This window comes from Caulobacter sp. HJHS_5, from assembly GCF_056683955.1.
Map to the genome: position 1 here is coordinate 437,402 of NZ_JBWZNC010000001.1, position 223,117 is coordinate 660,518.

Genomic DNA, 223,117 nt, shown 5'->3' on the forward strand with positions numbered 1-223,117 from the left:
GGGATGCTCGGCCGCGTCGGCCGGGGTCGCGCGGCGAATCTGGATTTCGAACGGGTTCTTGGCCATGTCCTCAGCCTAGGCGTGGCAAAGGTTCGGCGCCAGCGCGCCCTAAATCCGCCGCCAACCGCTGCCATAAGGGTAGCCATTGGCGATGGGGCTCGCAGCCCCTATCTTTCGATGCAGGTTCAGAGGTTTCAGCCATGCGCTTGAGCATCCTTTTCGGCGGCGGCCTCGTCGCCTCGGCGGCCGCCTCGGTCGCCCTCGCCGCGCCGGTCTCCTCGGTCGCGGTCAAGATCAGCCCCGAGTTGCAGGCCAAGGCCGGCCAGCGCACCGCCCGCTACGACCAGCGCGATCTCGACTATCTGACGCGCGAGCTGCAGCGAAATATTGAGCGACGCGCCGGCGTCTCGCCGGACGGCGACCGCATCGAGGTGACGATCACCGACCTGAAGCCCAACCGGCCCACCTTCTGGGAGATGAGCGAAAAGCCTGGCCTTTCGCCGCTCAGCCCGTCGATCGGCGGGGCCAAGCTGGAAGGCGTGCGGATTTCGGCCGACGGTCAGCGCACGCCGCTGAACTTTCAGCGTTACGACATCGATCTGACCCAGTCGGTATTCTATGGCCTGACGCCCTGGGCCACGGCTCAGAACACCTTCTCCGGCTACGCCCGCAAAGTCGCCCAGAACTGAACTCACGGCGGCTTGCCAAGCCGCCGTCCCCACGCTGTCATCCGCCGCCCGCGACCGCCGTCGCGGGCGGTTTCGATTCGGGGTTTCGGGGGAAGCGATGACGACGCAGCGGCGATCGGCCCTCACCCTCGCGGCCTTCGCCGCCCCCTGCCTGCCGCTGGCGGCGCTGGGCCTGCCGCTGGTCGTCACCCTGCCGGAATACTACGCCAACGAGCTCGGCCTGCCGCTGGCCGCCGTCGGCGCCGCCTTCTTCTGGATCCGGTCCATCGACATCCTGTTCGATCCGCTGATGGGCGTGGTGATGGACCGCACGCGCACGCGCCTCGGCCGCTTCCGCCCCTGGCTGCTGGTCGGCATTCCGCTGCTGATGCTGGCCGGCTGGCGGCTGTTCTTCGCCGGTCCCGGCGTCACCATCGCCTATCTCTGGGTCTGGCTGGCCGTCGCCTACATGGCCTTCTCCATCTGCGTCCTGGCCCAGACCAGCTGGGGCGCCCTGCTGTCCACCGCCTACACCGAGCGCTCGCGGGTCTACGGATTCTGGCAGGCGGCCAATGTGATCGGCATCATCGCCGCCCTGCTGCTGGCCGCCACCCAGGTCATCCTCGGCGCGCCCTACGCCCTCGGCGTCCAGGCCATGGGCTGGTTCATCATCGTCCTGGCGCCGCTCACCATCCTGCTCGCTGTCTGGCGCGTCGACGAGCCGCCCGCCGCCGCCAGGCCGCAGGGCGCCGGATTCGTCGAGTACCTCACCCTCTTCAAGCGCGACGCCGTGCGCCGGATCATGCTGGTCGATCTCCTGACCAACCTTGCTCCCGGAATCGTAGGGGCGCTGTTCTTCTTTTACTTCGAGCGAGTGAAGGGCTTCGACCGCACCCAGACCGGCATCCTGATGCTGGTCTATTTCGTCGCCGCCTTCGTCTCGGCGCCGCTGTGGACCGCCGTCGCCCACAAGCTCGGCAAGCATCGCGCCCTGATCCTCAACGGTCTCGCCTACGCCGCCGTGCAGAGCAGCCTGTTCCTGATGCCGGCGGGCAACCTCGCGGCCGCCTGCCTGTTCGTCGCCCTCTGCGGCCTGCCCTACTCCGCCCCCGCCCTCCTGCTGCGCTCCATGCTGGCCGACGTCGGCGACGAGGTGCGGCTGGCTACCGGCGCCGACCGCACCGGCCAGTTCTACGCTCTGCTCGCCGGCACCTCGAAGGTCGGTTACGCCCTCGCGGTGGGGATCACCTTCCCCCTCCTCGCCTGGGCCGGCTTCGACGCCGCCAAGGGCGAAGGCGGCCTCGACATGCTGCGTTTCCTATTCATCGGCCTGCCGGGCCTGCTGGGCCTGTTGTCGGCCCTCGCCATGATCGGCTATCCGCTGACCGAGAGCATCCACCACGACATCCGCCGCGCCCTCGAGCGGCGCGACGACTAGGATTTCCATGCCCCACGCGCCGCTCCCGGACGACCCGCTGCAGCGCCTGCTGGCGGTCATGGCCCGCCTGCGCGACCCCAAGGACGGCTGCCTGTGGGACGTCGAGCAGACCTTCGCCACCATCGCCCCCTACACCGTCGAGGAAGCCTACGAGGTAGCCGACGCCATAGAACGCGGCGATCTTTCCGATCTGAAGGAGGAGCTGGGCGATCTCCTGCTGCAGGTGGTCTTCCATTCGCGCATGGCCGAGGAACAGGGCGCCTTCGCCTTCGACGACGTGGCCGCGACCATCGCCGACAAGATGGTCCGCCGCCATCCCCACGTCTTCGCCGACACGGCATACAGCTCGGTCGCCGAGCAGAAGGATGACTGGGAGACCATCAAGGCCGCCGAACGCAAGGCGAAGTCGAAGGGCGGCGTGCTCGACGACGTCCCGGTCGGCCTGCCCGCCCTCACCCGCGCCGTGAAGCTGACCAAACGCGCCGCCCGCGTCGGCTTCGAATGGCCGACCGTGCACGAAATCCTCGACAAGCTGCGCGAGGAAGCCGCCGAACTCGAAGCTGAGATCGACGTCGCCGATCAGGAGAAAATCCGCGAGGAACTGGGCGACCTGCTGTTCGTCTGCGCCAACCTCGCCCGCAAGCTCGACGTCGAACCGGAGGACGCCCTGCGCGCCGCCAACGCCAAGTTCATCCGCCGCTTCCGCTTTATCGAGGCGGCGCTGACCGAGCGCGGCAAGGCGCCCGCCCAGTCGGACCTCGCGGAGATGGACGGCCTCTGGAACGACGCGAAGGCGGCCGAGAAGGCGAAGTAGGAAGCGCACTTGAGGCGGCTATAGGAAACCTGACGCCTTCCGCCTCTGTAACCCGCCAATTTCCCACGCCCCTTCCCCCATCCAGGGGGAAGGGTCGAGTTTCCCCGGCGGCGCCGCGAGGGTTTGGATGCTTTGGATCAATCCGGCCCTATCGGATTCACCGCCCGCCGCTATTGCGCGGCCTCGGCCAGGATCAGCTCCGGAAACAGCCGTTCGAACCGTGCCTGGGCCTGGGCGTCCAGGCGCGCCGAAACCCGGGTCGCCCCGTCGTCGGCTTCCTCGCGCTCGGTGATCCGCCCGTTGCGATAGAGCCAGGCCAGGGCCTCGCCCGCGTCCGCAGGCAGCACCACCTCGACCGGCGGCGCATCGTCGATCAATCCGCCCAACCGTTCGAGCAAGGCTTCGCAGCCTTCGCCTGTCACCGCGGAGACGGCTTGGGCCCCGCGCCGACGCGCCTCGCCCTCCACGTCGATGCGATCCTCATCGGCCAGCAGGTCGACCTTGTTCCACACCTCGATGATTGTCTTGCCGGCGTCCGGCGTCACCTTCAGCTCGGCCAGCACCAGTTCGACGTCGCGCTTCTGGGCGTCAGTGTCGGGGCTGGCGATGTCGCGCACATGCAGCACCACGTCGGCGTCCTGCACCTCCTCCAGCGTGGCGCGGAAGGCCTCAACCAGTTCGTGCGGCAAGTCGGAGATGAATCCCACGGTGTCCGACATGATCGCCGGCCGGCCGTTCGGCAGCTTCAGCGTCCGCAGCGTCGGATCGAGCGTCGCGAACAGCATGTCCTTGGCCAGCACCTTGGCCTCGGTCAGTCGGTTGAACAGCGTCGACTTGCCGGCGTTGGTGTAGCCCACCAGGGCGATGGTCGGGTACGGGACCTTCTTGCGGGCGCTGCGCTGCAGGCCGCGCGTGCGGCGCACCTCCACCAGCTCCTTCTTCAGGTTGGCCATCTTGCCGGCCAGGAGGCGCCGGTCGGTTTCGATCTGGGTTTCACCGGGGCCGCCCATCACGCCGAAGCCGCCGCGCTGGCGCTCCAGGTGGGTCCAGGTGCGCACCAGGCGCGAGCGTTCGTAGCTCAGGCGCGCCAGCTCGACCTGCAGCTTGCCTTCCTTGGTCCGCGCTCGGCGGGCGAAGATTTCCAGGATCAGGCCGGTGCGGTCCATGACCTTCACCTGCATGGCCTTCTCAAGATTGCGCTGCTGCACCGGGGTCAGGGCGTCGTCGACGATCACGACGTCGATCTCCTCGACCTCGCAGATCGCCCTGATTTCCTCGACCTTGCCGGAGCCGAACAGCGTAGCCGGCACGCGGCTGCGCAGGGGAGCGACCAGGCGCTCGCGCACCTCCAGATCGAGGGCGAACGCCAGCCCCGCCGCCTCTTCGAGGCGGGCGGCGGGGTCGCGCGGATTGGCTTCGCGCGCATGGACGGGATGAACGACGAGCGCCTTCTGGACGGGCGCGGATCTATCGACGGGAGTTTTGCTCAAGCGGACTCAGTTCAATCGTCTTCGCCGGGCTCGTAGAGCTGCACCGGCTGCGACGGCATGATGGTGGAGATGGCGTGCTTGTACACCAATTGCGATTGGCCATCGCGGCGCAGCAGCACGCAGAAATTATCGAACCAGCTGACCACGCCCTGCAGCTTCACGCCGTTGACCAGGAAGATGGTGAGCGGCGTCTTCGACTTGCGGACGCTGTTGAGGAACGTGTCCTGCAGGTTTTGCTTCTTATCGGCCGACATTGGGGATTCCCCTCTTTGTTGATCGGGAGACCAAACGCCTCCCACACACGAGAAAGTTCAGCTTAGGCCGCAGGCTATGACACCTGCAACGCGCCGTTTCGCTATTCGGCGTTGCGGCGCGCGGTTTCAATATAGGCGGCCCTCAGTCGCGCCGCCACGGGGCCGGGCTTGCCATCGCCGATGGGGCGGCCGTCTATGCGCACAACGGGCTGGATCAGGCCTCCGGCGCCTGAAACGAAGGCTTCTCGCGCCGACAGGGCCTCGGCCACGGTGAACGGCCGCTCCTCCACCTTCAGGTTCTCGGTCCGCAGCACCTCCAGCAGGGTCGTCCGAGTGATCCCGCGCAGGATGTTGGCCGTGGTCTCGCGGGTGCGGAGCACGCCGTCGGCGTCGACGATCCAGGCGTTGGCCGAGGTCGCCTCGGTCACATTGCCGTCGGCGTCCACGAACCAGGCCTCCGTCGCGCCGGCGTTCTTGGCCGCCTGCTTGGCCAGGAGGTTCGGCAGCAGGCCCACTGTCTTGATGTCGCAACGCCCCCAGCGTGTTTCCGGCGTGGTGATCACCCCGATGCCTTTCGCCGCCGAGGCGTCCTGCGCCGCGCGGTCCACCCGCCGGGCGGTGACCACCACGGCCGGCGCCACGTCCTTGGGGAACACGTGATCCCGCCGCGCCACGCCGCGCGAGACCTGCAAATAAACAAGCCCCTCCCGCACGCGGTTGCGACGGATCACCTCGCGCAGCACCACCCGCAGCGCCGCCTCGCCCATCGGCTCGGCGATCGAAAGCTCGGCCAGCGAGCGCCTCAGCCGCTGAAAGTGGCCGGCCGCATCGGCCAGCTTGCCGCCCATCACCGACCACACCTCATAGACGGCGTCGGCGAACTGATAGCCGCGGTCCTCCACGTGCACCGCCGCCTCGGCGTGCGGGACGTAGAGCCCGTTCACATACGCAACCCGCGACATCCTATTCCTCGTCGCCCTCCAGCCCGCGCGCGCCGACGCCGAGCGACTTCAGCTTGCGGTGCAGGGCCGAGCGCTCCATGCCGATGAAGGTGGCGGTGCGCGAGATATTGCCGCCGAAGCGCATGATCTGGGCGTTCAGATACTCGCGCTCGAACAGCTCCCGCGCCTCGCGCAGCGGCAGGGCGATGATCCGCTCGGCGGCGATGGCGCCCGCCGGCCCGGCGCTGGCCACCTCCGACGGCAGCATGTCGGCGGTGATGATCTCGGCCGGGTCGCCCGAGGCCAGGATCAGCAGCCGTTCGACGTTGTTGCGCAGCTGGCGCACGTTGCCCGGCCAGTCATGCACCTGCAGCGTGGCCACCGCGTCCTCGGCCAGGCGGCGGCGCGGCATGCCGGTCGCCTCGCTGATGCGTTCGATGAAGTGGTTCACCAGCTCGGGGATGTCGTCGCGCCGTTCGGAAAGCCCCGGCACCCGCACCGGCACCACGTTCAGGCGATGGAACAGATCCTCGCGGAAGCGCCCCAGGGCGATCTCCTCGCGCAGGTCGCGCGAGGTCGCGGAAACCACGCGCACATCGACCTGCACGTCCGAGTCCCCGCCCAGGCGGCGGAAGCGCTGCTCGACCAGCACCCGCAGGATGCGGCTCTGGGTCTCGCGCGGCATGTCGGCCACTTCGTCGAGGAACAGGGTGCCGCCGTGGGCGCGTTCGAACACGCCGATCTTGCGCGGGCGACCGCCCTCCCCCTCTTCGCCGAACAGTTCCAGGTCCAGGCGCTCGGGCGCCATGCCCGCCGCGCCGATGGCCACGAACTCGCCCCGGGCGCGCGGGCTGCCCGAGTGGATCATCCGCGCCACCATCTCCTTGCCGGAGCCGGGCGGGCCGGCGATCAGCACGCGGCTGTTGGCCGGGGCGATCTTGGCGATCATCTGGCGCAGCGCCTGGCTGGCGGCCGACTTGCCGATCAGGGCGCTGGCGTCGGTGGACTGCACGCGCAGGCGGCGGTTCTCGCGCCGCAGGTGCGACGCCTCGATGGCCCGCTCGACCAGCACCAGCAGCCGGTCGGATTTGAACGGCTTCTCGAGGAAGTCGTACGCGCCCCGCTTGATGGCGTTGACCGCCGTCTCGATGTTGCCGTGGCCCGAGATCATCAGCACCGGCAGGTCGGCGTCGAGCTCCTTGATCAGGTCGAGCAGCTCCAGCCCGTCCATGCCGCCGCCCTGCATCCAGATGTCGAGCACCAGCAGCGCCGGCTTTCGCGCGCGGATCGCCGCCAGGGCGGCCTCGCTGTCGGCCGCCGTGCGCACGGCGTAGCCTTCGTCGGACAGGATGCCGGCGACCAGATCGCGGATGTCGGCCTCGTCGTCGACCACCAGAATGTCGGCTGACATACGTTCTCCCTAAGATGCCGCGGCGGTTTCGAGTGTCGGCGCAACGACCGCCGACAGGGGGAAGCGCAGGATGGTCAGGGCGCCCCGGCCCTCCCGCGCGTCGGTGAGGATCAGGGCGCCGCCGTGATCCTCCATGATGCGTTTGACGATGGCGAGGCCCAGGCCGGTGCCCTTTTCCCGGGTCGTCACATAGGGCTCGGTCAGGCGGTCGCGGTCGCGTGTCGGCAGGCCGACGCCGTTGTCCTCGATCTCCACGTCGATCCCTGCGGCCCCCTGGACGATGCGCGCCAGCACGCGGCCCTGCGGCTCCGGCTCGCTCGCCGTCCTCGCGCCCACCGCCTCGGCGGCGTTCTTCAACAGATTGGTTAGCGCCTGGCCGACCATGCGGGCGTCGACGTTGAGGATGAGTTCCGGCCCGCCCTCGACCATCTCCACCTCGATCTCCGGCGAGGCGACGCGCTGGGCGAACACGCCCTGGCGAACCAGCTCGACCAGGTCGGCCGGATCGAACTTCGGCGCCGGCATCCGGGCGAAGGATGAGAACTCATCGACCATCCGCCCGATGTCGCCCACCTGGCGGATAATGGTGTCGGTGCAGCGGTCGAAGGTCTCCAGATCGCTGACGATGTCCTTGCGGTATTTGCGGCGCAGGCGCTCGGCCGAAAGCTGGATCGGGGTCAGCGGGTTCTTGATCTCGTGGGCGATGCGGCGGGCGACATCGCGCCAGGCGGCGTTGCGCTGGGCCGCCAGCAACCGGGTGATATCGTCGAAGGTCAGCACCAGCCCCTCAGCGGAATGGCTGGCCCGCACCCGCAGGCGGCGCGTCTCGCTGCCGCGCACCACGTCCACCTCGTCCTCCGCGTCGTGGCCGATGGCCGACGCCCGATCGGCCACGATCAGCAGCTCCGGCGCGGCCTCGGCCAGCGACAGTCCCCGCGCCTGCGAAACGTCCAGCAGGGTCTCGGCCCGGGCGTTGATCGCCGAGATGCGGCCCTCGGCGTCCAGGCCGATGACCCCTGCGCTCACCCCGCCCAGCACGGTCTCGATGAACTCGCGCCGTTGCTCGGCGTCGACGCTGGCGGCGCGCAGATCGGCCTGTTGCCTCTGCAGGTCGCTGGTCATCTGGTTGAAGGCGCGCGACAGCATGGCGATCTCGGCCGGCCCCTCGTGCTGGTCGACCCGCGCGTCGAGGTCGCCGCCGGCCACCCGGCCGGCCGCCTGCACCACCCGCGCCACCGGCGAGGCGATGGAGTTGGCGGCGGCGACGCCCAGCCATACGGCCCCCACCAGCACCAGCAGCGCCGTCTCGGCATAGCTCAGGGCGAAGGCGGCCTGGATGCGGGCGCGGCTCTGGTCCGCCTCGCGGTACGAGACCAGGGCGGCTTCGGTCTCGCGCAGGTGGGCGATGATGCCGGTGTCGACCGGCCGGACGATGTAGAGGTACGAATTCGGATAGTCGGGCAGCCGATACAGCGCCCGGAACAGGTTCGCCGAGGCGAAGGACTCGCTCGAAATGCCGCCCTCGTCGGCGAACTGGAAGCTCAGCGGAGGCGGGCTGAGAAACGGCGGAGCGTTGTCCTCGGCGCGGGCCAGCACCCGGCCGTCGCGATCGATCATGTAGGCGGCGGAAAAGCCGTTGTCCCGGATCTCCTGCGCCAGGAAGTGGCCGAAGGCGACGGGCGACTGCACCACGGCCGGCGCGGCGCGGTTCACCTCGATGCCCATCATGTGCAGATGTTCGCCGACATACTGGTTCTGCTGCTCCACATAGGAGCGCGCCACCGTCGCGGAGTTCTCGACCACGGTCTGCACCCGGGCGCTGAACCAGCTTTCGACGCCCCGGGTGACCAGCACCCCGAAGAACAGGGCCACGATCACCGCCGGGGCCACCGCCGCCATGGAGAACAGGGTGATGAAGCGCAGGTGCAGCCGGGCTCCGGCCCCGCCGGCCTCGACGTTGATCTGCCGCGTCACCCGGCCGACCATCAGCAGGCAGAGCCCGAGGATCAGCACCAGGTTCAGACCGAGCAGCCCGAGCACCATGCTGGAGGTGGCGCCGGGCGATCCGGCCGAGCCGTTCGAGGCCAGCAGCACGCCCGCGGCCGTGATCGTCGCGGCGAGCGCATAGCCCCCGCCGAGCACATATCGGGACTGTCGGCCCAGCGCGCCCCAGATCGATCGTAGGATCGGCTTCAGGGGCGGCGGGCGAACTGCGGACAGGACGGACGCCATGACGGCCAGCCTACCGCCGACTGTGCCCGAAACTCAACAGCGATGTGGCCGGATTACGTCAGGCGATTTTGACCTATGCGACAGCCGGCGACTACCGCCGTCCGCGGGCCATCTCGACGCCGAGATCCTGGATTTTCTTGCGCAGAGTATTGCGGTTCAGACCGAGGATTTCCGCCGCCCGCACCTGATTGCCGCGCGTCGCCGAGAGCGTCAGCTGGATCAGCGGGCGCTCCACCTCCTGCAGCACCCGATCATAGAGGCCCGGCGCGGGCACGCCGTCCGGCTGGTCGGCGAAATGCGAGGCCAGGTGGCGTTCGACCAGGGCCGAGAGCGTGACCGGCCCCTCCTCGCCCGGCGGCGGCGGCGCCTGGTCCTGCAGCTCGCGCTCGACGATGCGGGCGGTGATCAGCTCCTCGCCGTAGAGGGCGCATATGCGGCGGATCAGGTTCTCCAGCTCACGGACATTGCCCGGCCAGCTGTGCGCCTTCAGGCGGTCGAGGGCGCCGGAATCGATGGTCTTGGCCGGCAGGCCCTCGCGGTTGGCGCGCAGCAGGAAGGACCGCGCCAGTTCCGGAATGTCCTCGGCCCGCTCGCGCAGCGGCGGCAGGCGCAGCGGCGCCACGTTCAGGCGGAAGAACAGATCCTCGCGGAACAGCCCCTGCCCGATCAGCCCGCGCAGCGGCCGGTTGGTCGCGGCGATGATCCGCACGTTCGGACGCCGCCCTGTCTTGGGATTCAGCACCGGCTCGGACCCGTCGATCACCCGCAGCAGGCGCGTCTGGGCGTCCAGCGGCATGTCGCCGATCTCGTCAAGAAACAGGGTGCCGCCGTCGGCCTCGACCAGCTTGCCGAGGTCGCCGTCGCCCCGGCCGAACAGTTCCACCTCCACCCGCTCGCGCGGCACGGCCGCCAGGTTGATGGTCACGAACTTGCCGTCGCGACGGCGGCCAAGATCGTGCAGCGCCCGCGCCACCAGCTCCTTGCCCGAGCCGCTCTCGCCGGTGATCAGCACCGTCAGGTCGGCGCCGACCAGGCGGGCGATGGTGCGATAGACCTCCTGCATCGGGGCCGAACGCCCGATCAGCGGCAGGCGCTCGTCGCGCATGGCGCGGGCCTGGGCCTTCGAGGCCTCGCTATCGGCCGGGCGCGACAGGGCGCGGCGGGCGGCGGCGGTCATGTCGTCGAGGTCGAAGGGCTTGGAGACGTAGTCGAACGCCCCGGCGTCGGCGGCGCCCACCGCCGTCAGCAGGGTGTTCTGCGCGCTCATCACGATGATCGGCAGCTTCGGCCGCTCCTTGCGGATGCGCGGCAGCACGTCGAACACATTCTCGTCCGGCATCATCACGTCGGTGACCACCAGGTCGCCCTCGCCGTCCGACACCCACTTTAGCAGGGTGGTGGCGTTGCCGGTGGCCCGCACCTGATAGCCCAGGCGCGTGAACGCCTGGCTCAGGACCAGCCGGATCGAGCTGTCGTCGTCGGCGATCAGAATCTTCTTGGTGGCGGCGCTCATGCTTGGGACGCTTCCTCGACGATTTGGTGGGGCGCTACGGGCAGCAGCACGCGGAAAACGGTGCGGCCAGGCTCGGATTCGAAGTCGATCAGGCCGCCGTGGCCGGTGACCAGCTTGGACACCAGCGCCAGGCCCAGGCCCGTGCCGTTCGACTTGGTGGTGACGAAGGGCTGGAACAGGTGCTCCTTCAGCTCCTCGGGCACGCCGGGGCCGTTATCCTGCACCCGCACTTCCAGCGGCGCGTCCTTCAGGGTGCGGCCGTCCGGGCCGCGCACCCTCACGCCATGGCGGTAGGCCGTGGTGATCACGATCTCGCCGCGACTATCCCGCCGCATGTGGGCGGCCTCGGCGGCGTTCTTCACTAGGTTCAGGAAGATCTGGATCAGTTGGTCGTCGTCGCCCCACACCGGCGGCAGCGAGGGGTCGTAGACCTCGCGCAGGATCAGGCCGTCGGCCACGCCGTTGGCGGCCAGGGCGCGCACGCGGTCCAGCGCCTGGTGGATGTTGACCGGGGTGCGGGTCGGCGGCGCGTTGTCGGAGAACACTTCCATCCGGTCGACCAGCCGGCGGATGCGGTCGGTCTCGTCGACGATCAACTGCGCCAGCGGCTGGTCCTCGCTCACGGCGCCCGCCTTCAGCAACTGCGCCGCGCCGCGGATGCCCGCCAGCGGATTCTTGATCTCATGCGCCAGCATCCGGCCCAGCCCGACCACCGAGCGCAGGCCCGCCTGGTCGCGCTCGACCGAAAGCTGACTGTGCCGCACATGCAGAGTCAGCAGCACCGAACCGTCGCCCAGCGGCGAAGCGGCCCCGTCGGCCTCGAACGGCGCCTGACCGAACAGGCTGATCTGCACCCCATGCTCGCGCACCCGCACGCCCTCTTCCAGGGCGCGGCGCAGCAGCGACACCACGGCCGAGCCGTGCGGCAAGGCGGCCAGGAAGCGGCCCCGCGCCAGCAGGGTCAGACCCTGACCAAACAGGGTCTCGGCCGCCTCGTTCACGGCCACCAGGGCGCCGTTGGCGTCGACCACCAGGGCGGGCTCGGGCGAAAGCTCGAAGGCCGCCGCCTTCAGGGCGTCGCCGGCGGGCGGGCCGCTCACGGACCAGGCGCGATCGCTCATGCCGCCAGCCTCCTCTCGCCATCCATCCAGAGCGCGCCCAGCGCCGCCTGGACATCCGCCGCCGTCTCCAGGCGGCAGAGCCGCCCCCGCGCCTCGCGCCGCGCCGCCGCCTCGGCCGGCCAGGGCGCGGCCTCGATGTAGGCGGCCAGATGCTTGCGGAACATGCGCAGGCCCAGGCGCTCGCCGTAGAAGGCCTGGCTGCGGGCCAGATGGTCACGGACGATCTGCAACCGCACGGCGGCCTCGGGCTCGGCGAAGTCCCGCCCGGCGAGACCGGCCTCGATCTCCGCCGCCAGCCACGGCCGCCCGACCGCGCCGCGGCCGATCATCACCGCGTCGGCGCCCGACTGCGCGAGCGCTTCACGTGCGCTGGCCAGATCGACGACATCGCCATTGACCACCACCGGCACGGAGACGGCGGCCTTCACCGCCCGCACGGCGGCCCAGTCGGCCTGGCCGGTGTAGAACTGGCAGCGGGTGCGCCCGTGAATGGTCAGCGCCTTCGCGCCAAGCGCCTCGAACCGCACCGCCAGCTCGGCGGCGTTGCGCGAAGCGTCGTCCCAACCCAGCCGCATCTTCACCGTCACCGGGACCGAAACGGCGTCCACCGCCGCCTTCACCAGGCTCTCGGCCAGTTCCGGCTCCCGCATCAGGGCCGACCCGGACTGGGCGCCCGTCACTTCCTTGGCCGGGCATCCGAAGTTGAGATCCACCACCTGAGCCCCGGCGGAGACCGCCAGGCGCGCGCCCTCGGCGATCCAGCGCGGGTCGCGGCCGACCAGTTGAACGATGTTGAGGGGCAGACCCTCGCCGACCGCGGCGCGGCGCACGACGTCGGCCCTGCCCCGGGCGAACTGGTCGCAGGCCACCATCTCCGTCGCCTGATAGGTGGCGCCGAGCCCGGCGGCGATGGCGCGATACGGCAGATCGGTGACCCCGGTCATCGGCGCGAGCCAGACCGTGGAGGCTTGTATTTCACCGATCCTGAGCACGCTGCTCATTTTGTGTGCATCTCCATCGCTGTCTTTTTAGGCAGATTGTGCGGTGCAGTAAAGCCCCAAAGCTGGACAAGCCGACAGCGCGCCGTAAAGACGCGGCCATGCGCTTCTCCGCCGTGATCGTCGCCGCCGGTTCCGGAAATCGGGCAGGACCCGGCGCCGCCAAGCAGTGGCGGCTTCTCGCCGGCCGTCCGGTGCTGCGCTGGTCGGTCGAGCGGCTGCTGGCCGCCGGCGTGGACGAGATCGTCGTCGTCCTGCCGCCCGACGGGGCGCCTCTGGCCGAGTCGGCCCTCGCTGGTCTTGCCGGCTGGCGCGCGGTCGAGGGGGGCGCCACCCGCGCCCTCTCCGTGCAGTCGGGCCTCGCGGCCCTCACCGGCGCGGAGACCGACGCCGTGCTGATCCACGACGCCGCCCGCCCCTTCGTCACCGCCAGACACGTCCAAAGCCTGCTCGCGGCCCTCGCCGACGCCGACGGCGCCGTGCCCGCCCTGCCCGTCGCCGACACGCTTAAGCGCGAAGGTGGTCGCGTCACCACCGTCTCCCGCACTGGCCTCTGGCGCGCCCAGACCCCGCAGGCCTTCCCACTCGGCCGCCTGCGCGCCGCCTACGCCGCCTGGGCCGGTCCCGACGAGCCGACCGACGACGCCGCCGTGATCGAGGCCGATGGCGGCCGCGTCGCACTGGCCCCCGGCGACCCCATGCTGATGAAGCTGACCTATCCGGAGGACTTCGACATGGCCGAGCAACTGGCCTCCACGGCCCGGATCACCCGCGTCGGCCAGGGCTTCGATGTCCACGCCTTCGGCCCCGGCGATTCCGTCTGGCTCTGCGGCGTCGAGGTCGCCCACAGCCAGGCCCTGGTCGGTCATTCGGACGCCGACGTCGGCCTCCACGCCCTCACCGACGCCCTGCTCGGCGCCATCGGCGACGGCGACATCGGCGACCACTTCCCGCCCACCGACCCGCAGTGGAAGGGTGCGCCCTCCTACAAATTCCTCACCTACGCCGTGGAGCGGGTGAAGGTGCGCGGCGGCCGGGTGATCAATGTCGACGTCACCCTGATCTGCGAGGCGCCGAAGGTGAAGCCGCACCGCGAGGCCATGCGCGCCCGCCTCGCCGAACTCCTCGACCTGCCCCTCGACCGCGTCAGCGTCAAAGCCACCACCACCGAACAGCTCGGCTTCACCGGCCGCCGCGAAGGCATCGCCGCCCAGGCCGTGGCCAGCGTGGAAACCCCCGCTTAGCTTCCCTTCCCCCTCGAAGGGGACCGCGAAGCGGAGGCGAAGCCAACGGTCAGGGATGGGGGTGTTCGCAGGGCCCTTCCAGACACACTCAACAGGCAGCGCCCCTACCACATAGCCGAAACCTCAGAGGCCACACCCTCACCCCTGCCCCTCTCCCTTCGAGGGAGAGGGATCTATTTCAATCTCAAGGCTCCCTCGCCGGGTGCATCACCCGCCAGCGCTCCACCAGCTTGGCGTACAACGCGCCCACGAGGTTGGCGTAGTCGTCGGTCCAGGCGCGCGCATGGTGGTCGTCGTGCGTTTCCCACAACGGGTCGTCCCGCAGCTCGCCGAACGCCTGCCAGCTCCTCGCCGCCACCACCACGTTCTCGCTCGACTCCCACAGCGGCGGGGTCATGTAGTCGCGCTGGTAGTCCTGGATGATGCTCAGCGCCCCCGCCGCCTTCACCGCCGCCTGGGTCGGCCCCAGCAGTTCGAGGTTGCGGTTCGAAAGGTGCAGGATGACCAGGCCGTCCGGCTTCACCTTCTTGAGGTAGCCCTTGATCGCCTCGACCGTCAGCAGGTGCACCGGCACCGCGTCCGAGGAAAAGGCGTCGATCAGCAACACGTCGAACTTGCCGTCCGGCTGCCTGTCCAGCGTCAGCCGCGCGTCACCGAGCACATAATCCACCGGCGTCTTGGCGCAGGCGGTGGTGTAGCTGAAGTGCTTCGGATCGGTGGCCAGCCGCACCACCAGCGGATCGATCTCGAAAAAGGTGAAGCTGTCGCCCGGCCGGGCGTAGACGCTGGCCGTCCCCGCGCCCAGGCCCACCGCCGCCAGGGTCGCGTTCGGCTTGCGGGCCTGCACCGCGCGGAAGGCCCGGGCGATGGGCGTCTTGTCGGCATAGTAGATCAGCGGCTGGCAGCGATACTGCGGCGACAGCGCTTGGGCGCCGTGCAAGGTCGTGCCGTTTGTCAGCATCCGCACCGTGCCGCCGAGGCCGGGAACCTGGGTGACGGACTCCCGAAGCACGCCGAAGAAGCTGCGAGCCGTGTAGGTGGTATGAGCCCGGTCGCCGATCACGGTCGCGGCGACGGTCAGCGACAGAATCACCGCCGTGTAGCCGGGCGTGGTGTAGCGCAGGAAGAAGGCCGCGGCGGCGGGCAGCACCAGCAGCGCCGTCAGCTCGCCGCGATACTGGTAGCGGTCGACCAGCCCCACCACCATGGCGCAGACGATGACCGCCGCGACGATCGCCGTCCATTCCAGGGGCGTCGGCCAGCGCCGTCGCCACGGCCGCGCCAGGCACGACAGCACCAGGGCCAGCGGGAACTCATAGACCCGGTCGAAGATCACCGGCGCCAGGAAGGCGTTGAACCCGCCGCCGATCACCCCGCCCAGCGACATCCACAGATAGAATTCGGTCAGCCTCCCCGCCGCCGGCCGCCGGTAATACAGCGCCTGGTGGCAGACCATGGCGGCGAAGAAGAAGGCGAACAGGGTCACCGCCATCTGCACGGCGATATGGCCGGCGTGGAACGGAATCATCGCCACGCAGACGCCGAGCGAGGCGGCGTGCAGGAACAGCGACAGGCCGAACGGCAGGCGCTGCCGATCGCCGAACGCCAGGATGAAGGTCAGCAGATACAGCGCCAGCGGCACGACCCACAGGAACGGCGCCGAGGCCACGTCCATGGTCAGGTGGGTGGTCACCCCCATCATCAGGCTGGAGGGAACCGCCGCCAGGCCCACCCACCACAGGCGCTGGCGCCAGGTCACCGGCGGCGCGTCCTCGTCTTCCGACGTCACCGGGGCCTGCGCGGAGGCCCCGGCCCGCGAGGCGCGCCAGGCGAGCGCCGCCATCAGCAGCACGAACCCCAGATAGCCGAGCGTCCACGCCAGCCGCTGAGTCTGTAGCCGCAGCAGCGGCTCGACGACGATCGGATAGGCCAGCAGCGCCAGCAGACTGCCGAGATTGCTCGCCGCATAGAGGGCGTAGGGCGTTCCCCCCTCCCGCGCCGCCGACCGGGCGTACCAGGCCTGCACCAGGGGCGCGGTGGCCGAAAGCGCCGCGAACGGTGCGCCGATCGACAGCGCCAGGGCGCCCAGCAGCCACGGCCCCGGCCAATCCACCGACGGATCGCCGAGCAGGCCGGTGATCCGCAGCGGCAGGGCCAGGGCGGCCAGGATCATCACCACGATATGGACGGTCGCCTGCTGCTTCACCGTCGGCAGGCGCTGCAGCAGGTGGGCGTAGCCGTAGCCGACCAGCAGCGCGATCTGGAAAAACGCCAGGCTGGTGTTCCACACCGCCGGCGAGCCGCCCAGCAGCGGCAGCACCAGCTTGGCGACCATCGGTTCGACCAGGAACACCAAGGCGGCGCTGGCGAACACGGCGGCGGGGTACAATAGCGCCCCGCCGGCGGATGGCGGCGGCGCAACGGCGACGGTGTCGGTCATCGCATCGATTCAGCTACACTGCGGGCCGTCGTCGCCCCTCCCTTCGCCCATCAGGTCTGACCCGCGATGTTTCCGCAAGCCATAGACGCCGCCGCCCGCGCCCTGATCGAGGAGGCGCGCGCCGCCGGCCTCACCGTCACCACCGCCGAAAGCTGCACCGGCGGCCTCGTCGCCGCGGCCATCTGCTCGATCTCCGGCGCCTCGGACGTGTTCGACCGTGGGGTCGTCACCTATTCCAACGCCGCCAAGGCTGCGATGATCGGGGTGCCCGACGCCTTGCTGGCCGCCCACGGGGCGGTGTCCGAACCGGTCGCCCGCGCCATGGCCGAAGGCGCCCTGGCCGCCTCGGGCGCCGATGTCGCCGTGGCCGTCACCGGCGTCGCCGGCCCCGGCGGCGGCTCGCCGGCCAAGCCGGTCGGCACGGTGCATTTCGCCGCCGCCCGCGACGGCCTCACCCTGCACCGGCACGAAGTGTTCACCGGCCTGGACCGCGGCGGCGTCCAGTTCGCCGCCGTCGAAACGGCCCTGGAAATGCTGCGAAACCTGGTCCGCGCCTGACCTGACTATGGGCGACTTTCAGCCCTCTCCCCTTCCTCCGTCATCGCCGGGCGAAGCCGGCCATGACGAAGCAAGTAACGACATGGAACTTCCAGAGCGTTGCACTGCACCTACTGCAGCGCCGTCTGCGGCGGTCCGTACAGGGCCTTGGCCCGGGCATCGAAGCACGCGATCAGCTTGTCGACCGCCCGGTGGAAGTTGGCGGCCAGCAGGCCGTCGAGCAGGCGCGACTTGAACTCGAAATCGATGTCGAATTCCACCAGCGCCCCCAGCGGATGCGGTGAGAACCGCCAGCGGTTGGCCAGCTTGCGGAACGGGCCGTAGAGCAGCCCCACCTCCACCGTCCGCGCCGCCGCGTCGCGGCGCACGCGGGTGGCGAACTTCTCCCGCAGGAACGAGAAGCCCACCTGCGCCTCGGCGTCGACCACCTGCACGGTTTCGCTCTCCAGCCGCGCGTTCCAGGTCCGCATGGCGGTGATCCACGGCACGAACTCGGGATAGGCGTCCACATCGCCGACCAGCGTCCATAGCTGTTCGGGCGCGTACGGCAGAACGCGGGAGACCGTGTGCTTCACGCCGGCGTCGGTGGTTAGGCGGCCTGGGCTTCGCGGGCCGCCTTCAGGCGGGCGAAGTCCTCGCCCGCGTGGTGCGACGAGCGGGTCAGCGGGCTGGCCGAGACCATCAGGAAGCCCTTGGCGCGCGCGATCGCCTCATAGGCGGCGAACTCGTCCGGATCGACGAAGCGGTCCACCGCCGCGTGTTTGCGCGTCGGCTGCAGGTACTGGCCGATGGTGATGAAATCGACGCCGGCCGAGCGCATGTCGTCCATCACCTGCATGACCTCTTCCTTGCTCTCGCCGAGGCCGACCATCAGGCCGGACTTGGTGAACTGGTTGGGGTCACGCTCCTTCACCCGCTCCAGCAGGCGCAGCGAGTTGTAGTAGCGGGCGCCGGGCCGAATGCTCAGATAGAGGCGCGGCACGGTCTCGAGGTTGTGGTTGAACACGTCCGGGCGGGCGTCGATGACGATCTCGGAGGCGCTCGGCGCCTTCCTCAGGAAGTCCGGCGTCAAAATCTCGATGGTCGTGCCCGGCGCGGCGGCGCGGATGGCCCGCACCACGGCCGCGAAGTGCGCCCCGCCGCCGTCGACCAGGTCGTCGCGGTCCACCGAGGTGATCACCACGTGCTTCAGGCCCATCTTGGCCACGGCGTCGGCCACGCGTTGCGGCTCGGTGGGGTCCAGGGGATTCGGCTTGCCGGTCGCCACGTTGCAGAACGAGCAGGCGCGGGTGCAGATCTCGCCCATGATCATCATGGTCGCGTGCTTCTGGGTCCAGCACTCGCCGATGTTCGGGCAGGCGGCCTCTTCGCAGACGGTCGTCAGACCATGCGACCGCACGATGTCGCGCGTGGCGTTGTAGCCCGCGGATCCGGGAGCTCGAACTCGCAGCCAATCCGGCTTCCGCAGCAGCGGCGTATCCGGCCGGGATTGCTTTTCGGGGTGACGCGGACGGGGCGGGCCGCCCCGATTGTCGATCAACGTGACCATGCGGCCTAGATCGGCCTTTCCATCGCTGCAATCAACCCTTTCACTTGTAACGACTTGCCGCATCCGGCGAGCCGCGAAATGCTCCGGCGGATGCTTCGCCGCGCCGTCCCCGCCGCCCTGCTCCTCGCCCTGGCCGCCTGCGGTCCGCAGGGCGCCCGTGAGGCGTTCACCGACAGCCGCGTCCCGCCCTCCGTCGCGCCGCGTTTCTACCCGCCGGAAGGCTGGGCCTGGGGCCTGGTGAAGGTCGGATCGTCGCCCGAGCAGCGCTACGGCGTCTCCGCCCCGCCGGTCGCGCCCACGGCCAACGTCCTGATCCTGACCGGCTATGACGATCCGGCCGAGACCTGGTTCGAAACCGCCGCCGACCTCAACCGTCGCGGCTATGTCGTCTGGCTCCTCGAACGCGCCGGCCAGGGCGGCTCGGCCCGCCTGACCGGCCACCGCGACCTCGGCCACGCCACGAGCTTCGATCCCGACATCGTCGCCGTGCGCGCCATGGTCCGCGTGGTCATCCGCCCCACCGGCGAGACGCCCCTGATCTTGGTCGGCCAGTCCCTCGGCGGCCTCATCGCCCTGCGCGCCGTCCAATCCGGCCTCGGCGTCGATGGCCTCGTGCTCTCGGCGCCGCTTCTCACCCCGCCGCCGACACTCGGTCCGATCGACAGCCGCTGGATCCGCCGCCTCGGCCTCGGGGCCTTACGCGCGCCCGGCGAGGGCGGCTGGCGCCGCGACGCGCCCGCCGACCGCCTGACCCACGATCCGATCCGCGGCGCCCTGCGTCGCGCCTGGGCCGAAGCCAACCCCGACCTGCGCATGGGCGGCCCTTCCTTCGGCTGGCTGGCGGCCCTCAGCGAGACGTCCGACGCCGCCCGAACCGCCCAGGGTCGGCTCTCGACGCCGACCCTCCTGCTCACCGCCGCCGAGGACGACAACGCTGTGTCCGAAAGGCTGTGCGACAGCCTGCCCGCCTGCGCAGAGACCGCCATTCCCAACGCTTGGCGCGACCTGCCTCGCGAGCGTGATCCCGCCCGTGAGGCGTGGCTCGCTGCCCTCGACGACTTCATCGGACAGTGGAGCACCGCTGGCGAAGGACGCTGAAGCGGCCGAAAGTCAATGAACGCCGGTCTTGCAAACATCAACCCTGAGTCTAACCTCGACCTTCGTGGCGCTGCGGTTGACCTGAACAAACAAGCAGGTCGCGCGCCATGGCCCTGGGAGGGACGATGCGTACGCTGGGAGTCTTGGCCGCTTCGGCGGCGCTTCTGCTGACGAGCGCGACGGCTTTCGCGCAAACACCCCCCGCAAACGCTCAGCCGCCGCCCAAGGATCGCCTCCTCCCCGTCGAGCGACGCGGCCCTGTGCCCTATGAGGACCAGCAGGGGGTCGTACTCTTCCAGATGCTGGTCGGCGACCGGGGCGTCTGGGCCCTACTCGACACCGCTCTGCCGGTCAGCCTGATCGATGAGAAGCTCGCCCGCGACACTGGCCTGTCCCTGGAATCCGTCCCCGCCACCCTCCAGACGCCTGAGGGCAAGTCCCAGGCGATATGGCGGGCGAAGGACGTTCCACTGACGGTCCCCGGCCAGTTCAAGATAACCCTGTCCCAACTGCGGGCCACCGATCTTGCGCCCCTCATGGCTCGATTGGACCAGAGGGTCGCCTTCGTTTTCGGCCAGGATTTTCTTCGCCAGATGGTGGTGATGATAAACCCCGAGAAGCACGCCTTCGATCTCGCGCCGACCGGCGTCGTGACGGGCGGGCCGCCCGGATCCGTGGAACTGGCGCAAGCCGGGCACGCCGACCACGACGATCTCGGTGGGCGACAAGAGCCTCGTCGTGGCGCTCTCCACCGCCACCCGCTTCGACCTCTGCCTCTCGCCGGCGGCTTGGACGTCGCTCTCATCGTCGATCTCGGAGGTTTCCTCGCCGTCAGCCGCCGATGGCGCAAATCGGCAAGCGAAGCTGAAGGAAGTCACCTTCGCGGGCGGTAAGCTGGAGAACCTCAACATCTGCGAAGAGTCCCGTGCGGAAGATGGGCGCGACGGCACGGTCGGCTATGGCCTCCTGTCGAGATTCAACTTCGCCATGGACACAACTCTAGGCAAAACGTGGTTACAGCCGATCTCGCGGACGGGCGCCGCGACGAGCGGCGGCGCAAACTAGGTGCGCTTCTTGGCCGTCTTGGCGGTCGCCGCAACGTTGATCGCCGCCCCCGGCGTGGGTCCTGGGTACGCGCTCGCGCAGCCGTCGCCGTCCCCCGCCGCGCCGCCTCAAGGCCAGATCGTCGCCGCCGAGAAGCGAAGCCCCGTGCCATACGAGGTCTGGCGCGGCGCCATGCTGTTCAGGATGACAGTCGCTGATCGCCCGGCCCTGGCCGTTCTTGACACTGGCGCCTCGGCTAGCCTGATCGATCTGAAGTTCGCCCGCGACCTCGACCTCGTTTCGGAACCGGATCCGGAGACGCTCCGCACGACAGGCGGCGGTGACCTGTTGCTGTGGAGGACGAAGGCGGTCACGCTTGCCGTCCCCGGACAGTTCAGCCTCAACATGTCGCAGTTTCGCGCCGCCGATCTGTCGGCGATCTCCGGAAATCTGGCCCGCGACGTCGATTTCATTCTCGGGCAGGATTTCCTGCGGTCCCTGGTCTTGATGGTCGAGCCCAGCCTCAACGAGTTCCAGGTCGCCCCGAGCGGAGCGCTCAGGTCGCTACGCGACGCCCAGGTGCTGGAACTCAGACGTGGAGTTCCGATCGCTACGGTCTCGGCGGGCGGGCGAGACTTCTCGGTGATCATCGATACCGGCCAGAGCAGCGACCTCTGCGTCTCCCCAGCGGTGTGGGCGTCGCTCTCCCCACACCTCTCCGAGGAGACCCAGCGGTCGAGCACCGACATTCTGGGGCGCATCGACGATGTGCGAACGGCGAAACTGAAGGACCTGACTCTGGGTGACGCGACTCTGCAGAATGTCGAAGTCTGTGAGCGTGACATGGCCGGACTGCCGGCCGACGGCCTCTTGGGTTACAAGCTCCTCTCCAGGTTCCGGTTCGCGATCGACCTCGGCGCCGACAAGTTGTGGCTGTCTCCAAGGCCCGCGAACAGCGCCCGGCGGGATCGATAAGGCCCCTCACGCTTTGCTTGTGCGGCCCGCGCCGCTAGGGTCCCCGCCGCAAGCGGGCGAGACTCGCCAGGGAGGTATCGCCGCATGGCGACTGCGTTTGATCCGCGCCAGGGGCAGCGCTCCGTCTTCGACGCCCTGCTCGACGCGGCCCGCAAGTACGGGATGAAGAAGCCGATCCTCGAGGATCAGGATCGCCGCGCCCTCACCTACCAGGACCTGATCCGCGCCAGCTTCGCGCTCGGCCGCAAGCTGTCGGCCATCACCGCGCCGCGCGAGCACGTGGCGATCATGCTGCCCTCCAGCGTCGGCGCGGTGGTCACCTTCTTCGCCCTGCATGCGGTCGGCCGCACCCCGACGATGCTCAATTTCACGGCCGGCATCCGCAACCTCAAGGCCGCCTGCAAGCTGGCCGGGGTGAAGCACGTGCTCACCTCGCACCGCTTCATCGAGCAGGCCAAGCTGCACGACCTGATCGACGCCCTCGAGGGGCAGGCGACGATCGTCTACCTGGAGGACGTCCGAAAATCGATCGGCGGGGCGGACAAGCTCTACGCCGCCGTCGCCGGCCTCTTCCCCGGCCAGTTCCGCGCCGCCGCCCAGCCGTCCGATCCCGGCGTGGTGCTGTTCACCTCCGGCAGTTTCGGCGCCCCGCGCGGCGTGGTGCTCACCCAGGCGAACCTGGTCTCCAACGCGATGCAGATCGCCGCCCACATCGACCTCGATCCGAACTGGGTGTTCTTCAACCCCCTGCCCGTCTTCCACTGCTTCGGCCTGACCGGCGGCGTGATCCTGCCGCTGCTCAATGGCCTGAAGGCGTTCGAATACCCCTCGCCGCTGCACTCCAAGCAGATTCCGCCGCTGCTGAAGGACACCGGCGCGGCCGTGCTCCTGTCGACCGACACCTTCGTCAATCAGTACGCCCGCGTGGCCGAGCGCGACGAGATGGCCGGCCTGCGCTTCATCGTCTGCGGCGCCGAAAAGGTCCGGGCCGAAACCCACGCCCTGGTGCGCGAGAAGTTCGGCGACGTGCCGTTGCTGGAAGGTTATGGCGCCACCGAGGCGGCCCCGGTGATCGCGGTCAACAAGCCGGAGGACAACCGCCACGGCACGGTTGGCGGCATCCTGCCCGGCATCGAGCACCGGCTTGAGCCGGTCGAGGGCATCCCGTTCGGCGGCAAGCTCTTGGTTCGCGGCCCCAACGTCATGGCCGGCTATCTCAACGAGGCCGGGGGCGTCGACACCCCCGAGGGCGGCTGGCACGACACCGGCGACGTGGTCACCATGACTGACGACGGCTGGATCACCATCCAGGGCCGCGTGAAGCGCTTCGCCAAGATCGGCGGCGAGATGGTCTCGCTCACGGCCGCCGAGGACCTGGCGGCGGCCGTCTGGCCGGGCAACCGCCACGCGGTTGTCTCCCTGCCCGACCCCAAAAAGGGCGAGCGCATCGTCCTCGTCACCGACCGCCAGGACGCCGCCGCCTCCGCCCTGATCGCCCACGCCCAGGCCATCGGCGCCCCCGAGATCGCCGCCCCGCGCCGCATCCTCAAGGCCCAGGAAATCCCGGTGCTCGGCACGGGCAAGACCGACTACGTGGCGGTGCAGCGAATGGCGGAGGCGGACGCGAAGGCGGGGTAGACAATACCCGCACCCCATTCCGCGTCATAGCCGGCCTTGTGCCGGCTAACCATGAACACCGGCGTCGCGGGCGCGAACGCGCATCTTCCAACTCACCACGCATGGATTGCCGGGACTTCGCCCGGCGATGACGGATGGATGGGCTCTATTGAGATCTAAACCGCCTCCCCGCCCCGCATCGGATCGAACCGCACGATCTCCCGCAGGCTGACCAGCGTCTCGAAAGACTTGATGTTCTCGTCCGCCGCCAGCACCTCGTCGGCGAACTGCTGGAAGGCGACGATGGAGGGCACGCTCATCGTCACCAGGAAATCGGTCCGTCCAGTCACGTTCCAGGCCCCGACCACCTCGCGATAGCCCGCCAGCTTGTCGGCGAAGGCCTGCTCGGCCTTGAGGTTGTGTCGCTCGAACTCGACCAGCACATGGATGGTGATCGCCGGCGCCAGACGGCGCGGATCGATCACCGCGACATCGGCGACGATCACCTTCTCGGTCCGCAAGCGTCGCATTCGGCGCAGCACCGCGCTTTCGGAGAGTCCCACCTTCGCGGCCAGCTCGCGGGCCGGCTGCAGGTTGTCGCGCCGCGCCTCCTCGATTAGCCGCCGGTCGAAACTGTCCAGATCGACGGTTTCCGTCATTCAATGCCTCAATTCCGGTGCTTATCGTCACCTTACGCAGGATATCGCCGAGAAGCGCCGCCGTCATCTCGCTAGCTTGCCGGCCATGTCCAGCGCCGCCACCATCACCGCCCGCCAGCCCGCAGAGGGATCCCACGTGCCGTACCTCGCGCTCATCGGGGCCATGTTGGTGATCGCGGGCGGCGCCAGTTTCGCCAAGCACCTGTTCCCGCTCGTCGGGCCTCAGGCCCTCACCGCCTATCGCGTCGGCTTCGCGGCCCTGATCCTCGCCATGGTCTTCCGGCCCTGGCGCATGAAGCTCACGCGCGACGACGCCATGCGTATCGCCGCCTACGGCGCCGTGCTGGGGGTCATGAACCTCACCTTCTACATGGCCCTGCGCACGCTGCCGATCGGCATCGCCGTGGCCATCGAGTTCCTCGGCCCGCTCAGCCTGTCGCTGGCCCTGTCCCGCCGGCCGATCCACTTCGTCGCCATCGCCCTCGCCGCCCTCGGCGTCTCCCTGCTGCTGCCGATCTGGAACCAGGGCCGGGGGCTCGATCCGGTCGGCGTCGGCTTCGCCCTGGCCGCCGGCGTCTGCTGGGCGCTCTACATCCTGCTCGGCAAGCGCACCGCCCACCTGCCGGGCGGCCCGTCGGTCGCCCTCGGCATGGCGGTGGCCGCCGTCGTCACCGTGCCCTTCGGCCTGCACAGCGCCGGCGCCGGCTTCTTCAAGCCCGAACTGATCCTCGGCGGCCTGGTCGTCGCCGTCCTCTCCAGCGCCATCCCCTACAGCCTGGAGATGGTCGCCATGCGCCGCATCCCGGCCCGCAACTTCGGCGTCCTCCTCAGCCTGGAGCCGGCCATCGGCGGCCTCTCGGCCATGCTGGTGCTCGGCGAGCTGCTCACCGTCGCCCAGTGGGTCGCCATCATGCTGGTGGTCTCAGCCTCGGCCCTTTCGGTGGGCTTCGACGCCAAGGGCAAGGCGGCGGAGAACGCGCCTTAGGGGGCGGTGGGTTCAAACCCACCCTCCCTCATCGCCGGGTTGTCTCGGCGCGCCGTCGCAGTCGGGTCAGATGTGGAGCACGCGGCCCCAGCTGTCGAGCACGGCCTCGTGCATGGCCTCGCTCATGGTCGGGTGGGCGAAGACCACGTTGAACAGGTCTTCTTCCGTCGCTTCCATGGTGATGGCGATGCCGAAGCCCTGCACCATCTCGGTCACTTCGTGGCCGATCATGTGGGCGCCCAGCAGCGCGCCGGTCTTGCCGTCGAACACCGTCTTGATGAAGCCCTCGGTCTCGCCCGCCGCCACGGCCTTGCCGTTGACGCGGAACGGGAAGCGGCCGGCCTTCACCTCGTAGCCGGCGGCCTTGGCGGCCGCTTCGGTCAGGCCCACGGAGGCGACTTGCGGATTGGCGTAGGTGCAGCCCGGGATCGGCGAATGCACGGTCGGGGCCTTCAGCCCGGCGATGTGCTCCACCGCGTGAATGCCTTCGTGGCTGGCCTTGTGGGCGAGCCAGGGCGCGCCGGCCACGTCGCCGATGGCGTAGAGGCCGGGCACGTTGGTGCCGCAGTGCTTGTCGGTCTTCACATGGCCGCGGTCGAGCTCGAGGCCCAGGGTTTCGAGGCCGAGGTTCTCGGTGTTCGGCACGATGCCGATGGCCACGATGCACTTCTCGGCCGTCAGGCTCTCGGCCTTGCCGCCGGCCTCGACGGCGACCGACACGCCCGAGGCGGTCTTGTCGATCTTGGTCACCTTGGCGCCGACGCGGAACTTGATGCCCCGCTTCTCGAACGCCTTTTGGGCGGCCTTCGACACTTCCTCGTCCTCGACCGGCATGATCCGGTCGACGGCTTCCACCACCGTCACCTCCGCGCCGAGCGCGCGGTAGAAGCTGGCGAATTCGATGCCGATGGCGCCCGAGCCGATCACCACCAGCGACTTCGGCATGGACTTCGGCGCCAGGGCGTCGCGATAGGTCCACACCTTGTCGCCGTCCGAGACGGCGCCGATGGCCGGGATGTTGCGGGCGCGAGCCCCGGTGGCCAGGATCACGTTCTTGGCCTGCACGGTGCGCGAGCCGCCGGCCTTCAGGGCGACGACGACCTTGGGCGCGGGCGAGCCCTTCTCGAGCTTGGCCTCGCCCTCGATCACCTCGATCTTGTGCTTCTTCATCAGGAAGGCGATGCCGCCCGACATGTTCTTGGCCACCCCGCGCGAGCGCTGGATGATCTTGTCGAAGTCGAACGAGGCCTTCTCGACCGCCAGGCCATAGCCGTCGAGATGCGACAGCTGCTCATAGACCTCGCCGGATTTCAGCAGCGCCTTGGTGGGGATGCAGCCCCAGTTCAGGCAGATGCCGCCCAGGTTCTCGCGCTCGACGATGGCGGCCTTCAGGCCCAGCTGGCTGGCGCGGATGGCGGCGACATAGCCGCCCGGGCCGGCGCCGATAACGATTACGTCGAACTCAACAGCCATGCCGCTCTCCTGGGTCTCGAAGTCGTGTCGCGAGGTCCGCCGGCTTACGCCAGCATGCTCAGCGGCTCTTCGAGCAGCGTCTTGAACACCGAGATGAACTTCGCGCCGACCGCGCCGTCGACCACGCGGTGATCGCAGGTCAGCGTCACGGTCATCACCGTGGCCACGGCCAGCTCGCCCTTCTTGACGACCGGACGTTGCTCGCCCGCGCCGACGCTCATGATCGCGCCCTGCGGTTCGTTGATGATCGACGAGAAGCTCTTGATGCCGAACATGCCGAGGTTCGAGACTGAGAAGGTGCCGCCCTGGTACTCCTCGGGCTTCAGCTTCATGGTCCGGGCGCGCTCGGCCAGATCCTTGGTTTCCTTGGCGATCTGGGCCAGGCCCTTGGTCTCGGCGGCGCGGATGATCGGGGTGATCAGGCCGCCGTCGATGGCCACCGCCATCGCCACGTCGGCGTGGTGGTGCATGGCGATGCCTTCCGGCGTGTAGGAGGCGTTGGCTTCCGGCACGCGCTTCAGGGCGATCGCGGCCGCCTTGATGACGATGTCGTTGACGCTGACCTTGACGCCTTCCTTCTCGAGAAGGGCGTTCACCTGGCCGCGCATGGCCAGCAGCTTGTCGAGTTCGATGTCGACCGTCAGCGGGAAGTGCGGGATGTCGCGGAACGACTCGGTCAGGCGGCGCGCGATGGTCTTGCGCATGTTGTTGAGCGGCACGAGGTCGTAGGTGCCGTCCGGAATGCCGAGCTGCGCCAGCGTCTTGTGCTGGGCCGGAGCCGCGGCGGGCGCGGCGGCCGGAGCAGCGGCGGCCTGAGGCGCCGCAGCGGCGGCGGCGCCCTTGAGGCCCTCGACGTCGGCCTTGACGATCCGGCCGCGCGGGCCGGTGCCCTTCACCGCCTTCAGGTCGACGCCGTTCTGCGACGCGATGCGGCGCGCCAGCGGCGAGGCGAAGATGCGCTCGCCCTCGGCCTTGGCGGGGACCTGCGCGGGAGCAGCAACCGCCGGAACCGGCGCAGCCGCGGGCGCTTCAGCCTTGGGCGCCGGGGCGGCCTCGGCCTTCGGCGCTTCCGCCTTGGCCGGCGGCGGCGCGCTGGCCTCGCCCTCGCCCTTCAGACGGGCGATGGGGGCGTTGACCTTCACGCCCTCGGCGCCGGCCTCCACGAGGATGGCCTCGACGACGCCTTCGTCGACGGCCTCGACCTCCATGGTCGCCTTGTCGGTTTCGATCTCGGCGATGACGTCACCGGCTTTGACGGTGTCGCCCACCTTTACGTGCCACTTGGCGAGGGTCCCCTCCTCCATGGTCGGAGACAGGGCGGGCATGAGGATGTCGATGGCCATATCGGGCTCTCTCAGACGTTTGTCAGGCGATGGTCAGGCACAGGCCTGACCTCACTTGTAGGCCACGGACTTCGCCGCCTGGACGATCTTGTCGACCGAGGGCAACGCGAGGGCTTCGAGGTTCGCGGCGTAGGGCATGGGCACGTCCTCGCCGTGGACGCGCAGCGGCGGCGCGTCCAGGTAGTCGAACCCATGCTCGATGATCCGCGACACGATCTCGGCGCCGACGCCCATCGGGCCCCAGCCTTCCTCGACCGTGACCAGACGGTTGGTCTTCTTGACGCTCTCGAGAATGGTCTCGTGATCCAGCGGGCGGATGGTCCGCAGGTCGATGACCTCGGCCTCGATGCCCTGGGCCGCCAGTTCCTCGGCCGCCTTCAGGGCGAAACCGACCATCCGCGAGTGGGCGGTGATGGTCACGCCCGAGCCTTCGCGGCGAACCTTGGCCTTGCCGATCGGCACGATCCAGTCGTCGACCTCCGGGATATCGAACTCCAGGCCGTACATCATCTCGTGCTCGAGGAAGACGACGGGGTTGGGATCGCGGATGGCGGCCTTCAGCAGGCCCTTGGCGTCGGCCGCGTCATAGGGCGCGACGACCTTCAGGCCGGGGATCTGGCCGTACCAGGCGCTGTAGTCCTGGCTGTGCTGTGCGGCCACGCGAGCGGCGGCGCCGTTCGGACCGCGGAACACGATCGAGCACTTGATCTGGCCGCCAGACATATAGAGCGTCTTGGCCGCCGAGTTGATGATCTGGTCGATCGCCTGCATGGCGAAGTTGAAGGTCATGAACTCGACGATCGGCTTCAGCCCGGCCATGGCCGCGCCCACGCCCACGCCGGCGAAGCCGTGCTCGGTGATCGGGGTGTCGATCACCCGGCGGTCGCCGAACTCCTGCAGCAGGTCGCGGCTGACCTTGTAGGCGCCCTGATACTGAGCGACTTCCTCGCCCATCAGGAATACTCGGTCGTCCCGCCGCATCTCTTCGGCCATGGCGTCGCGCAGGGCGTCGCGCACGGTGATCTTGGTCATCTTCGTTCCGGCGGGGATTTCCGGATCGACCAGTTTCGGCGCGGTCGGCTTCACTGGCGTCGGGCCCTCGCCTTCCGGCTGAGCCTTGGCGGCTTCCGGCGGCGCCTTCTCGGGATCGCCGGCCTTGCTTTCGCCGGCCGCGTCCTTGGCCACGGGGGCCGGAGCGGCGGCCGGTTCGGCCGCGCCGCCCTCGCCGCCCTCGCCGCCCAGGCGGGCGATCGGGGTGTTGACCTTCACGCCTTCGGAGCCGGCGGCCACCAGGATGGCGCTGATCACGCCCTCGTCGACGGCCTCGACCTCCATGGTCGCCTTGTCGGTCTCGATCTCGGCGATGACGTCACCGGCTTTCACGGTGTCGCCTTCCTTGACCAGCCATTTGGCCAGGGTGCCCTCCTCCATCGTGGGAGAGAGCGCGGGCATGAGGATGTCCGTGCTCATTGAGCGGCCTCCAGATAGATGTCGGTGTACAGCTCGGACACGTCCGGCTCAGGGCTCGTCTTGGCGAATTCCACGGCCTCGGCGACGATGGCCTTGATCTCTTCCTCAATGGCCTTCAGCTCGTCCTCGGTCGCGCCGGCGTTGTTCAGCAGCATGCGCACGTGGTCGATCGGGTCTCGGGTCTTCTTGACGTCGTCGACCTCGTCCTTGGTCCGGTACTTGGCCGGGTCGGACATCGAGTGGCCGCGATAGCGGTAGGTCTTCATCTCAAGGATGTAGGGGCCTTGGCCGCTGCGGGCATGCTCGGCGGCCTTCTCGCCGGCGGCGCGCACCGCCAGCACGTCCATGCCGTCGACTTCCTCGCCCGGAATGTTGAACGAGACGCCGCGGCGGTGGAGACGGATCTCCGAGGCCGAGCGCTCGATGCTGGTGCCCATGGCGTACTGGTTGTTCTCGATCACATAGACCACGGGCAGCTTCCACAGCTGCGCCATGTTGAAGCTCTCGTAGACCTGGCCCTGGTTGGCCGCACCGTCGCCGAAGTAGGCGTAGGCCACCTTGCCGTCCTGACGGTACCAGTCGGCGAACGCCAGGCCCGTGCCCAGGCTCACCTGGGCGCCGACGATACCGTGACCGCCGTAGAAGCCGGTCCCGACGTCGAACATGTGCATCGAGCCGCCCTTGCCCTTGGACGAGCCGCCGGCCCGGCCGGTCAGCTCGGCCATGACTTCCTTGGGGTCCATGCCGCCGGCCAGCATGTGGCCGTGGTCGCGGTAGCCGGTGATCACCTGATCGCCCGGCCGGGACGCGGCCTGCATCCCCACCGCAACGGCCTCCTGGCCGATGTAAAGATGGCAGAAGCCGCCGATCAGGCCCATGCCATAGAGCTGACCGGCCCGCTCCTCGAAGCGTCGGATCAGCAGCATCTCACGATAATAGCCGAGCAGTTCGTCTTTGCCGGCCTCGGCGCCCGCAGGCTTCCGGGGGGTCTTCGCCATGTTCGCTCCCTGTCCGACTTCTTGACGGACAGGTGAAAAAACCCGTCAGCGCCCGAGGCGGATTACGTAATCGCGGGGGTCGGCCAACCCAAGCAGAGAACGGGCTCGTTCTTCGAGCAGGTCGGCCGACAAGCTCTCATCACGTAATAGACGGGCCCGTGCTTCCAGGTCCATCCTCTCAGTGCGAACAGTGTTAAGTTCCTTTTCGCGCATGGCTAAAGTGGCCTGTCGCTGCGATCGGAGCAGCAGGCCGCGATCTCCCGTAAACGCATGAAATCCAAAATAGACGATCAGCGTCAGCAGGGCCGCGGTGGGCGCGTAAGGCTTCAGGCGAGACAGCAGCACCGGAACGAATTCTCCCTCGCCGAAACGCGAGTCGGCGACAGTTGAACCCTCCGCGATCGTGGTTAAGGCTCCGTTGCGAGGCGATGTCGAAACCAGGGGGAATCGCATGTCGGATCGACTGCTACGCACGCGAAGCGGCGGCCACGAGGCCGGCCGCGTGACCTACGTCGAACTGTTCTTCGACCTGGTCTTCGTCTTCGCCATCACCCAACTCTCCCACACCCTCCTGCACGACGCCTCGCCCAAGGGCTGGCTGGAGACCGGCATCCTGCTGCTGGGCGTCTGGTGGCAGTGGATCGACACCGCCTGGGTCACCAACTGGCTCAATCCCGAGCGGCGTCCCGTCCGCCTGGCGCTGCTGACCCTGATGCTCGCCAGCCTGGTCATCTCCACCTCCCTGCCGCGGGCCTTCGCCGAGCGCGCGGTCATCTTCGGCCTCGCCTATGGCTTCACCCACATCGCCCGCAGCGGCTTCATGCTGTGGGCCGGCCATTCCAACCGGCCGGTGCGCGGCACCTTCATCCGCCTGCTGACCTGGCATGGCGTCATCGCCTCGGCCTGGGCGGTCGGTGCCTTCGCCGACGAGCACGCCCGCCTCTGGATTTGGGGCGGCGCCATCCTCTTCGAAAGCTGCGGCGCCCTCGCCGGCTTCTGGCTGCCCTTCATTGGCCGCGCCCACAGCGCCGACTGGAACGTCGAAGGCGCGCACCTGGCCGAGCGCTGCGCCCTGTTCATCATCATCGCCCTGGGCGAATCCATCCTGTCGACCGGGGCCAGCGCCGCGGGCCTCCCCAATGCGCCCATCAACTGGACCGCCTTCGCCGTCGCCTTCCTCGGCACGGTGGCGATGTGGTGGATCTATTTCAGCAACGTCGTCGAACTCGGCGCCCAGCGCATCAGCCACGCGCAGGACCCCGGCGCCCTCGCCCGCTCGGCCTACACCTATCTGCACATCCCGATCGTCGCCGGGATCATCGTCACCGCCGTCGGCGACGAGAAGGTGCTGCACCACCCCACCGGCCATGCGGAGGGCTCGACCATCGCCGTCATCCTGACCGGCGGGGCGCTTTATCTGTTAGGCGCGGCGCTGTTCAAATACGCCGTCAGCGGCAAGGTCTCGGCCCCGCGCGTCGCCGGCCTCCTGGCCATAGCCGCCCTATGGCCGGTCGCGAGCCATCTGTCGCCGCTCGCGCTCAGCGGGGCGACCACCCTGATCATGATCCTCGTCGCAGCCTGGGAAGGCTGGCTCATCGCCCACGGCGCGCACGGCGCCGAGGCGGCCGAGCGGGCGAGGGCCTAATCGCCCTCGCCCGTCGTCGTCAGGGTCAGCCGCGGCCCTTGAGGGCGGCCTTGCCGGCGTAGATCGCCTGATCGCCCAGCATCTCCTCGATGCGCAGCAGCTGGTTGTACTTGGCCAGCCGGTCCGAACGGGCCAGCGAGCCGGTCTTGATCTGACCGCAGTTCAGCGCCACCGCCAGGTCGGCGATGGTCGAATCCTCGGTCTCGCCCGAACGGTGGCTCATCACCGAGGTCATGCCCGCCCGGTGGGCCATGTCGACGGCGTCGATGGTTTCCGACAGGGTGCCGATCTGGTTCACCTTCACCAGGATCGAGTTGGCCAGGCCCTTCTCGATGCCCATCGAAAGGCGCTCGGGGTTGGTCACGAACAGGTCGTCGCCCACCAGCTGCACCTTGCCGCCCAGCTTGTCCGTCAGCAGCTTCCAGCCTTCGAAGTCATCCTCGCCGCAGCCGTCCTCGATCGAGACGATCGGGAAGGCGCCGACCAGGCCCGCCAGGTAGTCGACCATCCCGGCCGGATCGAGGGTCTTGCCTTCCCCTTCCAGCTCGTACTTGCCGTTCTTGAAGAACTCGGTGGAGGCCACGTCCAGGCCCAGCAGGAAGTCGGACCCGGCCTTGTAGCCCGCCGCCTCGCCCGCGTTCACGATGAAGGCCAGGGCCTCCTCGGCAGAGGCCAGGTTCGGGGCGAAGCCGCCTTCGTCGCCGACGTTGGTGTTGTGGCCGGCGGCCTTCAGCTTGCTCTTCAGGGCGTGGAAGATCTCGGCGCCCATGCGCAGCGCCTCGCCGAAGTCCGGCGCGCCGGTCGGCAGGATCATGAATTCCTGGATGTCGATCGGATTGTCGGCGTGGGCGCCGCCGTTGATGATGTTCATCATCGGCACCGGCAGCACGCGCGCCGAAACCCCGCCGACGTACTTGTACAGCGGCAGGCCGGCCGACTGCGCGGCCGCCTTGGCGGTGGCGAGGCTGACGCCGAGGATGGCGTTGGCGCCCAGGCGCGCCTTGTTCTTGGTGCCGTCGAGGTCGATCATCGTCGCGTCGATGCGGCGCTGGTCCTCGGCGTCCATGCCGCCCAGGGCGTCGAACAGCTCGCCGTTCACCGCGTCCACGGCCTGGCTCACTCCCTTGCCGAGCCAGCGGCTCTTGTCGCCGTCGCGCTTCTCGACCGCCTCGTGGGCGCCCGTCGAGGCGCCGGACGGCACGGCGGCGCGACCGAAGGCGCCGTCTTCCAGGGTGACGTCGACCTCGACCGTCGGATTGCCCCGGCTGTCCAGAATCTGGCGGGCGACGATATCGACGATCTCGGTCATGGAAGTTCCTCGGAGTTGTGCGTGGCCGTGCCTTTAGCCGCTTGCGTCCAGGCGCGCCAGTCGGGCCAGGCGTCGAACGCCTGCGCGTAAGCCGAATAGGACGCCGCCCCGGGGTGCGCGCCATCCCGCATCCGCGCCTCCCGCCACCACAGCTTCCAGTCGACGCCCGTCGCCCGCACATCGAGCCATGCCGCCCCGGCGCGCGCCGCTGTCTTGGCCATGCCCTCGGAAAGCTCGGCGAGGAACCGGTCGGTCGGACCAAGCCGGCGTACCGGCGAAACGACAAAGGGCGTCGCATCCAGCGAGTCGGCCAGGGCCAGCAGGCCCTCGAGCGCGCCAAGGGATTCGGCGAGCGGCCGCGATAGCCTCAGGTCGTTCGTGCCGAAGGCGATGACCAGGGCGCGGGCGTCCGCGCCGGCCAGCCGAGGCCCGACCTCCGCCGGCGCGCGGGCCAGAATCTCGAACCCCGCCTGGCCGCGAATTCCCAGGTTGTAGGCGGTCAGCCTGCAGCCCCGCGCCAGCGCGGCCTGCGCCACCCGGCCTGGCCACCCCAGCGCCGCCTCGTCGCCCTGGCCCAGCACATAGCTGTCACCCAGGAAACAGGCCCGCAGATCGGTCTTGTCCAACGGTTTGGCCCCAAACGCAAAACGGCGCCCGCGGCTGTCGCCGGGGGCGCCGTCGCTTACGCAAACGCGTGAAAGACTAGTCTTCCTTCGGCGTCAGGACCTGACGGCCGCCGTACATGCCGGTCTTCAGGTCGACGTGGTGCGGACGCTTCAGTTCGCCGGTTTCCTTGTCCTCGACATAGGAGTTGGCGCCCAGAGCGTGGTGCGAGCGACGCATGTTGCGACGCGAAGGGCTGGTTTTTCGCTTGGGAACGGCCATCGGATAACTCGAAGGTCTGCGTAAAAGGGAACGGCGGCCGCATCGGGCCGCCGAATGAGGCGCGGCTTATGCCTGAATCTGGCGGCAGGATCAAGACCCGCTGCAACGCGCCACCCGAACGCCTCGCGTCTTGACAGCAACGGGTCGCCCGGACAACACTTCGCTACATGGCGAAGCATTATTCCTCCGATATGGATCGCACCTTCTGGGCCCTTTCCGACGCCACCCGGCGGGGCGTGCTGCAGCGCCTGATCGACGAGCCGGGCCTGTCGGTCAGCGACCTCGCCGAGTCCTTCTCCCTGAAGCTTCCGGGCATGACCAAGCATCTGGACGTGCTGTCCGACGCCGGCCTGATCCACCGCACCAAGACCGGCCGCACCGTGGCGGTCACCCTCTCGCCGGCTCCGATGCGGGAAGCCGTCGCCTGGCTCAATCGTTACGAACGCTTCTGGTCGGTCAGCCTCGATCGCCTCACCGCCCTCGTTGAACAGGACGACTAAGGCATGCCCCCTCACCTGCCCAGCGTCACCCTCGTCCGCCGCATCAAGGCCTCGCCAGCCCGCATCTGGGCGGCCATAACCCAACCCGACCAGATGCTGCTCTGGTGGGGGCCCGACGCGGGGCCGACCCTCGCCGTCGACTGCGACGTGCGCCCCGGCGGCCGCTTCAGCGTCACTTTCCGGGTGCTCGGCGGTGAAGAGTACAATCCGACCGGGGTGTACCAGACGGTCATCCCCGAAAAGACCCTGGCCTTCACCTGGGACCTGCCCGGCGTGGCCGAGCCGCAGTCGCTGGTGACCTTCCAGCTCGAGCCGGCCGAGGACGGAACCGTCCTCACCCTCACTCACGAGCGCCTGCCCGACGAAGCCGCCCGCGCCAGCCACGAAAACGGCTGGAACGGCTTGCTCGACAAACTGCCTGTCTTCCTGGGAGTCCAACCATGAGCGACCTGATCCTCACCACCTACGATTGGGTTCCCGAGGCGCCGCGCGGCCTCGTCCGCGACCTGCGTGTGCGGTGGGCGCTGGAAGAGGCCGGCCTACCCTACCGGGTGGACTCCACGCCCTTCCGGGATCGCGGCCCCGATCATTTCGCCGCCCAGCCCTTCGGCCAGGTCCCGTGGCTGACCGACGGCGATATCGTCGTCTTCGAAAGCGGCGCCATCCTGCTGCACCTGGCCGAAAAGAGCCCGGCGCTGATGCCCACCGACCCGCGCGGCCGCGCCCAGGTGCTCGAATGGGTCATCGCCGCGCTCAACTCGGTCGATCTGCCGAGCCAGCCCTGGGCCCTGTTCCGCTTCATGGGCTTTCCCCGCCAGTCTCCCGAGGCCGAGTTCGTGGAGACCTTCATGAAGCTTCGCCTGGACCGCCTGGAGGCCGTGCTGGCCACGCGCGAATGGCTGGTCGACGACCGCTTCACCGTCGCCGACCTGTTGATGGCGGACGTGCTGCGTCAGGTGAACAAGTTCGACGGGCTGGCGAACCATCCCGCCTGCCACGCCTTCGTCGCCCGCGCCACGGCCCGCCCGGCCTTCAAGAAGGCCTACGCCGACCAGATGGCCCACTTCGCGGCGGCCGACGCCGCCTGAGAACCGCAGGGGGCTCGGACGAAGAGCGCCCCTAGACGAGCCGGCTCTGCTCCTTCGCCGCGGCGATGAAGCTCGAGAACAGCGGGTGCGGCGCGAAGGGGCGGCTCTTCAGTTCCGGGTGGAACTGCACCCCGATGAACCACGGGTGGTTCGTCAGTTCCACGATCTCCGGCAGCACCCCGTCGGGCGAGCGGCCGGAAAGCTGCATCCCCGCCTTCTCGAGCAGGTGGCCGTAGCCGATGTTCACTTCATAGCGGTGGCGATGGCGCTCGCTGATGGCGTTGGAGCCGTAGATCTCGGCCACCTTCGATCCGCTGGTCAGCACCGCGTCGAACGCCCCCAGGCGCATGGTGCCGCCCAGGTCGTCGTTGGCCCGGCGCTTGACCATCTCATTGCCCTTGATCCACTCGGTCATCAGGCCGACGGCGGGCTTGTCGGTCGGGCCGAACTCGGTGGACGAGGCGTCGGGCATGCCGGCGACGTTCCGCAGGGTCTCGATCACCGCCATCTGCATGCCGAAGCAGATCCCGAGATAGGGCACCTTGCGCTCGCGCGCGAACTGCGCCGCCCGGATCTTGCCTTCCGACCCGCGCTCACCGAAGCCGCCCGGCACCAGGATGCCGTGCACCCCTTCCAGCCGCGCCGCGGCCGCGCCGGGCTCGCCCTCGAAGGTCTCGCTCTCGACCCAGTCGAGATTGACCTTCAGCTTGTTGGCCAGGCCGCCATGGGTCAGGGCCTCGATCAGCGACTTATAAGCGTCCTTCAGCACCGTGTACTTGCCGACGACGGCGATGGTCACCTCGCCGTCAGGGTGGCGCACGGTGTCGTCGATCGCCTGCCAGCGCGACAGGTCGGGGGCCGGGGCGTCCTTGATGCCGAACACGTCCAGCACCTCGGCGTCGAGACCCTCGCGGTGATAGTCGATCGGCACGGCGTAGATCGAGGCCGAGTCCATCGCCTGGATCACCGCGCTCGACCGCACATTGCAGAACAGGCCGATCTTGCGCTTTTCCTCCGGCGGGATCGGCTGCTCGCAGCGGCACAGCAGCACGTCGGGCTGGATGCCGATGGAACGCAGCTCTTTCACCGAGTGCTGCGTCGGCTTGGTCTTCATCTCGCCGGCCGTCTTGATGAACGGCAGCAAGGTCAGGTGCACGAAGCAGGTCTCGCCGCGCGGCAGCTCCTGGCGCAACTGGCGGATCGCCTCGAAGAACGGCAGGCCCTCGATGTCGCCCACCGTGCCGCCGATCTCCACCAGCACGAAGTCGGCCTCGTCGCCGTTCTCGTCCAGCGCGGGGCTGAGCACGAATTCCTTGATCTCGTTGGTGACGTGCGGGATCACCTGCACGGTGGCGCCCAGGTAGTCCCCTCGCCGCTCCTTCTCGATGATCGTCTGGTAGATCCGACCGGTGGTGATGTTGTCGGCCTTGCTGGCCGAAACCCCGGTGAACCGTTCGTAGTGCCCCAGGTCGAGGTCGGTCTCGGCGCCGTCGTCGGTGACGAAGACCTCGCCGTGCTGATAGGGGCTCATCGTCCCCGGATCGACGTTGAGATAGGGGTCCAGCTTACGCAGACGGACCTTGTAACCGCGTGCTTGCAGCAACGCGCCGAGAGCGGCGGACGCCAGGCCTTTTCCGAGGGAGGAGACCACGCCGCCGGTGATGAAGATGTACCGGGCCATGGGCGATCAGATTAGAGCCGATTCGAGATCGGCGCTCCGGTTCCGCAAATTCGCCAACAGCTTTATTGCGCCGGAGCCGGCGCCGGGGCGGTCGGCGTCAGGGCGGTCGGGGCAGGAACGGTCGGCGTCGGCGCGGCGGCGGCCGGCGTGCGGGCGGCGGGCTGCGGCAGGCCGCTGACCTGCGGCGTCGGGGCGGTGATCGCGCCCGGCGTGGCGTTGGGGCTGGTCGGGGCCGGCGTGGTCGGCGCGGGCGCCGCCGGGGCCTGCAGGCTGTTCGGATCGACGCCGTCGATCTTCAGGCGGTCGACGACCGAGGAACTGGCCTCGCTGCGGCCGGAAAGAATGGTCAGGGCCAGGCTCAGCACCAGGAACACGCCGAACAGAATCCAGGTCGTGCGGGTCAAGAGGTCGCCCGCGCCCCGCGCCGTCATGAAGCCGGTCGGCCCGCCGCCCATGCCCAGCGCGCCGCCCTCGGAGCGCTGCAGCAGCACAACGCCGGTGAGCGCCAGGCAGACGATGATGTTGATGGTGAGCAGGATGCCGATCAGCATGGAACTTCTTGGGCCGTCTTCTGGAAAACGCGCCGTCTATCACCAGCCGGCGTCGCACGCCATAGCTGGGGTCGTCGCGGCGGGGATCAAGCCGCCCGGATGATCTGCAGGAAATCCGCGGCTTTCAGCGAGCAGCCGCCGACCAGGGCCCCGCCGACCTCGGCCACCTTCAGGATCTCCGACGCATTCTTCGGATTCACCGAGCCGCCATAGAGAATCGGCGTCGTCGCGCCCGTCTCGCCGAAACGCGCCGTCAGCGCCGCGCGGATCGCCGCATGCACCTCGGCGATCTCCTCCAGCGTCGGCGTGCGCCCCGAGCCGATCGCCCAGATCGGCTCATAGGCGACGCTGAACGCCTTGCCGTCCAGGCTGTCCGGCAGCGAGCCTTCCACCTGGCCGCTCACCACCTCCACGCAGCGGCCCGCCGCGCGGTCGGCGGCGCTCTCGCCGACGCAGACGATCGGCTCCAGGCCGGCGCGCAGCACCGCCTCCACCTTCGCCCGCACCTGGGCGTCGGTCTCCCCGTGGTCGGTGCGACGTTCGGAGTGGCCGACGATCACCAGTCGCGCGCCCGCGTCGGCCAGCATCTCGGCCGAAACGTCGCCCGTGCATGGCCCGCTCGCCTTGGCGTGGCAATCCTGGCCGCCCAGTTGGATCGGCGTGCCGCCGACGATCTCCGCCATCCGGTGCAGCAGCGTGGCCGGCGGGCAGAGGCCCACGCGGGCCGCCACGGGCTGGCGGTCCAGCCCCGCGATCAGCGTCCGCAGCTCGTCCAGATCGCCAGACACGCCGTTCATCTTCCAGTTTCCGGCGATCAGGGGGCGTGGTCGTGACAACGGGGCGCTCCTAGGCGATTGATCCGTCTCGCCTAAGCGAAGCCGCGCGGCCTGTCACCCTCACAACTGTATACAGCTCTCATTTCCAAGAACGGCGCCTTCCGATGGGCGCCGCCGCGGCGCTTGCGGCCTTGCAGCGGCGTCTACTATACCGCTCCGCTCACGGCCGAGCCTTTCGCGCGCCCGTGGCCGCAAAGACCGAAGGTTTCTCCGTCATGCTCGCCGCCGTTCGCAAGTTCGCGAAGTCTCCCTACGCCGCCGTCCTCCTGGCGGTGCTGATCGTCAGCTTCGCCGTCTTCGGCATTCAGGACGTGTTCAACTCCGGTCGCGTCAGCGACTGGGTGATCAAGGCCGGCTCGCGCACCATGTCGCCCGACGAGTTCAAGCGGAACTTCGACGGCTTCAAGGCCCAGGTCGACCAGCAGAACCAGCGCCCCGCCACCGTCGAGGAAGTCGTCGCCCAGGGCGGCGACCGTCAGGTGCTGCAGGAACTGGCCGCCCGTGAATCCCTCGCCGAATGGCTGCGCCGCGCTGGCGTGCGCCCGTCCGACAAGCTGATCGCCGCCGAGCTGCGCAAGAACACCGGCCTGTTCAACCCGGTCACCGGCCAGTTCGACAACGCCATCTATCAACAGCGCCTGGCCCAGAGCGGTCTGACGCCGGAGCGTTACGAGGCCCTGCTGCGCGACGAGATCGCCACCACCCACTTCGTCGCCGGCGTCGGCGGCGGCCTCAAGCCGCCGCGCATCTACAACGCCCTCGCCGCCGCCTTCGCCCTGGAGCAGCGCGACATCTCCTATCTGACGGTCACCCCGCAGATGGTCGGCGCCGTGCCGGCCCCGACCGACGCCGAGCTGACGGCGTTCATGAACGAGAACAAGGCCCAGCTCACCCGGCCGGAATTCCGCGTGCTGTCGATCGTGCGCTTCTCGGCGCCGGCCATCGCCGCCCGCGCCACCGTCGATCCGGCCAAGGTTCAGGAGCGCTTCAACTTCCGCAAGGACGGCCTCGCCAAGCCCGAGACGCGTTCGGTGGCGGTGATCCCGGTCACGGCGCAACAGGCCGCCGGCGTCGCCGACCGCCTGCGCAAGGGCGAGGATCCGGCCGCGGTCGCCAAGTCGGTGGGCAAGGACGCCCTGATCCTGACCGACAAGCCCAAGACCGCCCTGCCCGACCGCAAGGTCGCCGACGCCGCCTTCGCCCTGAAGGACGGCGAGGTCTCCGGCTCGGTCGCCGGCGACCTGGGCACGGTCGTGGTCAAGGTCCTCAAGGTGACCCCCGGCGTCGTCCCGACGCTCGAAGCCAATCGCTCGGCCATCGAGGCCGAGCTGAAGAACGAGACCGCCCTGGAACAGGTCGACAAGCAGACCGAAGCCTATGAGACGGCCCACAACGCCGGCTCCAACCTGCTGGAATCCGCCGGTAAGGCCGGCGCGACGACCTTCACCGTCGGCCCGATCAGCGCCCAGGGCCAGGTGCTGCCGGGCGGCTCGAACACCGGCATCACGCCGAAGATCCTCGAAACCGCCTACGGCCTGCCGGCCGGCGGCGAGAGCGACGTCACCGAGGCCGGCGAAGGCGAGTACTACGCCGTCCGCGTCGAGCGGATCATCCCGCCCGCCCTGCCCGCCCTGGCCGAGGTCAAGACCGAGCTCACCCAGGCCTACATGCAGCGCAAGATGATCGATCGCCTGACCCAACGGGCCGAAGCCCTGGCGGAACGCGCCAAGAAAGGCGAGGCGCTCAGCGCCATCGCCGCCTCCACCGGCGCCAAGATGCAGACCGCCCCCGGCCTCGACCGCCTGCGCGCCCAGCAAAACCAGGCCCTCGGTCAGGACATCCTGCAGCACGCCTTCGCCGCCAAGACCGGCGAGGTCTTCGTCGCCCAGGCCAATGGCGGCATGGCCGTCGTCAAGCTCGACGCGGTCAAGCCCGGCCCGACGGAGACGATCGCCCAGGCCAGCCTCGGCGAGGACCGCACCACGGGCGAGGGCGTCCTGCGCGCCGTGGCCAACGGCGCCCGCGGCGAGGCCGCGCGCCTGCTGAAGACCAAGACCGATCTCAACCGCGCCCGCATGGCCCTCGGGATCGATCCCAAGACCATGGGCGGCGCCGGAGCCGAGAAGGCCGCTCAGTGAGCTTCGAGCCCGCCCCGGAGGCCTTCGCCGAACGCTATGGCGCCGGGCTTCCCCAGGTCGTCTGGACGCGGCTGATCGACGATCTCGAGACCCCGGTCTCGGCCTATCTGAAGATCGCCCACGGCCGCCCCTACTCGTTCCTCTTCGAGAGCGTCGAGGGCGGCGCCTGGCGCGGCCGCTACTCCGCCATCGCCATGCGGCCGGACCTCGTCTGGCGCTGCACGGGCGACGTGGCCGAGATCGCGGACGGCCCGGACGCCATCGCCGCCGGCCGCTTCGTCGCCCAGTCGGGCGGCGCGCTCGACAGCCTGCGCGACCTCGTGGCCGCCAATCGCTTCGACCTGCCCGCCGGCCTGCCGCCGATGGTCGCCGGCGTGTTCGGCGCCCTGGGCTACGACATGATCCGGCTGGCCGAGCGCCTGCCCAACGTCAATCCCGATGCGCTGGGCCTGCCGGACGGCGTGATGATCCGCCCGTCGGTCGTCGCGGTGTTCGACGCCATCGCCCAGGAAATCCTGCTGGCCACCACGGTGCGCCCTTCGTCCGCGAGCGCTCCCGACGCCTACGCCGCCGCCGTCGCCCGGCTGGAGTCGGTGCGCGACGAACTGCGCCGCCCCCTGCCCGCGCCCACCGTCACGGCCCCCATCGAACAGGCTCCGTTCGAAACTCCGGTCAGCCGCGCGGATTACGTCGAGGTCGTCGGCAAGGCCAAGGACTACATCGCCGCCGGCGACATCTTCCAGGTCGTGGCCAGCCACCGCTTCCGCGCGCCCTTCACCCAGCCGCCGCTCGCCCTCTACCGCTCGCTGCGCCGGACCAACCCGTCGCCCTTCCTGTTCTTCCTCGACTTCGGCGGCTTCCAGCTGGTGGGTTCCAGCCCGGAGATCCTGGTGCGCCTCAGGGACGGCAAGATCACCATCCGCCCGATCGCCGGCACCCGCCCACGCGGCGCCACGCCCGAGCAGGACCTGGCCCTGGAAACCGAACTGCTGGCCGATCCCAAGGAGCGCGCCGAGCACCTCATGCTGCTCGACCTCGGCCGCAACGACGTCGGCCGCGTCGCCCGCCTGAAGGACGAGCACAGCAACCAGCCCGGCAAGCCGGCCCGCACCCCCAAGGTCCGCGTCACCGACAGCTTCATCATCGAGCGCTACAGCCACGTGATGCACATCGTCTCCAACGTGGAGGGCGATGCGCCGGAAGGGGTCGATCCGGTCGACGTACTGATGGCCGCCCTGCCCGCCGGCACCGTCTCCGGCGCCCCGAAGGTGCGGGCGATGGAGATCATCGACGAACTGGAAGTCGAAAAGCGCGGCATCGGCTATTCCGGCGCGGTCGGCTACTTCGGCGCCGACGGCTCGGTCGACACCTGCATCGTGCTGCGCACCGGCCTGGTGAAGGACGGCATGCTCTACGTCCAGGCCGGCGGCGGCCTCGTGGCCGACAGCGACCCCAACGCCGAGTACGACGAGACCCTCCACAAGTCCCGCGCCCTCAAACGCGCCGCCGAGGAAGCCTGGCGGTTTAACTAGCGGGCGCACGCCCTTCCCCCTCGAAGGGGGAAGGGTCGGGGATGGGGGTGTTCGCGAGGCGCTTCGGTAAATGGGTTCGAGGCAGCGCCCTCAAGTGCCTTATCTCCAACACCATGCACGCACCCTCACCCCTGCCCCTCTCCCTTCGAGGGAGAGGGGTTCCGATCTCAACATTTCTCAAAACATCTCCAGTTGCCCGTCATCCGCGGCAGGCTGGACCTCCATCGCCCGCCGCTTCTTCCCGCGCGGCGCCTCGGTCGCCAGGGCCTCCACCTTCACCGTCCAGAACACCCGAAACGGCTGCAGCCAGGCGTCGACCTCGCTCAGCGGCCCGGCCGCCACGGCATAGATCCGCTTCGCCCCGTCGGCCCGCACCGTGGCGAAGCCGCTGTCGCGCAGCACCTTCAGATGCTGCGACACCGCCGACTGACTGATCCCGAACTCCGCCTGAACCACCAGCGTCATCTCGCCGGAAGTCCGCTCGCCGCCCGCCAGCAGCTCGAGCAGGCGACGGCGCACCGGGTCGCCCAGCACGTCGAAGGCCTGCTCGGTCGGCGGCGAATGAAATCCGGCTGCTGGGGCGTGCGCGTTCATGCGCCTTGGTAACCAGATTCGGCTAATATTAGCGCCGCCTCATAAGCATATTCGCGGAAACTAATATGCCCATTAGCCGGCGCTAATGGTCCGATATTAGCCCACACTAATATCCCTGCCGCGCAGCCTAGGGCTGCACCCCGAACTCGGCGGGCGTCACGAACCCGTCGTGGTTCTTGTCCGTCTTGGCGAACAGACGCTGCACGGGCCCCGAGATCGCCATGCCCGAGGGCGGCCCCTTGGCGCCCTCCCGCGCGACCGGCTTCAGCAGCGCCCCGCTCCGCTCCAGTTCGGCGAGGGTCAGCTTCCCGTCGCTGTCGGCGTCCAGCGCCAGGAAACGCTTGAGGATGGCGGCGCGGCTGGAGGCGGTAAATTCGGCCAAGCTGATGGCGGCGTCCTGGTTCGTGTCGGCCTCCGAAAAGTCGAGGCTCAGCGTCCCGCCCTCGCTGGGCTTCGCGGGCGCGCTGGAGGCCCCGGCCGGTCCCGGCCCGCCGAACTCGTCCCGGCTCAACCGCCCGTCGCCATCGCGGTCGATCGATTTGAAAGCGCCGGCGAAGTCAGGCTCGGCGCGGCTGGGCTGGGCCGAGATCATCACCAAGCCCGCGACGGCGGCGGCGGCGAGCCCGGCATAGGCGAAGGGGGAACGAGCGATCATCGTGAGGGTCTCCTGGCTGATGGGCCGCGCCAGGTGGAGCTCGATGAAATCGCGAACGGCCTCGCTCGCCGACCGGCCCTCGAGTTTGCAGCGCGCGAGAAACGCCTGCTTCGTCTCGGTCGAGAGGCGAACCTCCAGCTTGTCGGTCTTCTTGGGCCGCCACGTCATCGCTGCTCCTTCACCGGCGCGGTGCGTTTTCAGCCAACCGCCCTCGACCCCCGCAGCAAAGCAAAGCCGTGTCCGGCGGCAATGCTTTTCGTGTCATGACAGAGCTTCTGGACGACCGAAGCCTCCTCGGCGCAAACTCCCCTGAGGAGGAGGCCGATGCTCGAAGTCCTGATCGCCACGGTGTTCACGGCTCTGCTGATCGCGCTCTCGGTTCGGGCGAACCGGCGCTACGAGGACCATCTCCGCCTGCCGATGCAGTGGGGCTTCTCCGGCGAGGTCAACTGGACCGCGCCGCGCCACATCGCCCTCGCCCCCGTCCTCGGCGCGCTCCTGCTCGGCGGTACGGCGGCGCTCCTCGTTGCGGGACCGCCGCCTCGCGTCGGACAGGAGCACCTCGGCGTCCCGGTGATGCTGTTTCAGGGCATGGGTCTGGTCGGGGCCCACGCCCTGCACCTCTGGCTGATCGGCCGAACCGTCCGCTGACTACTCGACGTCCTTCACGATCCGGAACCCCGTGGTGAACGGATCGCCCGGCCCGCCGGCGTGGATCGCCGAGCCCAGGTCGTTGACGTGCGACATGTAGCTGCCGCCCTTCAGCACGTGGGTCTTGCCGCTGGCCGGCGGCGTCGGGCCGGGCACGATCTTCTCGTTATAGAAGTCGTCCACCCACTCCCACACATTGCCGATCACGTCGTACAGGCCGAAGGCGTTCGGCGCCTTGGTCCCCACCGGCGCGGTCGGGCCCTGCATCCCCACATGGGCCATGACGTTCTCGCCGGGCTGCCCCGCCACGGAAGGCGCCCGGAACGATCCGGCCCGCGCCGCCCATTCCCACTCCATCTCCGTGGGCAGGCGATAGGCGGTAGTCTTCTCCATCTGGTTCAGCTTCGCCACGAAGGCCTTGGCGTCCGCCCAGGTCACGTTCTCCACCGGATGCCGGTCGGCGTTGTCGGTCACCTTGGCGCCCTGGAAGATCGAAGGGTTGCCGCCCATCACCTTCTTCCACTCGCCCTGGGTCACTTCGTAGCGCCCCATCAGGTACGGCTTCTTCATCGTCACCACGAAGCCGGGCACGGTGGCCTGCCGCACCATCTCCTCGGCCCGCTCATACTGCTCCGGCGACCAGCCGGGCCGCTGGGTCCCAAAGGTCGTCGGGCAGGTGAACCGCACGGGCGAAGCCGGCGGCAGCGGCGTCAGGTCGACCGGCGGCGGCCCGGCGGGCGCCGCGGCGGCGGGCGGCCGAGGCGCCGGGGTCGGCGGCGCGGCGTTCGGGTCGGGCGGCAGGATCACGCACGGCTCATAAGCCCCGGCGATCATCGTCCCCGCCTTGATCCGCATGAAGTCCATGCCGACGCTGTTGGTGTAGTCCGCCGGGGTGATCGGCGGCCGGGCGACCGGCGGATAATAGGGCGCGGGCGGCGCGCCCGGCTGCACCACGCCGGGGGGCGCTGGCGGCAGGGGCTGCGAGGCGGCCGAACCGGCCAGCAAGACGCCGCCAAGCCCGGCGACGGTGAAGAGCGTTCGCGACATCATCACGGCAGCTCCTTGATCGCCATGTTGCGGAAGCCCAGCGGCACGCCGGGCGTGTTGTAGGTCAGCGGCATCACCATCGGCGACGGCGTCATCGCCGTCAGGAAGTGGTACTGCAGGCCGATGAAGCCCTTGGTCGCCCCATCCGGCCGACCGTTCACCGGGTACTTCACCTCCCAGATCTTCGCCCCGTTCACCCACAGGGTGATGTGCGGCGCGGCGCCCTCCACCCGCAGGCGGAACGCATTCCACTCGCCCTGCTTCCACACCTGGGCGATGGGCGTGAAGTTCGTCCGCTCCGGCCGCCCCAGATTGTTCATCATCTCGCCCAGCGGGTTGCCGTTGCCGCCCAGGGCGTCGAGTTCGATCTGATAGGCCGAGGCCTCCTCGGTCGAGCGCACGAAGATGCCGCTGTTGTACCCGGGCCGCAGGTCGGTCTCGACGTAGAACTCGAAGTTTCCGTACGGCTTGTCGCTCAGCACCACCCCGCCCATGCCGAACGGCTCCTGCAGGATGTACATCGCGCCGTTCTTCACGGTGACGCTGGGCGTGCGGCCGTGGTGGCTGGTGCGGCTCGGATGCCAGCCGGTCGTGTCCCGGCCGTTGAAGATGCGGGTGAAGCCCTCGGGGATCGACCCCGCCCCCGGGCTGGTCGGCGGCGGCGGAATGTTCGGCGTGATCGTCGGCCGCGCCGGCGCCTGCGCGGCCGCCGTCATCGACTGACCGGGTATCGGCGCCGCCAGCGCTATCGCCCCCGCCAGCACCGCCAGTGCTCGCAACCTCATCGCCACGCCTCCCCAGCCTGGAATCGTTTTCACCTCCGCTCGTTCGCTCGGCGGAGGCGGGGGAGAATGACCCTCAATCAGGCATGCTGGCTAGGGGGCGGCGCGAGCGGCGCGGTAAGCATGAAGCGCGCTCCCCCTCCAGGAGCGTCCGTCAACGCGACCGACCCGCCGTGCGCGCGGGCGATCTCAGCGACGATGGATAGGCCCAGCCCGGCGCCGGCGCCGGAGGTCCGCCGCTCGCGACTGCGCCAGAAGCGTTCGAAAATCCGATCGCGATCCTGGGCCTCGACGCCCGGCCCCCGATCGGTCACCGCAACCGACCCGTCTGCGCCGACGCCGACGGTGACCTCCTCCCCCGAAGGGCTGTGCGCGATGGCGTTTTCGACCAGATTGCGGATTGCATCGCCCAGGGCGTCGGCGTTGCCCGTCACCAACACCGGCGTGGCCGAGGACTCGAACGCGAGACTGCGCCCGGCCTTGGCCGCCAGGGGCGCGAAATGTTCGACGACCTGCGCCGCGACCGCGCCGAGATCGACCGTCTGTCCCAGGCTGAGCGGCTGGGCGTCCAGGCGTGCGACGCCGAGCAATTGGGCCACGAGGCGGTTCATCCGCTCGGAGTCGAGTCGCAGGCGGCCGACCTCGTCGGACGGCGGCAGCGCCTCGAGCCCCGCAGTCAGAATAGCCAGGGGCGTACGCAACTCATGGGCGGCGTCGGCGGTGAACTGGCGTTGGGTTTCGAACCCCTTGGCCAGGCGGTCGAAGGCCTCGTTCACGGCGGCCACCACCGGTTGCAGTTCCGAGGGCAGGCCCTCGCTCGACAGGCGCACTCCGACGGCGCCAGGCGTCACGGCGGCGGCTTGAGCCGCGACCGCGCGAAGAGGCTTCAGACTGGTCCGAAGGGTGAGGACGGCGATCGTCAGCACGGCGATGAAGAGGATGGGAACCATCCAGCCGATGTCCCCCATGAACTCGGCGACGAACTTGTCGGCCTTGCCGTCCTCCGACAGCGTCCTGGCCGCGTGAACCGCGGCGCCGATGGCCGCCGCCAGGCCGCCGCCGAGAGTCACGGCGAGCAGCAGGCCGAGCCGGAGCAGCAGTTTTCCCTCCAGCGAACGTGGCCGGAAGACCCGCCTCACGCCCCCTCCTCCAGGAAGTAGCCGACGCCCCGCACCGTATGGATCGTGCAGGCCGCCTTGGCTTCGATCAGCTTTCGCCGCAGGTGATGCACGTGCACCGGAATGGCGTTGGACTCCAACTCGTCGCCCATGCCGTAGAGCTTTTCCTCCAACAGCGCCTTCGGCACGACCCGCCCCAGGCGGCGGAGGAGATGTTCGAGAATGGCGATCTCCTGCCGGGCCAGCGGCACAACCTGACCATCGACCTCCACGTCGCGCCCCACGGTGTCGAGCACCAGGTTGCCGGCCTCCAGCCGCACGCCGAGCGGTCCGCCCGGTCGCCGCAGCAGGGCCTTCACCCGCGCGATGACTTCCGCCAGGGCGAAGGGTTTGATGAGGTAGTCGTCGGCGCCGGCGTCCAGCCCGGCCACTCGATCCTCCACCGCATCGCGCGCCGTCAGAACCAGGATCGGGGGCGTATCCGGCTTGCGCCGCAGGTCGGACAACAGCCGCAGACCGTCGCCGTCCGGCAGGCCGAGGTCGAGCACGGCGGCGTCATAGCAAGTCAGTTCCAGCGCGGCCTCGGCGTCAGCGACCGTCGCCACGGCGTCGACGACGAAACCGGCCTGGCGCAGGCCCGCGGCGACCAGGTCGGCGATCCGCCGCTCATCCTCGACGACCAACAGACGCATGGCTCCTCGCAGCTTCGAAACGCGATAGGGCGCGGTTCGTTTTATGGCTGTTTTAAGAGCCCTTCGCCCCGGCGCCGCCCTCTAAAACTGCCTTAAACTTCGCGAGCAGACTGCAGGGGTGTTTTCAAGAGCGACCGGAGCCCGCCTCCGTCGCATCCCGACGGAGGCCCGCCATGAGATCCCGCCTGATCGCCGCGACCGCGTTCATCTCCGCCCTGCTCGTCTCGCCGGTCATGGCCGCCGACTGGGCGGCCGTCGGCAAGGCGCTCGGCAAGACCGGCACGGTCACCGGCAACGTCTATCGGGTCGGCCTGCCGCGCACCGACCTGCAGGTCACGCTCGACGGCGTCGCCATCAAGCCGACGCTGGCGCTCGGCTCCTGGGTGGCCTTCGACGACATGGGCGCCGAGAGCATGGTGATGGGCGACCTCGTCCTCACCCACGCCGAGGTCAATCCGGTGATGTCGGCGCTGATCGAGCAGGGCTTGGAGATCACCGCCCTGCACAACCACCTGCTGCGTTCGACGCCCTCGACCATGTACATGCACATCGGCGGCCACGGCGATCCGGTGAAGCTGGCGACAGCGATTCACGCCGCCCTGGCGAAGAGCGGCACGCCTTTCACCGCGCCCGCCCCCGCCTCCGCCGCGCCGCCCGCGCCCCTTGATTTCGACGTCGCCGGAATCGAGCAGGCGCTCGGCGCCAAGGGCGCGTCCAACGGCGGGGTCCTTCAGTTCAACATTCCGCGCGCCGAGACGCCGAAGGTCGGGGGCATGGCGGCGCCGACCGCCATGGGTTCGGCCATCGCCATCAACTTCCAGCCCACCGGCCAGGGCAAGGCGGCGATCACCGGCGACTTCGTATTGACCGCCGACGAGGTGAACCCGGTCATCAGGGCGCTGCGCTCCAACGGCATCGAGGTCACGGCCCTGCACAACCACATGCTCGATGACGAGCCGCGTCTGTTCTTCATGCACTTCTGGGCCAATGCCGACGCCAAGACCCTGGCGACCGGCCTTCGAGCCGCGCTCGACAGGGTCAAGACCGCCAAGCCAGGCTGACCTCACGTTGCACCCCCGTTCGAATTCGGAAGGCGAGCCCGCGCTCGCACGCAGACTTGTGCGCCTTGACACCCTTCGCACTCGGCATCGCCGTCGGAACGGGTTCGCTCTCTACCGCACCGCCGGCGTCATGCTCAGGGTGATGCTCTCGCTTTCGGCCGGCAGATGCCGCGTCGTCGTCGGCGGGGCCAGGATCATCGAGACCGCGAAGGCCATCGCCGCCAGTGCGGCGAACGCCGCGGCGGCCAAGGCGGCCCAGCGGCCGTCCTTCTGCAGGGGCGGCTTCAGAAGGCCGCGGATGTAGCTTACGGCCGCCGGATCGAGGGCGGAATCGGTCATCGCCATGGGCCGAGCCTAACCCAGGCCCTTGCGTCGCGCGACGCGGAACCCCAAAGAACACGGCCTGAAAGGTTCGGCCCATGATCCTGGTCATCGATAACTACGACAGCTTCACCTACAACCTCGTCCACTATCTGAACGAGCTGGGGGCCGAGACGGTCGTGCGCCGCAACGACGCCCTGTCGGTGCAGGAAGCCCTGGGCCTGGGTTCGGAAGCCGTCCTGCTGTCGCCCGGCCCCTGCACGCCGGACCAGGCCGGCATCTGCCTGCCTCTGCTGCGCGGCGCCCCGGCCGACCTGCCGATCCTCGGCGTCTGCCTCGGTCACCAAGCCATCGGTCAGGCCTATGGCGGCGACGTGGTCCGCGCCAAGGAGATCCTCCACGGCAAGACCAGCGCCATCCACCACGCCGACACGGGCATCTTCAAGGGTCTGCCCAACCCCTTCACGGCCACCCGCTACCACTCGCTCGCCGTCAGCCGCGACACCCTGCCGGACGACCTGGAGGTCACCGCCTGGACCGAGGACGGCGAGATCATGGGCTTCCAGCACAAAACCCGCCCCGTCCATGGCGTGCAGTTCCACCCGGAATCCATCGCCACCGAAGGCGGCCACCAATTGCTCGCCAACTTCCTGGAGCTGGCCGGCGTGAAGCGCCTCGCCGACGCCTGAACCCATGAGCGACGCCTTCAAGCCCCTGCTGGCCAAGCTGGCCGACGGCGCGACCCTGTCGGAAGACGACGCCGACGCCTTCTTCTCCGCCTGCCTGCGCGGCGAGCCGACCCCGGCCCAGGTGGCCGCGGCCCTCACCGCCATGCGCCTGCGCGGCGAGACGGTCGGCGAGATCACCGCCAGCGCCCGCGCCATGCGCCGCGCCGCCGTGATGCTCGAGCATCCGTTCGACGTCATCGACACCTGCGGCACCGGCGGCGACGGCCTGCACACCTATAACGTCTCCACCGCCGCGGCCTTCGTGGCGGCCGGCGGCGGGCTGAAGGTGGCCAAGCACGGCAACCGCGCCCTCTCCTCCCGCTCCGGCTCGTCCGACGTGCTGGCGGCCCTCGGCGTCAAGCTCGACGCCGGTCCTGGAGCCCAACTGAAAGCTCTGGAAACAGCCGGCATCTGCTTCCTGTTCGCCCCGGCCCACCACGGCGCCATGCGCCACGTCACCCCGATCCGGGCCGAACTCGGCTTCCGCACGGTGTTCAACCTGCTGGGCCCGCTATCGAACCCGGCCGGCGCCAAGCGCCAGGTGCTCGGCGTTTACGACCTGCGCCTGCTGGAGCCGCTGGCCCGCGTGCTCGGCGCCCTCGGCGCGACCCGCGCCTGGACCGTTCACGGCCAGGGCATGGACGAGCTGACCACCACCGGCGAGACCCACGTCAGCGAATGGCGCGACGGCGCCGTGCGCCATTTCACCATCACGCCGGAAGCCGTCGGCCTGCCGCGCGCGGCCTTGTCCGATCTCACCGGCGGCGACCCGGCCGTCAACGCCGGGGCCATCGAGGCCCTGCTCGGCGGGGCCAAGGGCGCCTATCGCGACATCGTGCTGCTGAACGCCGCCGCCGCCTTCCTGGTCGGCGACAAGGTCGAGACGCTGCGCGAGGGCGTCGAACTGGCCGAAGCCGTCATCGACGACGGCCGCGCCCGCGCCGCCCTGGACCTGCTGATCGAGGCCACCAATGGCTGATATTCTCGACAAGATCGCCGCCTACAAGCGCGAGGACATCGCCGTCCGCAAAGCCGCGCGCCCGACCGTCGACGTCTCCGAGGCCTCGCACCCGCGCGGCTTCCGCGCCGCCTTGGCCCGCGACGCCGCCCCCGGCCGGCTCGCCCTGATCGCCGAGATCAAGAAGGCTTCGCCCTCCAAGGGCCTGATCCGCGCCGACTTCGATCCGCCGTCGCTGGCCCAGGCCTACGCCGCTGGCGGCGCCAGCTGCCTCTCCGTGCTAACCGACGCGCCCAGCTTTCAGGGCGACGACCGCTTCCTCGTCGCCGCCCGCGCCGCCGTCGACCTGCCGGCCATCCGCAAGGACTTCCTGGTCGATCCCTGGCAGGTGGCCGAATCCCGCGCCCTCGGCGCCGACGCCATCCTGATCATCATGGCCATGGTCGACGACGCCCTGGCCGCCGACCTCTACGCCGAAGCCCTGCGCCTCGGCATGGACGCCCTGGTCGAGGTGCACGACGAGGCCGAGATGGAGCGCGCCAACGCCCTCGGCGCCGACCTCGTCGGGATCAACAACCGCAACCTGCGCACCTTCGAGGTCGATCTGGCCTGGACGGAAAAGCTGTCCGCAATGGCGCCCACCGACGCCCTTCTGGTCGCCGAGAGCGGCATCTTCACTCCCGCCGACGTCGCCCGCTGCGCCGCCGCCGGCGCGAGCGCCATGCTCGTCGGCGAAAGCCTGATGCGCCAGGCGGACGTGACCGCCGCGACCCGGGCGCTGCTCGCCTGAGCCTTTTTCTCTGATTGTTCTCGACGCCGATGTTCCAGGCCGACCCTTGGTAAGACGGCGTTAACCACAGAACGCCTAGAGAACGAATTCGACGTTTGCGGTTTGTTCCGCTACAGTCATCGACACAGAGATTCGCAGCGAGGGCCTTGCCGATGCTCACCCGCAAACAGCACGAGCTGCTCATGTTCATCCATGAGCGCATCAAGGAAACCGGCGTCTCGCCGTCGTTCGACGAGATGAAGGAGGCGCTCGATCTGGCGTCCAAGTCCGGCATCCACCGGCTGATCACCGCCCTTGAGGAGCGCGGCTTCCTGCGCCGCCTGCCCCACCGGGCCCGGGCCTTGGAAGTGGTCAAGCTGCCGCAGCAGGCCACCACCGCCGCCCCGCCACGCGGTCGCGGCGCCTTCACGCCGAAGATGGTCGAGAACACCGGCGCCGCCATCGCGGCCAATGACATGCGCGAGCTGCCGATCCTCGGCAAGATCGCCGCCGGCACCCCGATCGAAGCCATCCAGCATGAGCGCGACCGCCTGCTGGTTCCCGAGAGCATGCTCGGCGCCGGCGAGCACTACGTCCTCGAGGTGCAGGGCGACTCGATGATCAACGCCGGCATCCTCGACGGCGACTTCGTGATGATCCGCAAGGGCGACAACGCCAACAACGGCGAGATTGTCGTCGCCCTGATCCTCGGCGAGGAAGCCACCTTGAAGCGCCTGCGCCGCAAAGGCGCCTCCATCGCCCTGGAAGCCGCCAACCCCGCCTACGAGACCCGCATCTTCGGACCGGACCAGGTTCAGGTGCAGGGCAAGCTCGTCGGCCTGATCCGCCGTTACCACTGATCCGGCGCTAGCCGTCGTCCTCCGAGGCGGCCGCCGTCCACGGCCGGCGGCCCCTCAGCGTCTGGGCCCAGACGATCCGCCAGCCGCCCGCCGTCCGATAGAGCTCGGCCGCCCCGCCCCGGGCGAAGTCCTCGCCGGTCAACCGCAGCTTGCCCTCGCACACTGCCGGCCATTCGCTCGGCGCCGGCCCTCGTAGGCTGACGATCTCGCCTGTCTCGCACAGGCGCTCGATCTCCGCCGCCTTGGGCGTCCGCTTGCCCCATGACGCGGCCAGGGCGGTCGGCGCGGTGGTCGGGGTGCAGGCCATCCGCCCGCAGTCGAAGCCCGGGGCGGTCTCATCGATGGTCAGGCCGCGGCGCCGGCTCCACAGGTCGACGCCGAACCGGCTGACGTCCGGCCGCAGCAGCACCGCCTGCTCGCCCACCCGCACCGCCGCGCTGGCGCCGTTCGAGGCGATCCAGGCGTCGGGCGCCGGCGGCCTCGGCCACAGGCTGACGGCGAAGGCCAGCGGCAGGCCGAGCCACCGCAGCCGTCCGCGCCACAGGCAGAGCCACATCAGGCCGAGGAACGCCACCACCAGCGCCGCCGACGGCGCGCTCGCCACGGTGATCTGGGCGAACGGCGCCTTGGCGAACCAGTCGGAGATGGCGCTCATCGCGCCAATGCCCCAGCCCGCCACGGTCAGGAACGGCCCGCCCAGCCCGAACGGCTCCAGCACCGCCCCGATGGCGAGAGCCGGCATGAACACGAAGCTCGACAGCGGCGCGACCAGCAGGTTGGCGGGCAGGCCCCAGACGGCGACGCGGTTGAAGTGCTGCAGGGCGAACGGCCCGGTGGCCAGGCCCGCCACCAGGCTGGCGAGGATGCTGATCCCCAGCCAGGCCCCGAAGCCCTGGGCGATGCGGATCGGCCAGGGCACGGAGATCTCCCTGGCCGGCGTCGGCCACGCCTCCGCCAGGGCCACGAGGGCGGCGGTGGCCGCGAACGACATCTGGAAGCCGGGCGTCGCCGCCGCTTCCGGCTGCATCAAGAGGATGACCAGGGCCGCCAGCGCCAGGGCGTGCAGGCTGATCGCCCGCCGGTCGGCGAGCACGGCGAGGAACGCCACGGAGGCGGTGATCGCCGCCCGCTCGGCCGGGGCCGGCGCGCCCGAGAGCACGAGGTAGGCGCCGACGGCTCCAAGTCCGGCGACCGCCGCCCACTTCTTGCCGTCGACGCGCAGGGCCAGCCACGGCCACGCCGCGATGCCCAGGCGCACGGCGGCGAACACGAAGCCGCCGACGATGGCCATGTGCAGACCGCTGATCGAGAGAATGTGCGCCAGGCCCGAGGCGCGCATGGAGTCGGTGGTCTCCTGCGAGACCCAGGCCTCGTGGCCGGTGACCATGGCCGCGGCGATGCCGCCGGTCTCCGGCCCCATCCGCTCGACGATCCGTTGGGCGAGGCTCCAGCGCGCGGCGTTGACGCCGAGCACCCAGCGCAGGGCCGCCGTCGGCGCGGGGGCGTCGAACACCTGGGGCCGCCCCAGGGCGAAGCCGGAGCCGCCGATGCGGTCGAAGAAGGCGTCGCGGGCGAAGTCGTAGGACCCCGGCGCGGCCGGCCCGGGCGGCGGGCCGACGATGGCGCGGATGCGGACGTAGGCGCCGGGCCCGACGACCGAGTCGGCGCCGACGCTGATCCGCACGCGGTGCGGGACGGCCTCGGCCGGCAGGTCGCCGATGCGGGACGGGGCGATCAGCAGTCGCCCGCCCGAGGCGCCGGGGCTAAGGACATCGACCACCCAGCCCTCGACGATGCGCGGCTGGTCGTCGGCGGCGAGGACGGGCGCGGCGACGCTCAGGGTCCGGACCTTGCCGGCCAGCACGCCGCCGGCGGCGAAGGCCACGAGGCCGAGGGCGATGGCCAAGGATCGCCACGGCGACCAGCGCTGCGCCGCCAACGCCAGGCAGGCGGCCACGAGGGCGAGCCCCAGCACGGCCCACAGCGGCGGCTCGGCGAGCAGCTTGAGATAGGCGGCGGCGCCGAGGCCGAAGGCGACGGGGCTCCACAGCGTCCAGCGCTCGGCCTGGGCCTCGATCTCCGCGCGCACGGCGGCCCAGAGACTTGGGAGGTTAGGTTTCCACGAAAGGCCCGTGCTAAGAGGCCAGCCCTTCTGAGCCGCCCTCCCCGAACCGGTCGTCCCGCCTATGTCCTCCCCCGTCGTCACCCGCTTCGCGCCCTCCCCCACCGGCTACCTGCACATAGGCGGCGCCCGCACGGCCTTGTTCAACTGGCTTTATGCGCGCCACACCGGCGGGAGCTTCCTGGTCCGCATCGAGGACACCGACCGCGAACGCTCCACCCAGGCGGCGGTCGACGCCATCTTCGAGGGGCTGAACTGGCTGGGCCTGACCTCGGACGCCCCGGTCGTCTACCAGGCCTCCCGCGCCGACCGGCACCGCGAAGCGGTGCGACGGATGCTGGACGCCGGCCGCGCCTATCGCTGCTGGATGACGGCCGACGAGCTGGAGGCCGCGCGGGACGCCGCGAGGGCCGCCGGCCACGCCCTGCGCTCGCCCTGGCGGGACCGTGACGACGGCGACCAAGCCCAGCCGCACGTCATCCGTTTCCGGGGTCCGCTGGACGGTGAGACCGTGGTCGCCGACCTGGTGCAGGGCGACGTGCGGTTCGCCAACAAGGACCTCGACGACCTGGTGCTGCTGCGCTCCGACGGCGCGCCGACCTACAACCTGGCCGTGGTGGTCGACGACCACGACATGGGCGTGACCCACGTGATCCGCGGCGACGACCACCTGGTCAACGCCGCGCGCCAGAGCCTGCTCTACGCCGGGCTGGACTGGACGGTCCCGGCCTTCGCCCACATCCCGCTGATCCACGGCCCGGACGGCGCCAAGCTGTCGAAGCGGCACGGCGCCCAGGCGGTGGGCGACTTCGCCGAGCTCGGCTACCTGCCCGAGGCGCTGCGCAACTACCTGGCCCGCCTGGGCTGGAGCCACGGCGACGACGAGATCTTCAGCGACGCGCAGGCCATCGCCTGGTTCGACATCGCCGACGTCAACAAGGGCGCGGCCCGCCTCGACTGGGACAAGCTGGCCCACGTCAACGCCCACTATATCCGCGCGGCCGCCGACAACCGCCTCGCCGGGCTGGTGGACGGCGTGCTGCAGGGCCGCGACCAAGCGCCGACGGCCGAGCAGAAGGTGCGCATCGAGGCGGCGATGCCGTTCCTGAAAGACCGCGCCAAGACGCTGCCGGAACTGGCCGACCAGTGCGCCTTCCTGCTGAAGGCCCGGCCGCTGGCGGTCGACGACAAGACCCGCGGCCTGCTGACCGACGAAACACGGGACCGCCTCGGCCGCCTTCTCTCGCATCTTGAGACGCAAGATCACTGGGACGCCGCGACGCTGGAAGCCGCTCTGAAGGCCTTCGCGGAGGCCGAAGGCGTCGGATTCGGCAAGATCGGCCCGCCCTTGCGCGGTATCCTGACCGGCGGCTCGCCAGCGCCCGACCTGGGCAAGACCTTGGCCGCCCTGACGCGGGCGGAGAGTCTTAATCGTATACGGGACGCTCTTTCGCACCGCAGCTAAAGCGCTATAAGGCCATGCCGCATAGCGAAAGCGTGTTGCGTTTTGTGTCTACGAGGGGATTTCGGGGATGAGCGATAAGGCTTCTCTGACGATCGGCGACAAGTCGTACGATCTGCCGATCATGAAGGGTTCCGTGGGCCCCGACGTGGTCGATGTACGCAAGCTGTATGGGGAAGCGGACGTCTTCACCTACGATCCGGGCTTCACGTCGACGGCGTCGTGCGAGAGCAAGATCACCTACATCGACGGCGACGCCGGCGTTCTGCTGCACCGCGGCTATCCGATCGACCAGCTGGCCGAGCAGTCGAACTTCCTGGAGACGGCCTATCTGCTGCTGAACGGCGCCCTGCCGACGGCCGCCGAATACGCCGACTTCGAGAACACCATCACGCGGCACACCATGCTGCACGCGCAGTTCGACCGCTTCTTCGAGGGCTTCCGTCGCGACGCGCACCCGATGGCGGTGATGACCGGCGCCGTGGGCGCCCTCTCGGCCTTCTACGCCGACGCCGTGCAGGTGGACGACCCCAAGCAGCGGATGATCTCGGCCCACCGCCTGATCGCCAAGATGCCGACCATCGCGGCCCGCACCTTCAAGTACTCGATCGGCCAGCCGTTCGTGAGCCCGCGCAACGACCTCTCCTACTCGGAGAACTTCCTGCACATGTGCTTCGCCGTGCCGGCGGAGGAGTACAAGGTGAACCCGGTGCTGGCCCGCGCCATGGACCGCATCTTCATCCTGCACGCCGACCACGAGCAGAACGCCTCGACCTCGACCGTGCGCCTGGCCGGCTCTTCGGGCGCCAACCCGTTCGCCTGCATCGCGGCCGGCATCGCCTGCCTCTGGGGCCCGAGCCACGGCGGCGCGAACCAGGAAGCGCTGGAGATGCTGCAAGAGATCGGCACCGTCGATCGCATCCCGGAATACGTCCAGGGCGTGAAGGACAAGAAGTACAAGCTGATGGGCTTCGGCCACCGCGTGTACAAGAACTTCGACCCGCGCGCGAAGGTCATGGAAAAGACCTGCAAGGAAGTGCTCGGCCAGCTGGGCATCAACGACCCGCTGCTGGAAGTGGCCATGGAGCTGGAAAAGGTCGCCCTGAGCGATCCCTACTTCATCGACCGCAAGCTCTATCCGAACATCGACTTCTACTCGGGCATCACCCTGCGGGCGATGGGCTTCCCGGCCGAGATGTTCACCGTGCTGTTCGCCCTGGCCCGCACCTCGGGCTGGATCAGCCAGTGGAAGGAAATGTTCGAAGATCCCGGCCGCAAGATCGGCCGCCCGCGCCAGCTCTACACCGGCGCGACGCAACGCGACTTCGTCCCGGTCGACAAGCGCGGCTAAGGCCGTCGCCGGTTTCACGGTTTCAGAGCCCCGTCGGACGCCAGTCCGACGGGGTTTTGTTTTGGGCGCCGATCGAGAAGGCATGGGTGCGCGCGGCTTCAGTCAAAGCCGTGGGTGTAGTTGCGCGGAGGCAGCGGCGCGGGGCGGCGGCGGCCCCGGTCTGGCGGCAGCTCGCCGGGCAGGCCGACGGGGTAGCCGGGGAGCGCGTCGGGGTCGGGCGGCGGGGTGTAGGTGGGAGTCGGCTGTGGAGGCGCCGCTTCGGCCCTTTCCCCCTGGATGGGGGAAAGGGTTGGGATTGGGGGTGGAAGCGGTTCAGCCGGCGGTGAGTGAGCCGGGCTTTGGGTGGGAAAAGCGTCGTGCGGCTTTTCTAACCATGCCTCTTCCTGACACGGCGCCACCCCCACCCTTGATCCCTCCCCCCTCCAGGGGGAGGGAGACCTAATAGCGGCGCGAGACAGCCCCAGGTCCCGGCAGATCTGCTCCACCACCTCCTCGAACGGCCGGGACAGGATGTCGCCAAGGTCGTCCGCGTCCTTCAGACGCTCGGTGGCCTCGCGGATGCAGCGTTCGTGCGCCTCGCCGCCCTCGGCGTCCTTGTGGATTTCGTCGATGATGCCGGTGACGGTGGCGGCGATGTCGTCCTTGCGGGCGCGAAGGCGCGGGTCTTCCACAGCCTTGGGCGCCGTCGCCGCCCGCGCGGCGGCCAGCGCCGCCCGCCGGGCTTCCTCGGCCTCGTAATCCTCGATCCGGCCGACGCCGCGCAGCTTGTCGATCACCTCGCTCTGCAGGGCGAAGGTGAGGCGCACGGCGCGCGAGACGCGGCTGAAGGCCAGAGTGACCGCCGCCGGATCGAGCGGCGCGGCGCCGGGCCCGGGCGCCGGGACGACATGCCGGCGCAGGCTCTCGGCGATCTCCATGCCGATGGCGGCCAGACGCGACAGCTCGGCGAGCTGCTGCTCCAGCAGCGGCCGCGCGAAATCGGCGCCGCCCGGCGCTGGTGCGTCGAGGGCTTCGGTATCGTCGGGGCTGGCGGGCTGTGGGGTCACGCCTCCAGTGAAGCAAGCGGCGGCGTCAGAGGCGGACGTGTGGAAAAGAAACCCAGGCCAGGGCCTGGGGCGCCGCGCGGCTACCAGGGCTTGTCGCGGCGGATGCCCTGATAGGGCGCGTTCGCATCGCGACGGAATTCGCGCTCGACGTAGCTCTGATAGTCCTTCGGCCCCTTGTCCTTGGGAAGCAGGACAATCGCCGGCCTATAGGGCTCGACGTCCGTTCGACGATCACCGCCGACCAGGGCAACCTCGACCGGCCACCTCGGCGGCGGACTGCGCGGCTTCGCGATCACCGGGCCGGAACTCGAAATCCGCCGAGCGGCAGGGGGCGGTGCGGATGCGCAGGCGGCTAGGAGAAGGCTGGTCACAAGGGAAAGCGCGATCGGATACTTCATGAGGCATCCTTACGGGCGGCGTCGCGGTCTTGGTCAGCACAAGGCTAACATGCCAATAGCGAACAACGACCTATAAAGTCGGCGAAGCGCCACTTCCTGACCTTGAGCCCGCGTCGGAAACCGGACCTTCAGCGAGAAGTCCTAGGAGCAAGATCGCATGTCCGAGGCGCACTCAGGATAGCCTCGACGAGTCCGCCGGCCCGGTCGTGTAGGTGGACCTAGCGTCGCGGCGGTGCCCGTTGGGAGAGGCCCGGCGTCTGACGGGCCGTTGGAGCGAGGATCGCGCCCTCGTACGGATTTCGAGGCACCCGGTTCTGCGTCTGAAGGTCGGCGAACAGGTCGGCGTAGGCGTCTTGGTAGGGTGGCATCTGGTCGCCGAAGATGCGTGCCCGAAGGCAGGCCGCCACCACGAGCTCCAGGTCGAACAGAGGGTCGGCCACATAGGTCTCGTAGTACCGACCGTACTTGCGAGAATCGTAGACGTCAGGCGCGCCGCCGTGGATCACGGCGGCGCGCAAGGTCATCAGGTCCCTCAGCCTTGCGGCGTCGAGGTGATCGCCGAGCAAGCCTCGCACCCCATCGATCACCGCCTGGGTCGCTTGGTTGGCGTCACCGAAAATGCCATCCAAGGCCATGCAGAAGATCGGGAAGCGCGCGGCCTCGTCCAGCGGCCAGGCGCGGTAGAAGTACTCGAGCGCATACAGGCGGCGGCGATCCACGCGCGCGCTGGAGGCCAAGAGCCGGTCGACCTCCGCCAGCCACGGGAGGTCGTCCGTCCCCAGCACGATGTCGCTCATCAGCGGTGGTGTGTGCGGACTGTGCCCACCTACGCCGACATCCTGATTTTGGATCGTGCAGTGGCCGCCGAACATCGCGCGTCCGGAAAAGGTATGCCGTTGCCGCGGTTCTGGCGTCAGGGCGACCGCGCCCAGGATTCCGGCGCGCATCTTCTTGGCCACGGTCAGATTCGGGGCGCGCACGCCCAGCCAGCTCGTGGGCGACTTCACCGCCATCCGCGGATCCTTCAGCGGTGGGAAGACCTGTGGGTCGAGCCACCGTTCCGGGTGCTCGTCGGCCAGCTGCACGGCGAGGCTCTTCGGATCGCAGAGGAAGAAAGTCGTTCCGGCGAACGGATCCACGACGCGGATCGGCACCAGCGGGAACAGAGTGACGACGGCCTTCGGCGCGAACAGCGGGGACGCCGCCAAGTCGTCGGCAAAAGCTGTCAAGGTGTTGGGGGACACCCGATCCGCGTAGGGTCCCTCGAAGCGCGCGATCCAGCACTCGTCGGCGAGAATCCAGTAGGCCTCCGCGACGAATTGTGTGAGCAGGCTCCAGACGTCGCCGATGTCCAGGTACTTCAAATAAGGGGCGCCGTTCTGACGGACATAGTGGGCGGCCCGTATCATTTCGCTCTTTTGGTAGTGGAGCGAGGCGCCTAGGTTCCGGAGCGGCATCGGCGTTCCCGGGCGACCGAACATGAAGCTATGGCGATGGCCATCCGCGCCGGGCGGCCGCATCGCTGTCAGTAGCCGGATCGCGGCTTCTAAGTGGACCGGTTTAGGCATGTCAAAGCCCTAGCACGTTCGGGTCAGCTCAGCGCTGTGCGCGGGATCTGGCCCGCAGAGATGCACCACTAGCTGCCATTGGGTCCGCGCCAAAAACGCGACGTTGACTGCCTGAGGCATGCGGATCGATCTCTATCCCGCTGCCGAGGCTGAATCGCGGCGGGCCAATCGGGGGCGCCGGAAGGTCGCCGCCTTGACGGCCGCGATCAGCGCCGCCCGGTCGAATACCAGGCAGGCGCCCGCATGATTGTCGCCGTAATGCGCCCACATCTGCGGCAGCGAGTGGCCACGCTGATAGACCCGTTCGGTCCGCTCCATCGGCCCGATCTCACCGGTTATCTCGCAGCCCGGCAGATCGGAGGAGAAGCACGCGACACGCACGTCGCGCCGCAGCAGCGCGGCATAGTCGGCCATCATCGCCGGCGTGAACTCGGGCCCGAACTCCCCGCCGGCCACCCAGGTCAGCTGGAAGGTCTTGAACTCGTAGGGATCGTTGAGTCGCTCGAAGCTCGAAAACCGAAGCTCCCCACGAGCGAGGATGTGGTCGCAGAGCGTCGCGGCCGTCGTGTAGTGGTAGAGACAGCGGTCGGCAGACCGTAGCCAGTACCAGATTCCATCGGTGTCCTTAGGTTTGGGTTCGGTCGTGGTCTTGCGCCCAGGCCGTCGTGCGCCGCTAAGGTGGGCGAACACCTGCCCCGGCGCCGTCCCGAAGAGCGCTCTACGACGCCCCGTTCGCTTCCCGCTCATGCGGGCCCAATCTGCGACCAGCTACATAGCGCCCACCGGACGACGTTAGTCAGTTGGATAAGCTGCGGACGCTCGTTGCTTGGCTGCATGCCCATGGCTCCAGGGCTAAGCGTTAGACGGCGCGCACTTCGACCAGTTCGAGTGCGATCAGCTCCTTGAATATCTCCAATGTGCGGGACCCGATCTCGCCATCCTTAAAGGTGATGTAACCGAGATCGCTAAAGTCGGACGGAAAGTTCACTCCGTCCTCGCGGACAATGATGATCTTGCGGTCCCACATGATGTTCGCCGCGCCGAGCTCGTAGACGACGTTCTCGCTCGGCCGCCACACCTCCTCGTGGCCCCCATCTTTGCCCTCCCGGAAGAACTTCTCGTCCTTGGTGAAGATGAAGATACCCGCGCTGCACTCGTTCATCAGTTCCGCAACCTTCGCGGAAATGGGGCGGCCCTTGTTCGCTTCATCGACCGCAACTTTGTACGGAATCTTGAACTCGGTGAGGATCTTCTTCAGGTCCTCCAGTGGTTTGTGGTTCTTGCCATGCGCAACGAATAGCTGCTTGGGCTTGTCGTTCTGAGGCCTCGTGGGTACCGCTCGCGCGGACGCAGTCAGGCCTGCCGGTGGTACCTCGTCAATGGCTTCGGGAGTGTCGGCGATGCCGGGGTCTTCGAAGGCATCGACCTCGTCGCCCGAGACGCCTGCCCTACTGGTCAACTCCAGCGGTGGCGCTACTGGGCTATCAAGGGCGACGAAAAGCCCGGTCTTGGTGTTGCGGATGACGCCCGTAAACGTGCCATTCTGCTTGAGCACTTCAAACGCACGCGCTGCCCGCTCCTTCTCAAGCCCCATTTGGTTCAACACATTGGGGCCGATGTGATCCGGAGGAAACTTCGCTCTATTGTATTTGTCGAAGAAGGCCTTCTCCAAACGAGGTTGGAGCATCGCCGCAACCTTAGCGGCCACATCGTCACCTTCCTCGGTGGGAGAAACGATCCGTCGACCCAGATCGGTCAGCGTGATTTGATTGGCGTTGTAACCGCCCTCTGTCAGACCGTAGGCGATGGAGGAACCACAGAGGTTGCGCCAGCCCCCACTAGTTGGACTCAGATCGATTGCCATCGCGATGTCGTGCGGAGCTGCACCCTTACCAGCGAAGTTGTCCCAGAGAGCCTGAGCTATCCGCAACGCCTGCTGTAGCGGAAAGATCGGGAATTCCGATTGGCTAACCTTGGTGCGTTTAGGTGTTGGTGTTGGTGTCGCCGTCATCGTCCGTCCCATTGAGCCGTGAAGCGGCCCTCATTCACAGGACATGGGTATGTGAGTGGGCGAGATCAATGGCATCAACCAGAAAAATTACAGCGGCAACCATGACCGCGCGTAATATCTTTTCGGCCTGAGCCTTGGGATGGTCGCGACTGGGAAACTTCCCCGCCATTTGGGGGAGCCGCCCTAGCGCGCCAGTTTGGCTCGATGAGCGGCCAGAAGACACATTCTCAGAGTCGGCTGTTCCGAATATCCGCATTGAGTCAGAAGACCCCCTACCCCCCCAGCGCCTCAATCACCGCGTCCGCCGCCGCCTCCGACGGGTCCGGGCCGCCGCGCCCCATCTTCTCCAGCGCCGCCGCCTGTTCCTCCGCCTGGGCGTTGCGGCGCAGGGGGTCGTCGAGCAGCGGGGCGACGGCCGCCGCCAGGGCTTGGGGGGTGCAGGCGTCCTGGATCAGTTCGGGGGCGACCATGCGTTGGGCGGCGATGTTGAAGAGGGTGATCCAGGGGGTGCGGATCATGCGCTTGAGGAGGGCGTAGGTGAGGCCGCCGATTTTGTAGCCGACGACCATGGGGGCGCCGGCGAGGGCGAGCTCGGTGGTGACGGTGCCGCTGCAGGCGATGGCGGCGGTGGCGGCGACGAAGGCGTCGTCCTTGAGGGCTTCGTCCTCGATCAGGCAGGCCTGGACCGGCCAGGCGGCGACGGCGTCCTTCACCGCCTGGGCGACGGTGGCGGCGGCGGGGACGACGATGTGGAGGTTGGGGCGCTCGGCCTTCAGCAGGGCCGCGGCCTCGCCGAACGGGCCGCTCATGCGCTCGATCTCCGACGGGCGGCTGCCGGGGAGGACGAGGAGAATGGGGTCGTGCGCCCCCGCCCCGATGGCCTGGCGCAGGCGGGCGGGTTTGGCCTTGCTGAAATCCTTGGCCAGGGCCGGGTTGCCGACGAAGGTTGTGCGCAGGCCCGCCGCCTCGAACAGGGGGGCGTCGAACTTGTGGAGGGTGAGCAGGCTGTCGACGGCGCCGGCCAGGACCTTGGCGCGGCCGGGGCGCGAGGCCCAGATCTGGGGGCCGACGTATTTGATGAGGACGATGTCGGGATCGAGTTTCCGCAGGCGGGCGGCGACGCGCAGGGTGAAGCCCCAGCTATCGATCAGGACGGCCACGTCCGGCTTTTCGCGCGCGGCCAGGGCGGCGGTTTCGTCGGCGCGGCGGACGACGCGGCGCCAGGCCATGAGGCCCTCGACGTAGCCCAGGACCGACAGCTCGGCGATGTCGAAGGGGCTGGCCACGCCCTCGGCGGCCATGCGCGGGCCGCCGACGCCGACGAGGCGCACCCTGCCCTTCAGCTTGCGCTTGAGGGCGGCGGCGAGGCCGGCGCCGAGGTTGTCGCCCGAGGCCTCGGCGGCCACGAGCATGATGGTGGGGGTAGTGGAGGCAGGAGTGGATGACCGGATAGCGATCTCAGTAAACTCCGCTCATCCCGGCGAAGGCCGGGAACCAGATTTTGGACACTGCGATGAAGGTGCGGTCTAGGCGATCCGTAAAGCCCACCTCTGAGCCCTTTGATCTGGGCCCCGGCCTTCGCCGGGGTGAGCGGAATAAAAGCGGGCTTCAGGCATGGCCCGCCGCCGGCGCGGCGCCATAGACGAACAGGCCCATGGCGTCGGCCTCGGCGATGACCGCCTCGCGGTCGACCACCAGCACGCCGCCGGCCTCGCCGACGATGCCGGCCAGACCGGCCTTGGCGGCGCGGCGGACGGTGGAGACGCCGATGGTCGGCAGGTCTATGCGGCGCTCCTGGATCGGCTTGGGGGCCTTGGCGAGGACGCCGCAGCGCTGCTCCACCGTGCCGCGCACGGCGGTGGGCAGCTCGGCGCAGCGGCGGAGCATGGCGTCGGTGCCTTCCTGCGCCTCGACGGCGAGGACCAGGCCGCGGGCGACCACGGCGCCCTGGCCGATATCGAGCTGGCCGATGGCGCGGGCGACCTCAAGCGCGCGGGCGATGTCGGCGTCGTGTTCGGGCGTGGGGCGGATGGCGCCGAGGGCCCCCTCGCCCAGGGCCAGGTCAGCGACGACCTGGTGGGCGCCCTCGACGGCGAAGCCTTCCTTCTCGAACTCGCCCATCACCTGGCGGAGGATGGCGTCGTCGCCCTTGCGGGCGGCGGCGATGATGCCGGGCATGGCGACGAGGCCGCGCAGGTCCGGCTTCAGGGACGAGAACTCCGGCCGGTCGACGGCGCCGGCGAAGCAGACGGACCTGGCGCCCTCGGACTTCAGGGCTTTGAAGATGTGGCCGAACTCGGCCATGCCGAACTCGGCCCCGGGATAGGCCAGCATGGCGTCGTCGGCGAAGCCCTTGAGGCGGACGACATAGACCGGCCGACCGCCGGCGCGGCAGGACTCGGCCACCTCCCGGGGAAGGGCGCCGGAGCCGGCGATGATGCCCAGCTTGCTCATGCCCGCCCTACTTCTCGATCTTCGGCGAGCAGAGGGGGCGGTTGGCGTCGGCGCGGATGAACTCGACGATCTCCATCACCTCGGGCGAGGCCGCGAACACGCGGGCGACGTCGTCCAGGCGCTCCTGGAAGGCGCCTTCGTCGGCGAACAGCAGGCGGTAGGCGCTGCGGAGGTCGTTGATCGTCTCGCGGGCGAAGCCGCGACGCTTGAGGCCGACGAGGTTCAGGCCCTCGAGGTGGGCGTGGTTGCCCCACAGGGAGCCGTAGGGAATGACGTCGCGCGTGACCAGGGCGGCGGCGCCGACGAAGGCGTAGCGGCCGATGCGAGTCCACTGGTGGACGCCCGAGAGGCCGCCCATGAACACGTAGTCGCCGACATGGACGTGGCCGCCGAGGGTGGCGTTGTTGGCGAAGGTGACGCGGTCGCCCACCACGCAGTCGTGGGCCACGTGGGAGCCGACCATGTAGAGGCTGTCGGAGCCGACGCGGGTGACGCCGGCGCCGACCAGGGTGCCGGTGTGCATGGTGACGTGCTCGCGGATGACGTTGCGCTCGCCGATGACCAGCTGGGTGTCCTCGCCCTTGTGGGCCAGGTGCTGGGGCGCGCCGCCGAGGAAGGCGAACGGGTGGACGACGGTCTGGGCGCCGATGGTGGTGGCGCCGTCGATGACCACGTGGCTGACCAGGCGCACGCCCTCGCCCAGGCGCGCCTTGCCGCCCACCGTGCAGTAGGGGCCGATCTCCACGCCGTCGGCCAGTTCGGCGTCGGAGGCGACGATGGCGGTGGGGTGGATGGTCACGCTCACGACGTCGGGGTCTCCACCAGCATGGCGGCGTATTCGGCCTCGGCGGCCGTCTTGTCGCCGACCTTGGCGACGCCGCGGAACTTGAAGATGTTGGAGCGGGCGCGGGTGACCTCGACCTCCAGCTTCAGCACGTCGCCCGGGCGGACCGGGTGGCGGAAGCGGCAGTTGTCGACCGACATGAAGAAGATGGTCTTGCCCTCGGTGTCGACCTCGAGCGACTTCGACATCAGCACGGCGCCGGCCTGGGCCAGGGCCTCGACGATCAGCACGCCGGGCATCACCGGATTGCCCGGGAAGTGGCCCTGGAAGAAGGGCTCGTTGAAGGTGACGTTCTTGATGCCGACGATCGAGGTGTGGGCGCGGTAATCCTCCGCGCGGTCGACGAGCAGGAACGGATAGCGGTGGGGGATCCGGCGCAGGATCTCCGCGATGTCGATAGCGCCGACGCTGGACGCCTCCGCCTGCTGGTCCTTGCTCATTCGCCTTCCCCTCCCCGCCGGTTCGCGGCGCGCGACACCCAGGCGGTTTCCCGCATCCACCGTTTGATGGGCCGCGCCGGGAACCCTGTCCAGGTTTCGTTGGCCGGTATGGACTTGAACACCGAGGCCGACGCCCCGACCACGGCCCCCGCGCCGACGCTCAGGTGATCGGCCACGCCGGCCTTGCCGCCGAACATGACGCCGTCGCCGACGGTGACGCTGCCCGAGATGCCGGTGTAGGCGGCCAGCAGGCAGTTGCGGCCGAGGCTGACGTTGTGGGCCACGTGCACGAGGTTGTCGATCTTGCTGTTCTCGCCGACGCTGGTGTCGTCCCACGCCCCGCGGTCGACGCAGCTGTTGGCGCCGAGGGTGACGCCGTCCTGCAGGATGACGCGGCCGAGCTGCGGGATGTCGACAGGCCCCTTCGGAGAGGGGGCGGTCCCGAAACCCGCCTCGCCGACGACGCAGCCGGCGTGGAGGCGCACGCGGTCTCCGACCAGGGCGAAGCCGACGACGACGCGCGGGCCGATGTCGCAATCGCGGCCGATGGCGACGCCCGGGCCGATCACCGCGCCGGCGCCGATGCGCGCGCCGCGCCCGATCTGGGCGCCGGGGCCGACGACGACGCCGGGGCCGAGCTCGACATCCTCCTCGAAGGTCGCGTCGGGGTGGATGGCGGGGGCGCCGGCGGGGTGGCGGCGCGGCGCATGCAGGGCGGCGGCGGCCTTGGCCCAGGCGGCCTGCGGAAAGTCACTGACCAGGGCGATGCAGCCGGCCGGGACGTCGGCGGCGTGGCGGGGGGAGACGAAACAGGCGGCGGCGCGGGTCGAGGCCAGGCCCGCCAGGTGCTTGCCGCCGGCCAGGAAGCTGACGCCGTCAGCCCCGGCCCGGCCGAGGGGCGCGGCGACGGAGACTTGGGCGGAGGCCTTGGCGGGATCGGCCAGGGTCGCGCCGGTGAGGCGCGCCAGGGCGTCGAGGGTCAACGGCCCCATGGACTCGAAGAATCGCGGATCCGGCATGGCGCCCCCTTACGAGCGCCCGGCCCGCGAGGCGCGAGTCGGGACTTCAGTCTCGCGCCCCCGACGGAATCATCGGAGGCGCGAGTGAATCTCGCCGATTTTCGCGGCGATCTCTAGTTATAGCTAGCGTGCGGCGGCGGCGGGCGCGGCGGCGGCCGGAGCCGTGTCGAGGCGCTCGCGGTCGAAGGTGAACTGGGTGATCTTGGCGTTCAGCGCCGTGACCACCGCCGGGGTGATGTCCATCGCCGGGGCGAAGAAGATCGTCGCGCCACGGTCGAGCAGCAGCGAGCACTGCTTCTGCTGATAGGCGGCGACCAGCAGGGGATCCAGTTCGCTGCCGACGCGGGCGATGGCCTTCTGCTGGGTGGCTTCCATTTCACGCTGGCGCAGCTGGGCCTTGCGCTGCCAGGCGTTGGCGCGGACCTGCAGGTCCGAGGCGCGCTTTTCCAGCGCGTCGGCCGAGGCGCCGGCCTGGCCCTGGGCGGCGGTGATCGCCTTGTCCTCGGTCTCGATCGCGGTGCGCTCGGTGTTCAGCTCGGAGTTCACGACGCCGCTGATCTGCTGCAGGCGGGTCTGCACGAACTTGCCGACCGTCGAGGTGGCGACGGCCTGCTGGGCGTTGAACACGCAGACGCCGGGGGGCGGCGCGCCATGGGTCGTCGGCCCTTGGGGCGCGGCGGCGGCGGCCGGCGCGGCGGCCTGGGCGAAGGCTGCGGTCGAAAGCGCGAGGGCGGCGGTCCCGCCGAGCGCGGCGGCCGCGATGGTCTTCAGGGTCATCGAAACTAGAACCTTGTGTTTGTGGAGAACCGGAAGGTTTCCGTCTTGTCGTAATCTTCTTTGGCCAAAACTTGGCTCAAATCGAAGCGGATCGGCCCCATGGGCGAGCGCCAGAAGATGCTGACGCCGGCCGAAGCGCGCAGCCCGAGGTTGTCCTTGATCGCCGGATCGAAGATGCCGACCGACGACTGCTTGTCGCGGTCGTCCAGCAGGCCGGCGGTGCCGACGTCGGTGAACAGCGCGGCCTTGATGCCGTACTGCTCCGGCAGGAAGGTTGGGACCGTCAGCTCCATGGTGCCGATGGCGTAGAGCTTGGCGCCCAGCGCGTCCGAACGGTTCGGATTGGTGTCGCGCGCGCCGATACCGGCGGTCTCGAAGCCGCGGAAGGTCTGGCCGCCGCGATAGAAGCGGTCGTTGATCCGCACCGTGTCGCCGCCCCAGCCCTCGATGTAGCCCATCGAGCCGGTGGCGCTGAGGATGAAGTCCTTGTTGAAGCCGTGGTACCAGCCGGCGTCGGCCTCGGTGCGCAGGTACTTCACGTCGCCGCCGAAGCCGGCGAGATCCTGGTTCAGGTCGGCGTAATAGCCGCGCGTCGGGTTGATCGGATCGTTTCGCTTGTCGAGCCGCAGGCCATAGCCGATCCGCGAGGTCAGGCGCGCGCCGCGCTGCAGGCAGAGAACCTGCGAGACCGTGCCCGAGGAGCAATAGTAGTCGTCGATCACCACCTCGTCGTTGCTGAGCAGATAGCGCAGCGACATCGACGAGTTCTGGGTCAGGCCGAAGCCGACGCGAAGGGTGGCGCCGGTGGTGGCGGTGTCGTAGGCGGCGCCGACGTTCGAGAAGTCGTACTTCGACGAGTAGAGGTCGAAGCCGGCGGCGAGGTTGCGCCCCATGAAGCGCGGCTCGGTGAAGCTGAGGTTCACCTCCTGGCGCAGCGAACCGGCGGAGACGCGGGCGCGCAGGTTCTGGCCCCGGCCGCGGAAGTTGCGCTCGGTGATGCCGACGTCGAGCACGAGCTGGTCGATCGAGCTGTAGCCGGCGCTGAACGACAGCTCGCCGGTGGGCTGCTCCTCGACCCGGACCTGCAGGGTGGTGCGGTCCGGCGCGGCGCTGGGCACCTCGTCGATGGTCACGTCCTTGAAGAAGCCGAGCGCCCGGATCTGGTTGCGCGACCGATCCACGAGCACGCGGTTGTAGGCGTCGCCTTCCGACACGTTCATTTCGCGGCGGATGACGCTGTCGAGGGTGCGGCCGTTGCCGACGACGTCGATGCGGTCGACGTAGACGCGCGGCCCTTCGCGGACCTGGAAGACCACGTCCACGGTGTGGGTTTCGCGGTTCGGAACCGGACGCGGCCGCACGTCCACGAAGGCGAAGCCGGCGGCGCCCGCGGCGAAGGTGAGGGAGTCGGTGGCGGCCTCGATCGCCTGATCCTGATAGATCTGGCCGGAACGGATCGGCAGCAGGGCGGTCAAGAGGTTGGCGTCGAGCTTCTGCAGCTCGGCCTCGACGCTGACCTTGCCGAATTTGTACTCCTGGCCCTCGTCCACCGTGTAGGTGACGGCGAAGCCGTTCTTGTCCGGCGACAGCTCGGCCACCGCCGAGACGACGCGGAAATCGTAGTAGCCGCGATCCCGATAGAACTTGCGCAGCTGCTCGCGGTCGTACTCGAGGCGATCAGGATCGTAGTTGTCGTTGCTGGTGAGCAGCTTGTACCACTTGCTCTGCTCGGTCACGACGACGTCGCGCAGGTCGTTGTCGGAGAACTCGCTGTTGCCGAGGAAGTTGACCGAGATGACGCCGCTCTTCGGGCCTTCGTTGATCTCGAACACCAGGTCGACGCGCTTCTGCGGCAGCTCGACCACCTTCGGCGTCACGGTGGCGCCGATGCGGCCCGAGCGGCGGTAGAGTTCGATGATGCGCTGAACGTCGGCCTGCACCTTGGCCTTGGTGAAGATGCCGCGAGGACGAATCGTCACCTCGTCCTGCAGCTTCGACTCCTTCATGGCCGAGTTACCCTCGAACGCGACCTGATTGATGATCGGGTTCTCGACGACCTTCACGACCAGCTCGGAGCCTTCCAGCCCGATCTCGACGTCGGAAAAGAGTTCGGTGCGGGTCAGGGTCTTCAGCGCCAGGTCGAGGCGCTCGGCGTTCACCGTGTCGCCCACGGCGATCGGCAGGTAGCTGAGCACCGTGCCGGCCTCGATGCGCTCGTTGCCTTCCACGCGAATCGAGCCGACGACGCCGGACTGCTGCGCCTGGGCGTAGACCATCGACGGCGCGGTCAGCGCCGTGGTCCCCAGCATCAGCGCCAGGCCGGAAGCAATCGCAGCGCTGCGGGCGCGGAAAACGGTCATCACATCTGCCATGGTCGGGCGGGCGCCTTACGAAAACAGTCCGCCGAGGAAACTGAACACACGCAGGCGCTGCAGGTCATTCCAGGTGGCGAACAGCATGAAACTAAGCAGCAACGCAAGCCCGACGCGATAACCGGCCGCCTGGGCCTTCGCGCCGAGTGGCCGGCGAGCCACGGCTTCATAGGCGTAAAACAGCAGATGGCCACCATCCAGCACCGGAATCGGCAGCAGATTCATGAAGCCGACGCTGACCGACAGCATGGCGGCCAGGCCCGTGAGGGCCACGCCCGCGCCGAGCATCCACTGAATCGCGTCCGGCGCCCCATCCCCGCCCGCCTTGGCGGCGGCGCCGGAAACCTGGGCGATGCCGAGCGGCCCGCCGAGCTGTTCGGCCGAGACCTGCCCGGTCACGAGACGGCCGAGGTAGTAGAAGGTCGTATCCAGGACGTCCCAGGTGCGGACCACGCCGCCGCCGATCGCGGCGATGGGGTTGTAGCGCACGTGGCGCACGTCTTCGCGGCGCGGCTGGTTGGCCAGGCCGATGGCCCCCACCTCCATGTCGCCGCCCGTCGGCGTGGCGACCCGCTTGCGGGCCGGCGTGGCGTCGATGGCCAGGGGCGTACCGTCGCGGTCGACGACGAAGGTGATCGGCACCCCGGCGCGCAGCATCACGTACTGCTGAACGTCCTGGAAGCTGTCGACCTTGCGGCCGTCGGTCTTGAGGATCACGTCGCCGGCCTTGAAACCGGCCTGCTCGGCCACGCTGCCCGGCAGAACGCTGGTGACCCGCGCCGACAGCGTGGTTTCGCCCACGGTCATCAGCAGGACGGCGAACAGGGCGATGGCGAGGAAGAAGTTGGCGAAGGGGCCGGCGGCTACGACGATGGCGCGCTGCCACAGCGGCTTGAAGTGGAGGTACTTGTTCAGCCCCTCGGCGCCCTCGTGCTTCACCACCCACTGGCGCATGTGGTCGAGGTCGTCGGTGTCCGGCACCGAGGCGGCGTTGGCGTCGCCGGCGAACTTCACGTAGCCGCCCAGCGGAATCCACCCGACGCGCCACTCGACGCCGTCGCGGTCACGGCGACTGAAGATCGCCTTGCCGAAGCCGATGGAGAACCGCTCGATGGCCGTGCCGAAGGCCTTGGCCGCCCAGAAGTGCCCGAGCTCATGGATGGTGATGACCAGGGTCAGCACCAGCAGGAAGGGCACCACGTAGGAGACGGCGGTCTGCAGAAAATGAATCATGCCGCGTTCAGGGTTCCATCAACTGCGCCGACGGTCGATGACGTCGGACGCGACACGCCTGGCGCTTCGGTCGACCATCATCGCGCTTTCGAGCGCATCTTCGTCCGCCCCATCCCGCAACTCGCCACCCCCACCGTTCAGGCCTTCGAGGGTTTCGGCTACGATCATGGCAATATCAAGAAAGCCAATTCGGCGGTCAAGGAAGGCGGCCACGGCCACCTCGTTGGCGGCGTTCATCGCCGCCGGCGCGCCCCCGCCCGCCTTCAGCGCGGCGCGGGCCAGGTCGATGGCGGGGAAGCGCGTCGCATCGGGCGCCTCGAACGTCAGTTGGCCGATGGTCGCCAGATCGAGCTGCGGGGCCGGCCAGGCGATGCGGCGCGGCCAACCGAAGGCGTAGGCGATGGGCGCGCGCATGTCGGGCGGACCGAGCTGGGCCAGGGTCGAGCCGTCGGCGTACTCCACCAGGCTGTGGATCACCGACTGCGGGTGCACCAGCACATCGATGCGGTCGCCCGGCGTGTCGAACAGGTAGGAGGCCTCGATCATCTCGAGCCCCTTGTTCATCATGGTCGCCGAATCCACCGAGATCTTGGCGCCCATGCTCCAGTTGGGATGGGCGACGGCCTGGCCCGGGGTCGCCTCGGCCATCTGCTCGCGCGTCCAGGTGCGGAACGGGCCACCCGAGGCGGTGAGAATCAGCCGCGCCACCTGATTGCCGGGCTGCAGCACCTGGAAGATCGCCGAGTGCTCCGAATCGACCGGGATCACCACGCCGCCCGCCGCCTTGGCGGCGCGCAGCAGGGCCGGGCCGGCGCAGACGAGGCTTTCCTTGTTGGCCAGGGCCACCACGGCGCCGGTGCGGGCGGCCGCCAGGGTGGGCGCCAGGCCCGCCGAGCCGACGATGGCGCTCATCGCCCAGTCGGCGCCCATGGCCGCGGCGTCGCGCACGGCGTCGGCGCCGGCGGCGACCTCGACGCCCGAGCCCTGCAGCCGGGCCTTCAGGTCCGGGTAGCGGGCTTCATCGGCGATCACGGCCAGCGAGGGACGCCAGCGGCGGGCCTGTTCGGCCAGGCGCTCGACATTGCAGCCGCCGGTGAGCGCCAGGACCTCGACCTCGGCCTCGGCCTTGTCGAACAGGTCGAGCGTCGAAACCCCGACCGAACCGGTCGAGCCCAGAACCACCACGCGGCGCATCGCGCTCAATGTCCCCATCCGAAATGATCGACCAGTCGCGCGAGGGCGATGATGATGACGCAGAACAGGAAGCCGTCGACGCGGTCCAGCAGGCCGCCGTGGCCCGGGATCAGGTCGCCGCTGTCCTTCACCCCGAAACGGCGCTTGATGGCCGATTCCCAGAGGTCGCCGGCCATGGTGGCGAGGCCGCCGAGCAAGCCCACCAGGGCCGCCGCGGGCGGGATGATGCGGGCGTCGATGATCGGCGAGGCCATGGCGATCAAGGCCATGGCGGCGCCGGCCGCCGCCGCCGCCACGAGGCCGCCGAAGAAGCCGGACCAGGTCTTGTTGGGCGAGAACCGCGGCCAGAGCTTCGGCCCCTTCAGCACGCTGCCGACAGCGAAGGCGGCGCTGTCGGCGGCCCAGGAGACGGCGAAGGCCAACAGGGTCCAGAAGACGCCGTCGGCCTCGTTGCGGATCCAGATGAGGCTGACGCAGGCCGGGGCGATGTAGATCACGCCATAGGCCGCGTCGGCGCGGCGCTCCAGCCGCCCCTTGGCGACGAAGGCGCATAAGGCGGCCCCGATCAGCACCGCCGTCCAGGCCCACAAGTTATGCCCGGCGTAGGCGAGGCCGACCGCCAGCATCACCGGCGCCCCGACCCCCAGGGCCACGCGGATCGGCGTGCGCGGCGCGCACATGGCGCCCCATTCGTAGGACAGCAGCGCCACCGCGATGACGACCAGCAGCAGGAACAGGGGGCCGCCGTAGAAAACCACGCCGACGACGGCCGGAATCAGCACCGCCGCGGTCGCCGCGCGGATGCCCAGATTACGCCAGTTGAAACGCTTAGCCGGCGGCGTAGACGTCATCGACCGTGGTCCCGCCGTAGCGGCGCTCACGTTTATTGAATTCGGCCACCGCGGCCTTCAGGTGTTCCGCGCCGTAGTCCGGCCACAGCACGTCCTGGAAAATCAACTCCGCGTAGGCGCTTTCCCACAGGAGGAAATTCGAGAGCCGGCGTTCGCCGCTGGTGCGGACGATCAGGTCCGGGTGCGGAACGCCCGCCGTCGACAGGCCGCGCTCCAGCGTCGCCTCATCGAGGTCGGCCGCCCTCGCCTCGCCCCGCTCCACGGCTTGCGCGAACCGCCGCGCGGCGTCGACGATGTCGCTCTGGCCGCCGTAGTTGAACGCCACCTGCAGCAGGAAGCGGCTGTTCTCGGCCGTGCGCGCCTCGGCGCGCTCGATGATCCGGACGATGTCGGGCTTGAGGCCTTCGCGGCGGCCGAGGATGCGCACCTTCACGCCTTCGCGCGACAGCTGCTCCAGGTCGTTGTCGACGAAGGTCTTCATCAGGCCCATGAGCTCGGAGACCTCCGTCTCGGGCCGGCGCCAGTTCTCGGTGGAGAAGCCGTAGACGGTCAGTACGCCGACGCCGCACTCCGGCGCCGCCTCGACGGTGCGTCGAAGCGCCTGGACCCCGGCCCGGTGGCCGAGGATGCGCGGCAGCGCCCGCCGCTTCGCCCAACGCCCGTTGCCGTCCATGATGATGGCGGCATGCAGCGGCGCGGCCGGCGGGGTCGCTGCGTGGCCGGTCGTCGTCGGCATATCGCCTTCCTCGAACGCGGTACCGGAGCGGCCGCTCAAACCTGCATGATCTCTTGTTCCTTGGTTTTCAAGGTCTCGTCGATGCGCTTGACCGCTTCGTCGGTCAGCTTCTGGACCTCGGTCTCCATTCGCTTGCGTTCGTCCTCGGCGATGGCGCCGTCCTTCTCGGCCTTCTTCAGGTCGTCGTTGGCGTCGCGGCGCACGTTGCGCACGGCGATCTTCTGCTGCTCGGAATATTTCCCGGCCAGCTTGGCCAGATCCTTGCGGCGTTCCTCGGTGAGCGGCGGGATCGGAATCCGCAGGGTCGTGCCCTCGACCACCGGGTTGAGGCCGAGGCCCGAAGCGCGGATCGCCTTTTCGACGTTCACCACCACGCCCTTGTCCCAGACGCTGACGGTGATTGAGCGCGGCTCGGGCACCGAGACGGCCGCCACGGCGGTGATGGGCGAGGTGGCGCCGTAGGCTTCGACCATCACCTGATCGAGCAGGCTGGCCGAAGCGCGGCCGGTGCGCAGGGAGGCGAACTCCTCCTTCAGCGCGCTGATCGCCTTGTCCATGCGATCCTTGTACTTCGACAGTACGGGCTTCTCGGCGGCCATTTTCGGCTCTCCTGTCAGTTTCGGTCAGGCGATCGTGGTGTGCACGCCTTCGCCGGCGAGCACGCGCAGCAGATTGCCGCGCTCCTTGATCGAGAAGACGATGATCGGAATGCCGTTGTCACGCATCATGGCGATGGCCGAGGCGTCCATCACGCGCAGATCGCGGGTCAGCACTTCCTGGTGGCTGAGGGTGTCGAACCGTTCGGCCGACGGATCCTTCTTGGGATCGGCGGTGTAGACGCCGTCGACGCTGGTGCCCTTCAGCAGAGCTTCGCAATCCATTTCGGCCGCGCGCAGGGCGGCGGTGGTGTCGGTGGTGAAGTACGGGCTGCCGGTGCCGGCGGCGAAGATCACCACGCGGCCCTTCTCAAGATGGCGCAGGGCCCGGCGGCGGATATAGGGCTCGCAGACCGTGGCCATCGGAATGGCCGACTGCACGCGGGTGGAGACGCCGATCTGCTCCAGGGCGTCCTGCACGGCCAGGGCGTTCATCACCGTGGCCAACATGCCCATGTAGTCGGCGCTGGAGCGCTCCATGCCCTTGGCCGCGCCGGCCAGGCCGCGAAAGATGTTGCCGCCGCCGATCACCAGGCAGAGCTCGACGCCCTGATCGACGATCTCCTTGATGTCCTCGGCCACGCGGTGGACCGTGTTCATGTCGATGCCGAAGGGCGTGTCGCCCATCAGCACCTCGCCGGAGACCTTATAGAGAATGCGCTTGTAGCGGAGCGGGGTCTTCCCCCGAGCCTCGGAAAGGATCGGGCTCGTGTCGGTAGCTGCGGCGATGTCGGAGGGCATGGATGAGCTCTCTGAGGAGTCGTCGTCAAAGGCAACAGGCAGGTGGCGCGAGCATAAAGAAGGGCGCGGCCCGAGAACAGGCCGCGCCCCCTTTAGAGCATACGGACGGGCTTATTGGCCCATCATCGAAGCGACTTCGGCGGCGAAGTCGTCGACCGGCTTCTCGACGCCTTCGCCGAGGGCGAGGCGCACGAAGCCCTTCACGGTGAGGGTCGAGCCGAGCGCCTTGCCGGTTTCGGCGACGAGCTGCTCGACCGTCTGGTCCGGGTTCATGACGAAGGGCTGCTTCAGCAGCACGACTTCACGCTGGAACTTGGCGATCTGACCTTCGACGATCTTGGCGATCATCGCTTCCGGACGGCCTTCTTCCTTGGCCTTCTCGGTCAGGACCGCGCGTTCCTTTTCGATCGCGGCCGGGTCGAGGTCGTCGGACGACAGCGACAGGGGCGAGGTGGCCGCCACGTGCATGGCGATCTTCTTGCCCAGGGCCGAGATCTCGGCCTTGTCGCCGGCGCCTTCGATGGCGACCAGCACGCCGATCTTGCCGAGGCCCGGCGCGACCGCGTTGTGGACGTAGGTCGCGACGGCGCCTTCGCTGACCGCGAACTTGGCCGAGCGGCGGACCATCATGTTCTCGCCGATGTTGGCGATCAGGTTGGTCAGCATCGCCTGCACCGACTCCTCGCCCTCGACGGGCGCGGTGTTGATGGCTTCGACGCCGTCGGCGTCGAGCGCGGCGACCGCGATCTTGCGGGCCGCGGCCTGGAACAGCTCGTTACGGGCCACGAAGTCGGTCTCGGCGTTGACCTCGACCACCGCGGCGGTCTGGCCGGCGCCGTCGTCGCGCACCGCGACGGCCACGAGGCCTTCGGCAGCCACGCGGTCGGACTTCTTGGCGGCCTTGGACAGGCCCTTGGCGCGCAGCCAGTCGATGGAGGCGTTGACGTCGCCGTCGTTCTCAACGAGCGCCTTCTTGCAATCCATCATGCCGGCGCCGGACTTTTCGCGCAGGTCTTTCACCAGCGCAGCCGTGATCTCAGCCATGGCTCTCTCTCCGATTCACAAGTGGGCGGGCGCAAGGCGGATAGCCCTGCGCCCATGACAGTTTGATGTGCCGATGAGCGGCGCTCGCGAATTCGAGCGCCTCCCGCAAGCTCGGCCAAACGCGGCGGGCGAAGCGCCCGCCGAAACGCTTAGGAGGCGGCGGGCTCTTCGGCCGCGGCGTCGAGCGCCGCTTCAGTGTTGGCCTGGGCCTCGGCCGGAGCCTCGACCGGGGCGGCGGCGGCTTCAGCCACCGGCTCCGGGGTCAGTTCGCGGGCCAGGGTCGGTTCGACCGGGGCCACCGAGGCGCCCAGGTCGACGCCCGAGTTGGCTTGGCCGGCGGCCAGGCCGTCGAGCACGGCGTCGGCGACGAGGTCGCAGTACAGCTGCAGGGCGCGAGCGGCGTCGTCGTTACCCGGGATCGGGTAGGTGATGCCGTCCGGATCCGAGTTGGTGTCGAGGATCGCCACCACCGGGATGTTCAGCTTGCGGGCTTCCAGGATCGCGATCGCTTCCTTGTTGGTGTCGATCACGAACATGATGTCCGGAATGCCGCCCATGTCCTTGATGCCGCCGAGCGACAGCTCGAGCTTCTCGGCTTCGCGGGTGAGGTTCAGCAGTTCCTTCTTGGAACGGCCGCTTTCACCGCCGCTGAGGACGCCTTCCAGCTCGCGCAGGCGGGCGATCGAACCCGAGATGGTGCGCCAGTTGGTCAGGGTGCCGCCGAGCCAGCGGTGGTTCACATAGTATTGGGCGCAGCGCTTGGCGGCCGCGGCCACCGGGTCCGACGCCTGGCGCTTGGTGCCGACGAACAGCACGCGGCCGCCCTTGGCGGCGACGTCGCGAACGGCGACCAGGGCCTGGTGCAGCAGCGGAACCGACTGCGACAGGTCGATGATGTGGATGTTGGCGCGCGAGCCGAAGATGTAGCGGTCCATCTTCGGGTTCCAGCGGTGCGTCTGGTGGCCGAAGTGGGCGCCGGCTTCGAGCAGTTGGCGCATAGAAACGTCGGGCAGTGCCATGAACCTAATTCCTTCTTCCGGTTCGATCCTCCGTGAAGCAAACCCCCGTCTTGCGGGGACCGGAACGGACAAGGCGCGGGGATTGACCCGCGCCCGCCGAACGCCTCACGTGCGTGATGGCGGCGCAAATAGGCGCAAAAGGTTCAAAAATCAAGGACGTTGAGCGGGACGCCTAAGGGGCGACGAGCTTTTGGGTGATCACCCAACGGTCGACCTGCTTCACCGCCGTCAGCGCCTCGTCGAGCATGGTCACGGTCTGGGTGCAATCGGTATCGAGCGCCAGGCCGGTGGCGAGGTCCATCGTCGAGCGGCATTCGAAGGTCCGTTCGATCTTGAAATCGGCCGGCGGCAGCTTGACCGACGCGTCTCCGCGCGCCTGTTTGGCCAGGGCCTCCACGACCGCCTTCACGCTCGCGCTCGCGGAGTCGGGGTCGAGGGATTGGCGGGTGGCGATCACCGCCCGCCCGGCCGCCTTGTCCAGGCTCTCGAGCCGGATCGAATAGGTGCTGGCGATCGGCGGGCCGCCCAGGGGATTGGGCACATCCTGCGTGTCGTTCAGGGTCAGGCCGAGTTCGAGCTCGGCGTTCTGCATCGAGGCGGACATCTGCTGCTCGCGCATGAGCGCTTGCGCCGCCGTCTCGGCCGTCATGCGGCCCAGGGCGCGCCGCGTGACTTCGACGAGCCGATCGTCCCGCGCGCCGGCGGCCTTGGCCATGCGATCGACCAGGCCCTTCCAGTCCTCGACGCGAAGCGGCGCGAGATCGGGTCCGGCCTCGTAGGCGATGTCGGCCACCACGGCGGCGGCCTGTTCGGCGCTCGCCCGCTCGGCGGGCGACACCTCTGGCGGGAACTCGGCGCCGGTCATCTTCTGGCGAACCCGGTAGCCCTTTCGGGTCGGCTCGATCTCCTGACGGTAGTGGAAGGTCGCCGTCATCGGCCGCGGGAAGGCTCCGCCCGACCGGGTTCGCTGGACGGAAAAATCGATCTTCGTCCCGGCCGGCAGGTCGAGGACGGTCGTGTAGTCGGCGGCCCAGGCCGGCGCGGCGACGAGGCTCAACGCCAAGGCCAGGGCGCTCAATCGGCGAGCCGGCATGCTAGAGCTTATTCTTGCCGTCGAACGGCTTGGCTTGGAGCGTGTGGACGTCGACGTCGTCGATGCAGCGGGCGTTGACCATCACCATCGGGCCGCGCGGCCCCTCGCCATGGCCATAGGCCTCGATGCCGCAGGTGGTGCAGAACGGGTGGTGGATCTTGCCGGTGTTGAACACGTATTCGCGCGTCGCCCCCTCCCCGGCCGTCAGCTCGAACTTGTCGGGCGCGGTGAAGGCCATGATCGCCCCCGTTCGGCCGCAGCGCGAGCAGTTGCAGACGATCAGGCCGTCGAGATCGACCTCGGCCTTGAAGCGGACGGCGCCGCACTGACAGCCGCCTTGGTATTCCTGCATCGCCATGACGTCCCCTCCCAGGGCCTTGGTTTGACGGCTTCTACGCGTCTTCCAGGAAACTCACTCCCGGCGCGGTCTTCAGCGCGCCGCGCAGGGAGGCGCTGAGGGTATAGCGCCCTGGAAGCTTCATCTCGATCTCGCGGCCGCCGCCGAGCGAGGCGACCAGCAGCACCTCGCCGCCGCCGGACTGGGCCTCGGCCTGCAGCAGCCGCTTCTTCAGCGCCTCGATCTCGGCCGACTGGGTGGAGACGTGCACACGCAGGGCGGCGGTGGCGTGCTCGATGGCGCGCTCGATCGGCTCGGCGTCGTCTCCGAAGAAACGCACCTCGCCGTCGCGGGCCTTGGCGCGGACCTTGATCGACACCGCTTTGCCCGGCTCCAGCACATCGCGGCACTTGCGCAGGGATTCCGGCGGGAACAGCACCTCGTACTCGCCGGTCGGATCGGAGAGGGAGACGAAGGCGAAGCGGTCGCCGCTCTGCCCCGCCCGCTCCTGCCGGCGGCGGACCATGCCGCACATGCGGAAGGCCTCCTTGCCGGCTTCGGCCTCGACCAGGGCGTCGGTCAGCATGGTGGTGCGGCGGCGACGCAGCACCTCGACCATGTCCTGCAGCGGGTGACCGGTCAGGTAGAAGCCGACAGCGGCCAGTTCCTCGTCCAGTTGCTCGACCTGGCCCCAGGCCTCGACCTTGGGCAGGCGCGGCCGGGCGGCGTCGGCCTGCTCGGCGCCGAACAGGCTGACCTGCGCGGACGCGCGCTCGGCGGCCACGCTCTGGGCGTAGGCGGTGAGGCTGTCGGCGGCGGCCAGAATCTGGGCGCGGTTGGGGTGCAGACTGTCGAGCGCCCCGGCCCGGGCCAGGTTTTCCAGCGCCCGCTTGTTGACCTGCTTGGGATCGACGCGTTCGAGGAAGTCGAACAGGTCGCGGAACGGCCCGCCCTCCTGGCGCACGGCCACCAGATGCTCCATCGCCTGTAGGCCGACGTTGCGGACGGCGCCGAGCGCGTAGAGCACCTCGCCGTCCTCCACCTCGAAGTCGGCGCCCGAGCGGTTCACGTCGGGCGCGCGCACGGTGACGTTGAAGCGGCGGGCGTCCTGGTAGAACACCGCCAGCTTGTCGGTGTTGGAGATATCGAGGCTCATCGAGGCCGCGAAGAACTCGACGGGCGCGTTCGCCTTCAGCCAGCCGGTCTGGTAGCTGATCATGGCGTAGGCGGCGGCGTGCGACTTGTTGAAGCCGTAGCCGGCGAACTTTGCCACCAGTTCGAAGATGCTGTCCGACTGCTTCTCCGGCACGCCCTTCTCCGAGGCGCCGGCGACGAAACGGACCTTCTGCTGGTCCATCTCCTCCTTCTTCTTCTTGCCCATCGCCCGGCGCAGCAGGTCGGCTTCGCCGAGGCTGTAGCCGGCCAGGATCTGGGCGATCTGCATCACCTGCTCCTGGTAGACGATGATGCCGTAGGTCTCCTTCAGCACCGGCTCCAGCGAGGGGTGCAGGGTGTCCATGGGCTTGCGGCCGAACTTGCAGTCGACGAAGGCGTCGATGTTGTCCATCGGGCCCGGCCGGTAGAGCGAGATCAGGGCGGTGATCTCCTCGATGGAGCCGCAGCGCATCTTGCGCAGGGTGTCGCGCATGCCCTGGCTTTCCAGCTGGAACACGCCGACCGTCTGGCCCGAGGCCATCAGCTCGTAGGTCGGCGCGTCGTCCAGCGCCAGGCGCTGCAGGTCGACCGCCGCGCCGCGCTTCAAGAGGTGCTTCTCGGCGCGGTCGAGCACGGTGAGGGTCTTCAGGCCCAGGAAGTCGAACTTCACCAGGCCGGCGCTCTCGACCCACTTCATGTTGAACTGGGTGGCCGGCAGCTCGGAGCGCGGGTCCTTGTAGAGCGGCGTCAGCTCGGTGAGCGGCCGGTCGCCGATGACGACGCCGGCGGCGTGGGTCGAGGCGTTGCGGAACAGGCCTTCCAGCTGCAGGGCGACGGTCAGGCAGGCGTCGACGGCGGGATCGTTGCGCTTGGCCTCCTGCAGACGGGGCTCGATGGTGATGGCCTGGGCCAGGGTCACCGGATTGGCCGGGTTGTTCGGCACCATCTTGCAGAGCCGGTCGACCAGGCCGAGCGGGAGCTGCATCACCCGGCCGGTGTCGCGCAGCACGGCGCGGGCCTGCAGGGTGCCGAAGGTGATGATCTGGGCCACGCGGTCGCGGCCGTACTTGCCCTGCACGTAGGAGATCACCTCCTCGCGGCGCTCCTGGCAGAAGTCGATATCGAAGTCGGGCATCGAGACCCGCTCCGGATTGAGGAAGCGCTCGAACAGCAGGCCGAAGCGCAGCGGATCGAGACCGGTGATGGTCAGCGCCCAGGCGACCAGCGAGCCGGCGCCGGAGCCCCGCCCCGGCCCCACCGGAATCCCGTGCGCCTTGGACCACTTGATGAAGTCCGACACGATCAGGAAGTAGCCGGAGAAGCCCATCTTCTGGATGATGCCGACCTCGCGGTCGAGGCGGGCCCAGTAGTCCTCCTCGGGCACGGCAAGGGTCAGGCCCTCGAGCCGCATCTTCAGCCCCTCGCGCGCCTGGTGCGCCAGTTCCTCGTCTTCCGAGCGGCCGTCGCCGGTGGGGAAGCGCGGCAGGATCGGGTCGCGCTTCTTGACCATGAAGGCGCAGCGCCGCGCGATCTCCAGGGTGTTGTCGCAAGCCTCCGGCAGGTCGGAGAACAGCTCGCGCATGTCCGCCGCCGGCTTGAACCAATGGTCGGGCGAGACGCGCCGGCGCTCGTCCTGGCCGACGAAGGCGCCGTCGGAGATGCACAGCAGGGCGTCGTGCGCCTCGTGCATCTTGGCGGTGGGGAAATAGACGTCGTTGGTGGCGACCAGCGGGACGTCGTGCTCATAGGCCCAGGCCACCAGCGCCGGCTCGGCGGCGGCTTCGGGCGCCGCGTGGTGGCGCTGCAGTTCGACATAGAAGCGGTCGGCGAACACCCGCTGCATTTCGGCCAGGGCGGCGTTGCCGTCCGTCGTGCGCCCGGCTGCGAACAGCGGATCGACCGGTCCGTCCGGACCGCCGGAGAGCAGGATCATGCCCTCGGAAAACTCGGCGACACGCGCCCAGGGCACGCTGGGCTCGGCCATCTCGCCGCCTTCGAGATAGGCCAGGGACGAGAGGTGGGCGAGGTTGAGGTAGCCCTTCTCGTTCTGGGCCAGGAGGACGATGGTCGGGGTGCGGGCCCAGCGCTCTGGCGGGCCTTCGCCGAGGCCGGTGATCGGCAGGGCGCAGCCGATGATCGGCTGCACGCCCGTATCCTTGGTGATGACGGAGAATTCCAACGCGCCGAAGAGATTGGCCCGGTCGGTCAGGGCGACCGCCGGCATCTCGTTCTGGGCCGCCAGCTTGCCGATGGCGTCGGCCTTGATCGCCCCTTCGAGCAGCGAATAGGCCGAGCGGACCCTCAGGTGGACGAAGCCGGTCTGGGCGGGCGCGGTCTCAGGATCGGGCATCCAGGGACCATAGCCGGAGTCGAGCCGGTTGCGATCACGCGTCATCGCCGCGCCCACAGGTTTCCGCGCGTCGCCGCGCCGTTGAATCGCCCTAGGCGACCTGACTGGCGACGGTGCAGACCATCGCGACGAAGCTCACCACCGAGACCAGCGACAGGAATTCATAAGCGATGCGGACCATGGGAGCCCCCTGATTGTTCTGTGTACGTTCTAGTGGAACGAATGTGGAACAGTCAATAGCAGCGCTACGTCAGCTTCGGACGTAGCGCGCGGAGGCGCGCTCGCCCTGGCGAAGGCCGGGCGTGAAAGCAATGTGGCGATGGTTCCTGGGAGCGGCGGCGCCCCGTCAGGGCGCCGTCCACGGCTCCAGATGGCCGTCGGTCAGGGCGAATACCCGGTCCATGTGATGCGCCAGCTCGAGATTGTGCGTGGCGATGAGGGCCGAGACGCCGGTGCTGCGGGCCAGGTCGTAGAGCGACTGGAACACCGAGCCCGAGGTGGTGGGGTCGAGGTTGCCGGTCGGCTCGTCGGCGAGCAGGACTTTCGGGTTGTTGGCCAGGGCGCGGGCGACGGCGACGCGCTGCTGCTCGCCGCCCGACAGCTGGGCGGGTTGGTGGTCGACGCGGGCGGCGAGCCCGAGCTGGCCGAGCAGGCCCTCGGCGCGCTTCCTCGCGTCGCCCCACGACCGGCCGGCGATGCGCGCGGGCATGGCCACGTTCTCCAGGGCGGAGAACTCCGGCAGCAGGTGGTGGAACTGGTAGACGAAGCCGACGGTGGCCAGGCGCACGCGGGTGCGAGCGGCCTCGTTCAGGTTCGAGCAGTCCTGGCCATCGAGGATGATCTGGCCGGCGTCGGGGTGCTCCAGCAGGCCGGCGGCGTGCAGCAGGCTGGACTTGCCGGAACCGGAGGGGCCGATCAGGCCGACGATTTCGCCGGGGTAGACGTCCAGGTCGACGCCCTTCAGCACCGGCAGCGAGCCGGAGCCGGTGACGTAGGTGCGCTTCAGGCCGCGCAGTTGCAGAACAGGCTTGGCGCTACTCATAGCGGAGCGCCTCCACCGGATCGATGCGCGAGGCGCGCCACGCCGGCCCGAGGGTGGCGAGGAACGACATCAGGAGGGTGAAGAACAGGATGCCGGCGATCTCGCGCCAGTCGATCTTCGCCGGAATGTGGCTGAGGAAATAGATGTCGGCGCTGAACACCGAGGTGCCGGTCACCCATTCCACGAACTGCTGGATCTCGGCGATGTAGGTGCAGAACAGCACGCCCAGCACCAAGCCGGCCAGGGTGCCGAGCACGCCCACCGCGCCGCCGGCCATGATGAAGATGCGCAGGATGGACCCCTGCCCCGCCCCCATGGTGCGCAGGATGGCGATGTCGCGGCCCTTGTTCTTCACCAGCATGACGAGGCCGCTGATGATGTTCATCGCCGCGATGGCCACGATCATGAACAGGATCAGGCGCATGACATTGTGCTCCACCTGCAGGGCGGTGAAGAACGACTGGTTCTTGTCGGTCCAGTCGGTGACGATGGCGCCGCGCCCGGCGACCTCGGCGAGCTTGGGCTTCAAGCCTTTGGCGAGGTCGGAATTGGTCAGCTTGGCCTCGATGAAGTCGGCCGAGTCGTCGCGCCCGAAGAACAGCTGCGCCTGCTCGAAGGGCATGAAGGCGAAGGCGCTGTCGTACTGGCTCATGCCGACGTTGAAGACCGCCGCGACGGTGTAGTCCTTCTGCCGCATAGAGCTGCCGAAGGCGGTCGAGGCGCCGGACGGCGAGATCAGGGTCACCGGGTCGCCCGGCTTCACGCCGAGCGTCTGGGCCAGGCCCTCGCCGAGCACCACCAGATCGCCGCCGTATTCGCCCTCGCCGAAGCCGTCGAGCGAGCCGCGCTTGATGCCGTTGGCCACCAGGCTGATCGACTTCAGGTCCGCCGCGCTGACCCCGCGGATGATGGCGCCGCTGATCTGCGACGGGCCGATCATCATGGTCTGGGCCTCGATCACCGGCATGGCCTGCACCACGCCGGGCACGGTCTTGACCCGGGCGACCGTCGCGTCGCGCTGCGGCCCGGCCAGCATCGGGCCCTGAACGTAGGCGTCGCCGTTGAAGCCGAGCATGCGGCTGAGCAGCTCCTGACGGAAGCCGTTCATCACGCTCATGACGATGATCAGCACCGCCACCGCCAGCATGATGCCGACGAAGCTGATGATCGAGATCAGCGCCACGCCGCCGTTCTTGCGCTTGGTGCGCAGATAGCGGCCGGCGACCGATCGCTCCCAGGAGGAGAAGGGCGCGGGGCTCAAGCGTCAGCGACCCGTGACAGGTCGGCGATGACGCTCTGGATCGGGGCGGTGGTCCGCTCGCCGGTGGCGCGCACCTTCAGTTCCACATTGCCTTCCGCCAGGCTCTTGGGCCCGACGATCAGCTGGCGCGGCACGCCGATCAGGTCGGCGCGGGCGAACTTGGCGCCGGCGCGGTCGTCGGTGTCGTCGTAGAGCACCGCGCGGCCGGCCTTGGTCAGGGCGGCGTAGGCTTCGTCGCAGGCCTTGTCGCAGGCCTCGTCGCCGGGGCGCATGTTGATCAGCACCACGTCGAAGGGGGCGACGCTTTCCGGCCAGATGATGCCCGCGTCGTCATGGCTGGCTTCGATGATCGCGCCCAGAAGGCGCGAGACGCCGACGCCGTAGCTGCCCATGTGGACGGGCTTGTCGACGCCGTCCGGGCCGGTGACCAGGGCCTTCATCGGCTTCGAATACTTCTCGCCGAAGTAGAAGATGTGGCCGACCTCGATGCCGCGGGCCGAGAGGCGGTCGCCCTCGGGGATGGCCTCGAAGGCCGCCTCGTCGTGCATTTCCTCGGTCGCCGCATAGAGGGCGGTGCGGCCGTCGACGATGGGTTGCAGATCGCCGTACCAGTCGAGGTCGCCGCCGGGGGCCGGCATCTCGACGAGGTCCTTGTGGCAGAACACGGCGCTCTCGCCGGTCTCGGCCAGGACGATGAACTCATGGGAAAGATCGCCGCCGATCGGGCCGGTGTCGGCGCGCATCGGCACGGCCTTCAGGCCCATGCGGGCGAAGAGGTTCAGATAGGCCACGAACATGCGGTTGTAGGCCGCCCGCGCGCCCGCCTCGTCGACGTCGAAGCTGTAGGCGTCCTTCATCAGGAACTCGCGGCCGCGCATGACGCCGAAGCGCGGACGGCGCTCGTCGCGGAACTTCCACTGCACGTGGTAGAGGTTGGTCGGCAGGTCCTTGTAGCTCTTCACGTAGGACCGGAAGATCTCGGTGACCATCTCTTCGTTCGTCGGCCCGTACAGCAGCTCGCGCTCATGGCGGTCGACGATGCGCAGCATTTCCGGACCGTAGGCGTCGTAACGCCCGGACTCGCGCCAGAGATCCGCCAGCTGCAGCGTGGGCATCAGGAGCTCTACGGCGCCGGCGCGGTTCATCTCCTCACGGACGATCTGCTCGACCCTGCGCAGCACGGCCAGGCCAAGCGGCAGCCAGGCGTAGATCCCCGCGGCCTCCTGGCGGATCATCCCCGCGCGCAGCATCAGCTGGTGCGAGACGATCTGGGCGTCGGCAGGGGCTTCCTTCAGAACGGGAAGGAAATAACGCGACAGGCGCATGCGGCGGGCATCCCAAGATTACGGAGGGCCAAGATTACGGAAGGCCAAGACTACGGAGGGGTCAGATAGCCCTCGCCCCGGCAGCTTGGCAAACGAATGGCGCTAAAAAGAAGGCCGCGCAGAGACTGCGCGGCCGGAAGGTGGATCATCGGGGAAAACGCTGGAGGCGGGCTGGCGAACCAACCCATGCGTCGAGCCTAGAACGGTCGGCGACCGGCGGGCGGATTTCCCACGCGAATGCGGCTTTCGGGGCATGATCGCTCAGTCCATGAGCGGAGGGCGCATCGGGTGCGCCCAAGTCTTGAGCAGGCGCCCCCGCGTCAATCCCGCGCCTCAGCCCTCGGACGGCAGGTGCGGCAGCGGAATCAGGTTGAAGTGCACCACCAGCCACAGGATGCCGAAGACGATGGCCGAGACCCAGGTGGTGGTGATGAACTTGCGCTTCAGGTTCGGGTTCACCGGGGCGCCCGGATCGCCGCCGTCGCCGGGATCGATTCCCATCTCGGCGTGGCTGCGCGCGCCCAGCGGCAGAACGGCGAACAGCGTCGTCCACCAGATGGTCATGTAGATGGCGACGGACGTTAACGGGCTCATGGAGTCTCCATCAGTTCGATCAGCACGCCGCCCATGTCCTTGGGGTGGACGAAGATCACCGGCGTTCCATGCGCCCCAATGCGCGGTTCGCCCAGCACTTTCGCACCCTTTTCGATCATGGCGTCGCGGGCGGCGTGGATGTCGGCCACCTCGAAACAGACGTGATGTTGCCCGCCCTTGGGGTTCTTTTCCAGAAATCCGAGGAGGGGCGAATTGTCGCCGTAGGGCTCGATCAGCTCTATCTGCGCGTTGCCGAGCTCGACGAAGACGAAGCTGACCCCCTGCGCCGGCAGGCTGCGCCGCTCGGTGATGTTCGTGGCGCCGAGCACATCGCGATAGAGGGCGATGGCTTCGTCGAGGGACGGCGTGGCGACGCCCACGTGGTTCAAGCGGCCGATCATGGGCGGTGTTTAGACCCCCGCGATAAGGCCAGCAAATCACCGCTCACCCCGGCGAAGGCCGGGGCCCAAGCTGAGATGCCGGAGAGGGACCGAAATTCGGGACGCCCCCGTTCGATCGAGCCGCAGAGCCTGCACATCAAACTCAGCTTGGATCCCGGCCTTCGCCGGGATGAGCGGGTTGTCGGGTCAGAGTCTGAGGACGGTTGTCTCGACCACCGGCCGCCGCTCCCAGACGCGTTGGGCGGCTTTCTTCACGGCGCGGGAGATGGCGCTTTCGATGGCGTCGTCGAGTTCCAGGGCGTCGCCTTTCACGCCCTTGAGGGCGCGTTCGGCTTCGTCGGCCAGGTCGTCGAGGATCTCGTCGAGCGGATCGTCGGTGTCGCCCGCGAGACCCAGAGAGCGGACCTGCGGGCCGGAGACCAGGCGGCCGCGACCGTCCAGCGCCAGGGAGACCATCAGCACGCCGTTGGCCGCCGCGTGGCGACGCTCCTTCAGCGCATCGCCGTTCTCCGGCGTGACCATGCCGCCGTCGACATAGAGCCGGCCGGCCGGAACCTCGTCGACGATCTGGGCGCGGCCGGGGGCCAGGCGGACCATGTCGCCGTTGCGGGGCGCCACCGTCTGCGGGACCTGCAGGTCCTTGGCGAAGGCGGCGTGCTCCTCGAGGTGGCGGCGCTCGCCGTGGGTCGGCACGGCGATCTGAGGCCGGGCCCACTGGTACATTTCCTTCAGCTCGTCGCGGCACGGGTGGCCGGAGACGTGGATGCCCGGATGGTCGCGCTCGGTATAGAGGCGCACCCCGCGCTCGGAGAGCTTGTTCTGCAGGTTGCGGATCGGGATCTCGTTGCCCGGGATCACCCGCGAGGAGAAGACGCAGTGGTCCCCTGCCCCCAGGCTGACCGTCGGGTGCGTTCCCTCGGCGATGCGGCTGAGCGCGGCGCGGCCTTCGCCCTGGCTGCCGGTGCAGAGGTAGAGCACCTGATCTTCATTCAGGTGGCGCGCTTCGGAATCCGTCACGAACGGCTCGATATCCCTGAGGAATCCGACCGACGACGCGGCGGCGGCCATCCGGTGCATCGAGCGGCCGACGAGGCAGACGCTGCGGCCGGCGGCCTGGCCGGCGCGGATCACGCTGTCCATGCGGGCGACGTTGGAGGCGAAGCAGGCGACCGCGACCTTGCCCTTGAGGCCGCCGATCAGCTTGTTCAGCGCGACGCGAACGTCGGCTTCCGAGCCGGCGACGCCGTCGACGAAGACGTTGGTGCTGTCGCAGACCATGGCCAGCACGCCCTCGTCGCCGAGGCGGCGGATGGCGTCGGAGTCCGTCGGCTCGCCGAGCAAGGGATCGGGGTCGATCTTCCAGTCGCCGGTGTGCAGCACGACGCCCAGCGGCGTCTTGATGGCGAGGCCATTCGGCTCGGGAATCGAATGGGTTAGGGTGAGAAGCTCAATGTCGAACGGGCCGAGCTGGACCGAGCCGCCGAGCTCGACCTCATTGATCTCGACCTCCTCCAGCCCGGCCTCGCGCAGCTTTTCGCGCAGCAGGAAGGCGGTGAAGGGCGTGGCGTAGAGCGGCGCGCGCAGGCGCGGCCACAGCCAGGCGACGGCGCCGATGTGGTCCTCATGGGCGTGGGTCAGGACGATGCCGAGAATGTCGTCGGCGTAGTCCTCGATGAACTCCGGGTCGGGCAGGATGATCTCGACGCCGGGCGTCGTCTGGTCGCCGAAGGTCACGCCGAGGTCGACGACGATCCATTTGCGGTCGTCGGGCGGGCCGAAACCGTAGAGGTTGAAGTTCATGCCGATCTCGTTCGAGCCGCCTAGCGGCAGGAAGACGAGTTCGTTGCTGTTCTGATTTTTTGTCATGCGGTCCCGCAGATGGGGGATTATGCGGGCGATTGCGAGGCGAAATAGACATCGCCGGCTGCGATACGACGCAGCAGCCCGTCAGGAAGGCGAAGCAGGAGCGCGCCGTCGACATCCAGCCCTTCGGCGAAGCCTTCGACGGTCTCGCCGCCCAGGCGGGCGACGCAGGCCTCGCCCAGGCCGTGGGCCTTGGCGGTCCAGGCCGCGGCGATGGGCGCGAAGCCCTCGGCTTGCCAGATCTGGAACCAATGTTCGAAGGCGTCCGCCAGTTGTTGCAGGGCGATCAAGGGGTCGGGGGCCGGCGGCGCCATGTGCCGGGCCAGGGCCGTGGCCGGGCGCTCCGGCGCGGATGGCGGATTGGCCAGGTTGACCCCGATGCCGACGGCCATCCACTGGCCGCCGCTGGCGGCGGGGCCGCTTTCCAGCAGGATGCCGCCGACCTTGCGGCCGGCCAGCATCGGATCGTTCGGCCACTTCAGGCTGACCATGGCGCAGGGCACATAGGCGCAGGCGAGGTCGGCCACCGCCAGGGCGGCGACGAAGGAGAGCTGCGCGGCCTCGGCCGGCGGCCGATCGAGGGTCAGCAGCAGGGTGGCGGCGAGGTTGCCCTGCCCGGTCTCCCAGCTGCGGCCCCGCCGGCCGCGCCCGGCGGTCTGAGCGTGGGCGAACAGCCAGGTCGGGCCGCGGTCGCCCGCCTCCGCCCGGCGGCGGGCCTCGGCGTTCGTGGAGTCGACCTCGTCGAGAACGACGAGGGGAACTGGGCTAGACGCCCGCCCGAGATCAGCGGCCAAAGGCGGCCGCGGCGGCGCGCGCCCACGGATCGAGCCAGACCAGGGCGACCAGAACCACCGGGCAGGCGAAGATGGCGGCGGCGAAGGCCACCAGACGCGCGCCCGGCGCCGGGGCGTCGACCGCGCCCGGCGAGGCGTCGAACCACATCGCCTTGATCAGGCGCAGGTAATAGAAGGCCGCGACCACCGAACCCACCAGACCCAGCACCGCGGCCCACGACAGGCCGACGCCGATGGCGGCCTTGAACACGTAGAACTTGGCCCAGAAGCCCGAGAACGGCGGCAGGCCGAGGGCCGACAGCGAGAAGGCGGTCATGGCCAGGGCGATGCCGGGGCGTTCCTTGATCAGGCCCGCCATGTCGTCGATGGTCTCCATCGGCTTGCCCGACCGCTCCAGCGCCGTGAGGCAGGCGAAGAAGCCGGTCACGTCGACCATGTAGAGCACCATGAACAGCAGCATGGACTGGATGCCCGCCTCGCCGCCGGCGGCCAGGCCCAGCAGGGCGTAGCCGACGTTGGCGATGGAGGAATAGGCCCACAGGCGCTTCAGGTTCTTCTGCGCCAGGCCGGCGAAGGCGCCGACGAAGATTGAGAGCAGCGCGATGACGACCAGCACCTGGCGCCATTGCTCGACGGCGCCGGGGAAGGCGTCGCCCAGCACGCGGGCGAACATCACCATGGCGGCGAGCTTCGGCGCGGCGGCGAAGAAGCCGACCACCGGGGTGGGGGCGCCTTCGTAGACGTCCGGCGTCCACATGTGGAACGGCGCGGCCGAGACCTTGAACGCCAGGCCGCAGATCAGGAACACGAGGCCGAACAGCACGCCGCCGGTCCCTGCCCCGCCCTGCGCCACGGCGGCGATCTCGTCGAAGCGCGTGGAGCCGGCGAAGCCGTAGACCAGGCTGGCGCCGTAGAGCAGCAGGCCCGACGACAGGGCGCCGAGCACGAAGTATTTCAGGCCCGCTTCCGAGCCCTTGGCGTCGTCGCGGCGGAAGGCGGCCAGGACGTAGAGCGCCAGGGAGTGCAGCTCGACGCCGATGTAGAGCGAGATCAGGTCGCCGGCCGAGACCATCATGCCCATGCCGAGGGCGGCGATGAGGATCAGCACCGGATACTCGAACTTGGCCTCGCCGCGCTTGGCGAACCACTTCTCGCCCACCGGAATGGCGAAGGCGCTGAAGATGTAGAGCGCGGCCTTGCAGAAGGCCGAGGCCTGATCGTGCACGAAGGCGCCCTTGAAGGCGACGCCGTGCGGGCCGACGACGGCGACGAAGGCGGCCGCCAGCAGGGCGACGACCGAGGCCGCCGTGAAGGCGGTCGAACGGCCGAGGTAGGCGCCCCATACCAGCAGGAGCAACGCGGCGCCCGCGAGGATCGCCTCGGGGCCGGCCAGCAGGAATTGCGAGGAGAAGCTCATGTCAGGTCCTCAACCGCCGGTCGCGGCCTGGAAGGCCGTGACGAGGTTCTGCACCGAGGCGGCGGTGACGTCGAAAATCAGCGCGGGATAGACGCCCAGGATCAGCGTGCCCGCGATGAGCGGGACGAACAGCAGCACCTCGCGCTTGGTCAGGTCGGTGATGTTGGCCAGGGCCGGATTCTTGATCTCGCCGAACACCACCGCGCGATAGAGCGTGAGGGCGTACATGGCCGAGAGGATCACGCCGGACGCCGCGCCGATCGCCGCCCAGGTCGAGGCCTTGTAGGTCCCGGTCATGGTCAGGATCTCGCCGACGAAGCCCGAGGTGCCCGGAAGGCCCACGTTGCCCATGGTGAACAGCAGGAAGACGGCGGCGTAGAGCGGCATGCGGTTCACCAGTCCGCCGTAGAAGGCGATCTCGCGGGTGTGCATGCGGTCGTAGACCACGCCGACGCAGAGGAAGAGCGCGCCGGAAATGAAGCCGTGGCTCAGCATCTGGTAGAGCGCGCCCTGCTCGCCCTGCAGGTTTCCGCTGAAGATGCCCAGGGTGACGAAGCCCATGTGGGCCACCGACGAATAGGCGATCAGCTTCTTGATGTCGGTCTGCCGGAAGGCGACCAGCGAGGTGTAGACGATGGCGATCACGCTCATCGAGAACACCAGCGGCTGGAACACCTCCGAGGCGTGGGCGAACATCGGCAGGTTGAAGCGCATGAAGCCGTAGCCCCCGAGCTTCAGCAGGATGCCGGCCAGGATCACCGAACCGGCGGTCGGGGCTTCCACGTGGGCGTCGGGCAGCCAGGTGTGCACCGGCCACATCGGCATCTTCACCGCGAACGAGGCGAAGAAGGCCAGCCACAGCCAGATCTGCAGGCCGGGGTCGAACTTGTAGACCAGCAGGTCCGGGATCGACGAGGTGCCGGCGATGCCGATCATGGCCAGCACGGCGGCCAGCATCAGCACCGAGCCCAGCAGGGTGTAGAGGAAGAACTTGTAGGCCGCGTAGATGCGCCGCTTGCCGCCCCAGATGCCGATGATCAGGAACATCGGCACCAGGCCGCCTTCGAAGAACAGGTAGAAGAGCACGAGGTCGAGGGCGCAGAACACGCCGACGACGAGCACTTCCAGCACCAGGAAGGCGATCAGATATTCGATCAGGCGCTTCTCGACGCTCTCCCACGAGGCGATGATGCAGATCGGCAGCAGGAAGGTGGTCAGCACCACCAGCAGCACCGAGATGCCGTCGACGCCCATCTGGTAGCGGAGGCCCGCGAACCAGGTGACGTTCTCGTGGAACTGGAAGCCGGTCGCCGACTTGTCGAAGGCGAACAGCATCACCAGCGACAGGGCGAAGACGACCAGCGTCGTGACGAGCGCGATCCACTTGGCCTTGGTGTCGGTGTCCCGGCCCGGCTTGGACGTGGCTTGCAGGCCCAGCAGGGCCGCCACGCCGATCAGCGGCGCGAAGGTGATGAGGCTGAGGATACCGGTCATGTTCAGGCCGCCCACGCCCAGAGAGCGAACGACAGCAGGCCGGCCACGCCGAGCAGCATCACGAACGCATAGTGATAGAGATAGCCGGTCTGCACCTTACCCGTGCCGCGACCGACCGCGTAGGAGACGGCCGAGACGCCGTCCGGACCCAGCCCGTCGATGATCTTCTGATCGCCGCCCTTCCAGAACAGGTCGCCGAGGGCCCGCGCCCAACGCACGAAGGTCGCGTTGTAGAGTTCGTCGAAGAACCACTTGTTGTAGAAGAAGGTGTAGAGCGGCCCGCCGTTGGCGGCCATGCGCGCGCCCAGGCCCTGCTTCCACAGATACATGTAGGCCGCGACCAGGAGGCCGGTGATCGACAACACGAACGGCGCCCACTTGATCAGGGCCGACGAGTGGTGCGCGTGCTCGAGCACCTCGTTGTGCGGACCGATGAAGATGGCGCCGCGCCAGAACTCCGCGCGGGCTTCGCCGACGAAGAAGTTGTGGAACACGAAGCCGGCGGCGATGGCGCCGACCGACAGCACGACCAGCGGGGTGAGCATCACCCAGGGGCTCTCGTGCGGCTTGTGGTCGTGACCATGGCCGTGGTCGTCGTGCCCGTGACCGTGGCCATCGTCAGCCAGCGGCTCGTCATGGGTCTCGATCTGGGCGGCGGTCGCGTGGTCGTCGTGATGGGCGTGGTCATGCCCATGCGCGTCGTGGTGGCCCCAGCGGGCGCTGCCGTTGAAGGTGAAGAAGGCGACCCGCCAGGAGTAGAAGGCGGTCAGGCCGGCCACCAGCAGGCCGATGACGCCCGCGAACGAGCCGACCAGCGAACCCTCGCCGCCCGCCGCGAAGGCGGCCTCGATGATGGTGTCCTTCGAGAAGAAGCCGGCGAAGCCGATCTCGGTGCCGGGGATGCCCAGGCCGGTGATGGCGATGGTGCCGATGGTCATGGCCGCGTAGGTGACCGGCAGGTACTTGGCCAGCTTGCCGTAGAACCGCATGTCCTGCTCGTGGTGCATGCCGTGGATCACCGAGCCGGCGCCCAGGAACAGCAGCGCCTTGAAGAAGGCGTGGGTGAACAGGTGGAACATGGCCGCCTCGTAGGCGCCCACGCCGGCGGCGAAGAACATGTAGCCGAGCTGCGAACAGGTCGAATAGGCGATCACCCGCTTGATGTCGTTCTGGGTGAGGCCGACCGTGGCGGCGAACAGGGCCGTGATGGCGCCGATCACCGTGACGATGGCCTTGGCCATCGGGGCGTATTCGAACATCGGCGACAGCAGGCAGACCATGTAGACGCCGGCCGTCACCATGGTGGCCGCGTGGATCAGGGCCGACACCGGGGTCGGGCCTTCCATGGCGTCCGGCAGCCAGGTGTGCAGGAAGAACTGCGCCGACTTGCCCATGGCGCCGATGAACAGCAGGAAGCAGGCGATATCCATCAGCGGGAAGACATGGCCCGCGAAGGTCCAGCTGCGCCCGGCGTTCGCGGCGATCATCGCGAACAGCTCGTGGAAGTTGATGGTCCCGAAGGCCCAGAACACCGTCATGATGCCGAGGGCGAAGCCGAAGTCGCCGACGCGGTTGACCACGAAGGCCTTGATCGAGGCGGCGTTGGCGGTCGGCTTGTGGAACCAGAAGCCGATCAGCAGGTAGGACGCGAGGCCCACCCCTTCCCAGCCGAAGAACAGCTGCATGAAGTCGGCGGCGGTCACCAGGGCCAGCATGGCGAAGGTGAACAGCGACAGATAGGCGAAGAAGCGGGGCTTCGACGGATCCTCCGCCATGTAGCCCCAGCTGTAGAGGTGGACGAGCGCCGAGACCGTGGTGACCACGATCAGCATGGTGGCGCTGAGCGCGTCGATGCGGATCGACCAGGCCGACTGGAAGTCGCCGATGTTGATGAACGGCAGCACCACGTGGGTGAAGGCCTCGAGGTGGCCCCAGGTCCACATCGAGAAGACGGTCCAGGCGCCGGCGCAGGCCGCGAACAGCAGGCCCGTGGTCACCGCCTGCGAGGCGAGGTTTCCGATGCGCCGACCGAACAGGCCGGCGATGGCCGCGCCCACCAGCGGGGCGAAGACGATGAAGGTGACGAGGGTTTCCAAGATCAGCCCTTCATCATGGAGGCGTCGTCCACGGCGATGTCGCCGCGATTACGGAAGAAGGTGACAAGCACCGCCAGGCCCACGGCCGCCTCGGCGGCGGCGACGGTCAGCACGAACATCGCGAAGATCTGCCCCGCCACGTCGTGCAGGAAGGCGCTGAAGGCGACGAGGTTGATGTTCACCGCCAGCAGGATCAGCTCGATCGACATCAGGATGAGGATGACGTTCTTGCGGTTCACCACGATGCCGAAGACGCCGATGGTGAACAGGATCGCGGCGACCACGAGGTAGTGGGTCAGGCCGATCATCGCGAGGCCTCCTCTTCGACGCCGGCGCCGGACTGGATCTGGACGATGCGCATGCCCGTCTTCGGCGTGCGGCCGACCTGGGCGCCGATGTTCTGGCGCTTCACGCCGGGCTTATGGCGCAGGGTCAGGACGATGGCCCCGATCATGGCGACCAGCAGCACCAGGCCCGCGCCTTGGAAGACATAGACGTAGTCGGTGTAGAGCACCGAGCCGATGGTCACGACGTTGCTGACGTCGGGGGCCGAAGCCGCCGGGGTGGCGTTGGCCGCGGCCGCGCCGCCGTGGGCGACCGCGGCGGCGACCGCCACCATCTCGGCCGCGAGGATGAAGGCCACCACCAGGCCGATCGGCAGGTACTGGGCGAAACCTCGGCGCAGGGTGCTGAAGTCGACGTCGAGCATCATGACGACGAACAGGAAGAGCACCGCCACGGCGCCGACGTAGACGACGATCAGCAGCATCGCGAGGAACTCGGCGCCCATGAGGACGAACAGTCCCGCCGCCGAGAAGAAGGCGGTGATCAGGAACAGCACCGAGTGCACCGGGTGCTTGGCGAGAATGACCGACAGGCCCGCAATAAGCGTGACCGCCGCCATCAGGTAAAATGCGATCGCCTGCAAGGCCATCGGAGGGGGCATCCCTTCATCACAAACGCCCCGGCGAGTCACCTCGCCGGGGGCGCGCCTGCCTTAGCGGTAGGGCGCGTCCAGTTCCAGATTCTTTGCGATCTGCCGCTCCCAACGGTCGCCGTTATCGAGCAGCTTTTCCTTGTCGTAGTAGAGTTCCTCGCGGGTCTCCACGGCGAACTCGGTGTTCGGACCTTCCACGATGGCGTCCACCGGGCAGGCCTCCTGGCACAGGCCGCAGTAGATGCACTTCACCATGTCGATGTCGTAGCGGGTCGTGCGGCGCGAGCCGTCGGCGCGCGGTTCGGCCTCGATGGTGATGGCCTGGGCCGGGCAGATGGCTTCGCAGAGCTTGCAGGCGATGCAGCGCTCTTCCCCCGAGGGGTAGCGACGCAGGGCGTGCTCGCCGCGGAAGCGCGGCGACTGCGGGCCGCGCTCGTTGGGATAGGCCACCGTCTTCTTGGGGGCGATCATGTACTTCATCGCCAGGCCGAAGGCCCCGGCGAAGTCGAGCAGGGCCGCGCCCCGGATCGCCTGACCGATACGTGCGATCATTTCGAAGCCCCCGCGGGAATGGAACAGAAGTAATTGCTGAGCATGGTCTGATCGCCCTGCCCGCTCGGCTTCACCACGCCGCCGCGCGCCTTGCAGGTCGCACCCTCGCGCGCCAGGGCGTCATAGGAGGCGATGCCCGACGGCAGGCCGTAGGACTGGTCGTGCGCCGCCGCATTGACGCTGGCGCAGGCGCAGAGGCCGAGCAGCAGAAGGGGAGCGGCGGCGCGCATCAGGCCCCCGCCGTCATGAACACGCGCCAGGCGGCGACCAGGACCACGGCGGCCAGCGACATCGGCAGGAAGACCTTCCAGCCCAGGCGCATCAGCTGATCGTAGCGGTAGCGAGGCACGATCGCCTTGGCCATGGCGATCATGAAGAACCAGAACACCACCTTCACCGCGAAGACGACGAAGCCGATGAAGCTGACCAGGGTCGGCGGCAGGGTATCGAGGCCGGGGATCGGGATGCCGATGTTCCAGCCGCCGCAGAACAGCACGGTGATCAGGGCGCACATCAGCACGATCGAGACGTACTCGCCGAGCATGAACAGCAGGTACGGCGTCGAGCTGTACTCCACCTGATAGCCGGCCACGAGTTCGGACTCGGCTTCCGGCAGGTCGAAGGGCGGGCGGTTGGTCTCGGCCAGGGCCGAGATGAAGAACATGCCCATGATCGGGAACATGATGATGATCAGCGGCCAGGTGTCGCCGCCCCCGAAGGCGTACCAGTTCCAGAACCAGCCATCCTGCGAGGTGACGATCTCGGAAAGGTTCATGGTGCCGGCGAGCAGGATCACCGTGACGATGATGAAGCCGATGGAGACCTCGTAGGACACCATCTGCGCCGCCGAGCGAAGGCTGCCGAGGAACGGATACTTCGAGTTCGAAGCCCAGCCGCCCATGATAATGCCGTAGACGCCGAGCGAACTCATCGCCAGCAGGTAGAGGATGCCGACGTTGAGGTTGGCGATCACCCAGCCGGGCGCGAACGGGATCACCGCCCAGCCCACGAGGGCCAGGGTGACGGTGATGACCGGGGCGAGCAGGAAGACGATCTTGTCGGCGCCCGCCGGAATGACGAGCTCCTTCAGCACGAACTTGATCAGGTCGGCGAACGACTGCAGCAGGCCGAAGGGGCCGACCACGTTCGGGCCTTTGCGCATCTGCACGCCGGCCCAGATCTTACGGTCGGCCAGCAGCAGGAAGGCGATCGAGACCAGCAGGACGACGACGACCAGCAGGATCTGACCGACGGCGAGAAGCGTCCAACCGCCGGGAGTGGTCCAGAAGTTCTGCATCGCTTACTCCGCCGCCTGCTTTTGCTGGCCGGCCGCCAGGCTGGCGCACTCGGCCATCGTCACGCTGGCGCGCGCGATCGGGTTGGTCAGGTGGAAGGCGCGCTTGGCCGGGGCGAACGGCCCCTTGGCCGGCTTGGCCTTGCCGCCCAGCTTCGAAAGGTTCGGCTTGCCAACGACCGAGCCGGGGGCGAAGTCGATCTGGCCGAAGCTCGGATGGTCGGCGAACAGCTTGGCGCGCAGGGCGTCGAGCGTGTCGTAAGGCAGGGTCGCTCCGAGGCGCTCGGACAGCGCCCGCAGGATCGCCCAGTCCTCGCGCGCCTCGCCCTTCGGGAAGACGGCTCGGTTGGCCATCTGCACCCGGCCCTCGGTGTTGACATAGAGGCCGTTCTTCTCGGTGTAGGCGGCGCCCGGCAGGATCACGTCGGCCCTGTGGGCGCCCGTGTCGCCATGGGTGCCGAGGTAGACCACGAAGGCGTCGGTCTCGGAGAGGTCGATCTCGTCGGCGCCGAGCAGGAACAGCACGTCGGCCCCGCCCTTGGCGACCAGCTCGGCCGCGCTCTTGCCGCCGGCCTTCGGCGTGAAGCCGAGGTCGAGGCCGCCCACGCGGGCGGCGGCGGTGTGCAGCACGTTCCAGCCGTTCCAGCCGTCGCGCACCACCCCGTAGTCGCCCGCAAGCTTGGCCACGGCCGCCAGGGCGCCGGCGTCGTTCAGAGCGGCGGCGCCGACGATGATCGCCGGGCGCTCGGCCGCCTTGAAGGCGTCGGCGAAGGCGCCGGAGAGCTTGGAGAGGTCCGAAGCCCCCTCGCCCACCCGGTCGTAGTCATAGGTCAGGTCCAGAGCCTCGCCGACGACGCCGAGGCGCATCTTGCCGGCGATCCACTGCTTGCGCAGGCGCTGGTTCAGCACCGGGGCGTCGAGGCGCGGATTGGCGCCGACGATCAGCACCACGTCGGCGTTCTCGATGCCGGCCAGGGTCGAGTTGAACAGCCAGCTTTCGCGCGGGCCGTCGCCCAGGGCCGCGCCGTCCTGGCGGCAGTCGAGGCTCGCGACGCCGAGCGACGAGAACAAATCCAGGGCCGCCTTCATGCTCTCGGCGTCCTGCAGGTCGCCGGCGACCACGCCGACGCGGTCGGCCGGGGTCGACTTCAGCTTGGCGGCGACGGCGTCGAAGGCCGCGCCCCAGGTGATCGGCTGCAGGCGGCCGCCGATCTTGGCCATCGGGCGGTCGAGGCGCTGGCGCAGCAGGCCATCGCAGGCGTAGCGGCTCTTGTCGCTCAGCCACTCCTCGTTGACGTCCTCGTTGACGCGCGGAAGCACGCGCATGACCGAGGTTCCCCGGCTGTCGACGCGGATCGCCGAGCCAAGGGCGTCCATCACGTCGACGCTTTCGGTCTTCTTCAGCTCCCAGGGGCGCGCCTCGAAGGCGTAGGGCTTGGAGGTCAGGGCGCCGACCGGGCAGAGATCGATGACGTTGGCCGACAGCTCGCTGGTGACGGCGGCGTTCAGATAGGTCGTGATTTCAACGTCTTCGCCGCGCGAGATGAGACCGATCTCGGGCACGCCGGCCACTTCGGTGATGAAGCGGACGCAGCGGGTGCACTGGATGCAGCGGGTCATGATCGTCTTGATCAGCGGGCCCATGTACTTTTCTTCGACGGCGCGCTTGTTCTCGGCGTAGCGGCTGTCGTCGCGGCCATAGCCCATGGCCTGATCCTGCAGGTCGCACTCGCCGCCCTGGTCGCAGATCGGGCAATCCAGCGGGTGGTTGATGAGCAGGAACTCCATCACCCCTTCGCGCGCCTTCTTTACCATCGGCGTCTTGGTGAAGATCTCCTGGCCGTCGGCGGCCGGCAGGGCGCAGCTGGCTTGCGGCTTCGGCGGGCCGGGCTTCACCTCGACGAGGCACATGCGGCAGTTGCCGGCGATGGACAGACGCTCGTGGTAACAGAAGCGCGGGATCTCCTCCCCCGCCAGCTCCGCCACCTGCAGGACCGTCATCCCGGGCTCGAACTCGGTCTCGACGCCGTTGACCTTGGCTGTGGGCATCTCGTTACTCCGCCGCGATCAGGGTCGCGCCCTGAACATGCGGCTTGCCTGCGCGGTAGCTGGTGATCCGCTCCTCCACCTCGTGGCGGAAGTGGCGGAACAGGCCCTGGATCGGCCAGGCGGCCGCATCGCCCAGGGCGCAGATGGTGTGGCCTTCGACCTGGGTCGTGACGTCGAGCAGGGTGTCGATCTCGCGCATCTCGGCCTCGCCGGTCGCCATGCGCTCCATCACCCGCCACATCCAGCCGGTGCCTTCGCGGCACGGCGTGCACTGACCGCAGCTCTCGTGCTTGTAGAAGTAGCTCAGGCGGGCGATGGCGCGGACGAGGTCGGTCGACTTGTCCATGACGATGACGGCCGCCGTGCCCAGGCCCGACTTCAGGTCGCGCAGGGCGTCGAAGTCCATCGGCAGGTCTTCGCACTGCTCGGCCGGGATCATCGGCACCGAGGAGCCCCCCGGAATGACCGCCTTGAGGTTGCCCCAGCCGCCGCGAATGCCGCCGCAGTGGTCTTCCATCAACTGACGGAACGGAATGCTCATCGCCTCTTCGACGTTGCAGGGCAGGTTCACGTGGCCCGAGACGCAGAACAGCTTGGTGCCGGTGTTGTTCGGGCGGCCGAAGCCGGCGAACCAGCCCGCGCCGCGACGCAGGATGGTGCCCGCCACCGCGATGCTCTCGACGTTGTTGACCGTCGTCGGCATGCCGTAGAGGCCGGCGCCGGCCGGGAACGGCGGCTTCAGGCGCGGCTGGCCCTTCTTGCCTTCCAGGCTTTCGAGCAGCGCGGTCTCTTCGCCGCAGATGTATGCCCCACCGCCGTGGTGCATGTAGATGTCGAAGTCCCAGCCGTGGACGTTGTTCTTGCCGACCAGCCCGGCCTCGTAGGCCTCCTTGATCGCGGCTTCCATGACCTCGCGCTCACGCACGTATTCGCCACGGATGTAGATGTAGCAGGCGTGGGCCTGCATCGCCCGGCTGGCGATCAGGCAGCCTTCGATCAGGAGGTGCGGATCGTGCCGCATGATCTCCCGGTCCTTGCAGGTGCCCGGTTCGGACTCGTCGGCGTTGACCACCAGGTAGTGCGGCCGGCCCGGCTTCACTTCCTTGGGCATGAACGACCACTTGAGGCCGGTGGAAAAGCCGGCGCCGCCGCGGCCGCGCAGGCCCGAGGCCTTCATGTTGTCGATGATCCACGCGGAACCCTGATCGAGGATGTCCTTCGTGGCGTTCCAGCAGCCGCGCTTCTTCGCCCCCTCGAGGTACGGGTCGTGCAACCCGTAGAGGTTCAGGAAGATGCGGTCCTTGTCTTCGAGAATGCCGACCATGGTCTCTTACGCGTTCGGATCGAAGGGATGGCGGCGCACATAGACCTGGCGCCCCACGATGACGGAAATCAGCAGCACCCAGCCCAGGGCGATGACGCCGAGAGCGCCGAAACCGACCAGCGAGGTCGCTCCGGGGCCCTTGGTGGCCGCCCAGGCCAGGAGGACGACGCCCGCGAGGCAGACGACAAGGCCGGCCGTCTGCGCGTGACGCCCCTGGGCGCGCACGGCATCGAGGTAGGCGATGCGTTTCTCGATCGAGGCGGCGTCGTCCAGGGTCATGCCGCCGGTTCCGGTTGCGGCTTGTTCGGCAGGACGATCGGCTTGGCCAGCGAGCCGTCGTAGAGCGACGGATCAGTCAGGGTCTGGATCTTGTCCCTCGGCTCCGAGGCGCGACGGCCGTCATAGGAGCCGGGCTTCGGCGCCTTGCCGGCGGCGAAGTCGTCGAGGATCTGGGCCAGGGTCTCCGGCGTCAGGTCTTCGTAGTAGTAGTCGTTGATGGCCGCCATCGGCGCATTGCAGCAGGCGCCCAGGCACTCGACCTCTTCCCACGAGAACCGGCCGTCGGCAGACAGATGCTGCGGCTCGCCGATCTTCTCGCGAAGCACGGCCTTCAGGTCGTTGGCGCCGCGCAACATGCAGGGCGTGGTGCCGCACAGCTGCACGAAGGCGACCTTACCGACCGGGGTCAGCTGGAACATGGTGTAGAAGGTCGCGACCTCCAGCACTCGGATCACCGGCATTTCCAGCAGCTCGGCGAGGTAGCGGATGGCGGGCTCGGAGACCCAGCCTTCCTGCTTCTGCACCAGCCACAGCAGCGGGATCGACGCCGACTGCTTACGCTCGGCGGGATACTTGGCGATCCACCAGTCGGCCTTGGCCTTGGTCTCCGCCGTGAAGGCGAAGCTGGCGGGTTGCACTTCTGCTAGACGACGAACGCTCATTTGGCGAAGTCCACGCGGGCGATCCTGTCGCCTTCAAAGGTGTAGATGGCGAGCACCTGGAACGGCGCGCTGCCGTCGCCGCGATCCACATGCTCGTGGTCGATCACGGTGTCGCGCACGGTCATGCGGTTCAGCAGCACGGCCCGGTTCCTGGGGAACTGCGCGAACACCTTCTCGTAGTTGGCGCGATAGTCGGCCATGCCGGTGCGCACCACCTCGCCGAGGTAGTTGCCGACCACGACGTTGTCGGCGAAGTGCTTGCAGTGACCGTCGAGGTCCTGGGCGTTGTAGGCGTCGAGCTGCGCCTGGACGATCGCTTCGCGCGCGCTCATCGGTCGACCTCTCCGAACACGATGTCGAGACTGCCAAGGATGGCGGAGACGTCGGCCAGCTGGTGGCCGCGGTTCATCCAGTCCATGGCCGCAAGGTGCGAGAAGCCCGGAGCCCTGATCTTGCAGCGGTACGGCTTGTTGGTGCCGTTCGAGACCAGATAGACGCCGAACTCCCCCTTCGGGGCCTCGACGCAGGCGTAGACCTCGCCTTCCGGCGTGCGGAAGCCTTCGGTGTAGAGCTTGAAGTGATGGATCAGGCTTTCCATCGACCGCTTCATGTCGCCCCGGCGCGGCGGGACGACCTTGTTGTCCTCGGACATCACGGGCCCCGGCGTGCCGCGCAGCATCTTGCAGGCCTGACGGATGATCTTGGTCGACTCCCGCATCTCCTGCATCCGGCAGAGGTAGCGGTCGTAGCAGTCGCCGTTGATCCCCAGCGGGATGTCGAAGTCGAACTGGTCGTAGTTCTCGTAGGGCTGGCTGCGGCGCAGGTCCCAGGCGATGCCCGAGCCGCGCACCATCACCCCGGTGAAGCCCCAGGCGTAGGCGTCTTCCTTGCTGACGACGCCGATATCGACGTTGCGCTGTTTGAAGATGCGGTTGTCGGTGATCAGGCCTTCGATGTCGTCGCAGATCTTCGGGAAGGCGACGGCCCAGGCGTCGATATCCTCGATCAGGGCCGCCGGCAGGTCCTGATGGACGCCGCCCGGACGGAAGTAGTTGGCGTGCAGACGAGCGCCGCAGGCGCGCTCGTAGAAGATCATCAGCTTTTCGCGCTCTTCAAAGCCCCACAGCGGCGGGGTCAGGGCGCCGACGTCCATCGCCTGCGTGGTGACGTTCAGCAGGTGGTTCAGCACCCGGCCGATCTCGGAATAGAGCACGCGGATGATCTGGCCGCGGACCGGCACCTCGACGCCCAGCAGCCGCTCGATCGCCAGGCAGAACGCATGCTCCTGGTTCATCGGCGCCACGTAGTCGAGGCGGTCGAAGTACGGGATGTTCTGGAGGTAGGTGCGCGCCTCCATCAGCTTCTCGGTGCCGCGATGCAGCAGGCCGATGTGCGGATCGACGCGCTCGACGATCTCGCCGTCGAGCTCGAGCACCAGACGCAGCACGCCGTGCGCGGCCGGGTGCTGCGGACCGAAGTTGATGTTGAACTTGCGGACCGGGGTCTCGCCAACGGCCGGCGCGTCCGTGGTCGGCGCGTCGCGGAAGAAGTCGGTGGCCTCGGCGGGCGAAGCGGCGCCGGTCATGATTTCACCTTTTCGTCGCCCGGAAGCGCGGCGTAGTCGGCGCCTTCCCACGGCGAGAGGAAGTCGAAGGCGCGGTACTCGGTGATCTTCACCGGCTCGTAGACCACGCGCTTGAGGGCGTCGTCGTAGCGGACCTCGACATAGCCGGTCATCGGGAAGTCCTTGCGCAGAGGATGCCCGTGGAAGCCGTAGTCGGTCAGCAGGCGGCGCAGGTCCGGGTGGCCGGAGAAGAAGACGCCGTACATGTCGAAGGCTTCCCGCTCGAACCAGTCGGCCACCGGATAGGCCGGCGTGGCGCTGGGCACGGGGGTGTCCTCGTCGGTCTGCACCTTCAGACGCAGGCGATGGTTCTTGGTCACCGACAGCAGGTGGTAGACGACGTCGAACCGCAGCGGGCGGTCCGGATAGTCCACGCCGCAGAGGTCGATCAGTTCCTGGCAACGGGTCTCGGGATTGTCGCGCAGGAAGGTCAGGGCCTCGACCACGCGGTGGGCCGGGCCCAGCAGGGTCAGCTCGCCGAACGCCACATGCGCGGCGGTGATGGCGCCGGCCGCGTTGGCGACGATCGACTGACCGAGAGCTTCGAGATCGCTCATCGTTCGATCGTCCCCGTGCGGCGGATTTTCTTCTGCAGCTGCAGCACGCCGTAGACCAGGGCCTCGGCGGTGGGCGGGCAGCCCGGCACGTAGATATCGACCGGCACCACGCGGTCGCAGCCGCGCACGACGCTATAGCTGTAATAGTAATAGCCGCCGCCGTTGGCGCACGAGCCCATGGAGATGACGTAGCGCGGGTCCGGCATCTGGTCGTAGACCTTGCGCAGGGCCGGAGCCATCTTGTTGGTCAGGGTGCCGGCCACGATCATCACGTCGCTCTGACGCGGGCTGGCGCGCGGCGCGAAGCCGTAACGCTCCAGGTCGTAGCGCGGCATGGCCGACTGCATCATCTCGACGGCGCAGCAGGCCAGGCCGAAGGTCATCCACATCAGCGAGCCGGTGCGGGCCCAGGTGATGAGGTCGTCGGCGGCGGCCGTGACAAAGCCCTTGTCGGCGAGCTGATCGCTCATGCCGTCGAAGAAGGGGTCATGCAGCTTCGGGTCGTAACCCTCGACCGTCGAGCGGCCGGCCGAACCGGCGGGAACGATCACTCCCATTCCAGGGCGCCCTTCTTCCATTCGTAGATGAAGCCGACGGTCAGCACGCCGAGGAAGGTCATCATCGACCAGAACGAAAATTGCATCGCCGCCGGCGGCAATTTCATCAGGCTGACGGCCCACGGGAACAGGAAGGCCACTTCCAGGTCAAAGATAATGAAGAGGATCGAGACCAGATAGAACCGGATGTCGAACTTCATCCGCGCGTCGTCGAAGGCGTTGAAGCCGCACTCATAGGCCGAGAGCTTCTCGGGATCGGGCGATTTCGGCGCCAGCAGCGCGGCGGCCACGATGAACACCACGCCGATGATGGCGGCGATGCCCAGGAAAATCACGACGGGCAGGTACTCTAGAAGAAAGGCGTTCATGTGGGGAGGAGGCCTTGCTGAATCGGCGCTTGATAGCCCATGGCCGCGGTAGGTTCAAACCCCGTGGAACCTTGAGAATCGTTCTCAAATAAGGGGTTGTGAGAAGTTTCGTGAAGGCGCTTGACCCCGGACGCGACCGGACCTATCAGACGCCCCTCGCGATTGCAGCGAGGTTCTCCCCCGGGAGAACTGAAGAGTGCGGATGTAGCTCAGTTGGTTAGAGCGCCGGCCTGTCACGCCGGAGGTCGCGGGTTCGAGCCCCGTCATTCGCGCCACTCTCCCCTCCCCCTTTCAGATCGGCGCGCAGCGATTTTCCGCGCCTGAAGCCCGGCAATGTCGGCAAGCGAACAATCCGCGATCCAAAAATCCGCCAGAAACACCGGCGGAGACCCAAATGCCGGATCGCAAGACCACCATCGAACGCGCTTTCGAACTGGCCGCCAGCGGCGGCTACCGGACGATCACCGAGGTCCGCGCGGCCCTGCGCCAGGAGCGCTACGACATGGTCGACAGCACCTTGTCCGGCCGCGGCGTGCGCGATCAACTGCGCCGCCTGATGAGCGCGGCGCGGAATGGGCTTGCCGAGGATGGCGCGGCCGAGGCCTGACCCCCGCGCGCTCCCGCGCCGCAAGATTGCTGGAGATCGGCGTTCGAAATTCCGCCTTCTCGCCGGAAAGTTACAAAACAATGCCGGAAACCGCAGCGAATTGACACGCCGAGGCGGGATATGCGCAGGACCGGGACGGTATGTCGTCCCGCGCCAAGTCCGTTCCCGAGCCCGCGCCGCTGGTGTTGAGCCAGACCGACGCCGAGCGGCTGGCCCATCTGGCGCGGCATGGCGGCGCCTTCAGCCCCGGCGCCCAGATTCTGCGCGCTGAGATCGAACGCGCCGAGGTGCAGCCGGACCACCTGGCGCCTGACAGCGTGATCGGCCTCTATTCGAATGTGGAGCTGGAAGATCCGGAGACCGGCGCGCGCCGCACGGTCAGCCTGGTCTACCCGGCCGAGGCCGACCTTTCGGCGGGCCGCATCTCGGTGCTGACGCCGGTCGGGGCGGAAATGGTCGGGCACACGCCGGGCGACTTCGTGTCCTGGCCGAAGCTCGACGGCTTCGGCGAACGGCTGATGCGGATCGTGGCCGTGACCCGCTCAGTGGGCGGTCAGGGCTTCACCGGCGTCTAGAAAGGCTTCGTCGCCGCTAAGGTCGGCGTAGACGCCGGTCAGGGTTTCGAACACCGCGTCCCAGCCGTGGCGGCGCACGGCGCGCTCGCGCGCGGCCAGCGAAAGCTCGGCGAGGTCGCGCTGGAACAGGCCGTCGATGGCCTCTGCCATGGCGGCGCCCGTCGAGCGGTTCGCCAGCATGCCGACGCTGGCGTCGACCGATTCCGCCACTCCGCCCGAGGCGACGCCGACCACCGGCAGCCCGCAGGCCATGGCCTCCAGAACGATCAGGCCGAACGGCTCGGCGTCGTTGGCGTGCACGAAGGCGTCGCAGCTGGCCAGCAGGCCCGCCAGGTCGGCCGGCTCGCGGGTGTAGTCCATGCGGATCACCCTGTCGGAAGGCTCGGTCGCCGCCGCGCCGGCCCCGATCAGCAGCAGACGGTAGGGCGCGCCAAGTCGCTCCACGGCCTCGACCAGCACATCGATACGCTTCTCGCGCGCCGGTCGCCCGGCGAACACCAGCAGGCGCTTGTCCGGCGACAGTCCCAGGCGGCGACGCAGGCCTTCGCGATCGGCCCGTCGCGGGTCGAAGGTCTCGATATCGACGCCGAGCGGCAGGGCGACGGCGTCGTCCACACCGGCGGCCATCAGGCGCTCGGCCATGTAGCGGCTCGGCGCGACCACGCGGTCGAACTGGCGATAGATGGCGGCCCAGCGCTTGCGCACGGGCTGCTCGGCCCATTCACCGATATGCAGGGCGGCCAGGGCCCCGAGGTCGGTGTGGCAGAATCCCACCACCGGCACGCCGAGGCGGTCGCCCGCCTTCAGGGCCGCGCGGCCGGGCGTGTAAGGATCGCCCGCCTCGATCAGGGTTGGGCGCTGGCGGATGAGCCGCTCGGTCCAGCTCGCCGTCGACACCGGCCAGCGATAGCCGTCGGCGAACGGCAGGGGCGCGGCGTAGATCGAGACCTCGCCATGGCCGTCATGCGCGTCCCTCGGACCGGGGGCGACCAGGGTATGGGCCACGGTCGGCCGGTGCGCGGCCAGCCAGGCGCGCTTGGCCGATATGTAGCGTTTCACCCCGCCGCTGCGGGGCGCGTAGAGCATGGTGGTGTCGATGAGACGGGCCTGTCGCCCGCTCCCCAGCGCATCCTGGAACCGATAGAGAACATCCAGATCGTAGGGCTCAAACGCCACGCTGATGCTCCTCACCTACTGCGCCGAGCGCCCTACAGCACCGATAAGGCTCGGAAGCAGGACCGGGTTCCGATCGTGGCTAACGGCCGACCTAGGGCGAATTGTGACGGTAGATAGTGACCGAGTCTGCCGGGACGAAACAAGAGCGGGCGCGAACCTTTCGATCCGCGCCCGCAACCTTACGCGATCAGGCGATCAGCCGGTGATGCGATAGCGGCCCTGGCTGTCCGGACACACGCGAACATAGCGGTTTTCCGTGCGGCCGGCGTAGTCGGTCGGCGCCGGGGCCAGACGGCAGCGCTGGCGCGTGTAGTAGTCGTAGTCGTAACGGCCGCTGCCGTTGCGGCGGTCCTCCATCGCCTCGCGATAGGCCGAGGTCTGGTCGTAGGAATAGTAGTAGCCGGAAGCGTCGCACTTGGCGGTCGAGCGACCGATGCCGGCCCCCACGGCGCCGCCGACGACGGCGCCTAGCACCGCGCCCTCCGTCCGGGCGTTGCGGGCCGCGACGTTCGAGCCCACCGCGGCGCCGGCCAGGGCGCCCAGCAGCCCCCCGACGGCGGTGTTGCGGCTCGGATCGCAGGTCGGCACGCTGGCGGCGGTGTTCACGCCGTAGCCGCCGGCGTCATAGGCTCCGAACTGGCGGTACTGGTCCGGATAGCGCCGGTCGTAGGCGCCGGCGCCATAGCGGCGGTCGTAGGCGTCGCGATCGCGCAGATAGGAGTCGCGGCGCTGGTCGAAGGCGTAGGTCGGCGCGCCGTAACGCTCCACCCAGGGGCGCGAGTAGTCGCGGTAATAGATCGGATAGCGCCGGTCGTAGGCGCCGAAACCGTAGCGGCGGTCGTAGGCGTCGCGGTCGCGGATGTACTGAGCGCGGCGGGATTCATAGGCGGCGCGGTCGTTGGCGTAGTTGTCGACCCGGTCGCGATAGGCGTCGACGCGGTTGTCATAGGCGTTGCGCTGATCCTGATAGCGCTCCTGCTGGGCGGCGTAGGCGTCGAGATCGCGCTGGTACTGGGCGTCGGCGTAGGGGTCGCGCACTTGGCGATAGGCGCTCTGCGCGAAGGCCGGGGCGAGGCCCGACAGCGCCGTGGCGGCGGCGAGGGCCAGGGTAAGCGAGACGTTCTTCATGGCGTGCTCCGAAACTTGCGGATCGTCCGGTCCGTCCCCGCCGGTTTCTCCACGTTAGGTCCGAAAAACGCGCCCCTCGAAGCGAAGGTTGCAGGCGACATCGAGCGTCGGCTTCGGGCGTCGCCTCGCCGAAGGCGGATTCGGGGGAACTTCAGCGCTTGGCCGTGAAGCTTCCCGGCGGGAGCGCGGCGTCAAAGGTGAATTCGCTCCAGGCGATCTCGGTCAGGCCGAGGGGATCGTGAATCTCCCAGCGATGCGCCAGCGGCGCGCCGTCGACCAGCCTGTAGTCGTCATAGACGGTGCGCACCCCGGCGCTGACGAGCTCGACCGCCCGCCAGGTGTCGAGGTCGACGCTCAGCTGTTCGCCGACCTTCTCCGCCCCTAGGAGGGCCAGGCGCAGCACCGGCCGGTCACCGACCCAGCCGGTCCCGGCCAGGGCGAGGTTCGGATAGAGCGCGGCGAGGTTCGCCAGCGCCCGGAAGTCGTAAGCGCGGCGCATGGCGGCGTTGGCCGCCGTGTCGTTCAGCCCATCCTGACCGAAGGTGGTTTCCTGGCCGCCCTTCTCACCATCGAAGTAGCCGCGCACCCAGCCGATCTCGCGCCCGGCCGCCCGCCAGACCTCCAGCTCCTCGTGGCTGGCCGGCTCCGCGGCCCGCAGGGTCAGCGTCGCGGTCACCCCCTGATTTTCGTAGCGCTTCTCGCCGCGGGCGACGAGCGTGCGGCGGCGCATCATCGCGTCCGCCTGGCCGGAGGCTTCGGCGATCCGCTGCAGGACCTGCCCAAGCGGGAGATCCGGCGCCGGCGGCGGCGAACGTTCGGCCGTCGAGGCCGCCGGCGGCAGGCCGATCCTGGGACGGACGGGCGAAGCGGCGCCCGGCCTCCCCGCCTCCGCGCCGAGCAGCAGCGGATAGATCAGCGGCCCCAGCGAGGCGATGCGCGTCAGGGCGTTGGGCGAAGTGTTGCCCAGGAAGGCGAAACCGGTGCGCGCCTGGGGAATGCAGCTGATCAGGGCGCAGATGCCTTGCGAGCCGCCATTGTGCTCGATCACCGTCATGCCGTTCCAACCGTAGACGGCCCAGGACAGGGCGTAGGCCAGGTCGGCGCTGATGGCGATCTGGGGCTCGACGATCTGGGCGAAGGTGCGCGGCCGAACCAGGGGCGCCCCGCCGCGGGTCAGGGCCTTCAGCCACAACGCCAGTTCGTTGGCCGAGGCGGCGATGGCGCCGGCGGGGCCCATGACGGTCAGGCTCTTCGGCGGCGGGACGGGCCGCCAGTCCTGGGTCGTCGCGGCGTAGAGGTAGCCCGTGGCGTGATCGGGCTGGCTGGGCAGGGTGTCGAGGCTGGCCAAGGCCGTTTTCATCCCGAGGGGCCGCAGCACCTCGCGGGCCACAACCTCTTCCCAGGGTCCGCCGCCGACCCGGCCGATCAGCATCCCGGCGGCGGTGATCGCGGCGTTGGAATACTGGAACCGGGTGCGGAACGGATATTCCGGCCGGGCCGCGACGGCGGCCCGGACGTATTCCTCGCGGGTGAGCACGCCCGGCTCGGCCGCCAGGTCGGCGTAGGCGCGCAGGCCGGTGACGTGGCTCAGCAGATCGCGGATCGTCACCCGGGCGTCGGCCTCGGGATCCCGCAGGCGCAGCCACGGCAGATGCTTGCGCGGGTGGTCGTCCAGGCTCAGGAGGCCCCTGTCCTGCAGAACGCCCGCCGCCATGGCGGTGAAGGGCTTGGTCGCCGAGCCGATCGGAAACAGGGTGTCGAGCGTGGCCGCCAGCCCGCGCTCCCGATCGCGCAGGCCGAAGGCCGCGGCATGGACCACTTCGCCGTCGCGCACCGCGACGAAGGACGCTCCGGGGACATGTTCGGTCCGCGCCATGTCGCCGATCAGGGCGTCGATCCGCGCGCCCATGTCGGAGGTCGCGGGCGGCGCGCCGAGGGCCGCGCCCGCACCCAGGCTCGACAGCGCCAGACCCGAGAACACCTGCCTGCGATCGATCATGATCCTAGACCTCGGCCCAGGATGGGCGTCCGGTGTCCCAACGTGCTCCTGTCCGGCGGCGAAGGATACGCCCTTCGCCAAGATCGCCACGCTACGGCGCGGCAGCCTTCGCGCGTGCATGGCTTGCCGAGCCGTAGCGCCCTGGGGCGCGAAGGCTGGTGGGCGGCGAGGGGATCGAACCCCCGACCCTCTCGGTGTAAACGAGACGCTCTACCGCTGAGCTAGCCGCCCTCAATGAAAAGGGGCGGCCACCTCGCGGCGCCGCCCCGGCGTGATCTTAGTGGATCGGAACTCCTAGTTCAAAGCGCCCTTCAGGCCCTCTCCGACGCGGAAGCGCGCGGTCTTCGAGGCAGGACGCTTGACCGTTTCGCCGGTGCGCGGGTTGCGCGCGGTGCCGGCGGCGCGGGATACCGGGACGAAGCTGCCGAAGCCGACGAGACGCACTTCCTTGCCGCCCTTCAGCGAGTCCGTGACGGAGTCGATAAAGGCTTCCAGGGCGTCCTTGGCTTGCGTCTTGTTCAGTCCCGCCTTGTCGGCGATAGCCGTAATGAGTTCGGCCTTTGTCATTAATGGTCTCCCAGCCATTTGACGGCGGCGTTCCTGCAAGATGCTGACGCCGCTTCGCGGCGAAAGGCTTAAGTCTCTATACGGCGCACGTCAAACGAACGCGGCGCGGATTGCTCCGCGCCGCGTATTAGTCTGAAAACGCTTCAGTCTTCATCAACCACGTTCAGTGGGTGACCATCCCGCCCGCGTCCGGCTCACCCGGCTTGGCGGGGGTCAGAGGCTCGAGCTCCTCGTTCCATTCCACCGGGGTCAGCGGGCCGGTTAGGGCATGGGCCAGCACCTGGTCGGCGGTGGAGACCGGGATGATCTCCAGCTGGTCCTTCACCGTCTGCGGCACGTCCGCGAGGTCCTTCTCGTTTTCCTGCGGGATCAACACCGTCTTGATGCCGGAGCGCAGGGCCGCGAGCAGTTTCTCCTTCAGGCCGCCGATGGCGGTGACCCGGCCGCGCAGGGTGATCTCGCCGGTCATGGCGATGTCCTTGCGGATCGGGATGCCGGTCAGCACCGAGACCATGGCCGTGACCATCGCCGCGCCGGCCGAGGGGCCGTCCTTCGGAGTGGCCCCGTCCGGCACGTGGACGTGGATGTCGGTCTTCTCGAACACCGGCGGCTTGACGCCGAACTGCAGAGAGCGGGCGCGGACATAGCTGGCCGCGGCCGAGATCGACTCCTTCATCACGTCCTTGAGGTTGCCGGTGACCGTCATGCGGCCCTTGCCCGGCATCTTCACGGCTTCGATGGTCAGGATGTCGCCGCCGAACTCGGTCCAGGCCAGGCCCGTGACGATGCCCACCTGATCCACCTCGTCGGTCTCGCCGTAGCGGTACTTGCGAACGCCGGCGTACTTGGCGAGGCGAGCGTCGTCGATGGTGATCGACTTGACGTTTTCACGCGCCAGGTCGCGCACCGTCTTGCGGGCCAGGCCGCCCAGTTCCCGCTCCAGCGACCGCACGCCGGCTTCCCGGGTGTAGTAGCGGATCAGGTCCTGGATCGCCTGGTCGGGCACGACGAATTCGGCGGCGCTCAGACCGTGGTCCTTCATCAGCTTCGGCAGCACGTGGCGCTTGGCGATCTCCACCTTCTCGGCCTCGGTGTAGCCGGGGATGCGGATGATCTCCATGCGGTCCAGCAGCGGCTGGGGCATGTTCAGGCTGTTGGCCGTGGTCACGAACATCACCTGCGACAGGTCGTAGTCGACCTCCAGGTAGTGGTCGTTGAACGCGCCGTTCTGCGCCGGGTCGAGCACCTCCAGCAGGGCCGAGGCCGGGTCGCCCCGGTAGTCCTGGCCCATCTTGTCGATCTCGTCGAACAGGAAGAACGGATCGACCGCCTTGGCCTTCTTCATCGACTGCACGACCTTGCCGGGCATGGAGCCGATGTAGGTGCGGCGGTGACCGCGGATCTCGGCCTCGTCCCGCACGCCGCCGAGCGACAGGCGCACGAACTCACGGCCGGTCGCCTTGGCGATCGACTTGCCGAGCGAGGTCTTGCCGACGCCGGGCGGGCCGACGAGGCAGAGGATCGGGCCCTTCAGCGAGTTGGTCCGCGATTGCACGGCCAGGTACTCGAGGATGCGCTCCTTCACCTTTTCCAGGCCGTAGTGGTCTTCGTCGAGGATGCGCTCGGCCTCAGCCACGTCGATCTTCTTGGCCTTGGCCTTGCCCCACGGGATCGACAGCAGCCAGTCGAGGTAGTTGCGCACCACCGTGCTCTCGGCCGACATCGGGCTCATGTTGCGCAGCTTCTTCAGTTCGCCCTCGGCCTTGGCCCGGGCTTCCTTGGAAAGCTTGGTCTTCTTGATGCGCTTCTCGAGCTCGATCAGCTCGTCGCGCTGATCGTCCTGCTCGCCCAGCTCGCGCTGGATCGCCTTCATCTGCTCGTTGAGGTAGTACTCGCGCTGGGTCTTCTCCATCTGGCGCTTCACGCGCGAGCGGATCTTCTTCTCGACCTGCAGCACGCTGATCTCGCCCTCCATCAGGGCGAAGACCTTCTCCAGACGCTTCACGACGTCGAAGATCTCGAGCAGTTGCTGCTTGTCGTTGATCTTCACCGACAGGTGCGCGGCGATGCTGTCGGCCAGCTTGCCGGCCTCGGCGATCGCGGGGATCGCGGCCAGGGCTTCCGGCGGCACCTTCTTGTTGAGCTTCACATAGCTCTCGAACTGCTCGACCACGGCGCGGCTCAGCGCCTCGGCCTCGTGGCCCGAGCCGTCGTCCTCGGCGATCGCCGAGATGTCCGCCTCATGGTAGAGGTCGCGGTCGGTGAAGCGCAGCACGGCGGCGCGCCCCTTGCCTTCCACCAGCACCTTCACCGTGCCGTCGGGCAGCTTCAGCAGTTGCAGCACCGTGGCGACCACGCCGACATCGAAGATGTCTTCCGGCGCGGGATCATCGTCGGCGGAATTCTTCTGGGTGACGAGCAGGATCTGCTTGTCGCCCTTCATCACCTCTTCAAGCGCCCGCACGGATTTGTCGCGCCCCACGAAGAGCGGCACCACCATGTGCGGAAACACCACGATGTCCCGTAGCGGCAACACCGGAAGCGTGCGGATATCCGACATTCTAATCACTCCTGGCCGCCAGATAAGGCCGGCCCCTTCGCGAGCCGTGGTCACTACAGACGATGCGCCTGAGTCGGACGGCCCGTCCGCCCGGCATTGGGCGGAACTCGATGTATAATGTGGATTGTTCGCCACGCCGTTCAAGCGACGCCGCCACGATGCGGCATGGGGCCGCGAAAACAGGGTTAAGCTAGAGAGGCTTGGTCGTCGCGGCGTGGCGCTCGGCACGGCTGTTGCCGAAACAAAGCTTGGCCTTGCACGATCCGCCCTCGCCCCACTGTGGCCGGGGCGACACGCCCTGCCCGCCCCTCACCCCTCGGGAGGCGCTTCGTCGGCCTCGCCTTCGGCCGCCGCGATGTTGCGCAGGGCGTCCTCGAAGGCCTCCGGCGGCTGGCCGCCCTGGATCAGATACTTCTGATTGACGATCACCGACGGCACCGCGGTGATGCCGGCGCGCCGCCATTCGCCCTCGGCGGCCCGCACCTCGGCGGCGTAGCGATTGTCGACCACCACCTCGCGCGCCGCCCAGGGATCGAGACCCGCCGCCTCGGCCGCCTCGACCAGGGTATCGACATCGCCCGGATCCTTGCCCTCGGTGAAATAGGCCTCGAACAGGGCGTGCTTCAGCGCCTGCTGACCGCCGCCGGCCAGGCCCGCCCAGTGCAGCAGGCGGTGCGCGTCGAAGGTGTTGTAGATGCGGCTGGCGTCGCTCATCGCCATCGTGAAACCGACCTCGGCCGCACGGGCCTTGATCATCGCCCGGTTCTGCGCCGACTGCTCGGGCGTCGAGCCGTACTTCCTGCCGATGTGCTCGACGATATTCTCGCCGCCGTCCGGCATCTCGGGATTGAGTTCGAAGGGCTGGAAGTGGATTTCCGCCTCGATCTCGCCGTCCAGCCGCCGCAGCGCCTCCTCCAGCCCGCCCAGGCCGATGACGCACCAGGGGCAGGCGATGTCGGAGACGAAGTCGATACGCAGGGTCTTGGCGGTCATGGAAGCCTCGAAGCACTCGGAACGAGCGCTATAGCACTAAGGTGCGCCCGTGGCGGCCTGGCCGCCTTGCTGGAGAGCGGGCGTGTAGTCCGTCGGGGACGCCCCGCGCCGGAGCTTCGCGATATACTCAAGCTCGCCCTTGGCACCCGCATGGTCGGGCTCCAGCACCAAGGCTTCCTTATAGGCGGCTTCCGCCTCGTCCAGCCGGTTGAGCTCGATCAGCACGAAGCCCCGGGTTCGGGTGATCAGGGCCTTGCCGTGGAAATCCAATCCATCGTGATTGGCCGCGATGGCGCTGTCGACGGCGACCAAGGCGTCGTCGAACCGCTTGATGGCGGCCAGCGCCTGCCCCTTCTCGCTGGCGAGCAGAAAGTTGTCGGGCTGCAGCGCCAAGCCCTTGTCCAGCCAGCCGATGGCGCCCCGGAAATCACGATCCTCCACCGCGAATGAGCCCAGCATCATCGCGGCGAGGCCATAGGTGTTGTCCACCACGATGGCCCGCTTCTTCGGTCCGCCCTTGTCCTGCGCCGCGACCTCCCCCATCAGGGCTCCGAGGGCCTGAGCCCCGCCTCCTCCTCCGTCTTGACGCAGCACGATGGTGTCGCCGACGACTTCGCGACGCGGATAGCTCGCGGGCGCGTGGGCCATGACCGTCTCGAGCTTCGGCCGGTTCTCCTGACGAGCGGCGAAGCCGCCTTCCAGGGCCGCCCGCACGACCTTCTGGTCGGCCTGCTCCTGCGGCGACGCCTTGTACGCCTGTGCATGCGCGACGCCGCCGGGGCCGGACACCATCGCCGCGACGGCCAGGGCCGCCAGCCTCCTACGCCACATGATCCCCCCCATTCAGCCCGTCAGGATTGTCGCAGGCGCTTCGGCCGTTGTCATGCGCGGCGGCGTGAAAACAGCTGCGCCGCCCTGCCGTCCGATCCAGCGGACGATCGATGGGCGGCGCAGTGTTCCGGGGAGGAACCTCGGACCGGCGGCGGACCGCCGCCCATGGACATCTAGAACGCGGCCTTCAGCGTGACGCCGTAGGTGCGCGGGTCGCCGGGCTGGCCGGCGATCAGGCCGGTGTTGCTCGGGCCGACGGCCAGCAGCTCCATGTAATCCTGGTCGAAGGCGTTACGCACCCAGCCGAACAGGTTCAGCCCGTCAAGCGTGCGGAAGCCGAAGCGGAAGTTCGAGAGGGTGTAACCGTCCACCCAGGTGTAGGCCGAGGGCGACGGGTTCGACGAGAAGTCCGAGCGATAGTTGCCGTCATAGCCGATGTAGACCTCCCCTTCCCGCGACAGGAAGGTCGTCGGCAGGTTGGCCTCGGCGCCGAACGACGCCGCCCACTTCGAGACGCCGGGCAGGCGCTGGCCGGAGATGTCGCAGTTGGCCGGGCTCAGGCCGCCGGGCGTGCCCGGGGCGCTCGCAACTTGACCGGCGCCCACGGTCGTGCCGCCCGAGAGCTCCGGCGGGCACGGCGCGTCGACGAACTTCAGGTATTTGGCGTCGGTGTAGGCGCCGTTGACATAGGCGCTGAAGCGCGAGTTCGGACGCACGGAGAAATCGAACTCGAAGCCCTGGGTGCGCACCTTGCCGGCGTTGGCGAGGTAGCCGCGCAGGACGCCGAGCTGCCCGTTGGTCACGGTCGCCTGATAGTCCTTGATGTCGGTGCGGAAGGCCGAGAGGTTCAGCGTCGCGCGGCGCTCCCAGAACTGGGTCTTCAGGCCGGCTTCGAAGTGGTTCACGTCCTCCGGCTTGATCGTGCCGGCGGAGGCGAGCGGATTGCCCGCCGCGTCGGTCGGCAGGCCGTTCTGGTTGATGCCGCCCGATTTGAAGCTCTTGGCGTAGGTCGCGTAGGCGTGGACGTCGGGGTTGATGTCGTAGCTGGCGGTGAAGTCGCCGCTGATGTTGGTGTCGTTGAAGCTCGGGGCGCTGAGCTGCGGGGTGAACACCGCCAGTTGCGCCGCCCGCACCGCGCCGGCGGCGCCGAGCAGGACCGGATCGCCCGCGCCGTCGAAGACCAGGCGTTGATAGTAGCCCGACTTCTCGTCGTAGTTCAGCCGCAGGCCGGGCTGCAGGGTAAGACGGTCGGTCGCCTTCCAGCTCAGCTGGCCGAAGATGGCGTAGCTGGTCGCCTCCAGCCATTGCGTGTTCTTGGCCACCAGGCCGTTCAGCACGCTCGGGTCGTTGGACAGGACGTTGCTGGGCGTGATGTTCCACTTGCTGGACGCCGGGCCCTGTTCCTCGGTCCCCTGGGTGTCGACGCGCTGCTTGAAGGCGAAGGCGCCGACCACATAGTCATAACGCTCGCCCTCGTAGTTGTAGCGCAGCTCGGCGGAGTACTGGTCCTGCTGCGAGGGGTTCTGCGACTTCGAGACGATCGACAGGCCCAGGAAGTCCCGGTCGTTCTCCGGCTGCCAGTCCCAGAAGCGCCAGGCGGTGACGCCGGTCAGGGTTCCCCCGCCGACATTCCACACCGCGCGGGCCGAAACGCCGCCGATCTTGTTGCCGGCGTTCAGGTTGGCGTCGACGTCGGTGACCCGGTCGTAGGGATTGGTGCTGGCCACCGTGTAGCCCTGCGCGGCAGCCAGGGCGGCGTACTGGCGATTCAACGGGCGCTGCGTGGCCCCGGTGCGCACGTAGATCTGGGCGCAGCATTCGGCGTCCTGCGCGCTGTAGTCGGCGGCCAGCGTCACCGCGAGGTCGTCGCTCGGCTTGTAGAGCAGCTGGGCGCGGATGCCGAGGTTGTCCTGGCCGTTCACATGCTGACGGCTCGTGACGTTGTAGATCGCGCCCTGGCGGCTGGTGGACGATAGCGCGATGCGCGCGGCGATGGTCTCCGTCAGCGGACCGGAGACGGCGGCCTTCAACTGCTTGAACTGATAGTCGCCCACCGAGACCTCGGCCTTGCCCTCGAAATCGAAGGTCGGCTGGTTGGTGGTGATGTTCACCGCGCCGGCGGTGGTGTTCTTGCCGTAGAGCGTGCCCTGCGGCCCGCGCAGCACCTCGATCTGCGCCACGTCGAGGAAGTCGAACGTCGCCGTCGCCACCCGCGAGTGATAGACGTCGTCGATGTAGAACCCGACGCCCTGCTCGAAGCCGTCGCTGGTCAGGCCGAACGGCACGCCGAGGCCGCGGATGTTCACCGCCGTGTTGCGCGGGTTCGACGAATAGAACTGGATGGTCGGCGCCAGCTGCTGCAGGCGGCCGACGTTGAAGGCGCCCGTGGCGTCGATCTTTTCCCCCCCCACGACCGTGATGGCCACCGGCACTTCCTGAGCGCTTTCCTCACGGCGGCGCGAGGTCACGATCAACGTGTCGACCGTGCCGGGCTGGTCGTCGGCGGCGGCTTCGACGGCGGCGTCGGCCGCGGCGGCGACTTCCGCGCCGAACGCGACGCCGGCCGCGGAAGACAGAAGAACGCCGAGAAGCGCGGCGCGCGCGGCGGTGCGGCGTTGGTTGGCCGAAAGTCGGAAGGTCACTGCTAGCCCCGTTGTTCTGCGAGTGCGCTCGTTGGCGCGTCATCAGGGATAGCTATAATTCCTATCGGCTAAATCTAGTTTGATTGCCGACATCCGCAGATTTTCTGCAGCCTTGGCAATTCGTCCATGTTCGTCAGAGGCTTGCGGAGATCGACGGCAAGAAAAAGGCCGGCTGGGCGAACCCAGCCGGCCTGATTTCAGAGCTGCGAGACGGCTTAGGCGGAGGCCTTACCGTCGCCGGCCGACTTGGCTTTCTCGGCGTAGATCAGCAGCGGCTGCGCCCGGCCCTCGATGACCTCGGCGTTGACCACCACTTCCTCGACGCCGTCGAAGGTCGGCAGTTCGAACATGGTCTCCAGCAGGATGCCTTCCATGATCGAGCGCAGGCCCCGCGCGCCGGTCTTACGGGCGATGGCCTTGCGGGCGATGGCGCCCAGGGCGTCGTCCGTGAAGGTCAGGCCGACGTTCTCCATGTCGAACAGGCGGGCGTATTGCTTCACCAGCGCGTTCTTCGGCTCGGTGAGGATCTTCACCAGCGCCGTCTCGTCCAGGTCTTCCAGGGTGGCGATCACCGGCAGACGGCCGATGAATTCCGGGATCAGGCCGAACTTCAGCATATCCTCGGGCTCGACCAGCCGCAGCAGTTCACCCGTCCGGCGCTCCTCGGGATCGGCCACCTTGGCGCCGAAGCCGATCGAGGTGCCCTGCCCGCGCATGGAGATGATCTTCTCCAGGCCCGCGAAGGCGCCGCCGACGATGAACAGGATGTTGGTGGTGTCGACCTGCAGGAACTCCTGCTGCGGATGCTTGCGCCCGCCCTGCGGCGGCACGGAGGCGACGGTGCCTTCCATGATCTTCAGCAACGCCTGCTGCACGCCTTCGCCCGACACGTCGCGGGTGATCGACGGATTGTCGGACTTGCGGCTGATCTTGTCGATTTCGTCGATGTAGACGATGCCGCGCTGAGCCCGCTCGACGTTGTAGTCGGCGGCCTGCAGCAGCTTCAGCACGATGTTCTCGACATCCTCGCCGACGTAACCGGCTTCGGTCAGCGTCGTGGCGTCGGCCATGGTGAAGGGCACGTCGATGATGCGCGCCAGGGTCTGGGCCAGCAGGGTCTTACCCGAGCCGGTCGGACCGACGAGCATGATGTTGGACTTGGCCAGCTCGACGTCGTTGTTCTTCTGAGCGTGGTTCAGGCGCTTGTAGTGGTTGTGCACCGCCACCGCGAGGACCTTCTTGGCGTGGTCCTGGCCGATCACGTAGTCGTCGAGGACTTCGCGAATCTCCTTGGGGGTCGGCACGCCGTCCTTGGACGTCTTGAAGGAGATCTTGTGCTCCTCCCGGATGATGTCCATGCACAGCTCGACGCATTCATCGCAGATGAACACGGTGGGCCCGGCGATCAGCTTGCGCACCTCATGCTGGCTCTTTCCGCAGAAGGAGCAGTAGAGGGTGCTCTTGGTGTCGCCACTGGCGGCCTTGGTCATATCGCCTCTCACGCTGCGCAGCGGCCCGGCTTTCGCCCTGCTGCTGCTTGACCCGACGGACGCTCCTGCGACCGGTTTTGCAGGATACCTAGCGGGTCTTGTCTAATCCTTGACATTCCCCGATCCGCCCCGGGACCACAAGCTTTGCCTGTGCTTTTTACGGCGGATCGCGACAGGACGCCTCACCGGCGGGCGCCAAGTCATCGTTGGCTTCTTAGATAAGTCCGTGACGAAGCGGGACAAGACGCCGCGTCTTTGAGGCGAAACGGCGCAGGTTTCCCACACGTTCCTCAACGTGAGGCCGAGACGGCGGCGCGCGGTTCTGGCAAGGAGCGACGGATGACGAAGGGCGAATCTTCCGCCTGGATGGACGAGATGACGAGACGACCCCACAGCCGGCGCACGGGATTCTCCGGCCCGGCCTCCGTGACGCCCGAGCCGCTGCCCGAGGACACCATCGTCGCCTTCGATTTCGACGGCACCCTGACCACCCACGACAGCTTCACCGCCTTCCTGAAATGGCGCGCCGGCCCGGTCCGCTACGCCCTGGGCCTCGCGCGCCTCGCCCCCGCGGTCACGGCCTACCTCGTGCATCACAACCGGGGGACGCTGAAGGCCGCCGCCGCCCGCGAGTTCCTGCGCGGCGCGACCCGAGCGGAGCTTGAGGAAGACGCCCGCCGCTTCGCCAAGGAACAGGCCCCCGCCCTGCTGCGGCCAGACGCCGTGGCCACCTGGAGGCACTGGCGCGCCCAAGGCGCCAAGCTGGTGATCGTCACCGCCTCGCCCGACTTCCTGGTCGCCCCCTTCGCGCGTGGCCTTGGGGCCGACACCCTGCTGGGCTCGGCCCTGGCCTTCGACGACGCCGGCCGCGCCACCGGCGCCCTCTTCGGCCCCAACTGCCGGGGCAAGGAGAAGGTGCTGCGCCTGCAGAGCGAATTCGGCCCCAACGTGCGCCTGGCCGCCGCCTACGGCGACACTTCCGGCGACCGCGACATGCTGAAGATCGCCGACGAGAAGGGCTATCGGGTGTTCAGGGCCAAGCCGGCCTGAGGGGATTGGCGGCGTCTCCGGCGCAGGAATCTCGAAGACCGCCTCCCTCGGCCTTGTGCCGAGGGGCCCTGTCAACGGCGACGCTGCGCCTCTCGAACGGCCTTAGCAGCGGCGGACACAGGGGTCCTCGGCACAAGGCCGAGGAAGGCGGATTGTAAGCTTCAGCTACTTGAGCGCCCCCTCGAAGAACGTACCGATCAGGCTCGCCGCCCGCGCATGGGTCGCCTCGCGCTGGGCGTCCGGTTCCTTGCAGAGGTCGGCGTAGCGGGCGCGGCCGGCGGCGGTGCAGACCTGCAGGAAATCGTTGTGGGCCACGCCGGGCAGCAGCTGTAGCTGCGCGCCCTCCACGCTCTGGGCGATCCGCGCGGCGTTATCGTCGGGCTTCACCGTGACGTCGGCGTCACCCGCGACCACCAGCATGGGCAGGCTCGGGATTTCCGCCGTCAGATCGAAGGCGGGCAGGACGGCGGGCGCGATCAGGGCGAAGGCGGCGATGCGACCATCGCCGCCCGGTCCCATCTGGCGGATACGGTCCATCATATCGCTGTAGGAGGCGTCGGGACCGGCGCTCGTGGCGAGCGCCGAAAGATCAAGCCGAACGCCCGCCAGTTGCAGGGCGGTGGCCCCGCCGAGCGAGTAGCCGACAAGGCCGATGCGCTTGCGATCGATCCGTTGGCTCAGGACAGGGTCGGCCAGGGCGCCGCTGATCGCCGCCGAGATATCGTTGGGGCGCAGATACCAATCTCTCGCGCCTGAGTCCGTCGCCCGCTCGCCGCCGCTGGCGCCGGGATGGTCGACGGCGATGACGACGTAACCCCGCTTCGCCAGTTCCGATCCCAGCCACCCGTACTGCAGCGCCGTGCCGCCCGAGCCGTGCGACAGGACGATCAGCGGATGCTTGCCGCCTTTCGCCCAGGCCGCTTCGGGCGCGGCGAGGCCGCCGCTGAAAGTCTCGGCGCCGGGCGGGCCGATGGTGATGGGCTTTTCCACGACGCCGGCGGCGGCCGGATACCAGACCACCGCCCGCACCTGGGCGCGGCCCAGGTAATCGCGCGACGCCGCGCTGGCGTCGGGGAAGACGCGCCAGGTCTGGCCAGCCTTTCCCGTCGCAGGGGGACCGGCCTCAGCCGCGGATGAGAAAATCAGGGCCGCGGTGAGCGCGGCCCCGAGCGCAATCCTAGGCGCTGGCTTCCGAGGCTTCGCGGGTCTCGTACACATGGTCGACGATGCCCCAGGCCTTGGCTTCCTCGGCGGTCATGAAGTGGTCGCGGTCCAGCGTGCGCTCAACCTCTTCATAGGTGCGGCCGGTATGCTTGACGTAGATCTCGTTCAGGCGGCGCTTGGTCTTGATGATGTCCTGGGCGTGGCGCTCGATGTCCGAGGCCTGGCCGCGGAAGCCGCCCGAGGGCTGGTGCACCATGATGCTGGCGTTCGGCAGGGCGATGCGCTGGCCGGCGGCGCCGGCGGTGAGGATCAGCGAACCGGCCGAGGCGGCCATGCCCATGCACACCGTCGAGACCGGGCTCTTGATGTATTGCATGGTGTCGTAGATCGCGAGCGCCGAGGTCACCTGGCCGCCCGGCGAGTTGATGTACATGGCGATCTCCTTCTTGGGGTTCTCGGACTCCAGGAAGAGAAGCTGGGCGCAGATCAGGCTGGCCATGCCGTCCTCGAACGGGCCGGTCAGGAAGATGATCCGCTCCTTCAGCAGCCGCGAGAAGATGTCGTAGGCGCGCTCGCCGCGGCTGGTCTGCTCCACCACCATCGGCACAAGGCTCATGGCGGTGTTCATGGCGGTCATCGGATCAAGCATGAAATTGGCTTTCGTTTAGTCGCTGCACGGCAGGCGCGAATCGTCGACGCCGTCCCCTTCGCCCTCGGATATCGGGCGTGGGTTAAGAGGATGCAAGTGAGGTGAGCGGCCTACACAACGAAGCGCAACCCACAAACGCTCGTCATGCTGAGTAGCGACCGGCGGTCGCGTGTCGAAGCACGCAAGGCGGCGTCGCAGTGCGTCCTTCGACACGGCCGCTGCGCGGCCTACTCAGGATGACGAAAGCCTCTGAAACAAAAAGGGCGGCGCATCGCTGCGCCGCCCCCTTCATTCGCCTCGAAGGCGTCAGGCTCAGTAGCCTTCCGGCACTTCGTCGTCGGCCAGGAGCTCGTCCTTGGTGACGGTTTTGTCCTCGATCTTGGCCTGGTTGAAGATCAGGTCGACGACCTTGTCCTCATACAGCGGCGCGCGCAGCGAGGCCTGCAGGTCCGGGCGCTGGCGATACATGTCGAACACCTGCTGGGCCTGGGCGCCGTACTGCATCACCTCGCGGCGGATGGCGTCGGTCAGTTCCTGGTCGGTGACCTGCACGTCGTTCTTGCGGCCGATCTCGGCCAGCACGAGGCCCAGGCGCACGCGGCGCTCGGCGATCTTGCGATACTCGCCCTGCAGCTGCTCATCGCTCTTGCCGGCGTCTTCTTCCGGCAGGCCGCCGCGGGCCTTGTCCTGCTCGACCTGCTGCCAGATGCCGGCGAACTCGGCGTCCACCATCTTGGGCGGCAGGGCGAAGTCGTGCTTCTCGTCGAGGATGTCCAGCAGGGCGCGCTTCAGCTTGAAGCGCGACGAGGCGGCGTAGCGCTGCTCGATGTTCGAGCGCAGGGCGTCCTTCAGGCCGGCCAGGTCCGACAGGCCCAGGCGCTGGGCCAGCTCGTCGTTGGCCTCGGCGTCCTGCGGCGCGCGGACTTCCTTGACGTTGACGGTGAACTCGGCGGCCTTACCGGCCAGGTGCGCGGCCTGATACTCGTCGGGGAAGTTCACCTTCACCACGACCTCGTCGCCCGGCTTAGCGCCGACCAGCTGCTCTTCGAAGCCGGGGATGAACTGGCCCGAGCCGAGGGTCAGCTCGGCGTCTTCCGCCGCACCGCCTTCGAAGGCTTCGCCGTCAATGCGGCCCAGGAAGTCGATCAGCAGCTGATCGCCGTCCTTGGCCTTCTGGCTCTTGCCGGTGCGCGGGGCGAAGGTGCGGGCCTGCTTGGCCAGCTCGGCGACGGCCTCGTCGACTTCTTCCTCACCCGGGGTGAACACCGGGCGGCTCAGCGACAGGGTCTTCGGATCGACCGGCTCGAAGTCCGGCATCACCTCGACCGAAAGGTCGTACGACAGGTCGACGCCGCCGTTCAGCACCTTCTCGATGTCCGAGGTCGGGTTCAGCTCGGGCTGGCCGGCCGGGCGCAGGTTGTTGTCGGCGAGGACCTTCTGGCTCGACTCGTCGATGGTTTCCTGCAGCACTTCGCTCATCAGCGCCTTGCCGTGAACGCGGCGCACGTGGGCCGGCGGCACCTTGCCCGGGCGGAATCCCTTGACCTGCATCTTGGGGGCCAGCTCGGCGATGCGGATTTCCAGCTTTTCGGCCAGGTCGTCCGCGGGCACGGTCACGCCGTAAACGCGGCTCAGGCCTTCGCCAGACTTTTCAACGATCTGCAGGGACATTTATCATCCTCGGACCGGGCCTTCGTCGGGCCGCGCCATCCGCCTTCGCCATAGGGTCTTGAGCCCGCCGCAGCAGGCCCGGAAAAAACGAGGCGCCCTTATGTCACGGCGCCCGCCCGGCGCCAAACCGAAAGACGGCCGGCGCGATTTGGTGCGGATGAGAGGACTCGAACCTCCACGCCTCTCGGCGCTGGAACCTAAATCCAGTGCGTCTACCAGTTCCGCCACATCCGCGTGCCCGTGCCGTAAGGGCTTTCGGTGGCCGGGGTCAAGGCGGCCGTCTTCCGGATGGCCGCCGACGCGGCTGGGCCGATGGCTTCGTCTACCAGGTCTGCATGTCTCGGGCGCAGGCGTCGCACATGCCGAAGCTCACGACCGGCGCCCCGCCGCAAAGGCAGCGCCCTCGTTTGAGCCGTAGCTGCAGCAGCAACCGCCGCCACCACGACACGCGCGAACGGATTTGAACATCCGTTTTCATTGAACGCCCTCCCCAGAGCTGGGGCGACGCTATCGCAACCTATGCGTGACGGAAAGATGAAGCTTTCGACTTCCGCTTGTCTGCGTCGAGCCGCCGCATGGAAGCCGGCTTTCCCGCGCCGGGGCCTCGGATCAGACCGGCGGCCTCAGAGCTTGCGAACGAACTCCGCGCGCAGCACCAGTCCCTTGATGCCGTCGAAGCGGCAATCGATCTCCTGGTCGTCGCCCGTCAGTCTGATCGACCGGATCACCGTGCCGCGCTTCAAGGTCTGGCCGGCGCCCTTCACGGTAAGGTCCTTGATCAAGGTCACCCGGTCGCCGTCGGCAAGCAGGTTGCCGGCGGAGTCCCGCACCTCGACGGCGCTGGCCGCCATGGCGGCCTGGGCCGAGGCGGCCGCTTCGGCGGGGCTGATCCACTCGCCCGTGGCTTCGTCGTAGATGTAGTCGTCGCTGTCGCTCATGCAGAGGCTCTACGGCGCGGGAGCCGCCATGGCTAGGGGCGTAGCGGCGCCTCGGGCTGGCAGCCCAAGGCCAACTCGCTGTGCGTCGGCCTCACATCGCCGATCAGGCACCCCGCGACGATCAGGGCCCAGAGCAGCGTCACGGCGAGCAGGTCGTTGGGCTGGATGGGTCTCGACATGGTCGCAGAGGCCACGATTGGCGCCGGCTCCACAATCGAATAGGACGCAGGGCCTGTGAGGTGAGATCACATGCCACGCCGCGCCCTGCCGCCCCTCGCCGCCCTGCGCGCCTTCGAGGCCTTCGCGCGGCACGGCTCCATGACCCTGGCGGCCGAGGAGCTGCTGGTCACCCACGGCGCGGTCAGCCGCCAGGTGCGCGGTCTGGAGGACTGCCTCGGGGTCGCCCTGGTCGCCGGGCCGCGCCACGCCCTTCACCTCACCGAGGCCGGCCGCCAACTCGCATCGGGCCTGTCGACGGCCTTCGACCTGATCGCCGGCGCCCTGCCCGGCGCCGGACCGGCCGAGGAACTGGTCATCTCGTGCTTCGGCACCCTGGCGATGAAGTGGCTTATCCCCCGCCTGCCGGGCTTTCTGGAGCGCCATCCCGGCCGCCGGGTGCGGATCGTCGAGGATCACGGCCCCGTCGACTTCAGCCGGGGGATCGACGCGGCCATCCGCATCGACACGGGCGAGCGCACGCCTTACCGCGTCGTGCCATTCATGGATCACGCTCACGGCCCGGTGCTGTCGCCCGCCCTGCTGGCGGAGATCGGCGACGATCCCAGGCGGGCGCTCGCCCTGCCCCGCCTCTATAGCGAGACCTTCCCCCAGGCCTTCAGCGAATGGGCCGCCCGCGCGGGCGTCGATCTGCCGCCCGCCTCGCTGGAGCGCGGCTTCGAGCATAACACCTACATGATCGAGGCCGCCGCCGCGGGGCTGGGCGTCGCCGCCGCGCCCTGGGCCTTCGTCTGTCACGATATCGAGCGCGGCCGCCTCGTCGCGCCCCTCGGGTTCGAGCCCGTGCCGGCGCGATACGTCTATCTACGCCCCCGCCTGGGCGACAATCCGATAGCCGAGGCCTTCGGCGCCTGGCTGCGGCAGGAGGGCGCGGCCAGCCCCGCCCCGCCGCCGCCTCAGGCCGTCTTCGCCGCCACCGCCGCGCGGTAAGCCTCGGTCAGCTCGGCGAAGACCGAGCGCTCGGGCTTGGGCGCGCCCATGTGGATGTGACGCAGCTCGGCCATGAAGGCCTCCCACAGCGGCGGGCCGCCCTCCTCCAGCAGCTGGGCGCGGATCGCCAGCTCGGGCGCGGCCACGGTGTGCCGTCGCCCCCAGGCGCCCATGTGCGCCAGCAGCGGCACGAGCCGGATCGAAGGCTCGGTCAGGCTGTAGATCACGCCCTGGCGATGCGACGGGTCCCGCGCGCGGCTCAGAAGGCCGCCGGCGACCAGCCGCTTCAGGCGATCGGCCAGAATGTTGGAGGCGATGCCTTCCTCGGACTGGGTCAGCAGTTCGCGATAGCGCCGGCGATTGCCGAACATCAGGTCGCGGATGACCAGCAGGCTCCAGCGGTCGCCCAGCATTTCCAGCGTCAGATTGATCGGACAGCCGGAACGGAACTCGCTCTCCAACGCCATGCTCTTCCCAAACGCCGCTTTCGCCGGGCGCGGCCTTGCCGCCAGCCGACACCCGAGTTATTCCACAACTGCTTGCGCTGTGCAATCAGATGGAGACGTTCGGATGGCCCTGGAACTCTTCGCCCACCCTTTCTCGTCCTACTGTCAGAAGGCGTTGATCGCGTTCTATGAGAACGAGATCCCGTTCGAGTACCGGGTGCTCGGGCCCGATCCGGAGATCGGCGAGCGGTTCGCCAAGCTCTGGCCGATCAAGCGCTTTCCGATCCTGGTCGACGAAGGGCGCACCATCCTCGAGGCCAGCATCATCATCGAGCACCTCGCCGTGCATCACCCGGGGCCGGTGAAGCTGATCCCCGAGGACGCCGACGAGGCGATCGAAGCCCGCATGATGGACCGGTTTTTCGACAACTACGTAAACAGCCCGCAGCAGCGGATCGTGTTCAATTCTCTGCGCCCCGAGGCCGACCGCGACCCATACGGCAACGCGGAAGCCCGCAAGATGCTGGAGACCTCATACGCCTGGCTCGACGAGGTGATGGCCTATCGCAAGTGGGCGTCGGGCGGCTCCTTCAGCCTGGCCGACTGCGCAGCGGCCCCGGCCCTGTTCTACGCCGACTGGACCCACGCGATCCCCGAGGAATTCGCCAACGTCCACGCCTACCGCCGCCGCCTGCTGGCCCGCCCCTCCTTCGACCGCTGCGTCGAGGAAGGCCGCCCCTTCCGGTCGTATTTCCCGCTCGGCGCGCCGGATCGGGATTAGGCCGCGTGTCGCGAGGATTTCACGCTCGGTCATCATGCAGCCGCCTCAGCACCGCCGGCGCCAAGTCCGGCAGGTCCTCCGCGATCAGGCCCGGCCCAAAGCCGGCGGCCGCTTCGGCATGGATCCAGGCCGCCGCGCAGGCGGCCTCGAAGCTCGGCATCCCCTGGGCGATCAGCCCGGCGATAAAGCCGGCCAGCACGTCGCCTGAGCCGGCCGTCGCCAGCCAGGGCGAGCCGTTCAACGATACGGCCGCGCGGCCGTCCGGCGCGGCGACCACCGTGTCCGGCCCTTTCAGCAGCACCGTCACCTCGGCCGCCCTGGCGGCCTGACGCGCGGCGGTGATCCGCTCGGGCGCGCTCGCCAGCAGGCCGGGGAAGACGCGTTCGAACTCGCCCTCGTGCGGCGTCAGCACATCGTCGCGATCGAGCGCGGCGAACAGGGTCTCGGGCTCGGCCTGGAAACTGGTGAAGACGTCGGCGTCGACCACCAGGGCCGCGCCGGTCCGCGCCAGGGCCAGCAGGCGATTGCGGGTCGCCTCCCCCACCCCGGCGGCGGGACCGATGACCGCGGCGTCGGCGCGTTCGGCCGCGGCGCTCAGGGCCGCGTCGTCCCCGATCGGCCGCAACATCACCGCCTCCAGATGGGCGGCGTTGACCGCCAGGGCGTCCGGCGGCGACAGCAGGGTGACGACCCCCGCCCCGATGCGCAGTCCCGCGCGCGCCGAAAGCCGCGCCGCCCCCGTGGTCCACGGCCCGCCGCTGACCACCACGAGGCGACCGCGCCGATGCTTGTGGGCGTCGGTCTTGGGCCAGGGCATGGCGTGGCCCCACAGCGCCGGTCGGTTGCACCAGAGCTGGACCTCGCCCTCCGAGGGCGGCAAGCCGATGTCGGCGACCACCACCTCGCCGCAGGCCGCTCGGCCCCGCGCCAGCACATGGGCCAATTTGCGACTGTGGAAGGTGACCGTCAGGGCGGCGCTCATCGCCAAGCCGCCGCGCACCGGCGCCCCGGTGTCGGCCGACAGCCCGCTCGGCGTGTCGACCGCGACGATCCGCGAGCCCTGCCCGGCCATCGCCACGGCCAGTTCGGCGGCCGCGCCCTCCAGCGGACGGGAAAGCCCGGTTCCGAAGAGGGCGTCGATATAGAGCGAGGCCGGCGTCAGCCCGGGGTTCAGCGGATGGACCTCGCCGCGCCAGCGCCCCGCCGCCCAGCGCGCCTCGGGCGTCGAGGGCGGCGCCAGGGCCTCGACCCGAACCGGCCAGCCGCGCCGCCTCAGATGCCGTGCGATCACATAGCCGTCGCCGCCGTTGTTGCCCGGCCCGCACCAGACCACGCACGGCCGGCGCGACCAGCGCGCCCGCACCGCCTCGGCGGCGGCCGCGCCCGCCCGCTCCATCAACTCCGTCGCCGCCGTTCCAGCCGCGATCGCCCGCTGCTCGGCGGCGATCGTTTCGGCGGCGGTGAGGATGGCGAGCGGCATGTGGGATTTGTCGCAAACCCGCCGCGCGCCGTCACGTCCTTGCGCCGCCGCAAAAGTCAGCAGCTCGCCGCCCGAAGCCGTCGGGGCCGAATCCGGCCCTTCGCCGAAATCCCGCCGTTTTCGTGATTCCGTCGCCGGAACTGACGCCGGCCATGCGCGAGGCCGCGCTGGGCCGTCGATTTGCCCACCGCGTCGGGGGCAAATCGGCCACTTTGTCGATTTGCGCGCTTTTTGGGCGACGAGTGCTCAATTTTAAGGCGCCAGCCACGAAAGCGAGGCATTGGCAGACCCCGATCCGTTGTGCGACTTGTCCCGCCGCGCGGGGGCGTGCTCCTTCCCCCGCGACCGCGCCGCGACAGGCTCGTCGCGCGGTTGTTCGAACGCCTCCCGAGGATCTGATCCAGGCATGAAAAAGATCGAAGCGGTCATCAAGCCGTTCAAGCTCGACGAGGTGAAGGAAGCCCTGCAGGAACTGGGCGTTCAGGGCATGACAGTGCTGGAGGCCAAGGGCTACGGCCGTCAGAAGGGGCAGACGGAACTCTACCGCGGCGCCGAGTACGTCGTGGACTTCCTGCCCAAGATCAAAATCGAAGTGGTGGTGGCCGACGATCAGCTCGCCGGCGCCATCGAAGCCATCAGCCAGGCCGCCCGCACGGGCCGCATCGGCGACGGCAAGGTTTTCGTGTCGGAGATCACCGAGGTGATCCGCATCCGCACGGGGGAAAGCGGCGCGTCGGCCATCTAGGCCAGCGCGTTCAACGACTTAAGGCGATAAGGGGATAAATCCAATGGCCACCGCTAAAGACATCCAGGCTCTGATCAAGGAAAAGGACGTCAAGTACGTCGACGTCCGCTTCACCGACGTGCGCGGCAAGCTGCAGCACGTGACCTTCGACATCGACCTGGTCGACGACGAGTTCCTGACCGACGGCACCATGTTCGACGGCTCGTCGATCGCCGGCTGGAAGGCCATCAACGAAAGCGACATGAAGCTGCGTCCGGACCTGGACAGCGCCTACATCGACCCCTTCTACCAACAGACCACGCTGTGCCTGCACTGCGATATCGTGAACCCGGACTCGGGCACGCCCTACAACCGCGACCCGCGCTCGATGGCCAAGGCGGCCCTCAACTTCGTCAAGTCGACGGGCATCGGCGACACCGTCTACTTCGGCCCGGAAGCCGAGTTCTTCATCTTCGACGACGTGAAGTGGTCCACCCAGCCGCACAACACCGGCTATTCGTACGACTCCACCGAACTGCCGATCAACGGCGCCAAGGACTATCCTGAAGGCAACATGGGCCACCGTCCGGGTCCGAAGGGCGGCTACTTCCCGGTCAACCCGGTCGACAGCGCTCAGGACCTGCGCGGTGAAATGCTCGCCGTCATGGGCGAACTCGGCATGAAGCCGGAAAAGCACCACCACGAGGTGGCGCCGGCCCAGCACGAACTCGGCCTGAAGTTCGACACCATGATCGTCATGGCCGACCGCCTGCAGATGTATAAGTACGTCATCCACAACGTGGCGGCGGCCTACGGCAAGACGGCCACCTTCATGGCCAAGCCGATGTTCGCCGACAACGGCTCGGGCATGCACGTGCACCAGTCGATCTGGGGCGACGGCAAGCCGCTGTTCGCCGGCGACAAGTACGCCGGCCTGTCGGACATGTGCCTGTGGTACATCGGCGGCATCATCAAGCACGCCAAGGCCATCAACGCCTTCTCGAACTCGACCACCAACAGCTACAAGCGCCTCGTGCCAGGCTACGAAGCCCCGGTGAAGCTGGCCTATTCGGCCCGCAACCGCTCGGCCTCGATCCGCATCCCGCACGTCGACAGCCCGAAGGCCAAGCGTCTGGAAGCCCGCTTCCCCGACCCCATGGGCAACCCCTACCTGACCTTCACCGCCCTGCTGATGGCCGGCATCGACGGCATCATCAACAAGATCGATCCGGGCGGTCCGGCCGACAAGAACCTCTACGACCTGCCCCCGCGCGAGCAGAAGAAGGTGCCGGAAGTCTGCGGTTCGCTGCGCGAAGCCCTCGAAGCCCTCGACAAGGACCGCGCCTTCCTCAAGGCCGGCGGCGTCATGGATGACGACTTCATCGACAGCTACATCGAGCTGAAGATGGAAGAGGTGATGCGCCTGCAACTGCACCCGCACCCGGTCGAATTCGACATGTACTACAAGTGCTAAGCCGCAAAGCTTAGGACGAAGGAACGAGGCCGCCGGAGCGATCCGGCGGCCTTTTTCCTTGGCGGCGGCCGGCGGTGCGTTTCCTCTGTCGCCCGCGCAAGCTCATGCTACATATCCGGCGATAGTCGGAGACGCATTGCATGTTTCGAATTCTCGGCGGGGTCGGTCTGGCCGCAACGGCCGTTCTGGCGCACGCCGCCACCCCTGCGGCCCCGCCGCCGCCGACCCGCGCGGTTCCGGCCGCCGATGTGATCCAGGGCGTCAGCGTCGCCGACCCGTACCGCTGGCTGGAGGACGCCGAGGATCCGGCGGTGAAGGCCTGGAGCGACGCGCAGAACGCCCGCACCCGCGCCTATCTCGACGCCATCCCCGGCCGAGCCGCCGTGCAGGCCCGCATCAGCGCCTTGATGAAGGCCGCCGCGCCTTCGACCTACGGTCTGCGCGCCAGCCGCTCGCGCCTGTTCGCCCTCTACAACGACCCGGCCTTCCAGCAGGCGCAGTTGATCGCCATGGGCCTCGACGCCGATCCCGCCGGCCGCCAGGTGGTGGTCAATCCCAATGCGCTGAACACCCAGGGCCTGCTGGCCATCGACTGGTTCGAGCCCTCGCCCGACGGCTCGAAGGTCGCCGTCTCGATGTCGCTGGGCGGCAGCGAGGACGGCAGCCTGCACGTGTTCGACGTCGCCACCGGCCGCGAGATCGAGCCGGTGATCCCTCGCGTGCAATACCCCACCGGCGGCGGCTCCCTGGCGTGGACCAAGGCCGGCGACGGCTTCTGGTACACCCGCTACCCCGACGAGACCGCGCCCGAGGCCGACCGACACTTCTTCCAGCGGGCCTACTTCCACAAGCTCGGAAGCGACTGGAAGGCCGACCCGCTGGTGCTGGCCGCCACGGACGGCTTGCCGCGCACCGCCGAAATCTTCCTCGACAACCGCAACGCAACCGACGCCGCCCTCGCCTCGGTGCAGCTGGGCGACGGCGGCGAGTGGCGGCACTGGCTGCTGACGCCGGGCGCCCCGGCGCGGAAGGTGGGCGAGTACGCCGACAAGGTGGTCACCGCCGCCCTCGGGGCCGACGGGGCGATCTACGGCGTCAGCCACCTGAACGCGCCCAACGGCAAGATCGTGAAGCTGGCCGCGCCTTACACGGGCGGCCTCGCCAAGGCCCGGACCATCGTGTCCGAGGGCAAGACGGCCATCGTCGTCGACGGCTACCAACGCTCGCTCAGCGTCACCGGCCAGCGGCTGTTCGCGGTCGCCATCGACGGCGGCCCGAGCAGCCTGAAGAGCTGGCGTCTCGACGGCTCGGACGCCCGCACCCTGCCAACCCCGGCCATCGCCTCGGTCGACGCCATGGAAGCCCTGCCGAACGGCGACCTGATCTATGAGGTCGGCGAATACCTGCGGCCCTATCACCACCTCCGCTGGAGCGCGGCGACCGGCCAGGCGGCCGAGACCAAGCTCGCCGACACCTCGCCCATCGACTATTCCGACGTCGAGGTCGTGCGCGAGTTCGCGACCTCGAAGGACGGCACGAAGGTGCCGGTCAACATCATCCGCAAGAAGGGGGTGAAGCTCGACGGCTCCAATCCCGCCCTGCTCTATGGCTACGGCGGCTACGGCATCAATATGACGCCGTCGTTCCTGCCCGGCGCCCGCCGCCTGTGGCTCGACGCCGGCGGCGTCTTCGCCGTCGCCAACCTGCGCGGCGGGGCCGAATACGGCGACGCCTGGCATCGGGGCGGCGCCCTCACCAACAAGCAGAACGTGTTCGACGATTTCTACGCCGCCGGTCGCCACCTGATCGGCGCCGGCTACACCTCGTCGTCCAGGCTGGCCCTGCAGGGCGGCTCGAACGGCGGCCTGCTGATGGGCGCGACGCTTACCCAGCACCCGGACCTCGCCAGGGCCGTGGTCGCTCAGGTCGGCATCTACGACATGATCCGCTCGGAGCTCGATCCCAACGGGGCCTTCAACATCAGCGAGTTCGGCTCGGTTAAGGACCCGGCGCAGTTCAAGGCGCTGTACGCCTATTCGCCCTATCACCGCGTAACGGCCGGCGCGCCCTACCCGGCCGTGCTGCTGATGACCGGGGCCAACGACGGCCGGGTGAACCCGCTGCAGAGCCGCAAGTTCGCCGCCGCCCTGCAGGCCGCCGGCAGCGGCGGCCCGATCCTGCTGCGCACCAGCGACACCTCCGGCCACGGCCACGGCAGCTCGCAGGACGACCGTATTCTCGAGGCGACGGACTATCTGACCTTCCTGATGGATCAGCTGGGGGCCAAGCTGCCGGAGTAGCAGGCAGTTCGCCGCCGACACCGGCGGGAGGGGCTCGGGCGCTGGCCGCCCTGAACAGCCAAAGGCAAGTTCGGACCTCAACAGGGATGGGCGTGCGATGCGTTTGATTCAGGCCGCGATGGCGACGGTGCTGCTGGCCTGGGCGGCCCCCGCGGCGGCGCAGGAAAACTCTCGTCTCAAGGCCATCGCCGATCAGATCTCGATTACTCGGGACGACTGGGGCATCGCCCACGTCAAGGGCAAGACCGACGCCCAGGCGGTGTTCGGCATGGTCTACGCCCAGGCGGAAGACGACTTCAATCGCGTGGAGATCAACTACGCCGCCAACCTCGGCTGGCTGGCGCAGGCCGAGGGCGAAAGCGCCGTCTGGTCGGACCTGCGGCAGCGCCTGTGGATCGACGAGGCCGAGCTGAAGGCGCTCTACGCCAGGAGCCCGCCGCGCCTGAAGGCGTTGATGGACGCCTGGGCCGACGGTTTGAACTGGTACCTGGCGACGCATCCGGCGGTAAAGCCCAAGGCGATCAAGCGCTTCGAGCCCTGGATGGCCCTGTCGTTCACCGAGGGCAGCATCGGCGGCGACATCAGCCGCGTCAGCCTCGCCGACCTGCAAGCCTTCTATGGCGGGTCGAAGGTCGCCGCCCTCGATCCCTACAACCCGGCGGCCGACGACGCCCTGGCCTTCCGCGAGCCGCAGGGCTCCAACGGCGCCGCCCTGGCGCCGAAGGTGACGCGCGACGGCCACGCCATGCTGCTGATCAATCCGCACACCTCGTTTTTCTTCCGCTCCGAACTGCAGATGCAGAGCGACGAGGGGCTGAACGCCTATGGCGCGGTGACCTGGGGGCAGTTCTTCATCTACCAGGGCTTCAACGCCCATTCCGGCTGGATGCACACCACCTCGACGGCCGACACCACCGACGAGTTCGCCGAGACCATCGTGCGCAGGGGCGAGAGGCTGTTCTACCGCTACGGCGGCGAGGAGCGGCCAGTCCGCACCCAGACGATCACGATCCCCTACCGCACCGCCGACGGCGGCCTGGCCAGCCGCAGCTTCACGGTGTTTCACACCCACCATGGACCCATCATCCGCGCCGAAGGGGACAAGTGGATCGCCTTCGCCATCATGAACAAGCCCATCGAGGCGCTGCAGCAGTCGTTCGACCGCACCAAGACCCACGACCTGGCGAGCTTCCTCAAGGTTTCGGAGCTGGCCGCCAACTCCTCGAACGACACCCTCTACGCCAACGACAAGGGCGAGATCGCCCTGCTCATGCCGCAGTTCATGCCGACCCGCGACGATCGCTTCGACTACGCCAAGCCCGTCGACGGCTCGGACCCGGCCACCGACTGGAAGGGTAACGACGCCCTGGCCAGGACGCCGAGCATCCTCCGCCCCGGCGCCGGCTGGGTCTACAACTCCAACGACGGCCCCTGGTGGGCCACCGGCGCGACCAGCCCCAGGCGCGACGCCTTCCCGCGCTATGCCGACAGCCTGGGCCGGAACGCCCGCACCCCGCACGCCCTGGAGGTGTTCGACGGCAAGACCGGCTTCACCCTGCAGGGCCTGATCGACGCGGCCTACGACAGCCACCTGCCCGCCTTCAGCCGCACCCTGCCCGGCCTGTTCGACGCCTATGACGCCCTGCCCGCCGCCGACCCGATGCGCGCCCGGCTGGCCGAGCCCGTCGCCGCCCTTCGCGGCTGGAACGCCCGCTGGTCCGCCGACTCGGTCCCGACCTCCGTGGCCGTCTTCTGGGGCGAGGCCTTGTTCGGCAAGATCGCGCCCGCCGCCAAGGCCGCGGGCCTCTCCAACCTTGACTACATGGCCGACCGCGCCACCGCCGCCGAGCGCCTCACCGCCCTCGACGAGGCCGTCGCCCGCCTGACCCAGGACTTCGGATCCTGGAAGACGCCCTGGGGCGAGATTAACCGCTACCAGCGCAATGACGGCGAGATCGTCCAGACCTTCGACGACGCCAAGCCCAGCACCCCCGTGCCCTTCACCTCGGCCCAGTGGGGCTCGCTCGCCTCGTTCGGCGCCCGGCGCTACGACGGAACCAAGCGCTACTATGGGACCAGCGGAAACAGCTTCGTGGCCGCCGTCGAGTTCGGCCCGAGGGTTTCGGCGCGGGCGGTCAGCGCCGGCGGCGAAAGCGGAGATCCGGCCTCGAAACACTTCGCCGACCAGGCCGAACGCTACGCTTCGGGCGACCTTCGGACCGTCTACTTCCATCCTGACCAGTTGACCGGACATATCGAACGCACCTATCGCCCAGGGGAATGATCGCTCGTCCCTACGACCTGGCCATCTTCGACTTCGACGGCGTGCTCGCCGACAGCGAGCCGTGGGTGATCAGCGTCTTCAATTCGGTCGCCGATAAATTCCACTTCAAGCGGGTCGATCACGCTGAGATCGAGATGCTCCGCAGCAAGGGCAGCCGCGAGATCATGGCCTATCTGGGCGTGCCGCTGTGGCGGCTGCCGGCCATCGGCGCGCACATGCGCTCGCTCAGTTCCCAGGCCGCCGGCCAGATCCCGATGTTCGAAGGCGTCGACAGCTTGTTCGAACGCCTCACCGCCGCCGGCATTCCCGTCGCCATTGTCAGCTCCAACGGCGAGGACACCGTGCGCCAGGTGCTCGGTCCGGCCAACGCGGCGCGGGTCTGGCGCTTCGACTGCGGGGCGGCCGTGTTCGGCAAGGCGGCCAAGTTCAAGGCCGCGGCCAAGGCGGCGGGCGTGCCGCTCACGCGCGTCGCCTGCATCGGCGACGAGACGCGTGACGTCGAGGCCGCCCGCAAGGCCGGCTCCAACGCCATCGCCGTCACCTGGGGCTACGCCACCCGCGACGCCCTCAACCAGGCCGGCGCCGCCCTCGTGGTGGACAGTTTCGACGATCTGGGCGTCCGGTTGACCTCGGCCTGAGACCGCCTCTTCCAAGGCGACGCCTGGCCTGCTACCAGCGCTCCATGACTTCGATGATCGCCATCGTAATCGCCGCTCCCCGTCAGGCCATGGCCTGGCGGATGGCTGCGTTTGCGGAGGCTTCGGGGATCTAGGCTCTGGCGACAGAGACCTGAACTTTCGAAAACCCCTCCCGCCGCGGAGGGGTTTTTCGTTTCCCCTCGCGGCGGGTCCAACCGGACCGGACCATGACCCCCGCCCTGCTCGGCGCCTTTGCGCTCTTCGCCTTCGCCTCCTCGATCACCCCGGGGCCGAACAACGCCATGCTGCTCGCCTCGGGCGCCAACTTCGGCGTGCGTCGCAGCGCGCCGCATATCCTGGGCGTGTGGGCGGGGTTCCTCACGTTGCTGGCCCTATGCGGCCTCGGCCTCGGCAGCCTGTTCGTGGCCTATCCCGTGCTGCACGTGGTCCTCACCGTCGTCGGCACGATCTACCTGCTCTACTTGGCGGCGCGGATCGCGCTTTCGGACAGCATCTCGAACAAGACCTCGGGCGCCCGGCCGATGCGCTTCATCGAAGCCTTCGCCTTCCAGGCCGCCAACCCCAAGGGCTGGGTCATGGCCATCGGCGCCGTCACCGCCTACGTGCCGACCGAGGGCTATTTCCTGAACCTGGCGATCGTGGTCGCCGTGTTCGGCGTCATCCAGACGCCGTGCATCCTCACCTGGACGGTGTTCGGCCGCATCCTTCGCCGCTTCCTCGACAACCCGCGCACGCTGCGGGCCTTCAACATCGTCATGGGCCTGCTGCTGGCCCTGTCGCTGATTCCGACGGTGCTGGAGCTGGCGGGGCTCCTAACGACCTCATCCTGAGGCGAGGATTGCAGTCGGCCTCGATTACGCCGCGCATGCCCCTTCCGACGCCACGCTCACCCCCGCGGCCCCGGCGGTGCAGGCGTTGCCGTAGGTCTTGCCGTCGCAGCCGCACACCGGGCGGAACTCGCGGGTGCAGGCCCGCGGCATGCGGCGGCAGGTTCCGGCCGCGTCGGCCACCGTGCGGCACTGGCCCGGCTGCATCTGGCAGGAGAGGCCCTCGCCGCAGCGGATGCCCGCGAAGCCGGCGCACATCTGCCCTTCCTCCGCGACGGGGCGGGACATGGGCGGCCCTTGGGGCGGCGGTCCCGCTTGCCCCGAGGTCGGCGGCGGCGAGGCCGCACCACAGGATGCGACGATGAAGGCGAAGGCGACGGCGGCGACGATGCGGCGGATCATGGCGTCCTCCCGGGCTGCACCCAGCATAACGCATCGGCCGGCCGATCGGCCGCGCTTGCCGAGCGCGACGGTTCACCGACATAGGAGGACCAGAATCGCCTAGACTCCGCACCCGATGAGCAAGACCGCCCCTTCCCTTCCCGACCTGTTCGGCGACCCCGCCTCCGCCCCCGTCCCCGCCGCGCCGATGACGCAGCACAGCGAGCCCGTGGCCTCGCCGGCCGCGCTCTCGACTGGGACAGGCGGCGGCTATTCGGCCAAGGACATCGAGGTCCTCGAAGGCCTGGAGCCGGTACGCAAGCGCCCGGGCATGTACATCGGCGGCACGGACGAGCGGGCCCTGCACCACCTGTTCGCCGAGGTGCTCGACAACTCGATGGACGAGGCCGTCGCCGGCCACGCCAAGAAGATCGAGGTCTCGCTCGGCGCCGATGGGGCGCTGACCGTCAAGGACGACGGCCGCGGCATCCCGATCGACCCGCACCCCAAGCATCCGCAGATGTCGGCGCTCGAGGTCATCATGACCATGCTGCACTCGGGCGGGAAGTTCTCGGGCAAGGCCTATGAGACCTCCGGCGGCCTGCACGGCGTCGGCGTCTCGGTCGTCAACGCCCTCTCGGAGCGGGTCGAAGTCACCATCTGGCTGAACGGCTTCGAGCACCGCCAGGTCTATTCGCGCGGCAAGCCGCTGGGCCCGCTGGAGCGCCTGGGTCCGAGCCGCAAGAAGGGCACCCAGATCACCTTCCTGCCCGACCCGATCATCTTCGGCGAGAACTGCGCCTTCAAGCCGGCGCGGCTCTATCGCATGGCCCGTTCCAAGGCCTATCTGTTCCGCGGCGTCGAGATTGTCTGGAAGTGCGATCCCTCGCGCATCCAGGACCAGACCCCGGCCGAGGCGACCTTCCACTTCCCCAACGGCCTGGCCGACTTCCTGGCCGAGCGCACCCAGGGCCTCGCCACCGTCACGCCCACCAACTTCAGCGGCCGCATCGAGCGGCAGGAGGGCGGCGGCGCCGTCGAGTGGGCGATCACCTGGACGCCGCAGGGCTTCGGCGAGCACGACAGCTTCATCCAGTCCTACTGCAACACCGTGCCGACCCCCGAGGGCGGTACGCACGAAGCGGGCCTGCGCGCCGTGCTCACGCGCGGCTTGAAGGCCTACGCCGAACTCAGCGGCGAGAAGCGCGGCGGCCTGATCACCGCCGACGACGTCATCGCCCAGGCCGGCGCCCTGATCTCGGTGTTCATCCGCAATCCGGAGTTCCAGGGCCAGACCAAGGAAAAGCTCTCCTCGACCGACGCCCAGCGCCTGGTCGAAGCGGCCTTGCGCGATCCCTTCGATCACTGGCTCACCGGCCAGCCCAAGGCCGCCGCCGCGCTGCTCGCCTTCGTGGTCGAGCGCGCCGAGGAGCGCCTGAAGCGCCGCAAGGACAAGGACGTCGCCCGCGCCTCGGCCACCAAGAAACTGCGCCTGCCCGGCAAGCTCGCCGACTGCTCGGGCTCGGCCGTCGACGGCGCCGAACTGTTCATCGTCGAAGGCGACAGCGCCGGCGGCTCCGCCAAGCAGGCGCGCGACCGCAAGACCCAGGCGATCCTTCCGCTGCGCGGCAAGATCCTCAACGTCGCCTCGGCCTCCACCGACAAGACCGGCGCCAACAAGGAACTGTCGGACCTGATGCTGGCGCTCGGCGTCCAGGGCGGTTCGAAGTTCAGGGAAGAGGACCTGCGCTACGAGCGCATCGTCATCATGACCGACGCCGACGTCGACGGCGCCCACATCGCCAGCCTGCTGATCACCTTCTTCTACCGCACCATGCCGGACGTGATCCGGGCAGGCCGCCTCTACCTCGCCCTGCCGCCGCTCTACCGCATCTCGCATGGGACCAAGACGGTCTACGGCCGCGACGACGCCCACAAGGACGAGCTCCTGGCCACCGAGTTCAAGGGCAAGAAGCCCGAGATCGGCCGCTTCAAGGGCCTCGGCGAAATGATGGCCGCGCAGCTGAAGGAGACCACCATGGATCCTTCCAAGCGCACCCTGGCGCGGGTCACCCTGCCCCGCTCGGAAGAAGCCGTCGAAGCCCTCGTCGAGACCCTGATGGGCCGCAAGCCGGAACTGCGCTTCCGCTTCATCCAGGAGAATGCGGAGTTCGCCTCGGCGGACCTGGACGTCTAGGCGTTGCAAGCCACTTAAGCACCCCTTCTCCGCGAGCCATTCCTAAGGTTAGGATCGGTCAGGCGGGGGAACGCTCATGAAGCTCTTTTGGTCGCTCACGATTGCGGGCCTGCTGGCGTCCCTAGCCGGCGCGCCGGTGTCGGCGCGGCAACCGAAGTCCGAAATCCCCAAGATTCAAACCTTCAGCCTGGAGAAGACCCAGAAGCTCGGCCACGCCATGTACCTTGAAGATCAGGCGGCGTGGCATGCCACCGACCTGATGCTGGCGTCCAAGGTGGACATGACCGGTCTCTTTGGCTGGGTCGCCGCGCCGACGCCGGGCGGCGTGCGTGTCCGATTTCTGAAGGGCTCACGCTCGGCGCCCAAGCCGGTCTACGACATCCTCTTCATCGGCAGCGAAAAGCCGACCTTGGCGGTCGCGACCGAGTCCGAGCTGACAGCGGATGAAGCTGCTCAGGTGCGGGCGTTGGACACGGCCATGAGCGTCAACCGGCCTCGATGCAGTGAGAAACCTCCCAACCACGTCGAACTGCGCGATCCCGACACCGGCGAATGGCTGGTCTGGTTCCTCACGCCCTGGACAGAAGACGGCGTACCGTTCGGGGGCCACGTCAGGGTTACCGTCAGCGCTGACGGGACCCGGATCATCCGGGCCGAACAGATGTCCACCAGTTGCCTGACCATCCCCCTCGACAAGGAAGGGCAAACGGCCTCGATGATGGTCAGCCAATTGGTCGCCGATACGCCGCTTGAAACCCACGTCTTCAATGCTCTGCAGACGGGGCGGTCGGTCGGCGTGCTGACTCCGGACGCCAACGTCTGGATGGTCGACGGGAAAACTATCGAGAAGATCGGCAATCTGGACGACCTGGGGCCCAGCAAGCCCTTATCTCGCCGCTAGCCGCTACCTCGCCGCCTCCGGTTTTCCCGCCACGATCCGGTTCTTCAGCGGCTCGCCTTTGAGGCTCCTGGCGTCCCATATGCTGCCGACCTTGGCGTCCGCCGGGATCGGCGAGCAGTAGATCACCGGCGCCGGGAACGGTCTTCGCTGCTTCAGGCAGAGCCTGCCGTCCTTCACCGACCACACCCCGCTCGACGCCGCGCCCTTCGCCCCGCGCGCGGTGAACGAGCCGTCCCGCGCCAGCCACAGCTTCGCCGAGCGGCCGCTGGGATAGGTCGACTGGATGGTGTTGTCGAAGGCCGCCTCAAGCTCGGGCGCCGGCGCGGCGGCCCCGGCGGCGGCAAGGCTGGCGGCAAGGGTGGCGGCGAGGATCAGGGGCGTCATTCGCGGTCATCCATAGGCGCGGATCTTCGCCCGCCTGAGCGCGTGGTCCTCCACCGAGAAGTAGAGATAGACCGCGCCGTCCTCCACCAGGCAGGAGGCGGCGAAGGCGATGTCGGTGGCGGCGCGGTCGTCCGCCGGCGGGGGCACGATCATCGGCTCGACGCCCCGTCCCGTCACCCGCCGGAAGCTGCGGTCGAAGCTGATCCAGCCGATCCGCCAGCGCGCGTCATGCGTGGCGCCGTTGTAGAACATCACCGGATCGCGCCCCTCGATCTCCACGATCGGGCCGGTGGAGAGATGCCAGTTGTCCCAGCTGTGCTCGCGGATGGTGAAGGGGTCGTCGGTCACCGTCCAGGGCCCCTCGGCCGTCGGCCCCTCCGCCATGCCGATGCGCGAGGCGTCCTGCGCCGCGTATTCGTAGAAGAGACGCCACTCCCCCCCGGCGGTGGGGACCAGGGTCGCCTCCTTGATGTTGCCTTCGCCGGGCGGCGCCTTCAGCACCAGCGGCTCCTTCTCCAACTGCCTCAGCGAAGGCCCGTGGGCGGTCAGCAGTCCGCCCTGCCTGCGCTCCCGGTCGACGCCGGTGTAGAACACGGTGTAGCCCCCGGCCCCCACCAGCACCGTCGGGTCCTCGCAACCGCCCGTGTCGGCGGAATCGGGGGTCGGGGCGATGGCGGGCGTCTTCTCGAGGCGGAACGCCACGCCGTCGTCGGACTCGCCCAGGCAGATCAGGCCCGTGGGGCTGTCAGGTTCGAACGGGCGCGGGACGACCCGCACCAGCATCCGGTAGCGCTCGGCTTCCCGCCAGACGAACGGGCTCATCAGGTCATAGCCCGCGTACAGGGAGTCCGCCTCCACGCTGACGGGCTCCACCGCCTCGACGACGTAGTCCGCCATCCTCTCAGGCTCCCTGGGCGATGGTCAGAGACAGGGCGCCGTCGATGACCACGGTGGCGCCGGTGATGTATTCGGCGGCTTCGGACAGCAGGAAGGCGACGAGCGCGGCCACCTCGTCGGCCCGTCCCGCCCGGCCCCACGGGATATTGGCCTCCAGCCTGGCGCGATAGTCGGCGTCCGCCACCGCGTGCGCGTTCATCGGGGTCAGGATCATGCCGGGCGCCACGCCGTTCACGGCGATGCGCCGCGGCGCGAGCTCCAGGGCCAGGGTGCGGGTGAGCTGCGACAGGCCGCCCTTGGCCGCGTCATAGTCGGCCCCGCCCGGCCGCGGCGCCCGCTCGTGGATGGACGAGATGTTGACGATCCGCGCGCCCCGGCCCGGCGGAAGGCCGCGAACGAGCCTTCGACAGGTGAGGAACGGGCCGTAGAGGTCGGAGCGCACAATGCGGTCGAACTGCGCCAGGCCCATGTCCGCCACCGGCACGCCGCTCATGTTTAGACCGGCCGCGTTGACCAGGCGATCGACCGGGCCGTAGGCGGCCTCGGCGGCGGCGAAGGCCGCTTCGACGGCCGCCTCGTCGGTGACGTCCATCGCCACCGCCATCGCCTCGGCGCCGCGGCTTCGCGCCGCTTCGCAGTGGGCCTTTGCGGTCTGGTCATCGCGGTGATACGCCGCGATCAACGCCGCGCCCTCCCTGGCCAGGGCCTGCAAGCAGGCCGCGCCGATACCCGATTCCGCGCCCGTAACCAGCGCGACGACCTCATGCTTCATGTCTACGATCCAGGTCAGGCCCTCGCTTTACAACGCGGGACCTTGGCCATGGGATGCTCTCTGTCTTCATTGACTTTGCAGCGCTTTCGCCTATCTAGGCCCCGTCTGGAGCAGGTCTGGCGAATCCGCGCCGCCCGCTCGCCCAAGCACGGGCGGCTCCGACTCTCGCACCTTGCACAGCAGGACATGACTGAATTCACCGAACTGGGGCTCAGCCCCACGACCCTCCAGGCGGTCGCCGATACTGGCTACACCACCGCCACGCCCATCCAGGCCCAGGCCATTCCGGTCGCCCTCGCGGGCCGTGACGTGCTCGGCATCGCCCAGACCGGCACCGGCAAGACCGCCGCCTTCACCCTGCCGATGGTCGACCGACTGGCCTCGGGCCGGGCCAAGGCGCGCATGCCGCGAGCCCTGGTGCTGGCCCCCACGCGCGAACTGGCCGACCAGGTCGCCGAAAGCTTCGCCAAATACGCCAAGGGCACCCGCCTTTCCTGGGCGCTGCTGATCGGCGGCGTCTCGATGGCCGACCAGATCAGCAAGCTCGACCGCGGCGTCGACGTGCTGATCGCCACTCCCGGCCGCCTGCTCGACCTCTTCGAGCGGGGCAAGCTGATGCTCAACGGCGTGCAGCTGATGGTCGTCGACGAGGCCGACCGCATGCTCGACATGGGCTTCATCCCCGACCTGGAGCGCATCTTCAAGCTGACGCCGCCCGGCAAGCAGACGCTGTTCTTCTCGGCGACCATGCCGCCGGAAATCACCCGCCTGACCACGGCCTTCCTGAAGTCGCCGACCCGCATCGAGGTCAGCCGCCCGGCCACCACGGCCGAGACCATCACCCAGTACCTCGCCCGCGTCCCGACCTCGGACCCCAAGGCCAAGCGCACCGCCCTGCGCTACCTGATCAAGAAGAGCGACGTGGCCAACGGCATCGTGTTCTGCAACCGCAAGAGCGAAGTCGATATCGTCGCCAAATCTTTGAAGATCCACGGCTTCGACGCCGCCCCGATCCACGGCGACCTCGACCAGAGCCTGCGGATGAAGACCCTGTCGGACTTCCGCTCCGGCGCCCTGAAGCTGCTGGTCGCCTCGGACGTCGCCGCGCGCGGCCTCGATATCCCCGCCGTCAGCCACGTCTTCAACTACGACGTGCCGCACCACGCCGACGACTATGTGCACCGCATCGGTCGCACCGGCCGCGCCGGCCGCCTCGGCACCACCTACATGATCGTCACCCCGGCCGACTCCAAAGGCCTGGACAAGGTGCTGAAGCTCATCGGCAAGACGCCGGAAGACTTCCCGCTGGAGATCGACTGGTCGCAGGTCGGCGAAAGCCCGCCGCGCGATCGCGGGAAGCGCGGTGAACGCGGCGACCGGGGCGGCCGTGGCCGTTCGGAACGCGGCGGTCGTCGGAGCGAAGCCGAGGCCAAGCCGGTCGAGACGGTCGAACCGTCGGTTCCCGAGGTCGCCGACGACGCCGCGTCTGAGAAGCCCGCGCGCCGTCAGCGCTCGCGCCGCGCCGCCGGCGAGGCCGCGGCTCCGGCTCCGGCTCCGGCTCCGGCCGCGCCGGTCGAGGCGCCGGCCGCCGAGCGCGAGGCCCGCCCGGCCCGACGGGAGCGCCCGGAGCGTGAAGCCCACCTCACGCGGGAAGACCGCGCCGAACGCGAGCCCCGTGCGGAACGTGAACCGCGGCGTGATCGCGGCGAAGGTCGCGGTGACGGCCGACGCTCGCGCGACGATGACGATGGCCGCGCCGTCCTCGGCTTTGGGGGCGACACGCCCGCCTTCCTGATGCGCGCGCCGCCGAAAATCCCTTCTGACGCCTAGGAATAATTCGCAAAACAGCGTTCGTCTTTAACCGCTCGTTTGCGTCCTCGGCCTAACCTCCTCTCTCAAGCTCGACCATCCAAAGGCCGAGCTTGAGGGGAATGGAAAATGGCTGTCGATGTCGAAGTGATTTTGCGAACGCCACAGGCCTACAGCCTGACGCGACGCGCGCTCGACCTCCTGGAAACCCACGGCGTCTGGCCGACGGCCCTGAATTTCGAACTCTGGACGCACCTCGTCGCCGACCCGGAAGGGCCGCTGGCCAAGGAGCTGAACCGCCTCATTTCGGTCGGTGAGCCGCTGACCGAGGCGGTCACCGAGGAACTCGCCGCCGCCTTCCTGCCGAAGGCCCGCCTCAACGACCAGATCCGCGACGCCGGCGACCTGCTCAGCAAGGAACTGGAAGCCGTCGCCAAGGCCATCACCCAGGCCCAGGCCTCCCACGCCGCCTTCGGCCGCCACCTCGCCGGCGCCAGCAAGGAACTCGACGAGCCGCAGGATCCGAAGGCCTACAAGGCCATCGTCACCAGCCTGGCCAGCGCCACCCGCAAGGTGCAGCGCGAGAACCGCTCGCTGGAGCAGCGCCTCGCCGACTCCACCGCCGAGGTCGATCGCCTGAAGGAGCACCTCGAGCAGGTGCGCCGCGACGCCACCACCGACGGCCTGACCAACCTCGCCAATCGCAAGGCCTTCGACGAGGAACTGGAGCGCGCCTGCTTCGACGCCGAGCAGCTGGGCCAATCGCTCTGCCTGGCCGTGCTCGACATCGACCATTTCAAGGGCTTCAACGACACCTGGGGCCACCAGACCGGCGACCAGGTCATCCGCTACGTCGCCAGCGTCATCGGCCGCGTCGGCGCCACGCCCCGCTTCGCCGCCCGCTACGGCGGCGAGGAGTTCGCCATGATCTTCCCGGCGGAAGCCGCCGTGGCGGTCGCCCGCGTGCTGGAGGAAATCCGCGAGGAAGTCTCGTCCCGCCAACTCAAGCGCCGCTCGACCAACGAGGAGCTCGGGACCATCACCGTCTCCGCCGGCATGGCCGAACGCCGTCGCGGCGAGAACGGTCATTCGCTGATGGAACGCGCCGACGCGGCCCTCTACGCCTCCAAGCGCGGCGGTCGCAACCGCGTCAGCTGCGCCGACCCGCTGCCGCACGCGGCTTAAGGTACGCCCCCGTCCTTCGAGGCGAGCTGCGCTCGCACCTCAGGATGAGGTCTACTGAGGCGCATTCGAAATCCTCATCCTGAGGCGCCCGCGCAGCGGGCCTCGAAGGACGAGGATTTCGCACCTCAATACGGCCGGTAGCTCTTTTCCTCGACGATATCCGAGCCCACCGCCGCGTTGATTGAGCGCTTGATGGCCGCCCGGCGGTCGTTTTCGACATAGACCAGCCGCGCCAGGCGGATGAAGTCCGGCCCGAAGTCCCCGCGTCGTTCGCAGTCGCGCTTGCCGTCCTCCACGTCCCACAGGGCCGCGTTGACCTCGGCCAGTTCGGCGGTGAACCGCTCGATGTCGGCGGTGATCGGCAGGGCGTCGGCGGCCACGGCCTCCAGCATCGCCAGTTCCTTGCGGACATTCTCGACCTTGGCGGCGTCGATCCGCTCGGCCTTCACCCGCAGGATGGTGATCTTGTCGACCAGTTCGCCGGCCGAGACGGGCACGAGGATGGCCATCAGGCGGTTCCCTTCAGCAGGCGTTCGAGCGCCGCGTCGGCGGCGTCGAGAGGCAAGGCGGTCATGTCGCTTCCGTAATCCTCGGCGACCAACACCTCAAGTCGCGGCGCGGCCGGGCGGAACTTGGCGGCGCGGCGACGATCCTTCTGCAGGCTGAGCAGCGGCGCGCCCCCGGCGGCGAACATGTGGCCCGGGCCGGCGTCATTGGCGGCGGCCGCCGCCAGCCGTCCCGCCAGGGCCACCACCAGGGCCGGTCCCTTCACGTCGCGGAAGTCGTCGTCGCGATCCCATTCGGGCAGCAGCAATGCGGGCAGAGCCGCCTGGGCGGCGCGGGCGTCCTCGGCCTCGTCCGGTCCGAAGAAGCCCACCGGCGTGCGTCCCCGGGCGACCTGGCGTTCGGCCAGCGCCAGGAACCGATCCAGCGGCCAGCGCTTGTCCCGTCCCCCTGCCCCCGGGGCGAGCCCGACATAGGTGGGACCGCTGGGCAGCAGAGCCTCCGCGACGGCGCGGGTGCGGGCGTCGGCGATCTGCAGCGGCGAAAGCGTCTCCGGCCTGCCCGTCGCCAGGCTGAGCAGCTTGGCGAACCGGTCGACCACGGCGGTCGGCCAGGGATCGGGATCGTCCGCCGCCGGACGGCGCTGCGAGAGGCGAAATCCCCCGGCCGGCGAGATAAACAGCCCCGCGGCCGCTCGCCTCGCCACCATGGCCCGCGCCACGTTTTCCTGAGTGTCGATCACCAGATCGAAGGTGCGGCCGCCCAGCGGCTTCACCCCCGGCAACCAGTCGAGGCTCCCCGCCCCGCGCACGCCATCGACGATCACCTCGTCCAGCACGCCCGCGACGATGGCCTTCAGCGGCCCGGCATAGACCGTCTCGCCCATGGCGGCGGCCCAGGTGATGCGGGCGTCGGGGAAGGCGCGGCGCAGGGCGCCGATAAACGGCAGCTTGATCAGCCCGTCGCCGATCACCTCGCCCATCGAATAGATCAGAATCGTCCGGATCATCGGATGGACCGTGCGTGAATTCCTCATCCTTCGACAAGCTCAGGATGAGGAATTCAGAAGACCGCCGCGCCCGCCATCACCTCATCCCGAGCTTGTCGAAGGACGAGGTGACGCGCGGACCTAGTCCGCCCCGAGCACGCTGGCGTCGCGCGGCACGATGGTCACGCTCTCGCCGCAGCCACAGGCGTCGGTCTCGTTCGGATTGCGGAATACGAACTTCGACGACAGGCGGGTGATCTCGTAGTCGATCTCCGAGCCGACCAGGAACAGCACGGCCTTGGGCTCGATCAGGATCTTCACGCCCTTGTCCTCGACCACCTCGTCCAGGGGCCCGGCCTCCTTGGCGTATTCGAGGATGTACTCCTGCCCGGCGCAGCCGCCGTTCTTCACCCCGACACGCAGGCCCGCGTAAGGGGTCTCGGCCTTCTCCATGATCTCGCGCACGCGCGCGGCCGCCGCGTCGGTCAGCTTGACGACCTTGGGGCGCTCGCGGCGCCGGGGGGCGATGGTCGGGGTCTGGGTTTCCATCAGAACATGTTCAACTGAAGCTTGGCCTCGTCGCTCATGCGCGAGGCGTCCCACGGCGGATCGAACACCAACTCGACATGGCAGGACTTGATGCCGTCGATCTCCATCACCGCGTCCTGCACCCAGCCCGGCATCTCGCCGGCCACCGGGCAGCCCGGCGCGGTCAGGGTCATGTCGATGGCGACCACCTTGTCGTCCGAGATGTCGACTTTGTAGATCAGGCCCAGCTCATAGATGTCGACCGGGATTTCGGGGTCGTAGACGGTCTTCAGCTGACCGATCAGCTGATCGGTCAGGCGATCGAGCTCGGCCTGCGTCAAGGGGCCGGCTTGGGCGCTGGCGGCTTCGGAAGCGGGGATGTTGGCGGCGTCGTCCATGGTCACGCAAAAAATCGTCTGGCCTTGGCCAGGGCGTCGACGAAAGCGTCGGCCTCGGCCTCGGTGTTATATAGGGCGAAGGAAGCGCGAGCGCTCGATGTGACGCCGAAACGCCGCATCAAAGGCTCGGCGCAGTGGGTGCCGGCCCGCACGGCGACGCCGTAACGGTCGAGAATCTGGGCGATATCGTGGGCGTGGGCGCCTTCGACGGTGAACGACAGGATGCCGCCCTTGTCCGGCGCCGTGCCCAGAATCCGCAGGCCGTTGTCGCCCTCCAGCCGGGCTGCGACCCGGTCGTAGAGCGCGCGCTCATGGGCGGCGACGGCCTGGCGGTCGAACTGGGCCAGCCAATCGACGGCGGCGCCGAAGCCGATGGCCTCGACGATCGCCGGCGTCCCCGCTTCGAAGCGATGCGGCGGCTCGGCGTAGGTGATGCGCTGCTCCTCGACCACCCCGATCATCTCGCCGCCGCCCTGGTACGGCGGCAGCGCCGCCAGCCGCTCGGCCTTGCCGTAGAGGGCGCCGATGCCGGTCGGGCCGTAGAGCTTGTGGGCGGAGAAGACGTAGAAATCGACGTCCAGGGCTTTGACGTCCACCGCCAGGTGCACCACGCCCTGGCAACCGTCGATCAGGGTCAGGGCGCCCGCCGCGTGGGCCAGGCGGATGATCTCGGCGATCGGCGCGATCACGCCGGTGACGTTCGACATGTGGCCGACGGCGACCATGCGCGTGCGCTCGTTCAACAGGCCGCGATAGGCCTCCATGTCCAGGCTGCCGTCGTCCAGCACCGGGACGAACCGCAGCACCACGCCGAGGCGTTCGCGCAGGAAATGCCAGGGCACGATGTTGGCGTGGTGCTCTGCCTGGCTGACGACGATCTCGTCGCCCGCCTTCAGACTGCGCCCGAAGGTATCGGCCACCAGATTGATCGCCTCGGTGCCGCCCTTGGTGAAGACGATCTCGTTGAGGTCGGCGTTGATCAGTTGCGCGACGCTTTCCCGCGCCTTTTCATAGGCTTCGGTGGTTTCGTTCGCGAGCGTATGCAGCCCGCGGTGAACGTTGGCGTAGCTGCCTTCCATCGCTCGCGTCATCGCCTCGATCACCGCGCGCGGCTTCTGGGCCGACGCCGCGCTGTCGAGATAGACCAGCGGATGGCCGTTCACCTGCCGCGACAGGATCGGGAACTCGGCGCGGACGGCTTCGGCGTCGAAGGCGATCATTCCGACACCCCCAGCCACTGGTTCAGCCACGCCCGCGCCGTCTCCCGGGCGGTCTCGTGCTCGATGCGGTCGATCACCTCCCCCACGAAGGCGGCGGTGAGCAGCGCCCGGGCGGCCTCGGCCGGCAGGCCGCGTTGCTGGGCGTAGAACAGCTGGTCCTCGTCCAGCGCCCCGACCGTATTGCCGTGGGCGCACTGCACGTCGTCGGCGAAGATCAGCAGCTCCGGCTTGGCGTCCACCTCGGCGCGGTCCGACAGGATCAGGGCGTGGTGGCCCATGCGCGCGTCGGTGCGGTCGGCGCCGTGGGCGACCGTGATCCGGCCCTGGAACACGCCGCGCGCCTGGTCGTCGACGACGCCCTTGGTCAGCTGGCTGGTGGTCCCGTCGACGCCCTGGTGGGCGATGGCGGTCGTCAGGTCCGCATGGCGGCGGTCCCTCAGCAGATAGCCGCCATCCAGACGCACGGAGGCGCCGGCGCCCGGATGGGCGATACGGGTTTCGATCCGCTGGCGCTTGGCCCCGTCGGTCAGCACGGTCTGGGCATAGGACGCGCCCGCCGCCAGGGTGACCTCGGCCTGCGACACCGAGACGGCCTCGGCGTCGTCGCCGGCCAGCACGATGCGCTCCAGCTTCGCGCCCTCGCCGAGCCGGATCGTCAGGTCGGCCTGGGCGAAATAGCCCGCGCCATAGCCTTCGTAGGTCTCCAGCAGCGTCAGGCTCGCGCCCGCCGCCACATCCACCGTCACCTTGGACACATGGGCCGTCCCATCGCTGGCCGACACGAACCGCAGCACCGCCGTCAGCTCGCCGTCGTCGGCGACGATCTCGGCCTTGCCGCCGTTGGCCAGGACGTGGAAGTCCTCCGCCAGGTGATCGAACACCCCCGGCGGCGTCTCACCGGTGAACGCGGGCGAGATCGGCGGAACCTCGCGGATCAGGCCGCGCAGGTCCGTCCAGCGCCAGTCCTCGTCGCGCTTGGACGGCAGCAGCGTCAGGTCGCCCGACTTGAAGGCCGAGGCGAGGCTCATGCCGCGTCCTTCACATAGCGGTCGTAGCCCTCGGCTTCGAGCTGCAGGGCCAGCTCCGGCCCGCCCGAGGCGACGATGCGCCCGGCCGCCAGCACGTGCACCCGGTCTGGTTTGATGTAGTCGAGCAAGCGCTGATAGTGGGTGATCACCAGCATGCCCCGGTCCGGCGCGCGCATGGCGTTGACGCCTTCCGAGACGATCTTCAGCGCGTCGATATCCAGCCCGCTGTCGGTCTCGTCGAGGATAAGGAACTTTGGCGAAAGCATCGCCATCTGAAGGATTTCCATCCGTTTCTTCTCACCGCCGGAGAAGCCGACGTTGAGCGGACGCTTCAGCATGTCGAAGTCGATCTTCAGGCGCGCCGCCTCGGCCTTGGCGGCCTTCAGGAAGGCCGGCGCCGCGATCTCTTCCTCGCCGCGCGCCTTGCGCTGGGCGTTCACCGCCGCGCGGATGAAGGTCAGGGCCGGAACACCAGGAATCTCAAGCGGATACTGGAAAGACAGGAACACGCCCTTGGCCGCCCGCTCGGCCGGCTCCAGGGCCAGCAGATCGACGCCGTTCAGCGTCGCCGAGCCCTCGCTGACCTCATAGCCCTCGCGGCCGGTCAGCACATAGCTCAGCGTCGACTTGCCCGCCCCGTTGGGCCCCATGATAGCGTGCACCTCGCCCGCCGGAACGTCGAGGGTAAGCCCCTTGATGATCGGCTTGTCGCCGACGGAAGCGTGGAGGTTTTCAATCTTCAACATTATCGACTCCTCCCTTCCCCCTTCGAAGGGGGAAGGGTCGGGGATGGGGTGAACGCGGCGGCGGCCACGATCTGGAGAGTCACCGACTCGATCTCGTCGCGCATCAGCGCCTCGGGGAACCGAAGCGTCCGATAGCCGCGACCTTCAAGCCAGGCGTCGCGCGCGATGTCGCGAAGCGCGCCGTCAGTGGTCGTGTGGTAGTAGCCATCGACCTCGATCACCAGCCGCGAAGCTTGGTGCACGAAGTCGACCACGTAAGGCCCGATCGGAGCCTGACGCCGGAAGTTCATTTTCTTCGCTCGCAGGGCCGTCCAAAGCGTCCGCTCCGCGACGGTCTGCTCCTTGCGAAGCCGGCGCGCGCGCTTGACGCCGCCGGGTGCGGGTCGGAGGCCGGTTTGCTCACCTCTCCCTTCCCCCTGTTGAAGGGGGACCGCGAAGCGAGGCAAAGCCAACGGGCGGGGTTGGGGGTGCAGCGTCTCAGGCGAGGCCTCAGAGGCGGACAGGCCGCAGCCCCCCCCAATCCCTGCCCTTTCCCCCTCCAGGGGGGAAAGGGTCGTCATTTTTGACCGCCTTCCATCCAGGGGGACGGCAGCTTGTTGAGCATCAGCCAACCGATCCCTCCAACGAGATCGCCACCAGCTTCTGGGCTTCGACGGCGAACTCCATCGGCAGCTCCTGCAACACCTCGCGCACGAAGCCGTTGACCAGCAGCTGCACCGCCTCCTCCTGGGAGAGCCCGCGCTGCTGGGCGTAGAACAGCTGATCTTCCGACAACCGCGTCGTCGTCGCCTCGTGCTCGAAGATCGAGTGGCCGTTGCGGGCCTCGATGTAGGGCACGGTGTGGGCCGCGCAGTCCTTGCCGATCAGCAGGCTGTCGCACTGGGTGAAGTTGCGCGAGCCCTTGGCCTTCGGGTGCGCCGAGACCAGGCCGCGATAGGTGTTCGACGACTTGCCGGCGCTGATGCCCTTGGAGATGATCCGCGAGCGCGTATTGGCCCCCAGGTGGATCATCTTGGTGCCGGTGTCGGCCTGCTGGCGGCCGTTGGTGATGGCGATCGAATAGAACTCGCCGACCGAGCCCTCGCCCCGCAGCAGGCATGAGGGGTACTTCCAGGTGATCGCCGAGCCGGTCTCCACCTGGGTCCAGCTGACCTTGGCGCGGTCGCCGCGGCAGTCGGCGCGCTTGGTCACGAAGTTGTAGATGCCGCCCTTCCCGGTCTGGGGATCGCCCGGGTACCAGTTCTGCACCGTCGAATATTTGATCTCGGCGTCTTCCAGCAGCACCAGCTCGACCACCGCCGCGTGCAGCTGGTTTTCGTCGCGCATCGGGGCCGTGCAGCCCTCCAGGTACGAGACGTAGGCGGCCTTGTCGGCGATGATCAGGGTGCGTTCGAACTGGCCGCTTTCGGCGGCGTTGATGCGGAAATAGGTCGAAAGCTCCATCGGGCAGCGCACGCCCGGCGGCACATAGACGAACGAGCCGTCCGAGAAGACCGCGCTGTTCAGGCAGGCATAGTAGTTGTCCGAGGTCGGCACCACCGAGCCCAGGTACTTGCGCACCAGCTCCGGATGCTCGCGCACCGCCTCGCTGAACGAGCAGAAGATCACCCCGACGGCGGCGAGTTCCTTCTTGAAGGTGGTCACCACGCTGACGCTGTCGAACACCGCGTCCACCGCGTACTTCGGCGCGCCCTCGACGCCGGCCAGCACGGCCTGTTCCTTCAGCGGAATGCCCAGCTTGGCGTAGACGGCCAGGATCTCGGGATCGACCTCGTCGAGGCTCTTCGGCCCCTCCTTAGCCTTCGGCGCGGCGTAATAGTAAGCGTCCTGGTAGTCGATGCGCGGGAAGTGCACCTTCGCCCAGCCCGGCTCCTCAAGCTCCTGCCAGCGCTCGAACGCCTCCAGCCGCCAGTCGAGCAGCCATTGCGGCTCCTCCTTCTTGGCGGAGATGAAGCGGATGGTGTCGGCGGTCAGGCCCTTGGGGGCGAATTCCTGCTCGATGTCGGTGATGAAGCCGTGCTCGTAGGCCTCGAGCCTTTCGACATGCTCGACCGTCTGGGTCGCGATCCGAGGATTGGCCATCTACGCCACCGCCTTCCGGGCCGAGTGGCGTTCGAACGCCGCCAGCCAAACATCACCACAACGCGCCCAGTCGGCGGGCGTCGTCGCCCAGCCGCCGCTGACGCGCAGCACATAGGGAGCCAGGTCGTCCCGGCCCATGGCCTCGACCACACGGCTCGCCTTCACCTTGCCCGAGGAACAGGCCGCCCCGGCGCTGACCATCACGCCCGCCAGGTCGAGACCCATCACCTGCAGTTCGGACGGGAAACCCGGGCCGGCGAAACACAGAGTCTGCGGCAGGCGCGGCGCGCCCTCGCCGATCGCCACGCCGCCCGCCGCCGTCACCCGCGCCGCCAGGGCGTCGCGCCCTTCGGCCTGGGCCTGGATCGCATCGAGATCGCCCAGCGCCGCTTTGGCCGCGGCGCCGAAGCCGGCGATGCCCGCCACGTTCTCGGTGCCGGCCCGGCGTCCCCGCTCCTGCCCGCCGCCGTGCAGGCGGCGCGCCACGGTCGCCCGCGTGCCGGCGATCAGGGCGCCGACGCCCTGCGGCCCGCCCAGCTTGTGGGCCGAGATGGCCAGGGTGTCCGCGCCCAAGGCCGTGAAATCGACAGCGATCTTCCCGGCCGCCTGCACGGCGTCGAGGTGCAGCCACCCGTCGGCCTCGCGCACGATGCCGGCGATCGCCGCCGCGTCCTGGATGACGCCCGTCTCGTTGTTGGCCAGGGCGATGCAGACCAGCGTCCGGCCGCCCTGCGTCATCGCTCCGCGCAGCCAGATCAGGTCGGCCAGGCCGTCGCCATCGACGGGCCAGATCTCTACCGGCAGACCGCTGGCCTTGGCGTTCTCGAGGGTCGCGTCATGGTCGGCGGCGCTGACGACGACGCGCTCGAAACCGGCGGCGCGGGCGCTTTCGATGGCCAGGGCGTTGGCCTCGGTGCCGCCGCTGACGAAGGTGACCGAGCCGACCTTCACGCCGATCAGGGTCGCCACCTCGGCCCGCGCCGTCTCCACGGTCGCGCGGGCGGCGCGGCCGGCGGCGTGCACCGACGACGGATTGCCCGCCGCCGCCAGGGCGCGGGTCACAGCCTCGACGGCCTCGGGGCGAACCGGGGCCGTGGCGTTGTAGTCGAGATAGACGCCGTTCATGCCGCCACCCACGCCGCCGGCTCCTGCGGCGCGCGGCGCTCGCGGCGCAGCGAGCCGCTCAGCACGTCGGCCAGGGAGACGGAGGCGAGATAGCCGTGCAACTGGCGGCCCATTTCGTCCCACAGGTCGTGCGTGATGCAGCGCTCGCCGCGCGCCATGCAGCCCTTGCCGCCGTCCTTGCAGCGGGTGGCGCGCAGCGGCTCGTCCACGGCCAGCACCACGTCGGCGATGTTGATCTCGGAGGCCGCGCGAGACAGGCGATAGCCGCCGCCCGGCCCCCGGGCGCTGACCACCAACCCCCGTCGGCGCAGGCGGGAAAACAGCTGTTCAAGGTAGGAGAGCGAGATCTGCTGGCGCTCGGCCACCTCGGCCAGGGCGACGCCGCGCGCGGCCACCACGTCTTGCCGGGCGGCCAGATCGGCCAGCGCCATGACGGCGTAACGTCCCTTGGTGCTGAGCCGCATGGCTTACCCTTCACAGAAAGCGTGCTTTTCGCCGTGGCGCTGTGCTACAGGCGCGGCCTTCCGGGCCGGCGCGCCGAAGCCCCGGATGTATGAAGACCTAGCGCAGCGGTCAACTATTAAGCCGCTGCGTCCACGCAATTTTTGAAGGGTGCGGACTGATGCCTGAAGTGGTTCTGACGGGCGCCGCCGGACGGATCGAGGGGCGCTACGCGCCGGGCAAGACCGAAACGGCCCCCATCGCGCTGATCCTCCACCCCCACCCGCGGGCCGGCGGCCAGATGAACCACCCGGTCGCCGTGCAGCTCTATCACCTGTTCATGAAGCGCGGTTTCGCCACCCTGCGCTTCAATTTCCGGGGCGTCGGCCGCAGCCAGGGCGAATTCGACGGCGGCATCGGCGAACTGGCCGACGCGGCCACGGCGCTGGACTGGCTGCAGGCCAACAATCCCGCCGCCTCGCAGACCTGGGTCGCCGGCTACAGCTTCGGCGCCTACATCGGCATGCAGCTTCTGATGCGCCGCCCGGAGACGGACGGTTTCATCAGCGTCTCGCCGCCGACCAACATGTACGACTTCAGCTTCCTGGCCCCCTGCCCGGCCTCGGGCCTGATTCTGCACGGCGGCGCCGACACCGTGACCCCGCCGGTCGAAGTCGAGCGCGTGGTCTCCAAGCTGCGCACCCAGAAGGGCATCGTCATCGACTACGAACTGGTCGACGGCGCGACCCACTTCTGGGCCGAGCACCTGCCGGAAGTCGAGCAGCGGGTCGGCGCCTATCTCGACAAGCGCATCGAGGCGAACCCGATCTGAGGCGCGAAAACCTCGTCCTTCGAAGCCCGCTTCGCGGGCGCCTCAGGATGAGGATTTCGAATGCACCTCTCCAGTAGCCCTCATCCTGAGGTGCGAGCGGAGCGAGCCTCGAAGGACGGGGGCGGCCCCTCAGTCTGATCGTGCGCACCCAGACCGACCGCGCGTCTCGCTTCCCCAGGCCGGCTCCACCGGCCGCGATCCACCACCAAAGGCCGGCGCGCAAGCGTCGGCCTTTTTGCTGTCGTGGAAGTCGAACGACATCCCCAGCGCCTGGCTCCGCCCGCCGCGCATCATTCCCGGCCCGTAGCCAAAGCCCGGCCCATAGCCGAAGCCGCGCCCGCCCTGCGCCTGGCTGTAGGCGATCCCGACCATGCCGTTCTCGCCGACCGGCATCACGGCCGAGACCGAGGCGGCGCGATAGCCGCCCGTGCCCACCGAAACGCTCGCCTCGCCATGCACCTGTCGCGGCCCGGCGACCTCACGCGTGTCAGCCTCCTCGTCCTCCGCCCGCGCGGCGGCCAGGATGTTGGCGATCTTCTGGTCGGTGGTCAGGGCCGGCGGGGTTCCCGGCCGGGTGACGATCACGCCATCGACCTCGGGCTCGGCGGCCAGGGCCGGGCCCGCCAACAGGGCGGCGACGAGAGCGGCGGAAGCGAGCGAGGCGCGGGCGATCATCGTCGAAGTCTCCGTCACGCCCGCCCGAACGCCAAGCTGAGCCGCGAAGACGGCCGAATTCAGGCTGACGGCGTCACAATCCGCCCGCCCGTCATCGGGGCCTTCACACCGGTGGTGCCAGGAAAGCTGATCGGCAGACCCTTGGCGGTGCGGGCCGCCAGATAGGCGAAGGCCTCGGCCTCTATGGAGTCCCCGCGCCAGCCGTAGTCCTCGGCCGCCTTCACATCGCAAGGCACGACCTCGGCCAGGGCCTTCATGATCTGCGGATTATGCCGGCCGCCGCCGCAGACGATCAGCGCCGTCGGCCGCTGCTTGCCCTGGGCGACGCCCAGCGCCACCGTGCGGGCGGTGAAGGCGACCAGCGTCGCGGCCGCGTCGGGCAGCGAAAGGTCGGCCACCGCGTCGAGCGCGAAGTCGTAGCGGTCCAGCGACTTCGGCGGCGGCGCCGCGAAATAGGGATGGTCGAACAGGGTCTGCAGGGCGTCCTCGTCGACCCAGCCGGACGCCGCCAGCTTGCCGCCCTCGTCATAGCGCCCGGCGCCGTGGGCCTGCAGCAGCAGGTCGATCATGCCGTTGCCCGGGCCGGTGTCGAAGGCCAGGAGGTCGCCCGCCTCATCGATGAGCGTCACATTGGCCACCCCGCCGATATTGAGCACGGCCGCCGGCAGGGCGAGGCCGGAGGCCAGGGCGCGGGCCCGGTGATAGATCGGGGCCAGGGGCGCGCCCTCCCCGCCGGCGGCGACATCGGCGGTGCGGAAGTCGAAGGCGACAGGCGCCCCGCAGCGGTCGGCCAGGGCCTGGGCGTCGCCCAGCTGAACGGTGCGCCCCACCCGCTCGGGCGTCGGCCGCTCATGCAGCACCGTCTGGCCGTGCATGCCCACGAGATCGAGGTCGCCCCAGGCCATGCCGTTGGCGGCGAGGAATTCGTCGGCCGCCTCGAAGTGCTCGCGGGCCACCGCCGCGGCGGCCTCGGCGAAGATCACCGGGGCGGGTACGCCGCGCGGCCACTTCAGCGCCTGGTGCGTCGTCTCCAGCAAGAGGTTGCGCACGCCCTCGCTCAGCTTGCGTTCGCCCGCCGGGCCGAAGCCGGTGATCGCCTCGCCGTCCGTCTCCAGCACCGCCATGTCGACGGCGTCGAGGGAAGTGCCGGTCATGAATCCGAGAACGCGCATGCGGCTTGACTGCCATGGGCGGCAAAACCTAGCTAGCCGCCATGACCGACCTGCCCTTCAAATCGTCCTTCCTGCAGACCATGCAGGCGCGCGGCTACATCCATCAGATCACCCATCCGGCCGAGCTGGACGAGGCGGCGGGCGGCGGGACCATCATCGGCTATATCGGCTTCGACGCGACCGCGCCGAGCCTGCACGTCGGCCACCTGATCCAGATCATGCTGTTGCGCCGTCTGCAGCAGGCCGGCCACAAGCCCATCGTCCTGATGGGCGGCGGCACCACCAAGGTGGGCGACCCCAGCTTCAAGGACACCCAGCGCCCCCTGCTCACCGAGGAGCGCATCGCCGAGAACATCGCCGGCATCAAGGGCGTGTTCGAGAAGTTCCTGACCTTCGGCGACGGGCCCAGCGACGCCATCATGCTCGACAACGACGAGTGGCTGTCGAAGCTCGGCTACCTGGAATTCCTGCGCGACTACGGCGTGCACTTCACGGTCAACCGCATGCTGAGCTTCGAGTCCGTGAAGCTGCGCCTCGACCGCGAGCAGCCGCTGACCTTCCTCGAATTCAACTACATGCTGATGCAGGCGACCGACTTCCTGGAGCTGAACCGCCGCTACGGCTGCGTGCTGCAGATGGGCGGTTCCGACCAGTGGGGCAACATCCTCAATGGGGTGGAGCTGATCCGCCGCGTCGACGCCAAGCCGGCCTTCGGCCTGACCACGCCCCTGCTCGCCACGGCCTCGGGCCAGAAGATGGGCAAGACGGTAGGCGGCGCCGTCTGGCTCAACGCCGACGCCCTCAGCCCCTACGACTACTGGCAATACTGGCGGAACACCGAGGACGCCGACGTCGGCCGCTTCATGCGCCTGTTCACCGACATCTCGGACGCGGACATCACGGCCTATGAAGCCCTGCAAGGCGCGGCGATCAACGACGCCAAGAAGGCCCTGGCCGACGCTGCGACCGGCATGCTGCACGGCGCCGAAGCCGCCGCCACGGCGCGCTCGGCCGCCGAGAAGGCCTTCGAACAGGGCGCCGTCTCGGCCGACCTGCCGACGTTCTCGATCCCACGCGCCGATCTGGAAGCCGGCGTCAGCAACACCGCCCTGGCGGTGCTGGCCGGCTTCGCCAACTCCAACGGCGAAGCGCGCCGCCTGATCGCCGGCGGCGGTTTCAAGGTCAACGACGCCAAGGTCGCCGACGAACGCGCCCTGGTGACCCTGGCCGACCTCGACGCCGAAGGCCGCATCAAGGTCGCCAAGGGCAAGACCATCAAGCTGGCGACGCCGGGTTAGAACCGAAGCTCCCTTCCCCCTGCTGAAGGGGGAAGGGTCGGGGATGGGGGTGCAGACCTTCATGAACGGGCGCGGCGAGCCGAACCGCCGCAGTCACCCTCACCCCTGCCCCTCTCCCTTCGAGGGAGAGGGATTCAAAACCCCCTACTTCTTCTGCAATTCCGCCTTGAACGCTTCCAGGCTCAGCGGCCGGCCGAGGAAGTTCTGGATCAGCACATTGGCGTCCTGCGAGCCGCCAGGCTCCAGCACCAGCTGGCGGTAGCGCTCGGCCACGGCCTTGTCGCGGATGCCCGCCTTCTCGAAGGCTGTGAACAGGTCCAGCGCGATCGCCTTGGACCAGACGTAGGTGTAATAGACCGCCGAATAGCCATCCAGGTGGCCGAAGCTGGCGTAGGGGTGCGCGCCCGCGACCGGCGGGAACTGCGAGTAGCGGGCGATCTGCTCGTCGTACATCGGCTGCAGGTCGAAGTCCGGCTTGCGATTGTAGTAGTTCAGCGACACGGCCGCGTAGGCCAGTTGGCCCTTCCAGCTCGTCGGCTCGCCGAAGCGGCGGCCGGCGTTCATCTTGGCGACCAGGGCCTCGGGGATCGGCTGCCCCTGCGGATTGGAGGCGAAGGTCTTCAGGGTGTCGTAGTTCCACACCCATTCCTCGAGCAGCTGCGACGGCGCCTCGATGAAGTCCCACTGCAGGTTGCTCATCGACTGCACGCCGTACTCGGTGTGACCCGAATAGAGCGCGTGGATCAGGTGGCCGAACTCGTGGAGGAAGGTCTCCACATCGCCGTGGTCCATCGGCCCGGTGGCCGGGAAGTTGGTCACCAGCGCCCCGACCGGGACCTGCCGGCCCTCCACGCCCGTGCGGATGCCGAACTGGGCGGCGTGGTTGTACTTGCCCTCGCGCGGATGCATGTCGAGGTAGAACCGCCCGATCAGCTTGCCGCTCTTGTCATGGAGCTCCCAGGCCGAGACGCTCTTGTCCCACACCGGCGTGTTCCACGGCTTGAACTGCGCGCCGAACAGGTCGGTCATCAGCTGGAAGATGCCGGTCCGCGCCTTGTCGTAGGTGAAGTACTGGCGCACCTCGGCCGCGTCGACGGCGTACTTCTGCTTGCGCAGAAGATTGCTCATGTAGCTGTTGTCGTAGCTTTCCAGCCGCGTGATCGACGGATCGACCGTCTTGGCGAAGGTCAGCAGTTCGGCCAGATCGGCCTCGGCGCCCGGCTTGGCGGCGGCGTTGACGTCGTCGAGGAAGCTCGCCGCCCGCTGCGGATTGCCGATCATCTTGTCGGCGGTGATCAGGGTCGCATAGTCGGCGTAGCCCAGCGTCTGGGCCAGCTCATAGCGCTTCTGCAGCAGGCTCTTCAGCACCGTTTCGTTGGCCGGCCAGCCGCGATTGCGATAGGCCAGTTGCACCACGCGTCGCGTCTCGCGCTTGCTGGCGAAGTCGAACACCGGGATCACGTCCGGATAGTCGTAGGTCAGGTGCACGAAGCCGTCGGCCGCCGGCTTGTGGCTGTCGATGTAGTCCTGCGGCAGGCCCGCCAGGTCCTCGACCTTCAGCTTGATGTCGCCCTTGTCGTCGCGAATGTTGGCCGCGAACTTCAGGCCGATCTCGGTGATCTCCTTCTGCAGCGCCGTCACCTTGGCGCGCGTCGCGTCGTCCTTGTCGACCCCGGCCAGGCGATAGTTGGTCAGCATCTTCTGCAGGGTGAAGGTCTTACGCGCATCAAGTCCGTTCGTCGGGATCGCCGACAGCCGGTCGAAGATCGGGCGCGACAGCGAGATCTTGGTCCCCAGGTCCGAAATCTTCGGCACACAGGCCTCGGCGGCCTCGCGAACCTCCTTCACCGGGCTGGTCTGCGAGATCAGGTAAAGCTCCTGCCCGCCGTCGCCGACCACCAGTTGCAGGGTGTCGAAGGCCGCGAAGTCGGCCGTCAGCGTCGCCGGTCCCTTCATCGCCTCCAGCTCGGCCTTGGCCTTCTCGCCCAACGCCAGCACCGCCTCGCAGCGAGCGTTGATCGCCGCCGCCGAGGTCGTGGTCAGGATCGACTCCTTCAGCTGGGCGTTAGCCGCCGCGTCGGTCTGGGCGCCGGCGAAGGCGGGGCTGGCGGAAAGAATGGAGCCGGCGATCAGCACGGCGATGGGGAGACGGTTCATGCGGCGCCTGTTGAATTCGAGCATGGGTCTTCGCTAGAGGGAGACGCCCGCGCATGCAATCACCTCGCGCGGATCGGAGTGACGGATGACCATCGAACTGGCTGCCGGCGACAAGGCCCCCGACTTCGACCTCGAGACCGACACCGGCCGCGTCTCACTCGCCGCCCTCAAGGGCAAGACCGTCGTCCTCTACTTCTATCCGAAGGACGACACGACGGGCTGCACCAACGAGGCCATCGCCTTCTCGGGCTTGAAGCCGGCCTTCGAGGCCGCCGGCGCGGTGGTCGTCGGCGTGTCCAAGGACACCGCCAGGAAACACGCGAAGTTCCGCGCCAAGTACGACCTCACCGTCGAACTGGGCGCCGACCCCGAGGGCGGCGTCGTCGAGGCCTACGGCGTCTGGGGCGAGAAGGTGCTCTACGGCCGCGCCTACATGGGCATCGAGCGCGCCACCTTCCTGATCGACGGCGCCGGCGTCATCCGCCGCACCTGGCGCAAGGTGAAGGTCGCGGGCCACGCCGAGGAGGTCCTGGCCGCCGTCCAGGCGCTCTGACGCCGGCAGGTGTTGCGGCCGCGCCGCAGCGCCTCGGCATAGTGCGGATCGCCGCCCATCCCAGTGGCGCCGGGCGGCAAACATGGTTACTTCAGAAAAACTGAGCCGAATCCGGCCGAATTGCGCCCGTCTGCGGCGTGTTGGCGCTTGCGCCCCTGTTTCCGATCATTGCATATGCCCCACCATCGGCGTTTGGGGGGCTTGGCGATGGATGTGGCGCGCTTGAAGCGTTTGCGGCATTCGTTTCTACAGCTGTTTCCCGAACGGCATCTCTACGTCCGCTCCGGCGGCCAGATGCGCGGCTACGTCCTCACCACCAGGAACCAGCTGATCGGCGCCGGCGCCGTGGCGGCCTGCGGCGTCTGGATGCTCGTCTCCACCGGCGCCATGCTGATCGGCGGCCTGTCCCAGGGCCAGAACGACCAGCAGCTCGTCCAGCTCCGCTCCTATTACGAACGCCTCGGCGCCGACCGTCAGGCCCGCCTCAACAGCGCCGTCGCCCAGCTCTCCGACACCAACGGCTCGATCAACGACCTCGCCGCCTCGGTCGAGAAGCGCCACGCCGCCCTCGCGCTCCTGCTGCAGGACTTCAAGGGCGCCCCCGGCGTGCAGCAGGCCCTGGCCCCCGCCAAGCCGCGCCTCGTCGCCAACGCCTCGCCGGTGCAGCGCGTGCAGGCCACCCGCATGGATCAGGAACGCCTGATCGTCGCGGCCGAGACCTACGCCAAGAGCCGCGCCGAGCGCCTGCGTCTGGCCTTCCGCCTCGCCGGCCTGAACCCCGACAGCTACGCCGCCCGCGGCTCGGCCCTCGGCGGCCCGCTGATCGAGACCAAGGACCCGCGCGCCCTGGCCGCCGTGCTCGACGTCGACGCCGATTTCGCCGCCCGCATCCAGGACGCCGCCACCGACATGGGCGCCATGCGCGGCCTGGAAACCGCCGCCGATCGCCTGCCCTTCTACAAGCCGACCACCAACCCGGCCCAGAGCTCCAGCTACGGCGTGCGGCTCGATCCCTTCACCCGCCGCCCCGCCTTCCACTCCGGCCTCGATTTCCCCGGCGCCTTCGCCACCCCGATCGTCGCCACCGCCCCGGGCGTGGTGTCCTTCGTCGGCCAGCGCAGCGGCTACGGCAACACCGTCGAGATCGACCACGGCGGCGGCTTCAAGACCCGCTACGGCCACCTGTCGAAGTTCAACGTCAGCGTCGGCCAGCGCGTGGCCATCGGCACGCGCATCGCGGCCATGGGCTCCACCGGCCGCTCCACCGGCCCCCACCTGCACTACGAGGTGTGGGTCAACGGCCGCGCGCAGAACCCCAACCGCTTCCTGAAGGCCGGTGAGTATGTTCAGCAAGCCGGCTAAGTCCGCCCCCGCCGCCCCGCCCGCGCCCGCTTCGGACGCCCCCCACAGCGGCAAGAAGGCCGCGCCCCGCGTCGCCTCCCTGATCGGCGCCGACGCCAGCATCGAAGGCTCCATCACCGGCGAAGGCGACCTGCACATCGACGGCTCGGTGAAGGGCGACGTCCGGGTCGGCCGCCTGACCATCGGCGACACCGGCCACGTCGACGGCGGCGTCTACGCCGAAATGGTCGAGGTCCGCGGCCGCGTGGTCGGCGCGATCACCGCCAAGCAGGTCCGCCTCCACGGCACCGCCTACGTCGACGGCGACATCACCCACGAACAACTGGCCATGGAAACCGGCGCCTTCTTCCAGGGCCGCAGCCTGAAATTCCAACGCCCCCCGCCGCAACCCGCCGCCCCCCCGGCGCTGGCGGCTCCGGTGGTGACGCCGGAAGGCTGAGCCTCGGGGCGGCGCAGTCATCGGTTGCAATACCGATCGTAGCGCCCCATCCGGCCATCCGCCCACGGACGATAGGCGTTGGCCATTCGCACCCGATCTGCGATCGACGGGTGGGTTGCGTGAAACACTTCGAAGATCGGGCCATAGTCGACCAGACTCAGGCGGCTGCGCGTCATCCCCGCCATGTGCCGGGCCTGGGCTTCGTTCGCACGCACGAGTTCCAGGGCGAAGCGATCCGCTTCGGTTTCCACCCATCGCTGGACGCCGTTGTAGGCGGGCAATCCCGCGAGGCTCCATGAAAACGATAGGATAAGGACCATCAGCGGCGCCGCCGCAGGGTCGGACAAGTCGCTGACGCCGGCCCGACTGCCCCATCGTCGGATCACCGCACGTCCGACTCGATCGACCAGCAGCATTCCGATCAGGATCAGGATGGCGACGAGCGCGATAGCCAGCAGATTGTCGTTCAGCACATAGTGCTTCAATTCGTGCGCGAAGGTCGCCGCGACCTCAGCCTCCGACTTGGAGTCCAGTAGGCCGGAATGCAGAACGATGCGGCTCGTTGGGCCCAGCCCCAGCACCGTGTCGTCCCCACCGCCAACGACCACGCTGACGCCGCCGGCGCCGCAACGCGCCGCAAGCGCATGAATGCGCTCCGCCAGCGCCCCCGGAGGAAGCGGCTCAAGCCGCGCGATCATCGGCGTGACGAGCAGTTGCACAACCAGAAGCGTGGTGGTCAGGACCAAGACGAGCGCGCCGGAAAGCAACCACCACCAATGTCCAGGACGCCGCCGTATCAATTTCAGCGCCGCCGGCGCCGCTATCAACGCGACGGCGACCTGCCCCGCCAAAGCCAAGCTGCGGTCGAGAAGCCATCGGCCGCTCGTCGGTGCCTGCGCCCCCCATGCCTGGCGCAGGCCAACGTCGAGCCACCAGGCGGCGGGCAGCGTCAATAGGCTGGCGCAGAACAGATAGACGGCGAAAAACAAGCCGACCCCAAGCCACCAACGATGGCCGGCGAGCCCCAGGGTGAGCTCACGCAATCGGGCGCCCGTGCCGCTCGCGAAAACGCAGAGCGGAATCGACAGCGACAGCAGCTGCAGGGCCAGCCATGCCAGTTCGCGCTGATGGGCGAAGGCGATGGCGGCCGGATTGTTCTCGGGAACGCTAACAACGTCGGGCGAAAACATGAGGGCTTCTCGAAAAGGCGAGCGGCCCTCATGGTGTGACGGGGCGCCAAGAAGTCCGAGGTTCGCTGGCCCCGCTTCATCCCATGACCAGTGCGGTTCATCACAAACGGAGATCGACGGCTTCGATGACCACCCTGATCGCCTCCCGACCGGCTTATCGAGACTGGCCGCGCTTCGGACGAGAGACGGCCCTTGGCTTCTGCTTCTGGCTCGCCTTTCTCCTGATCCTCGAACCCGGCAATCTGATCCGGGCTTCAAGCTTAGGTCAGACCGTCGGCCTTGAGCGCGAGCTGCTGCGAATCCTTGGGGCTTCGGCGCTCGGTTCGACGACAGCCGTACCGCTGCTCGCCCTCTGCCGATGCTTGCCGCTGGATGGCGAGCGATGGGGACTGACCCTGGCGGGCTATGGCGCGATCTTACCGGCCACGGCGCTGGTTCTGATCCTAGTCGCTAACGCCCTCGCCGCCGTCGCCCTGCCTGGGGGAAACACCGGATCGCTTGCGCAGCAGATCGGCGCCGACCTGCTGCTGCTCATGTTTTGTCTGGCCAGCTATGTTTTGACGTTTCACGCCCTGGACAAGCGGGACAAGGCTTCGGGGGCGGCGGCCGTTGATCGCCCGGCGACGCTCGCCCGAATTCCAGTGAAAATGAAAGACGGTCGCCGTTGGATCGATGTCCCCGCCATCGATTGGGTCGAGGCCCAGGGCAACTACCTAGCGCTCCACGTCGGCGGTCGGGAGCACCTCGTGCGTGGAACCCTGGCCCAACTGGTCGCGACCCTCGACGCCAGCGCCTTCGTTCGCATCCATCGCCGCACGCTGGTGGCGGTGGATCGCGTGATCTCCACGTCGCCGACCGGCAGCGGAGATTTTGAAGTTCGACTGCGCGATGGGACCGTACTCAAGGGTACTCGCACCTATCGTCGGGCCTTCGACCGCGCGCTGCGGGCCTAGCCCGCCACGGCCTTCCGCAATCCCGGCCTTTACAACTCGCCGCTCCTCGCTGTATGGCCCCGCCCATGCGATCGATCATGATCATTAAGCGCACCATTAAAACCACCGGGCTCTCGGGGCCTGGGGGTGCGCGCACGATCGCCGCGTAGCACCCCCAAGACCCCGCCGGATGGACGGGGTCTCAAGCGCTGCAAACGCCGACCATGACCGCCCCGCCCGCCGGCTCAAACCGGAGAGCGAGACCATGGACTTTCAACAGAACCCCAACGTGCGGCCCCAGACGGTGGCCATCGTCGGCGCCACCGGTGCGGTCGGCGTCGAACTGCTCGGCTGCCTGGAGCAGCGCAACTACCCCGTCGGCGCCCTGCGCCTGCTGGCCTCGCCGCGCTCGGCCGGCAAGACGCTGCAGTTCCGCGGCCAGCCGGTGACCATCGAGGCGACCACCCGCCAGGCCTTCGAGGGCGTCGACGTCGCCCTGTTCGCGGCCGGCGCCACGGTCAGCCGCGAGTTCGTGCCCGTCGCCCTCGGGGCCGGCGCCCGCGTGGTCGACAATTCCTCGGCCTTCCGCATGCACAGCGATATCCCGCTGGTGGTGCCGGAGGTGAACGGCGATCTGCTCGGCAAGGGCGGCCCGCTGGTCGCCAATCCCAATTGCGTCGCCGCCATCGCGGTGATGGCCCTGCAGCCGCTGCACGCCCTGTCGCCGATCCAGCGCCTGGTCGGCGCCACCTACCAGGCCGCCTCCGGCGCCGGCGCGGCCGCCATGGAGGAACTGGAGCTGTCGACGGCCGCCTATCTGGCGGGCGAGGCCTATGCGCCCAAGGTGCTGCCGCACCCCTACGCCTTCAACCTGTTCAGCCACAACGCCGAGGTCGAGGCCGAGAGCGGCTACAACGGCGAGGAGCTCAAGGCGATGGAGGAGATCCGCAAGATCATGCGCACCCCCGACCTGCCCGCCTCCTTCACCTGCGTCCGCGTGCCGGTGCTGCGCGCCCACTCCATGGCCCTCACCGTCACCTTCGACCGCGTCGTCGGCGTCGCCGAGGCGGTGGAAGCGCTCGCCGCCGCCCCCGGCGTGCGCGTGGTCAACGACGCCGCCGCCAACCACTACCCGATGCCGAACGAAGCCTCGGGCCAGGGCGACGTGCTGGTCGGCCGCGTCCGCCGCGACCTCTCGGACCCGTCGGGCCGCACGCTCTCGCTGTTCGTGGCCGGCGATCAACTGCTGAAGGGCGCGGCGCTCAACGCCGTGCAGATCGCCGAGGCGATGTTAGTGCAAGGGGCCGAGGCGTAACCGGCCCCCTTCCCCCTCGAAGGGGGAAGGGACGGGGTTGGGGGTGCGGGCAGGGACTCGTCGAGCAGGTTCAACAGGCGGCGCCTCTTGAGCCTTACCCGAAGCGCACCGCGAGCACCCTCACCCCTGCCCCTCTCCCTTCGAGGGAGAGGGGTTTCCGCTCCCTAAGCCCTCTTCAAATCCGTCTTGCTCAGCGGCAACTGCCGCACCCGCTTGCCGGTCGCCGCGAACACGGCGTTCAGCACCGCCGGCGCCGCCACGAAGATGGTCGGCTCGCCTACCCCGCCCCAGAAGCCGCCGGACGGCATCAGGATCGACTCCACCTCCGGCATCTCGTCCATGTGCAACACCGGATAGGTGTCGAAGTTTTCCTGGTCGACCTTGCCGCCGGTGACGGTGATCTCGCCGTGCAGGGCGGCCGACAGGCCGAAGACGAACGAGCCCTCGATCTGGGCCTTCACCTGCTGCGGGTTGACCACATTGCCGGGATCGGTCGCGGCGGTGATCTTGTGGATGGTCAGCACCCCGGCGTCGCTGACCGACACCTCGGCGCAGGCGGCCACATAGCTGCCGTAGCCCATGTGCTGCGACAGGCCGAGATACCGCCCGGGCGCGCGCGGCTTGCCCCAGCCGCCCTTCTCTGCCACCGCGTTCAGCACCGCCAGGTGCTTGGGCGAGTTCGCCAGCAGCTTGCGCCGGAACTCCAGGACGTCGACGCCGGCGGCGTGCGCCAGCTCGTCCATGAAGCACTCAAGATAAAGCGAATTCTGATTGTTGTTCACCCCGCGCCAGAACCCGGCCGGGATCGGCGAGCCGTAGGCCACATGGTCGATCAGCAGGTTCGGAATGGCCGTGTAGCCGAAGCGGCCTTCCTCGCCGGTCAGGTTCAGGCCCTGGAAGACCAGGGCGTCGTTGCCGGTCATCGCCGGGTTGAGGCTCTTCAGGATCGACTGCCCGGCGATCCGCATGTGCAGGCCCACCAGCTCGCCCTGGGCGTTCAGCGCCCCAACCATCCGGCACTGGCTGGTCGGGTGGTAATAGCCGTGCAGCATGTCCTCCTCGCGCGACCAGATCAGCTTGATCGGCACGCCTGGAACCTGCTTGGCGATGATCACCGCTTGCTCGACGAAGTCGTGGCTGGTCGCCCGGCGCCCGAAGCCGCCGCCCAGATGCAGGCGATAGACCTCGCACTTCTCGACCGGCAGGCTGGCGGCGGCCACCGTCGTCGTCAGGGCCGCCGAGGCGTCCTGCGTCGCCGTCCACACCTCGCATCTGTCCGGCGTCCAGAGCGCCGTGGCGTTCATCGGCTCCAGCGTCGCGTGATGCTGATAGGGGACGGCGTAGTCCGCCTCGACCCGTTTGGCGGCTCCGGCGATGGCGGCCGCCGCATCGCCCGTCTTGGCCCCGACCGCCGCGCCGTCCGCCGTCAACCCGGCCTTCAGTCCGGCCGCGATCGAGTCGCTGGAAACGCCGGTGTTCGGCCCGGCGTCCCATTCGATGGGCAGGGCTTCCAGCGCCGTCTTGGCCCGCCACCAGGTGTCGGCCACCACGGCGACGGCCGTCTGGCCGACGGGGACCACGTGCTTCACGCCCGGCATGTCGCGGATCGCCGCCGCGTCGAAGCTCTTCACCTTGCCGCCATAGGTCGGGGTGATGCGGATGGCGGCGTTCAGCATGCCCGGCATCGTCATGTCGATGCTGTAGATCTGCGAGCCGTCGGTCTTCGGCGCGGTGTCGAGCCGCTTCAACGGCTGGCCGGCGATCTTCCAGTCCTTCGGGTCCTTCAGCGGCGCCTCGGCCGGCGGGGTCAGCTTCGCCGCGGCGGCGGCCACCTTGCCATAGGTCGTGGTTCGGCGGCTCGGGCCATGGGTGATCACGCCCTTGGCCACCGTGCATTCGGCGACCGGAACGCTCCAGCCGTCGGCCGCCGCCTGCAGCAGCATCAGCCGCGCCGTCGCCCCGCCCTTGCGCATCGCCTGCTGGCTGCCGCGCACGCCCTGGCTGCCGGCGGTCTGGAAACTGCCCCACACCCGCTGGCGGGCGAGGTTCTGGCCGGGGGTCGGATATTCCGTGGTCACCTTGGCCCAGTCGCAGTCCAGCTCCTCGGCGACGAGCTGGGCCAGGCCCGTCAGGGTGCCCTGCCCCATCTCCACCCGGCCGATGCGGACCACCACGGTCTCGTCGGGGCGGATCACCACCCAGGCGTTGACCTCGGGCGTCGCCTCGGCGGCCTCGCCGACCGGAATGTGCAGGCCCAGCGCCATGCCGCCGGCGACGGCGGAAACGGTGGCGAGGAATCCGCGGCGGGAAACGGCGTGCGCGTTCATGGTCGGCTCCCCGTTCAGGCCGTGACGCCGGCGGCCTGCTTGATGGCCGCCTTGATGCGATTGTAGGTGCCGCAGCGGCAGATGTTGCTCATCGCCTCCACGATCTGGGCGTCGGTCGGCTTCGGGGTGCTCTTCAGCAGGGCCGCGGCCGCCATGATCTGGCCCGACTGGCAATAGCCGCACTGCGGCACGTCATGCTCCACCCAGGCCTTCTGCAGCGGATGGTCGCCCTTGGCCGACAGGCCCTCGATGGTGACGATCTTCGCGCCCGCCTCGACCGAGTCGACCGGCAGGCTGCACGAGCGCACCGGCGCCCCGTCGATATGCACCGTGCAGGCCCCGCACTGGGCGACGCCGCAGCCGTACTTCGTGCCGGTGAGGCCCAACTGCTCGCGGATCACCCACAGCAGCGGCGTCCCCGCCTCCACCTCGACGTCGCGCGCCTTGCCGTTGACGTTCAGCTTGGCCATGGCCGTCCTCCCCGTTGGAAGCGGGACTACACCATTGGGTGGGACGTCGCACAATGGATCATGATCCCTCCCCCTGGATGGGGGAAGGGCAGGGGTGGGGGTGGAGACGGTTCCGCCGTCAAAGACCTGTCGGACTAGCCGTCGCCGTGAGGAAGTCAGGGCATCGGCGCGCCGGGGAAGAGCCGCCAAATCCGCTATCGCGGACAGGGCGCCCCCCCCATCCCTGCCCTTCCCCCATCCAGGGGGAAGGGTCGTGTTTTTCTGATACGCCTCGACTTTGAAAGGCTGCGGAGCGCCGCCCCTACCCCTCCACCGCGTCCCGCGTCGCCCCGACCCGCTGCGCCAGCGCCGCGCCCATGAACGCATCCAGATCGCCGTCGAGCACGCCCTGCGTATCCGACGTCTCCACCTCGGTGCGCAGGTCCTTCACCATCTGGTACGGCTGAAGCACGTAGCTGCGGATCTGGTGGCCCCAGCCGATGTCGGTCTTCTGGTCTTCCAGCGCCTGGGCGGCGGCCTCGCGCTTCTGCAGCTCCATCTCGTAGAGCCGCGCGCGCAGCATCTTCCAAGCTTCCTCGCGGTTCTGGTGCTGCGAGCGGCCGGCCTGGCAGGCCACGGCGATGCCGGTCGGGATGTGCGTCAGACGCACGGCCGAGTCGGTCTTGTTGATGTGCTGGCCGCCCGCGCCGCTGGCGCGGTAGGTGTCGGTCCGCACGTCGGACGGGTTGATGTCGATCTCGATGGTGTCGTCGACCACCGGATAGACCCAGGCCGAGGCGAAGCTGGTGTGCCGCCGGGCGCTGGAGTCATAGGGGCTGATGCGCACCAGGCGGTGCACCCCGGCCTCGGTCTTCAACCAGCCGTAGGCGTTCTCGCCCTTGACCAGCAGGGTCGCCGACTTGATGCCGGCCTGATCGCCGGCCGTCTCTTCCACCAGCTCGACCGACATGTCGTGGGCGTTGGCCCAGCGGGTGTACATGCGCAGCAGGATGCCGGCCCAGTCGCAGCTCTCGGTGCCGCCGGCCCCGGAGTTGATTTCGATATAGGCGTCGTTGCCGTCGGCCTCGCCGCTGAGCAGGGCTTCCAGCTCGGCGCGGCCGGCGCGCTCCTTGATCGCCTTCAGCTGCGCGCGGCCGTCCTCAAGCAGGGCTTCGTCGCCCTCCATCTCGGCCAGCTCGACATATTCGAGCGCCTCGGCGAGGTCCTTTTCGATGGCCTGAACGGCGCCGACCGAAGCGGCCAGCTTGTTACGTTCGCGCATCAGCGCCTGGGCGGCGCTGGGGCTGTCCCACAGGGTGGGGTCTTCGGAACGGGCGTTGAGCTCGTCGAGCTTCCTTAGGGCCGGTTCCCAGTCAAAGACGCCTCCTGAGCAGTCCGATGGACTGCTCGATGTCGGCCGCGGCGGCCGCAACATCCGGTCTCATTGATTCACTCGCATCAACTTGGGAGGCGCGGAGATAGCCCCTGCCCGGCTTGGGAACAAGGCTGGAGCGCCGAGGCTCCCTCCGTCACGTCGCTTTAGGCGCGCTTCTTCGCGACCAGTTGCTCAAGGTCGGAATTGAGCCGCGTCTGCCAGCCCGCGCCGCTGGCCTTGTAGTAATCCACGACGTCGGGGTTCAGCCGGATGTTGCCGACCCACTTGGGGCGCTCGGACTTCGGCCGCCCTCCCTTGTTCTTGAAGTTGGCGAGCACCTCCGGCGGCAAGACTTCATGGGCAGGGCGCAGCGTCGCGATCATCTCGGGCGTAAGGTAGGGCGCGTCATCCTCGTCCAGTTCGGGACCGCCTGGCAGTTCCGGCTTGATTGTTTTCATCGTCATCATCGTCTCCATCCATCATCCGCGGCCCGACCGCGCCGCTGGCGCTCATTCCGGCGGTAAGTCTTCCTCTCGACATCGCCGGAGGCTGATCGCTCGGACATCCGCACCCCGAACCGTGAAGGTGAAAGCATGGAGTTTACCGTCGATGTCGCCGTAGGCGTTGAACCGGGGCTCGCCGTAGTCGCGGCGGGTATCCGGGCGGACCATGATCACTTCGAGATCCGCCGCGCGCGCCAGCGATACCCCGTGCTTAGCAATGTTCTTGCCATCCTTGGCAGGGTCGAATGTGAGCACCGCCTTTTTGTATCCACAAAAAAGCGGTGCGTCAATTTATTGTGGATACAAGAACCACCCACGCCACGTCATGTACGGGGCGGATTTATGCAGCCGAGACGGAGGGGGTTTCCCCCTCAGAACAGCCCCGAAAGATCTGGCGCCGCCTCGGGCGCCGGCCGCGCGGGCGCCGCCGGAGCCGTCGGCAGGCCGATGATCGGCAGCTGGTTGTAGGGGATCGGGCCCAGCGGGTTGACGATCGCCTCCTCGCGTGGCGCCGAGCCTGGGCGGAAGGCTTCCATCACCCCGTTCACCGGGCGGAACACGGCGTTCTTCGGAGCCTTGAACGGCGTCGGCGGCAGGCCCTTGACGGCCGTCTGCATGAACTGGGCGAAGATCGGCACGGCCGCCTGCGCGCCCGTCTCCCCGTTGCCGAGACTGCGGTTGTCGTCGAAGCCGACGAACACCCCGACCACGATCTGCGGCGTGAAGCCCATGAACCAGGCGCTGCGGTACTCGTTGGTGGTGCCGGTTTTGCCGGCCACGGCGCGGCCCGGCATCCTGGCCCCGGTGCCGGTGCCGCGCTGCACGGCGCCTTCGAGCATCGAGCTGATCTGGAAGGCCGTGATCGGGTCCATCACCCGCGTGCCGCGTGGCGGAATGCGCGGGCTCTCGTCACCGTTGAAGCCGGCGTCGCAGCGTTCGCAGTCGCGCTTGTCGGCCTTGAAGATCGTCTTGCCCTCGCGATCCTCGACCAGCTCGATCAGGTGGGCGTCCACCTTGCGGCCGCCGTTCGGGAAGGCGGTGTAGGCGGCCGTCATGTTGAAGGGCGTCGTCTCGCCGGCGCCCAGGGCCATGGCCAGCACCGGCGCCATCTCGCGCACGATGCCCGTGCGCTTGGCCATGTCGACCACCTTCTTCATGCCGACGTTCTGCGCCAGCCGCACGGTCATGGCGTTGATCGACAGCTCCAGGCCCCGCCGCAGCGGCTGGGTGCCGTAAAAGCGCTTGTAATAGTTCTCCGGGCTCCAGTCCTGGCCGTCCGCGCCGCGGAAGGTCATGGCCGCGTCGGTGATCATGCTGGCCGGCGTGTAGCCGTTCTCCAGCGCCGTCGCGTAGACGAACGGCTTGAACGACGAGCCCGGCTGCCGCATCGCCTGCGTCGCCCGGTTGAAGTTCGAAAGGCTGAAGCTGTAGCCGCCGACCAGGGCCAGCACCCGGCCCGAATAGGGCTCCATCGCCACCAGGGCCCCGTTCACCGCCGGCGCCTGCTTCAGGCGGAAGCCGCCGTCGTCGGCCTTCTGCACGAAGATCAGGTCGCCCTTGCTCAGCGCCCGGCGACCGTTGCGCGCCCAGGTCACGTCTTCCGAGGCCAGGGCGCCGGTATCCCCGTCCTCGGTGCGCACGCGCACGCCGCCGTCGGCCGATTCCACCAGCGCCGCCCGCCATTCGACGCGTTCGGAGGGCTTGGGGTGCTTGCGGGCCTCGGCCTCCCAGCCGGTGGTGGTTTCCGAGGTGACATGCGCCCAGGCGCCGCGCCAGCCGTGGCGGCGGTCATAGCGCTCCAGCCCGTCCTGCAGGGCGATCCGCGCCGCCGTCTGCATCGCCGGGTCGAGGGTCGTTCGCATGTAATAGCCGCCCTCGGTCAGGTGGGCGCCCAGCGTGGCCGTGGCCCGCTGCCGGACCTCCTCCACGAAATAGTCGGCGTCGCGGTACTTGGCGCGGGCCGGGGCGGCCTGAACCTTCAGGTCCTCGGCCATGGCCTTGGAGGCCTCCGCCCGGCTCACCCAGCCGAGGTCGGCCATCTCGCCGAGGATCCAGTTGCGGCGGGCGATGGCGTTCGCCTTGCGCCGGGTCGGGTGATAGTTGTCGGGGCCCTTCGGCAGGGCCGCCAGATAGGCCGCCTCGGCCAGGGTCAGGTCGTTGATCGACTTGCCGAAGTAATTATAGGCCGCCGCGCCGACGCCGTAGCTGCGATAGCCCAGCCAGATTTCGTTGAGATACAGCTCGAGGATCTGCGGCTTGTCGAGCGTCTGCTCCAGCCGCCGGGCCAGGATCGCTTCCTTCAGCTTGCGGCCGATGGTGGCGTCGCTGGTCAAGAGCACGTTCTTGGCCACCTGCTGGGTGATCGTCGAGCCGCCCTCGAGGCGACGGCCGCGCGCCGCGTTGATCACGTTCTTGGCCATGGCCCGCGCGAAGCCCTGCACGTCGACGCCGCCGTGCTGGAAGAAGTTGCGGTCCTCGGCGGCCAGGAAGGCCTGCACCAGCTGCGGCGGAATGTTGTCGTAGGGCACGAAGATGCGCCGCTCGCGGCTGAACTCGCCGATCAGCGTGCCGTCCCAGGCGTAGACGCGCGTCGCGGTCGGCGGGCGGTAGTCCTGCAGGTCGCCGGCGTCGGGCATGTCGTGAAACAGCCACGCCGCATAGATGGCCACCGCGAAGCCGGCGACCGCGATGGCGCTCAGCACGGCGACGCCTGCAATGGCGACCCATCTTTCGGGGGGTTTCAAGCCGACGAACCTCCGCGGGGACGCATCGCCCGCTTTGGCCGTGTCTAGCGTGGTCCGTTCAAGGCGCCAACGGTCGAGCGACGGTCACGCCGCCGCAGCCCGGATCAGCGCGCGGCGATGCGGGTCTCGCGGTCGAAATAGGCCTCGATCGAACGGCCGACCGCGTCGACCACGCGCTTGCGAGTCGCCTCGTGGGTCAGGGCCTTTTCGTCGCCGGGGTTGGTGATGAAGCCCATTTCCAGCAGTACGGCCGGCACGTCCGGCGCCAGCAGCACCATCAGCCCCGCCTCGCGGTGGCTGCGGCGCAGCAGCGGCCGCTCCTCGCCCACCTTTTCGATCAGCATCTCGGCGAAGGTGGCCGAGCGATTCTTCGTGGCGCGCTGCGAGAGGTCGAGCAGGATCTGGCCGATGGCCCGGTCGCGGCCCGGGGCGTTGGCCTTCATCAGCCAGTCGTCGGGATCGACGATCTCATTCACCCGGCCGGCCGCGCGGTCGGCCAGGGTGTAGACGCTGGCGCCGCGGGTGCCCGCGTCGGGGCCGCTGTCGGCGTGCAGCGAGATAAAGAGATCGGCGTCGGCGCGGCGGGCGATCTGCACCCGCTCGTCCAGCGGCACATAGACGTCCGAGCTGCGGGTCAGCACCACCTCGAAGCGACCGCTCTTTTCCAGACGCGCCTTCAGGGCCTTGGCCGCGGCCAGGGTGACGGCCTTCTCCTGCACCGAGGCGCCGAGCGCGCCGGGGTCGCGGCCGCCGTGGCCGGCGTCGACCACGATGACTTTCTTGAAGCGGATCGGCGGCGCCTTGATCGGCTTGTTGCTCACCGCGATCGCCTTGGTCGGCGGCTTGCCCGAGGTCGGCGAAACCACCGGCGGCGCCTCGCTGCCGTCGGCGGCCTTGATGTCGAGCACATAGCGATAGTGCGTCACGCCGTCGGCGGGCGGCAGCAGGAAGCGGCGGCTGATCTTGGCGCCGGGCGAGAGATTGAGGGCCAGCCGGGCCCCGCCGGCCGCGCGGTCGACGGTCCAGCTCTTCACCAGGCCTTCGCCGTCGCCGCCCTGGGCGGCCGGGACCGTCAGGTCGCTCAGGCCGATGACCAGTCCGGAAGCGGAATCGGAAATCAGCTTGCCGCTGACCGCCTTGTCGAGGTCGAGCACCATGCGGGTCTCGACGCGGTCGCCGCCGAAGCGCACGCGCAGAACGCCCTGCCCCGCCGCCGTCACCGGCTGCGGGCCGGCCATCGACCCGGCGACGAGCCCCGCGAAAACCACGGCGCATGAGCGGACCCAGCCGTTCATCCTACGCTTAATGCTCCAACCCACACGGACCCTGTGCGCCCGAACTCGACGCATCCAAGGCCGTGCTTCTAACCCGCCGCGTGTAGAAAAAGCATTAACCGAACATCAAACCTCGCCTTGAAATCGCGCGGCTTTCCTTTTCACCGGCGTTGTGGCTAAGTCCGCCTGCGCGATCGCCGCCGTCACCCGATTTTCGAGGGCGGACTGGCGTAACGCGTGAGAGACCACCACCTTACCGCGCCAGTCTCGCCTCCTTAGGCGCCGGCGCATCATCCGATCCGCGCCCCAGGCGCGACCAGGGATTTAAACCTCATGGGCTGCGTCGCACACGCCCGCTCACGGATAACCGACATTCGCGCCATTCGCGGCGTTGGTCGGACCGTCGCGGCTGCGCGCGCCCCTGCATCATGGCGGCGGCGCGGCCCAGAGCTCGCGCGCCCCGGAGCCCCACTACATGACCAAGAGAATGCTTATCGACGCCGCCCACGCGGAGGAAACCCGGGTCGTCGTCACTGACGGCGGCCGCGTCGAAGAGTTCGATTTCGAAAGCCAGACCCGCAAGCAGCTTCGCGGCAACATCTACCTCGCGAAGGTCACCCGCGTAGAGCCCAGCCTGCAGGCCGCCTTCATCGAGTACGGCGGCAATCGTCACGGCTTCCTGGCCTTCAACGAAATCCACCCGGACTACTATCAGATCCCCCTCGCCGACCGCGAAGCCCTGCTGCGCGAGGAAGCCGAGGATGACGACGATCACGGCCCCGACCTCGACGAGGACGGCGAGCCCGTCGAATCGGCCGGCGACGACGACATGGACGAGGAGGTGGCGCGCCGCCGCCGTCGCCTGATGCGTCGCTACAAGATCCAGGAAGTGATCCGCCGCCGGCAGATCATGCTGGTGCAGGTCGTCAAGGAAGAGCGCGGCAACAAGGGCGCGGCCCTGACCACCTACCTGTCGCTCGCCGGCCGCTACGGCGTCTTGATGCCCAACACCGCCCGCGGCGGCGGCATCAGCCGCAAGATCGAGGCGGCCAGCGACCGCAAGCGCCTGAAGAGCGTCGTCCAGGCGCTGGACGTGCCGCAGGGCATGGGCCTGATCATCCGCACCGCCGGCGCCAAGCGCACCAAGGTCGAGATCAAGCGCGACTACGAATACCTGATGCGGATGTGGGAGAACATTCGCGAAAAGACCATGCAGTCGGTCGCCCCCGCCCTGATCTACGAGGAAGAAGACCTCGTGAAGCGGGCCATCCGCGACCTGTTCGACAAGGACCTCGACGGCGTCTTCGTCGAGGGCGAGGCCGGCTTCCGCGAAGCGCGCGACTTCATGCGCATGATCATGCCGAGCCACGCCAAGAAGGTGCAGCTCTACCGCGAGGCCACGCCCCTGTTCGTGGCCCACAAGGTGGAAGACACCCTGGCCCAGATCTACTCGCCGGTCGTGCCGCTGAAATCCGGCGGCTATCTGGTCATCAACCAGACCGAGGCCCTGGTCGCCATCGACGTCAACTCGGGCAAGGCGACGCGCGAGCGCAACATCGAGGCCACCGCCCTCAAGACCAACCAGGAAGCCGCGGCCGAGGCCGCCCGCCAGATGCGCCTGCGCGACCTGGCCGGCCTGATCGTCATCGACTTCATCGACATGGATGAGGGCAAGAACAACCGCGCCGTCGAAAAGACCCTGAAGGATTGCCTGAAGGACGACCGCGCCCGCGTTCAGATGGGCAAGATCAGCCCGTTCGGCCTGATGGAGATCAGCCGCCAGCGCCGCCGCACCGGCGTGTTGGAGGCCACCACCCACGTCTGCGAACACTGCCAGGGCGCCGGCCGCGTCCGCACGGTGGAGTCCAGCGCGCTGGCCGCCCTGCGCGCGGTCGAGATCGAGGCCCTGAAGGGCGGCGGCGAGGTGACCCTGAAGGTCTCCCGCGAGGTCGGCCTCTACATCCTCAACGAAAAGCGCGCCTATCTCACGCGCGTGCACCAGCACCACCACCTGTTCGTCACCATCACCATCGACGAGCGCCTGGGGACCGACGCCCACGAGATCGAGCGCACCGCCAGCGGCCCGCACTCCCTGCACCCGCTGACCGAAGCCCTGGCCCTGCCCTCCGCCCCCGAGCCCCTCGACCTCGACGACGAGGTCTTCGACGAGGAAGAGGACGAGGAGGAGGAAGAGCTCGAGCTGGAAGCCGCCGAGTCCGACGAGGACGAGGAAGGCGGTCATCCGCCGCCTCGCGGCGAGCGGGACGAAGGCGGGCGCAACGGTCGCAACCGTCGCCGTCGCCGCCGCGGCGGTCGTCGCGACGACGCGGAGCACCTCGCCGCCCCCGCCTCGGACGACGATGAGGACGGCGAGGACGAAGACGGCGCCAGCGCCTCCGACGACGATGACGACGGCGCCCGCCGTCGCCGCCGTCGCGGTCGCCGTGGCGGCCGTCGCGTCCGCGAGGAAGCCCGGCCGCAGGACGGCTTCGTCTGGATCCGCCCGCGCGTGCCCTTCGACGACCCCTTCAACTGGCACGACCCGGCCGAGCTGGCCGCCAACGCCGACCGTGGCCGCGAGCCGCGCGAACCCCGGGAGCCGCGTGAGCCCCGCGAACAGCGCCAGCCCCGTCCCGCGCCCCAGACCACGGCTCAGGCGCCCGCCGCCCCGGCGCCGGTCGCCGCCGTGGCGCCCGAGCCGGACTTCGTGATCGCCTCCAGCGAGTCCATCGCCCCGGCCAACGACTTCGAGGGCGAGATCTGGGTCGAGCTGCCGGAAGCCGCGCCGGCCGCCCCGGCCAAGAAGCCGCGCCGCAGCCGCGCCAAGGCCAAGCCGGTCGCCGACGCCGCCATCGCCGAGGCCGCCCAGGCGGTCGAGGCGGAGATCGCCGCGCCCCCCGTCGTCGCCGCGCCCGAGCCGGTCGTCGCGCCGGACCCCGAGCCCCTGCCCGAGCCGATCCCCGAACTGGTGGTCGCCGCTTCGGCGCCGGAGCCCGCGCCTCCGGAGCCCCCGGAACCCGCACCCATGGTCGAAAAAACGCCCGATCCGAATGAGATCCTGGCGCCGCCCGCCAAGCCGAAACGCGGTTGGTGGGGACGCCGGGGCTGATCTCCGGTTAGGATAAGGCGCGCGCGGGGGCGCAACGGAGACTGAGCCGAGCATGACCGCCCGTTTTCAGATCAGCGTCCCCGGCCGCCCGGCGCCCCGCCGGCGCCGTGGAATCGGGGCGGCCGCGGCCGCCCTGGCGCTGGCCTGCAGCCTGACCGCCCCGGTCGCCCGGGCGCAGGACGGCATGTCCCTGATCCGCGACACCGAGATCGAGGAGATCCTGGCCAAGGACGCCGCCCCGCTGATGAAGGCGGCCGGCTTCGATCCGCAGAACGTCCGCGTCATGCTGATCGGCTCGAAGGATCTCAACGCCTTCGCGGCCCCCGGCCAGGTCGGCGTCTTCACCGGCCTGATCCTGGAATCCAAGACGCCCAACGAGCTGAAGGGCGTCCTCGCCCACGAGGTCGGCCACCTGTCCGGCGGCCACTCCTTCCGTTCGGGCGACATGCAGCGCGCGGGCCTGGTGCCGATGATCCTCACCATGGGGCTCGGCGCCCTGGCCGCCATGGCCGGCTCCACCGACGGGGCCGCCGTGCTGCTGGGCAACGCCGGCTTCTTCGGCCAGCTCGGCGCCCTCGGCTATTCGCGCGAGCAGGAAAGCCGCGCCGACCAGGCGGGCGCCACCCTGCTGGAGGCCACCGGCCAGTCCGGCAAGGGCCTCGCCGACTTCTTCGACAACTTCCGCTACCAGGAAGTCTTCGACCAGAGCCGCCGGTTCTCCTACTTCCGCAGCCACCCGCTCTCCAGCGACCGCATCGACCGGCTGCGCAGCCGCGTCGAGGCCCTGCCCCACTACAGCGCCGTCGACACCCCCGAGGAGATCGCCGAGCACGCCATCATGAAGGCCAAGCTCGACGGCTTCATCAATCCGGGCCAGAGCCTTATCAAGTACAAGGAAACGGACACCAGCTATCCGGCCCGCTACGCCCGCGCCATCGCCTACTACCAGACCAAGGAGCCCGATCGCGCCCTGAAGCTGACCGACGCCCTGATCGCCGACCAGCCGAACAACCCCTACCTCTGGGAGCTCAAGGGCCAGATCCTGTTCGAGTTCAACCGCGCCAAGGAGGCCGAGCCGGCCCAGCGCCGCTCGGTGGAGCTGAAGCCCGACGCTCCCCTGCTGCGCGTCAACCTCGGCCAGACCCTGATCAACCTGAACGACAAGGCCAAGACGCTGGAAGGCATCGCCATCCTCAAGCAGGCGGTGGTCAAGGATACCGACAACGTCGACGGCTGGCGCCTGCTGGCCCAGGCCTACGACAGCCTCGGCATGGACGGCGACGCCCGCCTGGCCACAGCCGAGCAGTATTTCGCCCTCGGCGCCAAGCGCGAGGCGCGCACCTTCGCGATGCGGGCGCGCGAAATGCTCGCTAAGGACACTCCGGGTTGGCGGCGGGCCACCGACATCGTGCTGGTGTCCCAGCCGACCGACCAGGATCTGAGAGACATGGCGCGCAGAGGCGTCGCGGGGGATTGATGAAGCGTATCGTTATGACGGCCGCCGTGGTGCTGGCCGCCGCATCCCTGGCCGCGTGCAAGCCGCCCGCCGACGCCGTCTTCGACGCCAAGGTCCGCGCCTACCTTCTCGACCACCCGGAGGTGATCGCCGAGGCCATGACCCGGCTGCAGGAAAGGCAGGCCCAGGCCTCCGCCACCAAGACCCTGGCCGCCGTCAAGGAACACCGCCAGGCGCTGGAGCGCGATCCGCGCGACTTCGTGGCCAACCCCAACGGCTCGATCACCGTGGTCGAGTTCTTCGATTACCGCTGCACCTACTGCAAGATCGCCGCGCCCGAGATCGTCAAGCTGGTGCGCGAGAACCCGGACGTCCGCTTCGTGTTCAAGGAATTCGTGATCTTCGGGGCCGAGAGCGAAGCCGCCGCCCGCGCCCAGCTCGGCGCCAAGGACCAGAACAAGTACCTGGCCGGCTATGAGCACCTGATGGAGGAAAAGGCCCTCACCGCCGGCAACCTCGACGCGGTCCTCACCCAGGCCGGCCTCAACGTGACCCAGGCCAAGGCGGCCGGAAACGACCCGGCCGTGACGCAACACCTGCAGGACGTCCGCGACCTGGCCACCACCCTCGGCGTCGAAGGCACCCCCGCCTTCTTCGTCGGCGACAAGGTCATCCCCGGCGCCGACCTGCCCGCCCTCAAGCAGGCGATCGCCGAGGCCAAGCTCAAGCGGACCTGAGGGCGACACGCTAGCCTCCCCAAATCTCTGGTTCATCCCGACGAAAGTCGGGACCCAGGCTTTTTCTCGATGACGCCTTACCCAACCGCCTTCGGCGGCGCCAAGCCGCCGAGCGGAACGTCTGCCCGCGCTTCCGCCACCTGCCGGTGCACCAGCCGATCCCCGTCCCACACCTCGCAATCGGCATGAAGGCAATGCGAGGTGGCGAACGAACGCGCGCCCTCGTCGTCCATCGCGATGAAGTCGACAACTTGACCGCCGCCAGGGGGCGCGTGGAGTTGATAGGCGATCATCTGACGATCCCAAGCCCTGTAGACCCGTCCAATGCTCCGCGCGTCGGATGGCTCCGTGGGGCAATGAATTGTCGTGATCCGGGCTATGCCGGCCCCACGCCGTTCGCCCGCGAAAACGCTTGGTCCGCGCGGCTGCGCAGGTCGCTGGTGATCGCGGGCAGATAGCGGCGGCGGAACGCCGCGCCCCGGAGGCGCGGCAAGGCGAAGGCGAAGGCGACCAGGGCGGCTATCGCTATCAGGGCTACGGAAAGGCCGTAGAGCTTGAGCGCGAGGCTGCCTGCCAGGATGCCGCCCGAGACCAGCACGAGGCCGAGCGGGCTCAGTCGGAACATCTTGCGTGTCTGCTCTGCATCCCAGCCGCCGGTGTCCAGGTCGAAGTTCCAATAGCCCATGTAGGCGCCGTACTTCCGCCAACGGGGCACGGCCCAGATCACGCCGATCCTGTGTCCGGGCAGGGCCTTGATGTGCCAGTTGGTGAATTGCTGAGCCTGATCGCGGCCATGCTCGTCGACGAAGTAGAGCGTGTCGTCGCGGACCGTGTAGATTTCGGGTCCGGCCACGGTCGTCACGCCCGAGTTTGCATCGTGATGCACCCAGCCGCCCGTGGATTCGGTCCGATTGTCGCTCGACAGCGAGCGGGTCACGCCGGCGGCCGAATTCAGGGTGAACCGGCGGCCGGCCGCCCGGATGCGGGCCGGACGGGCGTTCAGATCGACGCTCAGGGGCAGCAAGCCGACGAGGAGCAACAAGAGTCCCAGGACGACCGCCGCCGCCGCCGCCAGACCGACATAGTGCAGGAACTTGTCGACCTGGGCCTGCTGACGGTTGGCGAGGCTCTGGTTGTCGCGCTCGGCTTCGAATTGCGCCTGTTGCGCCTCGATGGCCTCGCCGCGCGCGACCCGCGCGGCTTTCCAGGCCGGCAGATCCTGCGGCGCGATATATCGGCTTGAGATTTCCGCGAGGAACGCCTCGTCGCGATAGAGGCGCGATTGGCCCTGCGCGATGCGGCGCATGGTGAGCCGGCCTTCGGACTGTTTACCCATTCGCTCGCCCGCACAGCGGCTGTACTCATCGCGACGCGCCTTCTCGGCGCCGACGAATTCATTGCGATAGACCCGCGCCCCCATCAGAAGGTCGACCGCGTCGACCATGATCCGGCACGCCGCCGATTGACGGATGCGGGTGTCGATATCGCCCCCGGCCTTCTGTTCGGCGACAATCCGGGAAACCGGAGCCATGCGTTCCGCGAACCCCGACGCCTGGGCTCCTGCGGGTTGCGAGGCGCCGAATGCCAACACTGCGCACATCGCGGCCAGCGCCGCTCGCGATCCCATCTTCAAAGCCACCACAACCCCCGTTGCTCGTGCCCGGCCACCTTAGGCCAAGTTTGTTAACCTTGGACAGGGCTGCCCGAACGGGGGATGAACAAGAACGGGAGGCGAAGTGAACGGCGAAAAGCTCGGGGCGCCCTTGAGCCCCCTCTCCCTCGAAGGGAGAGGGGTTAGGGGTGAGGGTGATGCGGCGGCGGACAAGGGCTCGGAACGTCCCAGCTTTGAAAGCTAAACCGACGCTCAGCTCGACGACACGCTGGCCGACGTGCGGCTTGCTGAACCGCCGTCACCCCCAATCCCTGCCCCTTCCCCTTCGAGGGGGGAAAGGAAGAAGACGCAGGGCGCCCCGCTGTCAGCGGCTAGATCAGCCCCGCCAGCGGCGATGACGGGTCAGCGTACATCCGCTTGGCCATCCGCCCGGCCAGGAACGCCTCCCGCCCGGCGATCACCGCGTGCTTCATGGCCGTGGCCATCCGCACCGGGTCCCTGGCCTCGGCGATGGCGGTGTTCATCAGGATGCCCTGGGCGCCCAGCTCCATGCCGATGGCCGCGTCCGAGGCCGTGCCGACGCCGGCGTCGACCACCACCGGCACGCTCGACTGCTGGGCGATCAGGGCGATGTTGATCTTGTTCTGGATGCCCAGGCCCGAGCCGATCGGCGCGCCCAGCGGCATGATCGCCGCGGCGCCGGCGTCTTCCAGCTTGCGGGCGTAGACCGGGTCGTCCGAGCAATAGACCATCACCGAGAAGCCCTCGCCGACCAGCAGCTTCAGCGCGCGCAGCGTCTCCTCCATGTCCGGATAGAGCGTCTTGGGGTCGCTCAGCACCTCCAGCTTCACCAGGTCCCAGCCGCCGGCCTCGCGGGCCAGGCGCAGGGTGCGCACCGCCTCCTCGCCGGTGAAGCAGCCGGCGGTGTTGGGCAGGTAGGTGAAGCGGTCGGGCTTCACATAGTCCATCAGCATCGGCTGGTTGGGATCGGAGATGTTCACCCGCCGCACCGCCACGGTGACGATCTCGGCCCCGGCCGCCTCGGCGGCGGCGGCGTTCTGCGCATAGTCGCGATACTTGCCGGTGCCCACGATCAGGCGCGAGCGGAAGGTGCGGCCGGCGACGGTCCAGGTGTCTTCGGCGAGGTCGAGGGGGGTGTCGATGGGCGTGGGCGCGTTCATGCCCCTGCTCTACGCCCGTGGCGCGCGCAGGTGAAGAACTCCCTCAAACCTTCGAAGGCAGACCGCGACGCGGAGGCATGGCTAGGGGTCGGTGATAAGAGGGAGTGCACCCAAAGCCCTCGTCATCCTGAGCGTCCGCGAAGCGGATAGTCGAAGGACGCACCGCCGAACCAAAGCTGACCCGCACTGCGTCCTTCGACAGGCGCTGCGCGCCGCTCAGGATGACGCACCCAGGGTCTGCGTAGGGTGGGAAGCGGCCTTTGGAAAGTTAGTCAAAGACTAAGCAGATAGTTAGGCCGGTGGCGACCCGGCAAGCCTTTCAATCTCGGGTAGGAAATCGGCCAGGAGGTCAATCTTGGCGCAGTAGCCCAGGTGTATCATCTGCTGCGTGATGACTACCGTTTGTGTCGGAACCGGCCTTTGTACTATCTGGCCCTCTGCATTGAGCACCGGCCCAGAGTGCAGCACGCCAATTAAATAGAACGACTGCCCCCCCATGTTTATGCTCTGCGGGGTCGCTTCAATCCCGTTGAAGAAGGCGAAAACGGGAGATCCTGACGACCCTCCAAAGGAGGCGATATCTACTACAAAGTCGCGTCTGCCCGCGTAGTTCGCCCGATAAGGCGTCGCGAGCGATCCCCGCCGCAACACCGGAAGGTTGTTGGCCTCGTCCATAAGACCGTTTGGAAAACCGACCATAATTACGTCGGTCGCTGCTTCCAATGTCGCGGCCCTATTGGGTGTGACGCAGACGCCCTGGTTGAGACACAGGACGAAGGGGTCAAAGCCGCTCGTTTTCAAATCGTTGACGAGCGGGGTGATCGGCATGATCGCAAGATCAACTTCCGGGTCAGGATGCCCCATGATCGGCAAACCTCCAGCCGGGACCCGCAGGGAGGTCGCTGGCCCCAAGGCCCGGCGCCCATCGGCGGTTTTCTGCGCAAACCCGACCTCAACCCAAGGGCGCCCTTCAAGGACGTGCTTGTTCGAAACAAGGCAGATTACATCACCGCCCGACACCACGAACTGGTAGAAGAAGCCCGTGCCGTAGGCGACTGCGCTGGGGTTCCCGGCGACACCTGCGGTTATTCGGGCGACGCAGAATGGCAGCGCTCCGAGGCCGTTGTTGTCGGGATTGTTGGGTGCTGCTTCCATCTGCGCTCAGTCACGTGTTGATCGATGGCTAGATCGGGCCTGCGTGGCCGCAACGCAAATGACGTGCCGCGATGCCCCTCTCACCACAGCAACGGATGGAAGCGGACCTTACGGTGCTATTGTTTTTGCGGCTTCAGAGCGGTCGGGCAATAATATCCCATTAGCATAGGCGTAATTCCGATCCGGACCGAGCACCTTTTCTATGGCCGGGTAAACAAGGTAGGTCGTCCACTGGCCATTAGCTTCTCGACAAAAAAGTAGGAACTCTCCGACACCGACTGTGGATGTGCGTTGATAGCCCTCCCCGCATCGATATCCACTGGCATAGAGGGTCCTATAAACATCGGCTGACGGTTCGACCCAAGGGGCCGGATAAGTCTCCGACGGAGTAGGCCGTGGCTTTCCTGGCCCGCACGAAGCTAGGCCGGTTGCGACGAGAAGAGCCAAAGCGACCTTCATGGGAACCCTTCGATCGATTGTCCATCTAGACGACAGCCTACACACAGCAATCCTCTAGAACGCTCATACAGCTCCTCCCCCCATCCTCACCCCCCGCCGATGAAATGCACGATCTCGATGCGGTCGCCGTCGGCGATGGGCGACTCGCCCAGCAGGCGGCGGGGAATCACCTCCAGATTTCGCTCCACGGCGACCTTGCGCAGGTCGAGGCCCAGCGACGCGACCAGCGCGGCCAGGGTCGGCTCGCCCGTAAACGCGCGGGGTTCGCCGTTAATCGTCAGGTTCAGGGCTGAAGTGGTCATTTCGGCTTGCTTGTGGGGGTTCGACCGGGCCTATACAAGACGCTCCGAACGGACGGCGGAGCTTTATGTCCAAACCGATCTACGTGCTGAGCGGCCCCAACCTCAATCTGTTGGGCGTGCGCGAGCCGGAAATCTATGGCCACGAAACGCTGGAAGACATCCGTGCGCTCTGCGAGGAGCGGGCGGCCGTTTTCGGCTTCGAGGCTGTCTGCCGTCAGTCGAATCACGAGGGCGACCTCGTCACATGGATTCAGGAGGCGCGCACCGAGGCTTCGGCCCTGGTGATCAACGCCGCCGCCTACACCCACACCTCCGTCGCCATTCTCGACGCCGTGAAGATGCTCAAGATACCGACGGTGGAATGTCACCTCTCGAACCCGGCGACGCGAGAAGCGTTCCGCCACCACAGCTATCTGTCGCCGGTGGTGACGGGCGTGGTGGCCGGGTTCGGTTCCAACAGCTACCTATTGGCCGTCGAAGCGGCAGCGCGTCTCGTGAAGTCCGCTGCGGCTCAGGCCTGATGAAATCGGAGTACGCTTGATGTCCAAGCCCGAGGCGCCCGCCGACCGCCCGATCGACACCAAAACGGTTCGCGACCTGGCCAAGATCCTCAAGGAGACCGGCCTCACCGAGATCGAGGTCGAACAGGGCGATCTGAAGATCCGCGTCGCCCGCACCGCCGCGCCGGTCGCCGCTCCGGTGTCCTATGTCGCCGCGCCTGAGGCCGCCGCTCCGGCGCCGGTCGCCGCGCCCGCGGCCGCTCCGGCCGCCGCCGCCGCGGTCCCGGCCACGACGCCGGTCGCCGGCGAACTCGTGAAGTCGCCGATGGTCGGCACCGTCTACCTGGCCCCCGCCCCCGGCGCGAACCAGTTCGTCAAGGTCGGCGATACGGTCACGGCCGGCCAGACCCTGCTGATCATCGAAGCCATGAAAACCATGAATCCGATCCCCGCCCCCAAGGCCGGCAAGGTCGTGGAGATTCTCGCCGCCGACGCCCAGCCGGTCGAGTTCGGCGAGGGCCTCGTGATCATCGACTAGGCCCGCGCCATGTTCGACAAAATCCTCATCGCCAACCGCGGCGAAATCGCGCTGCGGATCCACCGCGCATGCAAGGAAATGGGCATCGCCACCGTGGCGGTCCACTCCGAGGCCGACGCCGGCGCCATGTGGGTGCGCCTGGCCGACGAGAGCGTGTGCATCGGCCCCGCCCCCGCCGCCAAGAGCTACCTCAACATCCCCTCGATCATCGCCGCCGCCGAGATCACCGGCGCCCAGGCGATCCACCCCGGCTACGGCTTTCTCTCCGAGAACGCCCGCTTCGCCGAGATCGTCGGCGCCCACGGCTACACCTTCATCGGCCCGAAGCCGGAGCACATCCGGATCATGGGCGACAAGATCAGCGCCAAGCAGACGGTGATGGAAGCCGGCATCCCCGTGGTGCCGGGCTCCGATGGCGAGGTCGAAACCGTCGAGGAAGCCATCGCGGCCGCCGAGAAGATCGGCTTCCCGGTGCTCATCAAGGCCGCCGCCGGCGGCGGCGGTCGCGGCATGAAGGTCGCCCTCACCGCCGACGATCTGGAGGAAGCCGTGCTCTCGGCCCAGACCGAGGCCAAGGCCGCCTTCGGCAACGGCGCCGTCTACATGGAGCGCTACCTCCAGAAGCCGCGCCACATCGAGTTGCAGGTCATCGCCGACAGCCACGGCAACGTGGTGCACCTCGGCGAGCGCGACTGCTCGCTGCAGCGCCGTCACCAGAAGGTGCTGGAAGAAGCCCCCTCGCCCGCCCTGAACGCCGAGGGACGCGAGAAGATCGGCAAGATCGTCGTCGACGCCATCAAGGCCATCGGCTACCTCGGCGTCGGCACCATCGAGTTCCTGTGGGAAGACGGCGAGTTCTTCTTCATCGAGATGAACACCCGCCTGCAGGTGGAGCACCCGGTCACCGAGGCCATCACCGGCATCGACCTGGTGCGCGAGCAGATCCGCATCGCCGCCGGCCTGCCGCTCAGCTTCACCCAGAAGGACGTGGTCTTCGAGGGCCACGCCATCGAGTGCCGCATCAACGCCGAGAACCCGCGCACCTTCACGCCCTCGCCGGGCCTGGTGTCGGACTTCCACGCGCCGGGCGGCCTGGGCGTGCGGCTGGATAGCGCCATCTACGCCGGCTATTCGATCCCGCCCTATTACGACAGCCTGATCGGCAAGCTGATCGTGCACGGCCGCGACCGCGCCGAGTGCATCGCCCGTCTGCGGCGCTGCCTGGGCGAGCTGGTGGTGGGCGGCATCGAGACCACCACGCCCCTGTTCCAGGACCTGCTGCAGCAGCCCGACATCCTGACCGGCGACTACAACATCCACTGGCTCGAAAAGTGGATCGCCAGCCAGAGCGAGGCTTCGGCCTAGGGGGTCGGGAGGCGGCGTGCACTTCACCGCCGACCATCTGATCGCCTGCTATCGTCGCGGCGTCTTCCCGATGGCGGACGCGCGCGACGACGACCGCATCTTCCTGATCGATCCGGAGCATCGGGGGGTGCTGCCGCTGGACGCCTTCCACGTGCCGCGCCGCCTGGCGCGCACCGTGCGGTCGGACGTCTACGAGGTGCGGGTCGACACCGCCTTCGACGCCGTCGTCGCCTCCTGCGCCGCCGCCAAGCCGAACCGGCCCGAGACCTGGATCAACCGCCCGATCGAGCGGCTCTACGGCGACCTCTTCAAGCGCGGTCAGGCCCACAGCGTCGAGTGCTGGGAAGACGGCCGTCTGGCCGGCGGGCTCTACGGCGTCTCGCTCGGCCGCGCCTTCTTCGGCGAGAGCATGTTCTCGCGCGCCCGTGACGCAAGCAAGGTCGCCCTGGTGCACCTCATCGCCCGGCTGATCGTCGGCGGCTACACCCTGCTCGACACCCAGTTCATCACCGAGCATCTGACGCAGTTCGGGGCGGTCGAGATCGACCGCGAGGACTATCGGGCCAGGCTGGGCGCGGCGCTGGGCGGCGGCGCCGAGGCGGCCGGCGCGGGACGCGGCCCCGTCGGCGCGGGCGTCGGCGTCACGGCGGGCGGCGGGGTCGCTGCGGGCGCGGAAGCGGTTGGAGCCGCCGCGGTCGGAGCGGGCGTCGCCGCTGCCGGATCGACGACCGGATCCGGCGACTTCGGCCGCTTCGGGGCGGGCGGCGCCGGCGGCGGGGCCGGCGCCTTGCAGGCGATCAGCCAGGCGTCATAGACCGGGTGCCCCAGGGGATGCAGGCCCGGCGCCCCGGCGTACATCCAGCCGCGAAACACCTGGCGTGAGGCGGTGATGGCCCGGCCGGGCGTCGAGCGCGGCTGGCTGTCGACCACCACATAGGCGGCCGCATCCGGCTCGGGCTCGTCGGCGGCGGTGGTCTCGCAGGCGCGCACCGTGAAGACCAGCGTCTTGTAGCGGATCGGCTGACCGACCGGCGCCTCGAAGCGCATGGTCTCGGCCGTCACCTTGTCAAGCGCCTGCAGGATGGCGGTCGGCGCCCGCGAACGCTTCAGCGGCTCCACCGGCTTGGGCGGCTCGGCGGGCTCGGGCCGGGCGACGGGAGCCGCCGGTGGGGCGGCGACGGGCGCGGGCGTCGGGACGGCGGCCGGAGCGGGCTGCGTGGCGGGCGGCGGCTGAACGGATGTCTGGGCCATGGCGTGGGCGAGGCCGGCGACGACGACCGTGGTCGTCCCCGCGATCAGCAGAGCACGCCCGCGCGGGATCACCCGCCTACTCCGGGGTCCAGGCCTGATAGTCGCCGGTGGCCGCGGCGCGCTCGCCGCCGCGGGCGATCGAGCCCTTGGGACGCCAGGCGTGCAGGGTGCCCGTCAGGTTCGGCTGGTGGTCTTTTTCCCAGGCGCGACGGGCCAGAGGCTCCACGGTCGGCGGCTCGTCGAAGGTGTACTTCAGCCAGCCGTTCCAGTCCGGCGGCACCTTCGAGGCTTCGGCGTAGCCCGGATAGATCACCCAGCGGCGCTTGCGACCCTTGTCGTAGCTGTCCTTGTCGTCGCGCGCTTCGTAGTACTTGTTGCCGAACTCGTCCTGGCCGACGAATTTGCCACGACGGGCGACGGTGAACTTCAGGCCAAGGGCGCCGCCGTTCCACCAGGTGAAGATCGCTTTGAGCACAGAGGGTCCGAACTGGGAGGGGGTCGAAGGGACGGCCGGACTATAGGGGCCGGCCCCCGCAGCGTCCAGCGCCGCCAGAATATCGAGATGTTGTGGAGCAAAGCGCCCGCGACCCCAACATCTATTGAATGCCCCCGACTCGAATCATACCCTTCGGCGCGAGTCGTCAGGGAGCGTGCGGCGTATGCGTTTCGAGAGGCGTCCGGCTGTCGCGCCGCAGGTCGAACTGCGCACCCTGGAGGCGGCGGATTCGCTCGTCGGGGTGCTGGCCCCGAAAGGCTGGAGCGACGCCCGCGTCGAAGCCTGGACCGACTGGTCGGCCGCCCTGCCCCGCGCTGAACCCGCCGATGTTCCCAAGACCCTGACGCACGACGACCCGCTGCTCGGCGGCGGCCCGGCCCAGTTCGCCCTGCACGCGGCCGCCCTCGGCTGGACAGCCGGCCTGTTCGACCGCCAGGCCGACGCCGTCGCCTTCCGCGAAGCCCTGTTCGAGGCCCAGGCTGGCGGCCTGCTCGCCTTCGGTCCGCACGGCGCCAGCAAGCGCCTTCCCCTCTCCGACCGCACGGCGCCGGACTTCGAGCGCCAGGTCGCGCGCCACCTCGGCGCCGCCCGCTCGGCCGCCCTGCAGGCCCGGCTGCTGGAGGTCACCGAGGACCGGCTGTCGGCCATCGCCGAGGCGGTCGCCCGCTGCGACGGCGAGGCGGCGGCCTGCGCCGACCCGGCCAGCAACCCCGCCCTGGCCCGCGCCGCCTGGGCCGCCCGCCAGGCCGGCGTCGACGACGCCCACATCGCCGAGGCCATCGCCCTGGCCGAGACCGGCCGCGCCCGGCTTGAGCGGCCCGAGCCGCCGCCCATGCCGCAGCTGGTCGCCTTCACCGACCGGGCCGCGCCCTGCGACCTGGCCGCCCACGCCGGCTGGGAAGTCGGCGGCCTGACCGTCGCCTTCGATCAGGCCGACGCCGAGGCCCTCGCCGACGGAACCGCGCCCCGCGCCGCCCTGGACGTACGCGCCTTCGAGACCGCCGACGGCTTCGACGCCGCCGCCTTCGAGCGCCTCGTCCGCCTGGCGACGATCGCCCTCGACCTCGTCGCTCCGCCCTCGCCCGAGCGACGCCTCGGCCTGACGCTCGGCGGCGTCGCCGACCTCTTGGCCGCCCGCGGCCTCGCCTACGACTCCGACGCCGGCCGCGCCGTCGCCGGCGGCCTCTGGGCCCTGGCCTCCGCCTCCGCGGCCATGACCTCGGCCGACCTCGCGGCGGTCTTCGCCCCTTGCCCCGCCTGGGCCGACGCGGCGCCCACAAGCCTCACCACGCTCGACCAGCGCGCGGTCGCCGCCCGCCAAAGCGCCGATCCGCTCAGCCAGCGCGCCGCCGCCCTGATGGAGGAGGCCGCCGCCCGCGCCGCCGCCGTGGGCCTGCGCAACCTCGCCCGCGTCGGGCTTTCCGAAGATCCCGAACTGGCCCTGCGTCTCGCCGCGCCCCTCGGCGCCGCTCCGTGGCGCGGCGCCCTGACGCTCGTCGAAACCGCCGACGCCGCCGTCCTGCCGGTGATCTCCGACGCGGCGCTGAAGGCCCTCTCGCACGCCGGCGCCGATCTGGCCGCCGCGCGCCGCCACGCCCTCGGCTCGCGCGATCTCGCCCAGGCCGCCTCGCTCGACCTCGGCCTGCTGCGCGCCAAGGGCTTCACCGACCATGAGCTTTCGGCCGTGCAGGCCGCCCTGCCCCTGGCCCGCGGCCTCGATGATGTGTTCGGCCCCTCGGTGCTCGGCGCCGGCTTCGTCAGCGACGTGCTGGGCGGCCAGGGCGAGGTGCTGTCGCTGGTCGGGCTGGACGACGCCGCCATCGCCTCGGTCGGCCGCGAGCTGGTCGGCGCCGGCCGCCTGGACGACGTCGCCTTCCTGGGCGAGGCGACCCGCGCGGCCCTGGCCGAGCCCGACGCCATCGCGCTTAACGCCCGCCTGGCGATGATCGCGACCGCCGAGACCTTCGCCGACATCCCCGCCGTCGCCGAGCTATCGCTGGCGTTCGGCGCCCGGCCCGCCGAGGCCGTGGCCCTGCAGGCCCAGGCCGCCGCCTCCGGCGTCCGCGCCGTGCGCCTGGCCCGCGCCGCCCCCCCGGCCGGCTACCGCCTCGACATCCCCGAACCCGCCGCCCCGCGCGCCCCGGCGGCCGAACCGGCCGAGCGCATCGTCGAGCGCGTGGTCGAACGCGACCGCCTGCGCCGCAAGCTGCCCGACCGCCGCAAGGGCTACATCCAGAAGGCGGCCGTGGGCGGCCACAAGGTCTATCTGCACACCGGCGAGTACGACGACGGCGAACTCGGCGAGATCTTCCTCGACATGCACAAGGAAGGCGCCGCCTTCCGCAGCCTGATGAACAACTTCGCGGTCGCGATCTCCATCGGCCTGCAATACGGCGTGCCCTTGGAGGAGTTCGTCGACGCCTTCGTCTTCACCCGTTTCGAACCGGCCGGCCCGGTGACGGGCAACGACAGCATCCGCTCGGCCACCTCGATCCTCGACTACATCTTCCGCGAGCTGGGCGTCAGCTACCTCGGGCGCAACGAGCTGGCCAACGCCGAGGGCGGCGAGACCCTGGACGCCGACGGCCTGGGCCGCGGCAAGAACGAGGAACAGGGCGCCGAGCCGCACGGCCCGCAGATGCAGCCGGCCTCGAAGTTCATCTCCAAGGGCTTCTCGCGCGGGGCCGCCCCCGACAACCTGGTGTTCCTGCCGTTCGGCGCGCGCGGCGACGAGGCGCGCCGCACCACCTTCGCCCACGCCGACGTCTGCGCCGCCTGCGGCGACCTGGCCCTGGTGCGCAAGGGCGCGGTCACCGTCTGCGAGACCTGCGGCGCCCAGGCCGACCGCGTCGACAACGGCTAGGTCGAGCAACCGTCACGCTTAGTCCGTCCCGTTCGCAGTAGCCCTCATCCTGAGGTGCGAGCATCGCGAGCCTCGAAGGACGAGGGCGGCCCCCCCCCCGAACCCGCATTAGCAACAACGTGGCCTTAAGGTTGCTGGGGTACGGCTGATCGACTGCGACAGCCGAAGGCTCGTACCGAAATGAAATCCATCGCCGCCGCCAGCCTGGTCCTGGCCCTTTTTGTGACGCCCGCCCTGGCCCAGAACGCCGGCCAGATCGCCCGCGCCCGGGGCGGCGCCCACTGCCCGGGCTGCAATCTGTTCCAGGCCGATCTCGGCGGCGCCGAGCTGAAGAGCCGCAACTTCGCCAAGGCCCGCCTGCGCCAGGCCGATCTTTCCCTGTCGGTGATGAACCGCACCGTCTTCGCCGGCGGCGACCTGCGCGACGTCAACGCCTACGGGGCCGTATTCTCCAGCGCCAATTTCGCAGGGGCCGACCTGACCAACGCCACCTTCGTCGGCGCCTATCTGGAAGGGGCCAACCTCGCGGGCGCCAACCTGTCCGGAGCGAACTTCTCGGGCGCCGAGATGGACCGCGCCGTCGGCCTGCGCCAGGGCCAGCTCGACCGGGCCTGCGGCGACCAGACCACCCGCCTTCCGGCCGGATTGCGCATCCCGGCCTGCCGTTAATTCCCTTTCATGACGGCGATTTAAGTAGCGATCTGGCGTGCGGCGGCCCAAATCGGTTACGACCGCAAACGGTCACCAAAGATGTAGCCGATGACCCGTATCGCTTTCGCCGCCGCCTCCCTTCTCCTCCTCGCCTTCGCCGGCGCCGCCGAAGCGCGCGCCCCCGCCGCCGAGGACAAGGATGTCGCCCGCCTGGTCTCGTTCGGCGGCCAATGCGTCTCCTGCGAGCTGTCGGGCCGCCGCCTCGTGGGCGCCCGCTTCACCGGCGCCAACTTCACCAAGGCGGTGATGGTCGCGTCCGACCTGCGCGGGGCGTCGTTCATGGGCTCCAACTTCGCGGCGGCCGATCTCAGCCGGGCCGACCTGCGCGGCGCCTCGATGATGGGCACCACCTTCGCCCAGTCGAATTTCACCAACGCCAACCTCGAAGGCGTCGAGGCCACCGGGGCCAATTTCACCAATGTCGACCTGTCGCGCGCCAAGCTCAGCGGCGCGGAGCTGCGCGGCGTGGCCTTCATCAAGGCCAACCTCAACGCCAGCGACTTCAGCGAGAGCGAACTGATCGGTTCGGACCTCACCGCCGTGTCGGCCGCGAACGCCAGTTTCCGCGAAGCCGACCTTAGCGGCGCGAATCTCGCCAGGGGCCGGTTCACCCGGGCCTCCTTCCGCGAGGCCGACCTGCGCGGCGCCAACCTGATCGGGGCCGACTTCACCAACGCCGATTTCCGCGACGCCGACCTCAGCCACGCGCAGTTGACCAACGCCACCTTCAGCGGCGCCCGCAACCTGACCCAGGATCAGCTGGACGACGCCTGCAGCAGCGGCGGCGCCGTGCTGCCGCGCGGCCTGACGGTGGGTCCCTGCCGTGGCGAGACGCGATTCCGCATCAATATCGACGCCCGGCGCGTCGCCGAGGAGGCCAAGGCCGCCGCCGCCGAAGCCATGCGCGCCATGCCGCCGCCGCGCCCGCCCGCCCCGCCCAGGCCCCCGGTCCCGCCGGCCCCGCGCTTCAGCGTCGAGCCGCGCTGAGGCGGCGGGCGGGCAAAGCTATCGGCGCGCCTGCCGCGCGGCATACTTCGCGTCTCGGGCGGCCTTGGCCTCGGCAGCCGAGAGCGCCTTGCGATCTTTGCGCTTTCCGCGTTTCGCCTGCAGCTCCGCCTCTTGAGCCTCTGCGGCCGCTAACTGGGCCGCCGCCAAGGCCTCCTCAGAAGCTTGCCGCTTGTCGTTCTTACTTTTTGCGCGCCGTTCTCGAACACCGGCCAGCTCGGCTGCCCGCAGGCCTGCGCGCGCCTCGTGGTCGGGGTTTGTCTGTGTTGGCTTCGGCCGAAGCTTGCCGAGGAGCGCCTGCTTTGACGCGGCCGCCGTCTTAAGTCGCTCGGCGAATCCGGCCTTCAGGGAGTCTTTCATCGAGTTGCTGTATTCCTGCTATGTCGAGTGCGCGTGGACTGAGGCCGCACACAGCGCCTCCAGATGCTTTCTGATGTGTCTCGGCGACAGGAGCGTATCGACCGCGCGGCATCCCTCCGTCGTGAGCTGCTGGTGAAGCTTGGCCAAGGTGTCGTAACGCCCCGTTCGGGCGAGGAAGAAGGCGCGTTCGATTGTTGATGTGTTCATGATGTCGAACGGCTGGCCAATGTAATGTCCTTTATCGTCGATTGAACGGCGGTTTTCGCACCGGCTGCCCACATCAGTTTGAGGAAGGCGAGTGTATCGGCGGCGGCGCCCTGCAAGGTCCATTCGCAGTCGTTGAAGCGGCATCCTGCGATCCGGGGCAACGCGCCGCCCGAGTAAACTAATCGGCAGTGGGAAAATTCGCAGTCGCTGAACTCCCCACCGTCAAGCTGCACTGTCTGATGGTTGTAGCTGAGCGTGCTCATCGTCAGGATCTCGGCTCCGGGGGGCCGCCGCCGGTGGCCCCGCCATCGGCGGCGGCCTGCTCACGCTGCTTCGCCTTGGATGCGATCTTTGCGGCCTTTGCACGATCGCGCTCCTGGCGTTCGAACTGGTAGTTGGGCTTGCGCGCCATTCTCGTCATCTCTCGGGTCATGCATGGAAAAGGAGGGGCCGGCGAACCGCCCTGATCGTCGTTGTGTTGCTGGCGTAAACGAGATCGGGCGGCCAGCATGGCTGGCCGCCCGATTCGATTCCTGCCGGAGACCGGCGGAATAGCGGTCTTACGCCGCTTGTAGTTGGCCGGCCGACATCTTGCCGGTGCGTTGGTCTTTTTCCATCTCGAAGCCGATCTTTTGGCCTTCCTGCAACGAGCGCATACCCGCGCGTTCCACAGCCGAGATGTGGACGAACGCATCCGCGCCGCCCTGGTCAGGTTGGATGAAGCCAAAGCCCTTGGTGTCGTTGAACCACTTTACGGTGCCAGTTTGCATAATAGTCCCTTTCCGGACATGCGTTCTCCCGCCCATTATCAGGCTGAGAGATCAAATTTTCGGGTAGGGTCTAAATGTATAACCCGAGCGATTTCTTCGAAATCATCGGGTCGGCAAGTGAGCCAATTCGATATTTGATGCCATGACACTAGCCTAACTTTTACAGAACCACAACGAAATTCTAATCGCGGGGCAAATCTTCGCCCCATCTATTGCGCAATAATGCCGGAATGAGAGCCCAAATTGACCGCGTAATTCTAGCTGTCATCCGCTGCGCTGAAGGTGGGTCGTGGAGCACGAGGGCGACCAGGTCGGCAAGTCTCTGACAAAGACATCACCCGCGCCTCGGCCTACCGGCGCGCTCGCGAAATCATTGATAGCGGCCGCGGCTGCCAGGTTCGGGTCCATGGCGAGGGTTTTTTTCCAGGGCGGCTTAGGGGGGCTGACCCTCGGCCGATCAAGCTGGTTCGCCAGGCCCCGAGGTTCGCCATCCACCCCTAGCTGATATTCAGAAAGCTCATTTGCCGTCGCCAATCGGCCGGCTAGACTGAGGCCTTCCTCTAGCGGAGGCGATAATGATCAGGACGGCCTCCTGCGCCTGCGGAGCACTTCGGGCCGAATGCACCGGAGAGCCGCTGAAGGTTTCCCTGTGTCACTGTCTTGCCTGCCAACGGCGGACCGGCAGCACCTATGGCATTGCTGCTTTTTACGACGCCCGCGATGTCCAGGTGTCGGGTCCCGAAAAGACCTTCACCCGTCCTTCCGATAGCGGGGCCGACGTCAGGTTTCACTTCTGTCCGACCTGCGGCTCGTCCGTCTATTGGGAGCCGCTACGGAAGCCGGGCGTGATCGCCGTCGCGGTTGGAGCGTTCGCCGACCCGGCCTATCCCGCCCCGACCCAGGCCGTGTACGAACAGGCTCGCCACCCATGGGTCGGCGCTTCGTTCTAGGAGCTTCCTCCTGCAGCCGTCGCGACTGCGCCGAAGCCAGAACGCCCCGATAGACGACACGCCACGCGCCGCTCGGTTTTCCACGGCTGCGCGCGCCCGCCAGATCGACACGGGCGGATAAATGTTCTATCTTTGTTCTTAATGACTTCGCCCTCCACCGCGCCGGAAACCTCCCTCGACGATCTCAAGGCTCTGACCTTGCGGCGCCTGACCGCGCTGGCCTGGCTGGCGGATATCGCCGACGGCATCGTCGTCCTGCTGCGCCAATGGATGGCGGTCAGCGCGCTTTCGCCCGCCCACGCCTCTCGCCTGTATCGCATCATCGAGCGCGTGCGCCGCGCCGTCCGCGTCATCGAGGCGTTGGACCTGCGCCTTCGGGAAACCTTGCAACGGATCGAAGCCGGCGTCCGGTCGACGCCGGGGTCGGCTGCGGAAAGCGCGCCCTGCCTCACGAACGATGGCGAACCCTGTGAAATCGAGGAGCCTGACGACCGGGAAGCGCCCGACTGGCATGAGCGACCGGAGAAGCCCGAAGGTCTCCGCGCCCTCACGCCCGCCCTGCCCCGGCTCACGGGCTCGGTGGATGACATCGTCGCCCGCATCATCGACGACCTCGGCGCCTTCCCCGCCTGGCGCCGCTTGGCCGAAGCCGTCTGGGCCGGCGAAGATCCGACGCCGGCCGAGGTCGGCCATATCCTCGCCGACGCCCTGATCGAAGCCATGCCGCCTAACCGGCCCAGGCGCGCGGTCGAGCCCGTTCCCTCACGAGCGGCGTACCCGCCCAGTCTCGCGGGCGTCCATCCGCCTCACGCGCCGGCGCCCGCCTAGATGCGGTCCGGCGCCTGCGGACAGCCCGCCTCCCAGCGCAAGCGGGAGGCCGTCGGCGTTCGCGCCGAGCTACTTGATCGGCAGCGCCGTGCGGATGTGCAGTTCCTTGAGCTGCTTCTCGCGCACCTGCGACGGCGCGCTCAGCAGCAGGTCCTGCCCCTGCTGGTTCAGCGGGAAGGCGATTACTTCGCGGATCGCGATCTGGCCCGCCAGCAGCATGACGATGCGGTCGATGCCGGGCGCGAGACCGCCGTGCGGCGGCGCGCCATAGCGGAAGGCGTTCAGCATGCCGCCGAACTCCGCCTCGACCACTTCCGGGCCGTAGCCGGCCAGTTCGAAGGCCTTCAGCATGATCTCCGGCTTGTGGTTCCGGATCGCGCCGGAGCACAGCTCGTAGCCGTTGCAGACGATGTCGTACTGATAAGCCAGGATATCCAGCGGGTCCTTGCTGGTCAGGGCCTCCAGCTCGCCCTGCGGCATCGAGAAGGGGTTGTGGCTGAAGTCCACCTTCCCCTCGTCGTTCAGCTCGTACATCGGGAAGTCGACGATCCAGCAGAACTTGAACTCGCCCTCGCCGACCAGGCCGAGATCCGTGCCCACCTTGGTGCGGGCCGAGCCGGCGAACTTGTAGAAGGTCTTCGGATCGCCGGCGACGAAGAAGGCGGCGTCGCCCTGGCCGAGGCCCAGCTGATCCATGATCGCCTGGGTGCGTTCCGGCCCCAGGTTCTTGGCGATCGGGCCGCCCCAGGCGCCCTGGTCGTCGCTCCAGAAGATGTAGCCGAGGCCCGGCTGGCCCTCGCCCTGCGCCCAGGAGTTCATGCGGTCGCAGAAGGCGCGGCTGCCGCCCTTGGGCGCGGGGATGGCCCACACGGCGTTCTTTTTGGCGTCTTCCAGGATGCGGGCGAACAGGCCGAAGCCGCCGCCGCGGAAGTGGTCGGAGACGGCCTGCATCTCCAGCGGGTTGCGCAGGTCCGGCTTGTCGCTGCCGTACTTGCTGATCGCCTCGCGATACGGGATGCGCGGGAACGGATAGGGCGTCACGCTCTTGCCGTCGGCGAACTCGGTGAAGACGCCGTGCATCACCGGCTCGATGGCGGCGAACACGTCTTCCTGGGTCACGAAGCTCATCTCGACGTCGAGCTGGTAGAACTCCAGGCTGCGGTCGGCCCGCAGGTCTTCGTCGCGGAAGCAGGGCGCGATCTGGAAGTAGCGGTCGAAGCCGGCGACCATCAGCAGTTGCTTGAACTGCTGCGGGGCCTGCGGCAGCGCATAGAATTGGCCGGCGTGCAGGCGCGAAGGCACCAGGAAGTCGCGCGCGCCTTCCGGCGAGCTGGCGGTCAGGATCGGCGTCTGGAACTCGGTGAAGCCCTGGCCGACCATGCGGCGGCGGATGCTGTCGATCACCTTCGAGCGCAGCACGATGTTCTTGTGCAGGGTCTCGCGGCGCAGATCCAGATAGCGGTGTTTGAGGCGGATTTCCTCGGGGTATTCCGGCTCGCCGAACACCGGCAGCGGCAGTTCGGCGGCTTCCGACAGCACCTCGACGGCGCGCACGCGCACCTCGACCTCGCCGGTCGGCAGGTTGGGGTTCACGGTCTCGGCGGTGCGGGCGATCACCTCGCCGTCGACGCGGATGACGCTCTCGGCGCGCAGGCGCTCGATCGTCGCGAAGCCGGGGGTCTCCGGGTGCAGCACCAGCTGCGTCATGCCGTAGTGATCGCGCAGGTCGATGAACACCAGGCCGCCGTGGTCGCGCTTGCGGTGAATCCAGCCCGACAGGCGCACTTCGGCGCCGGTGTCGGCGCCGCGCAGGGCGCCGCAGTTATGGGTGCGATAGGCGTGCATGGGATAGGCCGCGAAGTTCGGAAAACGAGCGGCGGAAGGCGCACGCGCGAGGGGGTGTTGTCAAGGATTCGAGGGATTTCCCCGCCTGGGGCTGAGGATTTCCACAGGTGCGGGCCAGTCATCCCCCGCGCTTCCGGGGTTGGCGCATCGACCGCAACGCGGCTTGCGGTTAATTTGGCTTCCGCCTCCAGTACCGGAAACGTCTTGATCGAACAGTTGCAGTTGAGCCTTGAGCACGCCGAGAACTACGCGGCGGCGGACCTCGTGCGTTCCGATTGCAATGCTGAAGCTTTCCGCGCCCTGGAACGCTGGCCCTCGTGGCCCGGCGGCGTCCTGGCGCTCGCCGGCCCCGCCGGCTCGGGCAAGACGCACATGGCCATGGCCTGGGCCGACCGGGTCGGCGCCGAAATTCCCAGCCCCCGCGCCCCGCTCGACCTGCTGAACCTCGCCGGCCGCCCCGTGCTGCTCGACGACGCCGAGCACACCATCGGCGAGGTGACGCTGTTTCACCTGATCAACATGGCGGCCCAGCAGGGCGGCAGCCTGCTGATCACCGGCCGCGCGCCGCCCGCGGAATGGGTCACCACCCTGCCCGACCTGCGCTCGCGCCTGCGCGCCATCACCACCGTGGAGATCGAGCCGCCGGACGACGAGATGATGCTGGGCGTTCTCGAAAAGCTGTTCCGCGACCGCCACATCCGCCCGGCGCCGGACCTCTACACCTACCTGCTGAAGCGCATGGAGCGCTCGATCCCGGCCGCCCACGCCCTGGTCAGCCGCCTCGACAAGGTGGCCGGCGCCCACCACCGGCCGGTCGGACGCCTCGTGGCGCGGCAAATCCTGGAAGCCTGAACCGCCGCCCGGGCGAGTTTAGACAAACTGGAACAATTCCGTGCCAAGGTGCGGGACTTTCGCGCCGTGGGCGCCCAGATAAGACGTCATGTCGATCTTAGAAGCCAATTTCGCCGCCACGCCCGTCGTGCCCGCCAGCGAGGGTCTAACCCTCGACGAAGCCCTGCTCGCCTCGCCCGAACGCTTCTTCAACCGCGAGCTTTCGTGGCTGGCCTTCAACCGCCGGGTGCTCGAGGAGGCCGAGAACCCCCGCCACCCGCTGCTGGAGCGGCTGCGGTTCCTCTCGATCTCGGCCAATAACCTCGACGAATTCTACATGGTGCGCGTCGCCGGCCTGAAGGCCCAGGTGCGCGAGGGCGTGCGCAAGCCCAGTCAGGACGGCGCGACGCCGGGCGAGCAGCTGACCCGGGTCAACGCCGACGCCGCCGAACTGATGGCCGACCAGCAGCGCATCTGGCGGGAAATCCGCCACGAGCTCTCGGGCGTCGGCCTTAGCCTGCTCGACGCCAAGGACGTGAGCCCGCGCGACCGCGCCCAGGCCGAGGAGATTTTCCTCGCCCGCATGTTCCCGCTGCTTACGCCGCTGGCCATCGATCCGGCCCACCCCTTCCCGTTCATCCCCAACCTCGGGTTCTCGCTGGCGCTGAAGCTGCGCCGCATCGCCGACGGCAAGCCGCTGTACGCCCTGGTGCCCGTGCCGCAGAACGTGAAGCGGTTCTGGGAGCTGCCCAACACCGGCCGCCGCCCCGGCGCCAAGGCCGAGCGGCGCATCGTCGCTCTCGAGAGCTTCATCATCCTGTTCCTCGACCACCTGTTCCCCGGCTACGAGGTGGAGGGCCGCGGCCTGTTCCGCCTGATCCGCGACAGCGATGTGGAAATCGAGGAAGAGGCCGAAGACCTGGTGCGCGAGTTCGAGGCGCGGCTGAAGAAGCGCCGCCTGGGCTCGGTGGTGCGCGTCAAGCTGCAGTCGACCATGCCTGTCGATCTGCGCGAGTTCATCCTGGAAGGCCTGCGCGCCGAACCCGACGACGTGGTCATCGTCGACGGCAAACTGGGCCTGGCCGGCATGAGCGCCCTGATCCCGCCGGACCGCGGCGACCTGAAGTTTCCGCCCTTCGAGCCGCGTTTCCCCGAGCGCATCCGCGACCACGGCGGCGACTGCTTCGCCGCCATCCGCGAGAAGGACATCCTGGTCCACCACCCGTTCGAGAGCTTCGACGTGGTGGTGCAGTTCCTGAAGCAGGCGGCGCGCGACCCCAATGTCGTGGCCATCAAGCAGACGCTCTATCGCACCAGCAAGGACAGCCCGATCGTGGCCGCCCTCATCGAGGCGGCCGACAACGGCAAGAACGTCACCGCCCTGGTCGAGATCAAGGCGCGCTTCGACGAGGAAAACAACCTGCGCTGGGCGCGCGACCTGGAGCGCGCGGGCGTCCACGTCGTCTTCGGCTTCATGGACTACAAGACCCACGCCAAGATCAGCCTGGTGGTGCGCCGCGAGGGCGAGTCCCTGCGCACCTACTGCCACTTCGGCACCGGCAACTATCACCCGCAGACGGCCCGGGTTTACACCGACCTGTCGCTGTTCACGACCGACCCGGTGCTCGGCCGCGACGCCGGCAAGCTGTTCAACTACATCACCGGCTACGCCAAGCTCGACTACCTCGACAAGCTGCAGTTCTCGCCGATCACCCTGAAGCCGAGCCTGCTGGCGATGATCGAAACCGAGGCGCAGAACGCCAAGGCCGGAAAGCCCGCCGCCATCTGGGCCAAGCTGAACGCCCTGGTCGATCCGGAAATCATCGACGCCCTCTATCGCGCCAGCCAGGCGGGCGTGCGTATCGACCTCGTCATCCGCGGCATCTGCTGCCTGAAGCCGGGCGTGCCGGGGCTGTCGGAAAACATCCAGGTCAAGAGCATCATCGGCCGTTTCCTGGAGCACAGCCGCGTGGTGGCCTTCGCCAACGGCGACGAGATGCCGAGCAGCAAGGCGCGGGTGTTCATTTCCTCGGCCGACTGGATGCCGCGCAACCTCGACCGCCGCGTCGAGGTGCTGACGCCGATCGAGAACCCGACCGTGCACCAGCAGGTGCTGAACCAAATCATGGTCGCCAATTTCAACGACGAGGCCCAGAGCTGGCGGCTGGATTCGACCGGTCACTACACGCGCGACCCCGCCTGGGCCCGCAAGGGCGCGTTCTCGGCGCACGAGTATTTCATGACCAACCCCAGCCTGTCCGGCCGCGGCCAGCGCGCCACCGACCGGCCCCAGGCCTTCGACCACGTCGGCAACCGACGCTGATCCCTTTCGCGTAACCCCGCGTCGGCTCTTGGCGCGCCCGCCGCGCTCGCGCTAAGACGGCGCGGACGGCGTCCAGGGTTCGCCCTGGCCCTTGTAACCCGGGAGCCAGCGTGCCGACGGCCCTTGACCGCCAGCGACCCTCCTGGGCGCCGCAGCGCCCCATGACCACGCGCACCCGCGATGCGGCGGTGATCGACATCGGATCGAACTCCGTGCGCCTCGTCGTCTACGCGCTCGAAGGCCGTTCCATGTGGACGGTCTACAACGAAAAGGTGCTGGCCGGCCTCGGGCGCGACCTGGCGGCCACGCGCCGTCTCGCGCCGGAAGGCGCCGCCATGGCCCTGGCCGCCATCCGCCGCTTCCGCGCCGTGTTGGACGCCGCCCGCCCGTCGGAAATCTTCGTCGCCGCCACCGCCGCCGTGCGCGAGGCTCAGGACGGGCCGGCGTTCGTGCAGCGGGTTCGCGAGGAGGCCGGGTTCACGGTCAGCGTGCTTTCCGGCGAGGAGGAGGCCCGCTACGCCGCCCTCGGCGTGCTGGCCGGGGCTCCGGACGCGGAGGGCGTGGTGGGCGACCTCGGCGGCGCCAGCCTGGAGCTGATCCGCCTCACCGCCGCCGGCGCTGGGGAAGGCGTCACCTTGCCCCTGGGCCCGTTCAGCCTCGGTCCGTTCGACGCCGACCGGGTGCGCGACATCGCCCGCCAGCGCCTCGCCCCGGTGGCCGCCGGCTTCCGCGCCAAGACCTTCCACGCCGTCGGCGGCGCCTGGCGCAACCTCGCCCTGCTGCACATGCGGATGTCCGACTACCCGCTCGGCGTCGTCCACCAGTACGAGATGGGGCGCAGCGAGGCGCTGGAGGCCGCCCGCCTGATCGCCCGACAATCGAAGCGCTCGCTCGAAGGCATTCCGGGCATGTCGAAGAAGCGGATCGAGACCCTGCCCTACGCGGCGACGGTGCTCGAAGCCCTGGTCAACCAGCTGGAGGTCGAGACCGTCTCGATCAGCGCTTACGGCGTGCGCGAAGGCATGCTGTTCGAGGCCATGCCGCCGGCGGTGCGCCGGCTCGACCCGCTGGTCGAGGGCTCCGCCGCCCTCGGCGCGCGACAGGGCGCGGCGGAGGATCTCGGGGCGGCCCTCGAGACCTGGCTCTCCCCCGCCTTCGAGGCCCTGCCCCCCGTGTTCGAAGGCAGCGACGGCCGCCTGGTGGCCGCCGCCTGCCGCCTGGCCGAGCTCGGCGCCCGGCTGCACCCGGACCACCGGGCCGATCTGGTGTTCGAACAGGTGCTGCGCGCGCCGGTCGCCGGCCAGACCCATCCGGAGCGCGCCTTCCTGGCCGCCGCGGCCTACGCCCGGCATACCTCGACCTTCGATCCGCCGGAGCGGCCGACGCTGGGCCGCCTGCTCAACCCCGAGCGCCTGCATCGGGCCCGCGTGCTGGGCGCCGCCGTGCGGCTGGGCTGCGACCTCTCCGGGCGCAACGCCGGCCTGCTGAGCCGGGCGCGCCTGACCATCGACAGCGACAGCCTGAAGCTCTCGGCCGACAAAGGCTGGGCGGACATGCTGCTGGGCGAACAGACCGCCCGCCGCGCCAAGACCCTGGCCGAACTGCTCGGCCGCAGGCTGGTGCTGGAAAACTAGCCCGAGTATCGCGCCTCGTTCAGGTCGATCTCGCGGACCAGCTTGCGCACCTGTTCGTCCTGCAACTGCCGCGACCGCGCCCGCCGGAAGACCTCATCGCGCTCGGCCTTGAGGCCGACGAGGCGCAGGCGACGCTCGACCTTGTCGAAAACCTCGGCGTCCTCCGCCGGCTCGGCCGCGCCGGCCGCGCCCTCGATTCGCTCGCGGTAGGTGTCCATGATCCGGGCCGAGACGTCGTTGTAGATGTAGGCGTCGGGGCGGCCGGCGGCCAAGGCGTGCTGCTCGGCCTCGATGGCCAGGATGGCCGCCTCGGCGGCGGCGATGCGCGCCTCGTCGACCCAGCGCTGGTCCGAGCGCTCGGGCGGAAGCTCCAGGCCGCGCAGCAGGCGCGGCAGGCCGAAGCTGGCCAGCAGCAGGGAGACCAGGATCACCCCGGCCGCCAGGAAGATGGCGAGGTCCCGGGCGGGAAACGGCGTGCCGTCGTTCATGGCCAGCGGCAGGGTGAGCACGCCGGCCAGGGTGATCGCGCCGCGCACGCCGGCCAGCGACATGGCCCCGACCAGCCGCCAGCTGACCTTGGGCGCGGCCAGGCCCCGGCGTTCGGCCTTGAACAGGGTGAGGCGCAGCGAGGCCCACACCCAACCGAAGCGCAGCACCGCCAGGGCGGCGCAGATGGCGAGGACATAGATCGCCAGCCACCACGGCTGATCGTGGCCGGCCGAGGCGGCGGTCTGCTGCGCCTTGGCCAGCAGGCCCGGCATCTGCTCGCCGAGCAGCACGAAGATCACGCCGTTGGCGGCGAACTGCACCGTGTCCCACACGCCCGCGCGGCGCACGCGAGTGACCGCCAGGGTGCGGCCGCTGAGTTCGGTGAAACCCATGGTCACGCCCGCGGCCACGGCCGCCAGGATGCCTGAGCAGTGAAAATGCTCGGCCAGGATGTAGGCGCCGAACGGGATCAGCAGGCTGACCAGGATCTGGGCGCTGGTGTCTTCGCCGAAACGGGCCGAGACGAACCGCTTGGCCTGGGAGGCGGCCAGGGTGACGGCGACGCCGATCGCCAGACCGCCGATGGCGACCCACAGGAAGGTGAGCACCGCGTTCTGAAGCGAGAAGGCGCCGGTCAGCATGGCGGCGACGGCGAAGCGCATGCAGACGAGGCCCGAGGCGTCGTTGAGCAGCGACTCCCCCTCGAGGATATGCATCATTCGCTTCGGGATCGGGGCCCGCGCGGCGATGGCGGACACTGCGATGGGGTCGGTGGGCGAGACCACCGCCGCCACGGCGAAGGCGACGGCCAGCGGCATGGCCGGGATCATCCAGTGGATGAAGAAGCCGAGGCCGACGACGGTGAGCACCACCAGACCGATGGCCAGTTCCAGCACCGTGGCGCGATCGCGGCGGAGGTCGTCCTTGGGAATGCGCCAGCCGTCGAGGAACAGCAGCGGCGGCAGGAACAGCAGGAAGAAAAGTTCGGGTTCGAGCTCAACCGTCGGGATCGTCGAGATCGCGATCAGGGCGCCGAGGGCGATCTGCACCAGGGGCAACGGCAGGCGCGTCGCTCGCGCGGCGACGCCACTGACGATCACCGCCAGCAGCAGGAGAAGGATGGTGGAAACGGAGGCCATGCCCCGTTCTGCCCGGCGTCGTTACGTCGCGTCCACCCCGAAGGACGTATCGAAGCGTATCAGCTCGCCGGGCGCGGGCCGCGGCGCACCTCGACCACCCGCACGCGCGAACCGTCGAGCACCAGGGCCAGCTCGCCGCGCTTAAGCTTGAGGGCGTCCTCGCCGAAGGCTTCCCGACGCCAGCCGGTCAGGGCCGGGGTGTCGGCGGTGTCGTCCTGCGAGGCGGCGATCTTTTCGAGGTCGGAGACGGTGGCGATCAGTTTCGAGGCCACGCCCGCGTCCTCGGCCCGCGCCTTCAGCAGCACCTTCAGGAGTTCGACGACCGCGCCGGCCGATTGCGGCGGCGGCGGGCCGGGCTTGGCCAGCACCGGGGCGTAACCTTCCGGATCGGCCAGGGCGGCCTTCACCGCGGCGATCAGGTCCGGGCCGAATTTCGAGCCGGCGAAGCCCTTGGGCACGCTGCGCATGTTGTTCAGGGCGTCGGCGCTGGTCGGCGCCTGGGTGGCGATCTCGTCGATCGCCTCGTCCTTGAGGATGCGGCCGCGCGGCTGGTCGCGCTGCTGGGCGGTGCGCTCGCGCCAGGCGGCGACGGCGCGGAAGACGGCGAGATATTTCACCGCGTGCTTGCGCGGGCGCAGGCGCTTCCAGGCGTTGTCGGGATCGACGTCGTAGATCGCCGGATCGGTGAGCGAGCCCATTTCGGAGGCGACCCAGGCCCAGCGGCCCGCCTTCTCCAGCCGCTCGCGCAGCAGGGGGAACAGCTTGGCCAGGTGCGTCACATCGGCCAGGGCGTAGGACAGTTGCGCCTCGCTGAGCGGGCGGCGCGACCAGTCGGTGAAGCGGCTCGACTTGTCGATCTCGATCTTCAGCATCTGACGCACCAGGGCGTCGTAGGCGATCTGCTCGCCGAAGCCGGCGGCCATGCCGGCCACCTGGGTGTCGAACAGCGGCAGGGGCATGGCCCCGAGATTATTGAAGATTTCCACGTCCTGACGGGCGGCGTGGAAGACCTTGAGGATGCTGGTATCGCGCATCAGATCGAGCAGCGGCGTAAGATCGATGTCCTCCGCCAGGGGGTCGATGCAGGCCGCATTCTTGGCGCCCGCCACCTGCACGAGGCACAGCTTCGGCCAGTATGTGGTCTCGCGCATGAACTCCGTGTCCACGGCGATAAAGGGCTCACCCTTCAAGGAAGCGCAAAACGCCGCCAGTTCGGCGGTGGTCGAGATCGGCGTCATCGGCTAGCTATAGCCCCGCGCGGGGCCGAGTCTGCAAGGCCAAACCGCAATACAGTACTCTGCAACCCGCCAGTAACCTCGTAACTCGGACCCGAAATGACCAATGGCCTGACCTACGCCGACGCCGGCGTGGATATCGACGCCGGAAACGCCCTCGTCGAGGCGATCAAGCCGCTGGCCAAGGCCACCCGCCGGCCGGGCGCGGAAGCCAGCCTCGGCGGCTTCGGCGCGCTGTTCGACCTGAAGGCCGCCGGCTACCACGACCCGCTGCTGGTCACGACCACCGACGGCGTCGGCACCAAGCTGAAGGTCGCCATCGAGACCGACCGCCACGACACGGTGGGCATCGATCTGGTGGCCATGTGCGTCAACGACCTGCTGGCCCAAGGCGCTGAGCCCCTGATGTTCCTCGACTATTACGCGGTCGGGAAGCTGGACGTGGAGGCCGGGCGACGCATCGTCGGCGGCATAGCCGAGGGCTGCAAGCTCTCCGGTTCGGCCCTGGTCGGCGGCGAGACGGCCGAGATGCCCGGCATGTACGCCGACGGCGATTACGACCTGGCGGGCTTTTCCGTCGGCGCCGTGGAGCGCGACGGCGTGCTGCCGCGCTTCGACCTGCAGAAGGCCGGCGACGTGCTGATCGGCCTCGGCTCGTCGGGGCCGCACTCCAACGGCTATTCGCTGATCCGCCGCATCGTCGAGCGCTCGGGCCTGGCGTGGGACGCCCCCGCCCCGTTCGCCGAGGGCAAGACCCTGGCCGAGGCCCTGACCGAGCCGACCCGCATCTATGTGAAGTCGGTGCTGCCGCTGATCCAGGCCGGCCGCGTGAAGGGCCTGGCCCACATCACCGGCGGCGGCCTGATCGAAAACCCGCCGCGCGCCATCGCCCCGGGCCTGGAGGCCAAGATCGACTGGGACGCCTGGCCCCTGCCCCCGGTGTTCGACTGGCTGCAGCGCACGGGCGGCGTCACCGATCACGAACTGCGCCGCACCTTCAACTGCGGCGTCGGCATGATGCTGATCGTGGCGCCGAACGACGTCGAGCCGGTGCTGGCCGCGCTGCTGAACGTCGGCGAGGACGCCTTCGTGATCGGCGAACTGACCAAGACGCCCAAGGAGTAAGGGCCGTTGAGCAAGGCTAAAGTCGGCGTCCTGATTTCCGGACGCGGATCGAACATGGCCGCCCTGATCGAGGCGGCCAAGGCGAACGACTGCCCGTTCGAGATCGCCCTGGTTCTATCCAACAAGCCCGACGCCGGTGGGCTGGAGACGGCGCGGGCCGCCGGCATCGAAGCCTGGGCCATCGACCAGAAGCTGTTCGGCAAGGACCGCGAGGCGCACGAGCGCGAACTCGACGCGGCGCTGAGGCAGGCCGGCGTCGAGTACGTGGCCCTCGCCGGCTACATGCGGGTGCTGACGCCGTTCCTGGTCCGCGCCTGGGCCGGGCGAATGGTCAACATCCACCCCTCGCTGCTGCCGAAATACCCCGGCCTCGACACCCATCAGCGGGCGCTGGACGCCGGCGACCTGGAAGCCGGCTGCACGGTGCACCTGGTCACCGAGGGCGTCGACGAAGGTCCGATTCTCGGCCAGGCCCGGGTGCCGGTCCGGCCGGGCGACGACGCCCATGCCTTGGCTGAGCGGATTCTTGCGGAAGAGCATCGGCTCTATCCGGCGGCGCTGGCCAAACTGGTGTTGGAGTGATTTCGAGGGTCGGAGAAGCTTCGCGCGGCGCCGCCCTGCCGGACCTGCCTTATTTCGAGGCCGAGCCACATACCGTCGAAGCCTATCTTCGCAGCCGAAACTTCGACGAGGTCACCCAGACCTTCATCCGCACCTTGGCGCGCGATGGCGCGGCCGTCGTGCGGTTGGGCGACGACGCAGAAGGTCTTTGCGACGCGGCGATCGCCGAGACCGATCCCTATTTCCGCGACGGCAAGGTCCATCGCGTCGCCGACGCCTGGGCGCGCTCGCCCGCCGTGCGCAAGCTGGCGACACAGCCGCTGGTCGCCGAACTGCTGCATGCCGCCTATGGGCGCCGGCCCTTCGCCTTCCAGACCTTGAACTTCCAGCGCGGCAGCGAGCAGCACCTGCATTCGGACGCCGTGCATTTCAGCAGCCAGCCGGAACGCTTCATGTGCGGGCTTTGGATCGCCTTGGAAGACGTGAGGCTGGACGCCGGACCGCTGGTCTATCAGACCGGCAGCCACAGGTTGCCGATCCTGAAGATGCGGGATGTGGGCGTGGAGACGGCCCGTCCGAACTTCGCCGACTACACCGGCCGCTATGTGCCGCGCTTCGCCGAGCGCATGGCCGCTACCCAGGGCGAGAACCGCCTGGCGGTGATCAAGAAGGGCGAGGCGCTGGTCTGGGCCGCCAACCTCGCGCACGGCGGATCGCCCATCGCCGATCCGAACAGCACGCGCCGCTCGCTGGTGGTGCACTATTATTTCGAGGGCTGCGCCTACTACACGCCGATGAAGTCCGACGAAGCGAACGGCGCCCTGAAGATGCGCCTGCCGCGGGACGTGCGTACAGGCGGGGTGCGATGGCCGAGCCGCGACGGCAAACGCCTGCCGGTCGGCTTGGGCGCCCTGCTCAGCGCCCTGCGTCCGAGACCGATCTCGTTCTGACGCGAACGAGAAACGGCCGTCCAACACCCCGATAAGCCTACCAAGGCGACGGCGGGATGAAGTCGGGCTTGGAAGCCGCTTCCAGATACTCCCGCGTTACGGGTTTTGTCGCTCGCCTGACCAAAAATTCTGGTCCGGGGACGATCCGGCCGTCATCCAGTACGATCTTCGCGGGGTAAGAAGGAGCGTCTCCTCGCGGCAGATAGCCCGCCGCGTCGGCATCATCAAGTAATAGGTAATACCTTCCCTTCACTGAGGTTTCCCTCAACACACCATAACAAGCGCAGTAGAGAATCCCACCATCAACAGGCGGAGAAAACAAATACTTCCGGATCGAATTGTCGGAGAGCCTTAGCAGGATGCCCTCAAAACCATAATAGTGTGTATCGAGCCCAATAACGATAGAAGGACACCGGGGATCTGACAGCAGATTCAAGCTATCTCTTGTAGCAACGGCGTTGCCATAGATCTTGACGGTGCGACCAACATTCCCAGGAAGGTCAAGGTCGCAGATGCTCGTCGCACCTGTTTCCATGATCCTGCCCCTCACTATGGCGTCGAAGGCCTCGCCAGCCAAAGCCTTCGAGGCAGCCGCCAAGCAACAGAGCGCCAGCGCCACCCGCAAAAAAGCCGATCTCCCTCGCGCTAAGCTCAAAACTTCCATGGCGTCGCCCCCTTGTCGCTGCCGTAGTCCTTGAGTTTTCGAGGCGCATTGCGAACCGCAGATACCTCTCCCTCCGCACGCTGATCCACGGACTCATCCGAGACCTTGAGTCCCAGGGCTTTGTTCAGGGCGTCCTCGGCTCGCCAGGCATTCTCGCCCGTTCAGCGATACTGATCCAGATTGGTGAACCACTTTTGAGTATCCTGCGGCGGGCGTCGATAAGCCGGCATGGAGAACTCCTACGTGGTTGGAGCCCTCAGCTTACGTTCCCCTCTTGTTCTTGTCAAAAATGTGGAGGGCGTTGTCCACGAAGAACGGCCGGGGCGGCGCCGCCCCGGCCGTCTTCAATTCAGCGATCCGGCCGCCCGACACCCTGGTGAGCCTACCAAGGCGGCGGTGGAATGAAGTCGGGTTTTCTGGTCGTCGCCCGCCATTCTGCTTCCGTCATCTTCTTGATGGCTCGGCGGGGCAGAAACTCCGGTCCTGGGACGATGCGCCCATCTTCCAGCACGACCTTGGACGAGTAGGTAGGAGCGTCCTGAATGGGCAGATAGTCATCAGACCGCGAAAAATCCATATCGAGGTAGTACTTACTTGGGACGGATGCCCTCATAATTGTGCCAACACAAAGGCAATACGAAAGAAATCCGGACCTGTATCTAAGTGCGGCAGATACGAGCTCTCTGACAGCAAGGTGTCCTTGAAGGGCATTGTCCGGTATATATGGATGGGCAAAATTGACGCCAATCACTATACGTGGACAACGAGGGTCGGACATCACAATGTTGCTTCGGCGGGTCGCAACTACGTTGCCGTAGACCTCGAACCTGCGCCCGAGGCTATTTTCGAGATCCAGGTCGCAGATGCTTGTCGCGCCCGTCTCCATCAGCTTTCCTCTGATGGTCGCGTCGAAAGCCTCACCGGCCGACGCCCCAAAGCCAGCCGCCAAGCAAGACAGCGCGGCCAGTGCACCGAGTAGAGCCGATCTTGTTCGCGCCATGCTCAAAATTTCCAAGGCGTCGTCCCCTTACCGCTGCCGTAGTCCATGAGTATCCGAGGCCCATTGCGAACCGCAGATACCTCCCTCTCCGCACGCTGATCCACGGGCTCCTCCGAGACCTTGAGCCCCAAGGCTTTGTTCAGGGCGTCCTCGGCTCGCCAAGCGTTCTCGCCCGTCCAGCGATACTGATCCAGATTGGCGAACCACTTTTGAGGATCCGATTGGTCCGTCAAGCCGAGCGTGCGCTCATCATGAAAATGCCGCCCTTCATGCGCGAGCGTCGCCCTGAGCTTTGCGACATCGACGACGCCCTGCGACGACACCAACTGCTCCGGGTTGAGCTGCAGGCGGCCGACGCCTTTTATCATCGAGGCGCCTCCATCGGTCCCCGGCGGAGCATCGAAGGTGTACTCTATGGCCCCGCGACCACCCAGAAGCCGCGCCGTCTCCTGCATGGACGCCTTCTCCCACGGGGCGAGTTGCGCCCCCTCCAGGGACGGCGTCAGATCGACGCCCAGGGTCGCGGCGATCTTCGCCAGGTCGCTTCTCTCCCCAGGCTTGAGGTTCGGTGACAAGGCCGCGGCGCCGATGTCCTTCAGGGCCTGGGGAATGCTCTCTTGGATGAGCCGCACCTTTTCCTCGCGCGTTAGCGAAGGCGGCTGCGCTCCCTGCGCAAGCTGATCCGCCCCTCGCTCGAACGCCGAAAAGTCATCGTCTGCCGCCCAGGGCTCCGCGCTCTGGGGGTCAGGCTCCGTTCCATATCCCCGAGGCGCGAGAGGCCCCGCTAGCGGCGGGCGGCGATAGGGCGGCATGGAGAGCTCCTACATGGTGGAGACCTCAGCTTATGTTCTCATTTTGTTCTCGTCGAGTGCGCGCAGAACGTTATCCACGAAAAGCGGCCGGGGCGTCGCCGCCCCGGCCGCTGTCAGTTCAACGATCCGCCAGAGCGCGCCAAGCGCGCTCCGGACCCTAAAAATTCGAGCCTCTTAGACGGGTCAGATGACGCCATCTGACCCTAGAGGCTCGAGGATCAGCCGACGATCTGGTCGTCGGTGAAGAACTGGACGATTTCGATCGCGGCGTTGTCGGCGCTGTCCGAACCGTGGACCGAATTTTCGCCCACCGACTTGGCGAACAGCTTGCGGATGGTGCCTTCGGCGGCCTGTTCGGGGTTGGTGGCGCCCATGACTTCGCGGTAGCGGGCCACGGCGTTTTCGCCTTCCAGCACCTGCACCACGACCGGGGCGGAGATCATGAAGTCCACGAGCTCGCCGAAGAACGGGCGCTCCTTGTGGATCTCGTAGAACTTTTCAGCCTGGGCGCGGCTCATCTGGATGCGGCGCTGGGCGACGATGCGCAGGCCCGCGTCTTCGATCACGGCGTTGACCTTGCCGGTCAGGTTCCGCTCGGTCGCGTCCGGCTTGATGATCGAGAAGGTGCGTTCGGTCATGCGAGAAGTCTCGTTTTTATATGTGACGGCCGCACGCGCGGCCGGAAAGATTTGTCCCCGAAAGGTCGGCGGCTTATAGCCGGGCGCTTTCGTAAGGCCAACCTCCCGCATCGCAGCAATGTTGAAGATCGAAGACCTGACGCTGGATGCCTATGGCCGCCGGTTCCTGGACAAGGCCAACGTCATGCTGCCGACGGGGGCCAAGGTCGGCCTCGTGGGGCGAAACGGCGTCGGAAAGTCCACCCTGTTCAAGCTCTTGAAGGGCGAGCTTCACGCCGCGGGCGGCGACTTCTCCATGCCGCGCAACGCCCGCATGGCGACCGTGGATCAGGAACATCCGGCGACGCCCGTCAGCCTGATCGACACGGTGCTGGCCGCCGATGTGGAGCGCGAGTCGCTGACACGGCGGCTGGAGACCGCCGAGCCCGAGGAGATGGGCGAGATCTGGGCCCGGCTGATCGAGATCGACGCCGACGCGGCGCCGAGCCGCGCGGCCGAAATCCTGGTCGGCCTCGGCTTCACCCAGGAGGACCTGGCCCGGCCGATGGCCGAGTTCTCCGGCGGCTGGCGCATGCGCGTGGCCCTGGCGGCGGCGCTGTTCGCCGAGCCGGACCTGATGCTGCTCGACGAGCCGACCAACTACCTCGACCTCGAGGGCGCCCTGTGGCTGGAGCAGCGGCTGAAGAAGTATCCGCACATGGCGATCGTGATCAGTCACGACCGCGAACTGCTCAACAATTCCGTGGGTTACATCCTGCATCTGAAGGATGCGAAGCTGGAACTCTATACCGGCGGCTACGACGACTTCGAGCGTCGCCGCGAGGAGAAGGCCCGGCTGCAGGAGGCCACCCGCAACAAAGTGGAGGCCCAGCGCGCCCACCTGCAGAGCTTCGTCGACCGCTTCCGCGCCAAGGCCTCGAAGGCCGCCCAGGCCCAGAGCCGCCTGAAGATGCTGCAGAAGCTGCCCGTGGTCAGCGCCCTGGTGGAGGAGCATGTCGCCCCCTTCACCCTGCCCTCGCCGCCGCGCCCGATCGCGCCGCCGCTGCTGCGGCTGGAGAAGGCGCAGGTGGGCTATGACGGCCACGCCATCCTGAAGAACCTGAACCTGCGGATGGATATCGACGACCGCATCGGCCTCCTTGGCGTCAACGGGGCGGGCAAGTCGACCTTCGCCAAGCTGGTGGCCGGGGCGCTGGACGTGATGGCCGGCGAGTTTCATCGCGACAAGCGCACGGTGGTCGGCTGGTTCCACCAGCATCAGATCGAGGCGCTGGATCCCGAGGACACGCCGCTGGAGATCATCCGGCGGGCGATGCCGGAGGCCAGCGAAAGCTCGCGGCGCTCGAAGCTTGCCCAGTTCGGCCTGAATTTCGAGAAGCAGGACAACAAGGTGGCCAGCCTTTCCGGCGGCGAGCGCGCGCGCCTGCTGCTGAACCTGGTGGCCATGGCCTCGCCGCACCTGCTCATCCTCGACGAGCCGACCAACCACCTCGACATCGACAGCCGCCGAGCCCTGCTCGACGCCCTGAACGACTATCAGGGGGCGGTGATCCTGATCACCCACGACCGCTCGCTGATGGAGCTGGTCGCCGACCGCCTGTGGCTGGCCGCCGACGGCACGATCAAGCCGTTCGACGGCGACATGGACGACTACGCCAAGCTGGTGCTGGACCGCGCCCGGGTGGCCGCCCGCGCGCCCACCCAGGTCGAGCGGCCGAAGGAAGCGGCCAAGCCCGTCGAAGCGCCGCCGCCGAAGCCGCGCGTCGCCATCGAGCCGCTGAAGCGCAAGCTGGAGGCGGCCGAGGCCACCCTGGCCCGGGTCACCCGCCAGTTGGAAGAGATCGACGCCGCCCTCGCCGACCCAGCGCTCTATGTGAAGGAGCCCGCCAAGGCCCAGTCGCTGACCGAGCGACGCGCGAAGACGCAGGGCCAGGTCGAGGCGGCCGAGACCGAATGGATGTCCCTCGCCGAACAGGTCGAGGCGGCCAGCACCTGATCCCAATGAGGTATTCGATGATGCGTAAGACGCTGCGGTCGGCGATGACGGCCCTCGCCCTGAGTTGCGCCGCCCTGACCCTGACCGCCTGCGGCGAGAAGGACATCGTGCTGGGCGCCGCCTGCGCGCCGGTGGACGCGGCGACCTTCTCGGCCAATCCCTACAAGGTGCGCCAGAACCTGCGGCTGATGTACGCCGAGACCACCTTCGGCCGCGCCCTCGGCAACGCCGACTGCGAGGACCGCAGCGGCGGGTTCATGGGCTTCGAGAAATACGCCGTCTGCAACTTCTCCGGCCCGGCCATCCTCGAGGTCGAGCTGAACGGCAAGCACGACTACTACACGCCGGGCGTCGGCCGCCCGGTGGCGGTGACCGTGCGCGGCGGCGTCGCCAAGTGTGAGCTGCCGGGGGCATAGTAATTTACGTTCGTAGTCTTTATTTGACGAATGTAATCTGAATGACGAAGCTCCGGAGCAGTTCGGAGCTTCGTCATGCCGACCAACGATTTCGGCGTCACCAGACGCACGAGGCCGCCGACCGCGGCGCTCGCTGGAGTCGGGTTAATCGTCGGCGTCATTCTGCTGACCGCCAGCTTCGCGCCGAAGATCCTCGCGGACCAGCGCATGGCGATCGCCGACGCGGCGGAATGGACTATCGCCGGGCCGCCCTGCCGCGAGGTCGATGAAGCCACGTTTCGCGCCTCGCCATATCAGGATCGGCGCAAGATCGAGTACGGCGGCGTGCAGTTCGGCCGGAATGCCGGGCACGTCTCCTGCGCCTTCCTGCGGCCAGAGGGCGGCCGTGCGCTGTTCGGCGGCTATCCCGTCTGCCAGTTCACCAGCCCGGCGGTGCTGAGCGTCGAGGCTGAAAAGGCGCGGGCGTTTTATCTGATCGGGTTGGGGCAGCGCGCCACGGTCAGCCTGGCGTCGGGCCGCCCGGCCTGCGTACTGGCTGGGAAGTTTTCGGGTTAGCACATTGAGCAGAAAGAACATTCAATCCGCTCATCCCGGCGAAGGCCGGGGAGAGCGGGATTTTTGAGGCGGAAGGGAGTCTGGGGGAGTTTGAGCTAAGCCCTTAGCCGCACTTCACTTCCTTGATGATGCCCGTCTCGGCGTCGAAGAAGATGTTCAGCCGCTCGGGGTTGAAGTCCATGGTCACCGGGCAGGTAGTGCAGGCGACGCGCCGCTTGCTGGGGTCGGCCGGCACCGGGATTTCGCTGCGCGGCTTGCCGACCAGGGCCTGCAGCGGCCGGGCGCCGCATTGGTCGGGCGCCAACGGCGCCTCCGCGACCGGAGCCGGGGGCGGCGGAGCGGGCTGCGGCGCCGGAGCGGGCGCGGGCGCGGGCGAAGGGGCGGCAGCAGGCGGGACCGCCGTCGACGGGGCGGGCGTCTCGTTCGGCGCGCAGCCGGCCAGCAAGGCCGCGGCCAGGGCGGCGACAGCGATCCGCATCATGCCTGCTTCTCCCATCCACGTTCGGCGCCCTGCCGCCAGTAGCTGACAGGATGCCCCCGTCCCTTCAGCCGCGTCCAGCGCTCGCGCGCCACGGCCACCTGGGCCGGGTCTCGCCCGTCGAACAGGATCAGACACCGCTCATAGGGCGAAAGTTCGCCCGGCTCGGCCCCGTCGATCAGGAACAGGGCCTGGGCGCCGTTGAGGTTCTCGGCCTCGGAGGTCAGCAGCACCGGCTGGCGCGCCGCCTGAGGCTCCTCCGCCAGGCCGTGCGGCAGGAAGCTCTCGTCGCGATAGCTCCACAGCCAGCCGTCGAGATGTTCGAGGCGGTGAACATCGGTCGTGCGGACCTGCGCCCGCCAGCCGCGCTGCAGGGTCTTTTCCAGCAGTTCGGGCAAGGCCTGGTCGAGCTGGGTGCGCTCCAGATGATAGAACCAGACCTCGCAGGCGCCCTCGGCCATCAGCCCTCGTAGTGGTCGGCGACCAGGCGGTTGAGCAGGCGCACGCCGAAGCCGGCAGCGCCGTCCGGCACCGTCGGGTCGGACGAGCCCTTCTTCCAGGCGGTCGAGGCGATATCGAGGTGCGCCCACGGCAGGCCGGAGACGAACTTCTGCAGGAACAGGGCGGCGGTGATCGAGCCGGCGGGACGGCCGCCGACGTTCTTCATGTCGGCCGCGGCGCTTTCGATCTGCTTTTCGTAGGCGGCCGGCAATGGCAGGCGCCACAGCAGCTCGTTCTCGGTCCTGGAGGCCGCCAGCAGCTTTTCGGAAAGATCGTCGTCATTGGAGAACAGGCCGGCGTAGTCGTTGCCCAGGGCGATGATGATCGCGCCGGTCAGGGTGGCCAGGTCGACCATGAACTTCGGCTTGAAGCGCTCCTTGCAGTACCAGAGCGCGTCGGCCAGCACGAGGCGGCCCTCGGCGTCGGTGTTGATCACCTCGATGGTCTGGCCGCTCATCGAGGTGACGATGTCGCCCGGACGCTGAGCATTGCCGTCCGGCATGTTCTCGACGAGGCCGAGGATGCCGATGGCGTTGACCTTGGCCTTGCGGCCGGCCAGGGCGTGCATGACGCCGGTCACGGCGGCCGCGCCGCCCATGTCCCACTTCATGTCTTCCATGCCGTCGGCCGGCTTGATGCTGATGCCGCCGGTGTCGAAGCAGACGCCCTTGCCGACGAAGGCGATCGGCTGGGCGGAGGGATCGTCGGCCCCGAGCCATTGCATGACCACCAGCTGGCTGTCGCGCACGCTGCCCTGGCCGACGCCGAGCAGGCTGCCCATGCCGAGCTTCGCCATCTCGGCCTCGCCGAGCACCTCGATCTTGAGGTCCAGCGATTCCAGGGCCTTCACCCGCCCGGCGAACTCGGCGGGATAGAGGATGTTGGCGGGCTCGGAGACCAGGTCGCGGCTGAACACGATGGCGTCGCCCAGGGCGGCCAGCGGCGCGTAGGCCGCCTGGGCGGCGGCCGGATCCTCGACAGCCACCTTGATGACGGCGATCGAGGGCTTCTTCTCGGGTTTTTCGGTCGTGCGGTAGCGGTCGAAGCGATAGCTGGCCAGACGGGCGCCGAAGGCGGCCCTGGCGGCGCGGGCCGCCGGGTTGGTCGGGCACTGCGGGTGGCGGATCAGAAGCTCGGTCGCGCCGGACAGCTTGGCGACGGAATAGGCGCTGGCGGCCCCGGCCTCGACGGCCGCGCCGTTGAGGTCGGCTTCCGGCCCGAGCCCGATCAGCAGCACGCGCGAGGCCTCGACGCCCTGCGGCGCGAGCAGCTCGAGGCTCTGGCCTTTCGAGCCCTTGAAACGGCCGGCGGCCACCGCGCGGCCGAGGGCCCCGCCGAGCGCCGAATCAAGCGCGGCGGCCGGGGCCGAAAGCACGCCGCCCTCGAAGGCGAACACCGCCAACGCCGTCCCGCCGGTCGGCTCGGCGCCCACCGCAACGAATTCCACCTGCATCGCCTGCTCCAAAATCTCGCCCCTCGCGGCTTAGTCCAAAGGCGCCGGCCTGAAAAGCGGTCGCCGCTGTGGCGCCGGCGTAGTTGCGCGGCTCAAGACCGCCCCCTAGAACGGGCCGACCCCAAAGGGGTTCGTCACACCTCCCCTCCCGGTCCATGCGTCTGATTGAACGGTACTTCCTGCGGCAGTTGCTGGGGCCGACCCTGTTGGCCACCGCGGCCCTGTGCCTGGTCACCCTGCTGGGCCGCAGCCTCTCCGAGCTGGAGATCATCGTCGAGCAGCGCCAGAGCGCCCTGATCTTCCTGAAGATCATCCTGCTGGCCGTGCCGCAGCTGCTCAACACCGTGATGCCGATCGCGGTGTTCGTCGCCGCCCTGGTCGCCCTGAACCGTCTGCACACCGAGCAGGAGATCGTGGTCTGCTTCGCGTCGGGCATGAGCCGCTGGCGGGTGGTTTCGCCCGCCGTGCGCCTCGCCTCGGTGGCGGCGCTGCTGTCGTTGATCATCGGCCTGTGGGTGCAGCCCTACACCGCCCGCGAGATCCGGGAGACCAGCTTCAAGGTGCGGGCCGACATCGCCGCGACCCTGGTGCGTGAAGGCGCCTTCACCGAACCCTCGGCGGGCCTGACCGTCTATTCGCGAACCATTGACCGCGGCGGCCTGATCCACGACCTGTTCATCCACCAGACCAAGCAGGGCGGCGGCGACACCACCTATTCGTCGCGCGAGGGCCGCGTCGGCACGCTCAACGGCGCGCCCGTGCTGATCATGACCAACGGCTCGACGCAGGAATTCTCCAACGACGGGACGCTGAACTTCCTGCGGTTCGACGAGTACATCTTCGACCTCGCCCCCTTCGTGCAGAGCGAGGAGCTGCTGCACTACAAGGAAGCCGACCGCTACATGCACGAGCTGTTCTTCCCCGACCTGCAGCAGGACTGGGAGCGCAAGAACAAGGATCGCCTGCTCGCCGAGGGCCATTCGCGCCTGGCCGGACCGCTCTACAACATCGCCTTCATGGCCATGGCCCTGGCCGCCGTTCTGGGCTCCAGCTTCAGCCGCCTGGGCTATGGCCGCCGCATCGCCCGCGTGGGCGCCGCCGCCGCCGCCGTGCGCCTGCTGGGCGTCGGCGTCCAGGCGGCCTGCGCCGACAGCGCCTGGCTGAACATCCTGCAGTACGCCGTGCCGCTGGGCGCGGCCTGGTGGGGCTTCAAGCAGGTGTTCCGCTCCGCCGGCGGGACCGGCATGGCCAGCCTCCGCACGCGGGCGAAGAAGGGCGATCTCGTCGCCTTGGGCCCAGCATGATTGGGGGCCCAGCATGATCGGCCGGCTCGAACGCTATGTGCTCGGCCGCACCCTGACGGCCGTGGCCGGCGCCCTGGCGGTGATCGGCGGCATGATCACCCTGGTCGAGTTCGTCGACATCTCGAAGAATGTCGGGGTGCGGTCGGACGACGCCAGCTTCGGCTCGCTGCTCTATCTCACCCTCCTCAAGGCGCCCGCCACGGTGCTGGCCCTGGGGCCGTTCGTCTTCCTGTTCGGCACCCTGTTCGCCTTCGTCGGCCTGAACCGCCGCAGCGAGCTGATCGCCATGCGGGCGGCCGGCGTCTCGGCGTGGCGGTTCATCCTGCCCGCGGCCGGCGCGGCCCTGCTGATCGGCGTATTGACCGTGACCACGCTGAACCCGATCACCGCCTGGCTGACGGCGCGCTACGAGACCGCCAGCTCGGAACTGATGGAGGGCTATCTCGCCAACATCGACAAGCCATCGTGGCTGCGTCAGGGCGACGCCAATACCCAGATCGTCATTCGCTCGGCCCAACGCGACCGGCAGGACGCTTCCCTGCACCTGCGCGGCGTCTCGCTGTTCGTCTTCACGCGCGGGGCCAATGGCGCGCTGGAGTTTTCCCGCCGCATCGAGGCCTCTGACGCGCGACTGACGGCCGGCTTCTGGCGGCTGAACAATGTGCGCGAGGCCCTGCCCGGCGCCGGCTCGCTGTCGTCGGAAAGCCTGTCGATCCCGTCGACCCTCGACCAGCAATCGGCCAATGAGCGATTCGGCGCGCCCGGCTCCGTGGCCTTCTGGCGCTTGCCCGGCGCCATCGGTCGAACCGAGCAGGCCGGGTTCTCGGCCACGCCCTATCGCCTGCGGCTGCAGCAGCTGTTCGCCACGCCGCTGCTGTTCGCGGCCATGTCGATCCTGGCCGCCGCCTTCTCGCTACGCCTTATGCGGCTTGGGGGCCTGGCGGTGCTGGCCGGGTCGGGCGTGGCGCTGGGCTTCGTGATCTTCTTCTTCAATCAGCTCTGCGAAGCGCTGGGGAAATCCGAAGTGCTGTACCCCTTCGCGGCGGCCTGGGCGCCGCCTGTGCTTGCGCTTTTGGCGGGCTTCACGCTGCTTTGCTATACGGAGGACGGCTAGTGCGCCGCTCCGGGGGATTCTCTATGATCGCTGTTCGCCCGAACCGTCCGGTGCGCGTGGCCCTGATGATGGGCGTGGCCGCCGGAAGCCTGGCGATCGGCGTCACTCCGGCCGCGGCCCAGACGGGGAACAACCGCGGCTATCCGGTGGGCTCCTCGGCCAGCGCGGCGGCCTCCCAGACCTTCGAGGGCGTGCCGAGCGGCGTCTCGCCCAGCCCGACGGCCGCGCCGGCCCCGCGACCGCTGGCGCCCACCCTCGGCGGTCCGCCTCTCGTCGCGCCGCTGCCCACGCAGATTCCGGTGCGCCCCCTGACCGCGCGCGAAATCCAGGAGCGGGATCAGGCCCGCGCCGCCGCCGACCGGGCCGCGCGGAACGACGATGGCCTCGGCGAGGACGGCTTCTACCTTGAGGCCGATCTCGTGGAGCGGGACGACAAGGCCAAGACCATCACCGCCACGGGCGGCGTCGAAAGCCGTTACGGCGGCCGCACCCTGCGCGCTAACCAGGTGACCTACGACCAGACCTCGGGGATCGTCACGGCGCGCGGCAACGCCGTGCTGGTCGACACCGAGGGCGGCATCGAGTTCGCCGACGAACTGGTGCTGGACGACGCCACCTCCACCGGCTTCGCCCGCAACTTCTCGGCTCGCCTGCCGGACAATGTGACCATGGCGGCCAGCAGCGCGGTGCGGCGCAGCGAGTCCATCAACGAGCTGAACGACGCCCTCTACACGCCCTGCGAACTCTGCGCGGAGGATCCGTCCAAGGCGCCCAGCTGGTCGTTCCGGGCCGAGAAGGTGGTGCAGGATCACGACAAGCAGGTCGTCTACTACCGCAAGGCCAAGTTCTACCTTTGGGGCGTTCCGACGCTCTACCTGCCGGTCTTTTGGCACACCGACCCAGGCGCGACCCGGGCCGACGGCTTCCTGCAGCCGAAGATCACCATCTCGAAACGCCGCGGTTTCTCTTACGAGCAGCCTTATCTGAAACTGCTCGGCCCTTCGTCGGACATCATCGTCAGCCCGCAGCTGAACACGGGCGTGAACCCGTTCCTCAACCTGAACTATCGCCAGCGTTTCTATTCCGGCACGGCCGAGGTGCGCGGCGGTTTCACCCACGATCAGGACTACGACAGCAAGGGCGACAAGTTCGGCGACAACACCTTCCGCAGCTACATCCTGGCGAAGGGGCGCTTCGACCTGAACGAGAACTGGCTCTGGGGCTTCAGCGCCGAGCGCGCCTCGGAAGACCTGGTGCTCGACAAGTACGACATCGGCGACATCTACCTGCAGGAAGCCCGGGGCCTGTTCCCCGACCAGGAGCGCCGCTTCTCCTCGCAGCTCTACGCCATTCGCCAGGACGCGCGGACTTATCTTTCGGTTTCAGCGGTTTCCATCCAGGGCCTCATCCCCTCGCGGGACGGCAACGCCGGCGACAACGACCGCACCTTCCCGCTGATCGCGCCCCTGGTCGAGGCGCGATGGGATCCGGACTTCGCGATCCTGGGCGGCCGCCTGCGCGTCAAGGGGCAGTCGGTGATGCTGACCCGCGAGCAATCGAACACCATCCGCCCCACCGCCGCCAATCCTCGACCGGAGGGCATCGACAGCCGGCGGGCGGCCGGCGAGTTCGACTGGCGCTCGAACTACACGACCCGTTCGGGCATCCGCCTGTCGCCCTTCGTCCAGGGCCGTTTGACCGGCTACGATATCGGCGACCTGCCGGGCGACGAGACCAAGCGCACGGTGCAGGGCCAGGGCGTGCTCGGCGCGGACGTCTCGATGCCGTTCGCCCGCCGCGCCTTCAACGGCTCGGTGGTGCTCGAGCCCCTGGCCCAGATCGCCATCTCGCCGGAGAGCAGCGGCGTGGTCGTCGGCCGCAACCCCGACGGCAGTCCGATCTATTTCAACGAGGACGGCGTCTCGCTTGAATTCGAAGAGACCAACCTCTTCAAACCCAACAAGTTTCCTGGCTTCGACCTGTACGAGGGCGGACGCCGGGTGAACCTCGCCGCGCGGGCGACCTACATCACCGACAGCGGCCTCACGAGCATGCTGTTCCTCGGACGGTCGTTCCGCGACACCGTCGATCCGATCATCCCGACCCGCAGCGGCCTGGCCACCAAGTCCTCCGACTGGATCGTGGCCGCCCAGATCCAGCCCATGCAGGGCCTCAGCCTGAACACCCGCGCGCGACTGGACTCAAAGACCAAGGAGCTTCGACGCATCGAGAGCGGCTTCGAGATTTCCAACCGCTTCGGTTCGGGCGGCGCGAACTACCGTCGCGACGAGATCGACATCAACGGCGAGAAGATTCAGAGCTTCAACGCCAACCTGC

213 protein-coding genes, 3 tRNA genes and 1 pseudogene (1 of these 217 only partly in view) are annotated in these 223,117 nt (G+C 68.6%); 72 read left to right on the forward strand and 145 right to left on the reverse strand.

Features of this window, described 5'->3' with window-relative positions:
- Positions 1-200 precede the first annotated feature (200 nt).
- From ACFLIT_RS02310 to mazG, 3 genes are all read left to right on the forward strand, one after another.
- A complete protein-coding gene (locus ACFLIT_RS02310) occupies positions 201-689 on the forward strand; it encodes a hypothetical protein (RefSeq protein ID WP_479909556.1) in 489 nt (162 codons plus the stop codon).
- A gap of 97 nt (positions 690-786) precedes the next feature.
- Entirely contained in the window at positions 787-2,106 is a 1,320-nt protein-coding gene (locus tag ACFLIT_RS02315; RefSeq protein WP_479909557.1) for an MFS transporter, read from the forward strand.
- Between the two features lie 7 nt (positions 2,107-2,113).
- Entirely contained in the window at positions 2,114-2,920 is an 807-nt protein-coding gene (mazG, locus tag ACFLIT_RS02320; protein ID WP_479909558.1) for a nucleoside triphosphate pyrophosphohydrolase, read from the forward strand.
- 170 nt (positions 2,921-3,090) lie between these two features.
- On the opposite strand, the gene hflX is transcribed toward mazG, so the two are convergent.
- The 8 genes from hflX to dusB all read right to left on the reverse strand — a co-directional run bounded on the left by hflX (position 3,091) and on the right by dusB (position 12,883).
- Entirely contained in the window at positions 3,091-4,410 is a 1,320-nt protein-coding gene (gene hflX, locus ACFLIT_RS02325) for a GTPase HflX (protein WP_479909559.1), read from the reverse strand.
- A gap of 11 nt (positions 4,411-4,421) precedes the next feature.
- On the reverse strand, positions 4,422-4,664 hold the full coding sequence (hfq, locus tag ACFLIT_RS02330; RefSeq protein ID WP_479909560.1) for an RNA chaperone Hfq: 243 nt from the start codon (positions 4,662-4,664) through the stop codon (positions 4,422-4,424).
- A 101-nt stretch (positions 4,665-4,765) separates the two neighbouring features.
- Entirely contained in the window at positions 4,766-5,626 is an 861-nt protein-coding gene (locus ACFLIT_RS02335) for a D-amino-acid transaminase (RefSeq protein ID WP_479909561.1), read from the reverse strand.
- A 1-nt stretch (position 5,627) separates the two neighbouring features.
- Positions 5,628-7,016, reverse strand: a complete 1,389-nt coding sequence (ntrX, locus tag ACFLIT_RS02340; RefSeq protein WP_479909562.1) for a nitrogen assimilation response regulator NtrX — start codon at positions 7,014-7,016, stop codon at positions 5,628-5,630.
- 9 nt (positions 7,017-7,025) lie between these two features.
- The gene (locus ACFLIT_RS02345; RefSeq protein ID WP_479909563.1) at positions 7,026-9,248 is read right to left on the reverse strand and encodes a sensor histidine kinase NtrY-like; all 2,223 of its coding nucleotides are present in this window, start codon (positions 9,246-9,248) and stop codon (positions 7,026-7,028) included.
- A gap of 91 nt (positions 9,249-9,339) precedes the next feature.
- Complete coding sequence (locus tag ACFLIT_RS02350) at positions 9,340-10,761, reverse strand: sigma 54-interacting transcriptional regulator (RefSeq protein ID WP_479909564.1); 1,422 nt, start codon at positions 10,759-10,761, stop codon at positions 9,340-9,342.
- Positions 10,758-11,882, reverse strand: coding sequence for a two-component system sensor histidine kinase NtrB (locus ACFLIT_RS02355; protein ID WP_479909565.1), 1,125 nt, complete (start codon positions 11,880-11,882; stop codon positions 10,758-10,760). The genes ACFLIT_RS02350 and ACFLIT_RS02355 overlap by 4 nt, the downstream gene beginning before the upstream one ends.
- A complete protein-coding gene (gene dusB / locus ACFLIT_RS02360) occupies positions 11,879-12,883 on the reverse strand; it encodes a tRNA dihydrouridine synthase DusB (RefSeq protein WP_479909566.1) in 1,005 nt (334 codons plus the stop codon). The genes ACFLIT_RS02355 and dusB overlap by 4 nt, the downstream gene beginning before the upstream one ends.
- A 98-nt stretch (positions 12,884-12,981) precedes the next feature.
- Between dusB and ACFLIT_RS02365 the strand changes: the two genes are divergently transcribed.
- On the forward strand, positions 12,982-14,124 hold the full coding sequence (locus ACFLIT_RS02365; protein WP_479909567.1) for a bifunctional 2-C-methyl-D-erythritol 4-phosphate cytidylyltransferase/2-C-methyl-D-erythritol 2,4-cyclodiphosphate synthase: 1,143 nt from the start codon (positions 12,982-12,984) through the stop codon (positions 14,122-14,124).
- Between the two features lie 184 nt (positions 14,125-14,308).
- Here the strand turns inward: ACFLIT_RS02365 and ACFLIT_RS02370 are convergent, their stop codons facing one another.
- On the reverse strand, positions 14,309-16,564 hold the full coding sequence (locus ACFLIT_RS02370) for a fused MFS/spermidine synthase (protein ID WP_479909568.1): 2,256 nt from the start codon (positions 16,562-16,564) through the stop codon (positions 14,309-14,311).
- A 66-nt stretch (positions 16,565-16,630) separates the two neighbouring features.
- On the opposite strand from ACFLIT_RS02370, the gene ACFLIT_RS02375 reads away from it, so the two are divergent.
- The gene (locus ACFLIT_RS02375) at positions 16,631-17,122 is read left to right on the forward strand and encodes a CinA family protein (RefSeq protein ID WP_479909569.1); all 492 of its coding nucleotides are present in this window, start codon (positions 16,631-16,633) and stop codon (positions 17,120-17,122) included.
- Between the two features lie 110 nt (positions 17,123-17,232).
- Here ACFLIT_RS02375 and ACFLIT_RS02380 read toward each other — a convergent pair whose 3' ends face one another.
- A complete protein-coding gene (locus ACFLIT_RS02380; RefSeq protein ID WP_479909570.1) occupies positions 17,233-17,697 on the reverse strand; it encodes a type II toxin-antitoxin system RatA family toxin in 465 nt (154 codons plus the stop codon).
- 14 nt (positions 17,698-17,711) lie between these two features.
- The gene (lipA, locus tag ACFLIT_RS02385; RefSeq protein WP_479909571.1) at positions 17,712-18,671 is read right to left on the reverse strand and encodes a lipoyl synthase; all 960 of its coding nucleotides are present in this window, start codon (positions 18,669-18,671) and stop codon (positions 17,712-17,714) included.
- A gap of 90 nt (positions 18,672-18,761) precedes the next feature.
- Here lipA and ACFLIT_RS02390 point away from each other — a divergent pair, with 90 nt between their 5' ends.
- A complete protein-coding gene (locus ACFLIT_RS02390; RefSeq protein WP_479909572.1) occupies positions 18,762-19,769 on the forward strand; it encodes an alpha/beta fold hydrolase in 1,008 nt (335 codons plus the stop codon).
- Positions 19,770-20,098: 329 nt separating this feature from the next.
- Here the strand turns inward: ACFLIT_RS02390 and ACFLIT_RS02395 are convergent, their stop codons facing one another.
- Positions 20,099-20,497, reverse strand: coding sequence for a hypothetical protein (locus ACFLIT_RS02395; RefSeq protein WP_479909573.1), 399 nt, complete (start codon positions 20,495-20,497; stop codon positions 20,099-20,101).
- A 10-nt stretch (positions 20,498-20,507) separates the two neighbouring features.
- Between ACFLIT_RS02395 and ACFLIT_RS02400 the strand changes: the two genes are divergently transcribed.
- From ACFLIT_RS02400 to ACFLIT_RS02410, 3 genes are all read left to right on the forward strand, one after another.
- Entirely contained in the window at positions 20,508-20,834 is a 327-nt protein-coding gene (locus tag ACFLIT_RS02400; RefSeq protein ID WP_479909574.1) for a hypothetical protein, read from the forward strand.
- A gap of 9 nt (positions 20,835-20,843) precedes the next feature.
- Positions 20,844-21,788 (forward strand): aspartyl protease family protein, encoded by a 945-nt coding sequence (locus ACFLIT_RS02405; protein WP_479909575.1) that lies wholly within the window; start codon positions 20,844-20,846, stop codon positions 21,786-21,788.
- Between the two features lie 84 nt (positions 21,789-21,872).
- Entirely contained in the window at positions 21,873-23,426 is a 1,554-nt protein-coding gene (locus tag ACFLIT_RS02410; protein WP_479909576.1) for an AMP-binding protein, read from the forward strand.
- 155 nt (positions 23,427-23,581) lie between these two features.
- Here the strand turns inward: ACFLIT_RS02410 and ACFLIT_RS02415 are convergent, their stop codons facing one another.
- The gene (locus tag ACFLIT_RS02415; RefSeq protein ID WP_479909577.1) at positions 23,582-24,064 is read right to left on the reverse strand and encodes an Lrp/AsnC family transcriptional regulator; all 483 of its coding nucleotides are present in this window, start codon (positions 24,062-24,064) and stop codon (positions 23,582-23,584) included.
- Between the two features lie 85 nt (positions 24,065-24,149).
- On the opposite strand from ACFLIT_RS02415, the gene ACFLIT_RS02420 reads away from it, so the two are divergent.
- Positions 24,150-25,049 carry an EamA family transporter gene (locus ACFLIT_RS02420; protein ID WP_479909578.1) on the forward strand — a complete coding sequence of 300 codons (900 nt, stop codon included), beginning with the start codon at positions 24,150-24,152 and terminating at the stop codon, positions 25,047-25,049.
- Between the two features lie 66 nt (positions 25,050-25,115).
- Here ACFLIT_RS02420 and lpdA read toward each other — a convergent pair whose 3' ends face one another.
- The 5 genes from lpdA to ACFLIT_RS02445 are packed head-to-tail and all read right to left on the reverse strand — an operon-like array spanning position 25,116 to position 30,675.
- A complete protein-coding gene (lpdA, locus tag ACFLIT_RS02425; protein ID WP_479909579.1) occupies positions 25,116-26,522 on the reverse strand; it encodes a dihydrolipoyl dehydrogenase in 1,407 nt (468 codons plus the stop codon).
- 44 nt (positions 26,523-26,566) lie between these two features.
- Positions 26,567-27,865, reverse strand: a complete 1,299-nt coding sequence (locus ACFLIT_RS02430; protein ID WP_479909580.1) for a pyruvate dehydrogenase complex dihydrolipoamide acetyltransferase — start codon at positions 27,863-27,865, stop codon at positions 26,567-26,569.
- Positions 27,866-27,916: 51 nt separating this feature from the next.
- Complete coding sequence (locus ACFLIT_RS02435; RefSeq protein ID WP_479909581.1) at positions 27,917-29,335, reverse strand: pyruvate dehydrogenase complex E1 component subunit beta; 1,419 nt, start codon at positions 29,333-29,335, stop codon at positions 27,917-27,919.
- Positions 29,332-30,333, reverse strand: coding sequence for a pyruvate dehydrogenase (acetyl-transferring) E1 component subunit alpha (gene pdhA / locus ACFLIT_RS02440; protein ID WP_479909582.1), 1,002 nt, complete (start codon positions 30,331-30,333; stop codon positions 29,332-29,334). The genes ACFLIT_RS02435 and pdhA overlap by 4 nt, the downstream gene beginning before the upstream one ends.
- A 45-nt stretch (positions 30,334-30,378) precedes the next feature.
- Positions 30,379-30,675, reverse strand: a complete 297-nt coding sequence (locus tag ACFLIT_RS02445) for an FtsB family cell division protein (RefSeq protein WP_479909810.1) — start codon at positions 30,673-30,675, stop codon at positions 30,379-30,381.
- Positions 30,676-30,784: 109 nt separating this feature from the next.
- Here ACFLIT_RS02445 and ACFLIT_RS02450 point away from each other — a divergent pair, with 109 nt between their 5' ends.
- On the forward strand, positions 30,785-31,978 hold the full coding sequence (locus tag ACFLIT_RS02450) for a low temperature requirement protein A (protein WP_479909583.1): 1,194 nt from the start codon (positions 30,785-30,787) through the stop codon (positions 31,976-31,978).
- 25 nt (positions 31,979-32,003) lie between these two features.
- Here the strand turns inward: ACFLIT_RS02450 and eno are convergent, their stop codons facing one another.
- The 3 genes from eno to rpmF all read right to left on the reverse strand — a co-directional run bounded on the left by eno (position 32,004) and on the right by rpmF (position 34,172).
- Positions 32,004-33,287 carry a phosphopyruvate hydratase gene (gene eno / locus ACFLIT_RS02455; RefSeq protein ID WP_479909584.1) on the reverse strand — a complete coding sequence of 428 codons (1,284 nt, stop codon included), beginning with the start codon at positions 33,285-33,287 and terminating at the stop codon, positions 32,004-32,006.
- The gene (locus ACFLIT_RS02460) at positions 33,284-33,913 is read right to left on the reverse strand and encodes a GDSL-type esterase/lipase family protein (protein ID WP_479909585.1); all 630 of its coding nucleotides are present in this window, start codon (positions 33,911-33,913) and stop codon (positions 33,284-33,286) included. The genes eno and ACFLIT_RS02460 overlap by 4 nt, the downstream gene beginning before the upstream one ends.
- Before the next feature lie 76 nt (positions 33,914-33,989).
- Positions 33,990-34,172, reverse strand: a complete 183-nt coding sequence (gene rpmF, locus ACFLIT_RS02465) for a 50S ribosomal protein L32 (protein ID WP_479909586.1) — start codon at positions 34,170-34,172, stop codon at positions 33,990-33,992.
- A gap of 167 nt (positions 34,173-34,339) precedes the next feature.
- Here rpmF and ACFLIT_RS02470 point away from each other — a divergent pair, with 167 nt between their 5' ends.
- From ACFLIT_RS02470 to ACFLIT_RS02480, 3 genes are read left to right on the forward strand one after another with little or no spacing between them, the layout of a single operon-like run.
- Positions 34,340-34,672 carry an ArsR/SmtB family transcription factor gene (locus tag ACFLIT_RS02470; RefSeq protein ID WP_479909587.1) on the forward strand — a complete coding sequence of 111 codons (333 nt, stop codon included), beginning with the start codon at positions 34,340-34,342 and terminating at the stop codon, positions 34,670-34,672.
- Positions 34,673-34,675: 3 nt separating this feature from the next.
- Positions 34,676-35,116, forward strand: coding sequence for an SRPBCC family protein (locus ACFLIT_RS02475; RefSeq protein ID WP_479909588.1), 441 nt, complete (start codon positions 34,676-34,678; stop codon positions 35,114-35,116).
- On the forward strand, positions 35,113-35,760 hold the full coding sequence (locus tag ACFLIT_RS02480; protein WP_479909589.1) for a glutathione S-transferase family protein: 648 nt from the start codon (positions 35,113-35,115) through the stop codon (positions 35,758-35,760). The genes ACFLIT_RS02475 and ACFLIT_RS02480 overlap by 4 nt, the downstream gene beginning before the upstream one ends.
- A 31-nt stretch (positions 35,761-35,791) precedes the next feature.
- Here ACFLIT_RS02480 and ACFLIT_RS02485 read toward each other — a convergent pair whose 3' ends face one another.
- The 3 genes from ACFLIT_RS02485 to tpiA all read right to left on the reverse strand — a co-directional run bounded on the left by ACFLIT_RS02485 (position 35,792) and on the right by tpiA (position 38,828).
- Positions 35,792-37,441 carry a CTP synthase gene (locus tag ACFLIT_RS02485; RefSeq protein ID WP_479909590.1) on the reverse strand — a complete coding sequence of 550 codons (1,650 nt, stop codon included), beginning with the start codon at positions 37,439-37,441 and terminating at the stop codon, positions 35,792-35,794.
- A 62-nt stretch (positions 37,442-37,503) separates the two neighbouring features.
- Entirely contained in the window at positions 37,504-37,992 is a 489-nt protein-coding gene (secG, locus tag ACFLIT_RS02490) for a preprotein translocase subunit SecG (protein WP_479909591.1), read from the reverse strand.
- Between the two features lie 86 nt (positions 37,993-38,078).
- Positions 38,079-38,828 (reverse strand): triose-phosphate isomerase, encoded by a 750-nt coding sequence (gene tpiA / locus ACFLIT_RS02495; RefSeq protein WP_479909592.1) that lies wholly within the window; start codon positions 38,826-38,828, stop codon positions 38,079-38,081.
- 215 nt (positions 38,829-39,043) lie between these two features.
- Between tpiA and ACFLIT_RS02500 the strand changes: the two genes are divergently transcribed.
- Both ACFLIT_RS02500 and trpE read left to right on the forward strand, forming a co-directional pair.
- Positions 39,044-40,966: a peptidylprolyl isomerase gene (locus ACFLIT_RS02500; protein WP_479909593.1), complete on the forward strand. Its 1,923-nt coding sequence runs from the start codon at positions 39,044-39,046 to the stop codon at positions 40,964-40,966.
- Positions 40,963-42,498: an anthranilate synthase component I gene (gene trpE / locus ACFLIT_RS02505; RefSeq protein ID WP_479909594.1), complete on the forward strand. Its 1,536-nt coding sequence runs from the start codon at positions 40,963-40,965 to the stop codon at positions 42,496-42,498. The genes ACFLIT_RS02500 and trpE overlap by 4 nt, the downstream gene beginning before the upstream one ends.
- A 177-nt stretch (positions 42,499-42,675) precedes the next feature.
- Here trpE and ACFLIT_RS02510 read toward each other — a convergent pair whose 3' ends face one another.
- Complete coding sequence (locus ACFLIT_RS02510; RefSeq protein WP_479909595.1) at positions 42,676-43,092, reverse strand: ArsR/SmtB family transcription factor; 417 nt, start codon at positions 43,090-43,092, stop codon at positions 42,676-42,678.
- Between the two features lie 127 nt (positions 43,093-43,219).
- Complete coding sequence (locus tag ACFLIT_RS02515; protein ID WP_479909596.1) at positions 43,220-43,915, reverse strand: EF-hand domain-containing protein; 696 nt, start codon at positions 43,913-43,915, stop codon at positions 43,220-43,222.
- A 156-nt stretch (positions 43,916-44,071) separates the two neighbouring features.
- Here ACFLIT_RS02515 and ACFLIT_RS02520 point away from each other — a divergent pair, with 156 nt between their 5' ends.
- Positions 44,072-44,398, forward strand: coding sequence for a hypothetical protein (locus tag ACFLIT_RS02520; protein WP_479909597.1), 327 nt, complete (start codon positions 44,072-44,074; stop codon positions 44,396-44,398).
- Here ACFLIT_RS02520 and ACFLIT_RS02525 read toward each other — a convergent pair whose 3' ends face one another.
- From ACFLIT_RS02525 to ACFLIT_RS02540, 4 genes are all read right to left on the reverse strand, one after another.
- Positions 44,399-45,445 (reverse strand): formylglycine-generating enzyme family protein, encoded by a 1,047-nt coding sequence (locus ACFLIT_RS02525; RefSeq protein ID WP_479909598.1) that lies wholly within the window; start codon positions 45,443-45,445, stop codon positions 44,399-44,401. It lies immediately after the preceding gene.
- A 2-nt stretch (positions 45,446-45,447) separates the two neighbouring features.
- Positions 45,448-46,230, reverse strand: coding sequence for a 3-keto-disaccharide hydrolase (locus tag ACFLIT_RS02530; protein WP_479909599.1), 783 nt, complete (start codon positions 46,228-46,230; stop codon positions 45,448-45,450).
- 77 nt (positions 46,231-46,307) lie between these two features.
- Positions 46,308-47,366: a sensor histidine kinase gene (locus tag ACFLIT_RS02535; RefSeq protein WP_479909600.1), complete on the reverse strand. Its 1,059-nt coding sequence runs from the start codon at positions 47,364-47,366 to the stop codon at positions 46,308-46,310.
- The gene (locus ACFLIT_RS02540; RefSeq protein WP_479909601.1) at positions 47,363-48,037 is read right to left on the reverse strand and encodes a response regulator; all 675 of its coding nucleotides are present in this window, start codon (positions 48,035-48,037) and stop codon (positions 47,363-47,365) included. Before ACFLIT_RS02540 ends, ACFLIT_RS02535 begins: the two co-directional genes overlap by 4 nt.
- Before the next feature lie 173 nt (positions 48,038-48,210).
- Between ACFLIT_RS02540 and ACFLIT_RS02545 the strand changes: the two genes are divergently transcribed.
- Positions 48,211-49,098, forward strand: coding sequence for a DUF1259 domain-containing protein (locus tag ACFLIT_RS02545; protein WP_479909602.1), 888 nt, complete (start codon positions 48,211-48,213; stop codon positions 49,096-49,098).
- 111 nt (positions 49,099-49,209) lie between these two features.
- Here ACFLIT_RS02545 and ACFLIT_RS02550 read toward each other — a convergent pair whose 3' ends face one another.
- Positions 49,210-49,443, reverse strand: a complete 234-nt coding sequence (locus ACFLIT_RS02550; RefSeq protein ID WP_479909603.1) for a hypothetical protein — start codon at positions 49,441-49,443, stop codon at positions 49,210-49,212.
- Positions 49,444-49,517: 74 nt separating this feature from the next.
- On the opposite strand from ACFLIT_RS02550, the gene ACFLIT_RS02555 reads away from it, so the two are divergent.
- The 4 genes from ACFLIT_RS02555 to lexA all read left to right on the forward strand — a co-directional run bounded on the left by ACFLIT_RS02555 (position 49,518) and on the right by lexA (position 52,734).
- Positions 49,518-50,108 (forward strand): anthranilate synthase component II, encoded by a 591-nt coding sequence (locus ACFLIT_RS02555; RefSeq protein ID WP_479909604.1) that lies wholly within the window; start codon positions 49,518-49,520, stop codon positions 50,106-50,108.
- Positions 50,109-50,112: 4 nt separating this feature from the next.
- Positions 50,113-51,126: an anthranilate phosphoribosyltransferase gene (trpD, locus tag ACFLIT_RS02560; RefSeq protein ID WP_479909605.1), complete on the forward strand. Its 1,014-nt coding sequence runs from the start codon at positions 50,113-50,115 to the stop codon at positions 51,124-51,126.
- Positions 51,119-51,895 (forward strand): indole-3-glycerol phosphate synthase TrpC, encoded by a 777-nt coding sequence (trpC, locus tag ACFLIT_RS02565; protein ID WP_479909606.1) that lies wholly within the window; start codon positions 51,119-51,121, stop codon positions 51,893-51,895. Before trpD ends, trpC begins: the two co-directional genes overlap by 8 nt.
- A 152-nt stretch (positions 51,896-52,047) precedes the next feature.
- Positions 52,048-52,734 carry a transcriptional repressor LexA gene (gene lexA, locus ACFLIT_RS02570; RefSeq protein WP_479909607.1) on the forward strand — a complete coding sequence of 229 codons (687 nt, stop codon included), beginning with the start codon at positions 52,048-52,050 and terminating at the stop codon, positions 52,732-52,734.
- A gap of 7 nt (positions 52,735-52,741) precedes the next feature.
- On the opposite strand, the gene ACFLIT_RS02575 is transcribed toward lexA, so the two are convergent.
- On the reverse strand, positions 52,742-54,823 hold the full coding sequence (locus tag ACFLIT_RS02575; protein WP_479909608.1) for a ComEC/Rec2 family competence protein: 2,082 nt from the start codon (positions 54,821-54,823) through the stop codon (positions 52,742-52,744).
- A gap of 97 nt (positions 54,824-54,920) precedes the next feature.
- Here ACFLIT_RS02575 and gltX point away from each other — a divergent pair, with 97 nt between their 5' ends.
- On the forward strand, positions 54,921-56,321 hold the full coding sequence (gene gltX / locus ACFLIT_RS02580; RefSeq protein ID WP_479909609.1) for a glutamate--tRNA ligase: 1,401 nt from the start codon (positions 54,921-54,923) through the stop codon (positions 56,319-56,321).
- Positions 56,322-56,388: 67 nt separating this feature from the next.
- On the forward strand, positions 56,389-57,669 hold the full coding sequence (gene gltA, locus ACFLIT_RS02585; RefSeq protein ID WP_479909610.1) for a citrate synthase: 1,281 nt from the start codon (positions 56,389-56,391) through the stop codon (positions 57,667-57,669).
- A 98-nt stretch (positions 57,670-57,767) separates the two neighbouring features.
- Here gltA and ACFLIT_RS02590 read toward each other — a convergent pair whose 3' ends face one another.
- The 48 genes from ACFLIT_RS02590 to ACFLIT_RS02825 all read right to left on the reverse strand — a co-directional run bounded on the left by ACFLIT_RS02590 (position 57,768) and on the right by ACFLIT_RS02825 (position 105,497).
- Positions 57,768-58,715, reverse strand: a complete 948-nt coding sequence (locus ACFLIT_RS02590; RefSeq protein WP_479909611.1) for a hypothetical protein — start codon at positions 58,713-58,715, stop codon at positions 57,768-57,770.
- Between the two features lie 80 nt (positions 58,716-58,795).
- Positions 58,796-59,011 carry a hypothetical protein gene (locus ACFLIT_RS02595; RefSeq protein ID WP_479909612.1) on the reverse strand — a complete coding sequence of 72 codons (216 nt, stop codon included), beginning with the start codon at positions 59,009-59,011 and terminating at the stop codon, positions 58,796-58,798.
- Between the two features lie 320 nt (positions 59,012-59,331).
- Positions 59,332-60,522 (reverse strand): hypothetical protein, encoded by a 1,191-nt coding sequence (locus ACFLIT_RS02600; protein ID WP_479909613.1) that lies wholly within the window; start codon positions 60,520-60,522, stop codon positions 59,332-59,334.
- A 291-nt stretch (positions 60,523-60,813) separates the two neighbouring features.
- Entirely contained in the window at positions 60,814-61,371 is a 558-nt protein-coding gene (locus ACFLIT_RS02605; RefSeq protein WP_479909614.1) for a DUF2971 domain-containing protein, read from the reverse strand.
- A 169-nt stretch (positions 61,372-61,540) separates the two neighbouring features.
- Positions 61,541-62,692: a TIR domain-containing protein gene (locus ACFLIT_RS02610; RefSeq protein WP_479909615.1), complete on the reverse strand. Its 1,152-nt coding sequence runs from the start codon at positions 62,690-62,692 to the stop codon at positions 61,541-61,543.
- A 272-nt stretch (positions 62,693-62,964) separates the two neighbouring features.
- Positions 62,965-64,143 carry a lipid-A-disaccharide synthase gene (gene lpxB / locus ACFLIT_RS02615; RefSeq protein ID WP_479909811.1) on the reverse strand — a complete coding sequence of 393 codons (1,179 nt, stop codon included), beginning with the start codon at positions 64,141-64,143 and terminating at the stop codon, positions 62,965-62,967.
- Positions 64,144-64,300: 157 nt separating this feature from the next.
- Positions 64,301-65,146, reverse strand: coding sequence for a UDP-2,3-diacylglucosamine diphosphatase (gene lpxI, locus ACFLIT_RS02620; protein WP_479909616.1), 846 nt, complete (start codon positions 65,144-65,146; stop codon positions 64,301-64,303).
- A 7-nt stretch (positions 65,147-65,153) separates the two neighbouring features.
- Positions 65,154-65,945: an acyl-ACP--UDP-N-acetylglucosamine O-acyltransferase gene (gene lpxA, locus ACFLIT_RS02625; RefSeq protein WP_479909812.1), complete on the reverse strand. Its 792-nt coding sequence runs from the start codon at positions 65,943-65,945 to the stop codon at positions 65,154-65,156.
- A 2-nt stretch (positions 65,946-65,947) separates the two neighbouring features.
- Positions 65,948-66,430: a 3-hydroxyacyl-ACP dehydratase FabZ gene (fabZ, locus tag ACFLIT_RS02630; protein WP_479909617.1), complete on the reverse strand. Its 483-nt coding sequence runs from the start codon at positions 66,428-66,430 to the stop codon at positions 65,948-65,950.
- Positions 66,427-67,449 (reverse strand): UDP-3-O-(3-hydroxymyristoyl)glucosamine N-acyltransferase, encoded by a 1,023-nt coding sequence (gene lpxD / locus ACFLIT_RS02635; RefSeq protein ID WP_479909618.1) that lies wholly within the window; start codon positions 67,447-67,449, stop codon positions 66,427-66,429. The genes fabZ and lpxD overlap by 4 nt, the downstream gene beginning before the upstream one ends.
- A gap of 123 nt (positions 67,450-67,572) precedes the next feature.
- Positions 67,573-68,226 carry an OmpH family outer membrane protein gene (locus ACFLIT_RS02640; RefSeq protein ID WP_479909619.1) on the reverse strand — a complete coding sequence of 218 codons (654 nt, stop codon included), beginning with the start codon at positions 68,224-68,226 and terminating at the stop codon, positions 67,573-67,575.
- Positions 68,227-68,231: 5 nt separating this feature from the next.
- Positions 68,232-70,598: an outer membrane protein assembly factor BamA gene (bamA, locus tag ACFLIT_RS02645; protein ID WP_479909620.1), complete on the reverse strand. Its 2,367-nt coding sequence runs from the start codon at positions 70,596-70,598 to the stop codon at positions 68,232-68,234.
- 15 nt (positions 70,599-70,613) lie between these two features.
- The gene (gene rseP / locus ACFLIT_RS02650; protein ID WP_479909621.1) at positions 70,614-71,831 is read right to left on the reverse strand and encodes an RIP metalloprotease RseP; all 1,218 of its coding nucleotides are present in this window, start codon (positions 71,829-71,831) and stop codon (positions 70,614-70,616) included.
- A gap of 18 nt (positions 71,832-71,849) precedes the next feature.
- Positions 71,850-73,043 (reverse strand): 1-deoxy-D-xylulose-5-phosphate reductoisomerase, encoded by a 1,194-nt coding sequence (locus ACFLIT_RS02655; protein ID WP_479909622.1) that lies wholly within the window; start codon positions 73,041-73,043, stop codon positions 71,850-71,852.
- Entirely contained in the window at positions 73,031-73,876 is an 846-nt protein-coding gene (locus tag ACFLIT_RS02660) for a phosphatidate cytidylyltransferase (protein ID WP_479909623.1), read from the reverse strand. The genes ACFLIT_RS02655 and ACFLIT_RS02660 overlap by 13 nt, the downstream gene beginning before the upstream one ends.
- Positions 73,854-74,612 (reverse strand): polyprenyl diphosphate synthase, encoded by a 759-nt coding sequence (uppS, locus tag ACFLIT_RS02665; protein ID WP_479909624.1) that lies wholly within the window; start codon positions 74,610-74,612, stop codon positions 73,854-73,856. The genes ACFLIT_RS02660 and uppS overlap by 23 nt, the downstream gene beginning before the upstream one ends.
- 35 nt (positions 74,613-74,647) lie before the next feature.
- Complete coding sequence (gene frr, locus ACFLIT_RS02670) at positions 74,648-75,211, reverse strand: ribosome recycling factor (protein ID WP_479909625.1); 564 nt, start codon at positions 75,209-75,211, stop codon at positions 74,648-74,650.
- 24 nt (positions 75,212-75,235) lie between these two features.
- Complete coding sequence (pyrH, locus tag ACFLIT_RS02675) at positions 75,236-76,009, reverse strand: UMP kinase (protein WP_479909626.1); 774 nt, start codon at positions 76,007-76,009, stop codon at positions 75,236-75,238.
- A gap of 111 nt (positions 76,010-76,120) precedes the next feature.
- The gene (gene tsf, locus ACFLIT_RS02680; RefSeq protein ID WP_479909627.1) at positions 76,121-77,053 is read right to left on the reverse strand and encodes a translation elongation factor Ts; all 933 of its coding nucleotides are present in this window, start codon (positions 77,051-77,053) and stop codon (positions 76,121-76,123) included.
- A 149-nt stretch (positions 77,054-77,202) separates the two neighbouring features.
- Positions 77,203-78,072: a 30S ribosomal protein S2 gene (gene rpsB, locus ACFLIT_RS02685; protein WP_479909628.1), complete on the reverse strand. Its 870-nt coding sequence runs from the start codon at positions 78,070-78,072 to the stop codon at positions 77,203-77,205.
- 172 nt (positions 78,073-78,244) lie between these two features.
- Positions 78,245-79,165 carry a hypothetical protein gene (locus ACFLIT_RS02690; RefSeq protein ID WP_479909629.1) on the reverse strand — a complete coding sequence of 307 codons (921 nt, stop codon included), beginning with the start codon at positions 79,163-79,165 and terminating at the stop codon, positions 78,245-78,247.
- Between the two features lies 1 nt (position 79,166).
- Complete coding sequence (locus ACFLIT_RS02695) at positions 79,167-79,523, reverse strand: GFA family protein (protein WP_479909630.1); 357 nt, start codon at positions 79,521-79,523, stop codon at positions 79,167-79,169.
- 34 nt (positions 79,524-79,557) lie between these two features.
- Complete coding sequence (gene dnaE, locus ACFLIT_RS02700) at positions 79,558-83,007, reverse strand: DNA polymerase III subunit alpha (protein ID WP_479909813.1); 3,450 nt, start codon at positions 83,005-83,007, stop codon at positions 79,558-79,560.
- A 91-nt stretch (positions 83,008-83,098) separates the two neighbouring features.
- Positions 83,099-83,188, reverse strand: coding sequence for a cell division inhibitor SidA (sidA, locus tag ACFLIT_RS02705; RefSeq protein ID WP_479909631.1), 90 nt, complete (start codon positions 83,186-83,188; stop codon positions 83,099-83,101).
- A gap of 165 nt (positions 83,189-83,353) precedes the next feature.
- Positions 83,354-84,049: an ABC transporter ATP-binding protein gene (locus ACFLIT_RS02710; protein ID WP_479909632.1), complete on the reverse strand. Its 696-nt coding sequence runs from the start codon at positions 84,047-84,049 to the stop codon at positions 83,354-83,356.
- Positions 84,042-85,310 (reverse strand): lipoprotein-releasing ABC transporter permease subunit, encoded by a 1,269-nt coding sequence (locus ACFLIT_RS02715; RefSeq protein WP_479909633.1) that lies wholly within the window; start codon positions 85,308-85,310, stop codon positions 84,042-84,044. The genes ACFLIT_RS02710 and ACFLIT_RS02715 overlap by 8 nt, the downstream gene beginning before the upstream one ends.
- Complete coding sequence (gene proS / locus ACFLIT_RS02720; RefSeq protein WP_479909634.1) at positions 85,307-86,635, reverse strand: proline--tRNA ligase; 1,329 nt, start codon at positions 86,633-86,635, stop codon at positions 85,307-85,309. Before proS ends, ACFLIT_RS02715 begins: the two co-directional genes overlap by 4 nt.
- A gap of 333 nt (positions 86,636-86,968) precedes the next feature.
- Positions 86,969-87,229, reverse strand: a complete 261-nt coding sequence (locus ACFLIT_RS02725; RefSeq protein ID WP_479909635.1) for a DUF1467 family protein — start codon at positions 87,227-87,229, stop codon at positions 86,969-86,971.
- Positions 87,226-87,630, reverse strand: coding sequence for a methylmalonyl-CoA epimerase (gene mce, locus ACFLIT_RS02730; protein ID WP_479909636.1), 405 nt, complete (start codon positions 87,628-87,630; stop codon positions 87,226-87,228). Before mce ends, ACFLIT_RS02725 begins: the two co-directional genes overlap by 4 nt.
- Before the next feature lie 186 nt (positions 87,631-87,816).
- Positions 87,817-89,496 (reverse strand): ribonuclease J, encoded by a 1,680-nt coding sequence (locus ACFLIT_RS02735; RefSeq protein WP_479909637.1) that lies wholly within the window; start codon positions 89,494-89,496, stop codon positions 87,817-87,819.
- Between the two features lie 20 nt (positions 89,497-89,516).
- Positions 89,517-90,287 (reverse strand): biotin--[acetyl-CoA-carboxylase] ligase, encoded by a 771-nt coding sequence (locus ACFLIT_RS02740; protein WP_479909638.1) that lies wholly within the window; start codon positions 90,285-90,287, stop codon positions 89,517-89,519.
- Complete coding sequence (gene nuoN, locus ACFLIT_RS02745; RefSeq protein WP_479909639.1) at positions 90,277-91,704, reverse strand: NADH-quinone oxidoreductase subunit NuoN; 1,428 nt, start codon at positions 91,702-91,704, stop codon at positions 90,277-90,279. The genes ACFLIT_RS02740 and nuoN overlap by 11 nt, the downstream gene beginning before the upstream one ends.
- Positions 91,705-91,713: 9 nt before the next feature.
- Positions 91,714-93,198: an NADH-quinone oxidoreductase subunit M gene (locus ACFLIT_RS02750; protein WP_479909640.1), complete on the reverse strand. Its 1,485-nt coding sequence runs from the start codon at positions 93,196-93,198 to the stop codon at positions 91,714-91,716.
- A gap of 2 nt (positions 93,199-93,200) precedes the next feature.
- Entirely contained in the window at positions 93,201-95,294 is a 2,094-nt protein-coding gene (gene nuoL / locus ACFLIT_RS02755; protein ID WP_479909641.1) for an NADH-quinone oxidoreductase subunit L, read from the reverse strand.
- Between the two features lie 2 nt (positions 95,295-95,296).
- Positions 95,297-95,602: an NADH-quinone oxidoreductase subunit NuoK gene (nuoK, locus tag ACFLIT_RS02760; RefSeq protein WP_479909642.1), complete on the reverse strand. Its 306-nt coding sequence runs from the start codon at positions 95,600-95,602 to the stop codon at positions 95,297-95,299.
- On the reverse strand, positions 95,599-96,228 hold the full coding sequence (locus ACFLIT_RS02765) for an NADH-quinone oxidoreductase subunit J (protein WP_479909643.1): 630 nt from the start codon (positions 96,226-96,228) through the stop codon (positions 95,599-95,601). Before ACFLIT_RS02765 ends, nuoK begins: the two co-directional genes overlap by 4 nt.
- A gap of 63 nt (positions 96,229-96,291) precedes the next feature.
- Entirely contained in the window at positions 96,292-96,783 is a 492-nt protein-coding gene (nuoI, locus tag ACFLIT_RS02770) for an NADH-quinone oxidoreductase subunit NuoI (RefSeq protein ID WP_479909644.1), read from the reverse strand.
- Entirely contained in the window at positions 96,780-97,013 is a 234-nt protein-coding gene (locus ACFLIT_RS02775) for a hypothetical protein (protein WP_479909645.1), read from the reverse strand. The genes nuoI and ACFLIT_RS02775 overlap by 4 nt, the downstream gene beginning before the upstream one ends.
- Positions 97,013-98,080, reverse strand: a complete 1,068-nt coding sequence (gene nuoH, locus ACFLIT_RS02780) for an NADH-quinone oxidoreductase subunit NuoH (protein ID WP_479909646.1) — start codon at positions 98,078-98,080, stop codon at positions 97,013-97,015. The genes ACFLIT_RS02775 and nuoH overlap by 1 nt, the downstream gene beginning before the upstream one ends.
- A gap of 3 nt (positions 98,081-98,083) precedes the next feature.
- Positions 98,084-100,126 carry an NADH-quinone oxidoreductase subunit NuoG gene (gene nuoG / locus ACFLIT_RS02785; RefSeq protein ID WP_479909647.1) on the reverse strand — a complete coding sequence of 681 codons (2,043 nt, stop codon included), beginning with the start codon at positions 100,124-100,126 and terminating at the stop codon, positions 98,084-98,086.
- Positions 100,127-100,130: 4 nt separating this feature from the next.
- Positions 100,131-101,450: an NADH-quinone oxidoreductase subunit NuoF gene (gene nuoF / locus ACFLIT_RS02790; RefSeq protein WP_479909648.1), complete on the reverse strand. Its 1,320-nt coding sequence runs from the start codon at positions 101,448-101,450 to the stop codon at positions 100,131-100,133.
- Positions 101,451-101,456: 6 nt separating this feature from the next.
- Entirely contained in the window at positions 101,457-101,729 is a 273-nt protein-coding gene (locus tag ACFLIT_RS02795; RefSeq protein WP_479909649.1) for a hypothetical protein, read from the reverse strand.
- The gene (nuoE, locus tag ACFLIT_RS02800; protein ID WP_479909650.1) at positions 101,726-102,391 is read right to left on the reverse strand and encodes an NADH-quinone oxidoreductase subunit NuoE; all 666 of its coding nucleotides are present in this window, start codon (positions 102,389-102,391) and stop codon (positions 101,726-101,728) included. Before nuoE ends, ACFLIT_RS02795 begins: the two co-directional genes overlap by 4 nt.
- On the reverse strand, positions 102,388-102,723 hold the full coding sequence (locus tag ACFLIT_RS02805) for a nuclear transport factor 2 family protein (RefSeq protein WP_479909651.1): 336 nt from the start codon (positions 102,721-102,723) through the stop codon (positions 102,388-102,390). The genes nuoE and ACFLIT_RS02805 overlap by 4 nt, the downstream gene beginning before the upstream one ends.
- Positions 102,720-103,976, reverse strand: a complete 1,257-nt coding sequence (locus tag ACFLIT_RS02810) for an NADH-quinone oxidoreductase subunit D (protein WP_479909652.1) — start codon at positions 103,974-103,976, stop codon at positions 102,720-102,722. The genes ACFLIT_RS02805 and ACFLIT_RS02810 overlap by 4 nt, the downstream gene beginning before the upstream one ends.
- Positions 103,973-104,572, reverse strand: coding sequence for an NADH-quinone oxidoreductase subunit C (locus ACFLIT_RS02815; protein WP_479909653.1), 600 nt, complete (start codon positions 104,570-104,572; stop codon positions 103,973-103,975). Before ACFLIT_RS02815 ends, ACFLIT_RS02810 begins: the two co-directional genes overlap by 4 nt.
- A complete protein-coding gene (locus ACFLIT_RS02820; protein WP_479909654.1) occupies positions 104,569-105,150 on the reverse strand; it encodes a NuoB/complex I 20 kDa subunit family protein in 582 nt (193 codons plus the stop codon). The genes ACFLIT_RS02815 and ACFLIT_RS02820 overlap by 4 nt, the downstream gene beginning before the upstream one ends.
- Positions 105,120-105,497 carry an NADH-quinone oxidoreductase subunit A gene (locus ACFLIT_RS02825; protein ID WP_479909655.1) on the reverse strand — a complete coding sequence of 126 codons (378 nt, stop codon included), beginning with the start codon at positions 105,495-105,497 and terminating at the stop codon, positions 105,120-105,122. The genes ACFLIT_RS02820 and ACFLIT_RS02825 overlap by 31 nt, the downstream gene beginning before the upstream one ends.
- A 198-nt stretch (positions 105,498-105,695) precedes the next feature.
- On the opposite strand from ACFLIT_RS02825, the gene ACFLIT_RS02830 reads away from it, so the two are divergent.
- From ACFLIT_RS02830 to ACFLIT_RS02840, 3 genes are all read left to right on the forward strand, one after another.
- A tRNA-Asp gene (locus ACFLIT_RS02830) sits at positions 105,696-105,772 on the forward strand.
- Between the two features lie 119 nt (positions 105,773-105,891).
- Entirely contained in the window at positions 105,892-106,104 is a 213-nt protein-coding gene (locus ACFLIT_RS02835) for a hypothetical protein (protein ID WP_479909656.1), read from the forward strand.
- A 140-nt stretch (positions 106,105-106,244) separates the two neighbouring features.
- Positions 106,245-106,679: a GreA/GreB family elongation factor gene (locus tag ACFLIT_RS02840; protein WP_479909657.1), complete on the forward strand. Its 435-nt coding sequence runs from the start codon at positions 106,245-106,247 to the stop codon at positions 106,677-106,679.
- Here ACFLIT_RS02840 and ACFLIT_RS02845 read toward each other — a convergent pair.
- The 10 genes from ACFLIT_RS02845 to clpX form a co-directional block, all read right to left on the reverse strand.
- On the reverse strand, positions 106,647-107,834 hold the full coding sequence (locus ACFLIT_RS02845) for a glycosyltransferase family 4 protein (RefSeq protein ID WP_479909814.1): 1,188 nt from the start codon (positions 107,832-107,834) through the stop codon (positions 106,647-106,649). The genes ACFLIT_RS02840 and ACFLIT_RS02845 overlap by 33 nt on opposite strands.
- Positions 107,835-108,050: 216 nt before the next feature.
- Positions 108,051-108,983 (reverse strand): glycine zipper domain-containing protein, encoded by a 933-nt coding sequence (locus tag ACFLIT_RS02850; RefSeq protein ID WP_479909658.1) that lies wholly within the window; start codon positions 108,981-108,983, stop codon positions 108,051-108,053.
- 151 nt (positions 108,984-109,134) lie between these two features.
- Positions 109,135-110,982 (reverse strand): serine hydrolase domain-containing protein, encoded by a 1,848-nt coding sequence (locus tag ACFLIT_RS02855; RefSeq protein ID WP_479909659.1) that lies wholly within the window; start codon positions 110,980-110,982, stop codon positions 109,135-109,137.
- A gap of 156 nt (positions 110,983-111,138) precedes the next feature.
- A tRNA-Val gene (locus tag ACFLIT_RS02860) sits at positions 111,139-111,213 on the reverse strand.
- 63 nt (positions 111,214-111,276) lie between these two features.
- Positions 111,277-111,567, reverse strand: coding sequence for an HU family DNA-binding protein (locus tag ACFLIT_RS02865; protein WP_479909815.1), 291 nt, complete (start codon positions 111,565-111,567; stop codon positions 111,277-111,279).
- Between the two features lie 145 nt (positions 111,568-111,712).
- On the reverse strand, positions 111,713-114,109 hold the full coding sequence (gene lon / locus ACFLIT_RS02870; protein WP_479909660.1) for an endopeptidase La: 2,397 nt from the start codon (positions 114,107-114,109) through the stop codon (positions 111,713-111,715).
- A gap of 309 nt (positions 114,110-114,418) precedes the next feature.
- Entirely contained in the window at positions 114,419-115,102 is a 684-nt protein-coding gene (locus ACFLIT_RS02875) for a DsbA family oxidoreductase (protein WP_479909661.1), read from the reverse strand.
- Between the two features lie 36 nt (positions 115,103-115,138).
- Positions 115,139-115,933, reverse strand: coding sequence for a tetratricopeptide repeat protein (locus ACFLIT_RS02880; protein ID WP_479909662.1), 795 nt, complete (start codon positions 115,931-115,933; stop codon positions 115,139-115,141).
- Positions 115,934-116,106: 173 nt separating this feature from the next.
- Complete coding sequence (locus ACFLIT_RS02885; protein ID WP_479909663.1) at positions 116,107-118,575, reverse strand: TonB-dependent receptor; 2,469 nt, start codon at positions 118,573-118,575, stop codon at positions 116,107-116,109.
- 215 nt (positions 118,576-118,790) lie between these two features.
- Complete coding sequence (gene clpX, locus ACFLIT_RS02890) at positions 118,791-120,065, reverse strand: ATP-dependent Clp protease ATP-binding subunit ClpX (RefSeq protein WP_479909664.1); 1,275 nt, start codon at positions 120,063-120,065, stop codon at positions 118,791-118,793.
- Between the two features lie 339 nt (positions 120,066-120,404).
- Between clpX and ACFLIT_RS02895 the strand changes: the two genes are divergently transcribed.
- Positions 120,405-121,115: an HAD-IB family hydrolase gene (locus ACFLIT_RS02895; RefSeq protein ID WP_479909665.1), complete on the forward strand. Its 711-nt coding sequence runs from the start codon at positions 120,405-120,407 to the stop codon at positions 121,113-121,115.
- A gap of 165 nt (positions 121,116-121,280) precedes the next feature.
- Here the strand turns inward: ACFLIT_RS02895 and ACFLIT_RS02900 are convergent, their stop codons facing one another.
- The 6 genes from ACFLIT_RS02900 to ACFLIT_RS02925 form a co-directional block, all read right to left on the reverse strand.
- On the reverse strand, positions 121,281-122,135 hold the full coding sequence (locus ACFLIT_RS02900; protein WP_479909666.1) for an alpha/beta hydrolase family protein: 855 nt from the start codon (positions 122,133-122,135) through the stop codon (positions 121,281-121,283).
- Between the two features lie 157 nt (positions 122,136-122,292).
- A complete protein-coding gene (locus tag ACFLIT_RS02905; protein ID WP_479909667.1) occupies positions 122,293-122,928 on the reverse strand; it encodes an ATP-dependent Clp protease proteolytic subunit in 636 nt (211 codons plus the stop codon).
- Between the two features lie 312 nt (positions 122,929-123,240).
- Positions 123,241-124,593: a trigger factor gene (gene tig, locus ACFLIT_RS02910; RefSeq protein ID WP_479909816.1), complete on the reverse strand. Its 1,353-nt coding sequence runs from the start codon at positions 124,591-124,593 to the stop codon at positions 123,241-123,243.
- A gap of 155 nt (positions 124,594-124,748) precedes the next feature.
- A tRNA-Leu gene (locus ACFLIT_RS02915) sits at positions 124,749-124,833 on the reverse strand.
- Positions 124,834-125,222: 389 nt separating this feature from the next.
- A complete protein-coding gene (locus ACFLIT_RS02920) occupies positions 125,223-125,450 on the reverse strand; it encodes an alkylphosphonate utilization protein (RefSeq protein WP_479909817.1) in 228 nt (75 codons plus the stop codon).
- A gap of 119 nt (positions 125,451-125,569) precedes the next feature.
- Entirely contained in the window at positions 125,570-125,716 is a 147-nt protein-coding gene (locus tag ACFLIT_RS02925) for a hypothetical protein (RefSeq protein WP_479909668.1), read from the reverse strand.
- Between the two features lie 70 nt (positions 125,717-125,786).
- Between ACFLIT_RS02925 and ACFLIT_RS02930 the strand changes: the two genes are divergently transcribed.
- The gene (locus tag ACFLIT_RS02930; RefSeq protein WP_479909669.1) at positions 125,787-126,704 is read left to right on the forward strand and encodes a LysR substrate-binding domain-containing protein; all 918 of its coding nucleotides are present in this window, start codon (positions 125,787-125,789) and stop codon (positions 126,702-126,704) included.
- Here the strand turns inward: ACFLIT_RS02930 and ACFLIT_RS02935 are convergent.
- Complete coding sequence (locus tag ACFLIT_RS02935; RefSeq protein WP_479909670.1) at positions 126,671-127,171, reverse strand: winged helix-turn-helix transcriptional regulator; 501 nt, start codon at positions 127,169-127,171, stop codon at positions 126,671-126,673. The two genes, ACFLIT_RS02930 and ACFLIT_RS02935, sit on opposite strands and share 34 nt — an antisense overlap.
- Positions 127,172-127,274: 103 nt before the next feature.
- Between ACFLIT_RS02935 and ACFLIT_RS02940 the strand changes: the two genes are divergently transcribed.
- Complete coding sequence (locus ACFLIT_RS02940; protein WP_479909671.1) at positions 127,275-127,931, forward strand: glutathione S-transferase family protein; 657 nt, start codon at positions 127,275-127,277, stop codon at positions 127,929-127,931.
- A 19-nt stretch (positions 127,932-127,950) separates the two neighbouring features.
- On the opposite strand, the gene ACFLIT_RS02945 is transcribed toward ACFLIT_RS02940, so the two are convergent.
- Positions 127,951-129,411 (reverse strand): NAD(P)H-hydrate dehydratase, encoded by a 1,461-nt coding sequence (locus ACFLIT_RS02945; protein WP_479909672.1) that lies wholly within the window; start codon positions 129,409-129,411, stop codon positions 127,951-127,953.
- 406 nt (positions 129,412-129,817) lie between these two features.
- On the opposite strand from ACFLIT_RS02945, the gene ACFLIT_RS02950 reads away from it, so the two are divergent.
- The 6 genes from ACFLIT_RS02950 to ACFLIT_RS02975 all read left to right on the forward strand — a co-directional run bounded on the left by ACFLIT_RS02950 (position 129,818) and on the right by ACFLIT_RS02975 (position 137,682).
- Positions 129,818-130,156, forward strand: a complete 339-nt coding sequence (locus ACFLIT_RS02950) for a P-II family nitrogen regulator (protein WP_479909673.1) — start codon at positions 129,818-129,820, stop codon at positions 130,154-130,156.
- 43 nt (positions 130,157-130,199) lie between these two features.
- Positions 130,200-131,609 carry a type I glutamate--ammonia ligase gene (gene glnA / locus ACFLIT_RS02955; protein ID WP_479909674.1) on the forward strand — a complete coding sequence of 470 codons (1,410 nt, stop codon included), beginning with the start codon at positions 130,200-130,202 and terminating at the stop codon, positions 131,607-131,609.
- 140 nt (positions 131,610-131,749) lie between these two features.
- Positions 131,750-133,909 carry a prolyl oligopeptidase family serine peptidase gene (locus ACFLIT_RS02960; RefSeq protein WP_479909675.1) on the forward strand — a complete coding sequence of 720 codons (2,160 nt, stop codon included), beginning with the start codon at positions 131,750-131,752 and terminating at the stop codon, positions 133,907-133,909.
- A gap of 97 nt (positions 133,910-134,006) precedes the next feature.
- Positions 134,007-136,193: a penicillin acylase family protein gene (locus ACFLIT_RS02965; protein ID WP_479909676.1), complete on the forward strand. Its 2,187-nt coding sequence runs from the start codon at positions 134,007-134,009 to the stop codon at positions 136,191-136,193.
- A complete protein-coding gene (locus ACFLIT_RS02970) occupies positions 136,190-136,831 on the forward strand; it encodes an HAD hydrolase-like protein (protein ID WP_479909677.1) in 642 nt (213 codons plus the stop codon). The genes ACFLIT_RS02965 and ACFLIT_RS02970 overlap by 4 nt, the downstream gene beginning before the upstream one ends.
- A gap of 227 nt (positions 136,832-137,058) precedes the next feature.
- Positions 137,059-137,682 carry a LysE family translocator gene (locus ACFLIT_RS02975; RefSeq protein ID WP_479909678.1) on the forward strand — a complete coding sequence of 208 codons (624 nt, stop codon included), beginning with the start codon at positions 137,059-137,061 and terminating at the stop codon, positions 137,680-137,682.
- Between the two features lie 24 nt (positions 137,683-137,706).
- Here ACFLIT_RS02975 and ACFLIT_RS02980 read toward each other — a convergent pair whose 3' ends face one another.
- Positions 137,707-138,081: a Kazal-type serine protease inhibitor family protein gene (locus ACFLIT_RS02980; protein WP_479909679.1), complete on the reverse strand. Its 375-nt coding sequence runs from the start codon at positions 138,079-138,081 to the stop codon at positions 137,707-137,709.
- A gap of 187 nt (positions 138,082-138,268) precedes the next feature.
- On the opposite strand from ACFLIT_RS02980, the gene parE reads away from it, so the two are divergent.
- Positions 138,269-140,257: a DNA topoisomerase IV subunit B gene (gene parE / locus ACFLIT_RS02985; RefSeq protein WP_479909818.1), complete on the forward strand. Its 1,989-nt coding sequence runs from the start codon at positions 138,269-138,271 to the stop codon at positions 140,255-140,257.
- Positions 140,258-140,333: 76 nt separating this feature from the next.
- Positions 140,334-141,158: a hypothetical protein gene (locus tag ACFLIT_RS02990; RefSeq protein ID WP_479909680.1), complete on the forward strand. Its 825-nt coding sequence runs from the start codon at positions 140,334-140,336 to the stop codon at positions 141,156-141,158.
- Between the two features lie 3 nt (positions 141,159-141,161).
- Here ACFLIT_RS02990 and ACFLIT_RS02995 read toward each other — a convergent pair whose 3' ends face one another.
- Genes ACFLIT_RS02995 through ACFLIT_RS03005 form a run of 3 tightly spaced genes read right to left on the reverse strand, consistent with a single transcriptional unit; the run spans position 141,162 to position 143,211 of the window.
- Positions 141,162-141,542, reverse strand: coding sequence for a hypothetical protein (locus ACFLIT_RS02995; RefSeq protein WP_479909681.1), 381 nt, complete (start codon positions 141,540-141,542; stop codon positions 141,162-141,164).
- Between the two features lie 6 nt (positions 141,543-141,548).
- Entirely contained in the window at positions 141,549-142,439 is an 891-nt protein-coding gene (locus ACFLIT_RS03000) for a glycoside hydrolase family 130 protein (protein WP_479909682.1), read from the reverse strand.
- 4 nt (positions 142,440-142,443) lie between these two features.
- Positions 142,444-143,211: an SDR family NAD(P)-dependent oxidoreductase gene (locus ACFLIT_RS03005; protein WP_479909683.1), complete on the reverse strand. Its 768-nt coding sequence runs from the start codon at positions 143,209-143,211 to the stop codon at positions 142,444-142,446.
- Between the two features lie 186 nt (positions 143,212-143,397).
- Here ACFLIT_RS03005 and ACFLIT_RS03010 point away from each other — a divergent pair, with 186 nt between their 5' ends.
- Together ACFLIT_RS03010 and ACFLIT_RS03015 are read left to right on the forward strand one after the other, a co-directional pair.
- Positions 143,398-145,041 (forward strand): DEAD/DEAH box helicase, encoded by a 1,644-nt coding sequence (locus ACFLIT_RS03010; protein ID WP_479909684.1) that lies wholly within the window; start codon positions 143,398-143,400, stop codon positions 145,039-145,041.
- Between the two features lie 108 nt (positions 145,042-145,149).
- Positions 145,150-146,205 (forward strand): GGDEF domain-containing protein, encoded by a 1,056-nt coding sequence (locus ACFLIT_RS03015; RefSeq protein ID WP_479909685.1) that lies wholly within the window; start codon positions 145,150-145,152, stop codon positions 146,203-146,205.
- A gap of 125 nt (positions 146,206-146,330) precedes the next feature.
- Here the strand turns inward: ACFLIT_RS03015 and ACFLIT_RS03020 are convergent, their stop codons facing one another.
- The 11 genes from ACFLIT_RS03020 to ACFLIT_RS03070 form a co-directional block, all read right to left on the reverse strand.
- Positions 146,331-146,714, reverse strand: coding sequence for a DUF6165 family protein (locus ACFLIT_RS03020; protein ID WP_479909686.1), 384 nt, complete (start codon positions 146,712-146,714; stop codon positions 146,331-146,333).
- The gene (locus tag ACFLIT_RS03025) at positions 146,714-147,718 is read right to left on the reverse strand and encodes a glycosyltransferase family 9 protein (protein ID WP_479909687.1); all 1,005 of its coding nucleotides are present in this window, start codon (positions 147,716-147,718) and stop codon (positions 146,714-146,716) included. Before ACFLIT_RS03025 ends, ACFLIT_RS03020 begins: the two co-directional genes overlap by 1 nt.
- A gap of 120 nt (positions 147,719-147,838) precedes the next feature.
- On the reverse strand, positions 147,839-148,246 hold the full coding sequence (locus tag ACFLIT_RS03030) for a HesB/IscA family protein (protein WP_479909688.1): 408 nt from the start codon (positions 148,244-148,246) through the stop codon (positions 147,839-147,841).
- On the reverse strand, positions 148,246-148,623 hold the full coding sequence (locus ACFLIT_RS03035; RefSeq protein ID WP_479909819.1) for an SUF system Fe-S cluster assembly protein: 378 nt from the start codon (positions 148,621-148,623) through the stop codon (positions 148,246-148,248). Before ACFLIT_RS03035 ends, ACFLIT_RS03030 begins: the two co-directional genes overlap by 1 nt.
- 2 nt (positions 148,624-148,625) lie before the next feature.
- Positions 148,626-149,840 (reverse strand): aminotransferase class V-fold PLP-dependent enzyme, encoded by a 1,215-nt coding sequence (locus ACFLIT_RS03040; protein ID WP_479909820.1) that lies wholly within the window; start codon positions 149,838-149,840, stop codon positions 148,626-148,628.
- Positions 149,840-150,871, reverse strand: coding sequence for a Fe-S cluster assembly protein SufD (gene sufD / locus ACFLIT_RS03045; RefSeq protein WP_479909689.1), 1,032 nt, complete (start codon positions 150,869-150,871; stop codon positions 149,840-149,842). Before sufD ends, ACFLIT_RS03040 begins: the two co-directional genes overlap by 1 nt.
- Positions 150,868-151,617 carry a Fe-S cluster assembly ATPase SufC gene (sufC, locus tag ACFLIT_RS03050; RefSeq protein ID WP_479909690.1) on the reverse strand — a complete coding sequence of 250 codons (750 nt, stop codon included), beginning with the start codon at positions 151,615-151,617 and terminating at the stop codon, positions 150,868-150,870. The genes sufD and sufC overlap by 4 nt, the downstream gene beginning before the upstream one ends.
- Positions 151,617-152,177, reverse strand: a complete 561-nt coding sequence (locus ACFLIT_RS03055) for an endonuclease domain-containing protein (RefSeq protein ID WP_479909691.1) — start codon at positions 152,175-152,177, stop codon at positions 151,617-151,619. Before ACFLIT_RS03055 ends, sufC begins: the two co-directional genes overlap by 1 nt.
- Before the next feature lie 43 nt (positions 152,178-152,220).
- Positions 152,221-153,699 carry a Fe-S cluster assembly protein SufB gene (gene sufB / locus ACFLIT_RS03060; protein ID WP_479909692.1) on the reverse strand — a complete coding sequence of 493 codons (1,479 nt, stop codon included), beginning with the start codon at positions 153,697-153,699 and terminating at the stop codon, positions 152,221-152,223.
- The gene (locus tag ACFLIT_RS03065; RefSeq protein ID WP_479909821.1) at positions 153,700-154,824 is read right to left on the reverse strand and encodes a cysteine desulfurase family protein; all 1,125 of its coding nucleotides are present in this window, start codon (positions 154,822-154,824) and stop codon (positions 153,700-153,702) included.
- Positions 154,821-155,288, reverse strand: coding sequence for an Rrf2 family transcriptional regulator (locus tag ACFLIT_RS03070; protein ID WP_479909693.1), 468 nt, complete (start codon positions 155,286-155,288; stop codon positions 154,821-154,823). The genes ACFLIT_RS03065 and ACFLIT_RS03070 overlap by 4 nt, the downstream gene beginning before the upstream one ends.
- A gap of 158 nt (positions 155,289-155,446) precedes the next feature.
- On the opposite strand from ACFLIT_RS03070, the gene ACFLIT_RS03075 reads away from it, so the two are divergent.
- Positions 155,447-156,097, forward strand: coding sequence for an alpha/beta hydrolase (locus tag ACFLIT_RS03075; RefSeq protein ID WP_479909694.1), 651 nt, complete (start codon positions 155,447-155,449; stop codon positions 156,095-156,097).
- 129 nt (positions 156,098-156,226) lie between these two features.
- Here the strand turns inward: ACFLIT_RS03075 and ACFLIT_RS03080 are convergent, their stop codons facing one another.
- Both ACFLIT_RS03080 and ACFLIT_RS03085 read right to left on the reverse strand, forming a co-directional pair.
- Complete coding sequence (locus ACFLIT_RS03080; protein WP_479909695.1) at positions 156,227-156,772, reverse strand: hypothetical protein; 546 nt, start codon at positions 156,770-156,772, stop codon at positions 156,227-156,229.
- Positions 156,773-156,831: 59 nt separating this feature from the next.
- Complete coding sequence (locus ACFLIT_RS03085) at positions 156,832-157,944, reverse strand: anhydro-N-acetylmuramic acid kinase (RefSeq protein WP_479909696.1); 1,113 nt, start codon at positions 157,942-157,944, stop codon at positions 156,832-156,834.
- Positions 157,945-157,985: 41 nt separating this feature from the next.
- Between ACFLIT_RS03085 and tyrS the strand changes: the two genes are divergently transcribed.
- Positions 157,986-159,242 carry a tyrosine--tRNA ligase gene (tyrS, locus tag ACFLIT_RS03090; protein ID WP_479909697.1) on the forward strand — a complete coding sequence of 419 codons (1,257 nt, stop codon included), beginning with the start codon at positions 157,986-157,988 and terminating at the stop codon, positions 159,240-159,242.
- A 144-nt stretch (positions 159,243-159,386) separates the two neighbouring features.
- Here the strand turns inward: tyrS and ACFLIT_RS03095 are convergent, their stop codons facing one another.
- Positions 159,387-161,399, reverse strand: coding sequence for a M3 family metallopeptidase (locus ACFLIT_RS03095; RefSeq protein WP_479909698.1), 2,013 nt, complete (start codon positions 161,397-161,399; stop codon positions 159,387-159,389).
- An 85-nt stretch (positions 161,400-161,484) separates the two neighbouring features.
- On the opposite strand from ACFLIT_RS03095, the gene ACFLIT_RS03100 reads away from it, so the two are divergent.
- The 3 genes from ACFLIT_RS03100 to ACFLIT_RS03110 all read left to right on the forward strand — a co-directional run bounded on the left by ACFLIT_RS03100 (position 161,485) and on the right by ACFLIT_RS03110 (position 163,753).
- Positions 161,485-161,952, forward strand: coding sequence for a peroxiredoxin (locus ACFLIT_RS03100; protein ID WP_479909699.1), 468 nt, complete (start codon positions 161,485-161,487; stop codon positions 161,950-161,952).
- 207 nt (positions 161,953-162,159) lie between these two features.
- Positions 162,160-163,314, forward strand: a complete 1,155-nt coding sequence (locus tag ACFLIT_RS03105; protein WP_479909700.1) for a peptidoglycan DD-metalloendopeptidase family protein — start codon at positions 162,160-162,162, stop codon at positions 163,312-163,314.
- Positions 163,295-163,753 carry a bactofilin family protein gene (locus ACFLIT_RS03110; protein ID WP_479909701.1) on the forward strand — a complete coding sequence of 153 codons (459 nt, stop codon included), beginning with the start codon at positions 163,295-163,297 and terminating at the stop codon, positions 163,751-163,753. The genes ACFLIT_RS03105 and ACFLIT_RS03110 overlap by 20 nt, the downstream gene beginning before the upstream one ends.
- A 17-nt stretch (positions 163,754-163,770) precedes the next feature.
- On the opposite strand, the gene ACFLIT_RS03115 is transcribed toward ACFLIT_RS03110, so the two are convergent.
- On the reverse strand, positions 163,771-164,943 hold the full coding sequence (locus ACFLIT_RS03115) for a M48 family metalloprotease (RefSeq protein WP_479909702.1): 1,173 nt from the start codon (positions 164,941-164,943) through the stop codon (positions 163,771-163,773).
- Between the two features lie 125 nt (positions 164,944-165,068).
- On the opposite strand from ACFLIT_RS03115, the gene ACFLIT_RS03120 reads away from it, so the two are divergent.
- A complete protein-coding gene (locus ACFLIT_RS03120; RefSeq protein ID WP_479909703.1) occupies positions 165,069-165,896 on the forward strand; it encodes a LytTR family DNA-binding domain-containing protein in 828 nt (275 codons plus the stop codon).
- A gap of 244 nt (positions 165,897-166,140) precedes the next feature.
- The gene (locus tag ACFLIT_RS03125; protein ID WP_479909704.1) at positions 166,141-167,190 is read left to right on the forward strand and encodes an aspartate-semialdehyde dehydrogenase; all 1,050 of its coding nucleotides are present in this window, start codon (positions 166,141-166,143) and stop codon (positions 167,188-167,190) included.
- 164 nt (positions 167,191-167,354) lie between these two features.
- On the opposite strand, the gene ACFLIT_RS03130 is transcribed toward ACFLIT_RS03125, so the two are convergent.
- From ACFLIT_RS03130 to ACFLIT_RS03160, 7 genes are all read right to left on the reverse strand, one after another.
- Positions 167,355-169,517, reverse strand: coding sequence for a xanthine dehydrogenase family protein molybdopterin-binding subunit (locus ACFLIT_RS03130; RefSeq protein WP_479909705.1), 2,163 nt, complete (start codon positions 169,515-169,517; stop codon positions 167,355-167,357).
- A 14-nt stretch (positions 169,518-169,531) separates the two neighbouring features.
- Complete coding sequence (locus ACFLIT_RS03135) at positions 169,532-169,987, reverse strand: (2Fe-2S)-binding protein (protein ID WP_479909706.1); 456 nt, start codon at positions 169,985-169,987, stop codon at positions 169,532-169,534.
- Positions 169,988-170,288: 301 nt separating this feature from the next.
- A protein-coding gene (gene prfB / locus ACFLIT_RS03140; protein WP_479909707.1) for a peptide chain release factor 2 occupies positions 170,289-171,411 on the reverse strand; the annotation gives its coding sequence in 2 pieces (ribosomal slippage) (positions 170,289-171,341 and positions 171,343-171,411; 1,122 coding nt in all).
- A gap of 94 nt (positions 171,412-171,505) precedes the next feature.
- On the reverse strand, positions 171,506-171,817 hold the full coding sequence (locus ACFLIT_RS03145) for a BrnA antitoxin family protein (RefSeq protein WP_479909708.1): 312 nt from the start codon (positions 171,815-171,817) through the stop codon (positions 171,506-171,508).
- Between the two features lie 33 nt (positions 171,818-171,850).
- Positions 171,851-172,099 carry a BrnT family toxin gene (locus tag ACFLIT_RS03150; RefSeq protein ID WP_479909709.1) on the reverse strand — a complete coding sequence of 83 codons (249 nt, stop codon included), beginning with the start codon at positions 172,097-172,099 and terminating at the stop codon, positions 171,851-171,853.
- Between the two features lie 116 nt (positions 172,100-172,215).
- The gene (locus ACFLIT_RS03155) at positions 172,216-174,588 is read right to left on the reverse strand and encodes a penicillin-binding protein 1A (RefSeq protein ID WP_479909710.1); all 2,373 of its coding nucleotides are present in this window, start codon (positions 174,586-174,588) and stop codon (positions 172,216-172,218) included.
- Positions 174,589-174,692: 104 nt separating this feature from the next.
- Positions 174,693-175,883: an N-acetylmuramoyl-L-alanine amidase family protein gene (locus ACFLIT_RS03160; protein ID WP_479909711.1), complete on the reverse strand. Its 1,191-nt coding sequence runs from the start codon at positions 175,881-175,883 to the stop codon at positions 174,693-174,695.
- A 454-nt stretch (positions 175,884-176,337) separates the two neighbouring features.
- Here ACFLIT_RS03160 and ACFLIT_RS03165 point away from each other — a divergent pair, with 454 nt between their 5' ends.
- From ACFLIT_RS03165 to ACFLIT_RS03175, 3 genes are read left to right on the forward strand one after another with little or no spacing between them, the layout of a single operon-like run.
- Positions 176,338-178,971: an Rne/Rng family ribonuclease gene (locus ACFLIT_RS03165; RefSeq protein ID WP_479909712.1), complete on the forward strand. Its 2,634-nt coding sequence runs from the start codon at positions 176,338-176,340 to the stop codon at positions 178,969-178,971.
- A 52-nt stretch (positions 178,972-179,023) separates the two neighbouring features.
- A complete protein-coding gene (locus ACFLIT_RS03170) occupies positions 179,024-180,448 on the forward strand; it encodes a M48 family metalloprotease (RefSeq protein WP_479909713.1) in 1,425 nt (474 codons plus the stop codon).
- Positions 180,448-181,164, forward strand: coding sequence for a DsbA family protein (locus ACFLIT_RS03175; RefSeq protein ID WP_479909714.1), 717 nt, complete (start codon positions 180,448-180,450; stop codon positions 181,162-181,164). The genes ACFLIT_RS03170 and ACFLIT_RS03175 overlap by 1 nt, the downstream gene beginning before the upstream one ends.
- Before the next feature lie 77 nt (positions 181,165-181,241).
- Here ACFLIT_RS03175 and ACFLIT_RS03180 read toward each other — a convergent pair whose 3' ends face one another.
- The 5 genes from ACFLIT_RS03180 to thiS form a co-directional block, all read right to left on the reverse strand.
- Positions 181,242-181,457: a hypothetical protein gene (locus ACFLIT_RS03180; protein WP_479909715.1), complete on the reverse strand. Its 216-nt coding sequence runs from the start codon at positions 181,455-181,457 to the stop codon at positions 181,242-181,244.
- Between the two features lie 83 nt (positions 181,458-181,540).
- A complete protein-coding gene (locus ACFLIT_RS03185) occupies positions 181,541-182,803 on the reverse strand; it encodes a hypothetical protein (protein WP_479909716.1) in 1,263 nt (420 codons plus the stop codon).
- A 344-nt stretch (positions 182,804-183,147) separates the two neighbouring features.
- Positions 183,148-183,957, reverse strand: coding sequence for a thiazole synthase (locus ACFLIT_RS03190; protein WP_479909717.1), 810 nt, complete (start codon positions 183,955-183,957; stop codon positions 183,148-183,150).
- Between the two features lie 291 nt (positions 183,958-184,248).
- The gene (locus ACFLIT_RS03195) at positions 184,249-185,112 is read right to left on the reverse strand and encodes a S1 family peptidase (protein WP_479909718.1); all 864 of its coding nucleotides are present in this window, start codon (positions 185,110-185,112) and stop codon (positions 184,249-184,251) included.
- A gap of 545 nt (positions 185,113-185,657) precedes the next feature.
- Positions 185,658-185,858 (reverse strand): sulfur carrier protein ThiS, encoded by a 201-nt coding sequence (gene thiS / locus ACFLIT_RS03200; RefSeq protein WP_479909822.1) that lies wholly within the window; start codon positions 185,856-185,858, stop codon positions 185,658-185,660.
- Positions 185,859-185,938: 80 nt separating this feature from the next.
- On the opposite strand from thiS, the gene aroQ reads away from it, so the two are divergent.
- The 4 genes and pseudogenes from aroQ to aat all read left to right on the forward strand — a co-directional run.
- Positions 185,939-186,394: a type II 3-dehydroquinate dehydratase gene (gene aroQ, locus ACFLIT_RS03205; protein WP_479909719.1), complete on the forward strand. Its 456-nt coding sequence runs from the start codon at positions 185,939-185,941 to the stop codon at positions 186,392-186,394.
- A 19-nt stretch (positions 186,395-186,413) separates the two neighbouring features.
- Entirely contained in the window at positions 186,414-186,911 is a 498-nt protein-coding gene (accB, locus tag ACFLIT_RS03210) for an acetyl-CoA carboxylase biotin carboxyl carrier protein (protein WP_479909720.1), read from the forward strand.
- A gap of 9 nt (positions 186,912-186,920) precedes the next feature.
- The gene (gene accC, locus ACFLIT_RS03215) at positions 186,921-188,276 is read left to right on the forward strand and encodes an acetyl-CoA carboxylase biotin carboxylase subunit (RefSeq protein ID WP_479909721.1); all 1,356 of its coding nucleotides are present in this window, start codon (positions 186,921-186,923) and stop codon (positions 188,274-188,276) included.
- Between the two features lie 16 nt (positions 188,277-188,292).
- Positions 188,293-188,904: pseudogene (aat, locus tag ACFLIT_RS03220) on the forward strand (leucyl/phenylalanyl-tRNA--protein transferase); the annotation flags it as partial.
- Here the strand turns inward: aat and ACFLIT_RS03225 are convergent.
- Entirely contained in the window at positions 188,832-189,323 is a 492-nt protein-coding gene (locus ACFLIT_RS03225; RefSeq protein ID WP_479909823.1) for a DUF2155 domain-containing protein, read from the reverse strand. The pseudogene aat and the gene ACFLIT_RS03225 sit on opposite strands and share 73 nt — an antisense overlap.
- A 34-nt stretch (positions 189,324-189,357) precedes the next feature.
- Between ACFLIT_RS03225 and ACFLIT_RS03230 the strand changes: the two genes are divergently transcribed.
- Positions 189,358-189,510 (forward strand): hypothetical protein, encoded by a 153-nt coding sequence (locus tag ACFLIT_RS03230; RefSeq protein ID WP_479909827.1) that lies wholly within the window; start codon positions 189,358-189,360, stop codon positions 189,508-189,510.
- Between the two features lie 93 nt (positions 189,511-189,603).
- Here the strand turns inward: ACFLIT_RS03230 and ACFLIT_RS03235 are convergent, their stop codons facing one another.
- A complete protein-coding gene (locus tag ACFLIT_RS03235; protein ID WP_479909722.1) occupies positions 189,604-190,002 on the reverse strand; it encodes an NADH:ubiquinone oxidoreductase subunit NDUFA12 in 399 nt (132 codons plus the stop codon).
- Between the two features lie 184 nt (positions 190,003-190,186).
- Between ACFLIT_RS03235 and ACFLIT_RS03240 the strand changes: the two genes are divergently transcribed.
- The 3 genes from ACFLIT_RS03240 to ACFLIT_RS03250 all read left to right on the forward strand — a co-directional run bounded on the left by ACFLIT_RS03240 (position 190,187) and on the right by ACFLIT_RS03250 (position 194,584).
- Entirely contained in the window at positions 190,187-192,886 is a 2,700-nt protein-coding gene (locus ACFLIT_RS03240; protein ID WP_479909723.1) for a TSCPD domain-containing protein, read from the forward strand.
- Positions 192,887-193,066: 180 nt separating this feature from the next.
- Positions 193,067-193,555: a pentapeptide repeat-containing protein gene (locus ACFLIT_RS03245; protein WP_479909724.1), complete on the forward strand. Its 489-nt coding sequence runs from the start codon at positions 193,067-193,069 to the stop codon at positions 193,553-193,555.
- A gap of 90 nt (positions 193,556-193,645) precedes the next feature.
- On the forward strand, positions 193,646-194,584 hold the full coding sequence (locus tag ACFLIT_RS03250) for a pentapeptide repeat-containing protein (protein ID WP_479909725.1): 939 nt from the start codon (positions 193,646-193,648) through the stop codon (positions 194,582-194,584).
- An 18-nt stretch (positions 194,585-194,602) separates the two neighbouring features.
- Here ACFLIT_RS03250 and ACFLIT_RS03255 read toward each other — a convergent pair whose 3' ends face one another.
- The 4 genes from ACFLIT_RS03255 to ACFLIT_RS03270 form a co-directional block, all read right to left on the reverse strand.
- Complete coding sequence (locus tag ACFLIT_RS03255) at positions 194,603-194,962, reverse strand: DUF6481 family protein (RefSeq protein ID WP_479909726.1); 360 nt, start codon at positions 194,960-194,962, stop codon at positions 194,603-194,605.
- Between the two features lie 203 nt (positions 194,963-195,165).
- Positions 195,166-195,432, reverse strand: a complete 267-nt coding sequence (locus ACFLIT_RS03260; RefSeq protein WP_479909727.1) for a hypothetical protein — start codon at positions 195,430-195,432, stop codon at positions 195,166-195,168.
- 2 nt (positions 195,433-195,434) lie between these two features.
- Positions 195,435-195,581 carry a hypothetical protein gene (locus ACFLIT_RS03265; RefSeq protein ID WP_479909728.1) on the reverse strand — a complete coding sequence of 49 codons (147 nt, stop codon included), beginning with the start codon at positions 195,579-195,581 and terminating at the stop codon, positions 195,435-195,437.
- Between the two features lie 148 nt (positions 195,582-195,729).
- Complete coding sequence (locus tag ACFLIT_RS03270; protein ID WP_479909729.1) at positions 195,730-195,939, reverse strand: cold-shock protein; 210 nt, start codon at positions 195,937-195,939, stop codon at positions 195,730-195,732.
- A 575-nt stretch (positions 195,940-196,514) separates the two neighbouring features.
- Between ACFLIT_RS03270 and ACFLIT_RS03275 the strand changes: the two genes are divergently transcribed.
- Both ACFLIT_RS03275 and ACFLIT_RS03280 read left to right on the forward strand, forming a co-directional pair.
- Positions 196,515-196,889 carry a GFA family protein gene (locus ACFLIT_RS03275; RefSeq protein ID WP_479909730.1) on the forward strand — a complete coding sequence of 125 codons (375 nt, stop codon included), beginning with the start codon at positions 196,515-196,517 and terminating at the stop codon, positions 196,887-196,889.
- 141 nt (positions 196,890-197,030) lie between these two features.
- Positions 197,031-197,717 (forward strand): hypothetical protein, encoded by a 687-nt coding sequence (locus ACFLIT_RS03280; RefSeq protein ID WP_479909731.1) that lies wholly within the window; start codon positions 197,031-197,033, stop codon positions 197,715-197,717.
- Between the two features lie 69 nt (positions 197,718-197,786).
- On the opposite strand, the gene aspS is transcribed toward ACFLIT_RS03280, so the two are convergent.
- Positions 197,787-199,562, reverse strand: coding sequence for an aspartate--tRNA ligase (aspS, locus tag ACFLIT_RS03285; RefSeq protein ID WP_479909732.1), 1,776 nt, complete (start codon positions 199,560-199,562; stop codon positions 197,787-197,789).
- A gap of 204 nt (positions 199,563-199,766) precedes the next feature.
- Here aspS and ACFLIT_RS03290 point away from each other — a divergent pair, with 204 nt between their 5' ends.
- The 3 genes from ACFLIT_RS03290 to ACFLIT_RS03300 all read left to right on the forward strand — a co-directional run bounded on the left by ACFLIT_RS03290 (position 199,767) and on the right by ACFLIT_RS03300 (position 204,350).
- Positions 199,767-200,414: a P-loop NTPase family protein gene (locus ACFLIT_RS03290; protein WP_479909733.1), complete on the forward strand. Its 648-nt coding sequence runs from the start codon at positions 199,767-199,769 to the stop codon at positions 200,412-200,414.
- Positions 200,415-200,502: 88 nt separating this feature from the next.
- Entirely contained in the window at positions 200,503-202,716 is a 2,214-nt protein-coding gene (locus ACFLIT_RS03295; protein WP_479909734.1) for an RNA degradosome polyphosphate kinase, read from the forward strand.
- A gap of 161 nt (positions 202,717-202,877) precedes the next feature.
- Positions 202,878-204,350: a Ppx/GppA phosphatase family protein gene (locus ACFLIT_RS03300; RefSeq protein ID WP_479909735.1), complete on the forward strand. Its 1,473-nt coding sequence runs from the start codon at positions 202,878-202,880 to the stop codon at positions 204,348-204,350.
- Here ACFLIT_RS03300 and ACFLIT_RS03305 read toward each other — a convergent pair.
- Both ACFLIT_RS03305 and rnd read right to left on the reverse strand, forming a co-directional pair.
- Positions 204,347-205,978 carry a Na+/H+ antiporter gene (locus ACFLIT_RS03305; protein WP_479909736.1) on the reverse strand — a complete coding sequence of 544 codons (1,632 nt, stop codon included), beginning with the start codon at positions 205,976-205,978 and terminating at the stop codon, positions 204,347-204,349. The two genes, ACFLIT_RS03300 and ACFLIT_RS03305, sit on opposite strands and share 4 nt — an antisense overlap.
- Positions 205,979-206,037: 59 nt before the next feature.
- Positions 206,038-207,168, reverse strand: coding sequence for a ribonuclease D (rnd, locus tag ACFLIT_RS03310; protein WP_479909824.1), 1,131 nt, complete (start codon positions 207,166-207,168; stop codon positions 206,038-206,040).
- 144 nt (positions 207,169-207,312) lie between these two features.
- Here rnd and purM point away from each other — a divergent pair, with 144 nt between their 5' ends.
- From purM to ACFLIT_RS03325, 3 genes are read left to right on the forward strand one after another with little or no spacing between them, the layout of a single operon-like run.
- Entirely contained in the window at positions 207,313-208,338 is a 1,026-nt protein-coding gene (gene purM, locus ACFLIT_RS03315) for a phosphoribosylformylglycinamidine cyclo-ligase (protein ID WP_479909737.1), read from the forward strand.
- Between the two features lie 6 nt (positions 208,339-208,344).
- On the forward strand, positions 208,345-208,920 hold the full coding sequence (purN, locus tag ACFLIT_RS03320) for a phosphoribosylglycinamide formyltransferase (RefSeq protein ID WP_479909738.1): 576 nt from the start codon (positions 208,345-208,347) through the stop codon (positions 208,918-208,920).
- On the forward strand, positions 208,917-209,849 hold the full coding sequence (locus ACFLIT_RS03325; RefSeq protein WP_479909739.1) for a phytanoyl-CoA dioxygenase family protein: 933 nt from the start codon (positions 208,917-208,919) through the stop codon (positions 209,847-209,849). Before purN ends, ACFLIT_RS03325 begins: the two co-directional genes overlap by 4 nt.
- 37 nt (positions 209,850-209,886) lie before the next feature.
- On the opposite strand, the gene ACFLIT_RS03330 is transcribed toward ACFLIT_RS03325, so the two are convergent.
- From ACFLIT_RS03330 to ndk, 4 genes are all read right to left on the reverse strand, one after another.
- Complete coding sequence (locus ACFLIT_RS03330; protein ID WP_479909740.1) at positions 209,887-210,513, reverse strand: hypothetical protein; 627 nt, start codon at positions 210,511-210,513, stop codon at positions 209,887-209,889.
- A 382-nt stretch (positions 210,514-210,895) separates the two neighbouring features.
- Positions 210,896-211,528 (reverse strand): hypothetical protein, encoded by a 633-nt coding sequence (locus tag ACFLIT_RS03335; RefSeq protein WP_479909741.1) that lies wholly within the window; start codon positions 211,526-211,528, stop codon positions 210,896-210,898.
- Positions 211,516-212,145, reverse strand: a complete 630-nt coding sequence (locus tag ACFLIT_RS03340; protein WP_479909742.1) for a hypothetical protein — start codon at positions 212,143-212,145, stop codon at positions 211,516-211,518. The genes ACFLIT_RS03335 and ACFLIT_RS03340 overlap by 13 nt, the downstream gene beginning before the upstream one ends.
- Positions 212,146-212,543: 398 nt before the next feature.
- Entirely contained in the window at positions 212,544-212,963 is a 420-nt protein-coding gene (gene ndk, locus ACFLIT_RS03345; protein ID WP_479909743.1) for a nucleoside-diphosphate kinase, read from the reverse strand.
- A 118-nt stretch (positions 212,964-213,081) separates the two neighbouring features.
- Here ndk and ACFLIT_RS03350 point away from each other — a divergent pair, with 118 nt between their 5' ends.
- The 3 genes from ACFLIT_RS03350 (at position 213,082) to ACFLIT_RS03360 (ending at position 215,930) form a co-directional block, all read left to right on the forward strand.
- A complete protein-coding gene (locus ACFLIT_RS03350) occupies positions 213,082-214,959 on the forward strand; it encodes an ABC-F family ATP-binding cassette domain-containing protein (RefSeq protein WP_479909744.1) in 1,878 nt (625 codons plus the stop codon).
- A gap of 17 nt (positions 214,960-214,976) precedes the next feature.
- The gene (locus ACFLIT_RS03355; RefSeq protein ID WP_479909745.1) at positions 214,977-215,375 is read left to right on the forward strand and encodes a hypothetical protein; all 399 of its coding nucleotides are present in this window, start codon (positions 214,977-214,979) and stop codon (positions 215,373-215,375) included.
- Positions 215,376-215,450: 75 nt separating this feature from the next.
- A complete protein-coding gene (locus ACFLIT_RS03360; protein ID WP_479909746.1) occupies positions 215,451-215,930 on the forward strand; it encodes a hypothetical protein in 480 nt (159 codons plus the stop codon).
- Positions 215,931-216,033: 103 nt separating this feature from the next.
- Here the strand turns inward: ACFLIT_RS03360 and ACFLIT_RS03365 are convergent, their stop codons facing one another.
- From ACFLIT_RS03365 to ACFLIT_RS03375, 3 genes are read right to left on the reverse strand one after another with little or no spacing between them, the layout of a single operon-like run.
- Positions 216,034-216,411 (reverse strand): I78 family peptidase inhibitor, encoded by a 378-nt coding sequence (locus ACFLIT_RS03365; RefSeq protein ID WP_479909747.1) that lies wholly within the window; start codon positions 216,409-216,411, stop codon positions 216,034-216,036.
- Positions 216,408-216,869 (reverse strand): DNA polymerase III subunit chi, encoded by a 462-nt coding sequence (locus ACFLIT_RS03370; RefSeq protein ID WP_479909748.1) that lies wholly within the window; start codon positions 216,867-216,869, stop codon positions 216,408-216,410. The genes ACFLIT_RS03365 and ACFLIT_RS03370 overlap by 4 nt, the downstream gene beginning before the upstream one ends.
- The gene (locus tag ACFLIT_RS03375) at positions 216,869-218,362 is read right to left on the reverse strand and encodes a leucyl aminopeptidase (RefSeq protein WP_479909749.1); all 1,494 of its coding nucleotides are present in this window, start codon (positions 218,360-218,362) and stop codon (positions 216,869-216,871) included. Before ACFLIT_RS03375 ends, ACFLIT_RS03370 begins: the two co-directional genes overlap by 1 nt.
- 155 nt (positions 218,363-218,517) lie before the next feature.
- On the opposite strand from ACFLIT_RS03375, the gene lptF reads away from it, so the two are divergent.
- The 3 genes in view from lptF to ACFLIT_RS03390 are tightly spaced (at most 23 nt apart) and all read left to right on the forward strand, a layout consistent with a single transcriptional unit that may run on beyond the window.
- A complete protein-coding gene (gene lptF, locus ACFLIT_RS03380) occupies positions 218,518-219,666 on the forward strand; it encodes an LPS export ABC transporter permease LptF (RefSeq protein WP_479909750.1) in 1,149 nt (382 codons plus the stop codon).
- 13 nt (positions 219,667-219,679) lie between these two features.
- Positions 219,680-220,780 carry an LptF/LptG family permease gene (locus tag ACFLIT_RS03385; protein WP_479909751.1) on the forward strand — a complete coding sequence of 367 codons (1,101 nt, stop codon included), beginning with the start codon at positions 219,680-219,682 and terminating at the stop codon, positions 220,778-220,780.
- Positions 220,781-220,803: 23 nt separating this feature from the next.
- Positions 220,804-223,117, forward strand: the 5' portion of a protein-coding gene (locus ACFLIT_RS03390) for an LPS-assembly protein LptD (RefSeq protein ID WP_479909752.1). The gene runs 242 nt beyond the window's last position; 2,314 of the gene's 2,556 nt are visible here — the first part of the coding sequence; it begins with the start codon at positions 220,804-220,806; its stop codon lies off the right edge, out of view.

Excerpts from the sequence above, each read along its gene's own strand:
- ACFLIT_RS02310 (WP_479909556.1), top strand. The coding sequence starts at position 201 with ATGCGCTTGAGCATCCTTTTCGGCGGCGGCCTCGTCGCCTCGGCGGCC.
- ACFLIT_RS02315 (WP_479909557.1), top strand. The coding sequence starts at position 787 with ATGACGACGCAGCGGCGATCGGCCCTCACCCTCGCGGCCTTCGCCGCC.
- mazG (WP_479909558.1), top strand. The coding sequence starts at position 2,114 with ATGCCCCACGCGCCGCTCCCGGACGACCCGCTGCAGCGCCTGCTGGCG.
- hfq (WP_479909560.1), bottom strand. The coding sequence starts at position 4,664 with ATGTCGGCCGATAAGAAGCAAAACCTGCAGGACACGTTCCTCAACAGC.
- ACFLIT_RS02335 (WP_479909561.1), bottom strand. The coding sequence starts at position 5,626 with ATGTCGCGGGTTGCGTATGTGAACGGGCTCTACGTCCCGCACGCCGAG.
- ntrX (WP_479909562.1), bottom strand. The coding sequence starts at position 7,016 with ATGTCAGCCGACATTCTGGTGGTCGACGACGAGGCCGACATCCGCGAT.
- ACFLIT_RS02345 (WP_479909563.1), bottom strand. The coding sequence starts at position 9,248 with ATGGCGTCCGTCCTGTCCGCAGTTCGCCCGCCGCCCCTGAAGCCGATC.
- ACFLIT_RS02350 (WP_479909564.1), bottom strand. The coding sequence starts at position 10,761 with ATGAGCGCCGCCACCAAGAAGATTCTGATCGCCGACGACGACAGCTCG.
- ACFLIT_RS02355 (WP_479909565.1), bottom strand. The coding sequence starts at position 11,882 with ATGAGCGATCGCGCCTGGTCCGTGAGCGGCCCGCCCGCCGGCGACGCC.
- dusB (WP_479909566.1), bottom strand. The coding sequence starts at position 12,883 with ATGAGCAGCGTGCTCAGGATCGGTGAAATACAAGCCTCCACGGTCTGG.
- ACFLIT_RS02365 (WP_479909567.1), top strand. The coding sequence starts at position 12,982 with ATGCGCTTCTCCGCCGTGATCGTCGCCGCCGGTTCCGGAAATCGGGCA.
- ACFLIT_RS02370 (WP_479909568.1), bottom strand. The coding sequence starts at position 16,564 with ATGACCGACACCGTCGCCGTTGCGCCGCCGCCATCCGCCGGCGGGGCG.
- ACFLIT_RS02375 (WP_479909569.1), top strand. The coding sequence starts at position 16,631 with ATGTTTCCGCAAGCCATAGACGCCGCCGCCCGCGCCCTGATCGAGGAG.
- lipA (WP_479909571.1), bottom strand. The coding sequence starts at position 18,671 with ATGGTCACGTTGATCGACAATCGGGGCGGCCCGCCCCGTCCGCGTCAC.
- ACFLIT_RS02390 (WP_479909572.1), top strand. The coding sequence starts at position 18,762 with ATGCTTCGCCGCGCCGTCCCCGCCGCCCTGCTCCTCGCCCTGGCCGCC.
- ACFLIT_RS02410 (WP_479909576.1), top strand. The coding sequence starts at position 21,873 with ATGGCGACTGCGTTTGATCCGCGCCAGGGGCAGCGCTCCGTCTTCGAC.
- ACFLIT_RS02415 (WP_479909577.1), bottom strand. The coding sequence starts at position 24,064 with ATGACGGAAACCGTCGATCTGGACAGTTTCGACCGGCGGCTAATCGAG.
- ACFLIT_RS02420 (WP_479909578.1), top strand. The coding sequence starts at position 24,150 with ATGTCCAGCGCCGCCACCATCACCGCCCGCCAGCCCGCAGAGGGATCC.
- lpdA (WP_479909579.1), bottom strand. The coding sequence starts at position 26,522 with ATGGCTGTTGAGTTCGACGTAATCGTTATCGGCGCCGGCCCGGGCGGC.
- ACFLIT_RS02430 (WP_479909580.1), bottom strand. The coding sequence starts at position 27,865 with ATGGCCATCGACATCCTCATGCCCGCCCTGTCTCCGACCATGGAGGAG.
- ACFLIT_RS02435 (WP_479909581.1), bottom strand. The coding sequence starts at position 29,335 with ATGAGCACGGACATCCTCATGCCCGCGCTCTCTCCCACGATGGAGGAG.
- pdhA (WP_479909582.1), bottom strand. The coding sequence starts at position 30,333 with ATGGCGAAGACCCCCCGGAAGCCTGCGGGCGCCGAGGCCGGCAAAGAC.
- ACFLIT_RS02450 (WP_479909583.1), top strand. The coding sequence starts at position 30,785 with ATGTCGGATCGACTGCTACGCACGCGAAGCGGCGGCCACGAGGCCGGC.
- eno (WP_479909584.1), bottom strand. The coding sequence starts at position 33,287 with ATGACCGAGATCGTCGATATCGTCGCCCGCCAGATTCTGGACAGCCGG.
- rpmF (WP_479909586.1), bottom strand. The coding sequence starts at position 34,172 with ATGGCCGTTCCCAAGCGAAAAACCAGCCCTTCGCGTCGCAACATGCGT.
- ACFLIT_RS02470 (WP_479909587.1), top strand. The coding sequence starts at position 34,340 with ATGGCGAAGCATTATTCCTCCGATATGGATCGCACCTTCTGGGCCCTT.
- ACFLIT_RS02475 (WP_479909588.1), top strand. The coding sequence starts at position 34,676 with ATGCCCCCTCACCTGCCCAGCGTCACCCTCGTCCGCCGCATCAAGGCC.
- ACFLIT_RS02480 (WP_479909589.1), top strand. The coding sequence starts at position 35,113 with ATGAGCGACCTGATCCTCACCACCTACGATTGGGTTCCCGAGGCGCCG.
- ACFLIT_RS02485 (WP_479909590.1), bottom strand. The coding sequence starts at position 37,441 with ATGGCCCGGTACATCTTCATCACCGGCGGCGTGGTCTCCTCCCTCGGA.
- secG (WP_479909591.1), bottom strand. The coding sequence starts at position 37,992 with ATGCTGATCGGCATCCTGCTCACCATCAACATCATCGTCTGCCTGGCG.
- ACFLIT_RS02500 (WP_479909593.1), top strand. The coding sequence starts at position 39,044 with ATGCTCGCCGCCGTTCGCAAGTTCGCGAAGTCTCCCTACGCCGCCGTC.
- ACFLIT_RS02510 (WP_479909595.1), bottom strand. The coding sequence starts at position 43,092 with ATGAACGCGCACGCCCCAGCAGCCGGATTTCATTCGCCGCCGACCGAG.
- ACFLIT_RS02515 (WP_479909596.1), bottom strand. The coding sequence starts at position 43,915 with ATGACGTGGCGGCCCAAGAAGACCGACAAGCTGGAGGTTCGCCTCTCG.
- ACFLIT_RS02520 (WP_479909597.1), top strand. The coding sequence starts at position 44,072 with ATGCTCGAAGTCCTGATCGCCACGGTGTTCACGGCTCTGCTGATCGCG.
- ACFLIT_RS02525 (WP_479909598.1), bottom strand. The coding sequence starts at position 45,445 with ATGTCGCGAACGCTCTTCACCGTCGCCGGGCTTGGCGGCGTCTTGCTG.
- ACFLIT_RS02530 (WP_479909599.1), bottom strand. The coding sequence starts at position 46,230 with ATGAGGTTGCGAGCACTGGCGGTGCTGGCGGGGGCGATAGCGCTGGCG.
- ACFLIT_RS02540 (WP_479909601.1), bottom strand. The coding sequence starts at position 48,037 with ATGCGTCTGTTGGTCGTCGAGGATGAGCGGCGGATCGCCGACCTGGTC.
- ACFLIT_RS02545 (WP_479909602.1), top strand. The coding sequence starts at position 48,211 with ATGAGATCCCGCCTGATCGCCGCGACCGCGTTCATCTCCGCCCTGCTC.
- ACFLIT_RS02550 (WP_479909603.1), bottom strand. The coding sequence starts at position 49,443 with ATGGCGATGACCGATTCCGCCCTCGATCCGGCGGCCGTAAGCTACATC.
- ACFLIT_RS02555 (WP_479909604.1), top strand. The coding sequence starts at position 49,518 with ATGATCCTGGTCATCGATAACTACGACAGCTTCACCTACAACCTCGTC.
- trpD (WP_479909605.1), top strand. The coding sequence starts at position 50,113 with ATGAGCGACGCCTTCAAGCCCCTGCTGGCCAAGCTGGCCGACGGCGCG.
- trpC (WP_479909606.1), top strand. The coding sequence starts at position 51,119 with ATGGCTGATATTCTCGACAAGATCGCCGCCTACAAGCGCGAGGACATC.
- lexA (WP_479909607.1), top strand. The coding sequence starts at position 52,048 with ATGCTCACCCGCAAACAGCACGAGCTGCTCATGTTCATCCATGAGCGC.
- gltX (WP_479909609.1), top strand. The coding sequence starts at position 54,921 with ATGTCCTCCCCCGTCGTCACCCGCTTCGCGCCCTCCCCCACCGGCTAC.
- gltA (WP_479909610.1), top strand. The coding sequence starts at position 56,389 with ATGAGCGATAAGGCTTCTCTGACGATCGGCGACAAGTCGTACGATCTG.
- ACFLIT_RS02600 (WP_479909613.1), bottom strand. The coding sequence starts at position 60,522 with ATGATACGGGCCGCCCACTATGTCCGTCAGAACGGCGCCCCTTATTTG.
- ACFLIT_RS02610 (WP_479909615.1), bottom strand. The coding sequence starts at position 62,692 with ATGACGGCGACACCAACACCAACACCTAAACGCACCAAGGTTAGCCAA.
- lpxI (WP_479909616.1), bottom strand. The coding sequence starts at position 65,146 with ATGAGCAAGCTGGGCATCATCGCCGGCTCCGGCGCCCTTCCCCGGGAG.
- fabZ (WP_479909617.1), bottom strand. The coding sequence starts at position 66,430 with ATGAGCAAGGACCAGCAGGCGGAGGCGTCCAGCGTCGGCGCTATCGAC.
- lpxD (WP_479909618.1), bottom strand. The coding sequence starts at position 67,449 with ATGCCGGATCCGCGATTCTTCGAGTCCATGGGGCCGTTGACCCTCGAC.
- ACFLIT_RS02640 (WP_479909619.1), bottom strand. The coding sequence starts at position 68,226 with ATGACCCTGAAGACCATCGCGGCCGCCGCGCTCGGCGGGACCGCCGCC.
- bamA (WP_479909620.1), bottom strand. The coding sequence starts at position 70,598 with ATGGCAGATGTGATGACCGTTTTCCGCGCCCGCAGCGCTGCGATTGCT.
- rseP (WP_479909621.1), bottom strand. The coding sequence starts at position 71,831 with ATGATTCATTTTCTGCAGACCGCCGTCTCCTACGTGGTGCCCTTCCTG.
- ACFLIT_RS02655 (WP_479909622.1), bottom strand. The coding sequence starts at position 73,043 with ATGGGGACATTGAGCGCGATGCGCCGCGTGGTGGTTCTGGGCTCGACC.
- ACFLIT_RS02660 (WP_479909623.1), bottom strand. The coding sequence starts at position 73,876 with ATGACGTCTACGCCGCCGGCTAAGCGTTTCAACTGGCGTAATCTGGGC.
- uppS (WP_479909624.1), bottom strand. The coding sequence starts at position 74,612 with ATGCCGACGACGACCGGCCACGCAGCGACCCCGCCGGCCGCGCCGCTG.
- frr (WP_479909625.1), bottom strand. The coding sequence starts at position 75,211 with ATGGCCGCCGAGAAGCCCGTACTGTCGAAGTACAAGGATCGCATGGAC.
- pyrH (WP_479909626.1), bottom strand. The coding sequence starts at position 76,009 with ATGCCCTCCGACATCGCCGCAGCTACCGACACGAGCCCGATCCTTTCC.
- tsf (WP_479909627.1), bottom strand. The coding sequence starts at position 77,053 with ATGGCTGAGATCACGGCTGCGCTGGTGAAAGACCTGCGCGAAAAGTCC.
- rpsB (WP_479909628.1), bottom strand. The coding sequence starts at position 78,072 with ATGGCACTGCCCGACGTTTCTATGCGCCAACTGCTCGAAGCCGGCGCC.
- ACFLIT_RS02690 (WP_479909629.1), bottom strand. The coding sequence starts at position 79,165 with ATGCCGGCTCGCCGATTGAGCGCCCTGGCCTTGGCGTTGAGCCTCGTC.
- ACFLIT_RS02695 (WP_479909630.1), bottom strand. The coding sequence starts at position 79,523 with ATGGCGATGCAGGAATACCAAGGCGGCTGTCAGTGCGGCGCCGTCCGC.
- dnaE (WP_479909813.1), bottom strand. The coding sequence starts at position 83,007 with ATGCCCGATCCTGAGACCGCGCCCGCCCAGACCGGCTTCGTCCACCTG.
- sidA (WP_479909631.1), bottom strand. The coding sequence starts at position 83,188 with ATGGTCCGCATCGCTTATGAATTCCTGTCGCTGGTCTCGGTGGTGAGC.
- ACFLIT_RS02710 (WP_479909632.1), bottom strand. The coding sequence starts at position 84,049 with ATGAGTAGCGCCAAGCCTGTTCTGCAACTGCGCGGCCTGAAGCGCACC.
- proS (WP_479909634.1), bottom strand. The coding sequence starts at position 86,635 with ATGCGCCTGTCGCGTTATTTCCTTCCCGTTCTGAAGGAAGCCCCTGCC.
- ACFLIT_RS02725 (WP_479909635.1), bottom strand. The coding sequence starts at position 87,229 with ATGAGCCCGTTAACGTCCGTCGCCATCTACATGACCATCTGGTGGACG.
- mce (WP_479909636.1), bottom strand. The coding sequence starts at position 87,630 with ATGATCGGCCGCTTGAACCACGTGGGCGTCGCCACGCCGTCCCTCGAC.
- ACFLIT_RS02735 (WP_479909637.1), bottom strand. The coding sequence starts at position 89,496 with ATGACAAAAAATCAGAACAGCAACGAACTCGTCTTCCTGCCGCTAGGC.
- nuoN (WP_479909639.1), bottom strand. The coding sequence starts at position 91,704 with ATGAGCTTCTCCTCGCAATTCCTGCTGGCCGGCCCCGAGGCGATCCTC.
- ACFLIT_RS02750 (WP_479909640.1), bottom strand. The coding sequence starts at position 93,198 with ATGACCGGTATCCTCAGCCTCATCACCTTCGCGCCGCTGATCGGCGTG.
- nuoK (WP_479909642.1), bottom strand. The coding sequence starts at position 95,602 with ATGATCGGCCTGACCCACTACCTCGTGGTCGCCGCGATCCTGTTCACC.
- ACFLIT_RS02765 (WP_479909643.1), bottom strand. The coding sequence starts at position 96,228 with ATGGCCTTGCAGGCGATCGCATTTTACCTGATGGCGGCGGTCACGCTT.
- nuoI (WP_479909644.1), bottom strand. The coding sequence starts at position 96,783 with ATGATCGCACGTATCGGTCAGGCGATCCGGGGCGCGGCCCTGCTCGAC.
- ACFLIT_RS02775 (WP_479909645.1), bottom strand. The coding sequence starts at position 97,013 with ATGCGCGCCGCCGCTCCCCTTCTGCTGCTCGGCCTCTGCGCCTGCGCC.
- nuoH (WP_479909646.1), bottom strand. The coding sequence starts at position 98,080 with ATGCAGAACTTCTGGACCACTCCCGGCGGTTGGACGCTTCTCGCCGTC.
- nuoG (WP_479909647.1), bottom strand. The coding sequence starts at position 100,126 with ATGCCCACAGCCAAGGTCAACGGCGTCGAGACCGAGTTCGAGCCCGGG.
- nuoF (WP_479909648.1), bottom strand. The coding sequence starts at position 101,450 with ATGGTCGGCATTCTCGAAGACAAGGACCGCATCTTCCTGAACCTCTAC.
- ACFLIT_RS02795 (WP_479909649.1), bottom strand. The coding sequence starts at position 101,729 with ATGACCCTGGACGACGCCGCCTCGATCGAGAAACGCATCGCCTACCTC.
- nuoE (WP_479909650.1), bottom strand. The coding sequence starts at position 102,391 with ATGAGCGTTCGTCGTCTAGCAGAAGTGCAACCCGCCAGCTTCGCCTTC.
- ACFLIT_RS02805 (WP_479909651.1), bottom strand. The coding sequence starts at position 102,723 with ATGAGCGCGCGCGAAGCGATCGTCCAGGCGCAGCTCGACGCCTACAAC.
- ACFLIT_RS02810 (WP_479909652.1), bottom strand. The coding sequence starts at position 103,976 with ATGACCGGCGCCGCTTCGCCCGCCGAGGCCACCGACTTCTTCCGCGAC.
- ACFLIT_RS02815 (WP_479909653.1), bottom strand. The coding sequence starts at position 104,572 with ATGAGCGATCTCGAAGCTCTCGGTCAGTCGATCGTCGCCAACGCGGCC.
- ACFLIT_RS02820 (WP_479909654.1), bottom strand. The coding sequence starts at position 105,150 with ATGGAAGAAGGGCGCCCTGGAATGGGAGTGATCGTTCCCGCCGGTTCG.
- ACFLIT_RS02825 (WP_479909655.1), bottom strand. The coding sequence starts at position 105,497 with ATGAACGCCTTTCTTCTAGAGTACCTGCCCGTCGTGATTTTCCTGGGC.
- ACFLIT_RS02835 (WP_479909656.1), top strand. The coding sequence starts at position 105,892 with ATGCCGGATCGCAAGACCACCATCGAACGCGCTTTCGAACTGGCCGCC.
- ACFLIT_RS02840 (WP_479909657.1), top strand. The coding sequence starts at position 106,245 with ATGTCGTCCCGCGCCAAGTCCGTTCCCGAGCCCGCGCCGCTGGTGTTG.
- ACFLIT_RS02850 (WP_479909658.1), bottom strand. The coding sequence starts at position 108,983 with ATGAAGAACGTCTCGCTTACCCTGGCCCTCGCCGCCGCCACGGCGCTG.
- ACFLIT_RS02855 (WP_479909659.1), bottom strand. The coding sequence starts at position 110,982 with ATGATCGATCGCAGGCAGGTGTTCTCGGGTCTGGCGCTGTCGAGCCTG.
- ACFLIT_RS02865 (WP_479909815.1), bottom strand. The coding sequence starts at position 111,567 with ATGGCTGGGAGACCATTAATGACAAAGGCCGAACTCATTACGGCTATC.
- lon (WP_479909660.1), bottom strand. The coding sequence starts at position 114,109 with ATGTCGGATATCCGCACGCTTCCGGTGTTGCCGCTACGGGACATCGTG.
- ACFLIT_RS02875 (WP_479909661.1), bottom strand. The coding sequence starts at position 115,102 with ATGACCGCCAAGACCCTGCGTATCGACTTCGTCTCCGACATCGCCTGC.
- ACFLIT_RS02880 (WP_479909662.1), bottom strand. The coding sequence starts at position 115,933 with ATGTGGCGTAGGAGGCTGGCGGCCCTGGCCGTCGCGGCGATGGTGTCC.
- clpX (WP_479909664.1), bottom strand. The coding sequence starts at position 120,065 with ATGACCAAGGCCGCCAGTGGCGACACCAAGAGCACCCTCTACTGCTCC.
- ACFLIT_RS02895 (WP_479909665.1), top strand. The coding sequence starts at position 120,405 with ATGACGAAGGGCGAATCTTCCGCCTGGATGGACGAGATGACGAGACGA.
- ACFLIT_RS02905 (WP_479909667.1), bottom strand. The coding sequence starts at position 122,928 with ATGCTTGATCCGATGACCGCCATGAACACCGCCATGAGCCTTGTGCCG.
- ACFLIT_RS02920 (WP_479909817.1), bottom strand. The coding sequence starts at position 125,450 with ATGGCGGCCAGCGCCGTCGAGGTGCGGGACTCCGCCGGCAACCTGCTT.
- ACFLIT_RS02925 (WP_479909668.1), bottom strand. The coding sequence starts at position 125,716 with ATGTCGAGACCCATCCAGCCCAACGACCTGCTCGCCGTGACGCTGCTC.
- ACFLIT_RS02930 (WP_479909669.1), top strand. The coding sequence starts at position 125,787 with ATGCCACGCCGCGCCCTGCCGCCCCTCGCCGCCCTGCGCGCCTTCGAG.
- ACFLIT_RS02935 (WP_479909670.1), bottom strand. The coding sequence starts at position 127,171 with ATGGCGTTGGAGAGCGAGTTCCGTTCCGGCTGTCCGATCAATCTGACG.
- ACFLIT_RS02940 (WP_479909671.1), top strand. The coding sequence starts at position 127,275 with ATGGCCCTGGAACTCTTCGCCCACCCTTTCTCGTCCTACTGTCAGAAG.
- ACFLIT_RS02945 (WP_479909672.1), bottom strand. The coding sequence starts at position 129,411 with ATGCCGCTCGCCATCCTCACCGCCGCCGAAACGATCGCCGCCGAGCAG.
- ACFLIT_RS02950 (WP_479909673.1), top strand. The coding sequence starts at position 129,818 with ATGAAAAAGATCGAAGCGGTCATCAAGCCGTTCAAGCTCGACGAGGTG.
- glnA (WP_479909674.1), top strand. The coding sequence starts at position 130,200 with ATGGCCACCGCTAAAGACATCCAGGCTCTGATCAAGGAAAAGGACGTC.
- ACFLIT_RS02960 (WP_479909675.1), top strand. The coding sequence starts at position 131,750 with ATGTTTCGAATTCTCGGCGGGGTCGGTCTGGCCGCAACGGCCGTTCTG.
- ACFLIT_RS02965 (WP_479909676.1), top strand. The coding sequence starts at position 134,007 with ATGCGTTTGATTCAGGCCGCGATGGCGACGGTGCTGCTGGCCTGGGCG.
- ACFLIT_RS02970 (WP_479909677.1), top strand. The coding sequence starts at position 136,190 with ATGATCGCTCGTCCCTACGACCTGGCCATCTTCGACTTCGACGGCGTG.
- ACFLIT_RS02975 (WP_479909678.1), top strand. The coding sequence starts at position 137,059 with ATGACCCCCGCCCTGCTCGGCGCCTTTGCGCTCTTCGCCTTCGCCTCC.
- ACFLIT_RS02980 (WP_479909679.1), bottom strand. The coding sequence starts at position 138,081 with ATGATCCGCCGCATCGTCGCCGCCGTCGCCTTCGCCTTCATCGTCGCA.
- parE (WP_479909818.1), top strand. The coding sequence starts at position 138,269 with ATGACGCAGCACAGCGAGCCCGTGGCCTCGCCGGCCGCGCTCTCGACT.
- ACFLIT_RS02990 (WP_479909680.1), top strand. The coding sequence starts at position 140,334 with ATGAAGCTCTTTTGGTCGCTCACGATTGCGGGCCTGCTGGCGTCCCTA.
- ACFLIT_RS02995 (WP_479909681.1), bottom strand. The coding sequence starts at position 141,542 with ATGACGCCCCTGATCCTCGCCGCCACCCTTGCCGCCAGCCTTGCCGCC.
- ACFLIT_RS03000 (WP_479909682.1), bottom strand. The coding sequence starts at position 142,439 with ATGGCGGACTACGTCGTCGAGGCGGTGGAGCCCGTCAGCGTGGAGGCG.
- ACFLIT_RS03005 (WP_479909683.1), bottom strand. The coding sequence starts at position 143,211 with ATGAAGCATGAGGTCGTCGCGCTGGTTACGGGCGCGGAATCGGGTATC.
- ACFLIT_RS03010 (WP_479909684.1), top strand. The coding sequence starts at position 143,398 with ATGACTGAATTCACCGAACTGGGGCTCAGCCCCACGACCCTCCAGGCG.
- ACFLIT_RS03015 (WP_479909685.1), top strand. The coding sequence starts at position 145,150 with ATGGCTGTCGATGTCGAAGTGATTTTGCGAACGCCACAGGCCTACAGC.
- ACFLIT_RS03020 (WP_479909686.1), bottom strand. The coding sequence starts at position 146,714 with ATGGCCATCCTCGTGCCCGTCTCGGCCGGCGAACTGGTCGACAAGATC.
- ACFLIT_RS03025 (WP_479909687.1), bottom strand. The coding sequence starts at position 147,718 with ATGATCCGGACGATTCTGATCTATTCGATGGGCGAGGTGATCGGCGAC.
- ACFLIT_RS03030 (WP_479909688.1), bottom strand. The coding sequence starts at position 148,246 with ATGGAAACCCAGACCCCGACCATCGCCCCCCGGCGCCGCGAGCGCCCC.
- ACFLIT_RS03035 (WP_479909819.1), bottom strand. The coding sequence starts at position 148,623 with ATGGACGACGCCGCCAACATCCCCGCTTCCGAAGCCGCCAGCGCCCAA.
- sufD (WP_479909689.1), bottom strand. The coding sequence starts at position 150,871 with ATGAGCCTCGCCTCGGCCTTCAAGTCGGGCGACCTGACGCTGCTGCCG.
- sufC (WP_479909690.1), bottom strand. The coding sequence starts at position 151,617 with ATGTTGAAGATTGAAAACCTCCACGCTTCCGTCGGCGACAAGCCGATC.
- ACFLIT_RS03055 (WP_479909691.1), bottom strand. The coding sequence starts at position 152,177 with ATGACGACCCTTTCCCCCCTGGAGGGGGAAAGGGCAGGGATTGGGGGG.
- sufB (WP_479909692.1), bottom strand. The coding sequence starts at position 153,699 with ATGGCCAATCCTCGGATCGCGACCCAGACGGTCGAGCATGTCGAAAGG.
- ACFLIT_RS03065 (WP_479909821.1), bottom strand. The coding sequence starts at position 154,824 with ATGAACGGCGTCTATCTCGACTACAACGCCACGGCCCCGGTTCGCCCC.
- ACFLIT_RS03070 (WP_479909693.1), bottom strand. The coding sequence starts at position 155,288 with ATGCGGCTCAGCACCAAGGGACGTTACGCCGTCATGGCGCTGGCCGAT.
- ACFLIT_RS03075 (WP_479909694.1), top strand. The coding sequence starts at position 155,447 with ATGCCTGAAGTGGTTCTGACGGGCGCCGCCGGACGGATCGAGGGGCGC.
- ACFLIT_RS03080 (WP_479909695.1), bottom strand. The coding sequence starts at position 156,772 with ATGATCGCCCGCGCCTCGCTCGCTTCCGCCGCTCTCGTCGCCGCCCTG.
- ACFLIT_RS03085 (WP_479909696.1), bottom strand. The coding sequence starts at position 157,944 with ATGCGCGTTCTCGGATTCATGACCGGCACTTCCCTCGACGCCGTCGAC.
- tyrS (WP_479909697.1), top strand. The coding sequence starts at position 157,986 with ATGACCGACCTGCCCTTCAAATCGTCCTTCCTGCAGACCATGCAGGCG.
- ACFLIT_RS03095 (WP_479909698.1), bottom strand. The coding sequence starts at position 161,399 with ATGAACCGTCTCCCCATCGCCGTGCTGATCGCCGGCTCCATTCTTTCC.
- ACFLIT_RS03100 (WP_479909699.1), top strand. The coding sequence starts at position 161,485 with ATGACCATCGAACTGGCTGCCGGCGACAAGGCCCCCGACTTCGACCTC.
- ACFLIT_RS03105 (WP_479909700.1), top strand. The coding sequence starts at position 162,160 with ATGGATGTGGCGCGCTTGAAGCGTTTGCGGCATTCGTTTCTACAGCTG.
- ACFLIT_RS03110 (WP_479909701.1), top strand. The coding sequence starts at position 163,295 with ATGTTCAGCAAGCCGGCTAAGTCCGCCCCCGCCGCCCCGCCCGCGCCC.
- ACFLIT_RS03115 (WP_479909702.1), bottom strand. The coding sequence starts at position 164,943 with ATGTTTTCGCCCGACGTTGTTAGCGTTCCCGAGAACAATCCGGCCGCC.
- ACFLIT_RS03120 (WP_479909703.1), top strand. The coding sequence starts at position 165,069 with ATGACCACCCTGATCGCCTCCCGACCGGCTTATCGAGACTGGCCGCGC.
- ACFLIT_RS03125 (WP_479909704.1), top strand. The coding sequence starts at position 166,141 with ATGGACTTTCAACAGAACCCCAACGTGCGGCCCCAGACGGTGGCCATC.
- ACFLIT_RS03130 (WP_479909705.1), bottom strand. The coding sequence starts at position 169,517 with ATGAACGCGCACGCCGTTTCCCGCCGCGGATTCCTCGCCACCGTTTCC.
- ACFLIT_RS03135 (WP_479909706.1), bottom strand. The coding sequence starts at position 169,987 with ATGGCCAAGCTGAACGTCAACGGCAAGGCGCGCGACGTCGAGGTGGAG.
- ACFLIT_RS03145 (WP_479909708.1), bottom strand. The coding sequence starts at position 171,817 with ATGGAGACGATGATGACGATGAAAACAATCAAGCCGGAACTGCCAGGC.
- ACFLIT_RS03160 (WP_479909711.1), bottom strand. The coding sequence starts at position 175,883 with ATGAACGGCTGGGTCCGCTCATGCGCCGTGGTTTTCGCGGGGCTCGTC.
- ACFLIT_RS03165 (WP_479909712.1), top strand. The coding sequence starts at position 176,338 with ATGACCAAGAGAATGCTTATCGACGCCGCCCACGCGGAGGAAACCCGG.
- ACFLIT_RS03170 (WP_479909713.1), top strand. The coding sequence starts at position 179,024 with ATGACCGCCCGTTTTCAGATCAGCGTCCCCGGCCGCCCGGCGCCCCGC.
- ACFLIT_RS03175 (WP_479909714.1), top strand. The coding sequence starts at position 180,448 with ATGAAGCGTATCGTTATGACGGCCGCCGTGGTGCTGGCCGCCGCATCC.
- ACFLIT_RS03180 (WP_479909715.1), bottom strand. The coding sequence starts at position 181,457 with ATGATCGCCTATCAACTCCACGCGCCCCCTGGCGGCGGTCAAGTTGTC.
- ACFLIT_RS03190 (WP_479909717.1), bottom strand. The coding sequence starts at position 183,957 with ATGAACGCGCCCACGCCCATCGACACCCCCCTCGACCTCGCCGAAGAC.
- ACFLIT_RS03195 (WP_479909718.1), bottom strand. The coding sequence starts at position 185,112 with ATGGAAGCAGCACCCAACAATCCCGACAACAACGGCCTCGGAGCGCTG.
- aroQ (WP_479909719.1), top strand. The coding sequence starts at position 185,939 with ATGTCCAAACCGATCTACGTGCTGAGCGGCCCCAACCTCAATCTGTTG.
- accB (WP_479909720.1), top strand. The coding sequence starts at position 186,414 with ATGTCCAAGCCCGAGGCGCCCGCCGACCGCCCGATCGACACCAAAACG.
- accC (WP_479909721.1), top strand. The coding sequence starts at position 186,921 with ATGTTCGACAAAATCCTCATCGCCAACCGCGGCGAAATCGCGCTGCGG.
- ACFLIT_RS03225 (WP_479909823.1), bottom strand. The coding sequence starts at position 189,323 with ATGCGCTTCGAGGCGCCGGTCGGTCAGCCGATCCGCTACAAGACGCTG.
- ACFLIT_RS03230 (WP_479909827.1), top strand. The coding sequence starts at position 189,358 with ATGGCGGTCGGCGCCCGCGAACGCTTCAGCGGCTCCACCGGCTTGGGC.
- ACFLIT_RS03240 (WP_479909723.1), top strand. The coding sequence starts at position 190,187 with ATGCGTTTCGAGAGGCGTCCGGCTGTCGCGCCGCAGGTCGAACTGCGC.
- ACFLIT_RS03245 (WP_479909724.1), top strand. The coding sequence starts at position 193,067 with ATGAAATCCATCGCCGCCGCCAGCCTGGTCCTGGCCCTTTTTGTGACG.
- ACFLIT_RS03250 (WP_479909725.1), top strand. The coding sequence starts at position 193,646 with ATGACCCGTATCGCTTTCGCCGCCGCCTCCCTTCTCCTCCTCGCCTTC.
- ACFLIT_RS03255 (WP_479909726.1), bottom strand. The coding sequence starts at position 194,962 with ATGAAAGACTCCCTGAAGGCCGGATTCGCCGAGCGACTTAAGACGGCG.
- ACFLIT_RS03260 (WP_479909727.1), bottom strand. The coding sequence starts at position 195,432 with ATGAGCACGCTCAGCTACAACCATCAGACAGTGCAGCTTGACGGTGGG.
- ACFLIT_RS03265 (WP_479909728.1), bottom strand. The coding sequence starts at position 195,581 with ATGGCGCGCAAGCCCAACTACCAGTTCGAACGCCAGGAGCGCGATCGT.
- ACFLIT_RS03270 (WP_479909729.1), bottom strand. The coding sequence starts at position 195,939 with ATGCAAACTGGCACCGTAAAGTGGTTCAACGACACCAAGGGCTTTGGC.
- ACFLIT_RS03275 (WP_479909730.1), top strand. The coding sequence starts at position 196,515 with ATGATCAGGACGGCCTCCTGCGCCTGCGGAGCACTTCGGGCCGAATGC.
- ACFLIT_RS03280 (WP_479909731.1), top strand. The coding sequence starts at position 197,031 with ATGACTTCGCCCTCCACCGCGCCGGAAACCTCCCTCGACGATCTCAAG.
- aspS (WP_479909732.1), bottom strand. The coding sequence starts at position 199,562 with ATGCACGCCTATCGCACCCATAACTGCGGCGCCCTGCGCGGCGCCGAC.
- ACFLIT_RS03295 (WP_479909734.1), top strand. The coding sequence starts at position 200,503 with ATGTCGATCTTAGAAGCCAATTTCGCCGCCACGCCCGTCGTGCCCGCC.
- ACFLIT_RS03300 (WP_479909735.1), top strand. The coding sequence starts at position 202,878 with ATGACCACGCGCACCCGCGATGCGGCGGTGATCGACATCGGATCGAAC.
- ACFLIT_RS03305 (WP_479909736.1), bottom strand. The coding sequence starts at position 205,978 with ATGGCCTCCGTTTCCACCATCCTTCTCCTGCTGCTGGCGGTGATCGTC.
- purM (WP_479909737.1), top strand. The coding sequence starts at position 207,313 with ATGACCAATGGCCTGACCTACGCCGACGCCGGCGTGGATATCGACGCC.
- ACFLIT_RS03330 (WP_479909740.1), bottom strand. The coding sequence starts at position 210,513 with ATGGAAGTTTTGAGCTTAGCGCGAGGGAGATCGGCTTTTTTGCGGGTG.
- ndk (WP_479909743.1), bottom strand. The coding sequence starts at position 212,963 with ATGACCGAACGCACCTTCTCGATCATCAAGCCGGACGCGACCGAGCGG.
- ACFLIT_RS03350 (WP_479909744.1), top strand. The coding sequence starts at position 213,082 with ATGTTGAAGATCGAAGACCTGACGCTGGATGCCTATGGCCGCCGGTTC.
- ACFLIT_RS03355 (WP_479909745.1), top strand. The coding sequence starts at position 214,977 with ATGATGCGTAAGACGCTGCGGTCGGCGATGACGGCCCTCGCCCTGAGT.
- ACFLIT_RS03360 (WP_479909746.1), top strand. The coding sequence starts at position 215,451 with ATGCCGACCAACGATTTCGGCGTCACCAGACGCACGAGGCCGCCGACC.
- ACFLIT_RS03365 (WP_479909747.1), bottom strand. The coding sequence starts at position 216,411 with ATGATGCGGATCGCTGTCGCCGCCCTGGCCGCGGCCTTGCTGGCCGGC.
- ACFLIT_RS03370 (WP_479909748.1), bottom strand. The coding sequence starts at position 216,869 with ATGGCCGAGGGCGCCTGCGAGGTCTGGTTCTATCATCTGGAGCGCACC.
- ACFLIT_RS03375 (WP_479909749.1), bottom strand. The coding sequence starts at position 218,362 with ATGCAGGTGGAATTCGTTGCGGTGGGCGCCGAGCCGACCGGCGGGACG.
- lptF (WP_479909750.1), top strand. The coding sequence starts at position 218,518 with ATGCGTCTGATTGAACGGTACTTCCTGCGGCAGTTGCTGGGGCCGACC.
- ACFLIT_RS03385 (WP_479909751.1), top strand. The coding sequence starts at position 219,680 with ATGATCGGCCGGCTCGAACGCTATGTGCTCGGCCGCACCCTGACGGCC.